Here is a 175456-nt window from a genome sequence, read left to right on the forward strand (position 1 = left end):
CGCATCAGCGTCCTGTTCGCCATGCTCCGCGACGGAACCTTCTACGAACCCAGAACCCCACGGCTTGCTTGACTAAAGACATAGAGGCACCCCCCAGGAGGAGCCCGGTGTCCTTTCGCGTGTGCGGTCCGGCGCCCGGGGTGGTCCCTCGTACGGTGCCCGGTGCCCGGTGGCTTCCGTAGCGGCGACAATGGCGTGGTGAGCGAACCCATACCGGTGAGCAGGACCGTCGACCACGGCACCGCCAAGCTGATGCCCGACATCGACCGGGAGCGGGCCTGGCTGCTCACGGTCGACGGAGCCCCGCAGTCGTACGTGGACCTGGACGACCCCGCGCACCTGGAGTTCGAGTACGCACGGCGGCTCGGGCACGTCCTGGACGTGGTGGCCGAGGCCGGGCGGGCGCTGGACGTGGTGCACCTGGGCGGGGGAGCGTTGACGCTGCCCCGGTACACGGCGGCCACCCGGCCCGGTTCGCGGCAGGACGTGGTCGAGGCGGACCGGGGCCTGCTGGAGCTGGTCGCCGAGTGCCTTCCGCTGCCGGAGGGCTCCGGTGTCGCGGTGCACGGCGCCGACGCCCGGGCTTGGCTGGCGGCGGCCCCGGACGATCACGCCGACGTGGTCATCGCCGACGTCTTCGGCGGGTCCCGGGTGCCGGCGCACCTGACCACACTGGCCTACGCCCGCGAGGCCGCGCGGGTGCTGCGGGCCGACGGGGTCTATCTGGCCAACCTCGCCGACGCGGCGCCGTTCGGCTTCCTCCGCTCGCAACTGGCCACTTTCGCCACGGTCTTCGAGGAACTCGCGCTGATCGCCGAGCCGGGGGTGCTGCGCGGCCGGCGGTTCGGCAACGCGGTGCTCGTCGCCGCGCACCGGCCCCTCGACATTCCCGCACTGACCCGCCGGGTGGCGGCGGACGCCTTCCCGGCCCGGGTCGAACACGGCGCGGGGCTGAGGGATTTCATCGGCGCGGCCAGGCCGGTCGAGGACGCCGACGCCGTACCCTCGCCCGAACCCCCGGACGGGGCGTTCAGCATCGGCTGAGGCCGTCGCCGGGGCGGCCACCGGCGCGATGCGACGGGCCGGGGCACGGACGTCCGGCCCCCGCGGTACCGGCGCGGTGACCGGCACCACCGGGGCGCGCGGCCCCGGCGACCGCGTCGGGGACCGAGAACCGGACGGGCGACCGCGTCGGCGACCGAGAACCGGACGACGACGCCCCGCAGCCCCGCAGCCCCGCAGTCCCGCAGCCCCCGGCCGGTGACTCACCTCGGTGCTCACGGGGTTCGGCCGGCATTGCCTCGCCCGGCGGGCGCGGCCGGGTGTGGCCGACGTCGCCGTACGGTCACTGATGGGTCGGCGTGCCGTGCAGCCGGACCGTGCTCAGGATCTTGAGGACGGTCGCCTTCGGGACCTCGTCCTTCACGCCCTTGGCGCCGTAGAAGTTGAACGACACGAAGTCGTTGGCACCGTTCTTGAAGCCGAACGTGACCGCCTTGCCGTCGGAGGCGCACTTGCCCTTACGCGGCGTGCCCGACGACTGCGCCCAGCCGATGCTGCCCTTGACGCCCGACGTGGTGGTGAACGCGGTGGCCTTCTTGTCGAAGGTGATGCTCTTCTTGTCCGGCTGGGTGTAGCCGCCGTAGACCCACCAGGCGGGGGTGTTGACGGCGATCTCGTCCGTGTTCTTCGCGCCGTCCGCGCCCTTCGTGCCCACGACCGCCAGCGGGGTGTCGTCGGTGCGGCCGTCCTTGTCGTCGTCGGACGAGCACCACTTGGGCCGGTCCTCGGCGGTGCCCGACATCGCGATGAGCGGCTTGGAGCTGTCCGACTTCCGGTCCTCGAACCCGATCTCGATGCCGGGAGACTTCACCTCCCAGTCACCGGGCACGTCGAAGGCGATGCCCCACTTCTGGTTCACCACGACCTTCCAGCCCGCGACGGTCGGCTTCTCCGTCGCGTTGCCGCGCGGATCGTCCTCCGAGGCCGAGGAGGACGGGGCGGACGTCGGGTCGGACGAGGGCGACCCGCTCGTGTGCTTGCCGTCCTTTCCCCCCTCGGCCTGGTCGTCCTTGGAGCCGCCGAGGACCAGGAAGCCGGTCACCGCGGCCGTCACCACGACCGCCGCGGCGGCGATGATCGCGACGAGCTTCGTGCGGCCACCACCGCCCTGCGGAGGCACGGGCAGGGGCGCGGTGGGGGGCTGGCCCCACTGCGGCTGCTGCCCGTACGGCGCGGCCGGCGGCTGCTGCGCGTACGGGCCCTGCTGCGACGCGTACGGACCTGGCTGCTGCTCCGCGTACGGACCAGGCTGCGGATACTGCTGAGGTCCGGGCTGCTGGGATCCGGGCTGCTGATACGGATTCGGCTGCTGATAACCCGGCTGCTGATACGGGTTGTGCTGCGGGTTCTGCGCGCCCCCTGGCGGCTGCTGATCTGGCCACATGGCCAGTAACCCTAATCCAGGGTGCAGGCGGCCTGGTCCGTTGCCCGCAAGGATCGGGTGAGCGGCCTGCAACGGGCAGCGGAACGCCCTCGGCCCCCACGGCCCTTGAGACCCTTCTCCGAGTCTCCCGGCTGTCGAAGAGGCCTTCGGCCGGCGACTGCCGGCCCTGCTCAAGCAACAGGGCGCCACCTGCCAGGCCGCGGACGACCTCGCCGTGGCTACCGAAGATCCGCCCAGCTTCGTCAAGGAGAGCAAAGGACTTCGACGGAACCACGCTGCCGAGCGCGAGCTCAATCGGAGGGCGTGACCGGTGCCCGCAGGCCGAGCCACTGTTCGGCGTCCCAGGCCCGGAACCGCTCCACCTCGGTGAACCCCAGCTTCACCGCGAGGCGCATCGAGCCGACGTTGGCGGTCTGGGTGTGGAGTACTACCGGCTCGCCGGGAAGGACGCCGTCGAACCAGTCGAGTGCCGCCGAGCACGCCTCGGTGGCATACCCGAATCCCCACGCTCGCGGCAGGAACATGTAGCCGAGATCGACCTTCCCCGCAGCAGCCGGGCGACTGCGCTCCGGTGCTCTCCTGAGCAGGATCTGCCCGATCATCTCCCCGTCGAGATCAACGGCGAAGCTCCCGGGCCACCGCTCAGGCACCCTGGGCAGCTCACGCTCAAGCGTTTCACGCGGGCGGGGGCCGCCGAGGTAGGTGTGCACCTCGGGCGACGCCAACAGTTCGATGAATGCCGCACGGTCCCGGGCCTCGGGCTCACGGAGTACGAGCCTCTTGGTCCTGATCGATGCAGGGGGCCAGGCAACGGGTCCGAGATCGGTCATGCCGGCCAGCCAATCAGCAGGCTCCACAGTGATCAAGAGTCGTGGACCCGCTGGACTCATCAGCCCCCGAGATCTCGAGTGCGACTGCGCACACGATTCGGTCACCGGTCCTCGGCAGGGTGGTGGCGAAACGGGGTGAGCGTCGGCACAGGGCCTGGCCAGTGATGGCTACTCGCGAGTAACATGCCGTCCATGAGCGCAGACCAGATGTCCATCGGCGAGATGCTCGCCGCCACCGTGCCCATGGCCCGGACGTTGAACCTCGAGTTCCTGGAGACCACCGCCGACCGGGCCGTGGTCTCTCTGCCGGACCAGGGTGAGTTCCACAACCACGTCGGCGGCCCGCACGCCGGCGCGATGTTCACGCTCGGGGAGTCCGCGAGCGGGGCCATCGTGCTGGCCGCCTTCGGCGAACAGCTCTCGCGCGCGGTGCCACTGGCCGTACGCGCCGAGATCGCCTACCGGAAGCTGGCGATGGGCGCCGTCACCGCGACCGCGACCCTCGGCCGTCCGGCCGCCGACGTCGTCGCCGAACTGGACGCCGGGCAGCGCCCCGAGTTCCCCGTCGCGATCGAGATCCGGCGCGCGGACGGCGCGGTGACCGGTGAGATGGCCGTCGTGTGGACACTGCGTCCCAACAGCGAGAGCTGACCCGGTACGCGAAGAGGGGCCCACGAGGGCCCCTTCTTCCGTCCGCCGGCCCGGGCGGCCGCGTCAGGCCGCTCCGTAGGGCGCCTCCGCACCGATGCCGCGGTTGCCAGCGGCGCCCCCGCACGCGTGCCGCGGTTGCCGGCGGCGCCTCCGCACCGGTGCCGCGGTTGCCGGCGTTCTCCAGGCCGGTGACGAACGCCCCGAGCCGGTCGACGAATCCGGGCGACGCCCGCCTCCCCGGTGGACTCCACCGCCGCGCAGCCGTAGGGGCGGATCCGCTCCGTCGGCCACGCCGTGCCGTGCGCCGGTCGCTGTGGAGTGAAGGGCGATCATGCGGCGCATGCCGGGGTAAGCGGATGGGAGTGACCCGGAGAATCATGGGAACCAGCTGTGGAGGCCGCCCGCCGGAGGCTCGGGAAGACGGAGATACCGTGTGCCATCCGCCTTTCCACGCACACGAGTTGACCGCACACCGACCGCCCGCTGGACCGGGCTCCGGGGGGTACCGGCGGTAACCTTCCGTGATTGGCCGAGCCTGACGCCGAGTCATTCGAACTTCTTGTTTCATGTGAGGCGCGTGTGCGAAGGTGAGCCTCCCGCGGGAGGGCAAAGGCAGGCGCACAGAACGCCGGAGCCGGCCCCTTAGGTACGCACCGATCAGGCACTGCTTTCCGACAGGACGCGGTTCGGCATGTCGTCCTGCGGCTGGAAAGGAAATGGTTCCGTGCAGTCCCCTTACCCCCCACGCCCGCCGTACCCGCCGCTGCCCGGTCCGACCGGGGAGTCCGACCATGAACTCGTCGCCAGGCTCGGCGGCCCGCACATCGCCCACCACCACTCCGTCGCCGTGCTGCTGGCCAGGCACTGGCCCGCCGCCCGCGACTACGCGGTCGTCTGTCTGACCTCCTCCGGGCCCACCGCCCACCTGGTCGCCACCGCCGCCTTCCATCAGGTGCTCGACCGCACGGCCGGCGGCGCGCTGCGTCCCCGGCTGCTCGTCGCCGTCCGTGACACCGTCCGCACCTGGGCGACGGACGAGGGAACCTGCGACACCCTGCCGGAATTGCGCAGAACCACCGGTGGTCGCGGGCTCAGTGCGACAAAGCCCGGTACACCGGAAAAGCGACAGCTCGCCGAAAGCGCGTTCCGGGCCCTTCCCGGGGGCTCGCAATGCCTCTTGTGGCACACCGAGGTCGAGGCGGAACCCATATACATACCCGCTGGTCTGCTGGGGATCGACGTGGCCACCGCGACGACCGCCCTCGAGCAGGCACGGGAGCAATTCCGGGCGGGTTGTGTGCGCGCCCACCGGGATCTCGCGCCCACCAGGGAATGCCGTTTCTACAACCGGCTTCTCGACATCCCCATTCGCCGTGGCGGCGTTCTGCTGCCTGAGGTGCGACGGCATCTGACGGCCTGCCGCCACTGCCGGTTCGCCGCCGAACAACTCGCCCGCTTCGACGGGGAACTGGGACTGCTGCTCGCCGAGGCGGTGCTCGGCTGGGGCGCCCGTCGCTATCTCGACTCACGCCCCGGTCCCGGCCCTGGTCCCGGGCACCTCTCCGGCTCCCGGCCCGGCCACGGCGTCGTGGAGGAAGGGAGGGTACGCGCCGAGGCGGAGCCGGCGCCGGTGCCCCCGGCGGGCACCGGCCGGCACCGCACCGCGCCCGAGAACCGCCGCCGCACGGCGCTGGCCGTGGGCGTAGGACTCACCTCGCTCGCGCTGCTCGCCACGGTCCTCGTGGCCAGGAGCTGGTCCGACGACAACGGTGTTCCCGCGCCCGGTCCCGCCTGGGGCGCCCCCGCCGGCCACACCACCCGCGCGAGCGGCATGGACCGTCCGACCGGCACCGCCGCCTGGCCGGCCGCGACCGACTCCGGTGCGTCGCCCTCCGCCGGGTCGGCCGGTGGGCCCGTCGAGGTCGCCCGCGGCCGGCTGCGCGCCCTCGCCGCCGGACTCTGCCTGGACGTGCGCGGGGAAAGGATCACGGCGGGTGCGGGCGTCCGGCTCGCGGCCTGTTCGCCGGCCGCGTCACAGCAGTGGTCGTACCGGGACGACGGTCTGCTGCGCAGCGCAGCCGACCCGTCCCTGTGTCTCGCCGCCCACCCCGCGTCGAGGGCGGTCGTGCTGGACGACTGCGCCGTGCCCGGCGGAGAGGTGTCGTACGACTTCACCGTGCGCGGTGAGATCCTCCTCCGCCGGCGCCAGGGGCTGGCCCTGGCCCCGGGTACCGGTGTCTCCGGGCCGGGCGCGGGAGTCAGGGCCCGGGACGGTTCCCGGCAGCAGCGCTGGGTCCTGGAGCCGGATCCGGGCGGTCGTCCGCGGCCCGGCGCGGCACCGGGTGCGCCGGACGGCCCGGACGCGGAGCCCTCGCGGGGGCGTGCCGGGAAGGCGCCCGGGAGCAACACGCCGGACGGCATCCCGCGTGGGACGCCCGGGGGCGGTGGCGAGAGCTCCGGGATGTACGGCGCGACTCCCCGCTTCGCCCAGGCGCGTGCCGAGGACGACCCGCGGCGTGGTGACACGTCCGCGGCGCTGGGCGACGTGCTCGGTGCGTCGCGCGGCCGTGCGGTGGTTGCTGTGCGCGGAGTCGTGCGGGGTGCCGTGTGGGGCCAGGCGTCCGGCGCCGTGCGCGGAGACCTGCCGGGTGCCGCGCGGGGCCGGGCGGCAGGCGCTGTGCGCAGGGACGTGCTGGGTGCCGTGCCGGGCGAGGCGGTGGGTCCCGGACGTGGTGACGCGGTGGGTGCCCGTCCAGGGCGCCCCCCGTTTATCCGGCCCCGGTAGTCCTCCGGCCCCGGTAGTCCTCCGGCCCCGGTAGTCCCTCGCGTTTCCGGCCCCCGCGTTCGCCCGCGGCCTGCGCCTTCTCTCGGGCGTGGGGGCCGGACTCCGGCCGCTGACGCGGAATTCACCGTGGCCAAGACGGTCGTGGGCCTGCGCCCAGGTCTGCCGATCACCGTGCCGATACCAGAGCCGCCTTCGCGGCCGGAGCCCCGCCTCTGGAATCCACGCGTCTCGCCAACCCCCTCGACTGGTCGGCCGGCTCGTCCAGTCGGGCCACGGTGTGTTCCTCACGTCGCGGCAGACCAGGTGACGTGGGGTTTCCGGAGCCGGTGAGATCAGCCCGGGAGGGGGATGAACAGCAGGATGCCGTGGGCGGTGGCCGCGGCGTAGCAGGCAGTGCCGGGGAAGGCGGCGGTGTAGAAGGGGGTGGCGACGGCGTAGGGGGGGACGATGGCGTTGTGGATGGTGGCGGTGCCGTTGGCGTCGGTGACGGCGGTGCCGAGGTTGACCGGGCCGAAGAGCGTGGTGGCGGTGAAGGTCACCGGTTGACCGGCCACCGGCATCCCCGAGGTGGTCTTCAGGGTGGCGCTGAGGGTGGGGATGTAGAACTCGGGCAGCGGGGTCAGCCGGAGCCGGATGGTGCCTGGCTGCGCGGTCAGCGTTGTGGGGACGGGGTTCACGGTGACGGAGGTGCCGGCGGTGGAGCCGGTGAAGCAGCTGTCACCGCCGTAGGCGGCGGTGAGGGTGCCGGTGGTCAGGGCGGTGGTGGTGAAGCAGGCCTGCCCCGAGGCATTGACGGGGATCATCTGGGTTTGGCCGTTGGGGAGGGTGAAGGTGACCGTGCCGGTCGGCACGGTGGTGGTGGCCGGTGCCGGGGTGATGGTGGCGCACACCGTCACGCTCTGCCCGCAGGTGGAGGGGTTCGGCATCACCGACAGCGTCGTCGTTGTGGGGTTGGGGCTCACGGTCACGGAGGTGGGGTTGCCGTTCACGGTCGCGGTGAACGTACCGGCGGTGTAGGTGTGGGTGGTCTGCCCGCTCCCGGTGGCGTCCAGGGGGACGGTGACCGTGGGGCTGCTGTCCCCGAAGTTCACCACCGCCGTTCCGTTCGGAGTTCCCCCGGAAATGCTGAACGTCACCGGTTGCCCGCACACCGGCGCCGCAGGGGAGGTCGTCACCGTCAACGGCGAGATCTCCGTCACGTTGGCCGAATTGGCGTTGGTGACGTAGACGTTGCTGTTCGGCGCCGCCGCCACCGAGAAGGGGAACGCGCCGACGGGGACGGTGGCCAGGACGGTGTTCGTGGCGCTGCTGATCACCGTCACGTTGTTGGAATTGCTGTTGCCGACGTAGACGTTGCCGGTCGGCGCCACCGCCACGCCGAACGGGCCCCCGCCGGTGGGGACGGTGGCCAGGACCGTGTTCGTGGTGCTGCTGATCACCGTCACGTTGTTCGAAATCGTGTTGGTGACGTAGACGTTGCCGTTCGGCGCCACCGCGATCACCCCCGGGACCGTGCCGGCGGGGACGGTGGCCAGGACCGTGTTCGTGGCGCTGTCGATCACCGTCACGTTGTTCGAGGTCTGGTTGGCGATGTAGACGTTGCCGTTCGGCGCCACCGCCGCCGCGCCCGGGAACCCACCGGTGGGGAGGGTGGTCAGGACGGTGTTCGTGGCGCTGCTGATCACCGTCACGGTGTTCGCGTTCCGGTTGGCGACGTAGACGTTGCCGTTCGCCGCCACCGCCACCGCGTCCGGGACCGCGCCGACGGGGACGGTGGTCAGGACGGTGTTCGTGGCGCTGCTGATCACCGTCACGTTGTTGGAAGTGCTGTTGGCGACGTAGACGTTGCCGTTCGGCGCCACCGCCAGCGCGAACGGGCCCCCGCCGACGGGGACGGTGGTCAGGACGGTGTTCGTGGCGCTGCTGATCACCGTCACGTTGTTCGAGCTCTGGTTGGTGACGTAGACGTTGCCGTTCGGCGCCACCGCGATCATGGCCGGGTTTGAGCCGGCGGGGACGGTGGCCAGGACCGTGTTCGTGGTGCTGCTGATCACCGTCACATTGCTCGAATTGGCGTTGCCGACGTAGACGTTGCCGTTCGGCGCCACCGCCACCCCCAGCGGGGTCGTGCCCGCCGGGATCGTCACCGTGGAGAACGCCGCACTGAACGGCGCGGCCACAAGCCCCTGTACAGCGGCCACCTCAGGTCCACCGGCCGGTAGAACCGGCCGAAACCCGCCGGCTACCGCCGGAGCTCCCCACCAACACGTAGTCCGTTCCATGACAAACCTCTCTCAGCTGAGAGGGCCGCCCGAGAACTCCCACCGGGGCCCGCGTCGCACGGCGCCGGAACACGCGAACCGGATCACCGCCCGCACACCGGGACAGAGAGAAGACACACGGACACGTACCACGCACCGGCGCACCGGCGGGGTCGCCCATCTCTCCCCGGAGAGATGGGCGACCCACCGGAAAACGGTCACCACCATTAACCCGAAATGGCCAACCAGGCACCATCGCCTTGACTCGACTGTCACCCGGACGGACCAACACACCGTCCCACCCGGGCACGTCGTCGGAGAGGCCGAACCGGCGCGCAGTGTGGCCCGGAACGTGGAGCTGAGCAGGGGGACGAGGTGAAGCGCGTTGACCGCCCGCCACCGCTGTTGCTTCCTGGAACAGGCGGATGCCGCGTTCGTGGCAGCGCACCGCCTCGAGCCGGCCTCCGAGCGGTCCGCGAGTGTGCATCCTGCCGGGTGCGCGACAGGCGCCCCCCTCCCGAGGTTCGTCCAGTCCTCCGGGTCCGGCAGGCGCCCGGCCTCTCCGGCGAGGGCCGACTGGTGGTGCAACGGGCCCGGCACCGCACCGTCCGCTCACAGCGCCTTGGCGCGGATCAGCGCCGACAGCACCAGCGCGCCGGGCAGCAGCGGCAGCCAGTCGGTCAGCACCCGGTAACCGATCACGGTGGCCGTGGCGACCGCCGGTGTGGCACCGAAGGTGACCAGCGTCCACACCAGCGCAGCGTCGACCGCGAGTCCGCCCGGCGCGGGCACCGCACCCACCGCCGTACCCGCGGCCAGGTAGGCGAGCGTCACCTGCTCCCACGGCAGGCCCAGCCCCAGCGAGGCCCCGACGCAGGCGAGGGTGCCCGCCTGCACCAGGGGCATCGCCACCGCGCCGCCCCAGAGCGCGAAGACCCGGCCGGGCCGCGCGTGCACCTCGCGCGCGTCGGCGAGGGCCGAGCGCAGCAGCACGGTCACCGGCCGCCGCAGGGGCCGTACGGCGCTCAGCAGCACCCCCGCGACCGCCAGGGCCCCTCCTGTCACGGCGGCCACCGGAACGAGCACCCGGCCGTCCGGGATCAGCTCGCCGAGACGCCGCCAGGCGGGCGAGACGGCCAGGAACACGAGCAGCACCAGTGTCTTCGCGGAGGACCTCGCCAGCGAGTACAGGCCGATCGACGCGGTGGCCCGGGGCAGCGGCACCCCCCGCGCCCGCAGGAAGCGCAGGGTGACGGCATGGGCGCCGAGCCCGCCGGGCAGCGCGTGGTTGGCGGCACCGGCGGCGAACTGCGAGGCCAGCAGCAGCCCCGGCGGCAGCCGGTCGGGCAGGGCGCCCTGCCGGACGCACGAGGCGGCCACCCAGCTCAGACAGGTCAGGCCGGCACCGGCGAGGAGCCAGCGCGGGTCGGCGGCGACCAGCCGACGGACGCCCTCCTGGACGACGGGCCGGTTGCCGACGGCCCAGCAGCCCGCGAGCAGCACGGGAGCCAGGCACAGGGCCAGCCGCACGGCCCGCCCCGGCAGCGGGGACCCCGTCCGGGCCGGGGCGTCGGGACCCGGGTGGGGAACCTCGGGCCCGGCGGCGGTCTCCGCCCGGGGGAGCGTGGCGGCGGAGGCGGGGACGAGTGGGGGGAGAGGGGACAGTGAGGACACGGGACGTCGTCCTTCCGCGGCGGTCTCCGCCCGGGGGAGCGTGGCGGCGGAGGCGGGGACGAGCGGGGGGAGAGGGGACAGTGAGGACACGGGACGTCGTCCTTCCGCGGCGGACCCCACGACGGGGACCTGGGGGAGGCGGGTCGGGCGAAACCGCGGGGAGCCTTCCCCTCCCGCATGACACCGGGATGTCCGAAGACCGAAGGAGCGGGGGCGGGACGGTGCCGTCCGGCGGGTGCGCGCAAGCCGCCGTTCACCGCCGACCAGGTAGCCTTCCCATGGGGCGCGTCTCGCATGCCGGCCCCGCGGGAATCGTCAGCGACAGGGGAGGAACCGGCGGTGCACGTCCAGGAATGGCTCGACTCGGTGCCCGCGGCCGCCGTCTACGCGCTGGTGGGCCTGGTGATCGGCCTGGAGAGCCTGGGCATTCCGCTGCCGGGTGAGATCATCCTGATCTCGGCGGCGCTGATGTCCTCCCAGCACTCGGGCGTCAACCCGGTCGTCCTCGGCGTGTGCGCCACCGCCGGTGCCGTGATCGGCGACTCCATCGGCTACGCGATCGGCCGCAAGGGCGGGCGCCCCCTGCTTGCCTGGCTCGGCAGGAAGTTCCCGAGGCACTTCGGCGAGGGCCATGTGGCCACCGCCGAGCGGTCCTTCGAGAAGTGGGGCATGTGGGCCGTCTTCTTCGGCCGCTTCGTCGCCCTCCTGCGCATCTTCGCCGGGCCGCTCGCGGGCGTCCTGCACATGCCCTACTGGAAGTTCCTGACCGCCAACGTCCTCGGCGGCATCTGCTGGGCGGGCGGCACGACGGCCGTCATCTACTACGTCGGCATCGTCGCCGAGGACTGGCTGAAGAGGTTCTCCTACCTCGGCCTCGCGGTGGCGCTGCTGATCGGCCTCGCCTCCATGCTGGTCATCAGGCGCAAGGCGAAGAAGGCCCAGCCGCGGACCGAGCGGGAGGCGGAGCCCGTCGGCGCCGGTGAGTGAGCGCCCGGCCTACTGGTGCACCTCGCGGTGCGCCTTCGCCAGGTCCGCGTACAGGGTGCCGTTGAGGGTCACCCCCTGACGCTCCTCCTCGGAGAGCTCGCGCCTCACCTTCGCCGGCACGCCCGCGACCAGCGACCCCGGCGGCACCACCATCCCCTGCGGCACCAGGGCCTGCGCGGCGACGAGCGATCCGGCCCCGATCACCGCCCCGTTGAGCACGGTCGCGCCCATCCCGATCAGGCAGTCGTCCTCGACGGTCGCGCCGTGCACCACCGCGTTGTGCCCGATGGACACCCGCTCGCCGACGCTGACCGGGAACCCCGGGTCGGCATGGAGCGTCACGTTGTCCTGCACGTTGGCGTCGGCGCCCACGGTGATCCGCTCGACGTCACCGCGTACCACCGCCCCGTACCAGACGCTCGCCCCCGGGCGCAGGGTCACGTCACCGATCACCGAGGCCGTCGGCGCGACGAACGCCTCCGGATCGACCCGCGGCTCCTTGCCTCCGATGCCCACGATCAGCGCCTTCCGCCCCATCACCGTCTCCTCGCGTCCGCCGTTGTGCGCCGTCCGCGTCGAACCGTACGACACCGGGTGGGGCAAAGATCACAGCGGGCCGCTCTCTCGCCCGCGGCGACCGCTGAGTAACGTGAGCCCGTGCCGAAGCGCAAGAACACGTTCTCATCCTGGCGCCGCCGCCTAGCCCAGCGCGCGGTCCACACGGCGTGGGCCTGGGCCCAGCGCACCGGCTCCGTCACCGCCGAGCACCCGGCCGGCTTCCGCTTCGGCGCGATGGGAACGGGTACCAAGCTGGCCTTCCCGCTCGGCACGGTCTTCGGCGAACCCTGGATCCACCTCGGCTCCCACTGCATCATCGGCGAGCAGGTCACCCTCACCGCCGGCCTGATGCCGGACCTCGATCTCGGGCCCGAGCCGATCCTGCGCCTCGGCGACGGAGTGGTCCTCGGCCGCGGCAGCCACGTCATCGCGGACACGACGGTCACCATCGGCAGCGACTGCTACTTCGGCCCCTACGTCTACGTCACCTCCACCAACCACTCCTACGACGACCCGCACGAGCCCATCGGCAAGCAGTGGCCGCGGATGGAGCCGGTCGAGATCGGCCCCGGCTGCTGGATCGGCACCGGCGCGGTGATCCTGCCGGGCGCGCGGATCGGGCGGAACGTGGTCGTCGCGGCCGGCGCCGTCGTACGCGGCACGGTCCCCGACCATGCCGTGGTGGCCGGGGCGCCCGCCCGGGTGGTACGGCACTGGACGGCGGAGGAGGGCTGGCAGCCGCCGCTCAGGACCCCGGCCCCGGTGCCGATCCCGGCGGGCACGACGCCGGACCAGCTGCGGGCGCTGGCCGGCCTGGACGAGGCCGGGGTGGCGCGGCTCGCCGCACTGGAGCCGGAGAGCTGACGCGAGCCGGACGCGGGCGAGCCGGGGTGGCGCGGCTCGCCATACTGGAGCCGGAGAGCCGGAGAGCTGACGCGAGCCGGACGCGGGCGGCGCGGGCGAGCCGGGGTGGCGCGGCTCGCCGTACTGGAGCCGGAGAGCCGGAGAGCCGGAGAGCCGGAGAGCCGGAGAGCCGGAGAGCCGGAGAGCCGGAGAGCCGGAGAGCCGGACGCGGGAGTGCGGGCGAGCCGGGGTGGCGCGGCTCGCCGTACTGGAGCCGGAGAGCCGGATGCGGGAGTGCGGCCGGCGGTCCGCTCAGCCGGTCGCCAGCAGGAGTGTGCCCAGCAGGGCCAGCCCCGCTCCCGCCGCCTGCACCGCGCGCAGCCGTTCGCTGAGGAAGCCGCGCGCGGCCAGCGCCGTCACCACCGGGTACAGCGAGGCGAGGACGGCGGCCACGGTGACCGGACCGTGCCGGGCGGCCATCGCGTACGTGCCGTTCGCCGCGACGTCGGCGAGCCCGACGAAGGCCAGCGCGGGCAGCGAGGCCCAGGGGAAGCCCCCCTCCGGCAGGGCGGCCCCGCCGCGCCGGACCGAGGCGGCCAGCGCCGCCCCGCCCACCGTCACATTCGTCAGCCGCTGGACGAACAGGGCGAGGAACAGCCCGGTGACATTCGTGGAGGCCTCGGTGATCAGCGCGAACACCGCGCCGAAACCCAGCGCCGAGACCAGTGTGAGCAGGATCGTCCGCCGCTGCACGGCCGCGCCCCGCAGCTGCGGACCGCCCGCGAGGACGACGCCGGTGACGGCCACGGCGATGCCCGCGACCTGGAGCAGCCCCGGACGCTCGCCGAGGACCAGGCCGACCCCGATCGGGACGGCGACGCTGAGGGTGGCGAGCGGGGAGACGACGCCCATCGGGCCGAGCGCGAGGGCCTTGTAGAACGAGAGCAGTGCCACCGGGCCGACCAGGCCCGCCGCGATCGCGAACCACAGCCGGGGACCGGCCTCGCTCCAGCCGCCGGTCGCGAGGACGATCGCCCCCAGCACGGCCGCCGCGATGGCCTGCGAGACGACCACGACCGTCAGCGCCGGGGTGCGCCGGGTCAGCAGCCCGCCGCCGAAGTCGGCCAGCCCCCACAGCAGACTGGTGGTCAGGGCGAAGACGGCGGTCACGATCCCTCGCAGTACAGTTCGTTGGACGAGCGGGTGCGCCCCACCGTAGTTCATTCAAATGAACTGCGTCATTTACGATAATGAACTTTCTCGGATATTGGACGTAATGTGTCGGATCTCGAACTGCTGACCCAGTCCCTGGCGCGCAATGTGAAGCACTGGCGCTCGGTGCGCGGCTTCACCCTCGACGTGCTCGCCGCCCGGGCCGGAGTCAGCCGCGGGATGCTCATCCAGATCGAGCAGGCGCGCACCAATCCGAGCATCGGCACGGTCGTCAAGATCGGCGACGCGCTCGGCGTCAGCGTCACCACGCTGCTCGACTACGAGCGGGGGCCGCGGGTCCGCGTGGTTCCGGCCGACCGGGCCGTACGGCTGTGGCACACCGAGGCCGGCAGCTACAACCGGCTCCTGGCGGGCACCGAGGCCCCCGGCCCGCTGGAGATGTGGGACTGGCGCCTGATGCCGGGCGAGAGCAGCCCCTCCGAACCGCACCCGAACGGCACCGTCGAACTGGTCCACGTCACCGCCGGTGAGCTGACCCTCACCGTGGACGGCGAGGACCACCGCGTACCGGCCGGTGCCAGCGCCTCCTTCGAGGCCAACATCCCGCACGTGTACGCGAACCGCGGCCCGGACCCGATGGAGATGGTGATGGCCGTCTCCGTGCCGCCCGTGCAGTGAGACACCGGTACGGCGGGCGGGCGCCGCTTGTTAGCGTGCGGGCATGCGCGCACCCATCGGAGACTTCGACACCGCCACCCCGGCACCCGACTGCCTCGACGAGCTGACCGCCCCGGTCGCCGACGCCGTACGCGACTGGCAGGGCGGCGTGCCCGCCGACCGGATCCTCTACGTCGACACCGATCCGCGCTGGGCCGACACCGCCGTCTTCGTCGAGCACTACGGCCGCGACCTTCTGGAGCGGTCGGCGAACTGCGTGGTGGTCGCGGGCAAGCGGGGCGGCGAGACCACCCTCGCGGCGTGCGTGGTGCTCTCCACCACCCGGGTCGACGTCAACGGTGTGGTCCGCCGCCAACTCGGCGCTCGCAAAGCCTCGTTCGCCTCGATGGAGACGGCGACCGGGGAGACCGGCATGGAGTACGGCGGCATCACACCCGTCGGGCTGCCCACCGGATGGCCGGTGCTGGTGGACGCGGCCGTCGTCGACCTGCCCTACGTCCTGGTCGGCAGCGGCCGCCGCCGCGGCAAACTCCTGGTCCCGGGCAAGGCCTTCGCCGAACTGCCGGGCGCGCTGGTCCTGGAGGGCCTGGGCGTCGCCTGACCCGGCGGCGGGCCGTTTCAGAACGCCGTGGCCGTGCCGAGGTACTGCTGGGCGAAGGCGGCCGCCGCGGCCGGCGACGTGAAGATCCGGCGGAGCCGGGCGAGCGTGGTACCGGCCCGGTAGGGATCGCCGTGGGAGGTGCCGTGGTAGATCTCCGAGAGCCACTCCGAGAACTCCTCGTAGTCCCACACGCGCCGCAGACAGGTCTCCGAGTAGCCGTCCAGCCCCGCGGGGTCCCCCTCGGCCAGGTACGCCACGAGGGCGTCGCCGAGCAGGAAGGCGTCGTTCAGGGCCAGGTTCATGCCCTTCGCGGCGATCGGCGCGACCAGGTGCGCCGCGTCGCCGGCCAGGAAGAGGCGGCCGAACACCATGGGCTCGACCACGTAGTTGTGCATGTCGAGCACCCGCTTCTCGAGCAGGCGCCCCTCCTTCAACGGCGGGCGGTCCGCCGCGCGCAGCCGCTGCTGGAGCGCGGCCCAGACCCTGTCGTGCGGCCAGTCGTCCGGGTCGTCGCCGGGCGGGCACTGGAGGTAGTAGCGGGTCAGCCCGGGGCTGCGGGGCATGTGTCCGGCGAACCCCTCGGGATGCATGCCGAACAGCACGCAGTCGGCGGACGGCGGCGCCTCGGCGAGCAGCGCCAGCCAGCCGATGCCGTAGTCGTGCCGGGATATCAGCGCCCGGTCCGGCAGCGCGGCCCGGCTCGCCCCCCGGGCCCCGTCGCAGCCCGCCACGAAGTCGCAGTGCACCAGGTGCCGTTCACCGCTGTACGGGTCGGTGTACGAGACGGCGGGCCGGTCCGAGTCCAGGTCGTGCAGGCGCACGTCCCGCACGCCGAAACGGATCTCCCCGCCGCGCACGTCGGCGTACTCGCGCACGAGGTCGGTCACGAGCAGGGGTTGCGGATAGACCCAGTGGTGATGGCCCGTCAACTCGTGGTAGCCGAAGCGGTATCCGCGGTCGTCGAAGCGGAACTCGCACTCGGACTGCCGCTCCGCCTCCTCCAGCAGACGGCCGGCCAGCCCCCGCCGTTCGAGACCGCGTACGGCCCATTCCTCGATGACCCCGGCGCGCGGGCGCCGTTCGATGAACTCCCGGCTCTCGGTTTCCAGCACCAGGCAGTCGACACCGGCGGCCCGCAGGATGTTGCCGACGGTCAGGCCGGCCGGTCCGGCGCCCACGACGACGACCGGAAAGCGGCTCGGGACAGGTGAGCCGGGGTGGGGGGAAGGAGACGTCACGCGAGCATTATGACGGTGTCCCGTCAGCCAGGCCGACGGGACACCGTGGGGGAGCGGGAGTGGGTCAGTGCGCGGGCGCGTCCGTGACCACGACCTCCTCGATGCTGCGCTCGATCGCCTCGGGCTTCGAGGCGGTGGCCTTGGCCCAGTAGTAGACGACCAGCGAGAAGGCCGCGACGACCAGGATGTCCCACCACAGCGGGATGCTGCCCCGGCCGCCGAAGCTGCCGAGCCAGGAGATCACGCCCAGGCCGATCAGGTAACCGGGCAGCCACTGCGCGGCCTTGAAGTCCAGACGGGGCGCGTCCGGCAGCCGCTTGCTGGTCGCGTACCAGGCGTAGGAGCCCAGCAGCACGTAACCGAGCAGGATCGCGAAGCCCAGCCGCCACAGCGTGTCCCAGCCGGCCCAGTAGATGATGAGGTTGGCCACCACGAACGACACCGGCGAGATGAACTTGCCGCCGGGCAGCCGGTAGGGGCGCTCGTGGTGCGGCAGGCGGTCGGCGAAGACGCCGTAGGCCAGCGGCGCGCCCGCGTACATGAGCACGCTCGCCGAGGTGATGAAGCCGACCAGCTCCTGCCAGCTCGGGAACGGCAGGAAGCAGACCACGCCGGTGACGAACGACATGACGAGGCCGAACCACGGCACGCCGCGCTTGTCGGTCTTGGCGAACGCCTTCGGCAGGTAGCCGTTCTTGGCCAGACCGAAGGAGACGCGCGAGGTCGCGGTGGTGTAGATCAGGCCGGTGCCACCGGGCGAGATGATCGCGTCGACGTACAGCACCCAGCCCAGCCAGCCGAGGCCCACCAGGGTCGCCAGACCCGCCCACGGGCCGCTGATGCCGGCGAAGTCGAGCTTGGCCCAGCCGTGCGCGAACGAGGCGTGCGGCAGCGCGGCGATGAACACGACCTGCAGGAGTATGTAGATCACGGCGCCGATCGCCACCGAGCCGAGGGTCGCCCGCGGCAGGTCACGCTTGGGGTTGCGGCTCTCGCCCGCCAGCTGGATCGCCTGCTCGAAGCCGAGCAGCGCGAAGATGATGCCGCTGGAGCTGATGGCGCCGAGGACGCCCTTGGCGCCGAACGGGGCGAAGCCCTCGGAGGTGAAGTTGCTCGCGTGGAAGTTGCCCACCGCGATGATGAAGATCGCCGCGAGCGGGACGGCGATCTTCCACCAGGTGGCCGCGCTGTTGGTGTGCGCCAGGGCCCGCACACCGAAGAAGTTGACCCCGACGAAGACCGCCATCAGGGCGACCGCCGTGAGGAAACCACTGGTGGTCAGGGTTCCGTCGGCGTGCTGCAGGGCCTGGGCCCACTTCCAGTGACCGGCATAGCCGATCATGGCCTCGACCTCGATCGGGGCCACGGTGGCCGCCTGCAGCCAGGCGAACCAGCCGAAGGACATGCCGGCCAGGCCGCCGAACGCGTAGTGCGGGTAGCGGGCGGTGCCGCCCGCCACCGGGAACATGCCGCCGAGTTCGGCGTGCACGAGCGCCAGCAGCACGATCGCGACCGTGCCGATCACCCACGAGATGATCGCCGCGGGGCCGGCCACGACGACCGCCTTCTCGGCGCCGTACAGCCAGCCGGAGCCGATGATGGACCCCACGGAGGCCCACATCAGACCGATCAGTCCGACATCTCGGCGCAAACCGCCGGACTCCGTCTGGGCCTGTGGCAAGGCGTCGACTTTCGCCATGTCAGGTGGCCTCTCAGTTCATGAACGCAAAATTTACGGGCAAGGAGGCCACAGGCTAGGAAGGCTTTCGGTCCCAGCAAAAGACTGTTTCCCAAAACTTGACCCAGAATCTTGTCCGATTGGGGAAGAGTCTTCACACAGGTCAGACATCAACTACGAATGTCAATATTCAGCGGAGAATTGTGAGAAGAAAGAGAGACAGCTAGCTCAGCCGAGGAATTTCGATCGCCGGGCAGCGGTCCATGACCATCTCCAGGCCTGCCTCGCGGGTCCGCGCGTACGCCGCCTCATCGACGACCGACAACTGGAACCACACGGCTCGCGCACCCTTCGCCACGGCCTCGTCCGCCACCGCGCCGGCCAGCCGGCTGTTGACGAAGACGTCCACCACGTCCACGTCGAACGGGATGTCCGCGAGGGAGGCGTAGCCCGGCTCGCCGTGCACCGTCTCGGCCTTGGGGTGCACCGGCACGATCCGCTTGCCGAACCGCTGAAGCACCCGGGCCACGCCGTACGCGGCCCGGTCCCGGTTTGCGGACAGGCCGACCACGGCCCAGGTGTCGCCCAGCTCGGTCAGGATCCTGCGGATCGTCGCTTCGTCGCCGTACACGGCCGTCTCCTCGGGCTGCGGGGGACCCCGGCTCTCGGGGTCCTCGTCGGTTCCGGCAACAGCGCTGCGGGGACGCTGATTCCCGCCCCCTGCCCCGCCACGGTGCCCGGAATCGGCGCAAGTGCCTGCGTGGTGCCGACCGTCCGCCTACGCTCGCCCCGTGCTCCGCATCCTCGACGCCCGAACCGGTGAGCCCGTCCCCGCCACGCCCGCCCGCCGCGGCCTGACCCGCATCGAGGCCCACGCCTCAGGCCTGGACCCGACGGCCCTGCGCGTGCTGCTCACCGCCGACCTGCTCGTCCGCGCCCTGGAACTGGGCGGCACCCCGGTCTGGACGAGCCTCCTCGCGCCCCGGCAGCACGCCGAGCTGCGCGCGGCCGCCACCGCCCTGGCGATCCGCCCCCTGGAGGACGGCCGCGACCTCGCCGCGGGCCTGGGCGCGGCGCAGGCGGTCCACGTCGTGGCGGAGGGCGCCGGGCGCGTCCAGGGGGAAGGACCGGTGGCGCGCGTGGCACCGGTCACGTGGACGCGGGGACCGGAGCCGGGGCCCACGCCGGACGCCGGGGGCCCGGCCGCCGGGACCCGGGAGCACGCCGACCCGCGCGGCCCCCTGGCCCGCCTGCTCTCCGATCCGGCCGCCCTGCGGCTGGCCCTGCTCTCCGTGCCGCGTGGTGAACCCGTGCGGCTGGACGGCGCCGTGCTGGACGGGGCCGCGCGACAGCTCTCCCGATGGCGGCGGGCCGTGGCCGGATGGGCGCGGCAGCCCTCGAAACCGGTGCCCGACGAGGTGCGGGCGCGGCTGCGGACCGCCTGGGAGGACGACCTCGATCTGCCCGGCGTGCTGGCGGTCCTCCGGGACGTGGAGACCGCCCCCGGCCTGCCCGACGGCGCGCGCTTCGAGACGTACGCATACGCCGACCGGCTGCTCGCCCTCGATCTGCCCCGCGACATCGGGAGCCCGGCGTGATCGAACGGGCGGGCGCCGGCCCGCAGCGCCGCCTGGTGCTGCTGCGGCACGCCAAGTCCGCCTGGCCCGAGGGCGTCGAGGACCACCGCCGGCCGCTCGCGCCGCGTGGCCTCAGGGACGCCCCGGCCGCCGGACGCGCCCTCGCCGACGCCGGCGCCCTGCCCGACCTCGCCCTGTGCTCCACCGCCGAGCGCGCCCGCCGCACCTGGGAGCTGGCCGCCGGGCAGTGGGGCACCCCGCCGCCGGTCCACTACGACCGGCGGCTGTACGCGGCCGGCGTACCGGACCTGTCGGAGGTCGTGCGGGAGGTGCCCGGCCGGGTGGAGACGCTGCTCCTGGTCGGGCACAACCCGGGGCTCGGGGACCTGGTCCTGGAACTGGCCGGGGACGGCCTGGACGACACGCTGGAACGGGTGCGGGTGAAGTTCCCCACCTCCGCGATCGCCGTCCTGACCTGGCGCGGCACCGGCTGGCCGGCCCTCGCTCCGGGCTCCGCCCTGCTCACCTCGTTCATCGTGCCGCGCGGGCACAAGGGCGGGGAGAAACGGCGGAAGGCCGGCGGAGGGAAGTGAGGGGACGAGGAGCGAGGTGCCACGGGGTGACGGGCGCGAGGAGAGGGGCCACGGGGTGACGGGCGCGAGGAGAGGGGCCGGCGCGCTCGCATAGGCTGACGGGATGCAGGACGAGTACCGCACAGTCGCCCGGGCCGGCGTGCACGAGACCGAGATCAACCGATCCCGCTTCCTGTGCGCCCTCGCCCCGGCCGCCACCGAGCGGGAGGCGCAGGAGTTCATCGCCTCCGTCCGCAGGAAGCACGCCGACGCCAGCCACAACTGCTGGGCGTACGTCATCGGCGCCGACGCCTCCGTGCAGAAGGCGAGCGACGACGGCGAACCGGGCGGCACCGCCGGCGTCCCCATGCTGCAGATGCTCCTGCGCCGCGACATGCGGTACGCCGTCGCCGTCGTCACCCGTTACTACGGTGGCGTCAAGCTCGGCGCCGGCGGTCTCATCCGCGCCTACGGAGGATCGGTCGGCGAGGCCCTGGACGCACTCGGCACGATCACCCGGCGCCGGTTCCGGCTGGCCACGGTGACCGTCGACCACCAGCGCGCGGGCAAGGTCGAGAACGACCTGCGGGCCACCGGACGCGCGGTGCGGGACGTCCGCTACGGCGAGGCCGTCACCATCGAGATCGGCCTGCCGGACGCCGACGTCGACGCGTTCCGCGCGTGGCTCGCCGACGTGACGGCCGGCACGGCGCGATTCGAACCGGGCGGGGAGGCGTACGGCGACGCGTGAGCCGGGTCGGCGACGGCTCGGGAGTCGGTTCCTGAGGTCGGTGAGGGATGCGGAATCGGTTCCTGAGGCCGGTGGGGCTCGGGAGTCGGCTCCTCAGGTCGGTGACGGCTCCGGAGTCACATCCTCCTGGCCGATCCGGCTGCCCGACCGGTACACCGTGACGACACCGCCGTGGATGACGTAGTGGTACACGCCGTTGCGGGCCTCGTACCCCTTGCTCGTCGCCTTCGCCTTCATGGCGATGCCCTTCTCCCTGCCGTCGCTGAACTCGCCGTAGTAGTACAGCGTTCCGGACCCGGTCCGGCACAAGGTGATCTGTTTGTTGTTCGTGCGGAACGCCTGGACGAGCCGGGCGCCGTCGCCGTCGGGCAGCTCGGCGGCGATCCGGTCCGGGCAGGCCGGCGCGGTGCTCCCGGGGGCCGGGGAGCCGGAGCCGGACGAGTCATCCCCGTGCTGCGCCAGCGCTCCGATCGCGAAGAGCACCGCGACGGCGCCGAAGCAGCCCAGTACACAGCCGCCCCTGGACTTCTTCGGGGGCGGCCCGTAGCGCGGCCTGGGGGAGGGCGTGTAGATCGGCTCCGGACGCGGCGGCGGGGTGGGGACGTGCGGCGCGGTCGGCCGGTAGCCCGTGCCGGCGGACGACGGGAAGAAGACACCTTCCTCGGTACCGGTACGGCGCGTGCCCGGCGCCGCGCCGGTCCGCCCGCCCGCCGTGGCCGACGTGCCGGGCCGGGAGGTGCGTGGCGTGGTCGGGGGCGTGGCGGAGGGCGTGCCGCGGGGCGTGGTCCTGCCGGGCGTCGAGGACGACGCGGGGGTGCCGCGGGGCGTCGCCTGGCGGGGCGGCGCCTTGCGTGGCGCGGACTTCTTCGCGGCCGCGTCCCCGGACGGCGGTCTGGGGGCGCCCTTCCTCGCCGCCTTCCAGGGGGTACCGCACGCGATGCAGGTCAGGTCGGTGCGCGCGTTGTTCGTGTCGCAGTCCGCGCAGCGCCAGGGGGCGGACGGGCGGCCGGCGCCACCGGGCCGCTTGGCGGCCCCGCCGGAACCGGCCGCTTTCGCCCTCGCCGTCGTCTTCGCGGGCTTCGCCCCCGGCTTGCCACCCGCCGCCCCGGGTTTGCCACCGGACGCCGAGCCCGGTCTGCCGCCGGACGCCGACCCGGGCCTACTGCCGGAAGCCGCCCCCGTTTTGCCGCCTGTCGAGGACCCCGGCCCGGCCGTCCCAGGAGCCGAACGGGGCGGGAGCGGTGCGGTGCCGCGCCGGCTCCCGCCGCAGACCGTGCAAGACGGTTCCGCCGGCTCGTTGAACGTGTCGCAGTCCGTGCAACGCCAGTTGGCCGATCCCGCCACCTCGTGCCGCCCCCCTCTTCCGTCTTCCGTCGGTCCCGCCGCGCACTCAGCCCGTGTCGCCGTCCACGCGGGCCGCCACCGCCGCGAACAGTTCCTCGGACGCGTCGGACGCGGGTGCGGCCACCCACTCCCGCGTGTCGTCGAGGGGCACCCGCGGCAACCCGGTTTCCCCCGCCTCGTCGTCCGGGTCCTCGGGGATCCCGAAGTGCCGCCGCAGCAGGTCGCCGTAATCCCTCGCCTCGTCCTGCCGGTCCGCCGGTACGTCCACCCGGACCACGAGGAGACCGGGCGTCGGCCCTTCGGGGAAGCGCAGATGGAAGACCCACTGGGACAGCCCGTCCGCGCCCTGCGGAAGCAACCGGAGCCGGGTGCAGTGGCCCACATGTGACCTGATGCGTCCGTAGCGGGGCCAGTGGAACGTCAGATAGCCGGCACCGTTGCACTCCAGCTCGAACTCCGGCCAGTCCAGCTTCACAGGCTGTTCGCGATCGTCTCGATGATCTCGTCCATCTCGAACTCCTCCAGCCCCTCTCCGGCCTTGGAGGCGAAGTGCAGGGTGAGGTCCCACTCCTCGGCGATCGGGTCGGACCAGGGAGCCTGGTCCGGCGCGAACAGCACCAGCCGCTTCGCCGACTGCTCCATGACCGCCGTCTGACTGCGGGCGTATCCCCAGCGCTCGAACAGCTCGTCGAGGCTGCCCGGGACGGAGGCCGGATACCCCGGCACGGAGGCGTGCGCGCCCAGCGGATGGGCCGGCGCGTCGGTGAACATCACGATGACGTGCCGCCTGCGGTCGAGGCCCTGCTCCCACGGCGAGTCGATGGCCAGCGCGAGCGCCTCCAGACCGGACTCGGGGATGTCGCCGCCGCCGGAGGCGTCGATGCCGCGCACGAACTCCTCGAAGTCCCGGGACTCCTGGGGAAGACGGAGGAACCCGGTCTGCTGGATGGCGGTCGAGGCGTCGTCGCCGAAGTCACGGAAGGCGATGACCTTCAGCCGCAGCTGGCTGATCGCCTTGCCCTTCTTCGCCATGACGTCGTTGAGCCGGTCGTGGAACTGCAAGGCGCTCGACTTCACGTTGTCGAGGACGGGGAACATGCTCCCGGTCGCGTCGACGCACAGCACGATGTCGACGGCGTACTGCAGATTCCCCTGGTACTGCTCGATGTTGCTCATACGGAGTCTCCTGGATGGAACGGGCGGGACACGTCGGCCGCCGGTGGGCCGGCCGGGGTCAGGACGAGCCGGGGCGCGGGCGCCGGCCGCCGAGATTGATGCGGACACGGGAGCTGCGTTCCGCCGGGGCCCCGGCGGCCGGCGGCGTCGCGGGCGCGTCGGGCGCCGCGGGTGTCGGAGGTGGGGTGGGTGCCGGGGGCGTCTCGGGCGTGGCGGAGGTTGCCCGGGGCGCGGGTCTGCCGGCTCCCGCGGCGGTGCCCGGCGGCTCCGGCGGTGCCGTCGCGGGCCGGGGGCGGGGCGTGGACGCAGAGGTGGGCGTGAGGTTCTTGGCCTTGATCCGGCTGGTGCGCCGGCCGGGAGCCGACGGTTTCGCCGGCTCGGCGGCCGAAGGTGGCTTCGCCGCCGGGGACTTGCTCTTGCCGGTCCCCGGACGCCGGTGCTGCAGGGCGCACACCCGCGGGTCGGACAGCGTCTTCAGGAACGTCGTGATCCGTGGCCGGCCGCCCGGGGCGCGGGTGGTCATGGCGCGCAGCAGACCGAGCATCTCGTCCGACAGCCGGGTGTCCAGGTCGAGGCGCTCGCCCGCGTTGACGGCGTCGGCCGGGGAGCCGTACCGCTTGTCGTGGTGCGGCAGTTCGCCCGTCAGGTACAGGTGGGTCATCAGTCCCAGCGCGAACACGTCCACCGCGCAGGTCAGGTGCTGGGGGCCCACCGCGTCCTCGCGCTGCATGTAGCGGCGCCACTCGGGTGCGCCGTACACCGAGTCGCCCGCGATGTCGTCGGGCTCCGGTGGCTTGCCCGAGACGTAGGAGTCGTCGAAGTCGATGAGCTTCGCCGTGTGGAACGCGGCACCGTCCCGCTTCTGCACCAGGACGTTCAGCGGTTTGAGGTCGCCGTGCACGACGTCGATGTCGTGCAGCTGCTTGAGGCTGTTGCCCAGGGTCTTGAGCAGCACCATCTTGTTGCGGGGTTCCAGGGTCTGCGGTTTCTCCAGGCTGGAGGTGTCGATCCGCTCGGTGACCTTGTAGTAGGTACTGCCCTCGTGGAAGAAGCCGGTGGCCAGCACCAGGTTGCCGCCGCCCCGGGCGTCCGGGCGCAGCCGCTCCATGATGGTGCGGTGCCGTTGCTCGAACTCGCGGGCCAGCTGCCGCCGAATCCGTACGCTCGGCGAGTCCGCCGCGTCGTCACGGGGCCGCTTGGGTTCCAGGAACCGTTTCACGAAGTACTGGGTGCCGCCCTTCTCGGCGAACGCCCACATGCACTTGCCGCCGCCCGCGTTCGTGGGCTCGCTGCTGATGCGGTAGCCCCCGATGACATCGCCCTTCTTCATGCGCGCTCCTCGAGTGCAGGGGGCAGATGGGTCTCGTAGCCGGCCCGGTAGGCGTGCCAGGTGCTGTCCTGCCACGCGCGCACCCGGGCCGGGAGGTCACCGGGCTCGTCCGGTGCGTGTGCCGGACCGGGTCCCGTCTCGCCGGCCGGGCCGGCGGGACGGTCCAGGCCGCGCGGCCGGGTGCGGACGTAGCGTTCGGTCAGCTCGTCCAGACGTGCGGCGAACTGTTCGCGCAGGTCCTTGAATCCCCGGTAGCCGAGCGCCACGACGGCGAGCGAGGCGTCGTCCGCGGTGTAGGCCTGCACCTCCCGGCGGACGAGGTCGGCCCATTCCTCGACGGTGCCCGCCTGGTGCAGGGTGCGCAGCAGCAGTGTCTCGAAGTCGGCCGGCGTGTGCACGTAGCCGAAGAACCCGTCGGTCGCGGCCACCAGCACACAGGGGAGCGGATGCTTCAGGCTGCGGCCGTCGATCTCGAACTCCCGGTCCGCGCACACCAGGTTGGTCATCGGCGGGTCCGAGCGCAGCAGTTCCAGGGCGTCGCTCTCCCGGGTGTGGTCGCGGGTGAGCACCTGCAGGCCGTGGCGGGAGCGGAGTACGTACGCGCGCGAGTCACCGGCCCACAGCGGTCGCAGCTCCAGCTCCGGATGCTCCCGCGTGCCGGCCAGGCGGTAGTGCACGGCGGCCAGCGTGGTGGGCAGCTGACGGCGCATGGTGCCGCTGATCTTGCTCCGGCGTTGCGGGGCGTAGCCGAGGAAGAAGCGGAGGTACTCCCGCAGCGTCTCCGGCGTGGCCGGTTCCCCGTCCGCCGCGACGTCGTGGAACCAGACGTCGGTGGCCAGCCGGGCCACCCGGGCCCCCACCCAGGCGCTGGTGCGGCTCTGCCCGTCGCCCGCCTGCCACACGGGGGCGGCGCCGGCGCCGCCCGAACCGTCGAAGACGGCGAGCATGCCCTGGTCGCTGCCCAGGTGGTAGGCGACGAACGGCTCCGCGTCCTCGCCGCGGCCCGGCACCCGCTCGGTCCACACGGACATGGCCAGCAGCCCCATCCGGTCGTGGTCGACACACCAGATCCGCTGCGGCACGGACCGGCGGGCCGAGGCGCCGTCCGGTGCGGTCGGTACGGCCGGTCCGTCCGGTGCGGCCGGTCCGTCCGGTCCCTCCGGCGGGGCCGGTGGGACCGCGACGGCCGGGCGCGGCTCACGGGCGGACGGGACCGGCGGCTGGACGCCGGGCCCGTGCCACGGCGCGTACGGACCGGGCGGGTACTCCGCCTGCGTATGCGTCCGGGCCGGTACGGACGCATGCCCCGGCGGCGTGCCGGTACGGGCCGGAGGCCGTCCCATGGGGTCCTGATGGCCTGTCATCGCCGCTCCCCGCTGCTGCCGGAGGTGTCCGGACGGTGCCTCTTGGCGGTCCCGCGCACCCGGCTCACCTTCGGTGCGGAGCCGTCGGCGGGCCGCCCGGCGCCGCTGTCGTCGCCCCGGCCGCCGACCGCCGGGCTCCCCGCGCCGTACGCGCCCCGCCCGTCTTCGGGCCGGTCCGTGCCGTGTTCGGTCCGGCGGCCGTCGGTGGTCCGGCTCCCTGTGCCGTGGTCGTCGGCCGCCCGGTCGCCGGCCGTCCGGGCTTCGGTGCCGCGGCCGCCGGGACGGTCCGCGCTCCCGCGTTCGGTGCGGCGGTCGTCGCGGTGGCCGTAGCCCGTGCCGCGGGTGCCGGTCCGTTCGTCCGTGGGGCCGGGCAGCGGTTCGTCCTCGGGCGGTCCCGCGTCCCCGGCCGGCCCGGAGCGGCGACCGCCGGTGCCGGACAGCCGCGGGCGGGACGGGCCGCGCTCGTCCCACGGGCGCGGCCTCGGGGCAGGGCCCGGGGCACCGTCGTCGCGGCCGCGCAGCACCTCGCCCTTGAGCGGCTCGCGTGCGCCGCCGCGCCCGCCCGGATACTCGTCCCGGTCGCGCTCGCCCCGACCCTCGTCGCGGTCGCGGTCGCGGTCGCGGTCTCCGTCGCCGGCGCCCGGCTCCAGGGCGCGGGCGAGGCTGCCGTGCAGCCGTCCGCGTCCGGTGGCCGTCTCGAACAGCCCGTCGCCGTCACGGAGCACCTCCTCCAGCACGGCGCGCTCCAGCTCCGCCTGCTCGAAGGGCTCCCGGTCCGCGTCGCCGCGCTCCAGGACCATGCGCATCACCTCGCGCCGGACCTCCCGCTTCTCCGCCTCGCCCTTCTCGATCCAGGCGAGCGCGGCACGCGGGCCCTCCTTCTCCATGATCCCGGCGATGAGGCCGTCGACGCCCTCCTCGCGGATCATGTCCAGGTGCCGTCTGCGGCGCATGCCCTCCAGCCGGGTCTCGCGCACGACGTCCCGGAACTCACGCCCGCTGCCCGCGATCTCGTCCTCGTCGACGAGGAGTTCCGTCTGGATGTTGCGCAGCCGGATGGCGTCGTCGCCGCTGAACCGGGCGAGGGCCGCGTTGAGCGCCATCTCCGTCTCGTGGAACTCGGCGATGTCGTAGTCCCGGGCGACCGACTGCAGCGTCTTGCGCAGATAGCCGTAGAGCGCGCCGCTCATGTCCCGGATGCCGCGGGCGACCACCTCGGCGGGGTCGGCGACCCGGCACACGAGGTCGACCCGGCTGCGGAAGGAGAACGTGGGGTCACGGCTGAGCAGCGGGATGTCCAGGATCAGCCGGTGCTCCGTCATGTCGACGGTGACCACGCTGCGGTAGGCCCCGAACCGCGACGACGGGATCTCCTCCCCGCTGCGGATCGTCAGCGACGGCCCGCTGTCCCGTACGAGGACCAGAGCGCGGCCGGGAGCCGGCGGTCGCAGCGGGTTCACCAGCCGCCACTTGGGTACGTCGTCGCTGCTCAGGACCGGGTCGTAGGTCTGTTCCTGCATGTCCCCCCCTTTCCTTCCAGTGCTGTCGGGGATGACGCCGGTGCGGTGGGTGTCACCGGGCGCGGTCGAGGCTGCGCAGCAGGCGGGCGGCGCCCGCCGAGGGCTTCTCACGGTCGCGAGCCCACTTCTCCAGCCACCAGGTGAGCCGCTCGCGGTGCCGTCCGGGCCGGCAGGCCACCGAGATCAGCAGTGCCGCGACGGCGTCGAGGGAGCCGGGGCTCTTGGCGGCGTACTCGTCGATCCACGTGTGCAGGGCTTCCAGCGCGGAGTCCTGCACCGGCCGGCGGGCCAGGGCGCGCGCCCACAGTTCGGTCATCCGCTCGTGGTGCCGGGGCAGTTCGCTCAGCAGGACCGGCACACCGGGCACCGGCGTGTCCCCGCGGCCGCCGGTGGTGTCGCCGACCGGTTCCTCGTACGGCTGGGACACTGCGAACACGAACGCCGACAGCGACTTGACGACCATGGGGGACAGGTCCTGCGGCTCGGACCAGTCCAGATAGGCCTGGAGCACCGCGGCCGTCTGCCCCTGGTGGACGAGATGGACGCCGCCCCAGGCCACCGACGGCAGCGTCCCCCAGTCGTCCCCCCGGTCCAGTGCGCTGCGCAGGACGGCCACGGCCCGGTCCGGCGCCGTACGGCCGAGCAGCCCGCCCACCGCGTTCGCCGCGGTGCCGGCCAGCCGGCGCCGGTGGGCGGAGGAGTCGCCCCGCGCCCACTCGTGGAGCAGGTCCCACACCGCGTCCGCCGTCTCCGGCCGGCTGCCCGCCACGCCGAGGGCCGTCGCGGCGGCCTGCCGCAGCGGCCAGGAGGTGCTGCCCGCCCAGGCCGTCAGGAAGCGGTGCACCGCGTAGTGCGGATCGGCCAGCGCCAGCACACCCGCCGCGACCGAGGCCCGGGCGCGCACCTCCAGGTCCCGGTGGTGCAGCAGGCCGCGCAGCCAGTCCAGTACGGCCTCGCGGCGCCCGTCCAGCAGATTCCAGGCGTAGGACAGGATGACCTGCCCCAGCAGCGCGTTGCGGAACCGCACACGGGGCGGCGCGAAGCCGCCCTCGGCGGGCAGGTCGAGCCGGATCCACTGCTGTTCGTGTCCCAGCCGGTCCCCGAACCTGAGGTCGGGCGGGCAGGGCTCGGGCGCGACGAGCGCCGCGCGCAGCCTCACCGCGGCGTCCGCGACGGTGAGGTAGCCGCACTCCTCCAGCGCGGCCGCCGCCAGGGCGAAGGCGACCGCGTCCGGCGCCCGGTACCGGTGGAACCAGGCGCGCACCTGCTCGCTCGGGTCGCGCAACCGCGCCACCTCGGCGCTCACATCGCCGTCCGCGCGGATCACGGAGGCCAGCCGGGCGGCGTTCCGGGCCGCGGGCTGCTCCCGCAGGGCCGCCGCGGCGCCGGTGCGTTCCAGCAGTGCCCGCAGGTCGGCCTGGGCGTCCGCGCCGGCCCCGTGGCCGAGCACCCGCCGCTCCACGATGGCCGACGGGTCGACCGGGACGAGGGCATGCCGGGCCACCTGGTCGCCGCCCGGGCCGGCCGCGAGGACGTCCAGGTCGTGGCCGCCGGTCAGGACCAGGAAGGAGCCGGAGACGCGCAGGGCGGCGACGACCGCGGCCCAGCGGGCCGAGCCGTGGGAGCGCCCGCCGAGGAAGGCGGAGCCGAACGTCTCGTCGACGGCCGGCCCGTCGTCGAGCGCGGCCAGGTACCCGGAGTTCTTCACGGGTGGTTCCCAGCCCGCGTCGAGCACCGCGGCGGGCGTCAGCAGCCGGTGGCAGCCCGCGCCGTCGCCGTCCATGGCGAGCGCCTCCCCGAGCAGGTTCACGGCGACGGCCTCCCGGCCGCTGCCCGGCGTGGCGGTGAGCACCAGCACCCGCCGCTCGCACAGGGCGTCCAGAGCCTCGCCGTAGCCCTCCGGCGCGACGAACAGTTCGGTGTGGTCGGCGATGTCGGTCACGTCCATGGCGAGCACGGACGGCCCGCCGGACCGTGCGCCGCCGGTGGGGACACCGCCCACGTGGGCGCCGCCCGGGTGGAAGCCGCCGCCGAAGCTCACGTCCGCGTTGAACAGCGCCAGTGTGCCGATGCGGGTCCCGGAGGCGTCGTCGCTCAGCCGCCGGGCGATCTCGTCGGCGAGGGCTCCGGCGCGCAGCGCCTCGGCACGCTCGGCGTCGTCCCGGCCGCTGCCCTCGGCCAGTGAACGCAGCGCGTCCCGTTCGCTGACCGGCCCGTCGTGCTCCTCCGCGTCCGTGCGCGGGGACTCGGTGTCCCGCGCCGGGCCGTCCTTGCCGGCTTCGGACCTGTCCTTGTCGGCGTCCGGATCCCGTCTGGCGGTGCCCGGGTCCCGTTCGGCGGGTTCCGTGTCCTCGCGCCGTGGCGGACCGTCCGCGCGATCCGTGGAGCCGGCTCTGGGCCGGGGGCTCTCCAAAGAGCTGTCCTCGCTCATGATCTGGTCTCTTCGGCCTTCGACTCTGCGGTGCGGTCGGTACGGTGCCCGTCGGCCGCGTGCCGGCACGCGGCGCACGCGCGCGTGCGCATCGGGGCACGCGCGCGGGGAGGGTAGGGAAGCGCCGTGCCGCCGGGCGACGGGACGGCGGCCGGCCCGGGTGACAGGCCGGGACGAGGTGTCCCTACGAGGTCGTCCAGTTCCCCTGCACGTCGACCTTGCCGTTGAACACCTGGGCGTTCTTGATGAGCGCGGCGCTGATCTGGGCCCCGGACCGGCCCTGCGCGGCGACGGCCTCGTCGACCAGCCGCCGGACCTCGGCCTCGAACTCCGGGTCGAGCAGCATCTGCGCGGCGAGCTGCCGCTCGAGGGCCTGCTGCGCGCTCTCGTCGTCGGGGGAGCCGGTGACCCGGTCCAGCGCACCCTCGGCGTCCGGGTTGCCCCGGAACCGGGCGCGGATCCGTTCGATCAGGCGGGCGCCGCCGGCCCAGCCCGAGCGGCCGGCCTCCTGACCCGCCGTCTCCAGCGCCCCCTTGGCCACGAGCGCCACGCCCGCCGCCGCCACGGCCGTCACCGGATCCATGTCGTTCCCCCCGAAATACCGCCTGAACAGGCCAGTCAATCTAGGGGAGCTGGACAGCCCGGGAAGTGCTTCTTCTCACATTGGCCGAAAGTCGCCGCATTAAGGCCATCGATGCCCGATAGGCGCGCTAGATCCAGGATGACCCGCTCGACAAGCGTGACTTGAACACGTTTCGTCCGCGGCGGGCGACGACGGCTCCCACGCGACGCGTCCGTCCGCCGGGGACTGCCGGGGACTGCCGGGGACCGCCGGCACTGTCGGGGACCGCTGGGGGCTTCCGGGGACTGCCGGCGGTTCCGGGCACTTCCGGGATCGCCGCGGGCGACCTGCGGGGCCGCGTTCGCCCACCCCTCCGGACCACAACGGGCCGTCGGCGCGGGCGAGTCGCGCGCGGGAAGCGGGAGGGAGGCGGGCGAGCGGTGACCCCAGACCCGAGGGTGGGCGAAACGGGCGACGGCGGTCTAAGACGGTTGAAGACGGGCGAAGACGGGCGGAGGTCGATGAAGTCCCATGGCGGCACACGGCGAGGCACGAAGACGGGCGGAGGCGGTGGAGCCGGGTGGAGGGGTGGGAGCCGGAGTCACCGCCCGTGATGTCGGACCCGGCCGTTAGTCTCGGGAATCATGAGACTCCTGCACACGTCCGACTGGCATCTCGGCCGGGCCTTCCACCGGGTGAACATGCTCGGGGCCCAGGCCGGGTTCATCGGTCACCTCGTCACCACCGTGCGCGAGCGCGAGGTCGACGCGGTGGTCGTGTCGGGCGACGTGTACGACCGCGCGGTGCCGCCGCTCGCCGCGGTCGAGCTGTTCGACGACGCCCTGCACCGGCTCGCGGACCTCGGTGTGCCCACGGTGATGATCTCCGGCAACCACGACTCGGCCCGCCGCCTCGGCGTCGGCGCCGGACTCATCGACCGCGCCGGCATCCATCTGCGCACCGAGCCGTCCGCCGTCGGCACTCCGGTGGTCCTGGCGGACACCCACGGCCCCGTCGCCTTCTACGGCCTGCCGTACCTCGAACCCGCCCTGGTCAAGGACGAGTTCGGGGTGGACGGGGCGGCCCACGAGGCGGTGCTCGGCGCCGCCATGGACCGCGTGCGCGCCGACCTGGCCACGCGCGCGCCGGGCACCCGCTCGGTCGTCCTCGCCCACGCCTTCGTCACCGGCGGCGAGGCCAGCGACAGCGAACGCGACATCACCGTCGGGGGAGTGGCCGCCGTACCGGCAGGCGTCTTCGACGGGGTGGACTACGCCGCGCTCGGGCATCTGCACGGCTGTCAGACGATCACCGAGCGCGTGCGCTACTCCGGCTCCCCGCTCGCCTACTCCTTCTCCGAGGCCGGCCACCGCAAGAGCATGTGGCTGGTCGACCTCGGCGCCGACGGCTCCGTCACCGCCGAGCGCGTCGACTGCCCGGTGCCGCGCCCGCTCGCCCGCGTCCGCGGCACCCTGGACGGCCTGCTCACCGACCCCGGTCTGGACCGGCACGAGGACGCGTGGGTCGAGGCCACCCTCACCGACGCGGTCCGCCCGGCCGATCCGATGGCCCGGCTCGCCGAGCGCTTCCCGCACACGCTCAGCCTGGTCTTCGCCCCCGAGCGGGCCCCCGACGACCCCCAGGTGTCGTACGCCAGGCGCCTCGCGGGCCGCAGCGACCAGCAGATCGCCCAGGACTTCGTCGCCCATGTGCGTGGCGCCCGCCCCGACGAGCGGGAAGCGGCCGTGCTGCGGGAGGCCTTCGACGCCGTGCGCGCGGACGACGCCGTGCGGGAGGTGGCCCGGTGAGGCTGCACCGGCTGGACCTGACCGCCTTCGGGCCGTTCGGCGGCTCGCAGCGCGTCGACTTCGACGCGCTGTCCGCCGCCGGCCTCTTCCTGCTGCACGGCCCCACCGGAGCCGGCAAGACGTCCGTCCTGGACGCCGTCTGCTACGCCCTCTACGGCGCCGTCCCCGGCGCCCGGCAGAGCGGCCAGGGCATGAACCTGCGCAGCGACCACGCCGAGACGCGCACCCGCACCGAGGTCCGCCTGGAACTGACCGTGGCCGGACGCCGGCTGGAGATCACCCGGCAGCCGCCCTGGGAGCGGCCCAAGCTGCGCGGCAAGGGCACCACCGTCGACAAGGCCCAGACCTGGCTGCGCGAGTACGACGGCCCGGCCGGCGTCTGGAAGGACCGCAGCCGCTCCCACCAGGAGATCGGCGAGGAGATCACCCAGCTGCTCGGCATGAGCCGGGAGCAGTTCTGCCAGGTCGTCCTGCTGCCCCAGGGCGACTTCGCCCGCTTCCTGCGCGCCGATGCCGAGGCCCGCGGCCGGCTGCTCGGCCGCCTCTTCGACACCCAGCGGTTCGCCGACGTCGAGAAGCGTCTCGCCGAACGCCGGCGCGCCACCGAGGCACGCGTACGGGAGGGGGACGCGGCCCTGCTCGCCGACGCCCACCGCATGCAGCAGGAGGCCGGCGACGCCATGGAGCTGCCCGAGCTGGCCCCCGGTGACCCGGGCCTGGCCGCGGCCGTCCTCGCCGCCGCCGCCGTCGCCCGCAGCACGGCACGCGAACGCCTCACCGTCGCCCACTGCCGTCTCGGCGCCGCCGAATCCGCCCACGCCACGGCGCAGGAGGCCCTGCGGGACGCCCGCGAACTCGCGCGGCTGCAGAGCAGGTTCGCCGAGGCCCGGCAGCGCGCCGAGCGCCTCCAGGAGCGGGCCGGCGCCCACCGCGAGGCACAGCGGCGCATGGAGCGGGCCCGCAAGGCGGAGACCGTCGCACCCGCTCTGGAACTGCGCGAGGCCGCCGAGGCGGAACACCGGCGGGCCGCCCGGGCGGAGTCCCAGGCGCGTGCGGCGCTGCCCGGCTCCCGCGCCGACGACGGAGCGAGCGGGCTGGCCGCCGCCGCCCGCCGGGCCGCCGAGGAACTGGGCGGCCTGGACGCCGCCCGGCGCGCCGAGCAGCGGCTCGCCGACCTGAGCGAGGAACGGGCCGGGCTCGGCCGGCAGGAGCGCGCCGACGAGGACGTCCTGCGCGAGGCCGACGCCTGGCTCGCCGACTGGGACGCCACCCGGGCGGCGCTGCAGGCCCGCATCGACGCGGCCCAGGAGGCCGCCACCCGCGCCGAACAGCTCGCCGTCCAGCGGGACCCGATGCGGCGCCGCCTCACCGCCGCCCGCACCCGGGACGAGCTCGCCGCGGACCTGGAGGAGGCACGGCGCCGGGCACTCGCCTCCGAGCAGCGCGCCCTCGACGCGCGCGCCCACTGGCTCGACCTCAAGGAACAGCGCCTGAACGGCATCGCCGCCGAGCTGGCCGCCCACCTCACCGACGGCGAACCCTGCGCGGTCTGCGGAGCCACCGAACACCCCGCACCGGCCCGCAAGGACGCCGGGCACGTCGACCGCGCGGCCGAGGACCGCGCCCTCGCCGCCCACCGGCGCGCCGAGGAGGAGCACGGCGAGGAGGAACGGCGTCTCGGCGTCCTGCGCGAGGCCCTCGCCGCCGCCACCGCCGAGGCCGGCGACACGCCCACCGCCCGGCTCGCCGCCGAGGCCGAGGAACTCGAGCGGGACCACGCCGGCGCCCGCCGCGACGCCTCCGCCCTGCACGCCGCCCAGGAGGACCTGCGGCACACCGAGCAGGAGCGCGAGCAGCGGCTCGCCGACCGCCAGCAGGCCGCCGTCCGCGCCGCCGCCCGGCTCACCCGGCGCGAAAGCCTGGAGCGCGAACAGGCCTTGCTGGAGGCGGAGTTGACGCAGGCGCGGGGTGCGGCCGAGAGCGTGGCCGCACGGGCCGCGCAGCTGGAGCGGGAGGCGGCGCTGCTCACCCGGTGCGCCGACGCCGTGCGCGCCGCCGCGGACACCGCGCAGCGTCTGAAGGACGCCGACGCCCGGCTCGCCGACGCCGCCTACCGGGCCGGCTTCGAGACCCCCCAGGCCGCGGCCGCCGCCCTCCTGGACGCCGCCGCCCACCGCGAACTGCAGCACCGCCTGGACGCCTGGCAGCACGAGGAGGCCGCCGTACGCGCGGCACTGGCCGAGGCCGACACGGCGGCGGCCGCCCAGCAGGCCCCCGCCGACCCGGCCGCGGCCGAGCGGACGGCGCAGACGGCGGAACGCCGGCTGCGCGAGGCCGCCTCCGCGCGGGACGCCGCCGCCCGCTGCTGCGCCGAGCTGGACCGTCTCTCCGCGCGGGCCGCCGCGGCCGTACGCGGCCTCGCCCCGGTGCGCGAGGAGTACGACCGGGTCGCCCGGCTCGCCGCCCTCACCGCCGGCACGTCCGCCGACAATGAACGCAGGATGCGCCTGGAGTCGTACGTGCTGGCGGCCCGGCTGGAGCAGGTGGCCGCCGCCGCCACCGTCCGCCTGCAGCGCATGTCGTCGGGCCGGTACACCCTCGTCCACTCCGACGACCGCACCGGACGCGGCCGCAGCGGGCTCGGCCTGCACGTGGTCGACGCCTGGACCGGACGGGAGCGGGACACCGCCACCCTCTCCGGCGGCGAGACCTTCTTCGCCTCCCTCGCGCTCGCCCTCGGCCTCGCCGACGTGGTCACCGACGAGACGGGCGGCGTCCGCCTGGACACCCTCTTCATCGACGAGGGCTTCGGCAGCCTCGACGACCAGACCCTGGACGAGGTCCTGGACGTCCTGGACAGCCTGCGCGAACGCGACCGCAGCGTCGGCATCGTCAGCCACGTCCCCGACCTGCGCCGCCGGATCCACGCCCAGCTGGAGGTCGTCAAGGGCAGATCCGGGTCGGCGCTCAGGCTGCGCGGCGTCGGGTGACGTCGGTGTCCCGGTGGCCGCCGGGGCAGCGGTGAGGGCCGGGGCAGCGGTGAGGGCCGGGGCAGCGGTGAGGGCCGGGAGGCACGCCCGCCGACCGCGCCCGGTCCGCGGACCCGGCGTGCTCCGGTCGGAGGCTCAACGCAGCCCGCCGAAGGCGATGTTCAGGTGCCGAGGGCCGCGCAGCACGGCGTTGGGCCGGTAGGGCGGCGGGTCCTCGACCAGACGGGGATCCTCCAGCCGCCGGGCCAGCTCGGACAGGGCGATCTGTGTCTCGAGGCGGGCCAGCGGTGCGCCGAAGCAGCTGTGGATGCCGCTGCCGAACCCGAGGTGCTCGATGTCGTCGCGGTCGGGGTCGAAGCGCTCGGGCTCCTTGAACCGCTCCGGGTCCCGGTTGCCGGCGGCGAGGACGAGCCAGATGCGTGAGCCCTTGGGGATCCTGACCCCGCGGACCTCGATGTCGGTGATGGACGTGCGCTGCGGCACGAGCTGCACCGGCGGTTCGTAGCGCAGCAGTTCCTCCACGATCTTGATCGAGAGGCCGGGGTCCGTGCGCAGCCGCTGCAGGATCTCCGGGTGGCGCAGCAGGGTCAGCATGCCGTTGGTGATCAGGTTGACCGTCGTCTCGTGACCGGCGATCAGCAGCAGCACGGAGGTGCTGAGCACCTCCATCATCGTCATGGAGCCTTCCGGGCCGCGGCTGTCGACCAGGTCGGACAACAGGTCGTCCTGTGGTTCCCTGGTGCGCTGCTCGACCAGCCCGGCCAGATACATGCCGAGCTGCATGCGGGCTTCCTGCGCGCTCTTGTGGAACTCGGCGTCCCCGCCCTCGCGCGTGTCGGGGTCGAGGCTCGCGACCAGCGGATCGACCCAGGCCCGGAACCGCGGCTCGTCCTCCCTGGGAACCCCGAGCAGCCGGCAGATCACCGTCACCGGGAAGGGGTAGGCGAACTGGTCGACCAGGTCGATCTGGCGCGCGTCCCCGAAGCCGTCGATGAGCTCGGTGACGATCCGGTGCATCTCGCCCCGCATGTTCTCGATCCGCCGCGGCCGGTGCGGCGGCCCGAAGGCGCTGTTGGCGATCCGCCGCAGCCGGTCGTGCTCGGGCGGGTCGAGACGCAGGAACGACGGCGGCAGCCCGCCCGTCTCCTCCCCCTGGCCCAGCTGGTCGTCCCCGGCGGCGGCCAGGTTCACGGCGTCGGAGCTGATCCGCGGATCGTGGAGCAGGGCCCTGATGTCGTAGTACGAGCTGATGATGTACGGGCCGCCCTCCTCCTCGTGGAGCACCGGCGTCTTGCGGAGTTCCTCGTACACCGGGTACGGGTTGGCGCGGTTCGCGAAGTCGGTGATCTGACGCATAAGCGAGTCGTGCGACATGACAGGTCCTTGGAGCGTCGGCGCCGGGCGGCGGTCAGTGGCGGGCGGGATGGAAGACCAGCTGCTGGTCGGCCGGCGAGTAGCCGCTGAGGGTCACCATGGGGCCGTGGGTCGGCAGGGACGGGTCCGGGAAGTCGGCGTCCACCGGCTGCCGGCCCTCGGGGCGCCGGTCCATCGTCGGGTACTCCACCGGGAACGGCGCGCCCAGTTCGATCTGCCGCTCGTAGAACTCCAGCCAGCGTGTGTTGTCGAAGCTCACCGCGGCGATGACGCGGCCCTCGTGGCCGTACACGCCGACGAACCGGCGCTCGGCCAGCGAGCCCTGCGTGATCATGATCTGCTCGCCCATGGGCGGCACCCCGACCGACTTGATGTTCACCCCGAACATCGAGGACCAGAAGGCCGGCACCCACAGGTGCGGCCGCCGGTCCTCACCCTCGCTGATCATGTTGTGGGCGGCGGTCTCCGCCTGCGCGACGGCGTTGCCCCAGTGTTCGAGCGACAGGAACTGGTAGCCGAACAGCGCGTGCGGAGAGCGGGCCACGTCACCCGCGACGAAGACGTCGTCGGTCACGATGCCCCGGAAGTCGAAGGCCCGGCAGCCCGCGTCGCAGGCGATGCCCCGAGGCCCGGCACCGAGCCCGGACCCGGCCAGCCACTCGGTGTTGCGCATCGAACCCAGCGAGACGACCACGACGTCCGCCTCGACGACGCTCTCGTCGGACAGGTGCACGGCCCGAACCCTGCCCGCCGAGTCGCCCTCCAGCGAGGTCACCGTGACCCGGGTGCGCAGGTCCACGCCGTTCTCGAGCTGCAGATCGGCGGCGACGGCGCCGATCACCCCGCCGAGCGCGCCCACCAGCGGGGCGCCCGCGCGTTCCGCCACGGTGACGGAGATGCCCATCTCCCGGCAGGCCGAGGCGACCTCCGAACCGGCGAACCCGGCGCCGATGACGAACACCCTGCGCGGTCCCGCCTTCAGCCGGTCGTAGAGCCCGACGGCGTCTTCCCGGGTGCGCAGCAGGCAGACGCCGTCCAGCCGCGCCTCCTCCTCCTTCGGCCAGGGCCGGGCGCGGACGCCGGTCGCGATGAGCAGCCGGTCGTACTCCACCTCGTCCCCGTCGGCCAGCCGCACCCGCTTGGCGGTCAGGTCGAGACCGGTCGCCGGGACGCCGAGCCGCCACTTGGCGTCGATCTCCCGGCGGTGCGGCAGTTCGGTGTGGAGCGGGGAGGCCTTGCCCAGCAGGACCCCCTTCGACAGCGGCGGCCGGTCGTACGGCTCGTACGGCTCGTCACCGATCATGGTGAGCGAACCGGTGAAGCCCTCGGCGCGCAGCGTCTCCGCGGCGCGCAGCCCGGCCAGGGAGGCGCCGACGATCACGATCCGGCCCTCGCGCCGGAGCCGGGCCAGGTGGTCAGCGGACATCGGACGCCTCCCGGGCGGAGCCGGCCACCGGCGCCGATCCGTCCGCCGCTCCCCGCGCCGAGCCGGCCACCGAGCCGTCCAGCGATCCGCCCGCGCCGTCCAGGCCGTCGACCGTGATCGCCTGCACCGGACAGGCGGCGACGGCACGCGCCACCCGCTCCCGCTGGTCCTGCTCCGGCCGGGGGTTGTACAGCAGTGACTCCTCGCCGTGCATGGTGAAGACATCGGGCGCGAGGAACGCGCACTGCGCGTAACCCTGACACTTGTTGAGATCGACGACGAGCCTCATCGACGCTCCGCCCTTCCGGTGGCCAGGTCCGGTGCCCACCACGCGTGACGTGCGGTCGTCTCCGGACGGCGGTCATGTCCCGCACGCCAGCATGGGAGCCGGGCCGGTCCGCCCGCGCGCTGGGCGAGCCGTTCGGGTGAGGGGCGGTACCGCGCGGGCCGCGTCACACGGTGGCGGGTCCACGCGGTGGCGGATCACGTGGCGGCGGATGCACGTGGCGGCGGATCACGTGGCGGCGGTACGGATCCCGGTGCGGCGGCCCGCCACGAAGATGTGGACGCTGAGCAGCAGCGACCAGGCCGGGAAGACCAGCTCCGCCCAGACGACGTTCGACGACAGGAGGAGCAGCGCCAGGGCGCTGAGGAAGCCCACGATCGTGAGCCAGCGCGGGAGGACACCGAGACGGTGGCCGATCACCGACATGGAGCACACGAAGACGGCCGCCATCCGCATCGCGTACCCCGTCATCAGTGTGTACGCGAAGTGGCGGCCGAAGTCCCAGGTGGGCAGCCCGGGCACCGCGCCGGCGGGGTGCCCGACCGCGAGCACGGCATCGGCTGCTGCCGCGGCACCGAACATCGTGGCGGTGAAGACCAGCCCGCTGCCGAGGAACACGGTGGCGAGGAACTTGTCCTCGACAGCGCCGACGTGCGCGCGCACCGCGCCGATGAACCACAGGAAGAAGATCCCGGCGAACGGCACCAGCGCCAGGGCCGTGCGCAGTGCGTCGCGCTGTGCGGAGTCGGTGAACCAGTCGGGGGTGACGGCGTCGGCCCCTTGCGGGATTCCCAGCCGGATCAGGACGATCGCCGCCGCCAGCAGCAGCGCGAACACCACACCGGCCAGCCCGACCGCCCGCGGCGTCTCGAGCACCTTCTGCCCCGGCCCCTTCTGCTGCATCCCGGCCCGCCTCCTCCGCGTCGGTCTCCGGCACCAGCTAGCGGTCTCCCCACGGCGCGCGCCACCGGGAGGCGGCCGTACGGCCGAGCGGGGACACACCGGTCGGCACGCCGCGGAGGCTCGTGCGGCCGGGCGTGGTCCCACGGGTCGGCACGCCGCGGAGGCTGGTGCGGCCGGGCGTGGTCCCAGGGGTCGGCACGCCGCGGAGGCTCGTGCGGCCGGGCGGGACGCACAGGGGTGGGCCGCCCGGCGAGGTCCGCGCGGCCGGTGCCGCGCGGTTCCCCGCCGGAGGCGAAGCGGAGCAGGTGGACCTCCGGTGGTGGGCCGGATCAGGGCGGACCGAGGGAGGCCCCTGCCGGGACGCTCAGAGCCGGGACAGCTCGTCCACCAGGTCGTCCAGGCCCAGCGAACCCTGCGACAGCGCCGCCATGTGCCAGGCCTTCAGGTCGAAGGCGTCGCCGTGCCGCTCGCGCGCCTTCTCCCGGCCCAGCAGCCAGGCCCGCTCGCCGAGCTTGTAGCCGATCGCCTGGCCCGGAATGGTCAGGTACCGGGTCAGCTCGCTCTCCACGAAGTCCGCCGGCCGGCTGCTGTGGGCGCCGAAGAACTCCTGCGCCAGCTCCGGCGTCCACCGCTCACCGGGGTGGAACGGCGAGTCGGCCGGGATCTCCAGCTCCAGGTGCATGCCGATGTCCACGATCACCCGGGCCGCCCGCATCATCTGCGCGTCCAGGTAGCCGAGCCGCTCCTCCGGGTCCGACAGATAGCCCAGCTCGTCCATCAGCCGCTCCGCGTACAGCGCCCAGCCCTCGGCGTTGGCGCTCACCCCGCCGATCGTCGCCTGGTAGCGCGAGAGGTCCTCGGCCACGTGCGCCCACTGCGCGAGCTGCAGATGGTGCCCGGGCACGCCCTCGTGGTACCAGGTGGACACGAGGTCGTAGACGGGGAACCGGGTCTGGCCCATCGTCGGCAGCCAGGTGCGGCCGGGCCGGGAGAAGTCCTCCGAGGGAGCCGTGTAGTACGGCGCCGCCGCACCTCCGGGCGGCGCGATGCGCGACTCCACCTTCCGCACCCGCTCGGCGAGTTCGAAGTGGGTGCCGTCCAGGTCCTCGATCGCCTTGTCCATCAGGCCCTGCAGCCAGGCGCGGACCTCTTCCACGCCCTCGATGTGCCGGCCGTGCTCGTCGAGGTGCGCGAGCGCCACCCACGGCGTCCCGGCGCCGGGCAGGATCTTCTCCGCCTCGCGCTCCATCTCGCCGAGGATCCGGTGGAACTCCGACCAGCCGTACGCGTACGCCTCGTCCAGGTCCAGGTCGGTGCCGTTGAAGTAACGGGACCAGCGGGCGTACCGCTCGCGCCCCACCGTGTTCGGCGCGCCCTCGACGGCCGGCGCGTACACGTCCCGCAGCCAGTCCCGCAGCTCCACCAGGGCCCCGGTCGCCGCCCGCGCCGCCTCGTCCAGCTCGGTGCGCAGCGCCTCGGGACCCGCGGCGGCGAAGTCCTCGTACCAGCCGCGCCCGGAACCGTCCGTGTCGGTCCACTCGGTGAGCTGCTCGATGAAGGTGGCGGTGGGCCGGGGCGCCGCGAACAGCTTGCGGTCCAGGCCGAGCTGGAGGGATTCGCGGTAGCCCGCGAGCGCGCCCGGGACGGCGCGCAGCCGCTCGGCGATCGCCGTCCAGTCCTCGTCCGTCTGCACCGGCATGACCGTGAAGATGTCCCGCACCGAGTGACCGGGCGTGTGCATGTTGCCGACCGCTCTCAGGTGCTCGTCCGCCTCGTGGACGGCGAGCTCGGCGGTCAGCCGCTCCCGCAGCAGCCGCCCGCAGCGCCGCTCGACGTCGCTGTCCGCGCCGGGCTGCCGCTCCGCCTCGTCCAGCCGCGCGAGGGTGGCCCGCGCCAGCTGGGCGAGCGCCTCCTGACCCGCCGGCGAGTAGTCGGGCAGCCTGCTCGAACTCTCCTTCACACCGAGGTAGGTACCGGTGACCGGGTCCAGGGCGATGAGGTCGTCCACGTACGCGTCGGCGACCTGACGGGGAAGCGGGCTCTTGGTCTCAGACATGCGGCCATCCTCGTACGGCGAGGATCACCGCGTCACCCACGTAAGGGGGTATTCAGCTCTCGGCGTGGCCGGGAGGCAGCAGTGGCCCGCATTCCCACTGCTGGAAGATCAACCGGGTCTCCACCCGGGCCACTTCCCGCCGCGACGTGAAGCCGTCGAGCACCAGTCGCTGCAGATCGGCCATGTCCGCCACGGCCACATGCACCAGGTAGTCGTCCGGTCCGGTCAGGTGGAACACCGTCCGTGCCTCCGGCATGGCCCGGATCCGCTCCACGAAGGGCCCGACCAGCTCCCGCCGGTGCGGCCGCACCTGCACCGACAGCAGCGCCTGGAGTCCGCGTCCGAGTTTGGCCGGATCGAGCCGTAGCCGGTGACCGAGGATCACGCCCGAGCGGCGCAGCCGGGCCACGCGGTCCAGACAGGTCGACGGTGCCACGCCCACCTGCGCGGCGAGGTCACGGTAGGTGGTCCGGGCGTCGTTCTGCAGCAGTCGCAGCAGATGGAGATCCACCGGGTCCAGTACGACAGATGCGGTCATCGGCCGAACGTAGCACGGCCTCCGATGTCCGTCAGCCGTCCGATGTTCACCCTTCCGGCCATGGACACAGCGAGCACCCGTGCCTACGACGACGTACGCACCCCCTTCAGAGCCCTGGCCACCGAAGCCGTGCACGCCGGTCGCGACGACCTGGCCCGCCAGGGACTGCACGCCCCGCCGATCGACCTGTCCACCACCTACCCCTCCTATGACAGCCGCGCCGAGGCCGCTCGCATCGACGCCTTCGCCACCGACGGCGCCGCCCCCGTCGGGCCGCCCCTCTACGGCCGCCTCGGCAACCCGACCGTCGCCCGCTTCGAGACCGCCCTGGCCCGGCTGGAGGGCACCGAGTCCGCGGTCGCCTTCGCCAGCGGCATGGCCGCGCTCAGCGCGGTCCTCCTCGCCTGCTCCGCGGCACGCCTGCGCCACGTCGTCGCGGTACGGCCCCTGTACGGCTGCAGCGACCATCTGCTGACCGCGGGGCTCCTCGGCACGGAGGTCACCTGGACCGACCCGGCCGGTATCGCCGACGCGCTGCGCGCCGACACCGGGCTGGTGATGGTCGAGTCGCCGGCCAACCCGACCCTCGCCGAGATCGACCTGCGGGCCGTCGCGCACGCCTGCGGTTCCGTGCCGCTGCTCGCCGACAACACCTTCGCCACGCCCGTGCTGCAACGCCCGGCCGAGCACGGCGCCCGGCTCGTGCTGCACAGCGCCACCAAGTACCTCGGTGGCCATGGCGACGTGCTGGCCGGGGTCGTCGCCTGCGACGAGGAGTTCGCGGGCCGGCTGCGGCAGATACGGTTCGCCACGGGCGGTGTCCTGCATCCGCTGGCGGGCTACCTGCTCCTGCGCGGCCTGTCCACGCTGCCGGTACGGGTACGGGCCGCCTCGGCGAGCGCCGCCGAGCTGGCCCGGCGGCTCGGCGCCGACCCGCGCGTGGCCCGGGTCCGCTATCCGCGGCTCGGGGGCGCGATGGTCGCCTTCGAGGTGCACGGTGACCCGCACGAGGTCATCTCCCGGGTCCGGCTCGTCACCCCCGCGGTGAGCCTCGGCAGCGTCGACACGCTCATCCAGCACCCCGCCTCGATCAGCCACCGCATCGTCGACGCCGACGACCGGCGCGGGGCGGGGGTGAGCGACCGCCTGCTGCGGCTCTCCGTCGGTCTGGAGGACGTGGAGGACCTGTGGGCCGACCTCGACCAGGCGCTGGGGCGGCCCACCCGTACGCCGCGTCCCCTCCAGGAGGCCGTGCGCTGAGCGAGACCCGGCCGGCCGGTACCGCGCGGCCTCGCAACGGGCCGCAGCGCCCGGCCGCCGGATCGGCCGGCGAGCGCAGCGACCCCCGGGAGGCCGGGCAGCCACCACGGACGAACGGGCGGCCCGCCGTCCCGGGGGCACCCATCGGTACCGGGCGGTGCGGCACGGGGGCCCGCTCCGGCCGATGCGAGGCCCGCATCGCACCTGCCGGTCCGGGGTCCGCCGGAGGACCCGAGGCCGGCACCGCGCCTGCCGGTCCGGGCGCCCGTTCCGGCCGATGCGAGGGCCGCGCCGCACCTGCCGGTCCGGGGTCCGCCGGACGACCCGAGGCCGGCACCGCGCCTGCCGGTCCCGGGGCGGGGTGCCCGCGCCGGTGCGGGATGGTCAGTCGCGGGTGCGCGGGCGGGGGGTCGAGGCGTCCGCGGTCCGGGGCGTACGGTGACCGGTCGTGGCCGGTGCGGCGTCGAGCCGGGCCGTGATGACGAGGGTGCCCTCCTCGACCTGGTAGTCCAGGGGCAGTCCGAGGCCGCGCATCGCGGCGACCATGCCCGTGTTGGACGCCCGCGTCACGGCGTACACGCTCTCGCAGCCGGCCTCCACCGCCAGCGCCACCAGCCGGCCGAGGAGTTCGGTGCCGATGCCGCGCCGCTGCCATTCGTCCTCGATGAGCAGCGCGACCTCCGTCTCGTCGCCGTCCCACAGCAGATGACCGAGGCCGACGATGCGGCCCGAGGCCGTCTGCGCCGCCAGCGTCCGCCCGAAGCGGGGGCTGAGCAGATGGTTCAGATAGCGGTCGGCGTCACCGGCCGGCCCGTGGTAGCGCATGTCGAGCGTGCGCGCCGAGCACCGCTCGTGCATCTCCCGCGCCGGCGCCAGGTCCCCGGTGTCGACCCGGCGTACGGCGATGTCGTTGCCCTCGGGCAGTGTCAGCACGTCGTGGCCGCGCGGGATCCGCGGTCCGAGCCGGTTGTCCAGCTCCACCAGCGCCCGCGCCCGGGCGAACTCGGTCGGAGTGAAGGGAAGGTATGGCCGCTCCACGGTGATCACCCCGCCCTCGGGTGCGCGCAGCCGCATGACCGTGTCCTCCAGCACGCCCTCCACCGGCACCGGCTCGGGGCCGCGCCCGCCGCCGACCGGCGACCCGGGCAGCGAGCGGATTGTGCACCGCCCCAGCAACTGGCGCAGCGCCAGCGGCAGTTCGGCGGCGTCCAGCGCGGTGCGGGCCGCCAGGCCGAGGACCCGGGTGGGGGCGTCGACCAGGTCGTGCGCGTCGGCCCGCTCGATCCAGGTGGAGGTGCCCCCGGCCAGCGCGACCGCCCGGGTGATCTCGGCCGCCGGCAGCGCGCCCGGCCCGCGCAGCAGGAACTCGTCCACCGTCCCGTCGGCCAGCGGATGCGTCTGCAGGCTGAGGATGTCGACCCGCCGCTCGGCCAGCGCCGTGCACAGCACGGCCAGCGAGCCCGGCTCGTCCTGCACCGTCGTCCGCATCCGCCACAGCACGCCGGTGCCGGTCACGGCGTCCGCGCCGGCGTCGGGCGGCCCGGCGAGGGGCTGCCCGGCGGGCCCGGCCGACCGCTTCTCGGCGGCCTGCCGGGCACCGGTATCGCCGGCCGGCGGTGCGTGCCCGTGGCGCCGTGCCCACCACACGTGGAAGCCCGCCGTCGCCGCCAGCACGATCGCCGAGATCATCAGCAGGGCAGGGCCGTCGGGTCCGTGGCCGATCAGGTTGGCCACCGCGTCCGCCACCGCGACGGCGGTGAACAGCGCGGCGAGTTCGACGAAGTCCCGCCGCCAGTGGTGCACGGGCCGGCCGTGCTTCGTCCGGGTCACATCAGACATCTCTGGAGTCATGCACCCACTGTGGCGGAAGGGTGTTGCGTGATCACGAACTGGTTGTGACTGATAGGTAAAGCGTGCTCCGCCCCATTTATCGGGTTTCCCGCGCCCGATGTGCGCGGGGTCGCTGAAACGGCTCGGCCCGGCGCCGGCGGAACCGGCTTGGCCGCCCCGACGACCGCCCAAGACACCGGGGGGAAACACCGGCGGGGCTGGGGAGTTGCCGGGCCGCGCTCCGGGGGATGACGCCGGTGCGCGGCTCCCCGCCAAGGGTACGGGACCCGTCGGCGCCTACTGGATGGAACAACCGGCCGTGGAACCGGCCCGTCAGTCGGGGGCGCCCCAACGGCCGTTGGGGCGAGCCCACCCCACGAGACCGTGGCCGCCCTGTGTCCTCGTGTCCTCCCCGGCCGCTCAGCGGCTGCCGTCCAGGATGACCCGGGCGACCAGCGCCGGGTCGTCGTTCATCGGGCAGTGACCGCAGCCGGGCAGCCGCACCAGCCGGGCGTGCGGGATGAGCTGCTTGGCGCGCACGCCCTGACGGCGGACGAGAAGCCGGTCCCTGGTGCCCCAGGCCACCGTGACCGGCAGGCCCGGCAGCGTGTCCGTGAACCGGACGGTGGTGCCCGCCCGCAGGGTCGCCTCGAATCCGGTCGCCCGCGCCAGCGCGAGCGTCTCGGCGACCACGGCCTGCGGCGCGCGGCGCGCGGGGCGGCCGTAGATCGTGCTGGTCAGCGCGGTGCGGCCGGCCGCGCTGCGGCTCAGCTGTTCCACCAGCGGCAGCGGGAGCCGCTGGGCGATGCCCCGCATCGCGAGCAGCACCCCGAAGGCGTAACGGCGTTCGGCTTCCGTCCAGAACCCGGCCGGCGAGAACGTCGTGACGGACCGGACGAGCTTCTCCCGGCCCAGTTCCAGGGCGAGCAGGCCGCCCAGCGAGTTGCCCGCGACGTGCGGGCGGTCCAGGTCCAGTGCCTCGAACAGGGCGCCGAGCACGGAGTAGGTCGTCGGGAGGTCGTAGGCGAGGCCGGCCGGCAGGGCGGGCGAGGCGCCGAAACCGGGGAGGTCGACGGTGATCACGTCGCGTTCGGTGGCGAGGATGTCCACGACCGGGTCCCAGGCCTGCCGGTGATGGCCGATGCCGTGCAGCAGGACCAGCGGTTCGCCGTGTCCCACGCGCGCGTAGGACACGGTCACGTCCTTCGGGCCGTGCGCGCTGGGGACGTTGAAGGAGACGGTGGCGGACATGGGTGCTCCTCGTCTGGGTACTGACGGATGCCGTAGACACCTTGTCAGCAATTACTACCGACGGGTAGCCCCCGGCGGAACGGGCACCACCCCGCCCCGGGTGGCGGTCTCCGGGGGCGGCCACGGGGCGGGTTGCCGCGACAGTCCCCGCAGGCGCCCGGCCCGTCGCCCGTGCGGAACGTCGTGATCCGGACCGGTTGCGGACCGGGTCATTCCGGTTGGACACCCGGTGGGCGGGTCGGATGGGATGGACGCATGACCGCCGACCTCGAGACCGACGTCTTCGAAGACCACCGGCCCCTGCTCATGGGCGTTGCCTACCGGATGCTGGGCCGGGTCGCCGACGCCGAGGACGTGGTTCAGGACGCCTGGCTGCGCTGGTCCGCGGCGGATCGCGCGGCGGTCCGCGAACCGCGTGCCTACCTCGTGCGCACCACCACCCGGCTGGCCATCGACCGGCTGCGCCAGGTGCAGGCGCGTGGTGAGGACTACCCCGGGCCGTGGCTGCCGGAGCCGTACCTCACCGAGTTCGGCGACACCGTCCCCGACACGGCGGACCTGGCCGTGCTCGCCGACACCGTCTCCCTCGCCGTCCTGGTCGTGCTGGAGTCCCTCTCGCCGCTGGAGCGCGCGGTCTTCGTGCTCCGGGAGGCCTTCGGCTATCCGTACGCCGAGATCGCCACCCTGCTGGACCGGGGCGAGCCGGCGGTACGGCAGCTCGCCGGGCGGGCCCGCCGGCACGTGGCCGAACGGCGGCCGCGCTACGAGGTCGACCCGGCCCAGCGCCGGGACCTGACCGCCCGCTTCCTCGCCGCCGCGGAGGAGGGGGACATCGAGGGGCTGATGTCCCTGCTCGCCCCGGACGTCCGCCTGGTCGGCGACAGCGGCGGCAAGGCCAAGGCGCCGCTGCGGACCCTGCACACCGCCGACAAGGTCGGCCGTTTCCTCGTCGCCGTGGCAGGCACCGGCCCGGCGCTCTCCTTCGAGTTCGTGGAGGTCAACGGCGGTCCCGCCGTGCTGGGGCGGTCCGGCGACACGCCCGACACCCTGTTCCAGCTCGACATCGCCGACGGCCGCGTCCAGGCCGTGTACATCGTGCGCAACCCCGACAAGCTGCGGCACCTCGCCGGTCACTGAGCCGCGCCCGGCGAGCCCCCGTCGTGCGACGGGGGCTTTGCCGCGATGTCACACACACCGTGCCGTACGAACGCCTCGTGAACGCTCAGCGGCCGGCCGCCCGTGAGCCGCCCGAGGGACCGAGGATTGGTCTTGACCAAGGGTGACGGCAGCCCTATGGTCGCAGAGAAGTGCAACAACCTTTAATAAACAAGGGCGCTAAAGACCGCCGGACCACGGCTCTTGCGGAGGACAGGGTGGGGACCACGCAGCTCGAATCGGTGCCGGAACCGAAGTACTGGCATCTCAGGACCGTGCTCAGTGAGGCACTCGACTCCGAGTTCTCGGTCGGCGAGATCCTGCCCAACGAGCGTGACCTGGCCGCCCGCTTCGGCGTGGCCCGCGCCACGCTCCGCCAGGCCCTCGAACAGCTGGAGCTGGAGGGCAGGCTGCAGCGCCGCCGCGGGGTCGGCACCACCGTCGCGCCCCCGCGCGTGGGCGTGGCCGTGGGCACCGAACAGCACACCTGGCCGGGGGACACCTCCGACGCCTGGCAGCCCCTCGACAGCGCCCTGGCCACTCCGCCCGCGGCTGTCGCCCGCGCCCTGGAGACCGGCCCGGACGAGGCCGTCCACATCGTCCGCCGCTCCCGCACGTCCCACGGCCAGCGCGTCGCCACCGAACTGCTCTACATCGCGGCGGCCTCGGTGCCCGACCTCACCGCGATCGACACCCCGTCCGGGGCGGCACGCGCGCGTGCGGTGCTGCGCGAGCTGCAGCGCCTCGAACTGGATGGCCAGGACCGGGCCGTCGAGCTGGGCTCCGCGCGCGCGGACGACGCCAGGGAACTCGACCGGCTCCCCGGCTCGCCCGTCCTCGTCGTCACCACCCGCTTCTTCGCCCAGGGCCGCACCGCGGCGCTCTCCACGGCGACCTACCGGGCCGACACCTGCCGGCTGACCTTCGGCGACGCGGCCGGAGTGGAGATACACCACACCCCCGACCGCCAGGCCTCCTGACCCGGCCCGGGCATCCGCCGGGTCAGCGGCGTCTCGTCGCGGACGTCGCGCCAGCGGCGGACGGTGGATTCGGACACGTCGTTGCCGCCGGCCATGTCGGCCAGGCGCTGGTCGTGGCGCAGTACGGCCAGGATGATCACCGCGATCTTCCCCTGCGGCAGGATCCGCCATCGGGACCGAATCGCCTTCAGATGGCGCCGTAGCAGATCGGCGAGGTGGTTGACGGTGCGCGTGGACAGCGGCAGACGGCACTGTGGACAAGCGAGCAGGTGTCCTCGGCGCGCCCTTTGGTATTCGTTACACAATTCCAACGGCCGCCGGGGACACCCCGGTTACGCCCGTGCCGAGACGCTTCGAGTGGCGGCGCGCCTGGTCACAGACGGGTGGTGAACCGGCCGTCGGGCAGTTTCCGCAGCCAGCCGCGATCGACGAGTCTGACCGGCTTGCTGCGGAGCGGTTCCAGCTTGGCCCGCACGCCGACGTCCACCCCCACCACCTCGCCGACCTCGCGGGCCATGACCGGTCCCGCGGCCTGCCGCACGGCGGCGATGACGCGCTGGTAGTCCCACGGGAGCGAGTCCTCCTCCACACCCGGTTCGCGGTGCGGGATCAGCATCGCTGCCCGTCCGGCTACCTGCCCGGGCATCGGCCCGGCTACGGCTCGTTCCTCGGCGAGCTGCCCAGCTATCCGTTCAAGGACACGTTCGGCGACGGCGAGTTCATCCCGCTCGGCCCGCACTTCCGCAAGCTGTTTGGCCAGCTGTTCTTCGCATTCGTCCAGTTCCGCGCGACACTCGGTGATCCGTTCCAGCAGCTCGGGATCCAGCATGGACCGGATCGTAGAAGGCCGCCCGGTCGCGGTGAGTGTGAACCGACAAGCTGGCCCCTGGAGAGAGACGGAGGTAGTCGAACTGACAAGGGTGCGCCCAGCGTCGCTCGACTCAAAGCATGCGCTGGTAGCGGAGCTCAGTGAGTGTGATCCCGTCGTAGACGTCGTCCTGAGCCGTACCGTCAGCCTGGTAGCCGGCTCGCTCGTAGAAGCGCTGGGCTCGTTGGTTGTCACGCAGAACCCACAAAGCTGACGCCTCGAAGTCCTGGTTCTTCATCTGATCATGAGCCTCACCGAGGAGGATCCGGCCGATGCCCTGGCCGATCAGATGCGGTGAGATGTACAGGGCGTAGACCTCCCCGACCCGCCCCGGACCAGGCATCTCAGTTCGACACGGCCCGAAGCAGATCCAGCCCACCGGGCCACGGTCACCGAGCGCCACAAGGTCTCGTGACTTTCGGCCGGGTTGAGAAAACCACTGCCGTCGTTGAGCGGCATCGCCTTCCACGGCCATGGCATCCAAATACGTCTGAGGAACGATGCCAGCGTACGCCGCCTGCCATCCTCGGACTCGGATCGTCGAAACGGCCTCGATGTCGGCCGCATCCATCTCCCGCACGTGCACCATCGCGCCACCGTAATGGCACAGGTACCTCAGAACGAACTGCTTTACCCCTCTGTCGGTGTCTCCCCTAACGAGAGCGGCTCCTGACGAACGATCTCCTCCGCGGACTACCGCCCACGACCAGCGTGAGCATCCCGAGAACTGGTCACACCAGCCCTTTGACCTGTGACTTCAAGTTGGCGGAGGCTCAGTGGACCGCCAGGCCTCCTGACCCGGCCCGGGCATCGGCCGGGTCAGCGGCGTCTCGTCGCCGTGCCCTCGACCGCGAAGAGCTGTTCCTCGACGTGGTCCAGGGCGAGCCGGAGCGCGCCCGTGGCCACGGCCGCCTCGCCCAGCAGGGACAGCGCCACCCGGGGCGGCCGCAGGCAGTAGCGGGCCAGCTCGCCGCGCAGCGGTTCCAGGACGCCGTCCAGTCCCGCCGCCCAGCCGCCGACCACGACCAGTTCCGGGTCGAGCGCCAGCACGAGCGCGGCGACGTCGTGCACGAGCCGCTGGATGAACCGTTCGACGGCCGCCCGGGCCCGCTGGTCACCCTCGCGCGCCAGCGCGAACACCTCGGCGACCGCCTGCTCGTCCAGTGGGTGCAGCGGTTCGTCGGTGGTGGACAGCAGCGTCTCCGGGGTGGCCTCCCGGCCCAGCAGATGCAGCGCCCCGATCTCTCCGGCGGCCCCGCCGTAACCCCGGTGCAGCCGTCCGCCGATCAGCGAACCGGCACCCGGGCTCAGCCCGGCCAGCACGAACACCACGTCGTCGGTCTCCGTCGCCGCGCCCTTCCAGTGCTCGGCGACGGCCGCCGCGTTGGCGTCGTTCTCCACCAGCACGGGGCACTTGAAGGAGCGGCTGAGCCGTTCACCGAGGTTCAGGCCCGTCCACTGCGGCAGGGCCGTGCTCAGCCGCACCGTGCCGTCGGCCTCCACGATGCCCGGTGTGCCCACGCCCACCGCCCGGAGCGAGCCGCGCGCGACCCCGGCCCGGCGCAGCAGTTCGGCGACCGCACCGCGCAGCCGGTCGAGCCGTTCGTCCGCCGAGGCCGTTTCGCCGACCTGCTTGGCCTGTGCGCCCAGCACCCGCCCGTCCAGGTCGGAGAGCAGCGCGGCGACCCGGTGCGGCCCGATCTCCAGGCCCAGCAGATGCCCCGCCTCGGCCCGGAACCGGAACCGGCGGGCAGGCCGCCCCTGACGGCGCGCGGTGCCCTCGTCGGCCGCCGTCTCCACGACGAGCCCGGCCTCGATGAGCCCTTCGACGACGCCCTCGACGGTGGGCCGGGACAGGCCCGTGACGCGGGTGACCTCGGTGAGAGTCGCGCAGTCCGTGGCACGCAACGCGTGCAGCACCACCGCGGAATTGATCCTTCGCAGCAGCGAGGGATCGCCGCCGGTCAGCTGCCCCACCGTCCGTCCTTCCAGCTCGCGGGCGTGTTGGGCGGATCGTACTCGGCCCGGCGCGCCCCCGGCGAGTGCCGGTTTCCCCCGGGCCCGCGCCGGCCACCTGGACCGGGCCCCGGCGCACACCTCGCGAACCGGTGCCGCACCGTCCGCCGGCACGGCTCGGCGGAGCCCGGCGCCGTCCACTGCGCGGCTCGGTGGAGTCCGCCGCCGTCCGCCTGCGGGGGCTGGATGCGGCCCGGCGCTGTCCGCCCGTACGTCTCGGCGGAGTCCGGCGCCGTCCACTGCGCGGCTCGGTGGAGCCCGGTGCCGTCCTCTGTGCGCTCGGTGGAGTCCGGTGCCGTCCGCCCGCGGGGGCCGGTCAACCCGTCAGCGCGGTTCGACGAATCCCGACTCGTAGGCGGCGATCACCGCCTGGGTACGGTCGCGCGCCCCGAGCTTGGCGAGGACGGCGCTCACATGCGACTTCACCGTCTCGGTCCCCACGACCAGCCGCTCGGCGATCTCCCCGTTCGACAGCCCGCCCGCCATGAGCCGCAGCACCTCCGCCTCACGTTCCGTCAGCCGCGCCCGCTCCAGGGCGGCACGCGCCGGAGGTTCGCCGTCGCCGTACCGCGCGGCGAGGCGGCGCACGGAGGCGGGGAACAGCAGCGACTCGCCCTCCGCCACCAGCCGGACCGCGTGCACGATCTCGGCCGGCCGCGCCCGCTTCAGCAGGAAACCGTCGGCGCCCGCGCGCAGCGCCTCGTACACGAACTCGTCGTCCTCGAAGGTGGTCACCACCAGGATCTTCGGTGGCGCCTCGACGGTCCGCAGCACCGCGCGCGTGGCCTCGATCCCGTCCATCAGCGGCATGCGGACGTCCATCGCGACCACGTCCGGGCGCAGCCGGCGCACCAGCGGGATGACGGCCGCCCCGTCCGCCGCCTCGCCCACCACCTCGATGTCGGGCTGCGCCTCCAGCACGGCACGCAGACCCGCGCGGACCAGGGGTTCGTCGTCGACCAGAAGCACGCGGACAGGCATCCGGCCAGCCTAGATCAGTCGAGCGGCAGCTCCACCCGCACCCGCCAGTGGCCTTCCACGGGCCCGGTACGGGCGCTGCCCCCGAGCAGAGCGGCACGCTCCCGTATGCCGCGCAGCCCGCTGCCCCGCCCGGCCCCGGACATCCCGGCCGGCAGCGGATTGCGCACCTCGAGGGTGAGCCCGCCGGCCACGACGGCCAGCCGGACCTGCACCGGAACGGAACCCGCGTGCCGCAGGACATTGGTGAGCGCCTCCTGAAGGATGCGGTAGCCCTCGCGGGAGACCGGCCCGGACAGCGCGTCCACGGCTCCGGTCACCTCGGCGTCGACCTCGGCGCCCGAGGCGCGCGCCGACTCCAGGAGCCGGTCGGCCTCGGCCAGCGTGGGCCGGGAGCTCACCGGCCGCTCCGACTCGCGCAGCACCCCGAGGACCCGCTCCAGATCCTTCAGAGCCGCCCGTCCGGTCTCCTCGATGGCGTCCAGCGCCCGTTCGGTGAACTCCGGATCACCCGCCGCCCGCGCCGCGCCCGCCTGCACCACCGCCACCGTCAGGGCGTGCCCGATGGAGTCGTGCAACTCCCGGGCGATGCGGGTGCGTTCGAGCAACTGCTCGGTGCGCTCCTCCAGCGCGGCCAGCCGCTCGGCCGCGGACGGGCCGAGGAGCCGGCGCGCGCACACCGTGGCCAGCGCACCGAGTCCGACCACGACCGCGTACAGGGCGAGGAGCGGCAGCGGGATCAGCAGGGCGTACGCCGGATGCGGCTCCAGCCGGGCCGGCCACGGCATGCCCGAGGGCGTGTGCCCCCAGCCGCACCTCGCCAGCTCGACGGCGATGAGGGGCAGCCACACGGAGGCTGCGGAGGTCACCCAGCCGAGGAACATCCGCAGCTCCAGCCACAGCACCGTGCGTATGCGGTCCCGCCAGTTCGCCGACGGTGTCACGGAGATGCCCGGATCCTCCTGACCGGGCGTCAGCAGCAGCCGGGCCTGGACGCCCTCGCCCATCCGCACGGCGGGCAGGAGACCGACCGGCACGAGGACGAGCGCCGGTACCCAGGGCTTCGACATGTCGACGAACATCCACACGCTCTGCAGCAGCATCGGCACCCACAGATGCAGCAGCCGCGTGTACGTCGTGCCGCGCAGCAGCGGGCGCAGGAAGCGGGCCATGACGCAATCCTGGCAGCCGGCACCGACGGCGGACCTCCCTCCTGCGGGGGAGACGATCTCCCCCGGCGGGGGAGGCACGGGCGCCCGAGCCCGGCCAGGCTGAAGCCATGACCAGCATCGATGTACGAGACCTCACCAAGGAGTTCGGCACCCGGCGAGCCGTGGACGGCCTCACCTTCAGCGTCCGGCCCGGCCGTGTGACCGGCTTCCTCGGCCCCAACGGCGCCGGAAAATCCACCACCATGAGGCTTGTCCTCGGCCTCGACCGGCCCTCCTCCGGCACCGCCACCCTCGGCGGCCGCCCCTACGGCGAACTCCGCGACCCCCTGCGCCACGTGGGCGCCCTGCTGGACGCGCGGGCCGCGCACGGTTCGCGCACCGCCCACGACCATCTGCGCGCCCTCGCGGCGAGCAATCGCATCTCCACGCGCAGGGTCGACGCCGTCCTGGCGGAGACCGGGCTCGCCGCGGTGGCGCGGCGCCGGGTGAAGACGTTCTCGCTGGGCATGCGCCAGCGGCTCGGGGTCGCCGCCGCGCTGCTCGGCGACCCCGAGGTGGTCCTGCTCGACGAGCCCGCCAACGGCCTGGATCCCGAGGGCATCGTGTGGATCCGCACGCTGCTGCGCCGGCTCGCCGCACAGGGCCGTACGGTGCTCGTCTCCAGCCATCTGATGAACGAGACCGCCGCGTTCGCCGACCACCTCGTCATCCTCGGCCGCGGGCGTCTGCTCGCCGACACGCCCGTCAAGGACTTCATCCACGCGCGCGTCCGGCCCCGGGTCAGAGTCCGCACCACCGAACCCGGAGTGCTCGGCGCCCTGCTCGCCCGGCACGGACACGAGTCCGTCCGGGAGGAGGACGGGACATGGACCGTGCGGCACGCGCGCGTGGACGACCTCGGGCGTCTGATGTCCGAGGCCGGCGTCCCCGTCCTGGAACTCGTCGCCCAGGAGGGCACCTTGGAGGAGGCCTACCTCGACCTGACCGCGGCCGAGACCGAGTTCACCGCACAGCGCCAGGAGGCCTGACCATGCTCTTCGCACCCGTGCTCCACGCCGAGTGGATCAAGATCCGCACCCTGCGCTCCCTGCTGGGCGCCCTGGCCGCGATGTCGGTGGCCACCGCCGCCTTCGCCGCGCTCGCCCCCTCCATGGCGGACGGTGACGCCTCCGACCCGCTGTTCGCGGTGTTCTTCGGCATCAGCTTCGGGCAGGTCGCCGCCGTCGCCTTCGGTACGGCGGCCGTGTCGTCCGAGTTCCGGGGCGGCGCGCTGGGGCTGACGCTGGCGGCGGTGCCCGACCGCCGGCGCTGGTTCGCGGCGAAGGCGACGGCGATCGCCCTGCCCGTGCTGGCGGTCGGACTGTTCACCGGCCTGGTGACACTGCTGGCCGGCGAGGCGGCCCTCGGGGCCTCCGGGCCGGGCTGGGCCGAGGGACTGCGCGGTGCCGCCGGCTGCGGGCTGCACCTGACGCTGATGGCCCTGTTCGCCGCCGGGCTCACGGCCGTGCTGCGCAGCGGGGCGGCCACCCTGTCCGTCCTGATCCCGTTCCTGCTCATCGCGTCCTTCGTGATCGGCGACCTGTCCGCCGGGATCGCCGACTTCCTGCCCGACCGGGCCGGCCAAGTGGCCCTGCACAGCGGCTGGGACGGTCCTCTCGGCCCCTGGAGCGGACTCGCGGTGACCGCGCTGTGGACGGCGGCGGCCCTCCTCGCGGGCGCATGGGCCGTGAGCCGGAGGGACGCCTGACGGGCCGCCAATTGTCAGTGGTGCCCGCTTTACTGGATCCCATGGACATCGCCAACCAGCTCGCTGTCATCGACCGGCTGTGCGCCCGGGGCTTCCCGGCCGAGCACGGCAGGACGGACGTCGGCACCGGCGGACCGGGGTATCTGATAGCCCCGTTACAGAGCGGTGATGACTTCCCGGAGGACGACGGCGCCGGCCGGGAGGAGGCCGAGGCGCAGTACGAGGCCGACCGCGACGCGCTGGTGGAGCGGCTCACCGAGCGCTGGGGCCCGCCCCGGTACTTCAGCCTGTACAGCGTCCTGGAGCGGACGGTCGAGGGCGGGGACGGGGACGGGGCGGAGCCGTGGACCGGGCTGAGCGGTCATGTTCCGGACGTCCACCTGTGGCGGGCGCCGGAGACGGACCGCTGGGTCGCCCTCGGGGTGTCCCGGTGGGACCGGGAAATGCCGCTCCAGCTGCTGGCGGTGGTCACGGAGACCGACCCGGTCTGACCGCCGGGACCGCAGCCGTGCGGCGGTCCCGGACCGCCACGGGGCTCCCGGCCTCCGCCGCCCCTGCCGGGCAGGTTTCCGGGGCTCGCCGGACCCGCAGCGGCGCAGCTTCTCCGGATCCCAGCCCCCACTTCCAGCCATGCGGCTTCTCAGGCCCCCGCCCGCCCCCTGGTCGGGCAGGTCTTTCAGGCCCTCGGCCATCCTGCAGCCGCGCTGCTTCTCAGGCCCCGGCCACCCGAAGCCGGGCGGGTTCTCAGACCTTATGCCGCCCCGCAGCCGCTCCGCGTCTCAGGCCTCCGCCGCCACCCGCAGCCGGGCGAACTCCTCCGCCATCGTCGCCGTCGTCCAGTGCGCGTTCAGGCCGCTGGGGTTGGGCAGCACCCACACCCGGGTGTCCCCGAAGGTCCGCTGCTGCGGCCCGACCCGGGCGGCACGGTCGCCGAAGGCGGCCCGGTACGCGGTCACCCCGACCACGGCCAGCCACCGCGGGTTCAGCCGTGTCACCTTCTCGGCCAGCAGTCGCCCGCCCTCGACGTACTCCTCGGCGCTCAGCTCGTCCGCCCGGGCGGACGCCCGCGCCACGACGTTCGTGATGCCCAGCCCGTACGACGGCAGTTCCGCCTGCTCGGCCGGCCGCAGCAGCCTCGGTGTGAAGCCGGACAGGTGCAGCACCGGCCAGAACCGGTTGCCGGGGCGGGCGAAGTGGTGGCCCGTGGCCGCCGACATCAGCCCGGGGTTGATGCCGCAGAACAGCACCTGGAGACTGTCCGCGACCACGTCGGGGACGAGACGGTCGCGGGCGGCCTCCAGGTCCGCCTTCGTGAGGCGGGGCGAGCGGGGTGCGCCGGTCAGAGGATCGCCCCGGGGGTGTAGCCGGCGGCCTGCGGGTGCTGCTTGGCGATCTCCTCGATCCGGCCGACGACCAGAGCGACCTGGTCGGCGGCGGCGCCGGTGAAGGACAGCTTGTCGGCCATCAGCGCCGCCAGCTGCTCCCGGTCGAGCGGCAGGCGCGCGTCGGCGGCGAGCTTGTCGAGCAGGTCGTTGCGCTCGGCACCCTGCTCGCGCATGGCGAGCGCGGTGGCCACGGCGTTCTCCTTGATCGCCTCGTGCGCGACCTCGCGGCCGACCCCGGCCCGCACGGCACCCATCAGCACCTTGGTGGTGGCGAGGAACGGCAGGTAGCGGTCCAGCTCACGGGCGACGACGGCCGGGAAGGCGCCGAACTCGTCGAGAACCGTCAGGAACGTCTCCAGCAGACCGTCCAGCGCGAAGAACGCGTCCGGCAGCGCGACCCGGCGCACCACCGAGCAGGACACGTCGCCCTCGTTCCACTGGTCGCCGGCCAGCTCACCGGTCATCGAGGCGTAGCCGCGCAGGATCACCATGAGGCCGTTGACGCGCTCGCAGGAGCGGGTGTTCATCTTGTGCGGCATCGCGGAGGAGCCGACCTGGCCCGGCTTGAAGCCCTCGGTGACCAGCTCGTGCCCGGCCATCAGCCGGATCGTCTTGGCCAGCGAGGACGGCGCCGCCGCCAGCTGCACCAGCGCGGTGACGACCTCGTAGTCCAGCGAGCGCGGGTAGACCTGGCCGACCGAGGTGAAGGCCTGCGCGAAGCCCAGGTGCCCGGCGATCCGGTCCTCCAGCTCGGCGAGCTTGGCCGCGTCACCCCCCAGCAGGTCGAGCATGTCCTGCGCGGTGCCCACCGGGCCCTTGATGCCGCGCAGCGGGTAGCGCTTCAGCAGCTCCTCGACGCGGCCGTGAGCGACGAGCAGCTCGTCGGCGGCGGTCGCGAAACGCTTGCCGAGGGTGGTGGCCTGCGCGGCGACGTTGTGGGAGCGGCCGGCCATGACCAGCTCGGCGTACTCGCCCGCCAGCTTGCCCAGACGCGCCAGGACGGCCACCGTGCGGTCGCGGATCAGCTCCAGCGACAGCCGGATCTGCAGCTGCTCCACGTTCTCGGTGAGGTCGCGGGAGGTCATGCCCTTGTGCACGTGCTCGTGCCCGGCGAGGTCGTTGAACTCCTCGATCCGCGCCTTCACGTCATGCCGGGTGACCTTCTCGCGCTCGGCGATCGAGGCCAGGTCGACGGTGTCGAGGACACGCTCGTAGTCGGCGATCGCCTCCTGCGGCACCTCGATGCCGAGGTCCTTCTGGGCCCGCAGCACGGCGAGCCAGAGCTGCCGCTCGAGCTTCACCTTCTGCTCGGGGGACCAGAGCGTGGCGAGCTCGGCGGAGGCGTAGCGTCCGGCGAGGACGTTCGGGATACGGGGCTTGGCGGGCGCAGAAGTCACGTGTCCAGATTCTACTGGCGGTTCGTGCAGGCCAGCGCCATGGGGTTGTTCGGCGGAAGCTACGAGACCCCGGTCACCTTGTCGCCTCGTCCGGGCCGGCCGGCCCGGCCAGGACGTCCGCGGGGCACGGCCGTGGCGCGCAGCAGCGCAGCGCACCAGCAATCAGGCCGGCGTCCTCCGCGCGGCCGCGGTACCGGGTCCGGGTCTCCGGGTCCAGGTCTGGGTCCGGGTCCGGCGGAGGCTACGCCGGACCCTCGTACGGCAGCAGCTCCGGACGCTTCGGGGGCAGGCCGTCGCCGGAGGAGCGGCCGGTCAGACGCCGGCCTATCCACGGCAGCAGGTGCTGCCGGGCGAAGCGCGCGTCGGCCACGCGCCGGGTCAGCCAGCCCGGCGGGAGGGTGGCCGGCATCGGCACGTGCCATTCGGTGTCCTCCGGCTCGTACCCGAGCCGCTGCCACACCGCCTCGGCGACCCGGCGGTGCCCCTCGGCGCTCAGATGCAGCCGGTCCACGTCCCACAGCCGCGGGTCGGCCAGCGAGGGAGCCCCGTACAGGTCGACCACCACGGCGCCGTGCTTCTCGGCCAGCTCCTCCACGCAGGCGAACAGCTCCTCCATGCGCGGCCGGAACCGCTCCAGCACCGGGCCCTGCCGGCCGGGGCTGCGCATGAGCACGAGCTGCTTGCAGGAGGGGGCCAGCCGCTCCACGGCCTCGGTCAGCAGATCCCGTACCCGGACCATGTCGCACTTGGGCCGCAGGGTGTCGTTGAGCCCGCCGACCAGCGTGACGACGTCGGCGTTCATGGCCGCCGCGACCTCCACCTGCTCGTCGACGATCTGCGCGATCAGCTTCCCGCGCACGGCGAGGTTCGCGTAGCGGAAGCCGGGGGAGCGGGCCGCCATCCGCGCGGCGAGCAGGTCGGCCCAGCCCCGGTAGGAGCCGTCGGGGAGCAGGTCCGACATGCCCTCGGTGAAGGAGTCGCCGACCGCGACCAGGCTGGTGTGGGCGGGGGATATGGGGTTCGTCTGCATGGCGAAAGCGATGGTATCCCGGCTCCATACCCGCCGGTCGGTCGCCCCGGACCAGCCCGCGCGGTCGCTCCGGCGGGTCGCTCCGCAGCAGCCAGCAGCCAGCAGCCAGCAGCCAGCAGCCAGCAGCCAGCAGCCAGCAGCCAGCAGCCAGCCAGCAGCCAGCAGCCGGCCCGGCAGGCCGCGCCTGGCACAGCCCGCAGCCGCCGGAGTCGCGGAGTCGGCCGGCTCCGGATCACACGCGGCGCCTCAGCCGATCGGCCCCGCCGTCACCCGCACCCCCTGGCCGTCACCCGCAACCCTCTCGGCGTCACTCGCACCCCCCGGCCGTCACCCGTAACCCTCTCGGCGTCACCCGCACCCGCCTCGGCGTCACCCCGCAACCCTCTCGGCATCACCCGCGCTCGCCTCGGCGTCACCCCGGAGCCGCTCGGCGTCACCCCGGAGCCGCCGGCTGGCCGAAGAGCTGCCTCAGGACGTCCTCCATGGTCACCAGGCCGGCCAGCCGCCCGTCGTCGCCGAGGACCGCCGCGAGGTGGCTACGGCTGCGCCGCATCGCGGTGAGCACGTCGTCCAGCGGGGTCCGCTCGCGCACCCGCGGGATCGGCCGCATGTCCTGCAGCCGGAACGGCGCGTCCCGCGGCGAGGCGTCCAGCGCGTCCTTGACGTGCAGGTAGCCCACGATCCGCCGGCTCTCGTCGACCACGGGGAAGCGGGAGAAGCCGGACTCGGCCGCCAGCCGCTCCAGTTGCTCCGGGGTGACGCCCACGCACGCGTAGACGACGCGCTCCAGCGGTACCACCACGTCCCGCACCGGCCGGCTGCCCAGCTCCAGGGCGTCGCGCAGCCGCTCCTGGGCCCGCTCGTCGATCAGGCCCGCCTCGCTGGCGTCCTTGACGATCTCGGCGAGCTGGGCGTCCGTGAAGGTCGCCGCCACCTCGTTCTTCGCCTCCACGCGCAGCAGCTTCAGCAGCCCGTTGGCGAAGGCGTTGATCGTGAAGATCACCGGCCGCAGCGCCCGGGACAGCGCGACCAGCGGCGGTCCGAGCAGCAGCGCGCTGCGCACCGGCTCGGCGAGCGCGATGTTCTTGGGGACCATCTCGCCCAGCAGCATGTGCAGATAGGTCGCCAGGGCCAGTGCGATCACGAAGGACACGGCGTGGCCCGCGCCGACGGGCACACCGGCGGCGTGGAACACCGGCTCCAGGAGATGGGCGATCGCCGGTTCGGCGACCACGCCGAGGACCAGGGTGCACAGCGTGATGCCGAGCTGGGCGGCGGCCAGCAGCGCCGACACGTGTTCCAGGCCCCACACCACGCTTTTGGCGCGCCGGTCACCCTCCTGGGCGAGCGGTTCGACCTGGGAGCGGCGCACGGAGATCAGCGCGAACTCGGCACCCACGAAGAAGGCGTTGACGACGAGGGTCGACAGTCCGATCAAGAGCTGTACGGCGGTCATCGCGCCTCCTTCGGCGTCCGGTCGGCCTGCTCGTCGTCGAGCGGCGCGTGCAGCAGCACCCGGGCCGCCCGGTGGCCCGAGTCGTCCACCACCTCCAGCCGCCAGCCGGCGACCTCGACGGTGTCGCCGTTCTGGGGTATCCGGCCCAGCTTCGTGGCGATCAGACCGGCCAGCGTCTCGTACGGCCCGTCGGGCACGCGCAGGCCCACGCGCGCGAGCTGGTCGATGCGGGCCGCTCCGTCGGCCGAGTACAGGGCCCGGCCCTCGGCGTCCGCGCCGGCCGGGGCGAGGTCGGGCGTCTCGAGCGGATCGTGCTCGTCCCGCACGTCGCCGACGACCTCCTCGACGATGTCCTCCAGCGTCACCACACCGGCCGTGCCGCCGTACTCGTCGATGACGACGGCCATGGTGCGCTTGCCGGAGAGCCGGTCCAGCAGCCGGTCGACGGTCAGGGACGCGGGGACCAGCAGCGGCTCGCGCATCACCTGGGTGACGCGGCGGTGGCGCCGCTGCTCGGTGGGCACCGCCAGTACGTCCTTGATGTGGACGACGCCGACCACCGAGTCCAGGGTGCCCTGGTAGACCGGGAACCGGGACAGCCCGGTGGCCCGGGTCGCGTTGGCCACGTCCGCACAGGTGGCCTGGGTGTCGAGGGCGACGACCTGGACGCGCGGGGTCATCACGTTCTCCGCCGTCAGGTCGGCCAGGTTCAGCGTCCGGACGAACAGCTCGGCGGTGTCCGCCTCCAGGGCGCCCTGCTTCGCCGAGTGCCGGGCGAGGGCGGCCAGCTCCTGGGGACCGCGCGCGGAGGCCAGCTCCTCGGCCGGTTCGACGCCGAGCCGGCGCACCAGACGGTTGGCCGTGTTGTTCAGGTGCGTGATGAAGGGCCGGAAGGCGGCGCTGAACCAGCGTTGCGCGCTGCCCACCCGTTTCGCCACGGCCAGCGGCGAGGAGATCGCCCAGTTCTTGGGCACCAGCTCGCCGACGACCATCAGGAACACCGTGGACAGCGCCGTACCGAGCACCAGGGCGACCGAGTGCGCCGTGGCCCGTGAGAGCCCCATCGCCGTGAAGGGAGCCGACAGCAGCTTGGCGATCGACGGCTCGGCGAGCATGCCGACCACCAGGTTGGTGACGGTGATGCCGAGCTGGGCGCCGGAGAGCTGGAAGGTCAGGTTCCGTACGGCCTCCAGGGCGCCGGCCGCGCCGCGCTCGCCGCGCTCCGCGGCGCGCTCCAGTTCGCTGCGCTCGACCGTGGTCAGCGAGAATTCCGCCGCCACGAAGGCGCCGCAGGCGAGCGACAGCAGGATCGCCACCAGAAGGAGCAGCACTTCGGTCATCGGGTCACCCCCGTCCCATGATCGGACAGGGTGCGGGAATACGCGCGGTGTCGCGGACCGGGAGGCTCGCCCATAGGCGGACGCTCACAACCTTTCATAGAGGGCCGAGTGCTCCCTCAACGGTAAAGGATGGGCAAAGACTACAGTCCGTCCCGGTCGGTGAGCGGCTTCACCCAGCGCCGCCACCGCTCCTGCGGCCCGTAGCCGGCGGCCTGCCAGGCGTGGTGGGCGGTCTCGTTGCGCACCAGCACCATCGCGTCCGCACGCCGGCCGCCCAGCCGTGCGAACCGCTCCTCCGCCGCGGCCAGCAGCTCCGAGCCGATGCCCTGCCGCCGCCGCTCCGGGTGCACCGCGAGCCGGTACAGATGGCACCGCCAGCCGTCGAACCCCGCGATCACCGTGCCGACCAGTTCACCCCCCGCCTCGGCGAGGAGCAGCGCCTCGGGATCGCGGTCGACGAGCCGCTCCACACCGGCCCGGTCGTCACTGATGCTCGTGCCCTCTGCGGCCGTCTTCCAGAAGGCGAGCACGGCGTCGAGGTCCTCGACGGTGGCGGGGCGCATACGCACATCGGTCATGTGATCATCGGACCACGGACGGCCTGGCGGGTCGGCGGAATTCCATCATGCGGACTCCTCACGCGGCCGCTCCATGGACCACGGACGGCCTGGCGGGTCGGCGGAATTCCATCATGCGGACTCCTTACGCGGCCGCTCCATGGACCATGGAGGGCCTGGCCGGTCAGCGGGATTCCGTCATGCGGACTCCTCGCGCAGCCGCTCCATCACCGGCGCGAACGCCTCCATGGCGGGCTCCAGCACGGTCAGATAGGAGAACCCGAAGCGCTCGCGCTGCGCCCGCACCTTCGCGACGACGTCCTCCAGAGGCCCGACCAGCACGATGGGCAGGGCCAGCCCCTGCTCCAGGGTCAGTGAGTGCCGTTCCAGCAACGGCGCCAGCACGGGCTCGGGATCGTCGGTGACGGCCACGAGCTGGATCAGCACGTTCAGCTCGGCGACCGCCGCGCGGTCCGCCGCCAGCCGCCGGTAGCGTGCCACCCGCTCGTCCAGCTCTCCGGCGGTCAGCGGCTCCAGCGAACCGGGGGCGCTCCCCGGCCGGGCCCCCGTGAAGGCCGCGATGTCCGCGTGTTCGGCCGTCAGGCGCAGCATCCGGTCGCCGTTGGCCCCGATCAGCAGCGGGACCCGCGCCTGGGCGGGCCGGGGCTCGGGCCCGGCGGGGCCGAGCAGCCGGTCCAGCTCGCCGACCGTGCGGCGCAGCCAGTCCACCCGCTCACCCGGCGAACCGTACGGCAGCCCGGCCGCCTCGTGCTCGGCCTGTACGTATCCGGTGCCGATGCCGAGTTCGAGGCGCCCTCCGGTCAGCGCGTCCGTGGTCGCCACCTCGCGCGCCAGCAGCGCCGGGTTCCAGAAGCCCGCGTTGAGCACGAACGTGCCGACCCGCGGCCGCCGCGTCGCTCCGGCCGCCGCGACCAGCGCCGGGAAGGGAGCGACCATCCCGAGGTGATCGGGCACCAGGATCACGTCGTACCCCAGCTCCTCGGCCCGACGGCACTTCGCGCGCCATTCGTCGGCGGGCGCGGGCGTGAGCAGGTTGACCCCGAAGCGGAACGGGCGCGACATGAAATCTCCTCGGCAGTACGTCACTTGGGCCTCGCCGCCCCGATTCCATCACGTCGGCCGCACGCCCGGCGGAGGCCGCCACGTGTGGGGATCGCCACTGGCACGCTCGTCTCGGACGTCCGGTGGGCGGTGCGTCGGTCGTGGGCGTTCGCCGCCCGCGCGGTCATTCGGGACGTGCGGTGGGCGGTGCGTCGGTCGTGGGCGTTCGCCGCCCGCGCGGTCATCCGGGACGTCCGGTGGGCGGTGCGTCGGTCGTGGGCGTTTGCCGCCCGCGCGGTCATCCGGGACGTGCGGCGGACGATCCCGTCACTCGTGGGCGATCGCCGCCAGTACGTTCATCCGGGACGCCCGCAGCGCCGGCAGCAGGGCCGCGACGACGCCCACCACCGCCGAGCCGATCACCACCGCGAGGATCGTGCCCCAGGGGATCGCGAGGGCCCGCAGGCCGCGCAGGGCCAGCACCTGCTGCATGCAGACACCCCACACGAGGCCCAGCGCCAGCCCCAGGACCGCGCCGAAGACCGCGATCACCACCGACTCCAGCCGGATCATCCGGCGCAACTGCCGCCGCCCCAGCCCGATCGCGCGCAGCAGGCCGATCTCCCGGGTGCGCTCCACCACCGACAGCGCGAGGGTGTTGACCACACCGAGCACGGCGATCACGATCGCCAGCCCGAGCAGCGCGTACACGAGGTAGAGGAGCACGGCGATCTGGTCGTGGACCAGTTGCTTGTAGTCGGACTGGTTGCGCACCTGCACCTGCGGGAACGGCTGCAGCGCCCGCTCCAGCCGGGGGCGCAGGTCCTGCGGTCGGGTGCCGGCCGCCGCGTTGACGTAGAGCACCGAGTCCTGTGCGTGCGGCACGTACTTCTCCAGGGTGGCGAGACCGACGAAGAGGCCGCCCTCGGCACCGAACCCCTCCGGCGTGTCCTGGTCGGTCAGCGCGGCGAGAGTCAGCTCGGCGTGTCGGCCGCCCGGGAACTCGACCGGAAGGACGCTGCCGATGCGCACGCCGTGGTTCCTGGCGTAGCCGGCGTCCATGGCGAGGTGTCCGCGTGCCAGCGCGGCCGCCGAACCGCCCTGCGCGTAGCTGAGGTGCACGACGTGGTCGAGCCCCGGGCCGTACGCGGTGGCGGTCGTCCGGACCCGGTCGCCGTCCGGCATCCCCACGGCGATCCGGGTGAGCCGCTGCCGTACGACGAGCCCCACGCCGGGCACGCCGGCCACGACCTTGTGCACCTCCCCGGTGTACGGGGTGAAGTTCGCGTTCTGGACGATGAAGTCGGCGCCGAGCCTCTCGTCGATCTGCCGGTCGAACGACGCGGACATCGAGGCGCTCGCCACCGACATCCCGCCGACCAGGGCGACGCCCACCATCAGCGCGGCGCCCGTGGCACCCGTACGGCGGGGATTGCGCAGGGCGTTGCGCCGGCTCATCCGGCCGACCGCCCCGAACAGCGCGGGAAAGGCGGCGCCCAGCACCCTGATCACCGGCCGCACCAGCAGTGGGCCGGCCACCACGGCCGCGATCAGGGTCAGCACCACGCCGAGCCCCAGCAGCGAGGCCGCCTGAGCGGTCCTCGTCGCCGCGGCACACCCCGCCAGCGCGGCCGCGCCGACCGCCCCGACCGCCGTCCCCACAACCCCCCGCGTCCTCAACGGCTTTCCCACGTCCGCCACTTCGGCATCGGCGAGCGCGGCCATCGGGGACACGGCCGCCGCGCGCCGAGCGGGCAGATAGGCGGCCACGAACGTGACACCGAGACCGACGACGTACGCCGCGACGGGCGTGCCCCAGCCGATGACGATCTCCGTCGCCTTCAGGTTCATCCCGAACGCGCTCATCAACCGGATCAGCCCGAGGGCCAGCCCGATCCCGGCCGCGAGGCCGAACGTGGCGCCGGCCAGCCCCAGCAGCAGCGCCTCCGTGAGCACCGATCGCCGTACCTGCCTCCGGTCCGCGCCCAGCGCCCGCAGCAGCCCCAGTTCCCGGGTGCGCTGCGCGATGAGCATGGAGAAGGTGTTGACGATGAGGAACACACCCACGAGCAGCGCGACGCCGGCGAAGCCCAGCATCACGTACTTGATCACGTCGAGGAACGTGCCGAGACCGGCCGCGGCCGACTTGGCGTGCTCGCCGGCGGTCTTCAGGTCGTAGGCGCGGGTGCCCAGCGCCGCGCCGACGCGGCGCTTGAGTTCCGCGTCGCTCACGCCTTTCGCCGCGTCCACCGAGACGGCGGTCGCCTCGGCGGCGGAGCCCAGCAGTTCCCTTCCGGCCACCGCCGGGTCCAGATAGATCAGGGCGGAACCCGGGTTGGTCGTGGTGAAGGTGGCGATGCCGACGACCCGGACCTCGAAGCTGCCCGGCTGCGCCTGCACGGTCAGCGTGTCGCCGATCCTGACGTGCCTCCGGCCGGCCGTGTCGGCGTCCAGCAGCGCCTCTCCGGCACCGCGCGGCGCACGGCCCGAGGTGAGTTCGACCGGGCTGCGGCGGGTGGCGTGCCAGGCCGTCGCGATGGTCGGGGCGCCGGTGGTCGGGCCGACGGACCTGTGGTGAGCGTCGACGACGACGGCGTTCTGCACCGACACCTCGGCCCTGGCCGCCGCTACCCCGTCCACCTTCGCCACGCGCTCCCGCAGCGCTGCGGGCAGGGTCGGCACCGAACCGCTCAGCCGGGCCGCCCCCGGGTCCTGCTGCTTCGGCTGCACCGTCACGTCGGCCGCCGTGGAGGCGAAGAGCCGGTCGAAGGTGCGGGTGACGGTGTCGGAGAAGATCAGGCTGCCCGAGACGAACGCCACGGACAGGATGACGGCCAGCGCGGACAGGGCCAGCCGCCCCTTGTGCGCGAGGAAGCTCCGCAGGGTCGCCTTGAGCACGGGATCAGTCCTCCAGGACGGTGACGTCGTCGCCGAGCCGGCCGCGGACCACGTCGAAGCGCTTCATGCGTTCCAGCACGGCGTCCGCCGTGGGCCGTTCCATCTCGTCCACGATCCGTCCGTCGGCGAGGAAGAGCACCAGGTCGGCGTGGGCGGCGGCGCCCGGGTCGTGGGTGACCATGACGACGGTCCGGCCCAGCTCGGCCACGGCGTCGCGCAGGAATCCCAGCACCTCCAGCCCAGCCCGCGAGTCGAGGTTGCCGGTCGGCTCGTCGGCGAAGATCAGTTCGGGCCGGGAGGCCAGCGCCCGCGCGCAGGCGACGCGCTGCTGCTGACCGCCGGAGAGCTGCGCGGGCCGGTGCGACAGGCGCCCGCGCAGCCCGAGACGGTCGATGACCTCGTCCAGCCACTTCGCGTCGGGCCTGCGGCCCGCGATGTCCATCGGCAACGTGATGTTCTCGGCGGCGGTCAGGGTCGGGACGAGGTTGAACGACTGGAACATGAACCCGATCCGGTCCCGCCGCAGCCGCGTCAGCTCCCGCTCCCGCAGGCCCGTGATCTCGGTGCCGCCCACCCACACCTGACCGGCCGACACACTGTCGAGGCCCGCCAGGCAGTGCATCAGCGTGGACTTCCCGGATCCGGAGGGGCCCATCACGGCGGTGAACCGGCCGCGCGCGATGTCCACGTCCACCGAGTCCAGGGCGAGGACGGCCGTCTCGCCGGAGCCGTAGGCCTTGGTCAGCGCGCGGGCGCGGGCCGCGACACCGGTGTCCGGCGCACGGCCCGGGACATGGTCCGGAGCTGGTGTGGACAAGACCGCCTCCAGGTCGCCTCGACATCCCGAATCCTTGGTCCGGGCCGAGCCTAGTGTGACCGGCACCACAGCTGGAATCCCTGCCACGGCGCAGGGTGTGGTCCGTTCGGTTCGCCGGGCCCCCGGCCCTGGCCTCTGACCGTCGCCGGTCCGCGGACCCTTGCCGTTGCCGTTGCCGTTGCCGTTGCCGTTGCCGGCCCCCGGCCCCCGGCCCCCGGCCCGCGCCTCGCTGCTCCAGCTGCTCATCCACGTGCCCGCGCTGGAGCGCGCCAACGCGCTGTTCGCCTCGGCGGTCGCCTACGGCCACCTGGTCGCAGGCGGCGAGAAGGTGGCCACCACCCCCGAGCAGGTCCGCGATCTCGCCCGGCTGGTCAAGGACGGCGCGGCGAGCGTGGACGACATCGCGCGGGAACTGCGCGGCTGGAGCGCGTGATCAGTGGGCGTCCGGCTCCTCCGGGCGCCAGGCGACTCCGAGCGCACAGTAAGACGTCGGCAGTGCCGGGCCCTTCTCCGGCAGCGACACCCGCCGGTGCGGACCGAGGAGGAACCCGGCCCCGCGCAGGGCGGCGACCGGCTCCCGGGACAGATGGCAGCCACCGTTCAGCACGGGCCACAGCGTGCGGTCCAACGTGAGCTGGGTCAGCGTCATCATGCGGCCGCCGCCCCGCCCGTGCTCGAAGAACCGCACCTCGCCGCCCGGCCGGAGCACCCGCCGCACCTCGGCCAGCGCCCGCCCGACGTCCCGCACGCTGCACAGCACCAGCGACAGCACGGCCGCGTCGAAGGCCTCGCTCTTCACCGGCAGCGCCTCCGCCGCACCCGGCACCACGTCCACCGGCACCTGGGCCCGCAGCGCGGCCTCCAGCGCCAACCGCCGCAGGTGTGACTCCGGTTCGATCGCGACCACCTCGGCGACGGTGCCGGGATAGTGCCCGAAGTTCAGGCCGTTGCCCGCGCCGATCTCGATCACCCGCCCGGACAGCCCGGCGAGCAGCCGCTCGCGCATCCCGGCCATGCCCAGCCGGGTCTCGGCGCCGACGCTGAGCCGGGCGTAGTAGCGGGCGAACAGCGGGTGGTGCACGGGGCCCCGCGCCACCTTGCCGGAACCGGTGGACAACGGCCGCATGGCAACCTCCGGAGCAGGACGGGTCTGCAAGGAGTGTCCCCCGTCAAGCCCCGCCGCACCCCCACCAGCGGGCGGTTCGCGCACCGAGCGCGTCCGGCTCCCTGCCCTTCGCTTCCCTTCCCGCCGCTTCCCTTCGCTTCTCGTCCCTTCCCTGCCGGACCGCCGGCGGTGGCCCGTACACCGCCGGGTGTCCTCAGGCCTGCGCCCGTGCCGGGACGCCGGGCGGTTGCCTGTGGCCTGGTGTGCGGGCCGGGACCCCGGTGGTTGTCTGTGGCCAGGCGTCCGGTCTCGGTCAGGGGTGCATTACGGTGGACCACGAGGGCCTTTCTGGTCGGTGTAGACGTCGCAATCCACACCGGACCCGGAAGGCCCTCGCGCTTTCAAGATCCGTCAGCCGGGACCTGGCTCACCCGTCCACAACCTCCCCGGACAGAACAGCTAGCCGGCCATCCGGCGGTGAAAGGCCGGCGCGTCCCAGGTGCCGTCCAGCCGTGGGGCGAGCCACGTCGGCGCGGCCGTGCGGAAGGCGGCCGGGGTGAGGGAACCCGCGCCGGCCGGCAGCGCGCCGAGCAGCGGGGCACCGGCCACGTCCGGCAGGTCGGTCACGTTGCAGCGGGACGCGAGGTCGGGGGAGGCGGGCCAGCTGCCGATCACCACACCGGCCAACTCCAGTTCCCGTCGCCGCAGTTCGCGGGCCGTCAGTTCGGTGGTGTTCAGCGTGCCCAGACCAGCGGCCACGACGACGAGCACCGGCGCGTTCAGCAGCCGGGCCGCGTCGGCCAGCGTGCCGCCCTCCGCGTCGAACCGGACGAGCAGGCCGCCCGCCCCCTCCACGAGCACCAGATCGTGCTCGGTGGCCAGCTTGGCGGCCCGGTCGGCCACCTCGTGCGGGCGCACCGGGACCATCCCCGCCCGCCGGGCCGCCGTGCCCGGTGCCAACGGCTCGGGGTAGCGGGCCAGCTCGGCGGCCGTGACCGTGCCCGCGAGCCGCGCCACCTCGTCGGCGTCCCCCCGCTCGTCGGGCCCCACACCCGTCTGGGCGGCCTTCAGCACGGCCACCGAGCGCCCGGCCGCGAGGGCCGCCGCCGCGACGGCCGCGGTGGTGACGGTCTTGCCGACCTCCGTGCCCGTCCCCGTGATCACCAGTACCGGCATCTCATCCCTCCCGCGCCGCGGCGCACACCGCGCCCGCGATCCGTGTCACGTCCTCGTCCGAGCTGATGTACGGCGGCATCGTGTAGATCAGGTCGCGGAAGGGGCGCAGCCACACGCCCGCCCGCACGGCCGCCCGGGTCGCGGCAGCCATGTCGACCTCGTGGTCGAGCTGGACGACCCCGATCGCGCCCAGCACCCGGACGTCCCGTACTCCGGGCAGCCCGGCGGCCGGCGCCAGCCCCTCGCGCAGGCCCGTCTCGATCCGCTTGACCTGCGAGGGCCAGTCCTGGTCCAGCAGCAGACCGAGGGAGGCGCAGGCCACCGCCGCCGCCAGCGGGTTGCCCATGAAGGTCGGGCCGTGCGCGAGTACCGGCAGCTCGCCGCGCGAGATGCCGTCGGCGACCCGGGCGGTGCACAACGTGGCCGCCAACGTGAGGTAACCGCCGGTCAGCGCCTTGCCCACGCACATCACATCGGGTGTCACGGCCGCGTGGTCCGCGGCGAACAGGGCGCCGGTGCGGCCGAAGCCGGTGGCGATCTCGTCGAACACCAGCAGCACGTCGTGCGCGTCGCACGCCTCGCGCAGCACCCGCAGATAGGCGGGGGAGTGGAAGCGCATGCCGCCCGCGCCCTGCACCACCGGCTCCACGATCACCGCGGCCAGCTCGTCCGCGTGCCGCGCGATCAGCTCGCGCAGGTGCTCCGCGTACGACTCCTCGTACCGCGCCGGCGGGGCGTCCGCGAACACCTGGCGCGGGAGCAGGCCGGACCACAGCTCGTGCATCCCGCCCTCGGGGTCGCACACCGACATCGGCTGCCAGGTGTCGCCGTGATAGCCGCCGCGCCACGTCAGCAGCCGCCGCTTGGCCGGCCGGCCGAGCGAACGCCAGTACTGCAGACACATTTTCACGGCCACCTCGACCGACACCGACCCCGAGTCGGCCAGGAACACGTGTTCCAGACCGTCGGGCGACATGTCGACAAGGAGCTTCGCCAGCCGTACGGCGGGTTCGTGGGTGAGACCGCCGAACATCACGTGGCTCATCCGGCCCAGTTGCTCGCGCGCGGCCTCGTCGAGCACCGGGTGCCGGTAACCGTGGATGGCCGACCACCACGACGACATCCCGTCGATCAGTTCGCCCGAGCCGTCCGCGAGCCGCAGCCGGACCCCGCTCGCCGATTCCACGACGAGCGGTTCGGCGCGTCCGGGCATCGGGCCGTAGGGATGCCAGACGTGCCGCCGGTCCAGCTCCAGCAGTTCGGGCACGCTCAGGTGGGGCAGGTCAGGCATTGGGCGCCAGGTCCGTGCCGGCGCCACGGCGACGGACGGCGACGAGGTCGGTGCGCGGCTCCCCGGCCGCCGGAACGGGTTCCGCCTCGGCGGTCGAGGGAACGCTCGCCGTACCGCAGACGCCACCCTCGTGCGCACCGCGGTCCGCGTCGCCGGCGTTCTCGTGCGAGCCGCAGCCTCCGCCCGCGTGCGCACCGCAGCCGGCGCTCTCCTGCGACCCGCACGCGCCCCGGGCCTCGGCCCGGTGGTGCGGCAGCGTCACCTGGTCGGTGCCCTCCACCTCGAACCCGGCGTCCGCGATCATCTCGAGATCCGCCTTGCCCGCCTGGCCCTCGCTGGTCAGGTAGTCGCCCAGGAAGATGGAGTTGGCCAGGTGCAGCGCCAGCGGCTGCATGCTGCGCAGATGGACCTCGCGGCCGCCCGCGATGCGGACCTCGACGTCGGGGCAGACGAAGCGGACCATCGCGAGGATGCGCAGGCAGCGCTGCGGGGAGAGGTTCCACTCCTTGGCCAGCGGGGTGCCCTCGAACGGGATGAGGAAGTTCACCGGAACGGAGTCCGGGTCCAGCTCGCGCAGCGAGAAGACGACGTCGACCAGGTCCTCGTCGCTCTCGCCCATGCCCGCGATCAGCCCGGAGCAGGCGGACAGCCCGGCCGCGTGCGCCTTGTGCACCGTGTCCACCCGATCGGCGTACGTGTGGGTGGTGGTGATGTCCCCGTAGGTGGACTCCGAGGTGTTCAGGTTGTGGTTGTAGGCGTCCGCGCCCGCCTCGCGCAGCCGCTCGGCCTGGCCGTCGGAGAGCAGACCGAGGCAGGCGCACACCTCGACCCCCTCGTTCTGGTCCTTGATCGCCTTGATGGTCTCCGAGACCCGGTCCACGTCCCGGTCGGTCGGGCCGCGTCCGCTGGCCACCAGGCACACGCGCTTGGCGCCTCCCGCCAGGCCGGCGGCGGCCGCCTCGGAGGCCTGGTCCGGCTTGAGCCAGGTGTACTTCAGGATGTCGGCCTTGGAGCCGAGCCGCTGGGAGCAGTAGGAGCAGTCCTCCGGGCACAGGCCGGACTTGAGGTTGACCAGATAGTTGAGTTTCACCCGTCGCCCGAACCAGTGCCGGCGCAGCTTTCCGGCCGCGGCCACCACATCGAGCAGGTCGTCGTCGGAGGTGGCCAGAACGGCGAGTGCTTCCTCGCGGGTCGGCAGCTCGCGCCGAAGCCCCTTGTCCACCAGCGTGTTCAGCAGGTCCATGAGGCCCGATCCTGTCCTACGGGACGGCTCCGGGCCAAGGAGAGATCAGACAACACGGACCGTTCACCGTGTGGGTATCGCCACACACTGGGTGGCCGGTCGTGCCGCTATGGTCTGTCCGCTACCTACAAAAGCACCGGAGGACCCATGGCGTTCGGCTGGATCGACGAGCAGGCCGAGGCGCGCCGGCGCGCCGGACTCGTCCGCACCCTGCGCCCGCGGCCCGCCGACTCGCCCCTGCTGGACCTGGCCGGAAACGACTACCTGGGCCTGGCCCACCACCCCGAGGTCACCGAAGGCGCGGCCCGGGCCGCCCGGACCTGGGGCGGCGGCTCCACCGGCTCCCGGCTGGTCACCGGCACCACCGAACTGCACAGCGAGCTGGAGCGCGAGCTGGCCGCCTTCTGCGGCTTCGAGGCCGCACTCGTCTTCTCCTCCGGTTACGCCGCCAATCTGGCGGCGGTCTCCACGCTCGGCCCGCACGGCTCCCTGATCGTCTCCGACGCGGGCAACCACGCCTCGCTCATCGACGGCTGCCGGCTCGCCCGGGGTGCCACCCAGGTGACCGGGCACGCCGACCCGGAGGCCGTCCGCAAGGCCCTGGCCACGCACGAGGGAGCGGCGATCGTCGTCTCCGACACCGTCTTCTCGGTCGACGGCGACCAGGCGCCGCTGGCCGCCCTGGCCGAGGCGTGCCGGGAGCACGGCGCCGGACTGGTCGTGGACGACGCCCACGGCCTCGGTGTGCTGGGCGACGGCGGCCGGGGCGCGCCGTACGCGGCCGGGCTCTCGGGCGCCGACGACGTGGTCGCCACGGCCACCCTGTCGAAGTCGCTGGGCAGTCAGGGCGGGGTCGTGCTCGGCCCGGCCCGGGTGATCGACCACCTGGTCAACGCGGCCCGGACGTTCATCTTCGACACGGGCCTGGCGCCGGCGGCGGCCGGGGCCGCGCTGGCGGCGCTGCGGCTTCTGGAACGCGAGCCACGGCGGGCGGCCCGGGCCCGCGAGGTGGCCGCCGAGCTGCACGCGCGGCTGACCGCCGCGGGCCTGGAGGCGGTGCGTCCGGACGCCGCGGTGGTCTCCGTGCGGGCTCCGTCCCCGGAGCAGGCCGTGCGCTGGGCGGCCGACTGCCGGACGGCAGGGCTGGCCGTGGGCTGCTTCCGTCCTCCCTCCGTGCCCGACGGCATCTCACGGCTGAGGCTGACCGCCCGTGCGGACCTCTCCGGGGCCGAGATCGAACGCGCTGTACGTGTGATCGGCGAGACGCGACCATGAGTCGGCGTGACACGGCCGTGCGTCGCACGCATGTGACGGGGACGAGATGAGATCGATGCCGGTCGGATCAGCGAGAACCGGCCGGGCGGGCGGGAAGCGTGGTCACCGCAGCGCGGTCACGAACCCCGTCCAGCTCTCGGGGGAGAAGAGCAGCGCGGGTCCGGCCGGGACCTTCGAGTCGCGCACGGCGAGCAGTCCGGCCCCCGGTCCGGCATGCGGCCGACCCGTCTCCACGCAGTTGTTGGCTCCCGTGCTGTAGCTGCTGCGCAGCCAGCGCACGTCGTGCAGATCGGTACTGGCAGGGACGTTCCGAGGCAGAGCTGACATGGTGCCTCCTTACGCGCCGTCACCTATCCCGGCGATGTAGTCCAACGAGTCCTCGGGTGAAAGAGCGTGTGACTGAAGGGAGTCGAAGGCCTCCGAGTAGGCCATCAGGTCTTCTTTCCGCTCCAGGTAGAGGCTACTCGTCAACTGGTCGAGAACCACTACGTCCAGGTCAGAAGTGCTCGGAAACGAGAAGATGACGAAAGGGCCGGTGAGGCCGACGTGCGCTCCGGCCGTGAAGGGCAGGATCTGGAGCCGCACCTGCGGCAGCCGGGCGGCCTCGCACAGGCGCTCCAGCTGCCGGGCCATCACCTCGGGACCGCCTACCTCGCGCCGCAGCACCGCCTCGTCGAGCACGGCGCACAGCTTCAGCGGGTGCTGGGAGCGCAGCACGTCCTGCCTGGCCAGGCGCACCTCCACGAGGACGTCCAGGCGGTCCTCCGACAGGTCGTTGACGGCCGCCCGGGTCACCGCGCGGGCGTACTCGGCGGTCTGCAGCAGTCCGGGCACGACCGTGGTCTCCAGGGTGCGCATCGCGCTCGCCTGCGACTCCAGGCTGATGTAGTCCCGGTAGGTGGGGGGCAGCACCCCGCGGTAGGCGTGCCACCAGCGGTTCGGGCCGCCGGCGTCCTCGGATCCCGCGAGGATCAGCAGCAGCTCGCGCAGGTGCCGGTCGCGGACCTCGTAGGCGTCCAGCAGTAGGCGCAGATCGTCCGGTTTCACCCCGCTCGCGCCGGTCTCGATACGGCTCACCTTCGACTGGTGCCAGCCGACCAGCCGGGCCGCCTCGCCGCTCGTGAGCCCGGCGCGGGTACGCAGCGCGCGCAGTTCGGCGCCCAGTTTGCGACGGCGCACGGCCGGCCCGTTCTGCATGGGCTCCTCCTTACTCCCTACGGGCCGCCCAAATACGGTCTCGCGTCGCAGAGTTCACCGCTTCGAGCGACAGATATATGCATACCTTGGCGGATCGCTCCCCGTGACCGGCCCGGTGATGGCAGTCTGGCGACGAAGCACCAGTCCGGGACCGTACTCGAACCATCCGCTCCTCGTCGGACCGCGGTCCCGTGGGAAAGGGACGACGTCTCCATGGCAGACCATCTGGAAGCATCCGTCACTCTGCCGAGCGATCCCGCCTCGGTCTCCGCAGCCCGCACCTACGTCGTGGGAACCCTCGCGGAGTGGGGCCTGCCGTCGGACACCGAAGTCGCGGACACCGTGCGGCTCATCGTCTCCGAACTCGCCACCAACGCCGTACAGCACACCTTCGGTCAGTCACCCACCTTCACGGTCGACATCGCGCTGGACCGTGACGAACACCTGCGCATCGGTGTCACGGACAGTCACCCCCGCTTGCCCAAGAGACTGCCCGCGGCCGTCCAGCAGGACAACGGCCGCGGCATGGTCATCATCCGCTGTCTCACGGCGGAGTGCGGCGGCAGACTCCGGATCCGGCCGACCCGGGAGGGCGGCAAGACGGTACTCATCGAACTGCCCTGGACGACCCCGCTCGAACCGGTCACGCTGATGGGGCAGCAGGGGCCGTAGCCGCCCCGGGCCGGCCAGGGCTCCAGGCCCGGCCCCAGGCTCCGGCCCCGGATCTCCAGGCGCGCCCCCAGGGCTCCATCCCCGGCCCAGGGGCTCCAGGCCCGGCCCCAGGGCTCCAGGCCGGCCGCCAGGGCGGTGCCGACGGCGCGGGGAGCGGCCCTGCCGCTGGAGCCGCTCCTGCTGCGGAGCCGGGTCAGCTGACCCGGCCGTACCAGACGCTCCTGGTCCAGATCTTCTGCAGCCGCACCACGTCGCCGGTCTTCGGGGCGTGCCAGATCTTCCCGTGGCCGGCGTAGATGCCGACGTGGTAGACGCTGGAACCCGAGTGGAAGAAGACCAGGTCGCCCGCCCTGCGGTTCCTGGCGGAGATGTGGTGGGTCTTGTTGTACTGCTGGGCGGCGGTGCGCGGCAGCTTCTTGCCCGCCCTCTTGAACGAGTAGAGCGTCAGCCCCGAGCAGTCGAACCTGCGCGGCCCGGTGGCCCCGTACCGGTACGGAGCGCCCTTCTTGGAGGCCGCCACATTGAGTGCCTTCGTCGCCGTGGTCGCGGCGGAGGCGTCCGTGGCGAGCCCGGGTACCACGATCGAGCCGCCCACGGCGGCGAGGGTGAGTGCCGAGGCCGTGCCGGCCCTGGCCATCAGCGACGGGACACGATTGAGCGCAGTCATGCGCAACCCTTCGTCAGCCGCCTGTGAAGGATGACCTGTCGGATTCGGGCTGGCGAAGTTGCCCGGCCGCGTCGGCGGCTTCACCCCAAGGGCTGCTCGGAAGGTCCGGCCGTCTGCGACGTGCGGACGGACTTCTGTTCCGGCGACCCGTCTTGCTCGGGTCCTCCACTCCTGCCGATCCACTCCTGTCGACCGGTCATCCGGGCGGCGGCAGGACTCGGCGTCCGCACGGATCGCCCCGCCGCGGTGGCGGGGGCTTGTCGTCAGACAGGGATCTTGGCTCACAGTTGTCCGAAAATCCCAACGGAACCGTGTGTTTGTGGCGTTACTCACCACTCGCCCGTTCGGGTGGACAGGGTTGTGTTCGAGGCACCGTCAGAACCCGGACGTAGCCTCCGACCTGGGGCGGAGCATCGGCCGGCGCAGCACGGACGCGCCGCGCGCGCAACTCGGGAGGCCCGCGGAGGCCTTCGGATGTACCCCGCTCGGCGGTACGTCGTTCGGGCCGTTTCAACTCCGGCCCGAACGACGCGTCGACGCGCGGAACCCGTCGGCCCGCACGCCCGTCCCGCTCAGCCGACGCAGTCGGGCGGGAGCGCGACGCGCGCAGTGCGGCGCTCACCGTCCAGCACCAGCAGGGCCCGTGCCAGCGTGTCCCCGTGCAGCTCCGACTCGCCCCGCCGGTGCATCAGCGCGAGGGCGTCGCGCAGCTGCGCCGCCTTGTGCACCAACGCCTGCGCGGCACGCAGCCCACGGTAGGTGTCCCCGTGCCGGGCCGGGTTGATCCGGCCGAGCAGATCCACCGCCTCGAGGTAGCGGTCGACCAACTCGCCCTCCGCGCGGGTCAGCGCGGGCAGCGGCGGCAGTTCCGGTGGCAGCATCCCGCGATCACCGCGCAGCCGGTGCGCCGGGCATGGACCGGCGGCTGGGCACCACACCGTCCACCAGGCCGTAGGCCAGCGCGCCGGGCGCGTCCAGCACCAGGACCCGCTCCAGGTCCCGGTGGACCTGCTCCGCCGTGCGCCCCGTGTGCCGCACGAGCATCCGCTCGGTCAGGTCGCGGGTGCGGGCCAGTTCCCCGGCCTGGATCGCCAGGTCGCTGGGCTGACCGCGCACCGGCTCCGGCAGGGCCGGCTGCTCGAGCACCATGCGCGCCCCCGGCAGGGCGAAGCGCTTGCCGGGGGTGCCGGCCGCGAGCAGCACCGCGGCGACGGAGGCGGCCTGTCCCAGGCAGTAGGTCGCCACGTCGCAGCCGACGTACCGCATCGTGTCGTAGACCGCGGTCAGGCCGCTGAAGGTGCCGCCCGGGGAGTTGACGTACAGCGTGATGTCCCGGTCCGGGGCGGTGTGTTCGAGGTACATGAACTGCGCCGCGAGGTCGTTCGCCGCCGCCTCGTCGACCGGCGTCCCGAGGAAGACGATCCGCTCCTCGAAGAGCTTGCCGTACGGATCGAGCGTGCGCGCCCCCGTCGCGGTGCGCTCGGTGAACTCCGGCAGGACATGACGGGCGAACGGTCGGGACATGGACATACCCCTCCTCATGACGCGGCCCCCTCGGGCTCGGCTCTGTACAAAATGTACAGGACGTACGTGACGTTATGATGGAGGCATGGCCTACGAGATTCCGGTGACGCAAGCCAGGGCTGAGCTCGCCGACCTGATCAACCGGGTGGTGTACGGCGGCGAGCGTGTCGTCGTGACCCGGCACGGCAAGCCGCTGGTCGCGCTGGTCTCGGCCGCCGACCTGGAGCGGCTGGACGCGCTCGACGAGCCGGCCGGCGAACAGGTCGTCAGCACCGTCTCGGGGATCCGTGAGGGCGGTTCCGCCACTCGCGAACAGCGGCGGTTCGGCATCGCGGCCGAGCATCGCGGGCCCGGTGCGTCCTGAGTCGCGCCGGTATGCGACAGCCCATCGCGCGGTCATGAGTGGATCAAGGTCTGGTTAACGTCGCCGAAACTCCGGCGCTCTAGCCTGCCGATCCACGCCACCAGGGGTTCTTCTGCCCGGATCGACGACGATCCCGGCATTTGTCTGTGTGTTACACCTATCCCCGCCGCGGTGGCTGCGGCAGCCGGACCCCGCACGGTCCGGAGCAAGGACTGTGAGGTAGGACGTGCAACTTACCCCGCACGAGCAAGAGAGGCTGCTGATCCACGTGGCGGCCGACGTGGCCGAGAGGCGCCGGGCCCGCGGGCTCAGGCTCAACCACCCGGAAGCGGTCGCGCTCATCACGTCGCACATCCTGGAAGGCGCCCGCGACGGCCGCACCGTCGCCGAGCTGATGTCCTCCGGACGCAAGGTCCTCACCCGGGACGAGGTCATGGACGGCGTCCCGGAGATGATCCACGACGTCCAGGTCGAGGCCACCTTCCCGGACGGCACCAAGCTCGTCACCGTGCACGAGCCGATCGTCTGAGGGGCCGCGATGATTCCCGGAGACATCCTGTTCGCCGACGACCCCGTCCACTTCAACGTCGGCCGTGAGGTCACCCCTCTGACTGTTCTCAACGCCGCCGACCGGCCGGTCCAGGTGGGCTCCCACTACCACTTCGCCGAGGCCAACCCCGGCCTGGACTTCGACCGCGCCGCGGCCCGCGGCAAGCGCCTGAACATCGCCGCCGGCACCGCCGTGCGCTTCGAGCCCGGCATCCCCGTCGCCGTCGATCTGGTGCCGCTGGCCGGCGCCCGGATCGTGCCCGGTCTGCGCGGCGAGACGGGGGGCGCCCTCGATGCCTGAGATCTCCCGCGCCGCCTATGCCGACCTGTTCGGCCCGACCACCGGCGACCGCATCCGGCTCGCCGACACCGACCTGCTGATCGAGATCGAGGAGGACCGCTCCGGCGGCCCCGGCGGCTCCGGGGACGAGGCCGTCTTCGGCGGCGGCAAGGTCATCCGCGAGTCCATGGGCCAGTCCCGGGCCACCCGGGCCGAGGGCACCCCGGACACCGTGATCACCGGTGCCGTCGTCGTCGACCACTGGGGCGTCGTCAAGGCCGACGTCGGCATCCGCGACGGCCGGATCACCGCCCTCGGCAAGGCCGGCAACCCCGACACCATGGACGGCGTCCACCCCGACCTGGTCATCGGCCCCGAGACCGAGATCATCGCCGGCAACGGGCGGATCCTCACCGCCGGCGCCATCGACGCGCACGTCCACTTCATCTGCCCCCAGGTCGCCGACGAGGCGCTGGCCTCCGGGATCACCACCCTGGTCGGCGGCGGCACCGGGCCCGCCGAGGGGTCCAAGGCGACGACCGTGACACCCGGCCCCTGGCACCTGGCCCGCATGCTGGAGGCGATGGAGGCCTACCCGGTCAACGTCGGCCTCCTCGGCAAGGGCAACACCGTCTCGCGGGAGGCGATGCTCTCCCAGATCCGCGGCGGCGCCGTCGGCCTCAAGCTGCACGAGGACTGGGGCTCCACCCCGGCCGTCATCGACGCGGCGCTCACCGTCGCCGACCGCACCGGCATCCAGGTCGCCATCCACACGGACACCCTGAACGAGGCGGGCTTCGTCGGGGACACCCTCGCCGCGATCGCCGGCCGGGGCATCCACTCGTACCACACCGAGGGCGCCGGCGGCGGGCACGCGCCGGACATCATGACCGTGGTGTCCCGGCCGAACGTGCTGCCCAGCTCCACCAACCCGACCCGGCCGTTCACCGTCAACACCGCCGAGGAACACCTCGACATGCTGATGGTCTGCCACCACCTCAACCCGGCGGTCCCGGAGGACCTGGCGTTCGCCGAGTCCCGGATCCGGCCGTCCACCATCGGTGCCGAGGACATCCTCCACGACCTCGGCGCGATCTCGATCATCTCCTCCGACTCCCAGGCCATGGGCCGGGTCGGGGAGGTCGTCCTGCGCACCTGGCAGACGGCCCATGTGATGAAGGGCCGCCGCGGAGCGCTGCCCGGCGACGGACGGGCGGACAACCACCGGGTACGGCGCTACGTCGCCAAGTACACGATCAACCCGGCGCTCGCCCAGGGCCTCGCCGCCGAGATCGGCTCCGTCGAGACCGGCAAACTGGCCGACCTGGTGCTGTGGGAGCCCGCGTTCTTCGGGGTCAAGCCGCTCCTCGTCATCAAGGGCGGCCAGATCGCGTACGCGCAGATGGGCGACGCCAACGCCTCCATCCCCACCCCGCAGCCGATCCTGCCCCGCCCGATGTACGGCGCGATCGGCCGGGCCCCGGCGGCCAACTCCGTCAACTTCGTCGCCCAGGCGGCTATCGAGGACGGGCTGCCGGAGCGGCTGCGGCTCGGCAAGCGGTTCGCGGCGATCGAGTCGACGCGCGCGGTCACCAAGGCGGACATGCGCGAGAACGACGCCCGGCCGGACGTCCGGATCGACCCCGACAGCTTCGCCGTGCACATCGACGGCGAGCTGGTCGAGGCCGCCCCGGCGGCCGAACTGCCCATGGCCCAGCGTTACTTCCTCTTCTGATGAGCAGGGCAGCCCTGCTCGTCCTGGCCGACGGCCGCTTCCCCGCCGGAGGGCACGCGCACTCCGGCGGGGCCGAGGCCGCCGTCAAGGCGGGCCGCATCACGTCCGCCGCCGACCTGGAGGACTTCTGCCGCGGCCGGGTGCACACCGCCGGGCTGGTCGCGGCCGCACTGGCGGCCGCCGCCGCGCTGGGCGCCGACCCCCGGGAGCTGGACGCGGCCGCGGACGCCCGGACGCCCTCGCCCGCCCTGCGAGCCGCCGCGCGCCGGCTCGGACGGCAGCTCATGCGGGCCGCCCGGGCGACCTGGCCCTCGGGCGAACTCGACCTCGTGGCACGGCACTTCCCCAAGGGGGCGCACCAGCCGGTGGTACTCGGCCTCGCCGCCAGATCGGCCGGTCTCGGACCCGAGGACGCGGCGTACTGCGCGGCCTACGAGAGCGTCGGCGGTCCGGCCACGGCCACGGTGCGCCTGCTGAGCCTGGACCCGTTCGAGGCGACCGGCGTCCTGGCCCGGCTGGCACCGGAGCTGGACCGCGTCGTGGACACGGCGGTGGCGGCGGCGCGCAGAGTGGCCGCCGAGGGGACCGACGCCCTGCCCGCCGCCTCGGGGCCCCTGCTGGAGACGGGCGCCGAGTGGCACGCCGGCTGGCCGGTGCGGCTGTTCGCGTCCTGATCCCGCCCGCCCCTCACCTCACCCACCCCGACCAGGAGCGGCCTCGGCCGGCACCGGGCCGCCCGCTCAAGGAGCCGTACATGCACCTCGACCACACCCACCCCGGCCCCGCCGCCCTCGGTGCGGACGCCCACCGGCCCGACGGAACCCGGCGCGCCCTGCGCATCGGGCTCGGCGGGCCGGTCGGATCGGGCAAGACCGCCACCGTCGCCGCGCTCTGCCGGGCGCTGCGCGCACAGCTGTCCCTCGCGGTCGTCACCAATGACATCTACACCCGTGAGGACGCCGAGTTCCTGCTCAGGGAGGCCGTGCTGCCGCCCGAGCGGATCACCGCCGTGGAGACCGGTGCGTGCCCGCACACCGCCATCCGCGACGACATCTCCGCCAACCTCGAAGCCGTCGAGGACCTGGAGGACGCCGTCGGTCCGCTGGACCTCATTCTCGTCGAGTCCGGCGGCGACAACCTCACCGCGACCTTCTCCAAGGGGCTCGTGGACGCGCAGATCTTCGTGATCGACGTGGCCGGCGGCGACGACATCCCGCGCAAGGGCGGCCCCGGTGTCACCACCGCCGACCTGCTCGTCGTCAACAAGACCGACCTCGCGCCGCACGTCGGCTCCGACCTCGCCCGGATGGCCGCCGACGCCAAGGCGCAGCGGGCCGAACTCCCCGTGGTCTTCCAGTCGTTGCGCGGGACCACCGGAGTCGCCGACGTGGCCGCCTGGGTCCGGGAGCGGCTCGCCGCGTGGACCGCGTGACGGCCACCGGGGTCCGGGCGGGCGCACGGATCGTCGCCCGGACCGACGGCCGCGGCGGTACGGCACTGCCCGTGCTGGACGGCGAGGGCCCGCTGGCGCTGCGCCGCACCCGGGCCACCGGGACCGAGGCGAAGGTCATGGTCGTCGGCGCGATGAGCGGCCCGCTCGGCGGTGACGCCTTCACCCTGACCGCGCGGGTGGAGGAAGGCGCCCGTCTGCACGTGGGGTCGGCCGCCGCCACCATCGCGCTGCCCGGCCAGACCAAGGGCGCGGCCCGCTACGACGTGCGGCTCGAGGTGGCCGACGGCGCCGAACTGCACTGGCTGCCCGAACAGCTCATCTCGGCCGGCGGCAGCGACCTGTACGTCACCACGCGCGCCGAACTCGCCGCCGGGGCCCGGCTCGTGCTGCGCGAGGAGCAGGTGCTCGGGCGCGCGGGCGAGGAGCCCGGGCGGCTCACCAGCCGGCTGACCGTACGCGTGGCGGGCCGTACCGTGCTGGATCAGGAGCTGGCCTGCGGGCCCGGCGCACCGGGCGGCTGGGACGGCCCCGCCGTGCTCGCCGGGTACCGCGCGGTGGGTCAACTCGTCGTGGCCGGACCCGAGTTCGCGCAGCGGCCCGTTGCCGCCCGGATGCTGGGGGAGTGCGCCGCGCTGGTGCCGCTGGCCGGGCCCGCCGCCCTGGTGAGCGCGGTGGCCCCCGACGCGCTGCGGCTGCGGCGACTGCTGGACGAGGCACGGGCACTGCTCGGCAGGTGAGTGCCGCCCGCTGAGCAGGACGTGATCGTCCGGTTATCGGATTGGTAAAGATGGGTGGCAACCCCTGTTCTCAGACGGCTCACAGCCGGGAGGATCCCCGCCTGACCATCTTGCAGCGAGGTACGGGGAGGGCCCTCTTGAGGGAGAACAGACCGAAGAGCCGCCTGCTGGCGATCAGTTCGGCCGGCGCACTGGTCACCGCGACCCTGATCGCCGGCGCGGTCTCGGCTCCCGCGGCCGGTGCCGCGGACCGGCCCGGTCACGACCGGGAGGCCGCGGGCGCCCGGACGGCCGCTGCCCGGGCCGCCGAGGCCGGGATCCACTGGCAGGACTGCCCGTCCGACTGGGGGCTGGCCAAGCCCATCCAGTGCGGCTGGGTCAGCGTGCCGGTCGACTACGCCCACCCCTACGGCAAGCAGATCAAGCTCGCCGTGGACCGCATCGGCAACACCGGCACCCAGAAGGAGCGCCAGGGCGCCCTCGTCTACAACCCCGGCGGCCCCGGCGGCTCCGGCCTGCGCTTCCCGACCCGGGTCACCAACAAGAACGCCGTCTGGGCGAACGTCGCCAAGGCCTACGACTTCGTCGGCTTCGACCCGCGCGGTGTCGGCCACTCGGCGCCCATCTCCTGCGTCGACCCCCAGGAGTTCGTCAAGGCGCCCAAGGCCGACCCCGTGCCGGACAGCGAGGCCGACAAGCGCGCCCAGCGCAAGCTCGCCCGCGAGTACGCAGAGGGCTGCGCCGAGCGCAGCGGCGCCATGCTGCCGCACATGACCACGCCGAACACCGCGCGCGACCTGGACGTCATCCGCGCCGCGCTGGGCGAGAAGAAGCTCAACTACCTCGGCGTCTCCTACGGCACCTACCTCGGGGCCGTCTACGGCACCCTCTTCCCCGGCCACCTGCGCCGCATGATCGTCGACAGCGTGGTCAACCCCTCCCGCGAGAACATCTGGTACCAGGCCAACCTGGACCAGGACGTCGCCTTCGAGGGCCGCTGGAAGGACTGGGAGGACTGGGTCGCCGCGAACGACGCCGCCTTCCACCTCGGCACCACGCGCGCCGCCGTCCAGGCCAAGTGGCTCCAGCTGCGCGCCACCGCCAAGCAGCACCCGCTCGGCGGGGTCGTCGGCCCGGCCGAGCTGATCTCCTTCTTCCAGAGCGCGCCGTACTACGACTCCTCGTGGGTGCCGGTCGCGTCCGTCTTCAGCAAGTACTACGCCGGTGACACCCAGGCGCTCGTCGACGCGGCCTCCCCCGACCTGTCGGACACCGCGGGCAACATCGCCTCGGAGAACGGCAACGCGGTCTACACGGCCGTGGAGTGCACCGACGCCAAGTGGCCCACCAGCTGGCGCACGTGGGACCGGGACAACACCCGCCTCAACCGGGACCACCCGTTCATGACCTGGGCCAACGCCTGGATGAACCTTCCGTGTGCCACCTGGCCGGCCAAGCAGCGCACCCCGGTCGAGGTCCGCACCCACAAGGGCCTGCCCCAGGTGCTGATCGTGCAGTCCACCCGCGACGCGGCCACCCCCTACCCGGGCGCCGTCGAACTGCACAAACGCTTCAAGGGATCCCGCCTGATCACCGAGCGGGACGCCGGGTCCCACGGGGTGACCGGCCTGGTCAACCCCTGCATCAACCAGCGCGTCGACGCCTACCTGCTCGACGGGAGGCTGGACGGCAAGGACGTGACCTGCGCGCCGCACGCCACGCCCAAGCCGTAACCCACCGGTACGCGGACGAGGGGCGGCCGGAACTCCCGGCCGCCCCTCGCCCGTACCCGCTGTGCGCTCGCGCGTACTTGCTGCTTGCTCGCGCCCGCCCCCTCGCGCGTACTTGCTGCTTGCTCGCGCCCGCCCCCGAGCTCGCACCAGTTCCTCGCCGCTGATGCGGGACCTCCGTGGCTCACGCGCGGAGCCAGGCGTCCTCCGCCGCGTAGTCGAACAGGTCCCCGTAGGCCTGGAGCATCTTCGGGTACGCCGAACGCCAGTCCTGTCCGGCGAGCCGGCGCTCGATGGAGGCGACGGTCCGGGGCAGTGAGCCGGCGTACCCGACCACCGGGCGGTACCCCAGCTCGCGCTCCGCCGCGGCCATGTCGAGCACGACCGGGTGCGGCACCGACCACGGCGTCTCGCCCACCCCCTGCGCCGGGGCGGGCCCGTCCACCAGGACCGTCTCGTTCTCCACGCCCATCACGGCGTCGATCGCCGCGGCGATCTCGGCGACCGTGGGCGCCTCGGGGTCGCAGGCGTTCAGCACCCGCGAGCCCGGCCGGGTCGCCGCCAGGCGGACCATCTCGGCGATGTTGAGCGCACTCGCCGGATGGAACCGGCTCCTCCCGCCGTAAGCGAGCACCCGCCTGCCCCGCCCGTCCAGGTTCCGTTTGACGAAGTACAGCTCGCGAGGGCTGCGGCAGTGCGGCCCGTGGATCGCGCCGGCCCGCAGCAGCGTGGTCGGCAACCGGTCGCCCGCCGCGAGGAGTTCGCCCTCCAGGGCGGCCTTGCGGGTGCTGTAGGTGGCCTCGCCGGCGGCCACCGTCGGATGGGTCTCCGGCGTGGGCACCGGGTACCGGGGGAAACCGTCCGGCTGATCCTGGGTGTCGAAGCCGCGGCCCTCGCCGTCCTCGTACACCGACACGCTGGAGATCACCACGGCCGAACCGACCCGGTCGGCGAGGGAGATCAACTGCCGGGCGTGCGCGGCGCCGTAGGCGACGATGTCGACCAGCACGTCGCACCCGTCGCCGACCACCTCCGCCAGCGCCCGCCCGTCCTCCCGGTCGAGCCGTACCGCCCGCACCTCCTCGGGCCAGGTCCCGTCCCGGCCCCCGCCGTGCGAGGCGGCCGTCACCTCCCAGCCGTCCCGCGCCAGCGCCTCCACCACCGGACGCCCGATCTGCCCGGTCGCTCCGATCACCACAGCTCGTTTCATGACGCGACCGTACGGCCGGGGAGACCTCTCCCGCGACGGTCTTCTGCCGACGGCAGAGGCGGTCAGCCGAGCGGTGCCCGGGGGAACCTGCGCTCCCGCGCGCCCTTCTCCGCCGCCTGCCGCTCCTTGACGACCGCCGCGTACTCGTCGACGTACTCCTGTTCGGACAGCGTCAGGATCGCGTACATGATCTCGTCCGTGACGGCCCGCAGGACCGCCTTCTCGTTCTCCATCCCGGCAAAGCGCGAGAAGTCGAGCGCCTCGCCGAAGCGAATGGTGACCGGGCGGATCCGGGGGACGACCCTGCCCGGCGGCTGGGCCTCGAACGTGCCGATCATCGCGCAGGGCACCACCGGGACCCCGGCCTTCAGCGCCATCACCGCGACGCCCACCTTGCCCTTGTAGAGCCGGCCGTCGTGCGAACGGGTTCCCTCCGGATAGATGCCGAGCAGTTCGTCCCTGGCCAGTACCCCGAGGCCCTCGCGGATCGCGGCCTGGCCCGCGTCCTTGCCCGAGCGGTCCACCGGGATCTGCCCGGCGCTGCGGAAGAAGAACGCGGTGAGCCGCCCCTTCACGCCCGGTCCGGTGAAGTACTCGGCCTTGGCGAGGAAGGTGATACGGCGCTTCAGGATGGCCGGCATCAGGAAGTGGTCCGAGAACGACAGGTGGTTGCCGGCGACGATCGCGGCGCCCTCGGCGGGGACATGCTCCAGACCCTCGATCCGGGGCCGGAAGACCAGTCTGAGCAGGGGGCCGAGCAGCACGTACTTGAGCAGGTGGTAGAACAACGGGTCGCTCCTCATTCCGACGGATCGGCTCAACCGCCGCGTTCTAGCAGGTCAACCAGCGTGTTATGGGGGGTCAGTGTAGGTGCAGCGGCGCGCGCGTGGAACCTGGCCCGGCCGTATGGATGCCGGCGCACATGCTTTCCTGTCCGGCGGCCCGTTTCTCCCCGGCGCGCACATCGTGGTGCCACCCGCCGCCGGCCGCCCCGCTGTCCGTCTCGTACGATGTCCTCGATGCCCAGCAGCCGACCGACCGCCCCGCGCCCGCCCCAGCGGCGGCACCGCGCGGTGCTCGTACTGGCGGTGCTGGCCGGGCTGCTGGGGATGCACGCGCTGGCGCCCGGCGGGGGCCTGGGACACCCGGACCACACCCGTTCCGGGCATCCTGCCGTCGTCGTGAACATGATCGACGACTGTCCGGGTGGCGACGGCCACTGCGGTGGCCACGCGCACCACGCCGATCCCACCTGCGCCTCGGGCGCGGTGCCCGGCGGCCCGCAGCCGCCCGCGCTGCTCGCGGACCCGTCGACCGCTCCGGTACCGGCGCACCTGGCACGCTCCCGGGCGGTCGCGGCGCCCGAAGGGGCGCGCGCCCCGCCCTCGCTGGCCCAACTCCAACTCCTGCGGATCTAGAGGCCGTCGCGGCCCCGGGCCTTCTCCGCCAGCCGGCGGAGCGACCGGCGGTCGTGCCCACGCGTGCCCGACATCCCTCAACCCGGCAGGAGTTCCCGTATGACCACCCGTACCCTGACGCGCCGTGCCGCCCTGGCGGCGGTCACCGTGACGGCCGCCCTCGTCCTCTCCGCCTGCGGCGACGACGGGGCCGGCCACGACGGCCACACCGCCGCCCGCCACGGTGCCTCCGCGTCCGCCGCCTCCCACAACGCCCAGGACGTCGCCTTCGCCCAGGGCATGGTCCCGCACCACCGGCAGGCCGTGGAGATGGCGCGGCTCGCCGCCGACCGGGCCTCCTCGGCCCGCGTGAAGGACCTCGCCACCCGTATCGAGAAGGCCCAGGACCCCGAGATCCGCACCCTCAGCGGCTGGCTCGACGCCTGGGGCGAGCAGGCTCCCGGGGCCGGCATGGACCACTCGGGCCACGCCGGGATGCCGGGCATGCCGGGGGCGGCCGGGATGATGAGCGACGGTGACATGGCGGCCCTGAAGAAGGCCACCGGCAAGCGGTTCGACACCGCGTTCCTGTCCCTGATGGTCGAACACCACCGGGGCGCCGTCGAGATGGCCCGCACCGAACGGGACAAGGGCGCCTACGGCCCCGCCAAGCGGATGGCGGACGGCATCGTCACCGCCCAGAACGCCGAGATCAAGACGATGAACCAGCTCCTCGGCAGCGGCTGACGGAGCAGGCGGGGACCGGCGTCCCGGCGCCGGTACCCGCGTCTCGCCGGCCGCCGCCCGGGCAGGCGGGGGCCGGCGTCCAGTGCACCGGAACCGGTGTCGCGGTACCGGCGTCTCGGCAGCCGTCGCCCGGGTAGGCGGGGGCCGGCGTCCACGGCGCCGGCCCCCGCCCGCGGACGGTCAGGCCAGCACCTTCTCGAGCGCCGCGAGCGCGGAGTGCAGCTCCTCGGCCGTGATGGTCAGCGGGGGCGCCAGCCGGATCGTGGAGCCATGGGTGTCCTTGACCAGCACACCCTCCCGCATGAGCCGCTCGCTGATCTCGCGGCCGGTGCCGATCGCCGGGTCGACGTCGACCCCGGCCCACAGCCCGCGCGAGCGGAAAGCGAGCACACCCTTGCCGACCAGCCCGGCCAGCCCGTCGCGCAGCAGCACGCCCAGTTCGGCGGCCCGGCGCTGGAACTCGCCGGTCTCCAGCAGTTCGATCACGGCCGTGCCGACCGCGGCGGCGAGCGGGTTGCCGCCGAACGTCGAGCCGTGCTCACCCGGGTGCAGCACACCCAGCACCTCACGGCGGGCCACGACCGCCGACACCGGCACGATGCCGCCACCGAGCGCCTTGCCGAGCAGCAGCACGTCCGGGACGACGTCCTCGTGCTCGACGGCGAGGGTGCGGCCGGTGCGGCCGAGTCCCGACTGGATCTCGTCGGCGACGAACAGACAGCCCTTGCGCCGGGTCAGTTCGCGCACACCGGCGAGGTAGCCGTCGTCCGGGATGACCACGCCCGCCTCACCCTGGATGGGCTCGATCAGCACCGCGGCCGTCGTGTCGTCGACCGCCGCCTCCAGCGCGGCCAGGTCGTTGTACGGCACGATCCGGAAGCCGGGCGTGAACGGCCCGAAGCCCGCCCGGGCCGTCTCGTCGGTGGAGAAGCTGACGATGGTCGTCGTCCGGCCGTGGAAGTTCTCCGCGGCGACGACGATCGTCGCCCGGTCGGCCGGGACGCCCTTCACGTCGTACGCCCACTTGCGGGCCACCTTGACGCCGCTCTCCACCGCCTCCGCGCCGGTGTTCATCGGCAGGACCATGTCCAGGCCGGTCAGCCCCGCGAGCCGCTCCGCGAACCCGGCGAGCCGGTCGTTGTGGAAGGCGCGGGAGGTGAGCGTCAGCCGGTCCAGCTGGCGGTGCGCGGCCTTGATCAGCGCCGGATGCCGATGGCCGAAGTTGAGCGCCGAGTAGCCCGCGAGCATGTCGAGGTAGCGGTTGCCCTCGGCGTCCTCCACCCAGGTGCCCTCGGCGCGGGCCACCACCACGGGCAGCGGGTGGTAGTTGTGCGCGAGTACGGGTTCCTCCGCCCGGATCAGGTCGGCGGACGTACGCGTGCGCGCGGGTGCGGTCATCAGCGGATCTCCTGGGTGCAGCACTTGATGCCACCGCCGGCCTTGTGGAACTCCGACAGGTCGACGGGGACGGGGACATAACCGTGGTCGGCGAGGCGCTCGGCAAGGGCCTCGGCGCGGGGCGCGATGAAGACGTTACGGCCGTCGGACACCGAGTTCAGCCCGAACGTCATCGCGTCGTCCCGGGTGGCGAGCACCGCGTCCGGGTAGAGGCGCCGCAGCACCTCCCGGCTGCCCTGCGAGAAGGCCTCCGGGTAGTAGCAGATGTTGTCGTCGTCCAGCACGAACAGCGCCGTGTCCAGGTGGTAGAAGTACGGGTCCACCAGGGTCAGGCCGATCACCGGGTGGCCGAGGAACTCCTGCACCTCCCGGTGCGCCTCGCGGGTGGTGCGGAACCCGGTGCCCGCGAGCACGTACCGGCCCGTCCACACCAGGTCGCCCTCGCCCTCGGCCACCGACTCGGGGCGGTGGACGTCGTAGCCCGCGGCCTTGAACCAGGTGTCGTAGTGCAGCGACTCCGGGCGCCGCTCCGGCGCGTGGAAGAGGGAGCCGAAGACCCGGCCGCCCACGACGAACGCGGCGTTCGCGGCGAAGACCATGTCCGGCAGACCGGGGACCGGATCCAGCGACTCGACGGTGTGACCGTGGTCGCGATAGGCACGGATCAGCGACTGCCACTGCTCCTGGGCGAGATCCACGTCGATGGGCCGGTCGGGTTGCATCCAGGGGTTGATCGCGTACTGAACCGCGAAATGTCTGGGTTCACAGACGAGAAAGCGCCGGAGGCGCGGCACACGGCTCTCGGACACAGAGGGTTTCCTCCGTCTTCCTGTGCGTCACTGCGGGGTGAGACCACGGTAGGAAGCGAAGGAGACGGACGACAAGCGAGAAGAGCTGCGTGCATGCGCAGCATCGCTGCGTCGTGACGGCACAGGACGCAACGGAACTGCGCATGATCGGGGGCTAAGGGGCCGCGCGGATAGGCGCGGGTGGGGCTGGTCGCGGACGGGACGGGCACAGGTTCCGCGATCATGGAGTTGCGACCCTCTGTGATCATGGGAGACCTGTGCCTGCGCCGCCATCATGGCTGACCGATCATCACCGCCAGGAGTCTGATCCGCCGGGCCTGGACCACCCACCGCTGGGACACTCGTCCCCGGCACGGGCCGTGACCGGTCGCCTGCCTGCGCGGCAACGCATCACCACTGGCCCTCTGAGGCGTATATCTCCCGTAGGAAATCCAGGAGGATCCGGGTGAATTCCTCCGGCTGCTCCATGGTCGTGTAGTGGGCGGCACGGTCCAGCTGCGTGATGCGACCGTTGGGGACGGCGGCGATCAGGGCGGTGACGGTGTCGAGGCAACCGCGTGTGTCCAGGGCGCCGTTGATGGCCAGGACCGGGACGGTGATGTCCTTGGCGCGAGAGGCGACGTCTTCGACCGGAACGCAGTGGTTCGGCTCGTCCGGGGTGTGCTTCATGAGGGTGCGCATCGCCATCTCCCGTATGTGGCGCACGATCTCCGGATCGATGTCGTCGAGCGTGCGGGAGGGGCCCGGTACCCACCGGGCGAAGCTCTCCAGCCAGCCAGGGATGTCGCCGGCGGCGAGGGCGTCGACCCGGGCCGCCTGGTGCGCGGCAGACCACGGGTCGCCGAGGTCGGGTTCGCCGATGCCGCGGCCGCTGACGACGAGAGCCCGGACGAGGTCGGGGTACTCGATCGCGGTGTCGATGGCGATGAGCGCGCCCATCGAGACGCCGACCAGGGCTGCCGGAGTGCCGCAGTCGAGGTGCCGCATCAGCGCCGCGAGGTCGTCGGCCTGCCGGAAGGGCTTGCTCGCGTTCGCGGAGAAGCCGTGGCCTCGGGCGTCCGGGGCGATGACCCGGAAGCCTGCGGCGGCCAGGCCGGGGATCAGGTTCTCGAACTGGGTGTGGTCCGCGAAGCCGCTGTGGAGAAGTACCACCGGCCGGCCGTCGCGAGGGCCGGCGTCGCGATAGGCGAGCAGGCCGTCCTCCGATGCGAAGGTGTCGAACATGGGCGTGGAGGCGGTGGCCGGGGCAGAGATCGACGTCTCATTCATGACAACCAAGGTGTCATATCGCCGTTCAACATGGCAACCAAGGTGTCATCATGGTTCGGTGACCGAGAACGACCGCCTTCTCTCCCCCCAAGAGCTCCCGGAACGGCTGATGGAGGTCTTCGCCCTCATCGGGCCGCTCTACCGTCGCGTCCAGCGCAAGATCGATCTGGAGGCCGCCCAAGGACTCTCCGTCGGCGTACGCGCTGTGCTGGACCTGCTGCGCGAGCACGGGCCGATGACCGTCCCCCAGATGAGCCGAGCCCAGTCGCTGAGCCGCCAGTTCGTGCAGCGGATGGTCAACGACGCCGCCGCGAGGAAGCTCGTCGAGAGCATCCCGAACCCCGGGCATCAGCGTTCCTCGCTGATCCGGCTGACCGACGACGGCCACGCGACGATCACGGCCATCATCGCCCGCGAGCACGCCCTGCTGCGTCAGGCAGCCGGCGACCTCACCGACACGGACGTCACCGCCTGCGTTCGGGTGCTGGGTCGAATGCTGGCACTCTTCGGCGACGTCGACGTCTCGAACGCCGAGCCGCCCTGCTAGCCGGAGGGGCAGTCGGTCCGGATCGTCCCGGAGGGGAACCAGGGCGCCGGTCCCGCCGTCCAGCGGCGGCAGGTCGAGCGCACCGGCACGAGCATCACCGTCCGTGGTCCGACCCGGCGAGCCTGGACCGGCCACCGCATGGATATCCGTCCCCGACCGGTCGCCTGTCTGCGCGGCCTCTAAACCGGCGCGGCCTGAGTGGCGCCGGCTTCCGGGCTTTCCGGGAGGAGGTGGGACAGCACCATCACGCTGATCGTCTTCCGGATGAACGGTTCGGCGCGGATGCGCTCCAACACCTCCTCGAAGTGCTCCACGTCCCGCGCCCGCACGTGCAGCAGGGCGTCGGCGCCGCCGGTCACGGTCATGGCCGCCGTGATCTCCGGATGGTTGCGCACGACCTCCGCCAGGCGCCGCGGCGGGGCCGCGCCCTCGCAGTACACCTCGACGTACGCCTCCGTGCGCCAGCCGAGCGCCACGGGCTTCACCGTCGCCGTGAACCCGGTGATCACTCCGGTCTCCCGGAGCCGGTCCACGCGCCGCTTGACCGCCGTCGCGGACAGACCCACACCCGCGCCGATCTCGGCGAAGCTGGTCCGGGCGTTCGTCATCAGCGCCGTGATGATCTTGCGGTCGAGATCGTCGAACGAGGGCGTCCTGCTGTTCATGCGGGCACTGTAGCCAGCGGTACCCCCGCGCGGCCTCAGGACCGGGTGAGGACCGTGGCCAGTGTCAGCAGGCCGAGCACCACCCAGCCGAACCACAGCCAGCCGTTGCTGCCGAGCGCGACCGTGTAGGCGGTCACGACGACGAGCCCGCCGACCGTGAGTGCCCCCATCGTCTTGGTGGAACCGTTCGTGGAACCGGGCATCGCGACACCCTCCTCATGGTCCGTCCTCCACCATGGTGCCCCGACTCCCGCCCGGAGGGGATACGTCCGCCTAACCCCGGCGTGCGTTCAGCGAGGCGAGATAGGCGTTGTACGCCTCCAGCTCCTGGTCCCCGTCCCGGTCGGCGGCCCGGTCCTTGCGCTTGGCCTGCCGCTGCTCGGAGCCGTACCACTGGAACAGCAGGGCGATCAGCACCAGCACGGACGGGACCTCGCTGAACGCCCAGGCGATGCCGCCGGCGGCGTTCTGGTCGGACAGCGTGTCGATGGCGAGCGAGGCGGGCGGGTTCTTGAACGTCTCCACCATCGGCGTCGACGCCATCATCAGGGCGATGCCGAAGAACGCGTGGAACGGCATGCCCGCGAACAGCTCCAGCATCCGCATCAGGTACCCCGGCCGGTGCGGGCCCGGGTCCACACCGATGATCGGCCAGAAGAACACGACACCGACCGCGAGGAAGTGCACCATCATCCCGATGTGCCCGGTCCGCGAGCCCATCAGGAAGTCGAAGATCGGGGTGAAGTACAGGGCGTACAGACTCGCGATGAACAGCGGGATGGTGAACGCCGGGTGGGTGATCACCCGCATGTAGCGGCTGTGCAGCAGGGCCAGCAGCAGCTCGCGCGGCCCTTTGCGGCCCTTCCCGGCGGCCGGCAGCGCGCGCAGCGCCAGGGTGACGGGGGCGCCGAGCAGGATCAGGATCGGCGACAGCATGCTGATCACCATGTGCTGCACCATGTGCACGCTGAACATGACCATGCCGTAGTCGTTGAGCTTGGTGCACATCACCAGCGCGATGGTGAGCACGCCGACGACGTACGACACCGTACGGCCGGCCGGCCACGCGTCACCGCGCCGCCGCAGCCGGACGACGCCCCAGCCGTACAGGGCCAGCCCCGCCAGGCAGGCGACGAGGAAGAAAGGCTCGGTCGACCACTCGAGCCCTCGTCCCAGCGTGAACGGCGGCAGATCCATGGTCATGCCGTGCCCGCTGTGATCCATCCGCCGGCTCCTGATTCGTGGGGGTTGTGCGGTTTGTGTCCCGCCCAAGACTAGAGCCGACGCCGGTCACGCTCTCGACCGGGGTCGGCTCCACACGCCCCGCGGACGCACGGGGAACCGCGCGAGCGACCGCGCGACCCCCGCACCCGGCGACGAGACGCAAACCCCCCTGCGGCGGCTCCCCTAGAGCACGCACTCCGCCTCGTCGTACCGCTCGGACGGCACCGTCTTCAGCGTCTCCACGGCCTCCGCCAGCGACACCATCACGATGTCGGTCCCGCGCAACGCCGTCATCCGCCCGAACTCGCCCCGGTGCACGGCCTCCACCGCGTGCCAGCCGAAGCGCGTGGCGAGCACTCTGTCGTACGCCGTCGGCGTGCCGCCCCGCTGCACGTGGCCGAGGATCACCGGCCGCGCCTCCTTGCCGAGCCGCTGCTCCAGCTCGACGGAGAGCTGCCGGGCGATCCCCGCGAAGCGCTCGTGGCCGTAGACGTCCTTGCCGCCCTCGTCGAACTCCATGGAGCCGGGGCGCGGCTTGGCCCCCTCCGCCGCGACGACGATCGCGAACCGCTTGCCGGCCTCGAACCGCTCTCCGACCTTCCTGGTCAGCTCGTCGATGTCGAAGGGCCGCTCCGGCACCACGACGGCGTGGGCGCCGGCCGCCATACCGGAGTGCAGGGCGATCCAGCCGGTGTGGCGGCCCATGACCTCCACGATCAGGACGCGCTGGTGCGACTCGGCGGTGGTCTTCAGCCGGTCCAGGGCCTCCGTCGCCACGGTCACCGCGGTGTCGAAACCGAAGGTGACGTCGGTGACGGCGATGTCGTTGTCGATGGTCTTGGGGACGCCCACGATCGGCAGCCCGCTGTCCGACAGCAGCCGGGCCGCCTTCAGCGTGCCCTCGCCGCCGATCGGGATGATCGCGTCCAGACCCAGCTCCGCGACATGGCCCCTGGCCCGCTCCACCCCGTCGCGCAGATGCTCGGGGCGGACCCGGGAGGAGCCGAGGATGGTGCCGCCGCGTGCCAGGATGCCGCCCACGGCGTCCAGGTCGAGCTTCATGTAGTCGCACTCCAGGAGGCCCTTCCAGCCGTCCCGGAAACCGATGACCTCGTCACCGTGGTCGGCGACGGCACGGTGCACGACGGACCGGATGACGGCGTTCAGGCCGGGGCAGTCGCCGCCTGACGTGAGGACACCAATGCGCATAGCCCGAATACCTTCTCAACGTGGGCCGGAGGACCGGACCACGTTGTCCGGCGGATTCCCGGCCACCCTACCGGCGTGGCCGGGTGGCTCCGTAGCGGGCGTCCGCCTGCTGGACGCGCCCGCACATGTGAGCGGACGGCCCGTCAGGCGGGCCCGCGACGAACCTCCCACAGCGCGCTCGAGGATGCCTTCAGCGCTGCCTTCGGCGCTCCCGAAGGGACACACGCACACGGCCTGCCGCGCAGCAGCGCCTACACGGCCTGCCGCGCGACAGTGCCTACACGGGCTGCTGCGCAACGGTGCCTATGCAGGCTGCTGCGCAACAGTGCCTACGCAGGCTGCTGCGCAGCCGCGATGCGCTCGTCGCGGAGCGCCTCGTACCAGCGGTCGTCGATCGGCGGCAGCGCGTTGACGTCGAGCGCGAGCTTCAGCAGCAGGTCGGCGATCAGCGGGTTGCGGGCGAGGACCGGCCCGTGCATGTACGTACCGAACACGGTCCCGTTGTACGCGCCCTCCGTGCCGTCCCCGGTGCCGTTGCCCCGGCCGATGTGCGTCCGGGCGAACGGGCGGGCCGTGGCGCCGAGGTGGGTGACGCCCTGGTGGTTCTCGAAACCGGTCAGCTGGGGCAGGCCGAGCTGCGGGTCGATGTCGGCGAGGACGTCGCCGACGCACCGCTCGCCCTCCCCGCGCACCGACACCACGTCGAGCAGGCCGAGACCCGGCTCGCGCTGGCCGAGGTCGTTGATGAACTCGTGGCCGAGGATCTGGTAGCCGGCGCAGACCGAGAAGACGATGGCGCCGTTCTCCACCGCCCGCTGCAGATGCCCGTCACGGCGCAGCCGCTCGGCGGCCAGCCGCTGCGGACGGTCCTCGCCGCCGCCGATCAGGTAGATGTCGCCGGAGGTCGGGATCGGCTGGTCGCTGCGCACGTCCAGCCGGGCCACGTCCAGGCCGCGCTGCCGGGCCCGGCGCTCCACGACGAGGGCGTTGCCCTGGTCGCCGTAGGTGCTCAGCAGGTCCGGGTAGATCCACACCAGCCGCAGTTGGTTGTCGCTCATGAGGTGATCGCCCTTCGAAGATCAGTTGCCGACGCGGCGGCGCAGGTCCTGGAACGCGGTGTAGTTCGCGATGACCTCGATCCGGCCGGGCGGGCACATCTGCACGGCCTGGTCGAGGTTCTCGCAGACCTGGAAGTGCTGGCCCGCGACCTCCAGCCGGACGGCGAGGTCCAGCTTGCGGTCGCCGATGACGAGGATCGGGTGGCCGGTCAGCCGCGTGTAGTCGACGTCCCACAGCCAGGAGGTGTCGGTGCCGTCGGCCCCGCGCGCGTTCACCGACAGGATCACCGGCGCCGGCGGCGGGTCGATCAGCGAGAAGGTCTCCAGCCAGCCGGCCGGGTTCTTCGCCAGCAGCAGCCGCAGATCGCGGTTCTGGAACTGGACGACGTCGTACCGTCCGGCCACCGCCTGCACCTGGTACATCCGCTCCAGCGCGACCTGCGGCGGCACCCCGAAGACGGCGGCGACGGCCGCGGAGCTGGCGGCGTTCGCCTTGTTCGCGCGCCCCGGCAGCTGCAGGTGGATCGGCCAGGCGGAGCCGTGCGGGTCCAGCACGTGGTCCCCGGACAGCGCCCAGCTCGGCGTCGGCCGACGGAAGCCGCACTCGCCGCAGAACCAGTCGTCGCCGGGGCGCTGCATCACGCCACCGCACGACGGGCAGGACCAGGCGTCGTCCTTCCACATCTGCCCGGCCGCGACCCAGATCACGTTCGGGGAGGAGGAGGCGGCCCACACCACCAGCGGGTCGTCGCAGTTGGCGACGATCACGGCCTTCGAACCGGCCAGCCCCTCACGCCAGTTCTCGGCGAGCATCCGGGTCTCGGCGGCGCGGTCCAGCTGGTCCCGGGAGAGGTTCAGCAGGGCGATGCACTTCGGGCCGGTGTCCCGGGCCACACCGGCCAGGTACTTCTCGTCGACCTCGATGACGCCGAACTTCGCGTCCGAGCCGCCCGCGAGGGCCGAGGTGATGCCGGCCGGCATGTTGGCGCCGAGGGCGTTCGACACGACCGGTCCCGCGGCGCGCAGCGCCTCCGCGATGAGGCGGGTGGTCGTGGTCTTGCCGTTGGTGGCGGAGACCAGGGTCACGTCCAGGTTCTGGGCGAGCCGCCCGAGCAGGTCGGGGTCGAGCCTCAGTGCGACCCGGCCACCGATCACCGAACCGCTGCCGCGTCCCGCGGCCCGCGATGCCGCAGCGACCGCCTTGCCCGCGGTCACGGCCAGCTTGGCCCGCGGCGAGAGCGGGTCCGAGTTGCCTGCCATCAGTTCTCGATCCTCCTTGCGTACGCGCCGCGCCTGGGGCCATCCGGCAGCGTGGTGTGGACCTCAGCCTATCGAGATCCGTTCGCACACCCGAATCCCGGCCCATGCCTGGGCGGCGGTCATGAGCTGAACGAACCGTACCCTTGCCGCCATGCGACACGGCTCGATCCCGGGCGCCCACGGGCGCGTCCGGCCCCTTTCCCTGCTCCAGGACCCCGTTCTGCGCGAGCCCTGCCGGGAGGTCACGGACTTCGGTCCCGAATTGGCCGACCTGGTGGAGGACTTGTTCGCGACGATGTACGCGGCGCGGGGGGTGGGTCTGGCCGCGAATCAGATAGGGACGCCTTTGCGGGTGTTCGTGTACGACTGTCCGGACGACGAGGACGTCCGTCATCTGGGCCATGTGGTGAACCCGCGCCTGGTCGAGGCGGACGGCGTGGTGGTCCGGGGCCCCGAGGGCTGTCTGTCCCTGCCGGGCCTGGAGGCGGGGACGGAACGGTACGACCACGCGGTGCTGGAGGGCTTCACGATGACGGGCGAGCCGGTCACCGTGCACGGCACCGGATTCTTCGCCAGGTGCCTGCAGCACGAGTGCGACCACCTGGAGGGCCGCGTGTACGCGGATCACCTCACGGGGTGGCGCCGGCGCCGGCTGATGGGACAGATCACGCGGGCCCCCTGGAACCGGGCGGACCGCCTTGCCTGAGGGGCGCGGGAGGCCGTGCGGCGGCCACCGTGCCCGCACCCGCCGCACGAATCCCGGGAACCCGGGCCCGAACCCTCCGCACCCGGGGCAGACCTCTCGGGGAACGGGGGCCGCGCCCCTCGGAACCCGGGGCCGCCCAGCCTGCCCCCGGCCGCCGCGGGCCTCAGAACCCCGGGCCGCCCACCTTGTCGCCGGCCGCGGCCAGCCGCCCCCACAGGAGATCCGCGAGGGACCGCACCAGGTCGGCCCGGGAACAGGGACGCTCGCCCAGCCACCAGTCGCCGGCCGCGTGCATCATCCCGACGATCCCGTGGCCCCACACCCGCGCGAGCTGCTGGCTGCCCGGCCCGAGGTCCACGCGCTCCTCGATCACCTGGGCCAGCTCCTCGCCCATCCTGCGCAGCAGGGGCGCGGAGTGCTTGCCGACGTCGAAGCCCTGGTCGGCTCCCGTGCTCCCGTCCGCGGGATGCATCAGGAACCGGTACACCTGGGGGCGTGCCTCGATCGCCGCGAGATACGTGTCCAGCGTCGACTCCACCCGCTCCCGCCGGTCCGCGGGGGCGTCCAGGGCCGCCCGCAGGGAGGCGAGCAGCGCGTCGGTGTGCCGCATGGCGAGCGCGGCGTAGAGTCCGCCCTTGTCGCCGAAGTGGCGGTAGAGGATCGGCTTGGTGATCCCCGCCTCGGCCGCGATCGCGTTCATCGACGCCTGCGGGCCGTCGCGCAGCACCACCCGGTCGGCGGCCTCCAGCAACTCGCGCCGTCGGCGATCGGCGGTCCGCTGCTGGTCGGTCCGCTGCGTGGTGTCCATGTGCTCTCCCCACCCCGTGCTGATTCGGTGACGCCTGCGCAAACTAACACTGACCGGGCCCGTGACATCGAACGGGATGCCGACCGGTCATCGGCGGTTGACATTTCCTACCCGTCGGTAACAGACTCGGGTTACCGCAAGTAACATCGCACTGCCGCCGCTGGAGGGGACATGGCCGAGTTCACCATGGAGCTGAACGACGAACAGAGGGAAGTCCGGGACTGGCTCCATGGCTTCGCCGCCGACGTGATCCGGCCCGCGGCCGCCGAGTGGGACGAGCGCGAGGAGACTCCCTGGCCGGTCATCCAGGAGGCCGCGAAGGTCGGCATCTACTCCCTCGACTTCTACGCCCAGCAGTACTTCGACCCCTCCGGCCTCGGCATCCCGATGGCCATGGAGGAGCTGTTCTGGGGCGACGCGGGCATCGCCCTGTCCATCGTGGGCACGGGCCTGGCCGCCGTGGGGGTCCTCGCCAACGGTACCGAGGAGCAGATCGGCACCTGGATCCCGCAGATGTACGGCGACCAGAACGACGTCAAGGTCGCCGCGTTCTGCTCCTCCGAGCCCGACGCCGGCTCCGACGTGGCCTCCATGCGCACCCGGGCCGTCTACGACGAGGCCACCGACGAGTGGGTGATCAACGGCACGAAGACCTGGGCGACCAACGGCGGCATCGCCAACGTCCACGTCGTCGTCGCCGTGGTCGACCCGGAGCTGGGTTCCAAGGGCCACGCCTCCTTCATCGTCCCGGCGGGCACCCCGGGCCTCGCGCAGGGCCAGAAGTTCAAGAAGCACGGCATCCGTGCCTCGCACACCGCCGAGGTCATCCTCGACAACGTCCGCGTTCCCGGTTCCTGCCTGCTCGGCGGGAAGGAGAAGCTGGACGAGCGGCTCGCCCGGGCCCGCGAGAAGGCGAAGGCCGGCGGTGGTGAGCGGGTGAAGAACGCGGCGATGGCCACGTTCGAGGCGAGCCGGCCCGCCGTCGGGGCCATGGCGGTCGGCACCGCCCGCGCCGCCTACGAGGTCGCCCTCGACTACGCGACCACCCGTGAGCAGTTCGGCCGGCCGATCATCGACAACCAGGGGGTGGCCTTCCAGCTGGCGGACATGCGCACGCAGATCGACGCCGCCCGGCTGCTGGTGTGGCGGGCCTCCTGGATGGCGGTCAACGGCAAGCCGTTCACCGCCGCCGAGGGCTCCATGTCCAAGCTGTTCGCGAGCGAGACGGCCAAGAAGGTGACCGCCCAGGCGATCCAGATCCTGGGCGGCAACGGGTACACCCGCGAGTACCCGGTCGAGCGCATGCACCGCGACAGCGCGATCTACACGATCTTCGAGGGCACCAGCGAGATCCAGCGGCTGGTCATCGCGCGCACGCTGTCGGGGGCGCCGATCCGCTAGCGCCCTCCGGGCGCGGGTGTCCCGGTCCGGGAGCGCCGTCCGGGCGCGGGTGCGCCGCGGTCCGCCGTGGCGTGCCGCGCGGTCACCCGCGCCTCCGGCCTGGGCCGGCTCACCGGTGTCTCAGGGGTGTGAGCTGCTGGATGTCGTACTTGTCCCGCAGCGCCTCGATCGCCTCCTGGTCGGGTGGGCCGCCGTCGCGCAGGATCTCCAGCAGCTCCTCGAAGTAGCGCTCGTGATCCGGTGGCGGGCTCGCCTGGAAGAACATCTTCGCCGGCGTGTCCGTCGGGTTCGCGAAGGCATGGGGGCAGCCGGGCGGTACGACGATGACCGTGCCGGGAGTGGCCCGGACCACCCGGTTGCCCGAACTGGACTCCCAGGTGCGCCAGTTGTCGGGTGTACGGATACGGGGCTCGAAGGCGAGCACGTCCAGCTCGCCCTCCAGCACATAGAACAACTCCTCGCTGCGCGTGTGCACATGGGCGCCGACGTCGAACCCCGGTGGGACCTCCACCTCGAAGGTGGAGGCCATCCGCGAGTGCGCGCCGGTGACCTTGAACGTCACCCGCTGGGCGGGAGTCGCGACGACCCGCCCCTGGCCGGGCGGTACGAGCAGTCCCTCGGTGGTCATCGGGGCCTCACCACGTCACGGGCAGGGCCTCGGGCCCGCGGATCAACGCGCCCTTCTTGAAAGGCACCTCGTCCGGCGGGACGGCCGGCCTCAGCCCGGGCACCCGGTCCAGCAGGGCGTCCACCAGCAGCTCGGACTCCAGCCGGGCGAGCTGACCGCCCGGGCAGTAGTGCGGGCCGAAGCCGAACGCCAGGTGCGGGTTGGGGCTGCGGGAGAAGTCGATGGTCTCCGGGTCGGGGAAGACCTCCGGGTCGCGGTTGGCGGCCAGGTAGGAGACGTAGACGGCGTCGCCGGCGCGGATGCGGACCCCCTTGATCTCCACGTCCTGCAGCGCGATCCGGGACAGCCCGACCGCGTTGCGGTGCGGGATGTAGCGCAGCAGCTCGTCGATCGCCCTGGGCCGGAGCTCCGGTTCGCGGCACAGCCGCTCGGCCAGCTCCGGGCGGCTCAGCAGCAGGTAGAACATCTGCCCGCTGTTGTTGGTGACCGCCTCGCCGCCGATCTGGAGGAGGACGGCGAGACCGACGGCCTCTTCCAGGGTCACCTCGCCCCGGCCCACGGCGGCGCCGAGCAGCGAGGTGACGTCCTCGGCCGCGCTGTTCGAGCGCAGCCCGATCAGGTCCGCGAAGTAGGCGCTCATATCGCGCTTCGCCCGCTCGCTGACCTCCTTGCCGTGCGCGGAGGACAGGATCAGCTGGGTCCAGGAGTGCATCTCGTGCCGGTCCGCGACCGGGACGCCCATCAGCTCGCAGATCACCGCGATGGGGAAGGGGCTGAGGACCGCCGCCGTGAGATCGGCCGGCGGACCGGCCTCCAGCAGTTCGTCGACCAACTCGTCCAGGATGCCGCGCGCCTTGTCGCGGACGCGCTCCACCCCCTTCGCCGTGAAGGCGGCGGCGACCGCGCGGCGCAGCCGGGTGTGGTCGGGCGGGTCGAGGAAGCCGACCGCGCCGCGGTCGGGGATGAAGTGCGGAGCGAGCCGGGTGACCGGACTGCCGATGACCGCCTCCCGGCCGAACCGGGGGTCGTTGGCCACCATGCGCACGTCGTCGTGCCGGGTGACCAGCCACGCCCAGCCCTCGCCGTTGGGCAGCCGGATGCGGGTGACCGGGCCCTCGCGCATCAGCTCGGCGAGCACCGGGTCGAAGTCCGTCCCGGTCAGGTCGATCGCCGGCCACTGCCTGACCGGGGGCGGGGTCTCGACGAGGGTCTCCTCGCTCATCGCCCGTCCCCGTCCGCGGTGACCCAGCGGCCCACCGTCATCTCGGCGGTGATACCGGGTCCGAACCCGGCGAGCAGTCCACGTGCCCGGTCCTCGGCACCGCCCTCGTCGAACAGCCGGCGCAGTGCGTCCAGGACGACGGCGCTGGCGATGTTGCCGTACTCGGTGAGCGTGGACCGGCTGAACCGGAACGCGTGCGGCTCGACGTGCAGGAACTTGCTGAGGTCGTCGAGTATTCGGGGACCGCCCGCGTGGATGATGTAGAAGTCCAGGTCGGTCGCGTCCCAGCCGTGCGTGCCGGCCAGGTCCTTCAGCGCCGGGGCGAGCGGCTCCATGGTCGTCGGCACCCGCTTGTCGAGCAGGAAGTGGAAGCCGGTCGCCCGGACGTCGTAGGCGATCCAGTCCTCGGTCTTCGGGATCAGGTAGGAGCCGTTGCGCTCCAGTCGGACGCCCGTGCCGCCGTTGCCACGGACCACGGCCGCGGCGATGCCGTCGCCGAACAGGCCGTTGGACAGCAGCGAGCCGATGCCCAGATCGGTGGGCTGGTAGCACAGCGAGCAGAACTCGCAGGCCACGATGAGCGCGTTGGCGTTCGGGTACGCCGTGCAGAAGTCGTGCGCCCGGTTGATCGCGGCGCCGCCGGCCGCGCAGCCCAGCTGGGCTATCGGGAGCTGGCGGGTGGTGCTGTCGAAGTCCATCTCGTTGATCAGCCACGCCGTGAGCGAGGGCATCATGAAGCCCGTGCACGACACGTAGATGATCACGTCGATGTCCCTGGTGAGCAGCTCGGCGTCGTCGAGCGCGCGCTGGATCACCGCGGGGACCCGGGCCTTGGCCTCGGCCTCGTAGAGCTTGTTGCGCTCCTCGAAGCCCGGGTGCTTCAGGGTCTCCTCGATGGGCTGCACGATGTGCCGGGTCTTGACGCCCGTGTTCTCGATCAGCCGCAGTGCGAGCGGCAGTTGAGGGTGGTCCTCGTGGCGGGAGCGCGCCAGCTCCAGCGTCTCCTCCATCGTGATCACGTACTCCGGGACCGACACCGAGGGTCTGCACAAAGTCGCCATGAACCGTCCCTGCTTTCGCTTTCCGGGGCTTTCGTCCACCGGCCAGAAGGTGGGTTCACCTCAGGGGGTGTCCATCCACGGTCACCCGAGAGGGCGACAGTCTCGCGTTGGATTACTCCGAACCGGGGACAGCGGGTCGGGCTCGCCGGACGATTTCTGCGGCCGGACGAGGGAAAACGGCATGTCCGCTGTTACGGCGAAAGCCCTGCTGGGGAGGGTCGTGCGGGCACTCGTACCGCACGTGGGGGGGCCTCCATGTCTTTCGTCGAGCGAGGCGTGGGGTTCTGGGTTCGTGGAAGGTGCCGTCGCGGAGCCTCGCGAACCATACGGTGATCCGCTGGCGGGCCAGGCGGAGAAGTGCCCGGGTGTGGGTCTTCCCGCGGGCCCGTCATCGGTCGTAGTAGGTGCGGGAGGCAGGATCGTGCAGCGCGGCGAACGCGGACAGGGACATCGCGCGTTTCAGTTGCCGGTTGCCGCCTCTGGGCGCGTGTTCGCCGTGGATCGGGGTCCCCGACGACTTGGTCCCCGGGGCACACATCACTCGGGTCAGCGTGCCCGCTCGACCCGGCGCTCGTCCCACACCGGCTCTGGGGTCTCGCGTACCCAGCCGTCGCTGCCGAAGACCAGGAAGCGGTCGAAGGACCGTGCGAACCAGCGGTCGTGGGTGACCGCCAGGACCGTCCCCTCGTATGACTCCAGACCTTCCTGGAGGGCCTCCGCCGACTCCAGGTCCAGGTTGTCCGTCGGCTCGTCCAGCAGCAGCGCGGTGGTCCCCTGGAGCTCCAGCAACAGGATCTGGAAGCGGGCCTGCTGGCCACCGGAGAGGCGGCCGAAGGTGTGGTCCCCCTGGCGGTCCAGTCCGTAGCGGCGTAGCGCCGACATGGCCGCGCCGCGGTCCTGGGCGTGCTCCGTCCACAGGATGTCCACCAACGTGCGCCCCATCAGCTCCGGATGCGCATGCGTCTGAGCGAAATGACCCGGTACCACCCGCGCGCCCAGCTTCACCGTTCCCGTGTGGTCGACATCCTCGCCGGCCAGCAGCCGCAGGAAGTGCGATTTCCCCGAGCCGTTGGAGCCGAGGACCGCCACTCGCTCGCCGTAGAAGACCTCCAACGAGAACGGCTTCATCAGCCCGGTCAGCTCCAGATGCTCGCATGTGACGGCCCGCACCCCGGTCCGGCCACCCCCCAGACACATCCGGATCTCCTGCTTGCGTGGCGGCTCCGGCGGCGGGCCGATCTCCTCGTACTTGCGCAACCGGGTCCGCGCCGCCTGGTAACGCGAGGCCATATCGTCGCTGCGTGCGGCGTACTGCTGCAGGTCCTGTACCAGCTTCCTGAGCTGGGCGTGCTTCTCGGCCCAGCGGCGGCGCAGTTCCTCGAACCGGGCGAACCGCTCCTGCCGTGCCTCGTGGAAGGAGCCGAAGCCGCCACCGTGCACCCAGACGTCGGAGCCGGACGGTCCTGGCTCCACCGCGATGATCCGCCCGGCCGCGCGGGCCAGCAGCTCCCGGTCGTGCGAGACGAACAGAACCGTCTTGACGGTCTCGGCGAGCCTCTCCTCAAGCCATCGTTTGCCCGGTACATCCAGATAGTTGTCGGGTTCGTCCAGCAGGAGGACCTCGTCCGGACCGCGCAGCAGCGCCTCCAGCACCAGCCGTTTCTGCTCACCACCCGACAGAGTGCGCACCTGGCGCCACTGGGCCTTCTCGTACGGCATCCCGAGCGCGGCCACGGTGCACATGTCCCATAGAGTCTCCGCCTCGTAGCCTCGCGCCTCCGCCCAGTCGGCGAGGGCCTGGGCGTACTTCATCTGGGCGGCCTCGTCGTCCACCGTCATCATGAGGGTTTCGGCCGCGTCGACGGCCCGGGCGGCCTGCTGGATGCGCGGCGGCGCCACCGACACCAGCAGATCGCGGACCGTGGTCTCGTCCCGCACCGAGCCGACGAACTGCCGCATCACCCCGACGCCGCCACTGGAAGTCACGGTGCCGCCGTGCGGCTTCAGCTCGCCGGACAGCAGGCGCAGCAGCGTGGTCTTGCCGGCGCCGTTCGCCCCGACCAGGGCCGCCACAGCTCCCTCGCCCACCCGGAACGACACGCTGTCGAGCAGCACCCGACCGTCGGGCAGGTAGTACTCGAGGTGAGAGGCCTCCAGGTGTCCCATCTTTCCTGTGTCCTTGTCTGCTGTACGGATATGGCATGGGTGCGCCGGCGCGCTGTGTGGGCGGGCGCCCCCCACCACGGTGCCGGGCGGACCTGGTCGACGGCCGCTCAATGTCTTCCCCGGCCGCCGGCAGCCGGGGTCCCGAGGCATCCGCTCAGGCGTCGTAGAGGTCCGGGTCCGCTGGATCGGGGTGGGGCGAGCCGGGGGTGCCGGCCGGGGCCGTGAACCGGTGGCGTACGGCGAAGGCGACGGCGGAGCCCGCCAGCAGGGCGGCGACCGCCGCGACGAAGGCCGCCCGGGTGCCGTAGGCGCCGACGAGGAGACCGCCGAGTTGAGCACCGACGGCGGTGCCGACGACGTTGACGGTGATGACCCAGGTGAAGGCCTCGGTGATGGCGCCTGACGGGGCCGTGCGCGCGACGAGTTCGTACTGCACGGCCGTTACCGGGGCATAGACCAGGCCGGCGATGGCGAGGGCCAAGCCTATCGACCAGTTGTCCCAGGCGAGCAGGGGCAGTGCGGTGAGCGCGGACAGGAGGAGCAGGCCGATGGCGAGGGTGCGTTCGGCGGGCCAGTCCCGGACGCGACTGCCGTACCAGAGCCCGCCGACGACCCCGCCGACGCCCCAGGCACCGAAGATCAGCCCGACGCTGTCCGCGGAGCCGTGTTCCTCGGCAAAGGCGGGCAGGGCCAGGTTGAACACACCCGTGGACACGGCCGCGCAGACCAGGATGGCCAGCAACCGGACCAGGCCCGGCGAGCGCAGAGCGCCCAGCAGGTCGCTCTCGGTCTCCTCGGCGCGCCAGTTGCGCGAGCTTTGCGTGGTTGCGAAACCGATGGCACCCACGCCCGCCAGAACCCCGCCAACGACCAGGGCAGCGGCGGGGGTTCCCCAGAACAGTATGCCGCTGAGCAGCAGCGGTCCGCCGATGAAGAAGATCTCGCTGAGCACCGCCTCCAGGGAGAAGCCCGCCTCCCGGCTACTGGTGGGCAGCGCGCTCCACAGCGACCGGACAGAGCCGCTGATCGGCGGGATCGTGGCGCCCGCGACGCTCGCGCACACCAGCTGCGGGAGCCGGGCGTCAGGCGCCACGCACACCAGAGCGATCAGTGCCAGCGGGTGGACAACACCGGTAAGGAGGAGCAGGGGAGTCTGGCCGTGCACGTCGACGCGGCGGGCGACGATCGGCGCAAGCACCGCACCGCCCAGCGAGTAGCAGGCCAGCAGCAGGCCCGCGGAACCGTAGCCCGTGCCTCGCGAGGTGGCGAACAATACAAGGGCGAGCGAGACCAGGAACAGCGGGAACCGGCCGACGATGCTCCACAGCAGTGGAGCGCGCACGGCCTCGTCTCTCAGGACGGTGAGAAACGGGTTCCCGGCGGGCGGCGGCTTGGCGTCGGTTTCGGCGGCCGGCTCTTCGGGCCTGCTGTCGGATACGGCGTGGGTCATGGCATTCTCTCGGTTCTTGTGGGGACGGTCCGCCGGGCAGGTGGGTGCCGATCAGAGCTCGGCAACGACGCTGGCAATCTCCTTAGCGAACAGGATCTGTTCCGCCTCGTCGAGTTCCGGGGTGAGCGGTATGCACAGGGTCCGGCTCAGCCGGTCGCGAGTTGCGGCGAAACCGTCCCGGCTCAACGGCGCGTAACGGACGTCGCCGTCGGCGAGGTTCCACGGGAACCCATCCGCGTACAGCGAGGCGCGGCCCGCCACCACCGGATGCTCGGGCAAAAGGTACTTGTCCAAGGTCCAGCACGGCAGCCCCCGTTCCTCCAGTCGCTCCATGGCCCGGTCTCGCAGATGTCGCGACTCCGGCAGCAGCCGCACGCTGGTCTTGACGTCACCAGGGCGCTTGGGGATCACGGTGACGTCCGAGCGCTCGCCGAGCGCCTCCAGCGTCAGGGCGTAGTGCCGCTCCAGAGAAGAGAGGATCTCATCCAGCCGCCGGAACTGCTGGAGCTGTACGGCGGCCACGGCCTCGTTGGCACACAGGTTTTCGCCGTAGAACGCGCCGGGGGTCCAGCCCGGGTACTTGCCCTGCTCGCGGGCCGAGCCGTGGTCGGTGTAGGAGCGCAGGACGGCCCAATGGGCGGGGTCGCGGACCACGACCAGGCCGCCCTCGCCGGAGGTGAGGATCTTGGCGTGGTGAAAGCTGAACGTGCCCGCATAGCCGACGGTGCCGGCGTGCCGTCCGTCCGTGTGGCGTCCGCCCATGGCCTGCGCGCTGTCCTCGATCAGGTACGGCACCCGCTCGGGCAGGTCGACGACAGTGCCCTCCATGTGCGCCACTACCACTCGCTCCGCGTCCGCAGGCAGCAGCGAGGCATCCAGGCCGAACCGCTCATCGACGTCGACGAGGACCGGAACGAGTCCGCAGGACAGCACGGCGCCGGCCACCGCGACGAACGTGACCGCCGGTATGTACACGGGGTCGCCGACCCGCGGCCGGGTGCCCATCAGCGCCACACGCAGGGCTTGTGTGCCGTTCGGCACGGTCAGCGCCCGCCCCGCGCCGAGCCGCTCGGCCGCGTACGCTTCCAGCAGGTCGGCGTTGCTCGGCGCGGGGGCGCTGTAGCGGAAGAGGACCTTGTTGTGGAGGGACCGGTGCAGTTCGGGGGTGTCCCCCAGGGAGAGGTAGTTGGCGCCGTAGGGGAAGGGACGCAGCATCAGCAGGCTTCCGTTCGAGGTGGATGGACAGGGGCTGCGGGCAGAGGCCGCGTCAGAAGGGGGCGAGCAGGAGCTGCCGGACCTGACGGGCGACCCGCTGGGCGCCGCGCCGGTCGTCACCGGCGTGCTCCAGTGCCCGGGAGATGCGGTTCCAGACCGGGTCGGCACTTCGGACGGCACGGTCGGCCGAGGTGTCCGGTGCGGCCGCGTCGAGCACCTCGATGCCGGCCGCCTCCGTGATCCCGGCAAGCCGACTGGCCTGGTCAGCCTCCAGCGCGGGGAGCAGCAGCAGCGGGACCCGAGCGGCGTGCGCCTGATTGACGGCCGTCAGCAGGGGCGAGGAGACCAGCAGCGACGCCTCGGCCAGCAGCCGCTCCGTGGCGACCTCCTCGACCCCTACGACGGGCAGCGCGCCGGTGTCCTCCCCGGCCGCGGACAGCAGGGCGGACCGCGCGGGCACCGGCGCGTCCAGGACCACAGCGAGCAGCGGTTTCCCGTCGTACCGTGCCGCTTCCGCGGCGGCGCGCAGGGCCGCGCCCGCCCGAGCGACGGCCGCGTGGTCGGCGGGGTGCAGATCCGGTGTGGACAGCTGGACGACCGCGCCGCGCGCCGCACGCGCCCGGGCGGCCCGGGGCGGGGCGATCGTGCCGACCGTGTGCACGCCCACGGTGCGCTGCCCGCCCAGCCAGCCCGGCCGGTGCAGGCAGCGGACGGCCGACGACGGCCAGGTGCCGCCGGGCGGGGGACCACCGGAGGCGACGAACACAACTGGCACGCCGGAGGCGCTCAGGCGCGCGGCGAGTACATCGTCGTCGCACACCACGGCGGCGCCGAGGGCGGGGCTTGCGTCCGGTTTGCCGGTCAGCTCGACTTCGGTGAGGTGGGCGCTGACATGGCGCAGCGCGGCCTGGGACTCCAGCGTGGGTCGGGCGGCGGCGAGCACGCGCAGCCGCGGCGGGGCGGTGGTGGGTGAGGACATGGTGGCTCCGGGCGCGGTCGGTTCCAGACGCGGGGTGAGGGGAAGGCGAACCGTCAGTAGCTCCAGGCCGGTACGGCGCCCATGCGGGCAAGGTCGTCGCTGTAGCCGGCGGCGGTCGCTGAGCAGCCGCCGCACATCGTCGGACCCTGCTGCTTGAAGAGATCCGCGTGGGTGCGGAAGACCGGGCCGTCGAGCATGACCTTGCCGTCGTCGGTGCGCAGCGGCGCGCCACCGGGGCCCTCGTCCCCCTCCTTGTGGGGAAGACAACTGCACGAGAACATCCGGCCGTTCTTGCCGTCCAGGTAGATCACGTCGTCGGTGACCAGACACAGCGGCTCCGAGGCTCGCGGCGGCAGGGACTCCTCGAAGAAGGCCTTCTGCTCCCCGGGTGTGTCGCCGTAGAAGCGCTTGCCGAGCGGTACGAGCGTGGTGGTCGGGTCGGCGGTGTAGATCGGCTCACAGGCGGCGATGACCTCCTCCGCCGACGGATAGCGGATCTCCCGGTCCAGCTTGATCGCGGACAGCTCCCACTGCTGGACGCCGAGGCCGGTCAGCACCCGCTGCAGCTCGGGCATCTGCGCGAAGTTGTGCGGGCCCACGACGGAGTTGACGCGCGGGATGATCCCCAACTCCTTTGCCCGGCGCAGCCCTTCCAGACCGTTGTCGAACATGCCGGGAGAGCGGCGGTAGACGTCGTGGGTGGCAGCGGAGGAGCCGTCCAGGCTGACGATCACCTGGGCCAGCCCGGCGTCGGCGAGCCGGTCGACGAAGCGGGGAAGGAACATGCCATTCGTGATCAGCGACATGCGCATGCCGTGCTCGGTGCCCATGCGCACCAGATCGACGACGTCCCGGTGCATCAGCGGCTCTCCGCCGGTGAAGCGGACGTAACCCACCCCCTTCGCCACCGCCTCCGGCAGCAATTCGGCGAAGTCCTCCGGGCTGAACCGGTAGGTGTCCCGGGACAGGGCGAACTCGCACATGAAGCAGTCGGCGTTGCATGCCTCCAGCACACGGATGAACAGATACCGGTGTCGTTCCTGCATGATCGGTCAGCCTTTCAGGAAGGGAGGTCGGCGGGGTGGTGACGGGTGCCGCGGCGAGCCGCGGTGGCCAGCACGATGTCGGTGACCTGGGCCGCGCCGCCGGTGCCGACCAGCCGGGCCAGGGCGGACCATTGGCCTTGATGCCGCTCAACCGCGTCGAGGCAGGCGCCGATGCGCTCGGTCAGGGCCGCGCGGACCGGCGCGGGGGTGCGGGCGGCGCGCGCGATCCCGCCGTAGATCAGTTCCAGGGCGGCGTCCTCGCCGGGCGATCCATCGCCGTCCGCGACGTCACGGGGTGCCGTGACCAGGCGGGCGTCGAGCACCTCCTGGGCGCAGAACACTTCCTCGGGCCACTCGGCGACCGGCGCCTCGGTGGCCTGCGCGTAGAAGGAGGCGTTGAGGATCTGGCTGATGTTCTGCGGGGGCAGGCACACCACGGGCACCCCGCGAGTGCTGGTCTCCAGCAGCGTGGTCAGACCGGGGGAGGTGAGCAGGACGTCGGCCTCAGCGATCTCGGTCAGGAAGCCCTGGTGGTCGAGGGCGCCGCTTCGTACGTCGAGGCCCGCCGGAACGGTGATGCCGTCGAACACCCCCTCGGGCACGTTGCCGCACAGCGTGACCTGCCGGGTGCCCCACGCGGCGAGAGCGTCAAGCGCGGCCGGCACCGTCAGGGACAGGTAGGCGGAGGGATCGTCCAGCAGCGGTGACAGCAGGCCGCCCAGGCTGACCACCGCGTGGCGTTCGCCGGCCCGCCGCATCTCGCGTCCTGTCCGAACCGGCCCGGGGACGACCACCGACTCGACCCAGCGCAGGTTCTCCACACGGGCCAGCACGGGCCAGGCCGGACCCGGCAGCCCGGGAACCAGCTGCGCGCAGTAGGCGCTGGCTCGCAGCGGCAGGCTGTCCAGATCGTCCTTCGTCCACAGGAACGGCAGGCTGTCGACGAACACGACGGGGCAACCCGCGTCCTCCAGCGCCACCGCAGCGGTCCGGTCCAGGACACACACGGCGGCGTCCAGGGACCGCTCGTCCACCAGGGCGCGCAGCGCCCGCGTATCCCCGAGGTCGACGTCGTGCCACTCTTCGACACCGTGGCCGCGCACGATCTCGCGGCCGAGCCGCGAGCCGAGCCCGACGAAACGCACGCAGTCGCCGAGCTCCGCCCGCAGCGCGTGCACGATCGCACCGAGCTTTCCGGCGCTGCCCCAGCCGAACTCGACACCGCAAAGGGCGACGGTCACGGTGGTGGGCGACTTGGTGCGGCCGGCAGCCGTGGCGAGTGTCCGCGGAAAAGTCGTCATGCCGGCACCACGGTTTCCGCAGCGGCCGGCTCCGCCGCGGGCCTGCCGGGGCGGCCCGTCGTGTGCCGGTGGTAGGCCAGGGCCGGGTCCAGCTCCGGTGCGCTCCACGGTCCCGGGCGGACACCGAGACCGGTGGCCCAGTCCAGGGTGGTGCGGACCGCGCGGTCGAGGCACTGCGCGGACCAGCTGCCGTCGAACGGCAGCCGCAGCACCGGGGAGATCTCGCCGAGTGCCGAAATCATCGGGCTGTAGGTGGTGCCGGGGTCGAGCAGCAGGGCGACGGGCTTGCGCAGGGCGGAGGCCCAGCCCAGTTCGAGCGCGACGCCCGTGGAGGGCGGTGTCCCCGGGTAGGCGAGCACCAGGTCGGCGCACTGCATCGCGCGGAAGTCGGAGGGGACGCACTCCTGTGGGGGCAGACCCCACTCGCCCCACCCCTCGTTGTGGTGGGCGTTGAAGACTGCGTGCCCGGCGTCGAGAAGTGCACCACGCAAAGCCGACAGCCGCTGCCGCCACTGCGGACGGACCACGCCATCGGCCGGATCGATGAACTGCACGAACGGCGCGGCGAGAAAGACACGCAGGCCACCGGTGAGGCCGTCGCCGATGCGCCGGCCGGCCGCGGTGTGCGCCGCGGCGGCGGACGTATGGGGCAGGGGAGTGGTGCCGCTCATGCCTGCTCACCCGCCTCGGTCAGCCGGTCGTACTTCAGGGCGTTACCGCGTGCCAGCTCCACCGGGTAACGCTGCTCGTTGAGGGCGAGTTTCTCGCGCGCGGCCGCGAGCAGGTCGATACCGGCCGAACGGGACAAGCGCAGCAGGTAGTTGAGGATGTCGGCCAGCTCGTGGGCGAGTTCGCGGCGGAACTCGGGGTCCTCGAAGGGACGTGCCGCGGCCTCCTCCGGGGTGAGCCACTGCAGAAGCGCCAGCAGTTCCCCGCTTTCGCCGCCGAGGGCCATCGCCAGGTTCTTGGGGTTCTGGAAGGCGTCCCAGCCGCGTGCGACTACGAAGGAGTGCAGTTCGACGGCGTACTGGTCCAGGTCACTCATGTGCGTCTCCGGTGTGGAGCGGCGCTGCGGGCAGCGTCAGGCCCCATTGAACGATGCAGGTGTCGGGGTGGTACGCGGCCGGCATCAGGCCCTCCAGGGACCAGCCGCGGCTCTGCATGAGCGTGGTGATGACGGGATCCGGTGGCTGGTGGGTGTAGAGCTTGCGACCGAGCCCGCGGTGCAAGTCGGGCAGCCGGTCCAGGAGCTGGGCGAGGACGACCGGATGGTCCGCGCACAGCGGCATCAGCTTGACGGACAGGCCCTTCTTCGGGCCGGCGGCGGCCACTCCGCACACGGTGTTCGTCTCGTCCACCGCCACGTGGATGATCTTGAACTTCTGGTTGAGATCACCGTGGTAGCGCCGGTCGTGCCCGGCGATCAGCGCGTCCACCCAGCCCGCGTTCACACCGCGGTACGCGGGCTGCATCGCGCGCAGCACGAGCTCACGCAGCCCGGGCGCGTCCTGTGGCCGGAACAGGCGGATGCGGGCGTCGCTCACGGCGCCGCTGTGGTCGTCCCCGGCGGGCTCCGTGCGCAGGGTCAGGTCCTTGTAGAGCATGTGCTCGGTGCTGTCCGACTTGTACTGGCCGGGCGCGCCGCCCGCCAGCACGAAGCCATGCCAGAGGAAGAAGTCGATCGCGGCGGTGTTGGCGGCGGCGACCGTGCAGTAGAGCTGCCGGGCGCCGGCCTCGCGGGCGAAGTCCTCCGCCGCGCGCAACAGCGTGGTGCCGAGTCTGGAGCGGCTGCGATGCTCCGGCACGAGGATCAGCGGACTGATCTTCACCGTGCCCTGGCGCTTGACCACCAGGTGCAGCACACCCAGCCGCTCGGCGTCGGGTGTGTCGTCCGAACACAGCATGAAGGTGCGCTGGGACTGGGAGAAGTGGCCGAACGGGTCGCGTCCGGAGGCGAGGTGCGCATCGAGGATGCGATCGGCGTGCGCGACGTGGTCACCGTCGTAGAACGGGCTGAGCGTGCTGGTGAAGAGGGACCTGAGGAAGTCTCGGTCGTCCTCGCCGGCCGCGCGGATGAGGGGAGAACCGGCCTGGGCCGGCTCGGTCGTGGGCAGGGGCGTGTGTGTCAGGGCTGTCACCGTGTGATCACCTTGGTCTGGGTCGCTGGGCTGCGGTCGCTGTTCACACCAGGTGCCGTCCGGCCGAAAGGTCCCGCATGGCACGGGACTTGCGCAGGTAGCGGGTGGGCGGCGTCTTCTTCAGCCAGCGGTCGGTGCCATGGGACTCCGCATCGTGGGTCGCCGTCTGCCGCGGGACCACACGCCCTGTCGTCGCCGCGCGCCCGCTGCGGCGGGCGTCGAGACATCAGGGACATGGCAGGGCCTCGGCATCACCGCGGCTCTCTCGTTCGTGACAGGACGCTAGGTGCGGCCGGACAGGCGTGTCAATAATTCATTGAGGCTTGTCAAATATTGGCAAGTGATCTAGCTTCAAACTGACCGAGCGGCCGCCGCCGGCTTCCGGGAACTGACCGTTCCGGGCCGGTCCGACCGCACACCTGCCCGGTGGGCCTACAGGCGCCACCAGACTCAACTTCCCGGGGGAAGACTCATGAAGATCGCCCGTCGTCGCGCTACCACCGCCGTTCTGTCGGCCGCCGTCCTCGCACTCGGGGCGGCCGCCGTCCACGTCGGCACCGAGGGCCGTACGGTCCGGGCCGCGCACGCGAGCATCGACTGGCCGCTGCACGGCGACCGCCCGCAGTCCGCCACGGCCGCCGCGGCGGACCGCATCGACTGGCCGTAACCTTCGGGGCGCCCGGTCGCGGCGAGGGTTGGCGCCCTGTGCGTCACGGGTCGCGGCGACCGGCGTCGACCTGCAGGGCGTCTGCGGTGACGGGCTGACCTGCGCGGAGCGTCCGGTGCGGCGGGCTGTGGCCTGAGTGGTGGGCGGCTGGGTCATTGCTCGTGACCCGGCGGCGGGCGCCGGACATCCGAGGCCGGCCCCCGATCGCCGCGACGGGACCGCTCTGCGTTCCGCCCTGGAAGCGGCGGGCCGCCGTGCGGCGTCCCACGCCGGGCGGAAGCGGTGTCCGGGCGGGGCTTGCGCGGTCCGCAGTCCCGGTGCCCGGCCGGTTTGCGGGTCGCCGTCCCCTCACCGGCACATGTTTGACAAGAGTTGACAACCCTGTGTCCCGCACCGAAAATGGCCCCATTCACGGGACCCACAGGCTGAGGGATGGCTAAGTGCTCGAACAACCCGGGTTCGGACAGCTATTGAAGACCCTCCGGCAGGAGCGGGGCCTGTCCCAGGCCGAGGTTGCCGAGGGGGGCATGTCCACCGCGTATCTGTCACGCCTGGAGTCCGGGGCCCGGCGCCCGACCGCTATGGTACTCGACCACCTCACCCGGCGACTGGGCGTGCCCGCGTCCGTTTTCCAGGGCGTCCACACCTCGCTGCTGGGTCAGGCCCTCGCCTCCGCCAGTTCCTCGGATGATGTCGACGACGCCATCCGCCTGCTCGGCGAGGCCGTCCAGGCGGATAGCGGCGAGGACCTCTCCCTGCGCTGGCTGTCCCTGTGGAAGCTGGTCCAGCTGCACGCCAAGCAGGGCAAACGCCAGGACGAAGTCGCCGCGGCACGCGAACTCACTGAACTCAGCGACCGCCTGGAGGTGGCCACCCTCCAGGTGCGCTCCCGCACTCTCCTCGCCCGCTGCCTGCGTGCCGTCGGTGACATCGACGAGGCCCGCGCCGTCGCCCAGACCGCCCTCGTCACGGCCGACAAGGGGGCCGTCCCCGTGGCGGACACCATCCGCGCCCAACTGGTGCTCGTCTCGGTCGAGGCGGAGTCGGGCCTGATCACGGAGGCGCGCCGGCTCGCTGACCAGCTGCTGGAACCGATCGACGTCCTGCCCCCCGTGCTGCGCGCCGAGGCCCTGTGGTCGGCCGCCAACGTGCGCATCCGGCAGGGCGACTACCCGGGTGCCGTCGAGCTGTTGCAGCGGGCCCTGGCCGAACTGCCCAGCCACGTCGACCTGGTGCTGCGGCTGCGGCTGGCCGCCTCTTCCCTGTACCTGCAGATGACCCCGCGCCGGGTGACCGAGGCCCAACAGTGGCTGGCCGAGGCCGAACGCGCCTTGAGTCTCTTCGGGGGCCCGCTGCACCGCCAGGAGCTTCTCGTCATCAAGGCCCATCTCGCCTTTCACCAACGGGACTTGGCGCAGGCCAAGATGCTGTGCGAACAGCTCACAGACGCCCTGCCGCAGCTGACCTTCCGCGACCGGATCCGGCTTGAGGTCCTCGCCCAGCAGATCCGCATCCTCGAGGGCGACCGCGAAGCCGGCGTCCGCCGTATCGAGGAACTCGCCCAGGAGGCTCAGAGCGCCTCCAACGTCCACCTGGCCTCTGAGATCTGGCGCACGCTGGCCGAGACCCTGGCCTGGGCCTCGGAGAGACAGGCCGCCCCCAGCCTCCCGGAGCCCCCGGCATCCCGCCCGCGGGGCTCGCGGGACTGATCGCGCCGCCGGCCGAGGAGTGGCTCGACGAGAACTCTCAGCCGCGCTCTTCGACGAGCCCGGCGCGCGACGCCGGGCGCCGGACGAGGAGATCGGACCACGGGTGTGGCGGAGGGCCGTATGGATGTCGGCCCGGCGGACGGGTTCGCCGTCGGGGCACGACGAAGGACGGCGACACCCCCAGCGGTGGCGGGACGGGAGTACTTCGGGCGCAGCCGGGCCCACTTCCGCGCGTTCCCCAGTGATCGCCGGACTGTACGAGCGCCTCACCCTCGACCCGCTGCGGGCCGCCCTGCGGGCTTGGCAAGGACGAATCGATCGACCTCGCCGGCTTCACCCCGTCCGGCTCGAACGAGACCACCCCGTGCGCCCCAGGGCTTCCCGGCCCGGCCTGAGCCTACGGCCCCACCTGCGACAGGCCCAGAGACAAGCTGATCCAGCCGCGCGAGGTCCGCCCCGCCGAAATCGTCCTGAGCTCGTGCAACAACGCTCCGTCGCAGACGCGGCCATCCACGACCCGCAGTTCCAGCTGATGCTCGACAGCGCCGTCGTACAGGGGTCACCGCTACCCGGTCGAGATCATCTCCCCCTACGCGTGGCTGTGACTTCCGCTTCCCGCTCCCCTCCGGCGAAGTCGTGAAACCGATGCTCGAGCGCGGCATCGAAGTCTCGTACGAGGATCACCGCCGGTGGGGTGCGCAGTTCGGCCAGAAGTACGCGAACCGGCTGCGCCGGCGCCGCCCTCCTACCAGTGTCAGATGACACCGGAAGGAGGGTTTCGTCAATTCTATGGCACCTTCAGGCACATCCTAGGCAAGATCAGTTGCCAAAGTGTTGACAACGTTTTGGCGACTGCAGCAACATCATCTCAGGGGCCGAGGATCTCCCAGCTTTGCGGGCCGGGGGCTCCTGACGGCTGAAGCGGAACTGTGGCAGGGGCTCGATCGCTGCCGCTGGACCACAGGAGATACGGAGGAGGGTCTCGATTGTCAGCCCTTCATGCACATGTTGAGCGCCGGACGATGGCAGACGCTGATCAACGTGGCGCACCACCCCTGGACGGCCCGGAGCAGCCGGTCCCCAGGACCCTCGCCGACCACCTGGCGAAGTACGCTCTGCTCACACCCGACGCGCCGGCCATCCGGCATGGCGATGCCGTGCTGACCTACGCCGAGCTCAACGAACAGGTGACGCGGCTCGCGATCCGTTTGCGGGACCTGGGCGTCGCGCATCGAGCACGGGTCGCGGTGGAGATCCCGCGCTCGATCGACCACTTCGTGGCGCTCCTGGCAATCTTCCGGGCCGGCGGGACCCACGTCCCGATCGATCCGGACCAGCCGGCCGAGCGCAGGGAGTCGATCGTCGAAGCCGCACAGGTCCACGTTCTCATCGGTCGAGGCCTGAGCATCGAACGTCTGTCGGCGATCGCGGCGGCGGGGCCTGACACGCGTGATCTCGCCTACATCATCCACACTTCGGGCTCAACCGGTACGCCCAAGGGCGTGATGGTCAGCCACGAGGCGTTCCTCCACCATCTGACGAGGGTCCTGGACGTCTACGGTTGCAGCTCCGGCGATCGGATCCTGATGCTGGCAGGCCCGGTCTTCGATGTGTCACTCGAGCAGATCGGCCTCGCGGTCCTCAGCGGGGCCACGCTTGTCCTGCCCGACGCCGATTTCTGGATGCCGCAGGAGATCCCCGACAAGATCGCGGAGCTGGGCATCACGGTGGTCGACATCTCTCCGGCCTACTTCCGCGAGACGCTCGCCCATGTCGAACGCCGCGATCCCCGGCTGCGCACCCTGCGGCTGCTGAACATCGGCAATGACGTCATCCGCTACGGGGACCTCCAAGAGTGGTTCGCCAAAGACGTTCCGGCGGATGTCATCTGCTGCTACGGGCCCACCGAGGGCACGGTCACCGCCACGGTGTACCCGGTCACTCCGGCGATGGCCGAGGGGAAGGACCCGTCAGTGTCGGTCCCGATCGGGTCGCCGCTCCCCGGAACCCGTGTCCATGTGCTGGACGAACAGCTGCACCCCGTCGAGGACGGTGCTGTCGGGGAACTGTTCATTTCCGGGCCGCGAGTCGCCGCCGGCTATCTGAACCGCGCCGAGGAGACCGCCGCCCGCTTTCTGCACGACCCGTTCGCGGGTGACTCCGGTACGCGCATGTATCGGACCGGGGACATGGTCCGCAGGCGGTCGGATGGTGTCCTCGAGTTTCACGGCAGACGGGACAGCCAGGTCAAGATCCGTGGCTTCCGGGTCGAGCTCGGCGAGGTAGAGCACGCTCTGCGTACTCATCCGGGCGTCCGCGCGGCCCACGCTCAAGCCGAAAGGGACCACGACGAGGTCGCGATCACGGCCTACGTCGTGGGAGAGGTGGATGTGCGGGAGCTCGCCGAGGACCTCCGGAAGCGGCTCCCGGACCACATGGTCCCGGCGAAGTGGGCAACACTCGACGTGCTGCCGTTCACGCCTGGGGGCAAGGTCGACCGGGCGGCGCTGCCTGCTGCCGGGCGTATCGTCGCCGACCCGAAGGAGGCCCGGTCCTTCTCTCAGACCGAAGCCGAGCTCTCGGACATCTGGGAGTCGCTGCTGGGCACTGCCCCAGCCACTGGGAAAGATGACTTCTTCGATCTTGGTGGCGATTCGCTGAAGATCTCACGTCTCAGTGCGCGAATCGGCGCGGTGTTCGGAGTCCGGGTTCCGCTGCGTCAACTCATGGAGCACAGCCGTCTGTCGGATCTCACGGAGCTCGTGGAGGACCTGGTACGGCGCGACTCTGCCCGATCCGCCGCCAAGGAGACCTTCAAGACACGTTCCGCAGCGTTCGACGTGACGGTCTCGGTCAGCGATCCGGAATTCCTCGGGACGCCGATCGGTCACCGTCGCACCTGGATGCTGGAACGTTCTCTCAGTGAATTCCAGTCGGATCTGGAACATCTCGACCGGCTCGTCGCGTCGCAGACACGCGGCGTCGACCGACCTGTCATCAATGGGTCGTGGGATCGGAGCGGAGCTCGATACACGCCCTCGCAGCTGGTCATCGAGGGCCAAGAGGTCATGCAGGACTGGGAGCGCCCGCTGATGCGGGCCATGGCGGCCCACGTCACCGAGAGTCGAGGGCATGTGCTGGAGGTGGGCTTCGGCATGGGAATCTCGGCCACCTTCATCCAGGAGTTCGGAGCGGCTTCCCACACGATCATCGAGCCGAACGAAGACGTCATCGTCGCCTTCCAACAGTGGCGCGAAGGCTACCCGGACCGCGACATCCGGCTGGTTCGCGGATTCTGGGACGAGGTGATCGACCAGCTCGGGCAGTTCGACGCGATCTTCTTCGACACCTATCCGACCAACGAGCGCGAGTACCGCGACACGGTCGTGCACAGCACCAACTACGCGGAGAACTTCTTCGAGGCGGCCGCCGCCCATCTTCGGACCGGAGGCGTCTTCTCCTACTACACCAACGAGATCGACACCGTCGGACGCTCCCACCAGCGCAGCTTGCTCAGGCATTTCTCCTCGTTCTCAGTGGAGGTGGTGCGCGATCTCGCGCCGCCGAGTGACTGCACCTACTGGTGGGCCGACTCGATGGTCGCCGTCAAAGCCGTTAAATGAGAGAGGCGGATACACGCATGCCCCCCAAGACGCTCGTGACCCATGTGCTGAGCGAAGAAGACAACGAGGCGCTCGACTCTGTCATCCACGACATCATGGGAGCAGGGCTCGACCCGAGGTCCGGTGCCCTGTACGACCTTGCGTGGCGGTATCTTGCCGGCGTCCCCGCGGGTCTGCGCGAGGCGCTGACCGGTTTCCGCAACGCGGAGACCGGTAGCGCGTTCGCGATCCGAGGCTTCCGCCTGGACCCGGACGGGATCGAGCCGACCCCGGCGAGCTGGGCCGAACCCGACTCGTTGCGGAGAGAGGAACTCTTCCTCGCGCTTACCGGTATGTGCCTCGGCGAGGTCTACGGTTGGTCGACCATCCAGAACGGCAGTCTGATTCAGAACGTCCTGCCCCTGCCGGGCGTCGAGCACGAGCAGAGCGGCCACAGCAGTGACGTCCTGCTCGGGTGGCACACCGAGGACGCGTTCCATCCCCATCGGTGCGATTACGTCGGCCTGTTCGGCGTCCGTAACCTCGACCGGGTCCCCACGACGGTCGCCTCGATTCGGGACGTCCAGCTCAGCGAAGATGCCAAGAAGATCCTCTCCGAGCCCCGTTACGTGATCTATCCCGACACCGAGCATCTGGGTCAGACCCCCGACGACGGGGCCCATTTCGGACTGTCGGAGATCCAGAAGCTGCGGGACAATCCGGAGCCCGTGGCCGTCCTCTTCGGTCACCCCGACGAGCCCTACCTGCGACTTGACCCCTTCTACATGACGACCTTCGGGACCGACCCCGAGGCCGAGGAGGCGCTCAAGGAGATCTGCGAGAAGCTCATGATCTCTGAGTATGAGGTTGTTCTCGAGCCGGGCGACATCCTCTACGTCGACAACTTCACCGCGGTACACGGCCGACGTCCCTTCCGCGCGAGGTACGACGGACGTGACCGCTGGCTCAAGAAGCTCACGGTGACAAGGAACCTTCGCCCTTCGCGCGGTCTGCGTCGCTCATCCTCCTGCCGAGTGATCGGCTGAGGTAGGGGATCCGTGCCGCGAGCGGGTGCATGAAATGCGGCGTCTGCGCCAGGGGTCGACTTCTGTCAGATGTCGGGCGCACGGCACGTGCCCGTCGTGGGCAACGCGACGCAAGCTCGGCATCCGGTCCTGCCCGCGACGAGGCCGGCGGCGGGAGACCGGGCCCGCCTCCCGGCGACGACGTTCGCCGCGGCCGCAAGTGCGGTGCTCTCCTGTGGTGTGATCCCGTCTGTCGGTGCCGACGACAGGTCCCTGGCGGATACCAACCTGCTCTCGGGCGACGCCGAGCGTGTGATCGTGGTCCATCTCGACGGCAGGGTCGTCGGCATTTCCGGCGTCCGCCGCGTCATTCAGGACTGCGCCCAGGCCATGGGCGCAGTCCACCCAGACGGTGCCATGGTCGGCACCAAGGAGTTCGCAGGAGTCTGCAGCTTCACCACTCCAGGTTGCTCACTTCGGGACAGTGAGCCAAGGCGACTCGAAGCTGGACGTGCGTAGCGTCACGCCGAGCGCCGAGCGCCGAGCGCCGAGCGCCGACCGCCGAGCGCCGAACACCGCGACGGACCTTCGGCTTCCGGAAGAACGATCCATTCCGACATTCACGCTCGATCGGTATCTCCTCCCCGACCTCCCTGTCCCCAGAGACCGCAAGCCGCTCTACTCCGACAGCCTCCCCCAGAGCCTCGTCGAGGGCGACTTGTGCGCGATTTCCCGTGACGGCTTCTGCCCAGGCCAGGGACCCACCGGCCCTGACGTTCAGCATCCCGGTCGCGCCCCCGTGCTCGTCCGAAGAACAGATCCACTTCAGCGGCCTCGTCCGCTCTGTCCTCTCCGGAGAGAAGTCATGCGCCCCTGTCTCCTGCTCGTCGATGGCCGACCGGGCACCTTCACCGATCATGTCCTGAGCCGAGGCGATCTCGACCTCGTGCTCCTGAGGTTCGAAGAACACCTCTCCTCACTGCCCACCGACCACCTGCTGCGCACGGCGGACATCCCCACGTTCACCATCGCCGCCGACGCCGACATCCGGCGGGAGGCCGAACGCTACCTCACTTGGGTGGCGGGGCTCCCGGCACGACCGGCCCACTTCTGCAACCCGCAGGAGCCCCTGCAGGAGATCTCCCAGCGGTTCGCCGGCCTCGTCGGCCTGCCGCACCTCGACGCCGAGCAGGTCGCCTGGGTCCGGGACAAGACCGCAATGAAGCGGCGGTTCCGGGAAATCGGCATCCCCTGTGCGGAGTTCTCCGAGGTCGCGGATGGCGACGAAGTCCTCGGCTTCGCTGCCGTGCACGGATGGCCACTCATCCTCAAGCCGGTTGATGGCTGGTCGTCTATCGACACCTACAAGCTCAACGACGAGCACGATCTCGCGAGGCTCCTTCCACTGCCTCCCTCACGGCGGTGGATGGTGGAGGAGTTCCTCACCGGACGCGAGTACCAGTTGTGCGCTCTCGTCGCTCACGGACGGGTCCTCGACACCTACGTCTCGTGGACGCCGTGCGCGCTGCTGGAGACCATCTACGGCGGCATCAACGGCTCCATCAGCCTCGGCGTCGACAACGAACTGGGCATCGACGAGAAGGAACTGGTTCAGCGCATCGTCGACGGTATGCGCATCGACCACGGCTACCTGCACATGGAGTTCTTTCGATCAGACGACGGCGGCATCCACATGAGCGAGGTGGGAGCCAGGCTCGCCGGCTGCGAGCTGCCCTCCAACCATGGGTTCGCCCGAAACTTCGACATGATGGCTGCGACACTCGACACATACCTGGGCCGCGTGCCATCGCTGGAATACTCGACGCCGCGCTGTGCCGGAGACCTGTTGCTCCCCTACAAGCCCGGTCGCGTCGTCGAGGTCACGCCCCTGGAGACGTTGCTCTCCATGCCCGGGGTGGTTCACGGCCGAATGAACATCACGATCGGCGACGACCTGCCGGATCAGCGGGCCTCCCACGCATCCGCCGGTTACGTGCAGATTGTCGGTCCGTCACGTCAGATCGTGGAGGACCGGATGAACGGGGTCCTGGACGCCTTCAAACTGGTGACGGAGGACGGGTCATGAAGGCCTCCGCCTAGGGTCGTCTCTCGCGGGACCGAAGATCGGGACCGCGATGTTCCGATCGTTCGTCGGGTGCCTCCCCCCTTCCTGATGTCAGGACGGCTGATGGGGGTCCTACGCGCTCGCTGGGCCAACGCCGGCCGTTTACGTCTGCCTGACAGCACACACCCGAGACCGCAATCGTCGGAGCAGGGTGTATCGGCGGTGATTCACTCGGAGATGGAAGACATGGTGGGAAGTTGAGAATTCGTCACGCTCCGCGGACCTCGTCCGAGATCTGGTTCCGCTGCCCCCGGCCCCTACCCGGTGCCCAGGCGCGGCTCGTCTGTTTCGCGCACGCGGGCGGCTCTGCCGCGGCCTTCCGCTCCTGGACCATGGGACCCGACGTCGAGGTGGTCGGTGTCCAGTATCCGGGCCGTGCCGATCGTTTCCGAGAACCGTTTCCCGAGAGTCTGGAACGGCTCGGCCGCGAGGTCGGCGAAGCGATCGCCACGCTGGACGAGCGCCCGACGGCCCTGTTCGGTCACAGCCTGGGCGCTCTGGTTGCCTACGAGGCGGCCCGTTGTCTCGAGGAGATCGGTCAGGCGCCCGTTCATCTGTTCGCCTCGGCGTGCCGTTCGCCGCAGATCGCCGAAAGCAGACCACCTGTCGCAGGGCTGGACGACGAGACCCTCGCCGCAGAACTGATGAAGATGGGAGGCACCGATGCTCTGGTCCTGGAGGATCTGGAGCTGCGCGATCTGGTCCTGCCCTATACACGCGCGGACTTCACCCTGTTCGAGGCTTACGCGCCGTCGGCGGAACCACTCGCAGTGACACCGGTTCTGGCGCTCAGCGCAATGTCCGACCCTTACGCGACCGGCGCGGAGATGGCCGGATGGTCGGAGGCCACGCAAGCCGGGTTCCGGATGGAGAGGTTCGCCGGAGACCACTTCTATCTGGTTGCGAGGCAGGAGGAGGTGCTCGCCACGCTCCGCGTCGCCCTGGGGGTGTAGGAGGGCCGGAAATCTTCCCCCTGCCAAGCCGGCCAGTGAGGCTGGCCGGCAGTAATGACTCCGGATCGCGTACCAGGTCGGCCCGTGCCTGTGACGGGCGCTCTTGCCGACGTCCAGGCCGAGGAGGACGCCCACGTCGTCGATGTCGTCCACCCCATCCTCCCGAACGGGGTTCATGCGGTACCGGCCAGGGCGTTGGCGTCGTATGCGCGCATCCACGTTGCGCGGACCTGCCGCCCGCAAGCGGCCAGGCATTGCGCCAGGCCAGGCGGTAGTCGGACCTCTCATCAGCGTCTCCGACGGCGCCTCCCAGGCCCGGTGACACCACCTCTCCAGCTCATCCGTTCGACAGGAGGGAACCGTCATATCGGGCCCGGAGGCCAGCGGTCCTCTTGCAGGACCACGGAAGACACGACGGGAGGGGCGAGTTGCTGGCCTCGGCCGGCACGCGCCCGCGGGCCCGGACGCGACCGGGTGACCTGGCCGACCTACGGCGCCCCGCTGCTGTGCGCGATGCAGGCGACGTCGATACGGTCCGCGAGCTTCGCCAGCTCGATGGTCAGGGCCGCCACCGTGTCCTCGTCGAGCCGCTGTTCCCCCGCTTCGACGAGATGCAGCCACCGCCCGCCCACGGTCCGCAGCAACTTACTCACGTCGGCCGCGGCCACCTGCAAGGTACCGCGGTCGTCGACGATCAGAGGCAGGGTCACTTCGCGGTTCACAAAAGGGGATGGTAGCCGCGGAGCCCTCAGGCACCCTGCCAAACCGTGGTGATGTTGCAGAACTCCCGGATTCCGTGCACGGACAGCTCACGTCCGTACCCCGACCGCTTCACCCCGCCGAACGGGAACGCCGGGTGCGAGGCGGTCATCCCGTTGACGTACACGCCGCCCGCCTCCAGATCCCGGGCGAACCGCTCCACCTCGTTCTCGTCCCGCGTCCAGACGTTCGAACTCAGACCGAACGGCGAGTCGTTGGCGATCAGGATCGCCTCGTCCAGGTCACCGGCCCGGTACAGCGTCGCGACCGGCCCGAACGCCTCCTCCCGGTGGATGCGCATCTCCCGGGTGATGCCGGCGAGCACGGTCGGCGGGTAGTACCAGCCGGGTCCGTCCGGACGCCGGCCGCCGCACAGCACCTCGGCCCCGGCGCGCCTGGCGTCGTCCACCAGCTCCTCCAGGTCGCTGCGCCCCTGCTCGCTGGCGAGCGGCCCGACCTCGGTGTCCTCCTCCAGCGGGTCGCCGATCCTGAGGGCCTTCATGCCCGCGACGAACCGCTCGGTGAAGGCGTCGTAGACGTCGGTGTGCACGATGAAGCGCTTGGCGGCGATGCACGACTGCCCGTTGTTCTGCACCCGCGCGGTCACCGCGACGGCCGCCGCCCGGTCGAGGTCGGCGGAGGGCATCACGACGAAGGGGTCGCTGCCGCCCAGCTCCAGCACCGTCTTCTTGATCATCTCACCCGCCGTGGCGGCGACGGCCCGGCCCGCGGGCTCGCTGCCCGTCAGGGTGGCCGCCCTGACCCGCTCGTCGCGCAGGACGTCGTCCACCGCGCCCGAACCGATCAGCAGTGTCTGGAAGCAGCCCTCCGGGAAGCCCGCCCGATGGAACAGGTCCTCCAGGTACAGGGCCGTCTGGGGCACGTTGGACGCGTGCTTGAGCAGGCCCACGTTGCCCGCCATCAGCGCGGGTGCGGCGAACCGGATCACCTGCCAGAGGGGGAAGTTCCAGGGCATCACCGCGAGCACCGGCCCGAGCGGGCGGTAGCGCACCCGCACCCGGGAGGCACCGGAGTCCCGCACGTCCGCCTCGGCGGGCTCCTCGTCGGCCAGCAGCCGCTCCGCGTTCCGCGCGTACCACCGCATCGCCTTGGCGCACTTCGCGGCCTCGGCGCGGGCCTGCTTGACCGGCTTGCCCATCTCGATGGTCATGACCCTGCCGATCTCCTGCTGGTCCTCGTCCAGCAGATCGGCGGCCTTTTCCAGCAGCCGGGCGCGCTCGGCGAACGTGGTCGTCCGGTAGGTGCGGAACGTGGCCTCGGCGAGCTGGAGCCGGCGCTCCAGCTCCTCCTCACCCATGGGCTCGTACGTCTTGAGCGTCTCGCCGTTCGCCGGGTTCACCGTCGCGATGGGCATGGCCGACCTCCCCTGATAACGGGCTGTGCTTCGACCTTCGCGCGCGGCACGGCCGGCCGCAACGCGTGGTCCGCTGTCCTGATCACTCGCCGTTCGGAGCGCCCCTTCCGGGGTGTCCCGGCGGCTCGTCCCAGACCGGGTGCTCCGCCAGCCGGTCGAGAAACGCCGCCTGGGCCGGGATGATCACCTCACGGGCCCGGTCCAGGGCGAACCAGGCCACCCGGTCCAGCTCCGGGAACTCCTGCCGGCGCCCGGACTTCGGCGGCCACTCCATGGTGAAGGTGCCGGGATCGATCGACTCCGGGTCGAGGTCCCCCTCGACCGCCCAGACCGTGACGATCTTGCCGTTCCGCTGCACGACCTCCCCGAGCGGTACGGCCGCCCCGTCGGGCGGCGCGAGCCCGAGCTCCTCCCGGAACTCCCGCCGGGCCGCCTCCCAGGCGGGCTCGTCCGGCTCGTACTCCCCCTTGGGCACGGTCCAGGCCCCGGCGTCCTTCTTCGCCCAGAGGGGGCCGCCCATATGGCCGAGCAGCACCTGGAGCCCCTCGTCGCCGTGCCGGAACACCAGAAGCCCCGCGCTCCGCTTCGCCGCACGCACCGTCATGGCCTGACCTCCGGGTGGGCCGCCAGCAGGGCCTCCACGGTATCGGCCTCCTCGGGCGGTTTGTCCTCGCGGTAGCGGACGACGCGGGCGAAGCGGAGGGTGACACCGGCCGGGTAGCGGGAGGAGCGCTGCAGACCGTCGTACGCGATCTCCAGGACGAGTTCCGGGCGGACCCGGACCACCTGGCCGTCGTCCTCGACCGAGAGCTCCAGCAGCCTCTCGGTCTGCCAGGCGAGCATGGAGTCGGTCATGCCCTTGAAGGTCTTGCCGAGCATGGCGAAGCCGCCGTCCCGATCACGGGCCCCCAGGTGCAGGTTGGAGAGCTTGCCGGTGCGGCGGCCGTGGCCCCACTCGGCGGCCAGCACCACCAGGTCCAGGGTGTGGACGGGCTTGACCTTCAGCCAGGAGGCACCGCGCCGGCCCGCGCTGTAGGGCGCGTCCAGCGCCTTGACCACGACGCCCTCGTGACCGCGGGCCAGGGTGTCGGCGAGGAAGCGTTCCGCCACCGGGACGTCGTGCGGCCCCGCGGCCACCGCGCGCCGGACCCGCATCGGTTCCGGCACCAGCCGGGCCAGCTCCGCGTGCCGCTCGGCGAAGGGCAGGTCGAGGAGGTCGCGGCCGTCAACGGAGAGGACGTCGAAGAAGACGGGCGAGACCGGGACCGCCCCGGCGGCCTTCGTCACGTCCGTCCGGGAGCCGACCCGGCCCGCCGTCTCCTGGAAGGACCGGGGCCGGCCCGCGGCGTCGAAGGAGATCACCTCGCCGTCCAGGATGAACCGGTCGCCCCGCAGGTCCATCGCGGCGGCGGTCACTTCGGGCAGCCGGTCGGTGATGTCGTCCAGGGTGCGGGTGTGCACGCGGACCGTGTCGCCGTCCCGGTGGACCTGGACCCGGATGCCGTCGAGCTTCTCCTCCACCGCACAGGCGCCCAGCTTCTCCACAGCCTCGGCGACCGAGGAGGCGCTGTGCGCCAGCATCGGCTGCACGGGCCGGCCGACGGTCAGCCGGAACCGGTCGAGGGATCCGGGCCCCTCGCCGAGCAGGGCCTGGGCCACCGTCTGCAGCGACCCGGCGAGCATCACCGCCCGCCGTACGTCCGCCGGGTCCGCGCCGGTCGCGCGGGCGAGCCCCTCCACGGCCACCGCGTCCAGCGCGCCCTGCCGGACCTCGCCGGTGAGCAGGCCGAGCAGGAAGCGCTGCTCCTCCTCGGTGGCGGCGCCCATCAGTTCGCCGACGAGCCGTGCCCGCTCGGCCTGGGAGCCGGGCCCGGCCACCTTGCCCAGCTCGGTGAGCCGGACGTCCACCTCCCGGACGGTGAGGCCGGGCTCGGCGGCGGGCGGCACCGGGCGGCCGAGCACCTTCCAGCCGACGCCGAGCCGGCCCTGCGGCAGCCGTCCGGCGAGATAGGGGATGACGATCGGCACGTCGTCCGCCTCCGCCTCCCGGAACAGCTCAGCGAGCAGTTCGGTCTTGCGGGACCGGGCCGCCGTGGCGGCCACCTCCCGGGACACCTGGGCGAGCCGGGTCAGCAGCATGCAGTCATGGTGCACCGGCCGCCCGGGGTCCACACCCCCGGGATCGTCCGGGCCGGTCACCCGGACGCCTCGCACCGGCGGTACGGGCCGGGCCCCTTGACGCTGACCTCGCGGGGACACCGGCCCCTTCGTCCGGGCGGGCCACCCGCTGCCGCGTTGACAAACGCCTTTGCCGAATCTGCAATGGGGTCATGAGTACCGACGACGTCCTCGCGGAGGTGGGTCCCCGGCTGCGGCGGATCCGCAAGGAGCGGGAGGTGACCCTGGCGGGGCTGTCCGAGGCGACCGGCATCTCCGTCAGCACCCTGTCCCGGCTGGAGTCCGGCCTGCGCAAGCCCAGCCTGGAACTGCTGCTGCCCATCGCCCAGGCCCACCAGGTCCCGCTGGACGAACTGGTCGGCGCCCCGCCGGTCGGCGACCCCCGGGTGCGGACCGAGCCCGTCCAGCGGCACGGCCGCACCTTCTGGCCGCTGACCCGCCAGCCCGGCGGTCTCCAGGCCTTCAAGGTCCGCGAACCCCGGCGCAAGGAGGAGCCCGAGCCGCGCACCCACGAGGGGTACGAGTGGCTGTACGTGCTCTCCGGGCGGCTGAGGCTGGTCCTCGGTGAGCACGACGTCGTGCTGTCGCCGGGGGAGGCTGCCGAGTTCGACACGCGGGTGCCGCACTGGTTCGGGTCGACGGGTGAGGGGCCGGCGGAGTTCCTGAGCCTGTTCGGACCGCAGGGGGAGCGGATGCACGTACGGGCGCGGCCGGCACGTCGCGGCCGCGCGGAGTGATCCCGGCCGCGGCCACGGCCTGCGCCGTACCGCCGGGCCCGTGACGTGCCACCCCGTCGGGCCGGCGGCACGGGCCGCCCTGCCGGGTCGGCGGCACGGGCCGCCCCGCGTCGGGTCGGCGGGCCGGTAAGGGTCGCCCTCCACCGTGCCGACGGGCAGGTGAGGGGGCACCCGGTCCTCGTGCGGACCGGCAGGTGACGGGGCACCCGGCCCCCGTGCGGACTGGCAGATGACGGGGCACCCGGTCCTCGTGCGGACCGGTAGGTGACGGGGCGCCCGGTCCTCGTGCCGACGGGCAGGTGAGGGGGCACCCGGCCCCCGTGCCGGCGGCCGCTGACGGGCCCAGGCGATGATCGGCTTGGTTCCGCTGTTCCCTGATGGGCAAGCGACCGCTTAGTATGCCGTCGGACCCGGTCAGACGAAGCAGTCCCGTGGAGGCCCCGCATGCAGGCATGGCAAGTGCACGAGAACGGCGAGCCGAGCGAGGTGATGCGCCTCGCGGAGGTGGAGCGGCCCACGCCCGCCGACGGCCAGGTCCTGCTGCGCGTACGGGCCGCCAACGTCAACTTCCCGGACGCGCTGCTGTGCCGGGGCCAGTACCAGGTGCGTCCACCGCTGCCCTTCACCCCCGGCGTGGAGATCTGCGGCGAGACCGAGGACGGCCGCCGGGTGATCGCCAACCCCGCGCTGCCGCACGGCGGTTTCGCCGAGTACGCCCTCGCCGACGCCCGCGCCCTGCTGCCCGCCCCCGACTCGCTGGACGACGCCGAGGCGGCGGCGCTGCACGTCGGCTACCAGACGGGCTGGTTCGCGCTGCACCGCCGGGCACGCCTGGAAGCGGGGGAGACCCTGCTCGTGCACGCCGCCGCGGGTGGCGTCGGCAGTGCCGCCGTGCAGCTCGGCAAGGCGGCGGGGGCCACCGTGATCGGTGTGGTCGGCGGTGCGGAGAAGGCCGCCGTGGCCCGGGAACTGGGCTGTGACGTGGTCGTCGACCGGCGTGCCGAGGACGTGGTCGCCGCCGTGAAGGAGGCCACCGGCGGCCGCGGCGCCGACGTGATCTACGACTCCGTCGGGGGCGCGGCCTACGCCCAGTCCGCCAAGCTGGTCGCCTTCGAGGGCCGGATCGTCGTCGTCGGCTTCGCGAGCGGCACCATCCCGAGCCCCGCCCTCAACCACGCCCTGGTGAAGAACTACTCGATCCTCGGCCTGCACTGGGGCCTGTACAACAGCAAGAACCCGAAGCTCGTCCTGCGGTGCCACGAGCAGCTCACCGAGCTGGCCGCGCGGGGCGCGATCAAGCCGCTGGTGAGCGAGCGGGTATCACTGGAGGGCGCCGCCGCGGCCGTGCAGCGGGTCGCCGACGGCGTGACCACCGGCCGGATCGCCGTCCTCCCGCGGAAGGGAGCCGTGGCATGACCGACGCCGAGGAACTGCGCGACCGCACCAGGGAGTTCCTGGCGGCGCACCCGCCCGCCGGAACGGACCGCCTGGACTTCCTCCGGGCCCGCTTCGACGCCGGCCTGGCCTGGGTGCACTACCCGGAGGGGCTCGGCGGCCTGGGAGCCCCGCGTTCCCTGCAGGTCGTCGTGGACGCCGAGCTCCAGGCCGCGGGAGCGCCCGACAACGACCCCCGGCGCATCGGCATCGGCCTCGGCATGGCCGCGCCGACCGTCCTGCGCTACGGCACCGAGGAGCAGAAACGCCGCTACCTGCGCCCCCTGTGGACCGGGGAGGAGGTCTGGTGCCAGCTCTTCAGCGAGCCCGGCGCCGGATCGGACCTGGCCGCGCTGGGCACGCGTGCCGTGCGTGAGGGCGACGACTGGGTGGTCAACGGGCAGAAGGTGTGGACGTCGAGCGCACACGTGGCGCGCTGGGCCATCCTGATCGCCCGCACCGACCCGGACCTGCCCAAGCACCAGGGCATCACCTACTTCATCTGCGACATGACCGACCCCGGCGTCGAGGTGCGCCCGCTGCGGCAGATCACCGGCGAGGCCGAGTTCAACGAGGTCTTCCTGACCGACGTCCGCATCCCCGACTCCCGCCGCCTCGGCGAGACCGGCGACGGCTGGCGGGTCGCCCAGACCACGCTGATGAACGAGCGCGTCTCCATCGGCGGCATGCGCCTGCCCCGCGAGGGCGGCATGATCGGCCCGGTCGCGAGGACCTGGCGGGAACGCCCCGAACTGCGCACCCACGACCTGCACCAGCGCCTCCTCGGGCTCTGGGTGGAGTCCGAGGTCTCCCGCCTCACCGCCGAACGCCTGCGCCAGCAGCTCGTCGCGGGCCAGCCCGGCTACGAGGGCTCCGGGACCAAGCTCGCCTTCGCCCGCCTGAACCAGGAGATCAGCGGCCTGGAGGTCGAACTCCTCGGCGAGGAGGGCCTGGCGTACGACGACTGGACCATGCGCCGCCCCGAGCTGGTCGACTTCACCGGCCGCGACGCCGGGTACCGCTATCTGCGCTCCAAGGGCAACAGCATCGAGGGCGGGACCAGCGAGGTCCTGCTGAACATCGTCGCCGAGCGCGTCCTCGGCCTGCCCGCCGAGCCGCGCACCGACAAGGACGTCGCCTGGAAGGACCTGGCCCGATGAGCACACAGCCGGATCTCCTCTACTCCGAGGAGGAAGAGGCGCTGCGCGCCGCCGTCCGCGACCTGCTCACGGACCACTGCTCCGCGGCCGACGTGATCACCCGCGCCGAGTCGGACGCCCCGCACGACCTCGCGCTGTGGAAGTCCCTCGCCGCCACCATGGGCCTGGCCGGCCTGCTGGTGCCGGAGGAACTGGGCGGCCAGGGCGCGTCCCACCGCGAGGTCGCCGTGGTGCTGGAGGAGCTGGGGCGGGCGGTCGCTCCCGTGCCGTACCTCACCAGCGCCGTGGTGGCCACCGAGGCACTGCTCGCCTGCGGTGACGCGGATCTGCTCGGACAGCTGGCCTCCGGGCGGACCATCGGCGCCCTCGCGGTCGCACTGCACTCGGCCCCGGGCGCCCCCGTGAAGGCCGCGCGCGCCCGGAACGGCACGCTGCACGGCGAGTTGACCGGCGTCGCGGACGCCGTCGCCGCCGACGTGCTGCTCGTCCCGGCCGACGACGGCGGCCTGTACGCCGTGGCCGCGGACGCCGTGACGATCACCCCGCAGGTCTCCCTGGACCTGACCCGACCGCTCGCCACCGTCACCCTCGACGGCGCGGCCGGCCGCCGCGTCGGCGACGCCGAACCCGCCGTCCGCCGGGCCCTGCGCGCCGCCGCCGGACAGCTGGCGTCCGAGCAACTCGGCCTGAGCGACTGGGCGTTGACCGAGACGATGCGGTACCTGAAGGAGCGCAAGCAGTTCAACCGGCCGGTCGGCGGCTTCCAGGCCGTCAAGCACCGGCTCGCCCAGCTGTGGCTGGAGGTCGTGAACCTCCGCGCCGCCGCGCGTGCCGCCGCCGACGCGCTGGCGACCGGCGAGGACGCCGATGTCACGGTCGCCGTCGCCCAGGCCTACGCGGCGCCCGTCGCCGTCCACGCCGCCGAGGAGGCGCTGCAACTGCACGGCGGGATCGGCATGACCTGGGAGCACCCGGTCCACCTGTACCTCAAACGGGCCAAGGCCGACTCGATCGCCTACGGCACGGCCGGGGCGCACCGCTCGGCACTGGCCGAACTGGTCGACCTCCAGGCACCCTGACCCACCACGGTGAAGCCCGCCCCGCTTCCGGGGCGGGCTTTTCCGCGCCCGCCCCGGTGAAGTGGATGAACTTCACCGGGGCGGGCGACGGCCCCTTCCCGGCCGCACACAGGCAGAAACCGCGAGGCATCATTGCCGCCGCCCACGCCCGCGGGCGGCGCGTCCGGTTCTGGGCGACCCCGGACACGGCGGGACCGGCCCGCGACGCCCTGTGGGCCGAGCTGCTCGCCGGGGGCGTCGATCACCTCGACACCGACGACCTCGCCGGCCTGGATGCCTTCCTCGACGCCCATCCGTTCGGGTAACACCACACGAACGGAGGACACGTCAGCCGCCCGGCGGAACCCTCCGCTACGCGACACTTGCGGCCGAACGCCGCTCACGAGGCGTGGCGGAGGAGGTTCCGATGACCATTTCCATCTCTGTGGTGCTGCTGCTCCTGATCCTGGCAGTGGTCTTCATGCGCAACGGCGCGCTGAAGGTCTCCCACGCCCTGGTCTGCATGCTGCTCGGTTTCTACCTGGCCTGCACGAGCATGGCGCCCACCATCCACAGCGGACTCACGGCGACCGCCGACCTGGTGAGCCGACTGCGGCCCTGAGGCCGCGGGGTCGCGTCAGCCGGCCGAGAAGACCCCGATGCCGTTCGGGACCGGGCGCTCGGCGCCGCCGCTCGGATGGTTGCGCACCGTCACCGCGGTGGCGTCCGCGTCCCGGGCGACCATCTCCGTCGAGCCGCCGCCGTCGAGGTTGAACGCGTCGGACGCCCCCAGGGTCCGCATGGTGTCCGCCTCCTCCGCGACAGTCATGCCGGTCCGGTAGGCCGCCGCTCCGTCCAGCGCCAGGATCAGCAGCTGCCGGCCGCCGGACCGGAAGCCGACGACCGTGCGCACCGCCGAGGTGGCGTCGTCCAGTCCGGACAGCGGCGTGCCGTCGCGCAGGACGGGGAACCCACCGATCGCGAACGTGTACGGCACCCCGGAGGTGGCCGCCACCAAGGTGTGGGTGACGGTCACCGGGTCGCCGACCCCGAGGGCCCGCAGCTGTCGCGCGCCCTCCTCGCGGCCCACCAGGACCGTGGTGTCCGCGGGGATCGAGCCGCTGCCCGGGTCGCCGGACTCGGAGACCACACGGCCGTCGCGCACCTTCACCTCGTAGGTGTCGGTGCTGCACGGTGCCGACCGCTGGGTGTCGGTGCCGCAGACGGCGCGCTCCCGGGAGGCGCTGCCCCACTTCGCGGTGAAGGCGCCGACGGAGTTCTGCGGGAGCGCGTACTGGTTGAGTCCCTGCAAGGGCAGCTTGCCCTGCGGTGTGTCCACGGAGCCGGCGAGCGCGAGGCGGTCCAGGCGGGCCCGCCGGTCGGTGCCGACGCCGAACACCTCCTGGGTGTTCGTGCCGGGTGGCAGCGCGGGCCCGAACCGCTGACCCTTGGGTACCGCGGCCTTGAGCACCTGCCCGTCCGCGACGGCCGGCCCGACGGGCGCGCCGGTGGCCTCCACGCCCGGGTGCTGGGTCTCGGTGATGTTGAAGAAGTCGCCGTTGACCCCCGCCGTCGCCCCGGCCGAGTCCGCCAGCCGGGAGACGGTGGCCCGGGCGGCCACCGCACCCGGGTGCAGCAGGTCGACCCGCACGTGGGGATCGTCCAGGTCGACCGTGAGCAGATGGGCGTGCGCCGTACCCGCTGCCGCGTCGACGTCGAACTGCCGGTACGTGACTCCCGGCGCGATGCGCCGGCCCGCGGGCGCGGCATCGGCCGGGGCCGCACCCGTCAGGGCCGCACCTGCCAGCACGCCCCATGCCGTGACAACCGTGAGAACCGCTCTGCCCGCTGCCGAACGCCTGCGACGTCTCGTCACCGTGCCCCCTGATGTCTCGTCAACCGTCCCTGTTCGAAGGGCAGTGGACCAGACGGCGGCGGCCGGCGGGCTGACTAGGCGTCAACTACGCGAGAACGGGTGAGAAAACGCACCCCCTCGGGTGCCTCGAGGGAGAAGCCGCTGCCCCGCCCGGGTACGACGTCGACGATCAGCCGGGTGTGGCTCCACACCTCGTACTGGCTGCGGGACATCCAGAAGGTGACGGGCTCCTCGACGCCCTCCACAGCGAGCTCGGCGAGCAGCACGTCGGAACCGCCGGTGCGGAACTCGCCGTCCGGGTAGCACATGGGCGCGCTGCCGTCGCAGCAGCCGCCGGACTGGTGGAACATCAGCGGGCCGTGCTCGGCGCGCAGCCGGCGCACCAGCTCCGCGGCCTGCGGGGTCAGTTCGACGCGGGGGACTTCCTGTTCCATGGCACCGTCCTGGACAGCGGGGGCGTCGGGCCCGGCCCAGTCTCACGCATGGTCAGGAAGCCGTCCAGAAGGCGTCGTTCACGGCTCCGTCCGTCGGGGCGCGACCGCCGCACTGCCCTGGCCGTCGGTCGCGCGGCGGGAAGGCCGGACCGGTCCGGCCGGCCGGGCGCCTGCGAGGATGGGCGGATGCACCCCTCGTTCCTCGGCGAGCCCGAGCCCCGCGTCGTACCCGCCGGCGAGTACCCCCTGTGGGACGAGGCGCTGGCGGTGGTCAACCGGGACCTGGCGGCGACCCTGCCCGAGCAGGGCCCGCTGTGCCTGCGCGCCCTTCCGGGCTGGGGGGAGGGCGAGGACGAGGGCGAACAGATCTACGTGGCCCTCCCGGACGGCGACTGGCACGGTAACTCCCTCGGGCCGCAATCGTCCGCCCGCGGCGCCCTGGGAGCCCTGGGAGCCGTCGCCGAGGCCGCCCAGGACACCGTCATGGAGGTGCTGTGGCAGGCGTGGCCGGTGTGCACCCTGCATGGGCTCGGGGTGCATGTGGCCGAGGACGCCGGACGCGGGGTCTGGCGGTGCGCCGGCTCCTCGCGTCCGAACGACCCCGCGCACGTCCTCGCGGCCATAGGTGAGCTGGACACGGTCCACCGCCCGCGCCGCCCCGACCGCAAGCGCCGCCGGAGCCGCGAGGAGCGCCGGGCACATTGACCCGGCCCGTCCCGGCCGGGCACATTGACCCGGCCGGGACGGCACCGCGGCTACCGGCCTCTCCGCCGGGCGGCTGTGAGCGGTTCGGGTGGCTCAGCACGAAGACCCGACGACCCGGCCGGGAGGGCTCCCCGGGCAGCCGGCCCCCGCCGGACAGTTGGAAGGGGCCCCGGTGGCTCACGCGGGTCGCTGCTCCGGCCGCGGCGGCTCCGCCGGCGACCGGAGCCGCCGGGCGGCCGGCAGGAGTGCCGGTGGCTCAGGACGAGGACCGGTGCCGGTCGCGGCGGGACCGCCAGGCCTCGATCAGCAGGGGCAGCAGCGACACGACGACGACCACGCCGACCAGGGGCAGCAGATAGTCGTCCACCTGCGGGACGGAGGCGCCGAGGGTGTACCCGGCGAGGACCAGCGTCTGCGACCACAGGACACCGCCCAGGGCCTGCCAGAGCGTGAAGGGCCGCACGGGCACCCCGAGCGCACCGGCGACCGGGTGCAGGACCGTCCGCAGCACCGGCACGAACCGGCCGATCACCAGCGCCTTGCCGTAGCCGTACCGGGCCAGCAGTGCCTCGGCCCGCGCCGCCGCCTCCTTCACCCGGCGGCGGGACGTGCGCGCCAGCACCGCCCGCCCGCCGTGCCGTCCGATCAGATACCCGACCTGCCCCCCGGCCACCGCCCCCACCGCCGCGCACACCAGCACCTGCCACAGCGACAGCCGCGGCTCCTGCTGTGCGGTGCTCGCGCACAGCACACCGGCGGGGAAGAGCAAGGTGTCACCCGGCAGGAAGAAGCCGACGACCAGCAGACCGGACTCGGCGAAGATCACCACCAGGACACCCAGCGCGCCGAAGGCGGCCAGTACCGAAGCGCTGTCCAGCGGATTGACGGCGATCACCGGCCGAGCCTCCTGGCCTTCTCGCTGAGCTGCTCGCGCCACCGGCGGCGCGCCCACCGGCGAAACCGCCCTGGCGCGCCGATACGGCTCGAGCCGACCAGCGTACCGGCCCGGCCCGCGACCCCCACGGGCTGCGCCGCTGCGCACCGGTGCCGCTCGGCCGGCCGGCGTAACCGGTCCGGCCCGCGGCCCCGGGCGGGGGCCCGCCGCTACGGCCTGCGCCGGCGGCCCGGTGCCCGGGACGCGGGCTTGGCCTTGGGGGGCGGGGTGCCCACCTGCACGGCGTCGAGGATGTGCTCGCCGTACAGATCCTGCAGCCAGTTGGTCTGGTAGATGGTGTCGAGGTAGCGCTCGCCGAGATCCGGCGCGATCGCCACCGCGGTGACGTCGTGGGCGTCGTTGCGGGTCAGCCAGTCCGTCGCCCCGCTGACCACCGTCCCGGTGGAGCCGCCGAACAGGAAGCCGCGCCTGGCCAGACGGTGGCAGGTGCGGATGGTGTCCGCCTCCTCCACCCGGACCACCTCGTCCACGAAGGACTCGTCCAGCAGCGGCGGGCGCATGCTCATGCCCAGGCCCGGGATCATGCGCCGGCCGGGCTCGCCGCCGAAGGCCACCGAGCCCATGCTGTCCACGGCGACGATCCGCACCGGCCGGTGCCACTCTCGGAAATAGCGCGCGCAGCCCATCAGGGTTCCGGTGGTGCCCGCCCCGATGAAGACGACGTCCAGTTCCGGGAACTCGCCGGCGATCTCCGGGGCCGTCGTGCGGTAGTGCGCCCGCCAGTTGCCCGGGTTGGTGTACTGGCTGAGCCAGACGTAGCGGTCATCGGACGCGCACAGACCGCGGACGTACTCGATCCGCGTGCCCAGGAAACCGCCGTTGGCGTCCTGGTCGGACACGATGTGCACTTCGCTGCCGAGCGCCTCCATGAGGAGTCTGGTCGACAGGTTGCAGCGGGAGTCCGTCACGCACAGGAACCGGTAGCCCTTGCTCGCGGCGATCATGCTGAGCGCGACGCCCAGGTTTCCGGAGGAGGATTCGACGAGGACGGAATCCGGCTTCAGGACTCCCTCGCGCTCGGCCGTCTCCACCATCTCGTTCGCGGCCTTCAGTTTGATGGAGCCGGCGAAATTGAAGCCTTCGCACTTCAGGTAGAGCGGGTGTCCGCAGATCGACTCGAGGTCGACGAAGAGCTGGCCTTCGTTGAAGGCGTAGGGAGCCGAGATGACAGGCACGGCGGGCCTCCTGGTGCCAGGAAGAGGATGACGGCTTCAGCCGTACCGGCGCAGGTCGTGGAAGAAGTCGTCGATGACACGGAGCTGTTTAGCCCGGGCTGTTTCGTCGTAGACGTACTTGCCGACGGCGAGGTCGAGGACGCCGAGCCCGAAGGGGGAGAAGATCACCGGCTGGTCGGTCGGTGGTGCGGCCCGTCCGAGCATCACGTCGTTGAGGGTGCCGTTCAGGAAGTCGCGGTTTCCGGTGCGCTGTTCGACCAGATGCGGCGAGGTGTCCGCCTTCAGGCAGTGTTCGACGTCGTCGACGAAGTTGGCCGACGCGAGCAGGACCTCGGGGGCGAGGTCGCGCAGGGACACGTGCAGGACCACGGGGTTGTGGCTGAACCAGGCGGGGGTGGTGATGTGCGGCCGGCCGGCGACGGTGGCGAAGACCACGAGGTCGCTGGAGCGGATGAGGCCCTCGGCGCTGTCGTGCACGGTGACCGGTTCGCGGACGCCGCTGTGCCGCAGGTAGCCGCAGAAGCCCTCGGTGCTGCCGGCCGACAGGTCGTGCACGCCGATCGCCTCGAACTCCCAGCCCGTGCGGGCCAGGTAGGTGTGGATGTAGCGGGCGATCAGGCCGGTGCCGCAGAACCCGACACGGGTCGGGCGGGGCCGGTTGCGGCTGAGCCAGTCGGCCGCCAGCGCGGCCGACGCCGCGGTCCTGGTCGCGCTGATGATGGAACTCTCCAGGCAGGCGAACGGGTAGCCCGTGTCGTGGTCGTTGAGGATGAGCACGGCGGAGGCCCGCGGCAGCCCGGCGTCCACGTTCTCCGGGAAGCTGGAGATCCACTTCAGCCCGTCCACCTGGACGGGCCCGCCGACGGAGGCCGGCAGCGCGATGATCCGCGCCGTGGGGCGGTCGGCGAAGCGCAGGAAGTACGACGGCGGGTTGACCGTGTCTCCCGCCCCGTGCAGCCGGTAGGTGGCCTCGACCAGCTCCACGACCTCTTTCTCGGACCCGGTGAGCGCCTTCTGCACCTGCTCACCGGAGATCACCGCGAACGTCGGCACCGAGGGCCGGCCGGGTACGGCCGTGTCGGTGGTGGACGACAGCAGATCGGTCATCGCTCGCTCGCCTCCGGGTGGTGGTCGGCCAGGCGCCGGGGCTCGCCCATGCCCACCACCACCTGACGCTCGCCGGTGAAGGGCTCCCTGCTGTGGGCGGTGCGGATGTTGTCCACGAGCAGGAGATCACCGGCCTGCCAGGGCTCCCGCAGCGTGTGCGCCTCGTAGGTGGTGTTGAGCAGCTGGACGACGTCCTCGCCGATCGGGCTGCCGTCGCCGTAGCGGGTGTTGAACGGCAGGCCGTCCACGCCGTACTCGTCCACCAGGTACTCGCGGATCTCCGGCGCCAGGGTCCACTCGTTGAGGAACGCGATCTGGTTGAACCAGCAGCGCCGGCCCGTGAGCGGGTGGCGCACCACGGCGCTGCGGCGCTGCTCGGTGCGCAGCGACCCGTCGGGCTGCCAGGTGAAGTCGATGGCGTTCGCCCGGCAGTAGCGCTCGATCTCGGCGCGGTCGTCCGTGCCGAAGGACTCCGCCAGGGAGGCCCCGATCTCGTCGTTGTAGCTGCGGGTCAGCAGCCAGCCCTCACGCTCGAACCGTTCGGTCAGCGCGGCGGGCAGCGCCCGCAGGACCTGCTCGGCGTCGGCCACCGCCGTCGCCCCGCCCTGCTCGGGCGCGGTCAGACACACGAACAGCATCAGACCGGGCACCTCGGCCGTGTAGCTCAGCTCGTGGTGCATGCACATCGGCTGGTTGGCCGGCCAGGTCGTGGAGGAGTACAGACCCGGCCCCAGGGCCTCACGGGGGGCGAACGCCTCCCGCTCCGTCATCAGGGGGCCGGCCAGCCGGGTGAGGACGGCACCGGCCTCGTCGGCGGTGCGCGGCCCGAGACCGCGGACGACCAGCGCGCCGTGCTCGGTGACCTGCGCGCGCAGCGCCTCTCGGTACTCGGCCGCCCAGCCCGGGGCGTCGCCGGGCGGATCGACCCGCAGCAGTGCGGGTCTGCCCGGCCGCAGCTCCACATCGAGCGGTGGTGCCAGGGATGAGAACGGCATCTCGGTTTCCTTTCGGTGGCTCGTCCGGGGTCGGGCGAGGCTCAGGAGGAGGCCAGGGGTACGGCGGCTCTCAGGACGGCCTGTGCCGCCCCGGCCGGGCGGGTGCGGGGGAAGTATTGGCCCCCGTCGGGCAGCTCGTGCAGATCGACGTGGTCGGCGACGAGCAGCCAGTCCCGGTGGTGCTGGGCGTAGCCGGCCGTGTGCGGGTCGTCGACGGCGACGACCACCGTCACCGGCGCGGCCAGCTTCACCGCCGGCGGTCCGTCCAGGGCGGCGCAGAAGTAGCGGTGCGCGGACACGCAGTCGTGCCGGTAGGCGGCGCCGATCTGCTCGGCGTGCCGCGCGTTCAGTTCCGCGAGCTCCGGATAGCCGCTGTCCGAGGCCAGCCGGGCCGCGACCGCGGCGTCGCTCAGGCTCGTCAGCTCACCGATGGCGGCGCGCCGGTCGCCCGCGGTGCCGAGCAGTTGCGCACCGACGAACACCCGCGTCGGGCGCACACCCCGCTCCTGCAGCCGCAGCGCCGTCTCCAGGGCCGGCGCGGCCCCGGACGAGTGGCCCCACAGCATGACCCGGGTGAGGCCGCGTGCGGTGATCTCGTCGGCGACCCGCTCGGCCACCTGCGCGATCGACGCCGGCGGCTCCCGGTGCCCGGCCAGGTCGTGACCGGGCAGGTCCACGGCGAGCACCGCGAGGCCGCTGCCCGCCAGTGCGCTCGCCATCGGCTGGTAGTTGACCGCGTTGCCGCCCGCGTAGGGGAAGCACACCAGCGCGCACTCCGGCGTTCCGGCCGCCCCGGACAGCTGCTGCAGCAGCTCCGCGCGCCGTGGGGTGGCGCCCTCCAGCAGGGCCGCCAGGTCGGCGAACACCGGATGCCGGGTGATGTCCTTCAGGGACACCGCGCGGTCGAGCGCGAGGGTGAGTTTGACCGCCGTCAGGGAGGTTCCCCCGCAGTCGAAGAAGTGGTCCGCCGGGCCGATGTGCTGCTCGGGCACGCCGAGCACCTCGGCCCAGGCCGCGGCCAGCCGCCGTTCGGCCGGCCCGAGCGAGCCGGGGTCCTCCGCCGGCAGCGCCTCCCGCCCGGCGGCCGGGGCCTGCTCGGCCAGCGCGGTCAGGGCCTTGCGGTCGATCTTGCCGTTGGCGGTCAGCGGCAGTGCGTCCTGCCAGTGGAAGGCGGAGGGCACCATGTAGGCGGGCAGCGCCGCGCCGAGCGCCTCCCGCAGCACCTCCGGGGGGTGGCGTCTGCCGGTGTAGTAGGCGATCAGATGCTTGTTCCCGCCGGCCAGTTCGGCGACGACCACGGCACCGTCGCGCACGCCGTCCACCCGCAGCAGGGAGTTCTCGATCTCGCCGATCTCGATCCGGAAGCCGCGGATCTTGACCTGGTTGTCCCGGCGGCCGAGGAACTCCAGCTTGCCGCCCGGGTGCCAGCGGCCCCAGTCACCGCCCAGGTAGAGCCGCTCACCGGGCCGGTACGGGTCCGTCCGGTAGGCCTCCCGGGTGCGCTCGGGATCGTTGACGTAGCCCCGTCCCACGCAGACGCCCGAGAACGCGATCAGTCCCGGAGCGCCCAGCGGTACCAGCGACAGGTTCTCGTCCACGACGAGGACGCGTACGTTGTTGACCGCCCGCCCCAGCAGCACGCGGTCGGGCACCCGGTCCATGACCTCGTGGTTGGTGTCGTCCGACGTCTCCGTCAGTCCATAGGCGTTGACCAGCTTGATCCCGGGCTGGATCGCGAACCAGCGCTGCGTCAGCTCCCGCTTCAGCGCCTCACCGGTGACCGACACGCACCGCAGGTCCGGCAGGCTGCGCGGCTGCCGCTCCAGACACGAGACCACGACCTCCAGATAGGAGGGCACGACCTGCGCCACGCCGACCCGGCCGCGGACCAGCGTGTCGACGAACCGCTCCACGTCCACGATCACGTCCTGCTCGACGAGCAGGGTCCGCCCGCCGACCAGGAGCGCGGAGATCAGCTGCCACAGCGAGATGTCGAAGCACTGCGGGGCCGTCTGCGCCACCACGCAGCCCTCGCCGATCCCCAGGTCGTCGATCTTGGCGTGGAGATGGTTGAGCATGCCCGCGTGCTCGCACATGGCTCCCTTCGGCTCGCCGGTGGAGCCGGAGGTGAAGTAGATGTAGGCGAGCTGGCCGGGGTCCACCTGGACGCCGAGGTCGTCATCGGCGTGCGGTTCCGCGTACCCGGCGTCGACCAGCAGCTTCCCGGTGCCGGGCAGCGCGGCCAGCGCCTCGTCCAGGGTGCCGGTGCTGCCGGCCTCCGTCACGACCAGGCGGCACCCGGCCCGGGTCAGCGTCGCCTCGATGCGGCCGGCCGGGAAGTGCGGTTCGATCGGCAGGTAGGCCCCGCCCGCCTTGAACACCGCCAGCGTCGCCGCCAGCCAGTCGAGATTGCGCTCGGTGACGACGGCGACCACGTCCTCCCGGCCCAGGCCGCGCGCCAGCAGCGCCCGCGCCAGCCGGTTGGCGCGCCGGTTGAGTTCGCCGTACGTCCACACCCGCTCGCCGTGCACGGCCGCCACGGCCTCCGGATGAGCCCGCACCCGCTGCTCGAACAGTTCGTGGGCGCGCGCGTCCGGCAGCATGCGCCGCGGCCCGGCCAGCCCTTCCAGCTGCTCGTGCACCTCGTCGGCCGACAACAGGCTCTGCCGCCCGTGATCGGCGTCCATGCCGGACGCCATCAGCCGCAGCGCCGCCAGGTGGTAACCGCCGATCCGCGCCGCGGCCGCGGCGTCCAGTACGTCGGTGCGGTACCGCAGTCGCAGCATCAGCCGCCCGCCCCGGTCGGACCAGCGCACGTGCAGCACACCGTCGTCGGCGTGCGCCTCGTCGGCTCCCATGGGGCCGAACACGACCTCGTACGGCGGCTCGGTCAGCCCCAGCTCCCGCCGCAGCTCGGTGACCGGGTACTCGCGGTGCGCGAGCACGTCCGCCTCGGCGCGCTCGGCGGCCGTCACCAGGGCACGCCAGGACTCCGGGGGTACGGCCAGGCGGCAGGGCAACGGCTCACCGCGCACTCCGGTGGTGTAGCCCGTCACCACCTCCCGCTCGCCGGACAGGGCCGCCAGCACCTTGGCATGCGCCGCCAGCAGCAAGGCGCTGACCGGAACGTCCCACCGCCGCACCAGTGTGCGCACCGCGTCCGCCACGTCGTCCGGCACCGGCGTCTCCTGCTCGGCGGCGCCCGGAACCGGCTCCGGAGCCCACCGCGGCACGGTGGTGGCACCACCGGCGGTCATCATGCGGCTCCAGAACTCCCGGTCCGCTTCCACGCGTGTTCCCATCGCTTGGCCTTCCTCAACTCACGGTTGCCGCGGGGACGCCGGCCGCCGACGCGGCCAGGCCGGTGCCGCCGCAGGCGCGGCCGGGCTCGGGCATGTCCACGGCAGGGTTGCCGCCCCAGTGCGCGTTCGCGGGGACTTCCTCGCCCTTCATCAGGAAGGAGTCGGGTGCCAGCACCGCGCCGGCGCCCAGGGTCACGCCGTAGTGGACATGGGCGGCGACGCCCAGCGTGCTGCCGGCGCCGAGCGTGCTGCTGTCGGACTTGAAGGTGCCGTCCTCCTGCGAGTGGCACTGGATCTTGGTGCCGGCGTTGAGGGTGCACTCGTCGCCGATGACCGCGAGGGTCCGGTCGGTCACGTAGCAGCCGTCGTCGAACACCCTGCTGCCGACGCGAACGCCCATCAGGCGCCAGACGAGGGCCTTGAAGGGCGTGCCGTTGAAGATGTTCAGCCAGTGGGACGGAACCTTCCACAGGCGCTCGATCTGCCAGAACTTGCGGTCGTAGATGGAGCACAGCTCGGGGCTCAGCCTGCGGAACCTCAGCAGGCAGCGCTCCAGCAGGATGTAGTACGCGGTGGACAGCGTCAGCGTCAGCGCCAGATAGACGGCGATCACCACGTCCCCGACCACGCCGTACAGGTCGACGGAGGCCAGGGCGAGCAGGGTGAGCATGAAGGTGTGCAGCCAGCGTGCGAACAGCATCAGGGCCATCGAGCGGAGGTTGTACCGGTTCTTCGCGGAGAGTCGAGCGTGCAGTGTGTCGCCCGACCTGAGGTGGTCGAACCGGGAGTCGCGCTCCACCGATCGTGGAATCTCGAAGGAGGGCGAACCGAGGAGCCCCACGCCCTCGCGGACCTCGCCGTCGAGGGGGATCATCACCTTCGTCGCGAGAAGGCAGTTGTCACCGGTCCTGCCGCCCACGGGGTAGGCGATGTTGTTGCCCAGGAAATTGCGCGGCCCGATCGTCACCCGGGACAGCCGGAAGGACGTACTGGAGTATTCCGCGTTCACCACGGACAGACCGTCGGCCACCATCGTTCCGGTGCCGACGGACACCAGCAACGGGGTCTCGTGCGCCATTTCGGTGCCGAAGTTGGATCCGGTCTGCTCGACCCGTGACAGGTCGTATCCGATGGTGCGCAGATAGTGCACCACGTAGGAGCTGTCGCCGAAGAGCCAGGCGAAGAACTTGATGTTCGTCAGGCGGGACGACAGCCGGTGCAGCGTGTAATGGACCCCGTAGAGCGGATACGTCCGGTCGGGCCTGACGACCAGTCCCAGCAGGCGCGGGACGGCGTACAGGGCGACCAGGCCCAGGACGATGAAGGCGCCGAACAGGCCGAGGGACACGATCAGCGCGTCGTTGACCAGCTCGGACGGGGACAGCGCGGCCGTCTCCGGGTCGAGCCGGTCGCGCAGCGCCGGCACCTGGGTGAAGAACATGTACACGCCGCCCAGGGCGAGCGGGACGTACAGGAAGATCAGCTGCGCCATCGTGATGACGCCGTACCAGGCCCGGCGTCGGGTGCCGACCTTGGCCGGCGCGATCCGCAGGTAGTCGATGTGCGTGGGCTCGGCCGGGGACCCGTGCCAGTGCCGGCCGTCCGGCACCGCCTGGCCGCGGTGCAGCGCGGAGGTGTGACCGAGCTGTGCGGCGTCGCCCATCGAGGTGTCGATGTCCAGGACCGTCTTCTCGCCGATGAACACATCGCGTCCGAGGGTGATCCGGCCGGTCTGGATGCGGCCCGCGTGGGCGCGGTAGCAGAGGAAGAACGAGTCCTTGCGGATCACCGTGCCGGCACCGATCGTCAGCAGGTCGGTACAGACCGGAACCGACCGGGAGAGGATCGTCACCCCCTTGCCGATCCGGGCGCCGAGGGCCCGCAGGTACAGCACGTACAGCGGGGTGCCGACGAGGAGCACCATGGGATTCGCGTGGAGCAGCACCTTGATGAGCCAGAAACGCAGGTATGACAGTCCCCAGACGGGGAACTCGGTCTGTTTCCAGCGGCCGATGAGCAGCCATTTGGCCACTACCGGGAACATGCACATGGCGATGAATCCGATGCCGCCGAACACCAGCGCTCGCAGGTAGGTGTCGAAGAGCCCCACACCGGCGGCGATCCACTGGTAGCCGGCGGAGGTGACGAAACCGGAGATGAGGGAGTAGATGAGGAAGGCCAGCAACTGGGCCGTCCCGCACATGAAATGGACCAGCCGGCTCGTGTGCACCACCGGCTCCGGCGGAATCCTGGGCACCGAAACCGCCTGGGAGACGGCTTGTTCGGCGGATCCGGGAGCGGCCTGGGAGAGAGCGGTCGCCAGGCTCCGGATGGTCGGGTGCCGGTAGATGTCCCGCATGGAAGGAGAGGGCAGCTCTGGAATTTTCCGTACTCGCGCGCAGAATTGGGCCATGACCAGGGAATTGGCGCCGAGGTCGTCGAAGAAGTGACTTTCGACCGGGACGCACTCGGCGGCCACGATGCCGGCAAGCGCGTCAGCGAGTTTTCTCTCGGTCTCCGTCTCGGTCGGGCCGATGCCGTTCATGGTGACGGCAGGTTCGTGCGGCCCGGTTATATGGACCTCGGAGGACTGCTCCACCATTCGATCTCCCGGTAGACGTGTCGAGCGGAGGTCTGGAGCGGGCTCTTCCCGGCTCCCGAACCGCCACGTTCAGTCTGGCCAGGCCTACGGCAGCTTGCCACTTCTGAAGGGCGGCAGTTCTCCCGCGAAAACGCTCCGCGGGTCCGGATTTCCGGCCTTTTCGGCGAAGGCGGGACCCGCGTTCCGGATCACCCGAACGGTGGTTTGCCGGTACACTCGGAGCCGGCGGACGGCGAGCCGGTCGGCGGCTGGGAAAACATACGGGAACGTCGTCCGCAGGCACTGCACGTGTGCTCGGTGACATTTTCCCGGGCTTTGTCACTTGGTCGTTGTGGCCCTGCGTCCGGGGTGACTGCCCGGCTTTCTCCGTGACACCGCCGTCGGGCGGGGCCACTCGTGCGCCCACCGCGGCCGAGCGGTTACCGCACGCACCGCGCCGCTGTCCGCGCTCCCCTCCGTGCCCGCCCTCCGGCGCCTCGTCCGTCCTCCGCACCCGGCCCCCGGCGCCTCGTCCGCCCGGACTCCCACACCCCGTCCACCTGGCAGGCCGCGGCTTATCCCTCGGGCCGGCCGCGGACCCGTGCGCGACCGGACGGCCCGCGCGCGACCGGGTGGTACGAGATCCGTCGGCCGTACCGTCGCCCCGTGCTTCCCGGACGCTTCCCGGGTGCTTCCCGAACGTTCACGGTGATCGTTTCCGTCTCGGTGTTGAACGCAAAACGTTTCGGAGGGTGTCTCGGTATCTCCGTACTGTGCTCGGTACTGACCGTGTGATTACGTGATCGGGCTGTTACCAGCGGAGGGACGATCCATGTTGAGCACGTCCAGCGGCAAGATGCCGCAACCGAGGACCGGTCCGCTCACCCACGGGGCCACGATCCGCACCCGGGTCGAAGTGCCGGTGCATCTGAGCGACGGTACCTGGCGCACAGCCGAAATGATCAGCTTCACCGGACTCGCCGACGGACGCGAGCACATCGCCGTCGTGTTCCCGTCCGCGCGGCCCGTACCCCTGGTGCGCGTGCATTCGGAATGCCTCACCGGAGACGTGTTCGGCTCCGCCCGTTGCGACTGCGGACCGCAACTGTCCGAAGTGGTCGACCAGTTCGCCGAGACCGGGGGAATCCTGCTGTATCTCCGTCAGGAAGGGCGCGGCATCGGGCTGTACAACAAGCTGGACGCCTACCGCATCCAGGACGACCAGGGCCTCGACACCTTCGCCGCGAACCGGGAGCTGAACTTCTCGGACGACCTGCGCGACTACCGCGTCGCCGCGCAGATGCTGCGCGCCCTGGACGTGGCGTGCATCCGGCTGCGCACCAACAACCCCGACAAGGTCCAGCAGTTGAAGGAATACGGCATCACCGTCGAGGAGGTCATCCCGACGGGCATCCACCGGACCGAACGCAACCACGACTATCTGCGGGTCAAGGTCGAGCAGAGCGGACACACCATCGAGTTACTGGGGGAGCCCATATGATCCGGCACCACGGACCCATCAGCGGCATCGCCGCGTGGCGCGACGAGTACGTCGCCACGGCCGGCTACGACAACCAGGTCATCTGCTGGGACCAGCGCACCGGCCGGGCGGTGGCCCGCTCGTTCCACGACCACCTGGCCAACCAGTGCCAGTTCGCGCCCGACGGCAAGCACCTGCTGACCTCCTCCAGCGACCACACCGCACGCTTGTGGACCGTGCCCGACCTGCGGCTCGTGGCGGTCCTCGGGGACCAGCAGGACGACGTGGAGATGTCCGTCTTCCACCCCGCCAGGGAACTCGTCGCCACCGCCTCCCGTGACCACCGGGTACGCGTCTACGACTTCACCGGCCGGCTGCTGCACCGCTTCGAGGGCCACACCGCCGACGTCATCTCCGTCGAATGGGCCCGCGACGCCGACGAGTTGATCTCCTCCAGCGACGACGGCACCATCAAGCGCTGGTCCCTGGCGACCGGCGGCATGGTCGCCGACCTGGACATGGACGGCGTCGAGACCGACACCGTCGCCATCTCCTCCTCCGGCACCATCTTCGCCGGCAACGACGAGGGGCAGATCATCGTCGTCGGCCCCACCGAGCGCAGCACGGTCCCCGCGCACGACGCGGGCATCAAGCGCCTCGTCCTCGACGACTCACGGCACCTGCTGGTCAGCCTCTCCTACGACCGTACGATGCGGCTGTGGGACGTCTCCTCCGGGACCCCCGAGCCCCGCGACACCACGGCCCTGCCGGACGACGTATGGCCCCGCTCCTGCGCCTTCGCGGGTGGCACCCGCCTCGTCTTCGCCACCTTCGGCGCCACCTACCGCGGCTACGACTACCAGGCACGCACCTGGGACACCGCCGTCGTGCCGCCCACCGGCGGGGTCAACGCGGTACTGCCGGAACGCGGCGGCTCGACACTCACCGTCGGCGACGCCGGCACGGTGCGGCGTGACGGCGAGCCGGTGGCCGAGACCGGCAGCCTGTGCAACTTCCTCACCCCGCTCGGCGGCCTGGTGCTCTCCGGCGGCCAGCTCGGCAAGGTCTTCGACGCGCTGACCGGCCGCGAGCTCCACCAGCACCGCTCGCCCCTGAACTGCGGCGTCACCTTCGAACGTGACGGCGAGAGCTACGCCGTGATCGGTGCCTACACCGGTGAGGGACTGCTGCTGAAGCTGGCCGGGGACACCGTCGAGCACGTGGCGGACCTGCCGCTGAACGTCAACGCCGTCAAGGGCGTCGCGGTCTCCGGCGACCTGCTGTTCTCCGTCGCCGCCGACGCCTCGGCGACCTGGTACCGCATCTCCACACTGGAGAGGATCGCCACCGTCGAGGACGCCCACGACAAGATCGCCAACGGCTGCGCGGGCCTCGGCGACGGCTGGTTCGCCAGCATCAGCCGCGATCTGATGCTGCGCCTGTGGAACCCCGACCGCACCGTGCGGGTGCTGTCCACACCGCACACGCACTCCATCAAGTGCGTCGCCGCGGACACCGACGGCCGCCTCATCGCCACCGGCAGCTACAACGGGCGCATCGCGGTCTACGACCGGTCCGACGACCGCTGGACCGTGACCGACCGGCCCACCACCTCGGGCATCTCCTCCCTGTCCTACGACGCGGCACGCAAGCTCTTCGTCGCCGGTTCGTACGACGGGCAGGTCTACACGGTCGCCGGCTGAACGACAACGGCAGCGGGGCCGCACCCGACCCGGCCCCGGCCCCAGCGACGCGCCGCCGCCTGACGACGGCCGCACCTGACAGTGCCTTCGGCCAGCCGCTCGGACGCCTGCGACGGCCGAGGGCCGCGCCTGACAGTGCCTCCGGCCAGGGGCTCGGGCGCCCGCGAGGGCCGGGGCCACGCCCGACACGGCCCCTGGCGGGGCGTCCGGCCGCGTGCGAGGGCCGGGGGCCGCGCCTGACCGGGCCCCGGCCGGGCGCCCCGGCGCCTGTGACGGCCGAGGGCCGCACGTGACTCGGCCCCGGTTCAGGCGCTCGGGCGCCTGTGAGGGCCGGGGGCCGCACGTGACTCGGCCCCGGTTCAGGCGCTCGGGCGCCGGTGACGGCCGAGGGCCGCACGTCACATGGCCCCGGCCCAGGCGCTCGGGCGCCTGCGGCGGGCGGTGCCGGAGCGGCAGGTCCTCTCCGGCCCGCCGGCGCGTACAGCCCCCTCCCACCCGCCGCCCCGTGCTCCCACACGACAGGACCCCTCACCATGTCCAGCCACCAGATAGCCGACCGCTACTCCGTCTCTCCCGCCGCCGCCCCGCCGCCCGACGCGTCGGCGTACGCGGACGTACTGCTCTCCGACTTCCAGGACCACTACGTCAACGGCCGGGACGTGTGGACCGCCGAGGACGCCATGCGCGAGGCCCCGCGCCTGCTGCTGCGCGCCCTCGGCGACCGCCCCGGCGCACACGTCCTCGACATCGGCACCGGTCACGGCCGCGACGCCGCCATCCTGTCCGAGGCGGGCTGCCGGGTCACCGGCATCGACCTCGTGGAGTCCGCCGAGTGGGCCGGGCTCACCGCCCGCAGCGACGGACGGGCGCGGTTCGCGGTGTGCTCGCTGACCGACCTGGACGGCATGGCCGTCCACGACGCCGTCCTCGACAACGGCTGCCTGCACCACCAGCACCCCGACGGATACGGCGGCTACCTCACCCGTGTCCGCGAACTGCTCAACCCCGGCGGCCTGTTCACCGTCTCCGTGTTCCGTTCCGAGAACGGTCGGGGCCGGCTCTTCGCCAACGGGGCGCGCCGCCTGTACCGGGAGTTCACCGAGGAGGAGCTGACCGAACTGGTCACCGCGCACGGCTTCGCGCCCGTCGACGTCCGGCTGGTACCACGCGGCACGGCCGGGCTGCACTACCTGGTGGGCACGTACCGCGCCATCGGCTCGGGCGGAAGTCCGGGCATGGAGGCGGGCTGGGGCACGGCTGCCGGAGGGGACTCGGACGCGGGCGGGGACACCGACGGGGGCTGGGACACGAACGCGGCTGGGGACACGGACGCGGCCGGGGGCGCCGGTGCGGCAACGTCGACCGGCGCGGGCCCGGCCGCCGGTGAGGACTCCGGTGGGGACTCCGGCGCGGGCTCGGGTCCAGGGGCGGCCGAGGACGGTGACCGATGAGCGGGATCCCTGCCCAGGACGGCTCGGGCTGTGGCAGCCGGCGTGGGGCGAGTCGGGGTGCCGTATCGGCGGGTCGTGGTGGTGTTGCGGCGGGTCGCGGTGCCGTTCCGGCGGGTCGGGGTGCCGTTCCGGCTGGTCGTGGTGGTGTTGTGGCGGGTCGCGGTGCCGTTCCGGCGGGTCGGGGTGCCGTTCCGGCTGGTCGTGGTGGTGTTGTGGCGGGTCGGGGTGCCGTTCCGGCGGGTCGCGGACCCGGGCCGGTGACTGGTCGCGGTGCCGGACCTGCGCCCGGTCACCGGGGCCGGCTGTCCGGCGTCCTCGCCGCGATGACCACGGCCGCGCTGCTGGGCGGCGCCCTTCTGGGCACCGCCCCCACGGCCACCGCCCGCCCCGCCACGGGTTCCGCGGCCGGCCCCGCCGCGGGTTCCGCCGCCCACCCCGCCGTGGACTTTGGCACGCACGCTTCCGGTGGCCCCGCGGGCGCCGCCGCCCAACCCGCGTGGCCCTACGGCCGTTCCGCCGGGTCCGACGGCCGTTCCGCCAGGTCCTCCGCCCATCCGGCCTGGCCCTCCGCCCATCCCGCCTGGCCCTGCGGCCGTTCCGGCGGGTCCTCCGCCCATCCGGCCGGGTCCTACGGCCCTTCCGGCGGGGCCTGGTCGGGTAGCTGGGGGACCGCACCGGCGCCCGCCGCGCCGGACGGCATCTCGCGGACCGGCATCGACGACCGCACCGTACGGATGATCGTGCACACCTCGGTCGGCGGGGACGAACTGCGGCTGCGCCTGTCCAACGTGCACGGCACCCGGGACCTGGTGCTCGGCCGGGTCACGGTCGGCCGGGCCGAGTCGTCCGGCTCGGCGGCGGCCGTACCCGGCACCCTGCGCGCGGTCACCTTCAGCGGGGCGTCGGGCACCACCGTGCCCGCCGGAGGGGAGACCGTCGGCGATCCGCTGCCCTTCGCCGTGCCCGCCGGCGCCGACCTGCTGGTGAGCATCCACCTGCCCCGGCCGACCGGCCCCACCACCTGGCACTGGCTGGCCCAGCAGACCAATTACCTGTCCGAGCGCGGCGACCACAGCGGCGACCAGGGCGCGGCGGCCTTCACCGGCACCGAGACCTCCTGGTTCTTCCTGACCGGCGTCGACGTGCGCGGCACGGGCACGCGCGGCACCGTCGTCGCGCTCGGCGACTCGCAGACCGACGGCTCCGGCTCCACCCCCGACGGCAACGGCCGCTGGACCGACGCCTTCGCCCGCCGGCTCGCCGCCGCCCCCGCCACCCGGGGACTCGGCGTCCTGAACAAGGGCATCGGCGGCAACCGGGTACTGCGCGACGGCACCGAGACCGAGCGTCCGCAGCGCGGCACCAGCGCGCTCGGCCGGCTCGACCGGGACGTGCTGAACCAGTCCGGGGTTCGCGCCACCGTCCTCTACGAAGGCATCAACGACCTCCAGCTCGCCCCCTACGCGAGCGCCGAGGAGACCCTGGCCGGGCTGCGCACCCTCGCCGAGCGGCTGCACGCGCGCGGCATTCCCGTCATCGTGGGCACCCTCACCCCGTTCAAGGACTCCGCGCTGTGGACGGCCGAGGCCGAACGGCAGCGCGTCGCCCTCAACGCCGCGCTGCGCACCTCCCCGGACTTCGACGCCGTCGCCGACTTCGACGCGGCCGTCCGTGACCCCGCCGACCCGCAGCGGGTACGCGCCGGGTACGACGGCGGGGACCACATCCACCTCAACGACGCCGGCTACCGGGCGGTGGCCGACGCCGTCCCCACCGGCCTGTTCGCCGCGGGCGACGCGGCTGTCCCCGTTCCGAGCACCGATCGGAGGAACCCGTGACCGGCACCCCGGTGATGGCCAACCCCAACACCCTCTCCGACCGGGCCGCGATGGCGCTGCCCGACTCCTTCGTCGCCCGCACGGGCCCCTTGCCGCTGCGCGAACACCGGGACCTGCTCGGCGCGCCCGCCGACACCCTCGTCACCGTCGCGGAGGACCCCGAGCAGTCCTTCGAGCGCCGGTACGCGGCGGGAACCGTGCTGGGCCTGACCGGCGACCCCCGCATCCGCCCCGACGACCCGCCCATGGCCGACGTCCCCGCCGCCCGCGCCCGGCTCGGGCTCGACCCTGACCGGGTCGGCCGGGTCACCGCCCGCTGGCGGCACGCCGGGGTGATCGACGACTGGATCGCCAAGGAGTGCCCGGTCCACGAGGTGCAGCTGCCGGCGTTCCGCATCGCGCTCCACCCGGTCACCAACGCCGAGTACCGGCGCTTCCTGGAGGACACGCGCAGCTCCGCGCTGCCGACGTCGTGGCGGTTCGGCGCGTACCCGGACGGGCTCGGCAACCACCCGGTGTGGACCGTGCCGCCGGAGGCGGCCGACGCCTATGCCGCCTGGCTCGCCGGCCGCACCGGCCGCGCGTTCCGGCTGCCGACCGAGGCGGAGTGGGAGTACGCCGCCGCCGGGCCCGAGGGGCGGGAGTTCCCCTGGGGAGAGACGTTCGAGCCGGACCGCGCCAACACCGTGGAGGCCGGACCGCTGTCCACCACGCCGATCGGCGTGCACCCGGCCGGCCGGTCACCGTTCGGGGTGCACGACATGGCGGGCAACGTGGAGGAGTACACCGCGGACGACTACCGGCCCTACCCCGGCGGCAGCGCCGTCGCCGACGACCTGGCCGTCAGCCGCGGCACCTACCGCATCGCCCGCGGCGGCAGCTTCACCCGCTTCGGCGACCTGGCCCGCACCCGGCGCCGCCACGGCTGGTACGACCGCGCGATCTACGCCATGGGCTTCCGCCTCGCGGAGACACCATGACGAGCGGCCACGCATCCACTCCGGCCGAGCATCCGGCGCCGCCATCGCGCACCTCGGCCGAGCCGACACCGAGACCGGGCGCCCCGGCCGAGCCGACAGGGACTCCGGGTGCCTCGGACGAGCCGATGCCGGGGATCCCGGGGGCAGCGAACCGGGGGCCGACAGCGACTCCGGGTGCCCCGCACGGGCGACTGGCGACGACGCCGGGCACCTCGGCCGAGCAGTCGGGAGCGACGCAGGCGACCTGGGCCGTGCCGACGCCGTGCACCCCGGCCGAGGAGTCGGCCATGCGGCGGGCCGTCGCGCTGGCTGCGTCCGCGCTGGGCCGTACCAGTCCCAACCCGGTGGTCGGCTGCGTGATCCTCGGCGCGGACGGCTCCTTGGTGGGGGAGGGCTTCCACCGGGGAGCCGGCCGGCCGCACGCCGAGGTCGAGGCGCTGGCCGTGGCCGGGGAGCGGGCACGTGGCGGAACCGCCGTGGTCACCCTGGAGCCCTGCGCCCACCAGGGCCGCACCGGACCGTGCGCCGACGCGCTGCTGCGGGCCGGGATCGCCCGAGTGGTGTACGCGGTGCCCGACCCCGACCAGACCGCGGCGGGCGGCGCGCGGCGGTTGCGGGACGCCGGGGTCGAGGTGACCGGCGGGGTGCTGCGCGCCGAGGCCGAGCACGGCAACGAGCTGTGGCTGACCGCCGTGCGCCGCGGACGGCCGTGCGTGACGTGGAAGTTCGGCGGCACCCTGGACGGCCGCGCGGCGGCACCGGACGGCACCTCCCGGTGGATCACCGGACCGGAGTCCCGGCAGGACGCGCACGCCCTGCGCGCCGCCCACGACGCGGTGCTGGTCGGCTCCGGCACGCTGCGCACCGACGACCCGCACCTGGGCCTGCGCCACGGCGTGGCGGGCACGCCCCCGCTCCGCGTCGTCCTGGACCGCGACGGAACCGTCTCACCGTACGCGCGCGTGCTCGACGACGCGGCGCCCACCCTCGTCGTCACCGGGCCGCACGCGCCCGAGCCGGCCCTTCCCGGCCGGCACGAGGTGCTGCGGGTACCGGTCACCGACGACGGCGCGCTCGACCTCCCCGTCCTCTTCGACCGGCTGTGGGGCCGGGGCGTGCGATCGGTGCTGCTGGAGGGCGGCGCCCGGCTGGCCGCGTCCTGCGTCGCCCAGGGCCTGCTGGACCGGGTCGTGGCGTACGTGGCGCCCGTGGTGCTGGGCGCTGCGGCCCGCCCCGTCCTCGGCGACTTCGGTGCCTCCACCCTCCTGGCCGGCCTGCGGCTGAGGCCGGGCGAGGTGACCCGCCTCGGCGACGACGTACGGCTGCTGCTGCGCACCCGGGAGCTGCCCGGTGGGACGACGCCGGCGCTCGAGCACCCGAACGACCACACGGATGCGGAGCCCGGGTGCCCTACGGGGCGTGCTGGGCCGGAGTCAGGGAGCTTTACGGGGCCTACCGGGCCGGAGTCGGGGAGCTTTGCGGGGCGTGCTGGGCCGGAGTCAGGGAGCTTTACGGGGCCTGCTGGGCCGGAGCCGGGGAGCTTTGCGGGGCGTACGGGGGTGGAGTCAGCGAGCTTTACGGGGCGTGCTGGACCGGAGCGGGCGGGGGAGGCGGGGCGTACGGATCCGGAGCGGGCGCGCCGGGACGGGTGTACGGGGCCGGAGCGCACGTGCCCGCAGGGGCGCGCGGATCCGGAGCGGGGGCGCGGGGAACGACGCACGGGGCCGGTCCCTGAACCGGTGGGCGAGGAAGGGCGTGCGGCGGAAAGGGGCGTGGCATGAGCCACCGGATCGCGGTGGTGTACCACAGCCGGCGCGGCAGCGTACGCGCCCTGGCGGCGCTGGCCGCCGAGGGGGCCCGGGAGACCGGCGCCGAGGTACGGCTGCTGCGCGTCGCCGACGACGAGGCCGCCGGACGGAGGTGGCCGGAGCGGGTGGCCGAACCGGAGGACGTGGTGTGGGCTGACGGCCTGGTGCTGGCCAGCCCGACCTACTACGGCAACGTGTCCTCGGCCTTCAAACGGTTCCTGGAGTCGACCGCGCCGCTGTGGCGGCAGGGGCTGCTCGCCGACCGGGTGGCCACCGGCATCACCGTCTCCACCCAGCGCCACGGCGGCCGGGAGGCGACGCTGACGGCCCTTCAGCACACCCTGTATCACTGGGGCTGCTGGGTGGCCGGCGCCGATCCGGCCGACCCGGTCACCCGCGCCGCCGGCGGCACCCCGTACGGTCTGGCCGCCGACAACCGCCAGGGTGCCCCGGCCCCGCACGAGCGCGCGGCCGCCAGGTCCCTGGGCCACCGCCTGGCCACCCTCGCGGCCCGCGCCCGCGCCACCCCGCGGGCGCTGGCCGCCGTCCGGGGGCAACGCCCGGCCCCGTCCCACGTGTCAGCCACCTCCACGGCATCCGCCCTCGGCGTGAAGCGGGAAGCCGCGTCCTCCGAGGTGGGCCCGGACGCCGTCCTCTCCGTGGTGCCGCCCTGTGCCGCTGGTTCCGTCGGGCCGTCCGGTGCCGCTGGTTCCGTCGGGCTGTCGGGTGCCGGTGGTCCTGTCGGACAGTCGGGTGCCGGTGGTCCCGTCGGGTCGCCCGGTGCCGCTGGTTCCGTCGGGCTGTCGGGTGCCGCTGGTCCTGTCGGGTCGCCCGGTGCCGCTGGTTCCGTCGGGCTGTCGGGCGCCTTCGCCCTCGGCGCGGATTCCGGCGCCGTCGGTCCTCGCGCGGCCACCGGGCTCCGCCGGTCTGCCTCCGGTCCCGGTCCCGGTCCCGTGCGGCTCGTCGTCGTGTATCACGGTGAGGACGCCGCCACCCGCGTCCTCGCGCAGGAGGCCGCCGCGGCGGCTCGGGCCATCGGTGCGCGGGTGCGGTTGCGGCGCGTACCCGGCCGGGGCGGTGCGCGGAGCGCCGAGTGGCCGGGGCCCTGGGCCGCGTCCGCCGAGCCCGAGGACATCGCCTGGGCCGACGCGGTGCTGCTGGGGGCGCGCGCCCGGCTCGGCGCCCTGGGCGCGCCGCTGCTGGACTTCGTACAGACGCTGGAACCCGCCCACGCCGGCCGCGGCCCGCTGTGGGGAAAACCGGCGAGCGGCTTCGCCACCACCCCGGCCCGGCACGCCGGTTCGGAGACGGCCGTCCTCGACCTCGGCCACATGCTGCTGCACGCCGGCGCGCTGCTGGTGCCGCCCGGGTACACCGACCCGGCCGTCGAGGCGGCGGGCGGCAACCCGTACGGCGCCTCCCACCCCCGCTGCGCGGGTGACCTGCCCACCCCCGAGGCCCTGGCCGCCGCGGCCCACCAGGGCCGGCGCACCGCCCTCGCGGGCGACCTGCTGCGCCGTGCCCCGCTGCCGGGCCGCGCGGTGCGGCAGGACAGCGCGCGCCCCGACCCCGAGCCCGGGCGGCTCGCACCCCGCACCACCGGAAGGAGCACGGCATGAGCGTGCAGCAGTACGACGAGATCGGCGAGACCTACGAGGGCTTCAAGTCGCTGCCGATGGCCCGCTACGCGGAGTCCGCCAGCTTCCTGGCGATGCTCGGTGACGTACGCGGCAGATCGGTGCTCGACCTCGCCTGCGGCACCGGCTTCTACAGCCGGCGGATCAAACGGCTGGGCGCCGCCGACGTCCTCGGTGTGGACATCTCCACCGAGATGGTCGCCGCCGCCCGCGGGATCGAGGAGCGTGCGCCGCTCGGGGTGCGCTACACCGTCGCCGACGTCGCCGAACTCCCCGTACCGGAGCGCCCGTTCGACGTGGCCAGTGCCGTCTATCTGCTCAACTACGCCGAGGACGCCGCCGCGATGGAGCACATGTGCCGGTCGGTGCACCGCAGTCTCCGGCCCGGTGGCCGTTTCTGCGTGCTGACCCAGGCGCCCGGATACGACTTCGACGGCCCGTCCACGGCCAAGTACGGCTTCACGTACGAGCCCGTGGGGGAGGGCTCGACCGGCCCCCTGGTGCGCATCACCGCGCTGCTCGACCCGCCCGTGGAGTTCGTGACGTCGTACCCGCGGCAGGAGGTGTACGAGGAGAGCCTGCACCGGGCGGGCTTCAAGGACGTGACGTGGGTGCCGTTGCACGTCCCGCGGGACGGACTGCGCGCGCTGGGCGCCGACTACTGGGCGGACTTCCTCGCCAACCCGCCGCTGACGATGCTCCACTGCCGGGCCTGACCCCGGTCGCCCGGCAGAACAGGACGAGACAGGCGGAGGAGTTGGACTGGAGGGGGACCGGAGCGGGACTGGAGGGGGACCGGAGCGGGACTGGAGCGGAGCAAGCGGTAAGTCCTCGCCCTGCCGTGCCGAACGGCCGGGCGAGGACTTACCTGTGCCGCCGGGCGTGCCGGCGCGGGTCCGGTGTCGCGCGACGGGGGATGGAGCGCGCCCATCGTCCGCACCGGCCGTCCCGACGGCGGTCCTGAGGGGGAACACGGTCCGCCCGCCCGTCGAAGCGGGTCCACGGCGGGGCCGTTCGGCGTCCGGCACGGTGAGCCGCGTCCGTGCCGGACGCCTTGTAACCGCGGTGCTTCCAGCGCAGCCCAAGCGAGGGAGCACCCCTCGGCGCGGTGCCGGCCGTTCCCAGCAGCCGGCACCGGCCGCTCCCGGCCGGACCACAGGGCCCGGCCGGGAAGAACGTCACCCGGCCGCGGCGGTGGGCCGCAGGCGCCGGGAGAGCAGGACGCCGACCAGGGCGAGCAGCGCCGTGCAGCCGAACAGCCCGGCCAGCGCCGTACGGGTGGTGGAGTCGTAGTGCTCGGCGATGGCCAGGGCCGCGCCGCCGAGACCGGCGACCACACCGGTGGCGAGGGTCTGCGACAACTGCAGGGCCCCGCTCATCTCGCCCTGCCGCTCCGCCGGAGTCTGTTCCAGCGTGTCGGTCGTGGCGGCGTTGAACGCCACACCCATGCCGATACCGCCGACGGCCCAGCCCACGACCGCGAGCCACGCCGGGACCGTCTCGGTCAGGATCGACAGGGCGATCACGCCCACGCCCAGCAGCAGGACGGCGAAACCGAGGGCGACGCTGCCCGAGCGCCCGTCCGCCTGGGCGTCCCGCTTGGCCTGCCAGGCCGAGCCCACGACCCAGGCGATGGCACCCGCCGACAGGCCGAGACCGGCCGACCACGCGCTCTGCCCGCGCAACTCCTGCAGGCCCAGCGGCAGATACGCCTCGCTGCCGAAGTACACCCCGCACAGCAGGCCGCGGATGACCACACCGGCCCCGAGCCCCGCGCGTGCCGTCAGGGTTCCCTCCGGGGTGACCCGCCGCAGCGCCGGCAGGGCGACGGCGACGCCCACCAGGGCGAGCACGACCAGCAGGACCACGTTCTTCAGCAGCAGCGCCTGGAGCAGCAGGCCGGTGCCCAGCGTCAGCAGTACGGCATTGGCCAGCGGGCCCTTCCACCAGGGCTCGGCCGGAGCCGGCCGCCCCTCGTGCCGCGGTCGCTCCAGGCGGCGCAGACCGGGCAGGGTGAGCAGCGCCGCGATCGCGACGATCGGCAGCATCAGCAGGAACACCGCGCGCCAGCTGGTGCTGTCCGCCAGGGTGCCCGCGACGACCGGGCCGATCAGCGACGGGATGGTCCAGGCCGAGGAGAGCAGGGCGAACATCCGCGCCCGCAGGCGCTCGGGATAGGCCAGGCCGATCACCGTGTAGGCCATGGCCATCACCGCGCCCACGCCCAGACCTTGCAGGAAGCGGCCCACCAGGAACAGCGGCCAGGAGCCGGCCGCCCCGGCCGCGGCGCAGCCCACGGCGAAGACGGCCGTCCCCGCCGCCACCGGCCCCCACGGGCCGCGCCGGTCGGCGGCCCGTCCCGCGAGCACGGTGCCGATGATGTTGGCGAGCATCAGCGCCGACAGGCCCCAGCCGTAGGCGCCCAGCCCGTCCAGGCTGCGGGCGATGTCCGGCAGCACGGTCGCCACGCCCAGGGACTCGAACGCGACCATGCTCACCGACAGGATCACGCCGAGGCTGAGCGCCCGGTAAGGACCGGAGAAGACGCTCTCGGCCCGCGCGGGTGGCGCGGACTCGGCGGCGGTCCCGGGACGGCCCAGGTCCTCCGGTAACTCGCCGACGTGTTGAGACATGACTCACCTCGTGTGAGAGAATTACTTTCCGATGCGGAACGGAATCATTAATATACTGGAGGCATGGTGAGCACGCCACAGGGCGCCGGGGGCACCAGCCCGCCGACGGCGCAGCGTTCGAGAGGCCGACCGCGGGACGAACGCATCGACTGCGCGGTTCGATCCGCGGTGATGGAGATCCTCAACGAGGTGGGCTACGGCCGGCTGACGCTGGAGGCGGTCGCCGCCCGGGCCGGCACCAGCAAGCCGACCCTGCGCCGCCGTTGGCGCTCGCGGCAGCACCTCGTGGTCAGCGCGCTCGTGCAGACCATGGGCGCCTCACCCACGCCCGACACCGGCTGCACCCACTGCGACCTGATCGCCGGGATCCGCACCCTGAGCCACGCGTTCACCACCACCGTCGGGCGGCGCGCGCTGCCCGCGCTGATCGCGGACCTCGCCGACGACCCGGAGCTGGAGTCGGAGTTCCTGAACGAGCTGTTCCACCCGCGCCGCGCGGCCACGGCGGCCGCCCTGCGCCGGGGCATCCGGCGCGGGGACATCCGCCCCGACGCCGACATCGACCTGCTGCTGGACATGCTCGGCGCCACCGCCTACTACCGCGTGCTCTTCAATCACCTGCCGCTCACGCCCACCCTCGCCGAGGACGTGGTGGAGGTCGTCCTGGCCGGCGTGGCCACCCCGCAGTGGCGCAGCCGGCACGGGGCCGTGGACGGCGTGTGAACCCGGCGCCCCCTCCGGTGGACCGCCCCGCCCGGCCGGTGGACACCGCAGGGCGCCCGGCCGCGCCGGCCCGGGCCGCGCGAGGCGTCACACGGGGGAGCGGGACCCGCACCATTCCAGGGCCGACGCGACGAGGAAGGGGTTCGCGTGCTCAGCCGCGACTGTGAAGCATCCGACTTACAAAGGGTTTTGGCCTCCGCGGCATCCGGTGCGGGGGCCAGCCTCCTGCTCGAAGGGGGCATCGGGACCGGCAAGTCGTACCTCCTGCGCGCCGCCGTCAGAACCGCGCGGGCAGGCGGATTCGAGACGACATCCATCCGTGCGCGGCCGTCCGGCACCGCCTTGACCTACGACGTGCTGCGCCAACTGCGCTCCTGCCCGCCGGCCGGCCCGGCGCCCGACTGCGGGACCGCGGGACCGCCCGCCGCGGACCCGGGCAGCCCCGAGGCCGCCGCCGACCGGCTGGACCAGCTCATCGGCGCGCTCACCCCCCGCACCCCGCTGCTGATCGCGGTGGACGACCTGCACTGGGCCGACCGGCGTTCGCTGTGCTGGCTGGAACACCTCATGGCCCGGCTGGAGGGGCTGCCGGTGGCGCTGCTGGCCACCATCGTCCCCGGCCTGGCCCCGTCCCGCGAGGACCCGGCGGGCGGCCCTGGCACCGGCGTCGGAGACGGCGGTGCCGGCGGATGCGGCCGCGGCACCGACGATGGCACCCCGTACGGAGGCGGTGCCGGACGCGGGGGCGAAGCCGGCGGATTCGGCGGCGAACGCGTCGCGACCGGCCACGGCGAAACGGCCGCGCGGGTGCCGGGCGCGCGAGGAGCCGGCACCGCCGCCCTCGCCCGCGTCGTCTCCGACTTCCACCAGCGCACGGTGCTGTCCGGCCTGGACCCGGACGCCGTCGGCTACCTGCTGACCTCCTTCTTCGGCCGGCCCGTCGCCGACGCCGTGGTGCGCGCCTGCCACCGGGTCACCGGCGGCAACCCGCTGCTCATCCACGCCCTGCTGCGCGAGCTCAGACGCTGCGGCACGGCCACCGAGCCGACCTGCGAACAGATCGACTCCCTGGGTTCGGTGGAGGTCGCGGAGACCGTCGTCGCGCGTTTCGAGGAACGCTTCCCCGGTGTCGGCCGCGCCCTGGACTCCGTCGCCGTCACCGGCCGGGCCGGCACCCCCGCCCTGGTCGCCGAGCTCGTCGGGATCCCGCAGACCGAGGCCGCCGACATGCTCCACACCCTCGTCCGCTGCGGCGTCCTCCAGGAGGCCGGCGAGGGCGTCGCCTTCGCCCAGCCGATGATGCCGGTGTCCTTCCTCGCCGCGCTGCCGCCCAGCGAACACGCCCGGCTGCACGCGGCGGCGGCCCGCGCCCTGCACGCCTCCGGCGCCCCCGCGCACGAAGTGGTCCACCACCTGCGGCACGCCCCGCCCATCGGCGAGCGCTGGGCCTACCGGCTGCTGTTCGACGCCGCCTGCACCGCCCTGTCCCGGCACGACATGGACGAAGCCCGCAGCCTGCTGGAGCGGTGCGCCCGCGAAGGCGGACCCGGCGACCAGCCCGAGCTGCTGCGGCGGCTCAGCTGTGTCGAACTCGCCGCCGACGCGCCCGCCGCCGCCGTCAGCCGCCTGCGCGCCCTTGCCCGGCCGCGCCACGCCGGTGACGACGCCGCCATCGCCACCCTCGTCAACCTCGTCCAGGCCACCGCCCTCGACGGCGATCTGGACGCCGCCCGGCACATCGTGCGAGGCACACTCGTGGATCTCGAGCCGCTCGACCCCGCCCCGGAACCGGCCGCCGGCGCCTTCGCCGTCCTCGGCGTCCTCACCCTGCTCACCGGCGGCGGCCGCACGCCGCTGCCCGTCCCCGCCGCGCCCGGCACCGCCCGGATCCCCTGGGTGCGCTGCGCCCAGGCGACGCTGGCGGCGCTCGCCGCCCGGTCGCACGGCGGGCGGCGCGAGGAGGCCGTACGCCACGCCCGCGCCGGGCTGAGCGAACCCGCCGGCCCGGCCGACGTGCCCACCACACCGCTGCGGCTGCTGCTCGCCGAGCTGCTGTGCGACGCGGGGGAGCACGAAGAGGCACTGGACGCCTGCCGCGCCCTGGCCGCCGCGGCCCGTGCGGACGGCGCCCGCACCATGGCGGCCCTCGCCGAGGCCGGCCTCGCCACCTGCGGCCACCAGGCCGGGCGGCTGCGCGAGGCGGCACAAGCGGCCCGCCGGGCCCTCACGGACGGACCCGCCGGCACCTGGCTCGGCAGCGCCCTGGCCCGCAGCAGGCTCGGCGGCATCCTGCTGGACACCGGCGACCTGGACGGGGCACGCGGCCTGCTCCTGGACGACCTCGCGCTGACCGAGCTGCCCGAAGCGGCCCTGCCCGAGCTGTTGTTCCACCGGGGCCGGCTGCACGCCGTGCTCGGCCGCACCCAGGCCGGACTCGCCGACCTGGAGAAGTGCGGACGGCAGTTGCGCGAGGCGCACCACCCCGACCGTCACCCGTGGCGCGCGGCCGCCGCCGCCCTGTACGCCCACGAGGGCGACACCGCCGCCGCCGAGCGGCTGGCCGGCGAGGAACTGGAACAGGCCCGCGCCTGGGGAGCCCCGCACGCCGTGGCCACCGCCCTGCACACGCTCGCCCTGGTCACCCGGGGCGGACAGCGCGCCCCGCTGCTGTACGAGGCGGCCGACCTCCTGCGGGACACCGGGGCGTGGCTGCAGCAGGCCCGCGTACTGCGCTCCCTGGGCCACGAACTGCGGCGCCTGCGCAAGGCCCGCCAGGCCCGCGAACAACTGCGCGCGGCTCTCGCCCTGGCCGAGAGGTGCGGCGCCGGAGCGCTGGTGGACGCGCTGCGCGACGACCTTGCCTCGGCCGGCGCCCGCCCCCGGCGCGGCGCCGAGACCGGCCTCGACGCCCTCACCCCGGCCGAGCACCGCACGGCCCTGCTGGCCGCCGAGGGCCTGACGAACAAGGAGATCGCCGACCGTCTCTACGTCACCCGGCGCACCGTCGAACTCCACCTCAGCCGCGTCTACCGCAAACTCTCCGTCTCCGGCCGCACCGACCTGCCCGCGGCGGTCGCCGACCAACTCCCCGACCCGGGCCGCCGGACCGCGCTGCGCCGCGTCGACGGCGCGCTGAGCCCACCGGGGCGCACCACCCGCTCGATGACCCTCCGTCCGGCCTCGTGACGACACAGACGAACGGCGTCGGGTCTGCCGCGACCACGCCAAGGGCGTCGCCGGGCATGGTGGCGTCACGGCGCCGGTGTCCCGGACACCGGCGCGGACGCTGCCGACGGCGGGATGGGGCCGGACGGCGAGCTTCCGGCTGGGCTCCGACGACCTGGCGCGATCTCCACCCGAACGACCGCTCCGGGCGTGGGCCTGATCAGTCCGTCCGGCTCTCTCCCAGAGCACAGGGAGTCCGGTGGTGGGGCTGGCGGCGTCGGGCGGAGCCGTTCGCCGACGCCGCGCGGCGTGGCTCGGCGGTGCGCGGGCGCGGTGGAGTGAACAGCTCCCCGGCTTGCAGGAGTGTGAGCAGCAGGTCGACCGCGGGGCTCGTGGCGCGGATGGCGACGGACTTGCTCTGGCCCAGGGCCCGCTGGCGGAGCGCCAGCAGGACGTCGAGGCCGGCGCAATCGCAGAAGCCGAGCCCGCTCAGGTCGAGGTCGAGGCCGGTGGCCGAGGCGGCGAGCGCTTCGAACAGGCCGGATCGCAGTGACCGCTGGGAGTCGAGATCGAGTTCGCCCCTCAGCGTCACTCGCACCCGGTCGCCGCTCGCTTCGTACGTCGCGGTCGCCAGGCCGGGCGGCAGGATCCGGCCCTCGCCGCCCCCGCTGCCCCGGCTGGGGGAGCACGGCGCCGTGACGGGCCGGCCGCCGTGAGCAGAGACATGCATGATCCACTCCCGCGTCTGGGTTGCCGACATCTGCAGCAACGTTCTCCCGGGTAACCGGGATGCGTCAACTGATACACGAATGCTAATACGTGTTTGAGCATGCGTGAACGACGGGTTGGTAAACTCGACTCATGGATGGAGTGCCCGAGCCACACATCGGTTGGACGTTTCTGACGAATCACGCCCGCGTGCTCGCTGCTATCGCGGACAACCAGAGTGCCCGCATTCGCGACATCGCCGCGCACTGCCGGCTCACCGAGCGTGCCGTGCAGAAGATCATCGCGGATCTCGAGCATGAGGGTTACCTCTCGCATACGCGTGAGGGGCGCGGCAACACCTACCGAATCGACCCCACGAAGGTCCTGCGCCATCCCACCGAGGCCGGGCTGGGTCTGACGGTGGCCGCGCTGCTCTCCCTGCTCGCCCAGGACGAGGCTGACCGCACCGATCAGCCCGGCCGGCAACACGCCACGGTCGAGCACGCCTAGCGTCCGGGGCGGTCCGTTGCCGGTCCGGCGGCAGGACAGCGTCGCGCAGACGCCGTGCTCTTCGCCGGTGCCCAGCGGCCGGCAGGTCGGCGGCACCGGGGAGCCGCCTCCTGCGTGAAGGGGGGTGGACCGCTCCCGAGGAGGTGCCGCCGCCTGCTGCGCCGCGGCGGCGATGCCTGCGGGCCGTCGACGGCGGTGGGACACGGCCATGGACCGCGGGCTACGGCGAACGGTGCTGTGAGCTGCGTTTTCATCCCTCGGCCGGGCGCGTGCGCCGGCGCCGGTGCCGCATCTTCGTGCCCCTCGGGGGCAGGAGAAACCCGATTGGTGTGGCCGTTTGAAGGGAGCGGGCCGACATGCCGCAGTATGACGTGGACGACCGCGAGGGTGAGATCGCCGCTCTGCAGGAGCAGATCGAGCAGCTGACGGAGGCCGTCACCTCGCATGCCGTCGTGGACCAGGCGATCGGCGTCGTGATCGCCTATGGCGGCGTCCTGCCCGAGACAGCCTGGGACGTCCTCGAAGAGGTCTCGCAGCACACGAACATCAAGCTGCGGGAGGTGGCGGCCCGCCTCGTGCAGTGGCCGCGGTCCGCGTGTCTGTCTCCTGAGATCCGCAGCGCCCTGGATGCCGCGCTGAAGGGCAGGACATCGTCCGAGCCGGAGTCGCGGGCATCCGCCGACGGGCCCCTCGGGCCGTGACCCACGGTCGCCCCCTCGGGCGGCAGACCACATCTCCTCGCCTCGCCGTCGTCCGCCTCGTGGTCGAAGGCGCGGCCGGTGCGGGAGCGGTGCGGAGTGCGCACCGGGCGCCTCGTGCGCGAGTAGGCGCATCACCGCGCATGTCCGGGGTGTGGCGACTGCCCGGGGGCGCCCGTGTCCGGCCCGGCGCCGCACGCCTGCGGCCGGTGACGCGGAAGGCCGGTCGGGACCGAGGCGCCGACGTGCCTGCGCCGTCTGCGGCGGACTCGGGCCGTGCCGGCCCTCGGGCGCCGGGGACCCCACCGGCCGGCCCACGCAGGGTGCTCGGCCGTACGGACCGGCGCCGGAGGGGTTCCCCCGTGGACCCCTCCGGCGCCGGCGCCCGGAGGGCGATCAGCGCCAGGTCTGGTTGCGGTTGTAGGAGCAGGCCAGCATGCGCAGGCCGTACTCGCTGTCGTCGAGGCAGAGACCGGTCGCCTGGTTCTCGAAGCTCACCTGGTCGCCCCGCTTGTACACCCACCAGCTCTGCTGCTTGGACGAGTCGCAGGACCGGGTGTCCGGGTGGGCACCGGCGCCCACACCGCCGTAGATGCAGCGGCCGGTGGAGACGTTGCGGAACTGGCGGGTGCCGTCCTCCTGCCAGACCCGCACGCTCCAGTTCTGGAAGTCGCTGTCGTTGCAGCCGAAGCCCCGGAAGCCGTACGCGAAGCTGTCGTCGAGGCAGCCGCCCGTGGCCATGTTGCCGTAGTGCTCGACCGCCGCCGCCGAAACGGCGCTCACCGGGGCGGCCCGCCTCCCGTCGGGCGACCGATCGCCGGCGCTGGCGACGCCGGCCACGGCCGTGCTCAGACAGGCGGCGGAGGCGAGGAGGACGACCGCCCGGCGCAGCCGCCGTCCGGACGTCAGGTGCTGCACGTTCATGAGGTTCCCTTTCCTGTGACGCGGTCGCGGGCCCGTACCCCGCGGACTACGGGTACTCGCAGTACACGGGGCTGGAGTCGGTCTCGACCCGCACGCCGGGCACCGGGCCGTCGTTGGACCCGCCGCTGACGTACACGGCGCTCACCCAGCCCAGCCAGTGCTGCGGCGTGATGACCTCGACCCAGTAGTGGTTGTAGTAGGAGCCGTCGGAGACGCGGTCGCCCCACCGCTGGCAGAACGCCTGCACGGTGACGTTGGTGAGCCGCTCCTGCGAGACCAGTCCGCAGGTGACGCTCGCGCACTCGCGCACCCGCACCTGGCTGGCCCAGATGTGGACGGGCGACGTCGCGACGTCGGCCTGCGCGGGCGCCGACATCAGCCCCAGCATGGCTGTCAGGCCGAGCAGGGTGGTGCACAGCGCCCGCCAGGAGAACAGACGGGTCATGGACTTCGAGGACACAGCGGGTGCCCCTCTCGGTGTCGGTGGACGGATGGTGACGCGTCGTCCGGGAGACGGCGTCCACGCGCCCCTCGTATGAGCGTGCGTGCGGCCGTCCTCGGGGTCAGTGGCAGATGGACTCGGTGGACAGGCCGGGCACCGGCTGGTCGTTGTCGCCGCCGCGCACGTACACCGCGCTGATCCAGCCGATCGGGCCGCCCGCGTTCACCTGCACCCACCAGTTGTTGCGGTAGGGGCCGTCCACCACCTCGGTGCCCTGGCGCTGGCAGAACGCCGTCACCCACCGCCTGCCGATCTGCGCGCCCTGGATCGGCGGGCAGGCCGCGGAGACCTCCGGGCAGTCCCGTACGTTCACACCGGTCGCCCACACGTACAACTGGGCGTCCGACGTGGTCGCCCGGGCCGTAGTGGGAAGCAGCAGGGGAAGTGCCGCGGCCGCCGCGACGGCGCCGGCCGGGACCGCGCGGCGCAGTGAACGTGCCGCCGTGCGCAGGGTGTTCGTCATCGTCGTCTCCTCGCTCGGTGACTCCTGGTCACAGGGCGGACGGCGCGTACTCCCGTCCCGTATGAGCACCACTCGTCGGGCGGTTGGGTCGGGCAGTCATACGAAGGAGGCGCCCGGCGCGTCCTTCGTATGTCCGCGTCCCGTGGCCGGGTCAGCACCGGAACCGGCCAATACCCGCTCGCGCCGAGAGGTGGGCGAGAGCGCTCCCGGCCGTGCCCCGGCCGGGATCCGGTGCCACCGGACCGCTCGAAACCGGCCAGCGGTCCGGCGATCCGTGATGCCTGCACCCGGCCTCGGATATCGTTGTCAGGTCTTACGCGCGGACCGATGCTTGCCGGGGAACGATGATCGAAGTGCGCCTGCTGGGGCCGGTCGAGGTGTGGGACGACGGCACCCGGAGTCTGCCCCTGGGCGGATCGAGACCCGTGGCGCTGCTGGCCGCGCTCGTCGTGCACCTGGGTGAAGTCCTGTCCACCGCACGGCTGGTGGACCTGGTCTGGGAGGAACGCGCCCCCGCGACCGCGGGTGCGCTGGTCGCCTCGCACGTCGCCGCCGCCCGCCGCGCCCTGGCGCCGGCCGGCGCCGCCTCCGCCATCCGCACCCGGGCCCCCGGCTACCTCGCCGATCTCACCCCCGACCAGGTCGACGCCCGCCGGTTCGAACGGCTGCTGTCGGCCGGACGGTGCGCAGCGGACGAGGGACGCGACACCGAGGCGCTCGACCTGCTCACCGAAGCCCTCGCCCTGTGGCGCGGGCAGGACGCCCTGGAAGGCGTCACCCAGTCCTTCGCCCGGATCGAGGCGGCCCGGCTGAAGGAACTTCGGCTCGTCGCGCAGGAGCGCCTCTACGCACTGCGGCTGAGGATGGGGCACGCCGCCGAGGTCGTCGCTCCGCTGCTCTCCCATGTCGCCGCCCATCCGCTGCGCGAAGGGCCGCGCGCCCAGCTGATGACCGCCCTCTTCCGGATCGGCCGGGCGCCCGACGCGCTGCGGGTCTTCCAGGAGGGCCGCGACATGCTCCGCGCCGACCTCGGCCTCGACCCCGGACCCGAGCTGCGCGCGCTCCACCTCGCCGTGCTGCGCAACGACCCCGCGCTCGCCGCCGGGCACTCGGGGACGGCCGAAGCCCCCGCGCCCGGCGTGTCCGGGCCCGCCTCCGGCGCGTCCGGCTCCGTGTCCGGCGTGTCCGGCCGCGCGCCCGTCGGCCCGCAGGACCCCGCGCCCGTCGGTCCGGGTGTCCCGGCGCCCGCGCCCCCGCCGGACCCGGCCGGCCCCGGTGCGTCCGCGACCGGTGGCCGGCCGGTCCGCCCGCCTTCCCATCTCCCGCCGGACGTCGCCGACTTCGTCGGCCGGACCCGCCAGGTCGCCTGGGCCACCGCGCTCCTCGACCAGGCCCGTGACCCCGCCAGGACCGCCCCGCCCGTCGCGGTCGTCTCCGGCCGCCCCGGCATGGGCAAGACCGCGCTCGCCGTCCACGCCGCCCATCGCGCGGCGCACCTCTTCCCCGACGGCCGCCTCTTCCTCGACCTGCGCGCCTCCGACACCACTCCGCTGACCACCGCCGACGCCCTCGCCCGGCTGCTGCGGGCGCTCGGCGTCGATCCCGAGCCCGTCTCCGGGACCGACGACCTGATCGGCCTCTACCGGACCCAACTCGCGGGCCGCCGCATCCTCCTGATCCTGGACAACGCCCCCGGCGAGGCCGGGCTGCGGCCCCTGGTGCCGCCCGGACCCGGCTCGGCCGTGCTGATCACCAGCCGGCGGCGGCTGACCGCCCTGGAGGGCGCGGTCCACCTCGACCTGTCGGTGCCCGACCCCGGCGAGGCGCTGGACCTGCTGACCACGGTCGCGGGCCGCACCGGCACGCGCTCCGGGCCCGGCGACCTCAGCGAGATCGTCACCCTGTGCGGCCAACTCCCGCTCGCCCTGCGGATCGCGGGCGCCCGGCTCGCCGCACGACCGCACTGGGGCCCCGGACAGCTCGCCGGACGGCTGCGCGACGAACGCCGCCGCCTCAACGAACTCCGGGTCGGCGACCTGGAGGTGCGCACCAGCCTCGAACTGGGCTACGCGGAACTGGACCCGCCCGAACGCCGGGCACTGCGCCGCCTCGCGCTGATGGACCTGCCCGACTTCGCCGCCTGGATCGCCGCGCCCCTCCTCGACATCGGCACGGAGGAGGCGGAGGAGGCCGTCGAACGGCTCGTCGACTGCCACCTCATCGAGGTGCTCGGCACCGACGGCACCGGCGAGAACCGCTACCGCATCCACGACCTCGTCAGGGAACACGCCCGCGAGCGCTGCCTGACCGAGGAGAGCCCCGCCGAACGCGAGAGCGCCGTACGGCGGTTGGTCGCCTGCTGGCTCACGCTCTCCGATCGCGCGGCCGTCCAGGGGCCCGGCGGGGTCTCCTGGCTGCTGCCGCAACCCGACCCGGAGTGCCGCCTCGACCCCGAGGTCCAGGACCGGCTGCTGTCCCGGCCCGCCGCCTGGTTCGCCGCCGAACAGAACTGCCTGGTCTCGGCCGTTCACCACTGTGCCGCCCAGGGCATGACCCGGGCCGCGCGCGAACTGGCGGGCGCCCTGATAGCCAGTTCCGCCGCCCTGTACAACCAGTTCGACGTCTGGGCGCAGACCCACACCGTCGCCCTGGACGCGGTGCGCCGGGAGGGGGACGGCGAGGGCGAGGCCTGGCTGCTCGTGGGCCTCGGCCAACTCCGTTACGAGCAGGACAGGTTCGAGGAGGCGTACGCCTGCCTGGAGCGCGCGCGGCGGCTGTTCGACGAGCAGACGCCGACCACGGGCGACGCCGGGGGGCCACCGGGCGACGCCGCGCGCGACGCGCTGCGGGGCAGTGCCACCGCCCTGGTCGGCATCGGCACCATCCGCCGCGAACAGGCCCGGTTCGGCGAGGCCTCCGAAGCACTCACCGCCGCCCTGGAGCGGTACCGCACGCTCGGCGACGACGCGGGCCTGGCCCGCACCTTGTACGGGATCGGCTACGTCCACCGTGAGCAGGGGCGCGGCGACCAGGCCCGGGAGGCGCTGGCCCGGTCCCTGGAGCTGTTCCGGCGGGTCGGCGACCGCCAGGGCGAGGGCCTCACCCTGCGCTCGATCGCCCTGTGCGACCGGGCGCGCGGCGCGCTGTCCGACGCCACCGACCGGCTCGCCGAGGCGCTGGACATCTTCACGTCGCTCGGCGACTCGTTCGGCCTCATGTACACCGAACAGGCGCTGGCCAAGGTGGAGTTGAGGAAGGGTCTGCTGGACCGCGCGGACGAGCGGCTCGGCCGCTGCCTGACGGTGGCCCGGGAACGGGAGGACCGCTTCGGTGAGGCGCTGGTGCTGCGCACCCGGGGCGAGTGGCACCTCGCGGGAGGAGACCCGGACGGCGCGGAGGCCCCGCTGCGGGAGGCGCTCGCCCTCTGGGAACGGCTCGCCCTGCCGCTCTGGCGCGCCCGCACCCTGCGCGACCTGGCCATGGTGCACGCGGCGCACGGCGACCACCCGGCGGCCGAGGAGGCCCGCCGTCAGGCGCACGCGGCGTTCCTGGCCCTCGGCGGCAGGGAGACGTGGGAGGAACGCGGCTGAACGATGCCGGACGGAGGACTCCGCTGGGCACTCCGTCCGGCCGCGCCGAGCCGTGTCCCGCTCATCGGCGCCGGGCCCCGACCGGGAGCGGCCGGGCGCTTGCAGAGCTTCAGCAGAGGTTTTGCAGAGGCGACCGGGACCATCGGTACGTGACCGACATCATCACTCTCTCAGACCCGCGCGTGGCGGCCGTCCCGCTGGACGACTGCGGCGAACCGCTCGTCGACCTCCGGGACATACCGGAGCTGCTGCTCGACGGCCGGAAGGCCGACGGCCTGGGCGCCTACGCCCGGACCCGGTCCGGCGTCCTCGACAGGCTCCTCCGGGCCCAGCGCGCGCTCCCCCCGGGGACGCGGTTCCTGGTGGTCGAGGCGTACCGGCCCCCGGGCCTCCAGCGCGCCTACTTCGAGCGGTACTCGGCGACCCTGCGGGCGGCGCACCCCGAGGCATCCACGGCCCGGATCCGGGAACTGGCCAGCGCCTACATCTCGCCGCCCGAGGTCGCCCCGCACGTCAGCGGCGGCGCGATCGACCTGACCCTGTGCACCGAGGACGGTACCGAACTGCCCCTGGGCACCGAGGTCAACGCGACCCCGGAGGAGAGCGACGCCGCGTGCCGCACGGACGCGCCGAACATCGACGCCACCGCCCGCGCGCACCGTGAGGTCATGCGGCGGGCGCTGACGTCCGCCGGATTCGTCAACTACCCCACGGAGTGGTGGCACTGGTCCTACGGGGACCGGTACTGGGCGCTGCTGTCCGGGCAGCGGGCCGCCCGCTTCGGCCCCGTGGAACTGCCGAACGGGACGGGGACCACGGCCGCACCGGCCTGAGCCGGCTCGCCCGCGCCTGCCCGCACCGCACTGCCCCGTTCCAACGCACGGCACCGCAGCGCCCGCGCCTACCCGCACCACCGCAGTGCCCCGCACCACCGCACCACCGCACCACCGCACGGAGTACTTCCGTCCCGAGTCGGCCCGTACCGGCTCCGTCCGTACCGAGTCCGTCCGCACGACCGGCCGGCGCGTCGAGCCCCGCCCGGACACAGCAGCAGCCCGCGCCCACCCGACCAGCGGCCCCGCGGGCACATGGGGGAAACGAACGATGAGCATCACCGAGCCCTGCGACACCGTCGTGGACCGTCCGCTCGACGGCATGAACTCGGCCGAGTTCGACGCCGTCTTCACCGAGGTCATGCCCCGGCTGCGCCGCCGGCTGCTGACCCTGACCGGAAATCCGCACGACGCGGACGACCTGCTCCAGGACACCTACATGCGGCTCGCCCGCCGGGCCAGGGGGCACACTCTCGCCCCCCAGCAGCATCCGTACGCCTACGCCTCGGCGACCGCGCTCAACCTGCTGCGGGACTCCTGGCAGCGGCCGTCCCGCCGGGAGACGGCCACCGACCGGCTGCCCGAACCCGGCTGGGACGGCGGAGTCGAACGCTGCGAGGCCCGGTGCGCGGCGCTGGCACTGCTCGCCCTGCTGTCGCCGAAGGAAGCCGCCGCGGTGATCCTGGTGGACCTGGAGGGACTCAGTCACGACGCTGCGGGGGAGCGGCTCGGCGCGCACCGGGGGACCGTGCAGCGCAACCGGATGCGCGGCCTCGCCAAGATGCGGGCCGCGCTGGCCGACACCAGGGCCCGCTGACGGGGCGTGAGAGACAAAGGGGGGGCGGGGCACTCGGCCCCGCCCCCCTGCTTCGTACGCCGTCTCAGCACTTCGCGTCGGCCGGCAGCCCCGCGTACTCGTTCCCCTTCAGGTAGACCGCACTGGCCCATCCCTCGGTGAAGCCGATCCACACGTCGTTGGTGTAGCCGTGGTCCCGGACGGTCTCGCCGTGTGTCCAGCAGAGAGCGTCCGAACGGGTCTCCCCGGCCCGGATCTTGTCGAAGGCCCGGGACGACGTGTTGGGCGCGCTGCGGATGTTGACGGTCTCGTACGCCGTGACGCTGTACGGGCCGAGCGCGCGTGCGCTCCTCGCGGCGGCCTGCGCGCCGGCCCCGCCCACACCGCTCATGCCGGGGCAGTCCGGGACGTCGGGCAGCCGGTTGTCCGGGTAGGCGACGTAGTAACTGGCCATCCACCCCGTTGTCGTACCGCTGTTGATCATCAGCCAGTACGGGTTCCCGCCCACGGTCTGCCCGGGGCCCTGGCAGTAGACGTAGAACTGCGTGCTCGGCTGGAGGTGTTCGCGCACGTCGGGGCAGTTGGCGACGGACGGGTGGCGTCCGCAGGTGTTCGGATCGGCTTCGCTGACCCGGACGCTCACGTCCGTGGCCCAGGTGTGGTAGTACCGGCCGGCCTGGGCGGCGGGGGCCGTCCGGGCTCCGGCCGTCGGGGCGGTGGCCAGCAGGACGGCCGCGGTGGCGACGGCGAGGGTGGCAGGTGTGGCGACGGAGCGGCGGAAGGACGGGAAGCGGGGCACGGCGGTCTCCTGACGTGGAGGGCGGAACACGGACGGCGGGAACGGGTCAGACACAGCTGTCGGGGCCCGGGATGCCGGGGACGGGCTGGTTGTTGTCGCCGCCGCGCACGTACACGGCGCTGATCCAGCCGACGTGGCCGTGGGCGGCGACCTCCACCCAGTAGGCGTTCTCGTAGGGCCCGTCGACGACGCGGTCACCGAGGGCCTGGCAGTAGGCGGCGACGTACTCGCGCCCCAGGCGGACGCCGGTGGGCCGGCAGGCGTCGGCCACCCGCGGGCACGGGCGCAGGTTCACGCCGGTCGCCCAGACGTACACCTCGTAGGCCGACGGGGCGGCGGGGACCGCGGCGGCGGTGGGGGCGGCGAGCAGGGTGCCGGCCAGCGCCGCGGCGGGCGCGCAGGCGGCCAGCCGGCGGCGCAGGACGGAGCGGGGTCGGGTCGGGGCGGTCGTCGGCGGCCCGGAAGAAGCCATGTCGTGTCCCTCGGTCGGCGGGCAGGGAGCCGCCCGCCGGAGGGGCGCGTGCGATCGGCGCCGTGCACGGCGGTGGCATCCGGGGGACGGCGGAAGGGCGGATCGGATATGAGCGCCCCACCCCTCGTGTGATGTGACGTAGGTCACTCGCTACGAGGCATATCGCCGCACGCTCCGCACGGTCCCCGGGATGACACACCGTCAACGGAGGATGTGCCCGTGAACACCACCATCAGCTCGCGCCACGTCGTCGGCCGCTCGCTGGCCGCCGTCGCCGCCCTCGCCGTCTCCGCCGCCCTGCCCGTGACGGCGGCGAACGCCGCGTCGGCCGCCCCCGCTTCCGCGCAGGCCGCCTGCGACGTCCTCGCCCCGGGCGCGTCGGCCACCGCCGAGGCCGCTGTCCGCGCCGCGTGCGGCCAGATCGGGGTCTGGTACAGCTGGGGCGGCGGCCACGGCGCCACCCCGGGCCCGACCTACGGCTACTACGACGGCTCCGACCCCGACAGCCTCCACGACAACGAGCGCAGAGGCTTCGACTGCTCCGGCCTGACCCGCTACGCCTACGCCCAGGCGACCGGCCGGGACCTGATCAACGGCACGGCCGACGACCAGTTCCACACCTCGCACGCGGCGGCCAGGTTCTCCGCGGCGCAGGGCTCGGCGCCCCTCCTCCCCGGCGACCTGATGTTCTGGGGCAGCGGCCACATCCACCACGTCGCCATCTACATCGGCGCCGGACAGATGGTGGAGGCCTACGAGTCGGGCACCCACATCCGGGTGACGCCGGTGCGGACCGGCGGCGACTACGCGGGCGCCGTCCGCATCGACGGCTCCGGCACGGTGCCGCCCCCGCCGGCCAACGGTGGCACCACCTTCGAGACCTGGGGCACCCGGGTGCGCACCCACTCCTCGCCCAGCGTCGGCTCGTCCGTCGTGGACACCTTCCCCGGTCCCACCCAGGTGTCGGTGATGTGCCAGAAGCACGCCGAGACGGTCACCGCCGAGGGCTACACCAACGACATCTGGTCCCAGCTGTCCGACGGCTCCTGGCTGACGAACATCTACATCAAGGGCCCGGCGTCGCTGCCCGGCATCCCGGACTGCGGCGGCACCTCCACCCCGCCGCCGAGCGGTGGCAGCAAGGCCTTCCAGACCTGGGGCACCGCGGTGCGCACCCATTCCGAGGCCAACGTGAGCGCCGCCGTCGTGGACTACTTCCCGCAGCCCACCACCGTCAACGTGGTCTGCCAGGCCCACGCCCAGACGGTGACCGCCGACGGCTACACCAACGACGCCTGGTCCCGGCTCACCGACGGCTCGTGGATGACGAACATCTACATCAAGGGCCCGGAGTGGCTGCCCGGCGTGCCCACCTGCTGAGTCCGGCCGCCCCGAGGTGCGGGGGCCCCACCGTCGGCCGGGTCCGGCCGGTGGGGCCCACCGCACCAGGAGCGTTCCCGCGGACCCGCATCGCGATCCGCGACGACGGGGCGGCCGGCCGCCCGAAGGCGGTGACCGACGGCGAAGTGGCCGGCGGCACCGGTTCGGGCACCGACCGCCGGGTCGTGACACGAACCTTCACCCGGCTCCACGGCTTCGAACGCCCGCGCACTGCCGGGTGCGTCGTTCGGCCGTGGTGAGGGTGTCTTGTGTGGTGGTCACGGACGCACTCCGGGGTGCGTCGTTCGGCCGTGGTGAGGGTGTCTTGTGTGGTGGTCACGGACGCACTCCGGGGTGCGTCGTTCGGCCGTGGTGAGGGTGTCTTGTGTGGTGGTCACGGACGCACTCCGGGGTGCGTCGTTCGGCCGTGGTGAGGGTGTCTTGCGTGACGGTCACGGACGCACTCCGGGGTGCGTCGTTCGGCCGTGGTGAGGGTGTCTTGCGTGACGGTCACGGACGACTCGTGAGGTCGAAGAGGGCCTGCGCGTTGCCACCGAGAATGCGCTGCTGGGCCGCCTTGTCGACCGGCAGCTTCTCGATCATCCGGATGAAGTCCTCCAGCGGCGCGGCCATCGGCGGGGAGTCGGTGCCGAACACCATGCGCTCGGGCCCCAGCACCTCCGCGTTCAGGCTCAGGTGCGCCGCGCTGAACGGACTGGTGTCGACGTACATGCGGTGCAGCGCCGCGGCCGGGTCGGCGGCCGGCGCCATGGCCGGCGCGCGCGTGACCGACGGCTCCGACGCACCTGGCTGCGACACACCTGGCTCCGACTCACCCGGCTCGGCGGCTCGATCTTCGCCGCGATCCAGGAGGCCAAGCGGGTCACCGACCGGCCGTCCTTCATCGCGATGCGCTCGATCATCGCCTG

The 175456-nt window shown here is 72.8% G+C and carries 157 protein-coding genes and 4 pseudogenes; 66 read left to right on the top strand and 95 right to left on the bottom strand.

What is annotated here, in order from left to right:
- The first annotated feature begins 198 nt into the window (after nucleotides 1–198).
- Nucleotides 199–1044, top strand: a complete 846-nt coding sequence (locus ABVB68_RS15265) for a spermidine synthase (RefSeq protein ID WP_353601541.1) — start codon at nucleotides 199–201, stop codon at nucleotides 1042–1044.
- A gap of 301 nt (nucleotides 1045–1345) precedes the next feature.
- Here ABVB68_RS15265 and ABVB68_RS15270 read toward each other — a convergent pair whose 3' ends face one another.
- Both ABVB68_RS15270 and ABVB68_RS15275 read right to left on the bottom strand, forming a co-directional pair.
- A complete protein-coding gene (locus tag ABVB68_RS15270) occupies nucleotides 1346–2446 on the bottom strand; it encodes a DUF8017 domain-containing protein (RefSeq protein WP_353601542.1) in 1101 nt (366 codons plus the stop codon).
- Between the two features lie 290 nt (nucleotides 2447–2736).
- Entirely contained in the window at nucleotides 2737–3276 is a 540-nt protein-coding gene (locus tag ABVB68_RS15275; protein WP_353601543.1) for a GNAT family N-acetyltransferase, read from the bottom strand.
- Between the two features lie 192 nt (nucleotides 3277–3468).
- Between ABVB68_RS15275 and ABVB68_RS15280 the strand changes: the two genes are divergently transcribed.
- Together ABVB68_RS15280 and ABVB68_RS15285 are read left to right on the top strand one after the other, a co-directional pair.
- Nucleotides 3469–3927, top strand: a complete 459-nt coding sequence (locus ABVB68_RS15280) for a DUF4442 domain-containing protein (RefSeq protein ID WP_353601544.1) — start codon at nucleotides 3469–3471, stop codon at nucleotides 3925–3927.
- A gap of 724 nt (nucleotides 3928–4651) precedes the next feature.
- Nucleotides 4652–6712 carry an RICIN domain-containing protein gene (locus ABVB68_RS15285; protein WP_353601545.1) on the top strand — a complete coding sequence of 687 codons (2061 nt, stop codon included), beginning with the start codon at nucleotides 4652–4654 and terminating at the stop codon, nucleotides 6710–6712.
- 332 nt (nucleotides 6713–7044) lie between these two features.
- Here ABVB68_RS15285 and ABVB68_RS15290 read toward each other — a convergent pair whose 3' ends face one another.
- On the bottom strand, nucleotides 7045–8913 hold the full coding sequence (locus tag ABVB68_RS15290) for a virginiamycin B lyase family protein (RefSeq protein WP_353601546.1): 1869 nt from the start codon (nucleotides 8911–8913) through the stop codon (nucleotides 7045–7047).
- 672 nt (nucleotides 8914–9585) lie between these two features.
- Entirely contained in the window at nucleotides 9586–10647 is a 1062-nt protein-coding gene (locus tag ABVB68_RS15295; protein ID WP_503006129.1) for a lysylphosphatidylglycerol synthase transmembrane domain-containing protein, read from the bottom strand.
- Nucleotides 10648–10986: 339 nt separating this feature from the next.
- On the opposite strand from ABVB68_RS15295, the gene ABVB68_RS15300 reads away from it, so the two are divergent.
- Nucleotides 10987–11634 (top strand): DedA family protein, encoded by a 648-nt coding sequence (locus tag ABVB68_RS15300; protein ID WP_353601547.1) that lies wholly within the window; start codon nucleotides 10987–10989, stop codon nucleotides 11632–11634.
- A 9-nt stretch (nucleotides 11635–11643) separates the two neighbouring features.
- On the opposite strand, the gene ABVB68_RS15305 is transcribed toward ABVB68_RS15300, so the two are convergent.
- Nucleotides 11644–12171 (bottom strand): gamma carbonic anhydrase family protein, encoded by a 528-nt coding sequence (locus ABVB68_RS15305; RefSeq protein WP_353601549.1) that lies wholly within the window; start codon nucleotides 12169–12171, stop codon nucleotides 11644–11646.
- A gap of 120 nt (nucleotides 12172–12291) precedes the next feature.
- Between ABVB68_RS15305 and ABVB68_RS15310 the strand changes: the two genes are divergently transcribed.
- A complete protein-coding gene (locus ABVB68_RS15310; RefSeq protein ID WP_353601550.1) occupies nucleotides 12292–13056 on the top strand; it encodes an acyltransferase in 765 nt (254 codons plus the stop codon).
- A gap of 291 nt (nucleotides 13057–13347) precedes the next feature.
- Here ABVB68_RS15310 and ABVB68_RS15315 read toward each other — a convergent pair whose 3' ends face one another.
- The gene (locus tag ABVB68_RS15315) at nucleotides 13348–14205 is read right to left on the bottom strand and encodes an EamA family transporter (RefSeq protein ID WP_353601551.1); all 858 of its coding nucleotides are present in this window, start codon (nucleotides 14203–14205) and stop codon (nucleotides 13348–13350) included.
- A 108-nt stretch (nucleotides 14206–14313) separates the two neighbouring features.
- Here ABVB68_RS15315 and ABVB68_RS15320 point away from each other — a divergent pair, with 108 nt between their 5' ends.
- Both ABVB68_RS15320 and ABVB68_RS15325 read left to right on the top strand, forming a co-directional pair.
- Nucleotides 14314–14886: a helix-turn-helix domain-containing protein gene (locus ABVB68_RS15320; RefSeq protein ID WP_353601552.1), complete on the top strand. Its 573-nt coding sequence runs from the start codon at nucleotides 14314–14316 to the stop codon at nucleotides 14884–14886.
- Between the two features lie 43 nt (nucleotides 14887–14929).
- On the top strand, nucleotides 14930–15487 hold the full coding sequence (locus tag ABVB68_RS15325) for a YbaK/EbsC family protein (RefSeq protein ID WP_353601553.1): 558 nt from the start codon (nucleotides 14930–14932) through the stop codon (nucleotides 15485–15487).
- Nucleotides 15488–15504: 17 nt separating this feature from the next.
- Here the strand turns inward: ABVB68_RS15325 and ABVB68_RS15330 are convergent, their stop codons facing one another.
- The 3 genes from ABVB68_RS15330 to ABVB68_RS15340 all read right to left on the bottom strand — a co-directional run bounded on the left by ABVB68_RS15330 (nucleotide 15505) and on the right by ABVB68_RS15340 (nucleotide 19034).
- The gene (locus ABVB68_RS15330) at nucleotides 15505–16725 is read right to left on the bottom strand and encodes a 4-hydroxybenzoate 3-monooxygenase (protein WP_353601554.1); all 1221 of its coding nucleotides are present in this window, start codon (nucleotides 16723–16725) and stop codon (nucleotides 15505–15507) included.
- A gap of 64 nt (nucleotides 16726–16789) precedes the next feature.
- Nucleotides 16790–18424, bottom strand: coding sequence for an APC family permease (locus ABVB68_RS15335; RefSeq protein ID WP_353601555.1), 1635 nt, complete (start codon nucleotides 18422–18424; stop codon nucleotides 16790–16792).
- A 202-nt stretch (nucleotides 18425–18626) separates the two neighbouring features.
- Complete coding sequence (locus tag ABVB68_RS15340) at nucleotides 18627–19034, bottom strand: CoA-binding protein (RefSeq protein ID WP_353601556.1); 408 nt, start codon at nucleotides 19032–19034, stop codon at nucleotides 18627–18629.
- Nucleotides 19035–19194: 160 nt separating this feature from the next.
- Here ABVB68_RS15340 and ABVB68_RS15345 point away from each other — a divergent pair, with 160 nt between their 5' ends.
- The 3 genes from ABVB68_RS15345 to ABVB68_RS15355 all read left to right on the top strand — a co-directional run bounded on the left by ABVB68_RS15345 (nucleotide 19195) and on the right by ABVB68_RS15355 (nucleotide 21303).
- The gene (locus tag ABVB68_RS15345) at nucleotides 19195–20001 is read left to right on the top strand and encodes a hypothetical protein (RefSeq protein WP_353601557.1); all 807 of its coding nucleotides are present in this window, start codon (nucleotides 19195–19197) and stop codon (nucleotides 19999–20001) included.
- On the top strand, nucleotides 19998–20573 hold the full coding sequence (locus ABVB68_RS15350) for a SixA phosphatase family protein (RefSeq protein WP_353601558.1): 576 nt from the start codon (nucleotides 19998–20000) through the stop codon (nucleotides 20571–20573). The genes ABVB68_RS15345 and ABVB68_RS15350 overlap by 4 nt, the downstream gene beginning before the upstream one ends.
- Nucleotides 20574–20676: 103 nt before the next feature.
- Nucleotides 20677–21303, top strand: coding sequence for a YigZ family protein (locus ABVB68_RS15355; protein WP_353601559.1), 627 nt, complete (start codon nucleotides 20677–20679; stop codon nucleotides 21301–21303).
- Between the two features lie 93 nt (nucleotides 21304–21396).
- Here the strand turns inward: ABVB68_RS15355 and ABVB68_RS15360 are convergent, their stop codons facing one another.
- From ABVB68_RS15360 to ABVB68_RS15395, 8 genes are all read right to left on the bottom strand, one after another.
- Nucleotides 21397–21786, bottom strand: a complete 390-nt coding sequence (locus ABVB68_RS15360) for a hypothetical protein (protein ID WP_353601560.1) — start codon at nucleotides 21784–21786, stop codon at nucleotides 21397–21399.
- 907 nt (nucleotides 21787–22693) lie between these two features.
- Nucleotides 22694–23122 carry a hypothetical protein gene (locus tag ABVB68_RS15365; RefSeq protein WP_353601561.1) on the bottom strand — a complete coding sequence of 143 codons (429 nt, stop codon included), beginning with the start codon at nucleotides 23120–23122 and terminating at the stop codon, nucleotides 22694–22696.
- Nucleotides 23119–23823, bottom strand: coding sequence for a vWA domain-containing protein (locus tag ABVB68_RS15370; protein ID WP_353601562.1), 705 nt, complete (start codon nucleotides 23821–23823; stop codon nucleotides 23119–23121). The genes ABVB68_RS15365 and ABVB68_RS15370 overlap by 4 nt, the downstream gene beginning before the upstream one ends.
- 58 nt (nucleotides 23824–23881) lie before the next feature.
- The gene (locus tag ABVB68_RS15375; RefSeq protein ID WP_353601563.1) at nucleotides 23882–25153 is read right to left on the bottom strand and encodes a protein kinase domain-containing protein; all 1272 of its coding nucleotides are present in this window, start codon (nucleotides 25151–25153) and stop codon (nucleotides 23882–23884) included.
- Nucleotides 25150–26517, bottom strand: a complete 1368-nt coding sequence (locus tag ABVB68_RS15380; protein ID WP_353601564.1) for a PP2C family protein-serine/threonine phosphatase — start codon at nucleotides 26515–26517, stop codon at nucleotides 25150–25152. Before ABVB68_RS15380 ends, ABVB68_RS15375 begins: the two co-directional genes overlap by 4 nt.
- Entirely contained in the window at nucleotides 26514–28037 is a 1524-nt protein-coding gene (locus tag ABVB68_RS15385) for a hypothetical protein (protein WP_353601565.1), read from the bottom strand. The genes ABVB68_RS15380 and ABVB68_RS15385 overlap by 4 nt, the downstream gene beginning before the upstream one ends.
- A 52-nt stretch (nucleotides 28038–28089) precedes the next feature.
- Nucleotides 28090–30468 (bottom strand): hypothetical protein, encoded by a 2379-nt coding sequence (locus tag ABVB68_RS15390; protein WP_353601566.1) that lies wholly within the window; start codon nucleotides 30466–30468, stop codon nucleotides 28090–28092.
- Between the two features lie 184 nt (nucleotides 30469–30652).
- On the bottom strand, nucleotides 30653–31051 hold the full coding sequence (locus tag ABVB68_RS15395) for a hypothetical protein (protein ID WP_353601567.1): 399 nt from the start codon (nucleotides 31049–31051) through the stop codon (nucleotides 30653–30655).
- Between the two features lie 623 nt (nucleotides 31052–31674).
- Between ABVB68_RS15395 and ABVB68_RS15400 the strand changes: the two genes are divergently transcribed.
- On the top strand, nucleotides 31675–32838 hold the full coding sequence (locus ABVB68_RS15400) for an exonuclease SbcCD subunit D (protein WP_353601568.1): 1164 nt from the start codon (nucleotides 31675–31677) through the stop codon (nucleotides 32836–32838).
- Entirely contained in the window at nucleotides 32835–35828 is a 2994-nt protein-coding gene (locus ABVB68_RS15405; protein WP_353601569.1) for an AAA family ATPase, read from the top strand. The genes ABVB68_RS15400 and ABVB68_RS15405 overlap by 4 nt, the downstream gene beginning before the upstream one ends.
- Before the next feature lie 135 nt (nucleotides 35829–35963).
- Here ABVB68_RS15405 and ABVB68_RS15410 read toward each other — a convergent pair whose 3' ends face one another.
- The 6 genes from ABVB68_RS15410 to ABVB68_RS15435 form a co-directional block, all read right to left on the bottom strand.
- A complete protein-coding gene (locus ABVB68_RS15410; RefSeq protein WP_353601570.1) occupies nucleotides 35964–37202 on the bottom strand; it encodes a cytochrome P450 in 1239 nt (412 codons plus the stop codon).
- 34 nt (nucleotides 37203–37236) lie between these two features.
- Entirely contained in the window at nucleotides 37237–38628 is a 1392-nt protein-coding gene (locus ABVB68_RS15415) for an NAD(P)/FAD-dependent oxidoreductase (RefSeq protein WP_353601571.1), read from the bottom strand.
- Nucleotides 38618–38917 (bottom strand): ferredoxin, encoded by a 300-nt coding sequence (locus ABVB68_RS15420; protein ID WP_353601572.1) that lies wholly within the window; start codon nucleotides 38915–38917, stop codon nucleotides 38618–38620. The genes ABVB68_RS15415 and ABVB68_RS15420 overlap by 11 nt, the downstream gene beginning before the upstream one ends.
- A 225-nt stretch (nucleotides 38918–39142) precedes the next feature.
- Nucleotides 39143–39817 carry a hypothetical protein gene (locus ABVB68_RS15425; protein WP_353601573.1) on the bottom strand — a complete coding sequence of 225 codons (675 nt, stop codon included), beginning with the start codon at nucleotides 39815–39817 and terminating at the stop codon, nucleotides 39143–39145.
- Between the two features lie 364 nt (nucleotides 39818–40181).
- On the bottom strand, nucleotides 40182–41873 hold the full coding sequence (locus ABVB68_RS15430; RefSeq protein WP_353601574.1) for a DUF885 domain-containing protein: 1692 nt from the start codon (nucleotides 41871–41873) through the stop codon (nucleotides 40182–40184).
- Between the two features lie 52 nt (nucleotides 41874–41925).
- The gene (locus ABVB68_RS15435) at nucleotides 41926–42411 is read right to left on the bottom strand and encodes an Lrp/AsnC family transcriptional regulator (protein ID WP_353601575.1); all 486 of its coding nucleotides are present in this window, start codon (nucleotides 42409–42411) and stop codon (nucleotides 41926–41928) included.
- Nucleotides 42412–42471: 60 nt separating this feature from the next.
- On the opposite strand from ABVB68_RS15435, the gene ABVB68_RS15440 reads away from it, so the two are divergent.
- Nucleotides 42472–43671: a trans-sulfuration enzyme family protein gene (locus ABVB68_RS15440; RefSeq protein WP_353601576.1), complete on the top strand. Its 1200-nt coding sequence runs from the start codon at nucleotides 42472–42474 to the stop codon at nucleotides 43669–43671.
- 384 nt (nucleotides 43672–44055) lie between these two features.
- Here the strand turns inward: ABVB68_RS15440 and ABVB68_RS15445 are convergent, their stop codons facing one another.
- Together ABVB68_RS15445 and ABVB68_RS15450 are read right to left on the bottom strand one after the other, a co-directional pair.
- Complete coding sequence (locus ABVB68_RS15445) at nucleotides 44056–45510, bottom strand: GNAT family N-acetyltransferase (protein WP_353601577.1); 1455 nt, start codon at nucleotides 45508–45510, stop codon at nucleotides 44056–44058.
- A 411-nt stretch (nucleotides 45511–45921) separates the two neighbouring features.
- Complete coding sequence (locus ABVB68_RS15450; RefSeq protein WP_353601578.1) at nucleotides 45922–46752, bottom strand: alpha/beta fold hydrolase; 831 nt, start codon at nucleotides 46750–46752, stop codon at nucleotides 45922–45924.
- A gap of 255 nt (nucleotides 46753–47007) precedes the next feature.
- Here ABVB68_RS15450 and sigJ point away from each other — a divergent pair, with 255 nt between their 5' ends.
- Both sigJ and ABVB68_RS15460 read left to right on the top strand, forming a co-directional pair.
- Nucleotides 47008–47889: an RNA polymerase sigma factor SigJ gene (gene sigJ / locus ABVB68_RS15455; protein WP_353601579.1), complete on the top strand. Its 882-nt coding sequence runs from the start codon at nucleotides 47008–47010 to the stop codon at nucleotides 47887–47889.
- 236 nt (nucleotides 47890–48125) lie between these two features.
- The gene (locus ABVB68_RS15460) at nucleotides 48126–48887 is read left to right on the top strand and encodes a GntR family transcriptional regulator (protein WP_353601580.1); all 762 of its coding nucleotides are present in this window, start codon (nucleotides 48126–48128) and stop codon (nucleotides 48885–48887) included.
- Nucleotides 48888–49260: 373 nt separating this feature from the next.
- Here ABVB68_RS15460 and ABVB68_RS15465 read toward each other — a convergent pair whose 3' ends face one another.
- The 5 genes from ABVB68_RS15465 to ABVB68_RS15485 form a co-directional block, all read right to left on the bottom strand.
- Entirely contained in the window at nucleotides 49261–49716 is a 456-nt protein-coding gene (locus ABVB68_RS15465) for a hypothetical protein (protein WP_353601581.1), read from the bottom strand.
- 112 nt (nucleotides 49717–49828) lie between these two features.
- Entirely contained in the window at nucleotides 49829–50344 is a 516-nt protein-coding gene (locus ABVB68_RS15470; RefSeq protein WP_353601582.1) for a GNAT family N-acetyltransferase, read from the bottom strand.
- Nucleotides 50345–50574: 230 nt separating this feature from the next.
- Nucleotides 50575–51732 (bottom strand): ROK family transcriptional regulator, encoded by a 1158-nt coding sequence (locus ABVB68_RS15475; protein ID WP_353601583.1) that lies wholly within the window; start codon nucleotides 51730–51732, stop codon nucleotides 50575–50577.
- Nucleotides 51733–52095: 363 nt separating this feature from the next.
- Complete coding sequence (locus ABVB68_RS15480) at nucleotides 52096–52752, bottom strand: response regulator (RefSeq protein WP_353601584.1); 657 nt, start codon at nucleotides 52750–52752, stop codon at nucleotides 52096–52098.
- A 14-nt stretch (nucleotides 52753–52766) separates the two neighbouring features.
- Complete coding sequence (locus ABVB68_RS15485) at nucleotides 52767–53921, bottom strand: sensor histidine kinase (RefSeq protein WP_353601585.1); 1155 nt, start codon at nucleotides 53919–53921, stop codon at nucleotides 52767–52769.
- Nucleotides 53922–54028: 107 nt separating this feature from the next.
- Here ABVB68_RS15485 and ABVB68_RS15490 point away from each other — a divergent pair, with 107 nt between their 5' ends.
- The 3 genes from ABVB68_RS15490 to ABVB68_RS15500 are packed head-to-tail and all read left to right on the top strand — an operon-like array spanning nucleotide 54029 to nucleotide 56159.
- Nucleotides 54029–54949, top strand: coding sequence for an ATP-binding cassette domain-containing protein (locus ABVB68_RS15490; protein ID WP_353601586.1), 921 nt, complete (start codon nucleotides 54029–54031; stop codon nucleotides 54947–54949).
- 2 nt (nucleotides 54950–54951) lie between these two features.
- Nucleotides 54952–55668: an ABC-2 transporter permease family protein gene (locus tag ABVB68_RS15495; RefSeq protein WP_353601587.1), complete on the top strand. Its 717-nt coding sequence runs from the start codon at nucleotides 54952–54954 to the stop codon at nucleotides 55666–55668.
- Between the two features lie 41 nt (nucleotides 55669–55709).
- Nucleotides 55710–56159, top strand: a complete 450-nt coding sequence (locus ABVB68_RS15500) for a hypothetical protein (RefSeq protein ID WP_353601588.1) — start codon at nucleotides 55710–55712, stop codon at nucleotides 56157–56159.
- Nucleotides 56160–56447: 288 nt separating this feature from the next.
- Here the strand turns inward: ABVB68_RS15500 and mug are convergent, their stop codons facing one another.
- The 9 genes from mug to ABVB68_RS15545 form a co-directional block, all read right to left on the bottom strand.
- On the bottom strand, nucleotides 56448–56936 hold the full coding sequence (gene mug, locus ABVB68_RS15505; RefSeq protein ID WP_353601589.1) for a G/U mismatch-specific DNA glycosylase: 489 nt from the start codon (nucleotides 56934–56936) through the stop codon (nucleotides 56448–56450).
- Nucleotides 56937–57007: 71 nt separating this feature from the next.
- Nucleotides 57008–58450, bottom strand: a complete 1443-nt coding sequence (gene purB, locus ABVB68_RS15510; protein WP_353601590.1) for an adenylosuccinate lyase — start codon at nucleotides 58448–58450, stop codon at nucleotides 57008–57010.
- Nucleotides 58451–58691: 241 nt separating this feature from the next.
- The gene (locus tag ABVB68_RS15515; protein ID WP_353601591.1) at nucleotides 58692–59480 is read right to left on the bottom strand and encodes an SGNH/GDSL hydrolase family protein; all 789 of its coding nucleotides are present in this window, start codon (nucleotides 59478–59480) and stop codon (nucleotides 58692–58694) included.
- Nucleotides 59481–59913: 433 nt separating this feature from the next.
- Entirely contained in the window at nucleotides 59914–60936 is a 1023-nt protein-coding gene (locus ABVB68_RS15520; RefSeq protein WP_353601592.1) for a hemolysin family protein, read from the bottom strand.
- Nucleotides 60933–62276, bottom strand: coding sequence for a hemolysin family protein (locus tag ABVB68_RS15525; RefSeq protein ID WP_353601593.1), 1344 nt, complete (start codon nucleotides 62274–62276; stop codon nucleotides 60933–60935). The genes ABVB68_RS15520 and ABVB68_RS15525 overlap by 4 nt, the downstream gene beginning before the upstream one ends.
- A gap of 140 nt (nucleotides 62277–62416) precedes the next feature.
- On the bottom strand, nucleotides 62417–62854 hold the full coding sequence (locus tag ABVB68_RS15530; protein ID WP_353601594.1) for a GNAT family N-acetyltransferase: 438 nt from the start codon (nucleotides 62852–62854) through the stop codon (nucleotides 62417–62419).
- 177 nt (nucleotides 62855–63031) lie between these two features.
- On the bottom strand, nucleotides 63032–63916 hold the full coding sequence (locus tag ABVB68_RS15535; RefSeq protein WP_353601596.1) for an LLM class F420-dependent oxidoreductase: 885 nt from the start codon (nucleotides 63914–63916) through the stop codon (nucleotides 63032–63034).
- A 306-nt stretch (nucleotides 63917–64222) separates the two neighbouring features.
- Nucleotides 64223–66793, bottom strand: a complete 2571-nt coding sequence (locus ABVB68_RS15540) for an ABC transporter permease (protein WP_353601597.1) — start codon at nucleotides 66791–66793, stop codon at nucleotides 64223–64225.
- A 4-nt stretch (nucleotides 66794–66797) separates the two neighbouring features.
- Complete coding sequence (locus tag ABVB68_RS15545; protein ID WP_353601598.1) at nucleotides 66798–67610, bottom strand: ABC transporter ATP-binding protein; 813 nt, start codon at nucleotides 67608–67610, stop codon at nucleotides 66798–66800.
- A gap of 211 nt (nucleotides 67611–67821) precedes the next feature.
- On the opposite strand from ABVB68_RS15545, the pseudogene ABVB68_RS15550 reads away from it, so the two are divergent.
- Nucleotides 67822–68043 (top strand): annotated as a pseudogene (locus tag ABVB68_RS15550) (fic family toxin-antitoxin system, toxin component); the annotation flags it as partial.
- On the opposite strand, the gene ABVB68_RS15555 reads toward ABVB68_RS15550, so the two are convergent.
- The 4 genes from ABVB68_RS15555 to bioB form a co-directional block, all read right to left on the bottom strand.
- A complete protein-coding gene (locus tag ABVB68_RS15555) occupies nucleotides 68044–68736 on the bottom strand; it encodes a class I SAM-dependent methyltransferase (protein ID WP_353601599.1) in 693 nt (230 codons plus the stop codon). It abuts the pseudogene before it with no gap.
- Nucleotides 68737–69174: 438 nt separating this feature from the next.
- Entirely contained in the window at nucleotides 69175–69891 is a 717-nt protein-coding gene (gene bioD / locus ABVB68_RS15560; RefSeq protein ID WP_353601600.1) for a dethiobiotin synthase, read from the bottom strand.
- A 1-nt stretch (nucleotide 69892) separates the two neighbouring features.
- On the bottom strand, nucleotides 69893–71182 hold the full coding sequence (locus ABVB68_RS15565; RefSeq protein ID WP_353601601.1) for an adenosylmethionine--8-amino-7-oxononanoate transaminase: 1290 nt from the start codon (nucleotides 71180–71182) through the stop codon (nucleotides 69893–69895).
- Nucleotides 71175–72425 (bottom strand): biotin synthase BioB, encoded by a 1251-nt coding sequence (gene bioB / locus ABVB68_RS15570; RefSeq protein WP_353601602.1) that lies wholly within the window; start codon nucleotides 72423–72425, stop codon nucleotides 71175–71177. Before bioB ends, ABVB68_RS15565 begins: the two co-directional genes overlap by 8 nt.
- Before the next feature lie 147 nt (nucleotides 72426–72572).
- On the opposite strand from bioB, the gene ABVB68_RS15575 reads away from it, so the two are divergent.
- The gene (locus tag ABVB68_RS15575) at nucleotides 72573–73700 is read left to right on the top strand and encodes an 8-amino-7-oxononanoate synthase (protein ID WP_353601603.1); all 1128 of its coding nucleotides are present in this window, start codon (nucleotides 72573–72575) and stop codon (nucleotides 73698–73700) included.
- 102 nt (nucleotides 73701–73802) lie between these two features.
- Here ABVB68_RS15575 and ABVB68_RS15580 read toward each other — a convergent pair whose 3' ends face one another.
- Together ABVB68_RS15580 and ABVB68_RS15585 are read right to left on the bottom strand one after the other, a co-directional pair.
- Nucleotides 73803–74027 (bottom strand): DUF397 domain-containing protein, encoded by a 225-nt coding sequence (locus ABVB68_RS15580; RefSeq protein ID WP_353601604.1) that lies wholly within the window; start codon nucleotides 74025–74027, stop codon nucleotides 73803–73805.
- Nucleotides 74028–74036: 9 nt separating this feature from the next.
- Nucleotides 74037–74897 (bottom strand): helix-turn-helix domain-containing protein, encoded by an 861-nt coding sequence (locus ABVB68_RS15585; protein WP_353601606.1) that lies wholly within the window; start codon nucleotides 74895–74897, stop codon nucleotides 74037–74039.
- A gap of 213 nt (nucleotides 74898–75110) precedes the next feature.
- Between ABVB68_RS15585 and ABVB68_RS15590 the strand changes: the two genes are divergently transcribed.
- Nucleotides 75111–75569, top strand: coding sequence for an ATP-binding protein (locus ABVB68_RS15590; protein WP_353601608.1), 459 nt, complete (start codon nucleotides 75111–75113; stop codon nucleotides 75567–75569).
- 193 nt (nucleotides 75570–75762) lie between these two features.
- Here ABVB68_RS15590 and ABVB68_RS15595 read toward each other — a convergent pair whose 3' ends face one another.
- From ABVB68_RS15595 to ABVB68_RS15605, 3 genes are all read right to left on the bottom strand, one after another.
- Nucleotides 75763–76236 (bottom strand): C40 family peptidase, encoded by a 474-nt coding sequence (locus tag ABVB68_RS15595; RefSeq protein ID WP_353601609.1) that lies wholly within the window; start codon nucleotides 76234–76236, stop codon nucleotides 75763–75765.
- Between the two features lie 572 nt (nucleotides 76237–76808).
- The gene (locus ABVB68_RS15600; protein WP_353601610.1) at nucleotides 76809–77117 is read right to left on the bottom strand and encodes a hypothetical protein; all 309 of its coding nucleotides are present in this window, start codon (nucleotides 77115–77117) and stop codon (nucleotides 76809–76811) included.
- 7 nt (nucleotides 77118–77124) lie between these two features.
- Entirely contained in the window at nucleotides 77125–77760 is a 636-nt protein-coding gene (locus tag ABVB68_RS15605) for an ATP-dependent Clp protease proteolytic subunit (RefSeq protein WP_353601611.1), read from the bottom strand.
- 85 nt (nucleotides 77761–77845) lie between these two features.
- Here ABVB68_RS15605 and ABVB68_RS15610 point away from each other — a divergent pair, with 85 nt between their 5' ends.
- From ABVB68_RS15610 to ABVB68_RS15645, 8 genes are all read left to right on the top strand, one after another.
- Nucleotides 77846–78124 (top strand): type II toxin-antitoxin system Phd/YefM family antitoxin, encoded by a 279-nt coding sequence (locus ABVB68_RS15610; protein ID WP_353601612.1) that lies wholly within the window; start codon nucleotides 77846–77848, stop codon nucleotides 78122–78124.
- Between the two features lie 226 nt (nucleotides 78125–78350).
- A complete protein-coding gene (locus ABVB68_RS15615; RefSeq protein WP_353601614.1) occupies nucleotides 78351–78653 on the top strand; it encodes an urease subunit gamma in 303 nt (100 codons plus the stop codon).
- Between the two features lie 9 nt (nucleotides 78654–78662).
- Nucleotides 78663–78974 (top strand): urease subunit beta, encoded by a 312-nt coding sequence (locus tag ABVB68_RS15620; RefSeq protein ID WP_353601615.1) that lies wholly within the window; start codon nucleotides 78663–78665, stop codon nucleotides 78972–78974.
- Nucleotides 78967–80688, top strand: a complete 1722-nt coding sequence (locus ABVB68_RS15625; RefSeq protein ID WP_353601616.1) for an urease subunit alpha — start codon at nucleotides 78967–78969, stop codon at nucleotides 80686–80688. Before ABVB68_RS15620 ends, ABVB68_RS15625 begins: the two co-directional genes overlap by 8 nt.
- Nucleotides 80688–81362 carry an urease accessory protein UreF gene (locus ABVB68_RS15630; RefSeq protein WP_353601617.1) on the top strand — a complete coding sequence of 225 codons (675 nt, stop codon included), beginning with the start codon at nucleotides 80688–80690 and terminating at the stop codon, nucleotides 81360–81362. Before ABVB68_RS15625 ends, ABVB68_RS15630 begins: the two co-directional genes overlap by 1 nt.
- A gap of 80 nt (nucleotides 81363–81442) precedes the next feature.
- A complete protein-coding gene (gene ureG, locus ABVB68_RS15635; RefSeq protein ID WP_353601618.1) occupies nucleotides 81443–82120 on the top strand; it encodes an urease accessory protein UreG in 678 nt (225 codons plus the stop codon).
- On the top strand, nucleotides 82108–82878 hold the full coding sequence (locus tag ABVB68_RS15640) for an urease accessory protein UreD (RefSeq protein ID WP_353601619.1): 771 nt from the start codon (nucleotides 82108–82110) through the stop codon (nucleotides 82876–82878). Before ureG ends, ABVB68_RS15640 begins: the two co-directional genes overlap by 13 nt.
- Before the next feature lie 137 nt (nucleotides 82879–83015).
- Nucleotides 83016–84611: an alpha/beta hydrolase gene (locus ABVB68_RS15645; RefSeq protein ID WP_353601620.1), complete on the top strand. Its 1596-nt coding sequence runs from the start codon at nucleotides 83016–83018 to the stop codon at nucleotides 84609–84611.
- 181 nt (nucleotides 84612–84792) lie between these two features.
- Here the strand turns inward: ABVB68_RS15645 and ABVB68_RS15650 are convergent, their stop codons facing one another.
- Together ABVB68_RS15650 and ABVB68_RS15655 are read right to left on the bottom strand one after the other, a co-directional pair.
- On the bottom strand, nucleotides 84793–85818 hold the full coding sequence (locus tag ABVB68_RS15650; protein ID WP_353601621.1) for an NAD-dependent epimerase/dehydratase family protein: 1026 nt from the start codon (nucleotides 85816–85818) through the stop codon (nucleotides 84793–84795).
- A 62-nt stretch (nucleotides 85819–85880) separates the two neighbouring features.
- A complete protein-coding gene (locus tag ABVB68_RS15655) occupies nucleotides 85881–86606 on the bottom strand; it encodes a lysophospholipid acyltransferase family protein (protein ID WP_353601622.1) in 726 nt (241 codons plus the stop codon).
- A 231-nt stretch (nucleotides 86607–86837) separates the two neighbouring features.
- Between ABVB68_RS15655 and ABVB68_RS15660 the strand changes: the two genes are divergently transcribed.
- Nucleotides 86838–87236, top strand: a complete 399-nt coding sequence (locus ABVB68_RS15660; RefSeq protein WP_353601624.1) for a DUF6153 family protein — start codon at nucleotides 86838–86840, stop codon at nucleotides 87234–87236.
- 99 nt (nucleotides 87237–87335) lie between these two features.
- A complete protein-coding gene (locus tag ABVB68_RS15665) occupies nucleotides 87336–87962 on the top strand; it encodes a DUF305 domain-containing protein (RefSeq protein ID WP_353601625.1) in 627 nt (208 codons plus the stop codon).
- Between the two features lie 180 nt (nucleotides 87963–88142).
- Here the strand turns inward: ABVB68_RS15665 and rocD are convergent, their stop codons facing one another.
- The 3 genes from rocD to ABVB68_RS15680 all read right to left on the bottom strand — a co-directional run bounded on the left by rocD (nucleotide 88143) and on the right by ABVB68_RS15680 (nucleotide 91438).
- Nucleotides 88143–89360 carry an ornithine--oxo-acid transaminase gene (gene rocD / locus ABVB68_RS15670; protein WP_353601626.1) on the bottom strand — a complete coding sequence of 406 codons (1218 nt, stop codon included), beginning with the start codon at nucleotides 89358–89360 and terminating at the stop codon, nucleotides 88143–88145.
- Nucleotides 89360–90169, bottom strand: a complete 810-nt coding sequence (gene ddaH, locus ABVB68_RS15675) for a dimethylargininase (RefSeq protein WP_353601627.1) — start codon at nucleotides 90167–90169, stop codon at nucleotides 89360–89362. The genes rocD and ddaH overlap by 1 nt, the downstream gene beginning before the upstream one ends.
- A gap of 390 nt (nucleotides 90170–90559) precedes the next feature.
- On the bottom strand, nucleotides 90560–91438 hold the full coding sequence (locus ABVB68_RS15680; protein WP_353601628.1) for an alpha/beta fold hydrolase: 879 nt from the start codon (nucleotides 91436–91438) through the stop codon (nucleotides 90560–90562).
- A 109-nt stretch (nucleotides 91439–91547) separates the two neighbouring features.
- Between ABVB68_RS15680 and ABVB68_RS15685 the strand changes: the two genes are divergently transcribed.
- A complete protein-coding gene (locus ABVB68_RS15685) occupies nucleotides 91548–91985 on the top strand; it encodes a MarR family winged helix-turn-helix transcriptional regulator (protein WP_353601701.1) in 438 nt (145 codons plus the stop codon).
- Nucleotides 91986–92164: 179 nt separating this feature from the next.
- Here the strand turns inward: ABVB68_RS15685 and ABVB68_RS15690 are convergent, their stop codons facing one another.
- The 6 genes from ABVB68_RS15690 to ABVB68_RS15715 form a co-directional block, all read right to left on the bottom strand.
- Complete coding sequence (locus ABVB68_RS15690) at nucleotides 92165–92650, bottom strand: Lrp/AsnC family transcriptional regulator (protein ID WP_353601629.1); 486 nt, start codon at nucleotides 92648–92650, stop codon at nucleotides 92165–92167.
- Between the two features lie 35 nt (nucleotides 92651–92685).
- Nucleotides 92686–92853, bottom strand: a complete 168-nt coding sequence (locus tag ABVB68_RS15695; RefSeq protein ID WP_353601630.1) for a hypothetical protein — start codon at nucleotides 92851–92853, stop codon at nucleotides 92686–92688.
- A 70-nt stretch (nucleotides 92854–92923) separates the two neighbouring features.
- Nucleotides 92924–93874: a cytochrome c oxidase assembly protein gene (locus tag ABVB68_RS15700; RefSeq protein ID WP_353601631.1), complete on the bottom strand. Its 951-nt coding sequence runs from the start codon at nucleotides 93872–93874 to the stop codon at nucleotides 92924–92926.
- A 183-nt stretch (nucleotides 93875–94057) separates the two neighbouring features.
- Nucleotides 94058–95083 (bottom strand): 6-phosphofructokinase, encoded by a 1026-nt coding sequence (locus ABVB68_RS15705; RefSeq protein ID WP_353601632.1) that lies wholly within the window; start codon nucleotides 95081–95083, stop codon nucleotides 94058–94060.
- Nucleotides 95084–95412: 329 nt separating this feature from the next.
- The gene (locus ABVB68_RS15710; RefSeq protein ID WP_353601633.1) at nucleotides 95413–96141 is read right to left on the bottom strand and encodes a type 1 glutamine amidotransferase; all 729 of its coding nucleotides are present in this window, start codon (nucleotides 96139–96141) and stop codon (nucleotides 95413–95415) included.
- 21 nt (nucleotides 96142–96162) lie between these two features.
- A complete protein-coding gene (locus tag ABVB68_RS15715) occupies nucleotides 96163–97401 on the bottom strand; it encodes a Mur ligase family protein (protein ID WP_353601634.1) in 1239 nt (412 codons plus the stop codon).
- 151 nt (nucleotides 97402–97552) lie between these two features.
- Here ABVB68_RS15715 and def point away from each other — a divergent pair, with 151 nt between their 5' ends.
- Nucleotides 97553–98107: a peptide deformylase gene (def, locus tag ABVB68_RS15720; RefSeq protein WP_353601635.1), complete on the top strand. Its 555-nt coding sequence runs from the start codon at nucleotides 97553–97555 to the stop codon at nucleotides 98105–98107.
- Between the two features lie 163 nt (nucleotides 98108–98270).
- Here the strand turns inward: def and ABVB68_RS15725 are convergent, their stop codons facing one another.
- Nucleotides 98271–98915, bottom strand: coding sequence for a TetR/AcrR family transcriptional regulator (locus ABVB68_RS15725; protein WP_353601636.1), 645 nt, complete (start codon nucleotides 98913–98915; stop codon nucleotides 98271–98273).
- A gap of 171 nt (nucleotides 98916–99086) precedes the next feature.
- On the opposite strand from ABVB68_RS15725, the gene ABVB68_RS15730 reads away from it, so the two are divergent.
- On the top strand, nucleotides 99087–100316 hold the full coding sequence (locus tag ABVB68_RS15730) for an acyl-CoA dehydrogenase family protein (protein WP_353601637.1): 1230 nt from the start codon (nucleotides 99087–99089) through the stop codon (nucleotides 100314–100316).
- A gap of 109 nt (nucleotides 100317–100425) precedes the next feature.
- On the opposite strand, the gene ABVB68_RS15735 is transcribed toward ABVB68_RS15730, so the two are convergent.
- From ABVB68_RS15735 to ABVB68_RS15800, 14 genes and pseudogenes are all read right to left on the bottom strand, one after another.
- Nucleotides 100426–100944, bottom strand: coding sequence for a cupin domain-containing protein (locus ABVB68_RS15735; RefSeq protein WP_353601638.1), 519 nt, complete (start codon nucleotides 100942–100944; stop codon nucleotides 100426–100428).
- A 7-nt stretch (nucleotides 100945–100951) separates the two neighbouring features.
- A complete protein-coding gene (locus tag ABVB68_RS15740) occupies nucleotides 100952–102166 on the bottom strand; it encodes a cytochrome P450 (RefSeq protein WP_353601639.1) in 1215 nt (404 codons plus the stop codon).
- Nucleotides 102163–103227: a type III polyketide synthase gene (locus tag ABVB68_RS15745; RefSeq protein WP_353601640.1), complete on the bottom strand. Its 1065-nt coding sequence runs from the start codon at nucleotides 103225–103227 to the stop codon at nucleotides 102163–102165. Before ABVB68_RS15745 ends, ABVB68_RS15740 begins: the two co-directional genes overlap by 4 nt.
- A 268-nt stretch (nucleotides 103228–103495) precedes the next feature.
- A pseudogene (locus tag ABVB68_RS36900) lies at nucleotides 103496–103759 on the bottom strand (IS110 family transposase); the annotation flags it as partial.
- A 14-nt stretch (nucleotides 103760–103773) separates the two neighbouring features.
- Nucleotides 103774–105393 (bottom strand): ABC-F family ATP-binding cassette domain-containing protein, encoded by a 1620-nt coding sequence (locus tag ABVB68_RS15755; protein WP_353601641.1) that lies wholly within the window; start codon nucleotides 105391–105393, stop codon nucleotides 103774–103776.
- Between the two features lie 154 nt (nucleotides 105394–105547).
- Nucleotides 105548–106843 (bottom strand): MFS transporter, encoded by a 1296-nt coding sequence (locus ABVB68_RS15760; protein ID WP_353601642.1) that lies wholly within the window; start codon nucleotides 106841–106843, stop codon nucleotides 105548–105550.
- Between the two features lie 51 nt (nucleotides 106844–106894).
- Complete coding sequence (locus ABVB68_RS15765) at nucleotides 106895–108058, bottom strand: DegT/DnrJ/EryC1/StrS family aminotransferase (RefSeq protein WP_353601643.1); 1164 nt, start codon at nucleotides 108056–108058, stop codon at nucleotides 106895–106897.
- 52 nt (nucleotides 108059–108110) lie between these two features.
- Entirely contained in the window at nucleotides 108111–109037 is a 927-nt protein-coding gene (gene blsF, locus ABVB68_RS15770; protein WP_353601644.1) for a CGA synthase-related protein, read from the bottom strand.
- A gap of 53 nt (nucleotides 109038–109090) precedes the next feature.
- Nucleotides 109091–110083: a cytosylglucuronate decarboxylase gene (gene blsE / locus ABVB68_RS15775; RefSeq protein WP_353601645.1), complete on the bottom strand. Its 993-nt coding sequence runs from the start codon at nucleotides 110081–110083 to the stop codon at nucleotides 109091–109093.
- Between the two features lie 14 nt (nucleotides 110084–110097).
- Nucleotides 110098–111384 (bottom strand): hydroxymethylcytosylglucuronate/cytosylglucuronate synthase, encoded by a 1287-nt coding sequence (locus tag ABVB68_RS15780; RefSeq protein WP_353601646.1) that lies wholly within the window; start codon nucleotides 111382–111384, stop codon nucleotides 110098–110100.
- Nucleotides 111381–112055 (bottom strand): hypothetical protein, encoded by a 675-nt coding sequence (locus ABVB68_RS15785; protein WP_353601647.1) that lies wholly within the window; start codon nucleotides 112053–112055, stop codon nucleotides 111381–111383. The genes ABVB68_RS15780 and ABVB68_RS15785 overlap by 4 nt, the downstream gene beginning before the upstream one ends.
- Entirely contained in the window at nucleotides 112052–112429 is a 378-nt protein-coding gene (locus ABVB68_RS15790; protein ID WP_353601648.1) for a nucleotide pyrophosphohydrolase, read from the bottom strand. Before ABVB68_RS15790 ends, ABVB68_RS15785 begins: the two co-directional genes overlap by 4 nt.
- Nucleotides 112422–113522, bottom strand: a complete 1101-nt coding sequence (locus ABVB68_RS15795; RefSeq protein WP_353601649.1) for a GNAT family N-acetyltransferase — start codon at nucleotides 113520–113522, stop codon at nucleotides 112422–112424. The genes ABVB68_RS15790 and ABVB68_RS15795 overlap by 8 nt, the downstream gene beginning before the upstream one ends.
- A gap of 43 nt (nucleotides 113523–113565) precedes the next feature.
- Nucleotides 113566–113703, bottom strand: coding sequence for a hypothetical protein (locus ABVB68_RS15800; protein WP_353601650.1), 138 nt, complete (start codon nucleotides 113701–113703; stop codon nucleotides 113566–113568).
- Nucleotides 113704–113994: 291 nt separating this feature from the next.
- Between ABVB68_RS15800 and ABVB68_RS15805 the strand changes: the two genes are divergently transcribed.
- The 6 genes and pseudogenes from ABVB68_RS15805 to ABVB68_RS15825 all read left to right on the top strand — a co-directional run bounded on the left by ABVB68_RS15805 (nucleotide 113995) and on the right by ABVB68_RS15825 (nucleotide 121044).
- Entirely contained in the window at nucleotides 113995–114189 is a 195-nt protein-coding gene (locus ABVB68_RS15805; RefSeq protein ID WP_353601651.1) for a hypothetical protein, read from the top strand.
- 440 nt (nucleotides 114190–114629) lie between these two features.
- Nucleotides 114630–115898: a helix-turn-helix domain-containing protein gene (locus ABVB68_RS15810; RefSeq protein ID WP_353601652.1), complete on the top strand. Its 1269-nt coding sequence runs from the start codon at nucleotides 114630–114632 to the stop codon at nucleotides 115896–115898.
- 578 nt (nucleotides 115899–116476) lie between these two features.
- Nucleotides 116477–116642, top strand: a pseudogene (locus ABVB68_RS36905) (IS6 family transposase); the annotation flags it as partial.
- 278 nt (nucleotides 116643–116920) lie between these two features.
- Nucleotides 116921–119521: an amino acid adenylation domain-containing protein gene (locus ABVB68_RS15815; protein WP_353601653.1), complete on the top strand. Its 2601-nt coding sequence runs from the start codon at nucleotides 116921–116923 to the stop codon at nucleotides 119519–119521.
- Between the two features lie 17 nt (nucleotides 119522–119538).
- Nucleotides 119539–120546 carry a guanitoxin biosynthesis L-enduracididine beta-hydroxylase GntD gene (gntD, locus tag ABVB68_RS15820; protein WP_353601654.1) on the top strand — a complete coding sequence of 336 codons (1008 nt, stop codon included), beginning with the start codon at nucleotides 119539–119541 and terminating at the stop codon, nucleotides 120544–120546.
- Nucleotides 120547–120615: 69 nt separating this feature from the next.
- On the top strand, nucleotides 120616–121044 hold the full coding sequence (locus ABVB68_RS15825) for a DegT/DnrJ/EryC1/StrS family aminotransferase (RefSeq protein WP_353601655.1): 429 nt from the start codon (nucleotides 120616–120618) through the stop codon (nucleotides 121042–121044).
- Here the strand turns inward: ABVB68_RS15825 and ABVB68_RS15830 are convergent.
- Entirely contained in the window at nucleotides 120980–121495 is a 516-nt protein-coding gene (locus ABVB68_RS15830) for a hypothetical protein (protein ID WP_353601703.1), read from the bottom strand. The two genes, ABVB68_RS15825 and ABVB68_RS15830, sit on opposite strands and share 65 nt — an antisense overlap.
- On the opposite strand from ABVB68_RS15830, the gene ABVB68_RS15835 reads away from it, so the two are divergent.
- Nucleotides 121472–122611: an ATP-grasp domain-containing protein gene (locus ABVB68_RS15835; protein ID WP_353601702.1), complete on the top strand. Its 1140-nt coding sequence runs from the start codon at nucleotides 121472–121474 to the stop codon at nucleotides 122609–122611. The two genes, ABVB68_RS15830 and ABVB68_RS15835, sit on opposite strands and share 24 nt — an antisense overlap.
- A 236-nt stretch (nucleotides 122612–122847) precedes the next feature.
- Nucleotides 122848–123603 (top strand): thioesterase II family protein, encoded by a 756-nt coding sequence (locus ABVB68_RS15840; protein ID WP_353601656.1) that lies wholly within the window; start codon nucleotides 122848–122850, stop codon nucleotides 123601–123603.
- A 488-nt stretch (nucleotides 123604–124091) separates the two neighbouring features.
- Here the strand turns inward: ABVB68_RS15840 and ABVB68_RS15845 are convergent, their stop codons facing one another.
- The 4 genes from ABVB68_RS15845 to ABVB68_RS15860 all read right to left on the bottom strand — a co-directional run bounded on the left by ABVB68_RS15845 (nucleotide 124092) and on the right by ABVB68_RS15860 (nucleotide 127876).
- Nucleotides 124092–124325, bottom strand: coding sequence for a DUF6213 family protein (locus ABVB68_RS15845; protein ID WP_217783217.1), 234 nt, complete (start codon nucleotides 124323–124325; stop codon nucleotides 124092–124094).
- 26 nt (nucleotides 124326–124351) lie between these two features.
- Nucleotides 124352–125737, bottom strand: coding sequence for an NADP-dependent succinic semialdehyde dehydrogenase (locus ABVB68_RS15850; RefSeq protein WP_353601658.1), 1386 nt, complete (start codon nucleotides 125735–125737; stop codon nucleotides 124352–124354).
- An 82-nt stretch (nucleotides 125738–125819) separates the two neighbouring features.
- Nucleotides 125820–126341 (bottom strand): NUDIX hydrolase, encoded by a 522-nt coding sequence (locus ABVB68_RS15855; protein ID WP_353601659.1) that lies wholly within the window; start codon nucleotides 126339–126341, stop codon nucleotides 125820–125822.
- The gene (locus ABVB68_RS15860; RefSeq protein WP_353601660.1) at nucleotides 126338–127876 is read right to left on the bottom strand and encodes an ATP-dependent DNA ligase; all 1539 of its coding nucleotides are present in this window, start codon (nucleotides 127874–127876) and stop codon (nucleotides 126338–126340) included. Before ABVB68_RS15860 ends, ABVB68_RS15855 begins: the two co-directional genes overlap by 4 nt.
- Before the next feature lie 191 nt (nucleotides 127877–128067).
- Between ABVB68_RS15860 and ABVB68_RS15865 the strand changes: the two genes are divergently transcribed.
- From ABVB68_RS15865 to ABVB68_RS15890, 6 genes and pseudogenes are all read left to right on the top strand, one after another.
- Nucleotides 128068–128652 carry a helix-turn-helix domain-containing protein gene (locus tag ABVB68_RS15865; RefSeq protein WP_353601661.1) on the top strand — a complete coding sequence of 195 codons (585 nt, stop codon included), beginning with the start codon at nucleotides 128068–128070 and terminating at the stop codon, nucleotides 128650–128652.
- A 444-nt stretch (nucleotides 128653–129096) separates the two neighbouring features.
- Nucleotides 129097–130068 (top strand): NADPH:quinone oxidoreductase family protein, encoded by a 972-nt coding sequence (locus tag ABVB68_RS15870; protein ID WP_353601662.1) that lies wholly within the window; start codon nucleotides 129097–129099, stop codon nucleotides 130066–130068.
- Entirely contained in the window at nucleotides 130065–131246 is a 1182-nt protein-coding gene (locus ABVB68_RS15875; protein WP_353601663.1) for an acyl-CoA dehydrogenase family protein, read from the top strand. The genes ABVB68_RS15870 and ABVB68_RS15875 overlap by 4 nt, the downstream gene beginning before the upstream one ends.
- Nucleotides 131243–132325, top strand: a complete 1083-nt coding sequence (locus tag ABVB68_RS15880; protein WP_353601664.1) for an acyl-CoA dehydrogenase family protein — start codon at nucleotides 131243–131245, stop codon at nucleotides 132323–132325. The genes ABVB68_RS15875 and ABVB68_RS15880 overlap by 4 nt, the downstream gene beginning before the upstream one ends.
- Nucleotides 132316–132630 (top strand): annotated as a pseudogene (locus tag ABVB68_RS15885) (hypothetical protein); the annotation flags it as partial. The gene ABVB68_RS15880 and the pseudogene ABVB68_RS15885, both read left to right, overlap by 10 nt.
- A gap of 101 nt (nucleotides 132631–132731) precedes the next feature.
- Nucleotides 132732–132926 carry a hypothetical protein gene (locus ABVB68_RS15890; protein WP_353601665.1) on the top strand — a complete coding sequence of 65 codons (195 nt, stop codon included), beginning with the start codon at nucleotides 132732–132734 and terminating at the stop codon, nucleotides 132924–132926.
- Between the two features lie 15 nt (nucleotides 132927–132941).
- Here ABVB68_RS15890 and ABVB68_RS15895 read toward each other — a convergent pair whose 3' ends face one another.
- Both ABVB68_RS15895 and ABVB68_RS15900 read right to left on the bottom strand, forming a co-directional pair.
- Nucleotides 132942–134114: a phosphodiester glycosidase family protein gene (locus ABVB68_RS15895; protein ID WP_353601666.1), complete on the bottom strand. Its 1173-nt coding sequence runs from the start codon at nucleotides 134112–134114 to the stop codon at nucleotides 132942–132944.
- Nucleotides 134115–134254: 140 nt separating this feature from the next.
- Nucleotides 134255–134614, bottom strand: a complete 360-nt coding sequence (locus tag ABVB68_RS15900; RefSeq protein WP_353601667.1) for a DUF779 domain-containing protein — start codon at nucleotides 134612–134614, stop codon at nucleotides 134255–134257.
- Between the two features lie 186 nt (nucleotides 134615–134800).
- Between ABVB68_RS15900 and ABVB68_RS15905 the strand changes: the two genes are divergently transcribed.
- Complete coding sequence (locus ABVB68_RS15905; protein ID WP_353601668.1) at nucleotides 134801–135319, top strand: hypothetical protein; 519 nt, start codon at nucleotides 134801–134803, stop codon at nucleotides 135317–135319.
- Between the two features lie 256 nt (nucleotides 135320–135575).
- On the opposite strand, the gene ABVB68_RS15910 is transcribed toward ABVB68_RS15905, so the two are convergent.
- The 6 genes from ABVB68_RS15910 to ABVB68_RS15935 form a co-directional block, all read right to left on the bottom strand.
- A complete protein-coding gene (locus ABVB68_RS15910) occupies nucleotides 135576–136214 on the bottom strand; it encodes a DedA family protein (protein WP_353601669.1) in 639 nt (212 codons plus the stop codon).
- A 209-nt stretch (nucleotides 136215–136423) separates the two neighbouring features.
- Nucleotides 136424–137449 carry a 2,3-diaminopropionate biosynthesis protein SbnA gene (gene sbnA, locus ABVB68_RS15915; RefSeq protein WP_353601670.1) on the bottom strand — a complete coding sequence of 342 codons (1026 nt, stop codon included), beginning with the start codon at nucleotides 137447–137449 and terminating at the stop codon, nucleotides 136424–136426.
- 36 nt (nucleotides 137450–137485) lie between these two features.
- Complete coding sequence (gene sbnB, locus ABVB68_RS15920) at nucleotides 137486–138556, bottom strand: 2,3-diaminopropionate biosynthesis protein SbnB (RefSeq protein ID WP_353601671.1); 1071 nt, start codon at nucleotides 138554–138556, stop codon at nucleotides 137486–137488.
- Complete coding sequence (locus ABVB68_RS15925; protein WP_353601672.1) at nucleotides 138553–139551, bottom strand: TauD/TfdA family dioxygenase; 999 nt, start codon at nucleotides 139549–139551, stop codon at nucleotides 138553–138555. The genes sbnB and ABVB68_RS15925 overlap by 4 nt, the downstream gene beginning before the upstream one ends.
- 41 nt (nucleotides 139552–139592) lie before the next feature.
- Entirely contained in the window at nucleotides 139593–142853 is a 3261-nt protein-coding gene (locus ABVB68_RS15930; RefSeq protein WP_353601673.1) for a non-ribosomal peptide synthetase, read from the bottom strand.
- A 13-nt stretch (nucleotides 142854–142866) separates the two neighbouring features.
- Complete coding sequence (locus tag ABVB68_RS15935; RefSeq protein WP_353601674.1) at nucleotides 142867–145455, bottom strand: Pls/PosA family non-ribosomal peptide synthetase; 2589 nt, start codon at nucleotides 145453–145455, stop codon at nucleotides 142867–142869.
- An 811-nt stretch (nucleotides 145456–146266) separates the two neighbouring features.
- Between ABVB68_RS15935 and ABVB68_RS15940 the strand changes: the two genes are divergently transcribed.
- The 9 genes from ABVB68_RS15940 (at nucleotide 146267) to ABVB68_RS15980 (ending at nucleotide 157047) form a co-directional block, all read left to right on the top strand.
- The gene (locus ABVB68_RS15940; RefSeq protein WP_353601675.1) at nucleotides 146267–146935 is read left to right on the top strand and encodes a GTP cyclohydrolase II; all 669 of its coding nucleotides are present in this window, start codon (nucleotides 146267–146269) and stop codon (nucleotides 146933–146935) included.
- Entirely contained in the window at nucleotides 146932–148617 is a 1686-nt protein-coding gene (locus tag ABVB68_RS15945) for a WD40 repeat domain-containing protein (protein WP_353601676.1), read from the top strand. Before ABVB68_RS15940 ends, ABVB68_RS15945 begins: the two co-directional genes overlap by 4 nt.
- 533 nt (nucleotides 148618–149150) lie before the next feature.
- Nucleotides 149151–150068 (top strand): SAM-dependent methyltransferase, encoded by a 918-nt coding sequence (locus ABVB68_RS15950; RefSeq protein WP_353601677.1) that lies wholly within the window; start codon nucleotides 149151–149153, stop codon nucleotides 150066–150068.
- A 75-nt stretch (nucleotides 150069–150143) separates the two neighbouring features.
- Nucleotides 150144–150329 (top strand): hypothetical protein, encoded by a 186-nt coding sequence (locus ABVB68_RS15955; protein ID WP_353601678.1) that lies wholly within the window; start codon nucleotides 150144–150146, stop codon nucleotides 150327–150329.
- A 62-nt stretch (nucleotides 150330–150391) separates the two neighbouring features.
- Nucleotides 150392–151906, top strand: coding sequence for an SGNH/GDSL hydrolase family protein (locus tag ABVB68_RS15960; protein ID WP_353601679.1), 1515 nt, complete (start codon nucleotides 150392–150394; stop codon nucleotides 151904–151906).
- A complete protein-coding gene (locus tag ABVB68_RS15965) occupies nucleotides 151903–152886 on the top strand; it encodes a formylglycine-generating enzyme family protein (RefSeq protein WP_353601680.1) in 984 nt (327 codons plus the stop codon). Before ABVB68_RS15960 ends, ABVB68_RS15965 begins: the two co-directional genes overlap by 4 nt.
- Before the next feature lie 287 nt (nucleotides 152887–153173).
- Nucleotides 153174–154667: a bifunctional diaminohydroxyphosphoribosylaminopyrimidine deaminase/5-amino-6-(5-phosphoribosylamino)uracil reductase RibD gene (gene ribD / locus ABVB68_RS15970; protein WP_353601681.1), complete on the top strand. Its 1494-nt coding sequence runs from the start codon at nucleotides 153174–153176 to the stop codon at nucleotides 154665–154667.
- Nucleotides 154664–156313 (top strand): flavodoxin family protein, encoded by a 1650-nt coding sequence (locus ABVB68_RS15975; protein WP_353601682.1) that lies wholly within the window; start codon nucleotides 154664–154666, stop codon nucleotides 156311–156313. Before ribD ends, ABVB68_RS15975 begins: the two co-directional genes overlap by 4 nt.
- Nucleotides 156310–157047 (top strand): class I SAM-dependent methyltransferase, encoded by a 738-nt coding sequence (locus ABVB68_RS15980; RefSeq protein ID WP_353601683.1) that lies wholly within the window; start codon nucleotides 156310–156312, stop codon nucleotides 157045–157047. Before ABVB68_RS15975 ends, ABVB68_RS15980 begins: the two co-directional genes overlap by 4 nt.
- 462 nt (nucleotides 157048–157509) lie before the next feature.
- On the opposite strand, the gene ABVB68_RS15985 is transcribed toward ABVB68_RS15980, so the two are convergent.
- Nucleotides 157510–158964 carry an MFS transporter gene (locus ABVB68_RS15985; protein WP_353601684.1) on the bottom strand — a complete coding sequence of 485 codons (1455 nt, stop codon included), beginning with the start codon at nucleotides 158962–158964 and terminating at the stop codon, nucleotides 157510–157512.
- Nucleotides 158965–159027: 63 nt separating this feature from the next.
- On the opposite strand from ABVB68_RS15985, the gene ABVB68_RS15990 reads away from it, so the two are divergent.
- Nucleotides 159028–159687 (top strand): TetR/AcrR family transcriptional regulator, encoded by a 660-nt coding sequence (locus tag ABVB68_RS15990; RefSeq protein ID WP_353601685.1) that lies wholly within the window; start codon nucleotides 159028–159030, stop codon nucleotides 159685–159687.
- Between the two features lie 147 nt (nucleotides 159688–159834).
- The gene (locus ABVB68_RS15995) at nucleotides 159835–162873 is read left to right on the top strand and encodes a helix-turn-helix transcriptional regulator (RefSeq protein WP_353601686.1); all 3039 of its coding nucleotides are present in this window, start codon (nucleotides 159835–159837) and stop codon (nucleotides 162871–162873) included.
- 199 nt (nucleotides 162874–163072) lie between these two features.
- On the opposite strand, the gene ABVB68_RS16000 is transcribed toward ABVB68_RS15995, so the two are convergent.
- Nucleotides 163073–163582, bottom strand: coding sequence for an STAS domain-containing protein (locus ABVB68_RS16000; RefSeq protein WP_353601687.1), 510 nt, complete (start codon nucleotides 163580–163582; stop codon nucleotides 163073–163075).
- A gap of 131 nt (nucleotides 163583–163713) precedes the next feature.
- Here ABVB68_RS16000 and ABVB68_RS16005 point away from each other — a divergent pair, with 131 nt between their 5' ends.
- The gene (locus tag ABVB68_RS16005) at nucleotides 163714–164070 is read left to right on the top strand and encodes a helix-turn-helix transcriptional regulator (RefSeq protein ID WP_353601688.1); all 357 of its coding nucleotides are present in this window, start codon (nucleotides 163714–163716) and stop codon (nucleotides 164068–164070) included.
- Between the two features lie 356 nt (nucleotides 164071–164426).
- A complete protein-coding gene (locus tag ABVB68_RS16010; RefSeq protein WP_353601689.1) occupies nucleotides 164427–164771 on the top strand; it encodes an ANTAR domain-containing protein in 345 nt (114 codons plus the stop codon).
- Nucleotides 164772–165164: 393 nt separating this feature from the next.
- Here ABVB68_RS16010 and ABVB68_RS16015 read toward each other — a convergent pair whose 3' ends face one another.
- The 3 genes from ABVB68_RS16015 to ABVB68_RS16025 all read right to left on the bottom strand — a co-directional run bounded on the left by ABVB68_RS16015 (nucleotide 165165) and on the right by ABVB68_RS16025 (nucleotide 166657).
- The gene (locus ABVB68_RS16015; RefSeq protein ID WP_353601690.1) at nucleotides 165165–165692 is read right to left on the bottom strand and encodes an RICIN domain-containing protein; all 528 of its coding nucleotides are present in this window, start codon (nucleotides 165690–165692) and stop codon (nucleotides 165165–165167) included.
- Nucleotides 165693–165738: 46 nt separating this feature from the next.
- Nucleotides 165739–166152 carry a hypothetical protein gene (locus ABVB68_RS16020; protein ID WP_353601691.1) on the bottom strand — a complete coding sequence of 138 codons (414 nt, stop codon included), beginning with the start codon at nucleotides 166150–166152 and terminating at the stop codon, nucleotides 165739–165741.
- Between the two features lie 103 nt (nucleotides 166153–166255).
- Nucleotides 166256–166657 carry a hypothetical protein gene (locus ABVB68_RS16025; RefSeq protein ID WP_353601692.1) on the bottom strand — a complete coding sequence of 134 codons (402 nt, stop codon included), beginning with the start codon at nucleotides 166655–166657 and terminating at the stop codon, nucleotides 166256–166258.
- 344 nt (nucleotides 166658–167001) lie between these two features.
- On the opposite strand from ABVB68_RS16025, the gene ABVB68_RS16030 reads away from it, so the two are divergent.
- From ABVB68_RS16030 to ABVB68_RS16040, 3 genes are all read left to right on the top strand, one after another.
- Nucleotides 167002–170247, top strand: coding sequence for an AfsR/SARP family transcriptional regulator (locus ABVB68_RS16030; RefSeq protein ID WP_353601693.1), 3246 nt, complete (start codon nucleotides 167002–167004; stop codon nucleotides 170245–170247).
- Between the two features lie 149 nt (nucleotides 170248–170396).
- Complete coding sequence (locus ABVB68_RS16035) at nucleotides 170397–171080, top strand: M15 family metallopeptidase (protein WP_353601694.1); 684 nt, start codon at nucleotides 170397–170399, stop codon at nucleotides 171078–171080.
- Nucleotides 171081–171351: 271 nt separating this feature from the next.
- Nucleotides 171352–171897 (top strand): RNA polymerase sigma factor, encoded by a 546-nt coding sequence (locus ABVB68_RS16040; protein WP_353601695.1) that lies wholly within the window; start codon nucleotides 171352–171354, stop codon nucleotides 171895–171897.
- 64 nt (nucleotides 171898–171961) lie between these two features.
- Here the strand turns inward: ABVB68_RS16040 and ABVB68_RS16045 are convergent, their stop codons facing one another.
- Nucleotides 171962–172675: an SH3 domain-containing protein gene (locus tag ABVB68_RS16045; RefSeq protein WP_353601696.1), complete on the bottom strand. Its 714-nt coding sequence runs from the start codon at nucleotides 172673–172675 to the stop codon at nucleotides 171962–171964.
- Between the two features lie 46 nt (nucleotides 172676–172721).
- Nucleotides 172722–173147, bottom strand: a complete 426-nt coding sequence (locus ABVB68_RS16050; protein ID WP_353601697.1) for a hypothetical protein — start codon at nucleotides 173145–173147, stop codon at nucleotides 172722–172724.
- Nucleotides 173148–173366: 219 nt separating this feature from the next.
- On the opposite strand from ABVB68_RS16050, the gene ABVB68_RS16055 reads away from it, so the two are divergent.
- A complete protein-coding gene (locus ABVB68_RS16055) occupies nucleotides 173367–174527 on the top strand; it encodes an NlpC/P60 family protein (RefSeq protein ID WP_353601698.1) in 1161 nt (386 codons plus the stop codon).
- A gap of 510 nt (nucleotides 174528–175037) precedes the next feature.
- Here ABVB68_RS16055 and ABVB68_RS36910 read toward each other — a convergent pair.
- Entirely contained in the window at nucleotides 175038–175298 is a 261-nt protein-coding gene (locus ABVB68_RS36910; RefSeq protein WP_503006133.1) for an amidohydrolase family protein, read from the bottom strand.
- Nucleotides 175299–175456 lie beyond the last annotated feature (158 nt).

Origin of the sequence: Streptomyces sp. NPDC096012, from assembly GCF_040426375.1 — a bacterium.
Lineage (GTDB): Bacteria > Actinomycetota > Actinomycetes > Streptomycetales > Streptomycetaceae > Streptomyces.

Coding starts and splice junctions, on each gene's coding strand:
- ABVB68_RS15270 (WP_353601542.1), bottom strand. CDS start 2,446: ATGTGGCCAGATCAGCAGCCGCCAGGGGGCGCGCAGAACCCGCAGCAC.
- ABVB68_RS15275 (WP_353601543.1), bottom strand. CDS start 3,276: ATGACCGATCTCGGACCCGTTGCCTGGCCCCCTGCATCGATCAGGACC.
- ABVB68_RS15280 (WP_353601544.1), top strand. CDS start 3,469: ATGAGCGCAGACCAGATGTCCATCGGCGAGATGCTCGCCGCCACCGTG.
- ABVB68_RS15305 (WP_353601549.1), bottom strand. CDS start 12,171: ATGGGGCGGAAGGCGCTGATCGTGGGCATCGGAGGCAAGGAGCCGCGG.
- ABVB68_RS15325 (WP_353601553.1), top strand. CDS start 14,930: ATGCGCGCACCCATCGGAGACTTCGACACCGCCACCCCGGCACCCGAC.
- ABVB68_RS15335 (WP_353601555.1), bottom strand. CDS start 18,424: ATGGCGAAAGTCGACGCCTTGCCACAGGCCCAGACGGAGTCCGGCGGT.
- ABVB68_RS15355 (WP_353601559.1), top strand. CDS start 20,677: ATGCAGGACGAGTACCGCACAGTCGCCCGGGCCGGCGTGCACGAGACC.
- ABVB68_RS15370 (WP_353601562.1), bottom strand. CDS start 23,823: ATGAGCAACATCGAGCAGTACCAGGGGAATCTGCAGTACGCCGTCGAC.
- ABVB68_RS15375 (WP_353601563.1), bottom strand. CDS start 25,153: ATGAAGAAGGGCGATGTCATCGGGGGCTACCGCATCAGCAGCGAGCCC.
- ABVB68_RS15380 (WP_353601564.1), bottom strand. CDS start 26,517: ATGACAGGCCATCAGGACCCCATGGGACGGCCTCCGGCCCGTACCGGC.
- ABVB68_RS15385 (WP_353601565.1), bottom strand. CDS start 28,037: ATGCAGGAACAGACCTACGACCCGGTCCTGAGCAGCGACGACGTACCC.
- ABVB68_RS15390 (WP_353601566.1), bottom strand. CDS start 30,468: ATGAGCGAGGACAGCTCTTTGGAGAGCCCCCGGCCCAGAGCCGGCTCC.
- ABVB68_RS15395 (WP_353601567.1), bottom strand. CDS start 31,051: ATGGATCCGGTGACGGCCGTGGCGGCGGCGGGCGTGGCGCTCGTGGCC.
- ABVB68_RS15400 (WP_353601568.1), top strand. CDS start 31,675: ATGAGACTCCTGCACACGTCCGACTGGCATCTCGGCCGGGCCTTCCAC.
- ABVB68_RS15410 (WP_353601570.1), bottom strand. CDS start 37,202: ATGTCGCACGACTCGCTTATGCGTCAGATCACCGACTTCGCGAACCGC.
- ABVB68_RS15415 (WP_353601571.1), bottom strand. CDS start 38,628: ATGTCCGCTGACCACCTGGCCCGGCTCCGGCGCGAGGGCCGGATCGTG.
- ABVB68_RS15420 (WP_353601572.1), bottom strand. CDS start 38,917: ATGAGGCTCGTCGTCGATCTCAACAAGTGTCAGGGTTACGCGCAGTGC.
- ABVB68_RS15425 (WP_353601573.1), bottom strand. CDS start 39,817: ATGCAGCAGAAGGGGCCGGGGCAGAAGGTGCTCGAGACGCCGCGGGCG.
- ABVB68_RS15430 (WP_353601574.1), bottom strand. CDS start 41,873: ATGTCTGAGACCAAGAGCCCGCTTCCCCGTCAGGTCGCCGACGCGTAC.
- ABVB68_RS15435 (WP_353601575.1), bottom strand. CDS start 42,411: ATGACCGCATCTGTCGTACTGGACCCGGTGGATCTCCATCTGCTGCGA.
- ABVB68_RS15440 (WP_353601576.1), top strand. CDS start 42,472: ATGGACACAGCGAGCACCCGTGCCTACGACGACGTACGCACCCCCTTC.
- ABVB68_RS15445 (WP_353601577.1), bottom strand. CDS start 45,510: ATGTCTGATGTGACCCGGACGAAGCACGGCCGGCCCGTGCACCACTGG.
- ABVB68_RS15450 (WP_353601578.1), bottom strand. CDS start 46,752: ATGTCCGCCACCGTCTCCTTCAACGTCCCCAGCGCGCACGGCCCGAAG.
- sigJ (WP_353601579.1), top strand. CDS start 47,008: ATGACCGCCGACCTCGAGACCGACGTCTTCGAAGACCACCGGCCCCTG.
- ABVB68_RS15465 (WP_353601581.1), bottom strand. CDS start 49,716: ATGCTGGATCCCGAGCTGCTGGAACGGATCACCGAGTGTCGCGCGGAA.
- ABVB68_RS15470 (WP_353601582.1), bottom strand. CDS start 50,344: ATGGTGCACGTGCGGGAGATGGATGCGGCCGACATCGAGGCCGTTTCG.
- ABVB68_RS15480 (WP_353601584.1), bottom strand. CDS start 52,752: ATGCCTGTCCGCGTGCTTCTGGTCGACGACGAACCCCTGGTCCGCGCG.
- ABVB68_RS15485 (WP_353601585.1), bottom strand. CDS start 53,921: ATGGCCCGCTTCCTGCGCCCGCTGCTGCGCGGCACGACGTACACGCGG.
- ABVB68_RS15490 (WP_353601586.1), top strand. CDS start 54,029: ATGACCAGCATCGATGTACGAGACCTCACCAAGGAGTTCGGCACCCGG.
- ABVB68_RS15495 (WP_353601587.1), top strand. CDS start 54,952: ATGCTCTTCGCACCCGTGCTCCACGCCGAGTGGATCAAGATCCGCACC.
- ABVB68_RS15500 (WP_353601588.1), top strand. CDS start 55,710: ATGGACATCGCCAACCAGCTCGCTGTCATCGACCGGCTGTGCGCCCGG.
- ABVB68_RS15515 (WP_353601591.1), bottom strand. CDS start 59,480: ATGCAGACGAACCCCATATCCCCCGCCCACACCAGCCTGGTCGCGGTC.
- ABVB68_RS15520 (WP_353601592.1), bottom strand. CDS start 60,936: ATGACCGCCGTACAGCTCTTGATCGGACTGTCGACCCTCGTCGTCAAC.
- ABVB68_RS15525 (WP_353601593.1), bottom strand. CDS start 62,276: ATGACCGAAGTGCTGCTCCTTCTGGTGGCGATCCTGCTGTCGCTCGCC.
- ABVB68_RS15530 (WP_353601594.1), bottom strand. CDS start 62,854: ATGACCGATGTGCGTATGCGCCCCGCCACCGTCGAGGACCTCGACGCC.
- ABVB68_RS15535 (WP_353601596.1), bottom strand. CDS start 63,916: ATGTCGCGCCCGTTCCGCTTCGGGGTCAACCTGCTCACGCCCGCGCCC.
- ABVB68_RS15555 (WP_353601599.1), bottom strand. CDS start 68,736: ATGCGGCCGTTGTCCACCGGTTCCGGCAAGGTGGCGCGGGGCCCCGTG.
- bioD (WP_353601600.1), bottom strand. CDS start 69,891: ATGCCGGTACTGGTGATCACGGGGACGGGCACGGAGGTCGGCAAGACC.
- ABVB68_RS15565 (WP_353601601.1), bottom strand. CDS start 71,182: ATGCCTGACCTGCCCCACCTGAGCGTGCCCGAACTGCTGGAGCTGGAC.
- bioB (WP_353601602.1), bottom strand. CDS start 72,425: ATGGACCTGCTGAACACGCTGGTGGACAAGGGGCTTCGGCGCGAGCTG.
- ABVB68_RS15575 (WP_353601603.1), top strand. CDS start 72,573: ATGGCGTTCGGCTGGATCGACGAGCAGGCCGAGGCGCGCCGGCGCGCC.
- ABVB68_RS15580 (WP_353601604.1), bottom strand. CDS start 74,027: ATGTCAGCTCTGCCTCGGAACGTCCCTGCCAGTACCGATCTGCACGAC.
- ABVB68_RS15585 (WP_353601606.1), bottom strand. CDS start 74,897: ATGCAGAACGGGCCGGCCGTGCGCCGTCGCAAACTGGGCGCCGAACTG.
- ABVB68_RS15590 (WP_353601608.1), top strand. CDS start 75,111: ATGGCAGACCATCTGGAAGCATCCGTCACTCTGCCGAGCGATCCCGCC.
- ABVB68_RS15595 (WP_353601609.1), bottom strand. CDS start 76,236: ATGACTGCGCTCAATCGTGTCCCGTCGCTGATGGCCAGGGCCGGCACG.
- ABVB68_RS15600 (WP_353601610.1), bottom strand. CDS start 77,117: ATGCTGCCACCGGAACTGCCGCCGCTGCCCGCGCTGACCCGCGCGGAG.
- ABVB68_RS15605 (WP_353601611.1), bottom strand. CDS start 77,760: ATGTCCCGACCGTTCGCCCGTCATGTCCTGCCGGAGTTCACCGAGCGC.
- ABVB68_RS15610 (WP_353601612.1), top strand. CDS start 77,846: ATGGCCTACGAGATTCCGGTGACGCAAGCCAGGGCTGAGCTCGCCGAC.
- ABVB68_RS15620 (WP_353601615.1), top strand. CDS start 78,663: ATGATTCCCGGAGACATCCTGTTCGCCGACGACCCCGTCCACTTCAAC.
- ABVB68_RS15625 (WP_353601616.1), top strand. CDS start 78,967: ATGCCTGAGATCTCCCGCGCCGCCTATGCCGACCTGTTCGGCCCGACC.
- ABVB68_RS15630 (WP_353601617.1), top strand. CDS start 80,688: ATGAGCAGGGCAGCCCTGCTCGTCCTGGCCGACGGCCGCTTCCCCGCC.
- ureG (WP_353601618.1), top strand. CDS start 81,443: ATGCACCTCGACCACACCCACCCCGGCCCCGCCGCCCTCGGTGCGGAC.
- ABVB68_RS15650 (WP_353601621.1), bottom strand. CDS start 85,818: ATGAAACGAGCTGTGGTGATCGGAGCGACCGGGCAGATCGGGCGTCCG.
- ABVB68_RS15660 (WP_353601624.1), top strand. CDS start 86,838: ATGCCCAGCAGCCGACCGACCGCCCCGCGCCCGCCCCAGCGGCGGCAC.
- ABVB68_RS15665 (WP_353601625.1), top strand. CDS start 87,336: ATGACCACCCGTACCCTGACGCGCCGTGCCGCCCTGGCGGCGGTCACC.
- rocD (WP_353601626.1), bottom strand. CDS start 89,360: ATGACCGCACCCGCGCGCACGCGTACGTCCGCCGACCTGATCCGGGCG.
- ABVB68_RS15680 (WP_353601628.1), bottom strand. CDS start 91,438: ATGAATGAGACGTCGATCTCTGCCCCGGCCACCGCCTCCACGCCCATG.
- ABVB68_RS15685 (WP_353601701.1), top strand. CDS start 91,548: ATGGAGGTCTTCGCCCTCATCGGGCCGCTCTACCGTCGCGTCCAGCGC.
- ABVB68_RS15690 (WP_353601629.1), bottom strand. CDS start 92,650: ATGAACAGCAGGACGCCCTCGTTCGACGATCTCGACCGCAAGATCATC.
- ABVB68_RS15695 (WP_353601630.1), bottom strand. CDS start 92,853: ATGCCCGGTTCCACGAACGGTTCCACCAAGACGATGGGGGCACTCACG.
- ABVB68_RS15700 (WP_353601631.1), bottom strand. CDS start 93,874: ATGGATCACAGCGGGCACGGCATGACCATGGATCTGCCGCCGTTCACG.
- ABVB68_RS15705 (WP_353601632.1), bottom strand. CDS start 95,083: ATGCGCATTGGTGTCCTCACGTCAGGCGGCGACTGCCCCGGCCTGAAC.
- ABVB68_RS15710 (WP_353601633.1), bottom strand. CDS start 96,141: ATGAGCGACAACCAACTGCGGCTGGTGTGGATCTACCCGGACCTGCTG.
- ABVB68_RS15715 (WP_353601634.1), bottom strand. CDS start 97,401: ATGGCAGGCAACTCGGACCCGCTCTCGCCGCGGGCCAAGCTGGCCGTG.
- def (WP_353601635.1), top strand. CDS start 97,553: ATGCGACACGGCTCGATCCCGGGCGCCCACGGGCGCGTCCGGCCCCTT.
- ABVB68_RS15725 (WP_353601636.1), bottom strand. CDS start 98,915: ATGGACACCACGCAGCGGACCGACCAGCAGCGGACCGCCGATCGCCGA.
- ABVB68_RS15730 (WP_353601637.1), top strand. CDS start 99,087: ATGGCCGAGTTCACCATGGAGCTGAACGACGAACAGAGGGAAGTCCGG.
- ABVB68_RS15735 (WP_353601638.1), bottom strand. CDS start 100,944: ATGACCACCGAGGGACTGCTCGTACCGCCCGGCCAGGGGCGGGTCGTC.
- ABVB68_RS15740 (WP_353601639.1), bottom strand. CDS start 102,166: ATGAGCGAGGAGACCCTCGTCGAGACCCCGCCCCCGGTCAGGCAGTGG.
- ABVB68_RS15745 (WP_353601640.1), bottom strand. CDS start 103,227: ATGGCGACTTTGTGCAGACCCTCGGTGTCGGTCCCGGAGTACGTGATC.
- ABVB68_RS15755 (WP_353601641.1), bottom strand. CDS start 105,393: ATGGGACACCTGGAGGCCTCTCACCTCGAGTACTACCTGCCCGACGGT.
- ABVB68_RS15760 (WP_353601642.1), bottom strand. CDS start 106,843: ATGACCCACGCCGTATCCGACAGCAGGCCCGAAGAGCCGGCCGCCGAA.
- ABVB68_RS15765 (WP_353601643.1), bottom strand. CDS start 108,058: ATGCTGCGTCCCTTCCCCTACGGCGCCAACTACCTCTCCCTGGGGGAC.
- blsF (WP_353601644.1), bottom strand. CDS start 109,037: ATGTCCTCACCCACCACCGCCCCGCCGCGGCTGCGCGTGCTCGCCGCC.
- blsE (WP_353601645.1), bottom strand. CDS start 110,083: ATGCAGGAACGACACCGGTATCTGTTCATCCGTGTGCTGGAGGCATGC.
- ABVB68_RS15780 (WP_353601646.1), bottom strand. CDS start 111,384: ATGACGACTTTTCCGCGGACACTCGCCACGGCTGCCGGCCGCACCAAG.
- ABVB68_RS15785 (WP_353601647.1), bottom strand. CDS start 112,055: ATGAGCGGCACCACTCCCCTGCCCCATACGTCCGCCGCCGCGGCGCAC.
- ABVB68_RS15790 (WP_353601648.1), bottom strand. CDS start 112,429: ATGAGTGACCTGGACCAGTACGCCGTCGAACTGCACTCCTTCGTAGTC.
- ABVB68_RS15805 (WP_353601651.1), top strand. CDS start 113,995: ATGAAGATCGCCCGTCGTCGCGCTACCACCGCCGTTCTGTCGGCCGCC.
- ABVB68_RS15815 (WP_353601653.1), top strand. CDS start 116,921: ATGGCAGACGCTGATCAACGTGGCGCACCACCCCTGGACGGCCCGGAG.
- gntD (WP_353601654.1), top strand. CDS start 119,539: ATGCCCCCCAAGACGCTCGTGACCCATGTGCTGAGCGAAGAAGACAAC.
- ABVB68_RS15825 (WP_353601655.1), top strand. CDS start 120,616: ATGTCGGGCGCACGGCACGTGCCCGTCGTGGGCAACGCGACGCAAGCT.
- ABVB68_RS15850 (WP_353601658.1), bottom strand. CDS start 125,737: ATGCCCATCGCGACGGTGAACCCGGCGAACGGCGAGACGCTCAAGACG.
- ABVB68_RS15855 (WP_353601659.1), bottom strand. CDS start 126,341: ATGACGGTGCGTGCGGCGAAGCGGAGCGCGGGGCTTCTGGTGTTCCGG.
- ABVB68_RS15860 (WP_353601660.1), bottom strand. CDS start 127,876: ATGCTGCTGACCCGGCTCGCCCAGGTGTCCCGGGAGGTGGCCGCCACG.
- ABVB68_RS15865 (WP_353601661.1), top strand. CDS start 128,068: ATGAGTACCGACGACGTCCTCGCGGAGGTGGGTCCCCGGCTGCGGCGG.
- ABVB68_RS15870 (WP_353601662.1), top strand. CDS start 129,097: ATGCAGGCATGGCAAGTGCACGAGAACGGCGAGCCGAGCGAGGTGATG.
- ABVB68_RS15875 (WP_353601663.1), top strand. CDS start 130,065: ATGACCGACGCCGAGGAACTGCGCGACCGCACCAGGGAGTTCCTGGCG.
- ABVB68_RS15880 (WP_353601664.1), top strand. CDS start 131,243: ATGAGCACACAGCCGGATCTCCTCTACTCCGAGGAGGAAGAGGCGCTG.
- ABVB68_RS15890 (WP_353601665.1), top strand. CDS start 132,732: ATGACCATTTCCATCTCTGTGGTGCTGCTGCTCCTGATCCTGGCAGTG.
- ABVB68_RS15900 (WP_353601667.1), bottom strand. CDS start 134,614: ATGGAACAGGAAGTCCCCCGCGTCGAACTGACCCCGCAGGCCGCGGAG.
- ABVB68_RS15905 (WP_353601668.1), top strand. CDS start 134,801: ATGCACCCCTCGTTCCTCGGCGAGCCCGAGCCCCGCGTCGTACCCGCC.
- sbnB (WP_353601671.1), bottom strand. CDS start 138,556: ATGACCGATCTGCTGTCGTCCACCACCGACACGGCCGTACCCGGCCGG.
- ABVB68_RS15925 (WP_353601672.1), bottom strand. CDS start 139,551: ATGCCGTTCTCATCCCTGGCACCACCGCTCGATGTGGAGCTGCGGCCG.
- ABVB68_RS15930 (WP_353601673.1), bottom strand. CDS start 142,853: ATGGGAACACGCGTGGAAGCGGACCGGGAGTTCTGGAGCCGCATGATG.
- ABVB68_RS15935 (WP_353601674.1), bottom strand. CDS start 145,455: ATGGTGGAGCAGTCCTCCGAGGTCCATATAACCGGGCCGCACGAACCT.
- ABVB68_RS15940 (WP_353601675.1), top strand. CDS start 146,267: ATGTTGAGCACGTCCAGCGGCAAGATGCCGCAACCGAGGACCGGTCCG.
- ABVB68_RS15945 (WP_353601676.1), top strand. CDS start 146,932: ATGATCCGGCACCACGGACCCATCAGCGGCATCGCCGCGTGGCGCGAC.
- ABVB68_RS15950 (WP_353601677.1), top strand. CDS start 149,151: ATGTCCAGCCACCAGATAGCCGACCGCTACTCCGTCTCTCCCGCCGCC.
- ABVB68_RS15960 (WP_353601679.1), top strand. CDS start 150,392: ATGACCACGGCCGCGCTGCTGGGCGGCGCCCTTCTGGGCACCGCCCCC.
- ribD (WP_353601681.1), top strand. CDS start 153,174: ATGCGGCGGGCCGTCGCGCTGGCTGCGTCCGCGCTGGGCCGTACCAGT.
- ABVB68_RS15975 (WP_353601682.1), top strand. CDS start 154,664: ATGAGCCACCGGATCGCGGTGGTGTACCACAGCCGGCGCGGCAGCGTA.
- ABVB68_RS15980 (WP_353601683.1), top strand. CDS start 156,310: ATGAGCGTGCAGCAGTACGACGAGATCGGCGAGACCTACGAGGGCTTC.
- ABVB68_RS15985 (WP_353601684.1), bottom strand. CDS start 158,964: ATGTCTCAACACGTCGGCGAGTTACCGGAGGACCTGGGCCGTCCCGGG.
- ABVB68_RS15990 (WP_353601685.1), top strand. CDS start 159,028: ATGGTGAGCACGCCACAGGGCGCCGGGGGCACCAGCCCGCCGACGGCG.
- ABVB68_RS16000 (WP_353601687.1), bottom strand. CDS start 163,582: ATGCATGTCTCTGCTCACGGCGGCCGGCCCGTCACGGCGCCGTGCTCC.
- ABVB68_RS16005 (WP_353601688.1), top strand. CDS start 163,714: ATGGATGGAGTGCCCGAGCCACACATCGGTTGGACGTTTCTGACGAAT.
- ABVB68_RS16010 (WP_353601689.1), top strand. CDS start 164,427: ATGCCGCAGTATGACGTGGACGACCGCGAGGGTGAGATCGCCGCTCTG.
- ABVB68_RS16015 (WP_353601690.1), bottom strand. CDS start 165,692: ATGAACGTGCAGCACCTGACGTCCGGACGGCGGCTGCGCCGGGCGGTC.
- ABVB68_RS16025 (WP_353601692.1), bottom strand. CDS start 166,657: ATGACGAACACCCTGCGCACGGCGGCACGTTCACTGCGCCGCGCGGTC.
- ABVB68_RS16030 (WP_353601693.1), top strand. CDS start 167,002: ATGATCGAAGTGCGCCTGCTGGGGCCGGTCGAGGTGTGGGACGACGGC.
- ABVB68_RS16040 (WP_353601695.1), top strand. CDS start 171,352: ATGAGCATCACCGAGCCCTGCGACACCGTCGTGGACCGTCCGCTCGAC.
- ABVB68_RS16050 (WP_353601697.1), bottom strand. CDS start 173,147: ATGGCTTCTTCCGGGCCGCCGACGACCGCCCCGACCCGACCCCGCTCC.
- ABVB68_RS36910 (WP_503006133.1), bottom strand. CDS start 175,298: ATGGCGCCGGCCGCCGACCCGGCCGCGGCGCTGCACCGCATGTACGTC.